The sequence below is a fragment of the Rhodococcus koreensis genome, assembly GCF_900105905.1.
GTDB classification, from domain to species: Bacteria; Actinomycetota; Actinomycetes; order Mycobacteriales; family Mycobacteriaceae; genus Rhodococcus_F; species Rhodococcus_F koreensis.
In genome coordinates this window covers 855,388-1,086,073 of the sequence record NZ_FNSV01000005.1, presented here as the reverse complement: position 1 = coordinate 1,086,073, position 230,686 = coordinate 855,388, and the positions used below count along the sequence as shown (strand labels likewise).

Here is a 230,686-nt window from a genome sequence, read left to right as displayed (position 1 = left end):
TACCGGCGTTGGCTGGCGGCGCTCCGCGGAACCGCCAGGGTCGTCGTCGGGACCCGGAGTTCGGTGTTCGCGCCGACGCCGCGCACCGGACTGATCGTGGTGTGGGACGACGGGGACGACAACCATTCCGAACCGCGCGCACCGTACCCGCACGCCCGCGAGGTGGCGCTGCTCCGCGCGTACGCCAGTGGGTGTGCGGTGGTGCTGGCCGGGCACGCGCGCACCGCGGAGGCCCAGGCCCTGGTCGACTCGGGCTGGGCGCACGACCTCGTGGCCTCCCGGGACTCCGTGCGGGCGGCCGCCCCGAAGATCACCGCACTCGCGGACAGCGACCACGCCCTGGCCCGCGACCCCGGAGCGCGGGCCGCCCGGTTGCCCGCCATCGCCTTCGCCGCCGCCCGGGAGGCTCTCGGCGCCGGCCGGGGAGTGCTGGTCCAGGTCCCCCGGCGCGGCTACGTCCCCAGCCTCGCGTGCGGCAAGTGCCGGGCGCCCGCGCGGTGCCGGCGATGCAACGGACCGCTCACGTTGCCGTCCGCGGCCGGTCCGGACGGGGCGGGAACACCCGCGTGCCGGTGGTGCGGCGTCGCCGACGCCGCACATCGCTGCCACGCGTGCGGAGCGCGGGCGCTGCGGGCCGTCGTGGTCGGCGCGGGACGCACCGCCGAGGAACTCGGTCGTGCCTTCCCCGGGGTCGCCGTGCGGATGTCCGGAGGGTCGGACGTCGTCGACGAAGTGAAGCAGGGCCCGACCCTCGTGGTGTCGACGGTCGGGGCGGAACCGGTGATGCCGGGCGGTTACGGCGCGGCATTGCTGCTCGACGGCTGGGCGCTCCTGGGCCGCCCCGATCTGCGTGCCGCCGAGGAGACGATGCGGCGGTGGATGACGGCGTCGTCGCTCGTGCGCTCGTTCGCCGACGGCGGTCAGGTGGTCGTGGTCGCCGATTCGGGCATTCCGACGGTGCAGGCGCTGGTCCGCTGGGATCCGGTCGGTCACGCGCGTGCGCAGTACGAGGAGCGGGCCGAGGTCGGATTTCCGCCCGCTATCCATCTCGCGGCGATCGACGGCAGCGCGAAGGCGATCGCCGACCTCCTGGACCTCGCCGATCTGCCTGCGAACGCCGAATTGCTCGGCCCGGTCGAGCTGCCTGCCGGGGAGCGGCTGCCGTTCTCCGGTGACGCGCCGGAGCCGGCGGAGGTGGAGCGCATGCTGATCCGGGTGCCCCGCGGGGAGGGGAAACCGCTGGCCAAGGCGCTGGGCGAGGCGCAGTCGGTGCGCAGTGCGCGGAAGGATTCGCAGCCCGCGCGGGTACAGATCGACCCCATTCGCATCGGGTAGTTGACCGCCGTCACAGAAAAGGGGCCTTGTCGCGTCGCAATTGACGATATATCGTTGATGCATCAGCGATACAGAAGGAGGCTGATGATGGAAGACTTCCATTTCGAACACAGAGGTTCCCGACGGGAACGATTCGGACGCGAACGGATGGCACGGCCCGACGGGCCGCACCGTCACGGACACCGCCGAGGCGGCTTCGGCCCCGAGGGCGGTCCGGGCTTCGGGCCCGGAATGCACTTCGGCCGCGGACGCGGGCGGGGTGGCAGGGGACGGCGCGGCGATGTCCGCTCCGCGATCCTGCTGCTGCTCACCGAGCAGCCGATGCACGGCTACGAGCTGATCCAGCAGATCGTCGAACGCAGCGACGGGGTGTGGAAGCCCAGTCCCGGTTCGATCTATCCTGCGCTGTCGCAGCTCGAGGACGAAGGTCTGGTGCTCATCGAAAAGGTGGCGGGCCGCAAGACCGCGCGCCTCACGGACGAGGGCAAGGCCTTCGTCGAGGCGAACAAGACCGAACTCGGCACCCCGTGGGACGACGTGCGGGAGAGCGTCGGCAGGCCGGCCGAGGACTTGCGGGGCCTGATCGGGCTGCTGATGGGCGCTGCGGGGCAGGTCGCCGCGGTCGGTGACGACGAACAGGTCCGGCGGGCAGGCGAGATTCTCACCGAAGCGCGGCGTTCGTTGTATCGCCTTCTCGCAGAAGACGATCAGAGCGAAGCCGGCAAGGATGCCACCGACTCGTAGGGCGCCGCACCCCGCCGCGGACCCGCCGGCTCGACGCGACAGCGCGTGCACATTCTGGGAAGGTTCACAGCAATGTCTCAGTGAAGTCGGGAGAGATCATGAGGTTTCGGGGTGCCGGTGCGGTCGTCGCGGGTGTCGTCCTGCTGATGTCCGGCGCAGTGTCCACCGCCCACGCGGACGACGCCTCCCCGCCCTCACTCGTCGTGCCCGCCGGCGCCGGGCTTCCCCAGACCGGTCGTAGTGCCGCCGCTGCGTACGCGCACGACCACCCGGGCAGCGCACCCGCCGGATCGAACGACTTCACGTGTACGCCCTCCGCGGACCACCCCGAGCCGGTCGTGCTCGCACACGGCACCGACGCCAGCGCGTACGCGGACTGGGCCGCCCTGTCGCCGATCCTCGCCGCGGACGGATACTGCGTCTTCGCCCTCAACTACGGCGGCGCGCCGGGCGCCGATTCGTTCGGGACCGAGGACATCGTCGCGAGCGCGGGTGAGTTCGGCCGGTTCGTCGACCGGGTCCGCGATGCGACCGGCGCCGACAAGGTCGACGTCGTCGGTTATTCGCAGGGCGCGAACGTCACGAGGTACTACGTCAACAAACTCGGCGGTGTTCCGTTCGTCGACCACTGGGTCGGACTGGCGTCGCCCAGCTATGGGGGAGTGATGTACGGCCTCGTTCCGGTCGTGCAGGCGCTGCCCGGTGGCCCGGACTTCGCCCGCACGGTGACGTCGGTCGCCGTCAGCCAGCAGATGCAGGGCTCGCCGTTCATGAACGCCCTCAACGCGGGCGGCGACACCGTGCCCGGCGTCTCGTACACGACGATCGGGTCGCGGTACGACGAGATGATCCAGCCGTACACGAACATGGCGCTCCGCGGCGCCGGGGCGGTCAACATCCTGATCCAGGATCGATGCCCCGAGGACGGCACCGGGCACTTCCGGGCACCCTACGATCCGTTCGCGCTCGACCTGGTCCGTGCGGCACTCGATCCGGATGCGGTTGCGCTCGCTCGCTGCGAGTTCGTGCCGATCGGTGCGGGTATCCCGGAGGTCGTCGTCGACGGCAACCGCTAGCCCTCAGGGACAGAGGCGGGGAGCCGTGCAGTGCACGGCTCCCCGCCTCTCGTGTGTGGCTGCTACTCCGCCAGTTTCGCGACGGCCTGCGCCCACAGGAAGTACTTGTTGGTGCCGAGGTCCTTCACGGTCTTGATGTTGAAGGCGGCCGCCAGGTGTTCGGCGTCGGAATCGCTCACGCCCTGCAGGGCGGCGACGGGGGCGCCTGCCAATTCTTCGATCGGTTTCGTCTCGTACGCCTTGTCGAACTTGCTCTCGATTCCTGCCATCGTTACCTCCAGAGGTTCGAAAACGGGACACCGGCCCGACCGTTCGCGCCGGCCTCAGAACAGTCAATACCCGTCCGCCGTCGCTGTGGGCGGTTCCGCGGAATCGCTTCGCCGAGTGTCATGGCCCGTGTGCGACTCCCTAGACTGGTCGGCACATCGTCGATCCAAGGGGAGCTTTCTTCGTGAGTACCGTTTCGGCCCGCGCAGCGGTCCACCGTCCGTCGTGTGGGTCGCCGGCGTGCGCATAGTCTTCGCCGGAACTCCCGAGCCCGCCGTTCCCTCACTCGAGCGACTGATCCGTTCGCCGCGCCACGACGTCGTGGCGGTGATCACGCGTCCCGACGCGGTCGCCGGACGTGGACGTAAGGTGGTCCGCTCACCGATCGGCGCGCTCGCCGACTCTCACGGCATCGAGGTGCTCACTCCGGAGCGGCCCACGGAACCGGAGTTCCTGGCGCGCCTCACGGACCTCGCACCCGACTGCGCGCCCGTCGTCGCCTACGGGGCGCTGCTGCCGCAGAAGGTGCTCGACATCCCGGCCCACGGCTGGGTGAACCTGCACTTCTCGCTGTTGCCGGCGTGGCGCGGGGCCGCCCCCGTGCAGGCCGCGATCGGCGCGGGCGACGACATGACGGGTGCGAGCGCGTTCCGGTTGGAGGCGGGGATGGACACCGGCCCGGTCTACGGGGTGGTCACCGAGCGGATCCGCGACACCGACACCGCGGGCGACCTCCTCGGACGCCTCGCCGACAGCGGCGCCGTGCTCCTGGAGTCGGTCCTCGACGGGATCGAGGACGGCGCGATCACCGCGGTCCCGCAACCGGCCGAGGGGGTCTCGCACGCCGCCAAGGTGACGGTCGAGGCGGCTCGGATCCGGTGGGACAGAACGGCTGCGGTGGTGGACCGGCACGTCCGGTCGGTGACCCCCGCGCCCGGCGCCTGGACGACGATCGGTGATCTGCGCGTCAAGGTCGGCCCGGTCACCGTGACGGACGAGCGACTGGAGCCGGGGGAGATCTCCGTGACCAAGTCCGGATTTCTGATCGGGACGTCCACGGTGGCGGTGCGGCTCGACCGCGTCCAGCCGCAGGGCAAGAAACAGATGGCCGCCCTGGACTGGGCGCGAGGCGCACGACTCGACGCGGAGGTATGGGCACAGTGAGCGAATCCAGAAGGCCCGCACGTCGCGGCCAGTCCGGCTCGGGGGGCCGCAACAACCGCCCCCGTCAGGCGCGCCGCCCCGACGCGTCCCAGTCCGGACTCGACCAGCCACGGCTCGCCGCGAGGGACGTGCTGCGCGCCGTCCGGGAACGCGACGCCTACGCCAACCTCGTCCTGCCCGGGCTGTTGCGTGAGCGGCGCCTGGACGGACGCGACGCCGCCCTCGCCACGGAACTGGCCTACGGCGCCGCCCGTGCCCGAGGGCTCCTCGACGCCGTGATCGCTGACTGCGCGGGCAGGCCGATCGCCGAGATCGACGGACCGCTCCTCGACGTTCTCCAATTGGGCGCCTACCAGCTGCTGCGCACCCGCGTCGCCCCGCACGCCGCCGTCGCCACCTCCGTCGACCTGGTCCGTGCGGAGGCCGGTCCGGGGAAGGCGGGGTTCGTCAACGCCGTGCTGCGCCGGGTGTCGGAGCGGTCGGAGGCGGAGTGGGTGGAGCGTCTCGCCCCGGCCGACCCGGTGGGCCGGCTGGCGTTCGAGCACGCGCACCCCACGTGGATCGCGCAGGTGTTCGCGGACGCGCTCGGCGCCGACGCCGGGGAACTCGAGGACGTGCTCGTCGCCGACGACGCGCGGCCCGCGGTGCATCTCGTCGCCCGCCCGGGGGAGATCTCGTCGGAGGAACTCGCGCTCGCCACCGGCGGCGAGGTGGGCCGGTACTCGCCGTATGCCGTCTACCTGGACGGCGGCGACCCGGGTCTGCTCGACGCGGTCCGCGAGGGACTCGCCGGAGTGCAGGACGAGGGCAGCCAGCTCGTCGCCCGGGCACTGTCGCTGGCGCCGCTGGACGGCCCGGACACCGGCCGGTGGCTCGACCTGTGCGCGGGCCCCGGCGGCAAGGCCGCCCTGCTCGGCGCGCTCGCCGGGATCGAGGGCGGGCGTCTCGACGCCGTGGAGCCCGTGGCGCACCGCGCGGACCTGATCCGCAAGACGACGAAGGAACTTCCGGTCGACGTGCACGTCGCCGACGGCCGCGATCCCGGGCTGGAGGGCGGGTTCGACCGCATCCTGGTCGACGCGCCGTGCACCGGACTGGGTGCGCTGCGCCGACGTCCGGAGGCGCGGTGGCGCCGGCAGCCGTCGGACGTGGCGGGGCTCGCGAAACTGCAGCGGGAACTCCTCGCGTCGGCCGCCGAGCTGGTTCGCCCGGGTGGCGTGATCCTGTACGCGACATGTTCGCCGCACCTGTCCGAGACGGTGGCCGTGGTCGCGGACGCGGTGCGGCGCCACGGGCTCACGGCGCTCGACACGCGTGAGCTCGTTCCCGGGGTGCCGGGTCTGGGGGACGGTCCGAGCGTCCAGCTCTGGCCGCACCGGCAGGGGACCGACGCGATGTTCATGGCCGCGTTGCGCAAGCCCTAGGCGGTCGCCTTCCCGCTGCCCGGTCCTCCGCCCGACACTCGGTAGAACCTGTTTCACTTTTTACTGTGAAACGTGTTCTAATTCTTCTCGCGACAGAGACGTACGTCACGAAGCGAGTGGAGGACTTCAGATGAATCGGGTAGCGGGGAAGGTCGTTCTGATCACCGGAGCGGCGCGGGGCCAGGGTCGTAGTCATGCGGTGCATCTCGCCGACGAGTGCGCCGACATCATCGCCTTCGACCTCTGCGAGGACATCGCATCCAACGGGTACCCGCTGGCCACCGAGGCCGACCTCGCGGAGACGGGACGGCTCGTCGAGAAGGCGGGGCGCCGCGTCGTCACCGCCAAGGTGGACGTGCGCGACCGGGCGGCGCTGCGCCGCGAACTCGACGCCGCGGTCGCGACGCTGGGACGGCTCGACGTCGTGGTCGCCAACGCGGGAATCGCGCCCCTCGGGAACGACGTGCCCGTCGAGGGTTTCGTCGATGCGTTCGACGTCGACTTCGTCGGTGTGATCAACACGATTCACTCGGCCCTCCCGCACCTGGACGCCGGCGCGTCGATCATCGCGACGGGGTCGGTGGCCGGGCTGGTCCCGCAGACCGGCCTGAACGGCCAGCAGGCCCTGCAGGGGCCGGGAGGCGACGGCTACGGCCTCGCCAAGAAGATGCTGTGGACGTACACCAACTCGCTCGCGCTCACCCTGGGCCCGAAGTCCATCCGCGTCAATGCGATCCACCCCACCAACTGCAACACGGACATGCTGCAGAGCCCCCCGATGTTCCGCACGTTCCGCCCCGACCTCGAAAACCCGACCGCCGAGGACGCGAAGGTCACGTTCCCGTTCATGCAGGCGATGCCCACCCCGTGGGTCGAACCCGAGGACATCTCGCACGCGGTGGTGTTCCTGTCGTCCGACGAGTCCCGGTTCGTCACCGGTCAGCAACTCCGGGTCGATGCGGGGGCGGGCCTCAAGCTCGGCGTCTGACGCCGATCCGATGAGGGTCCGGGCCGGTGTGCGGGCGCCGACCCGTCAGATCTGGTCGAACTGCTTGCGCAGCTTCGCCGGGGCCTTGATCCGCCAGGCGTCCCGGAGCAACTCGGTCAGCTGCGGGACGTCGATGTTCTCGAGGTCCACGAGGATCGAACCGTGGCCGTCGTAGTGCGCGGTGGTGTAGAACGGCGCGCCCTCGGCGAGCAGGGCCGCCTTCTCGTCGAGGTCGCACATCACCACCAGGCCGCCGTCCGACTCGGCCCGCAACCGGGCGAGCAACTTGCCCGCCACCTTCAGTGCCGGGGTGTTGTACGAGGTGCTCTCCTGCACCTCCGGCAGAGACGCACCGATCGCCACGACGTCCGTCCAGGTCGGCATGCGCCCAGTATGGACCGCGTGACCCGGCCCTCACACGCGTACGACTAAACTTCGGCGCGTGGCAACCCCGATGATCGCACCGTCCATTCTGTCTGCCGATTTCGCGCGTCTCGCCGAGGAGGCGGACGCGGTCGCCGGTGCCGACTGGCTGCACGTCGACGTGATGGACGCGCATTTCGTGCCCAACCTGACCCTCGGCCTCCCCGTCGTGACGAGTCTCCTCGCGGCGACGGACATCCCGCTCGACTGCCACCTCATGATCGACGACCCCGGCCGCTGGGCGCCGCCCTACGCGGAGGCCGGCGCGCACAACGTCACGTTCCACGCCGAGGCGACCGACGACCCCCGGTCCGTCGCCCGGGACATCCGCGCCGCAGGCGCCAAGGCCGGCCTCAGCGTCAAGCCCGGCACGCCGATCGAGCCGTACCTGGAAATCCTGAAGGACTTCGACACACTCCTCGTCATGAGCGTCGAACCCGGCTTCGGTGGTCAGTCGTTCATCCCGGAGGTCCTGTCGAAGGCGAAGGCCGTCCGCCGCCTCGTCGACTCGGGTGAGCTGCGGCTGGTCGTGGAGATCGACGGCGGCATCAACGCCGACACCGTCGAGGCCGCCGCCGAGGCCGGCGTCGACTGCTTCGTCGCCGGCTCCGCCGTCTACGGCACGAGCGATCCCGCGGAGGCCGTGCGCGCGCTGCGGGCCAGCGCCGCGAAGGCGTCGCCGCACCTGAGCCTGTCGCGGTAGCGGCACCCGGCACATCGTGAACCCCCACGTGCGGCACGAGAATTCGGCTGCGGACCTCGACGCCGCGATGCAGATCGCGATCGGCGCCGCGGAGTCGGCGCGCGGATTCACCAGCCCGAACCCGGCGGTCGGCGCGGTGGTCCTCGACGCCGCCGGGCGCATCGCCGGCGTCGGGATGACGCAGCCGCCGGGCGGCCCCCACGCGGAGGTCGTCGCGCTGCGGGAGGCGGGGGACGCCGCCCGCGGCGGCACCGCCGTCGTCACGTTGGAACCGTGCAACCACCACGGCCGCACCGGGCCGTGCTCGCGGGCGCTCCTCGACGCCGGTGTGGTCGCCGTGCACTACGCGGTGGGCGACCCGAACCCGGAGGCCGCGGGCGGCGCCGAGACCCTCGTCTCCGCGGGCGTCGAAGTGACGTCCGGTCTGCGCGCGCAGGACGTCGAACGCGGCCCGCTCCGGGCCTGGCTGCACCGGCAGCGCACCGGACGACCGCACGTGACCTGGAAGTACGCGGCCACACTGGACGGGCGCAGCGCGGCCGCCGACGGCACCAGTCAGTGGATCACCGGCCCCGAGGCGCGCGAACGCGTGCACGCCGACCGCGCGAAACTCGATGCGATCGTGGTCGGGACGGGGACGGTGCTGGCCGACGACCCGCGCCTGACGGCCCGGACGCCCGACGGGTCGCTCGCGGCGCACCAGCCGGTGCGCGTCGTCGTCGGACTCGGCGACATCCCGCCCGGCGCCCGCGTCCTCGACGACTCGGCGCCCACGCTGGTGCTGCGCACCCGGGACGTGGACGAGGTCCTCGCCGCGCTCGCCGACTACACCGACGTGCTGCTCGAGGGCGGGCCCCGGCTGGCGGGCGCGTTCCTCGCCGCGGGCCGGGTCGACCGCATCCAGGCGTACCTCGCCCCGCTGGTCCTCGGTGCGGGTGCGTCCGCGGTGTCGGAGGCGGGTGTGCAGACGATCGACGGCGCCCTGCGGTTCCGGCACGAGTCGGTCGAAACAATCGGCCCCGATCTGTTGTTGAGTCTGGTTCCAGCAGTGTCCGAAAACCCTGACAGTCACCGAACGTAGGAGAAGCCACAGTGTTCACCGGGATCGTCGAAGAGTTGGGTGAGATCGTCGCCAAGGAGGAACTGGCCGATGCCGCACGGTTCACCGTGCGTGGTCCGGTCGTGACTTCCGATGCGTCGCATGGCGATTCGATCGCGGTGAACGGTGTGTGCCTGACCGTCGTCGAGGTGCTCGCCGACGGCTCCTTCACCGCGGACGTCATGCAGGAGACGCTGAACCGGTCGAGTCTGGAGAAGATCGACGTGGGCAGCCGCGTCAACCTGGAGCGGGCCGCGGCGCTGAACAGCCGCCTCGGCGGCCACCTCGTCCAGGGCCACGTCGACGGCACCGGGCACATCATCAGCCGCAGCCCGTCCGAGAACTGGGAGGTCGTGCGCATCGCCCTTCCGGACGCCATCTCCCGGTACGTCGTGGAGAAGGGTTCGATCACGGTCGACGGTGTGTCGCTGACGGTGTCGGCGCTCGGCGGGGAACGCGGCGCCGAATACTTCGAGATCTCGCTCATCCCGACCACGCTGCAACTGACCACGCTCGGGGCGGCGTCCGTCGGGACGCCCGTCAACCTCGAGGTCGACGTGATCGCGAAGTATGTGGAGCGGCTGCAAGCGGCCGGCCGCTGAGTCGTACTGTTGAGGAGCATCCCACGGATGCATCCGTTGTATTCGAAGATGCGTCAGTCAAGACTTTGGAGACCGAGCACGTGACCAGGTTCGACACTATCGAGCGCGCCGTTGCGGATATCGCCGCAGGCAAGGCTGTCGTCGTCGTCGACGACGAAGACCGCGAGAACGAGGGAGACCTCATCTTCGCCGCGGAGAAAGCCACCCCCGAGTTGGTTGCCTTCATGGTTCGATACACCTCCGGCTACCTCTGTGTGCCGCTCGACGGCGCCGACTGCGACCGCCTCGGCCTGCCCCCCATGTACGCCACCAACCAGGACAAGCACGGCACCGCGTACACCGTGACCGTCGACGCCCGCGAGGGCATCGGCACCGGCATCTCCGCGTCCGACCGCGCCGCCACCATGCGGTTGCTGGCCGACCCGGCCAGCGGCGCCCAGGACTTCACCCGCCCCGGCCACGTCGTGCCGCTGCGGGCCAAAGAGGGCGGCGTGCTGCGCCGTCCCGGTCACACCGAGGCCGCCGTCGACCTCGCCCGGATGGCCGACCTGCGTCCCGCAGGCGTGATCTGCGAGATCGTCAGCCAGAAGGACGAGGGCCACATGGCCCAGACCGACGAGCTGCGGGTCTTCGCCGACGACCACAACCTCGCGCTGATCTCCATCGCCGACCTGATCGCGTGGCGCCGCAAGCACGAGAAGCACGTGGAGCGGGTCGCGTCCGCGCGCATCCCCACCCGGCACGGCGAGTTCACCGCCGTCGGGTACCGGAGCATCTACGACGACGTCGAGCACGTGGCCCTGGTCCGCGGCGACCTGCCCGGCCCGGACGGCGACGGCAGCGACGTGCTGGTGCGCGTGCACTCCGAGTGCCTCACCGGCGACGTGTTCGGTTCGCTGCGCTGCGACTGCGGTCCCCAGCTCGACGCCGCCCTGGACATGGTCGCGCAGGAGGGCCGCGGGGTGGTCCTGTACATGCGCGGGCACGAGGGCCGCGGCATCGGCCTGATGCACAAGCTGCAGGCCTACCAGCTGCAGGACGCCGGCTCGGACACCGTCGACGCCAACCTCGAGCTCGGCCTGCCCGCCGACGCCCGCGACTACGGCATCGGCGCTCAGATCCTGGTCGACCTGGGCATCTCCTCGATGCGGCTGCTCACCAACAACCCGGCCAAGCGCGTCGGACTCGACGGCTACGGGCTGCAGATCACCGAGCGGGTGTCCATGCCGCTGCGGGCGAACGCCGAGAACCTGACGTACCTGCGCACCAAGCGCGACCGCATGGGCCACGACCTGATCGGGCTCGACGACTTCGAAGCGGGGGAGATGCTGTGAGCGGCGAGGGACTGCCGGAGCTGCAACTCGGGGAGGCCGGCGACCTCCGGCTCGCCATCGTCGCAGGCAGCTGGCACGCCGAGATCTCGGAGGCGCTGATCGCCGGCGCGCAGCGGGTGGCCGCCGAGGCGAACGTGAAGAACGTGACGCTGGTCCGCGTCGCGGGCGCCATCGAACTGCCCGTGGTCGCGCAGGCGCTCGCCCGCAGCCACGACGCCGTCGTCGCGCTCGGTGTCGTGATCCGCGGCGGGACCCCGCACTTCGAATACGTCTGCGACGCCGTCACGGCCGGTCTGACCCGGGTCTCGCTGGACGAGAGCACCCCGGTCGGGAACGGTGTGCTCACCACGGACACCGAGCAGCAGGCCGTCGACCGCAGCGGCCTGCCCGGAGCCGTCGAGGACAAGGGCGGGCAGGCATGCGCGGCCGCACTCGACACCGCCGTCACGTTGGCGCGGCTGCGCCGGGCCGAGGAGTCCTTCGCATGATCCGGATCCGCCCGTGACCACCCCCGAATCCGAGTGGACTCTCGTCGCGAAGCCACGCAAGTCCCGCCGCTACGCGATCGGGGTGGCGGTCCTGCTCGTGGTCGTGCACGTGACGTTCGCGATCCTGTTGCGCGGCGATTCGACGGGCGTGTACTTCCGGCTCGCCGACCAGTTGGCGTTCGCGGGCATCGGCTGCCTCTTCGCGGCCGCCGTCCTGCTGCTGACCCGCCCGCGGGTGCGCATCGGGCCCCGCGGCATCGGCGTGCGCAACGTGCTCGGTGAGCGGATCGTCGACTGGGACCTGTACGAGGGGCTGTCCTTCCCGGACGGCGCGGCGTGGGCCCGGATCGAGCTGCCCGACGACGAGTACCTGGCCGTGATGGCCATCCAGTCGAACGATCGCGAGTACGCCGTGGACGCCGTCGACCGGTTCCGCGCGCTCGCGTCGGAGTACGCGCCGTCCTGACCGGCGGCCACCCCTCCGCGACGCCGCGGATGCGGGGTTGGTCGGTGGCGCCGACTAACGTGGAGGGGTGCCCGATCCTTCGACATATCGCCCCGCGACCGGAACGATTCCGGTCGACCCTGGGGTGTACAAGTTCCGCGATCCGCACGGCCGGGTCATCTATGTCGGGAAGGCGAAGAGTCTTCGATCACGGCTGAATTCCTATTTCGCCGACGTCTCGACGCTGCACCCGCGCACCCGCCAGATGGTGACCACGGCCGGCAGCGTCGAGTGGACCGTGGTGAGCACCGAGGTCGAGGCGCTTCAGCTCGAATACAACTGGATCAAGGAATTCGATCCCCGGTTCAACGTCCGCTACCGCGACGACAAGACGTACCCGGTTCTCGCGGTCACCCTGAACGAGGAGTACCCGCGGCTGTTCGTCTACCGCGGCCCGCGGCGCAAGGGTGTCCGCTACTTCGGCCCCTACTCGCACGCGTGGGCCATCCGCGAAACCCTCGACCTGCTGCTGCGGGTGTTCCCCGCCCGCACCTGCTCGGCAGGGGTGTTCAAGCGGCACAACCAGATCGGCCGGCCCTGCCTGCTCGGCTACATCGACAAGTGCTCCGCGCCGTGCGTCGGACGCGTGTCCGCGGCCGAACACCGCAAGATCGTCGAGGACTTCTGCGACTTCCTGTCGGGGCGCACCGACAAGCTGGTCCGGCAGCTCGAGGCCCGGATGCAGCAGGCGTCCGAGGAACTCGACTTCGAGACGGCGGCGCGACTGCGCGACGACGTGGGCGCGTTGCGGCGGGCGCTCGAGAAGCAGGCCGTCGTGCTCGGCGACGGCACCGACGCCGACGTCGCCGCATTCGCGACCGACGAACTCGAGGCCGCGGTCCAGGTGTTCCACGTCCGGGGCGGCCGCGTCCGCGGGCAGCGCGGCTGGGTGGTCGAGAAGGCCGGCGACGTCATCGACTGGGCCAGCGTCGATTCCGAGGCGGGCTCGGACCTGCCGTTGCTCGTCGAGCAGTTCCTCACCCAGTTCTACGGCGAGCAGGCGGCGCTGTCGGGCGCGGCCGACCAGGAGGCGGGCAGCGGCGGGGTGCCGCGGGAGGTGCTGGTGCCGGTGCTGCCGCCGGACGCCGAGCAGGTGCAGGAATGGCTCAGCGGTCTCCGCGGTTCCGCCGTCCGTCTCCGGGTGCCCCAGCGCGGCGACAAGAAGGCGCTCGCCGAGACCGTGCAACGCAACGCGATGGAGGCGCTGCAACAGCACAAGCTGCGCCGCGCCGGAGACTTCACGTCGCGGTCGGCGGCCCTGCAGGGCATCCAGGAGGCCCTCGACCTGGATTCGGCGCCGCTGCGCATCGAGTGCGTCGACATCAGCCACGTGCAGGGCACCGACGTGGTGGCCTCCCTCGTCGTCTTCGAGGACGGGCTGCCGCGCAAGTCCGACTACCGGCACTACGCCATCAAGGAGGCCGCCGGCGACGGCCGCTCGGACGACGTCGCCAGCATCGCCGAGGTGACCCGGCGCCGGTTCCTCCGGCACAACCGTGACGTCGGGGTGCTGCGCGCGGAAGCGGCCGGGACGGACGCCGACCAGGTGTCCGGCGGCGACGGCGGCGACCTCGCCCCCGAGGCGGCGATCGACCCGCAGACCGGCAGGCCGCGGCGGTTCGCGTACCCACCGAACCTGTTCGTCGTCGACGGCGGCGCCCCGCAGGTGGCCGCGGCCTCGGCGGTGCTCGACGAACTGGGCATCACCGACGTCGCCGTGATCGGGCTGGCCAAGCGGCTCGAGGAGGTGTGGGTGCCGGGGGAGGAGGACCCGGTGATCCTCCCGCGCACCAGCGAGTCGCTGTACCTGCTGCAGCGGGTGCGGGACGAGGCGCACCGCTTCGCGATCACGTTCCACCGCAGCAAACGGTCCCGCCGGATGACGGCCTCCGCACTCGACTCGGTCCGCGGTCTCGGCGACACCCGCCGCAAGGCCCTGGTGACGCACTTCGGCTCCGTCGCCAAACTCAAACAGGCCTCCGTCGAGGAGATCACCGCCGTGCCCGGCATCGGAACGGCCACGGCGAAGGCGGTACTCACCGCTCTCGGAGCGGAGGAACCGTCTGCGGACGTCGTGGGAGTGGGGGATGATGAAGCAGATCGGAACGGGCCGGGCACGGCAGAACGCAACGGCGCGGACCTACCCCGCGAACCGGTAGGACAGCACGGCCCGGCAGCACAGAGCGCATCGCAACGGACAGGTGTCGAGTGAACGAGCAGCACGCGCAGAGCGACCGTCCGCCCACGGTTCGGCCGATGGACTTCCTTCTCGTCACCGGGCTCTCCGGGGCGGGTCTGCAGACGGCGGCGAAGGTCCTCGAGGACCTCGGGTGGTACGTCGCGGACAACCTTCCCCCGGAACTGATCTCCCGGATGGTGGATCTGAGCCTGGAATCCGATTCGCGGCTCGAGCGGCTCGCCGTCGTCATCGACGTGCGCAGCCGGTTGTTCACCGGCGACCTCGGCTGGGTCCTCACCGAACTGGAGAGCAAGCCCGTGCACACGCGGGTGCTGTACCTCGACGCGTCGGACGAGGTCCTGGTCCGCCGATTCGAACAGGTCCGCCGCAGTCACCCGCTGTCCGGCGGGGGCGCCGAGGGCACCCTGTCGGAGGGCATCGCCGCCGAGCGCGACCAGCTCGCGAAGGTGAAGGCCGCCGCGGATCTGGTGATCGACACGTCGTCCCTCGCCGCGCACCAGTTGCGGCAGAAGATCGAGGACGCGTTCGGCGACGCCGAGAACCGCACCATGCAGGTAACAGTCCAGTCGTTCGGTTTCAAGTACGGTCTTCCGATGGACGCCGATCTCGTCTGCGACGTCCGGTTCCTGCCCAACCCGCACTGGATCCCCGAGTTGCGTCCGCACACCGGGCAGAACGCGGACGTGCGGGACTACGTGTTGTCGCAGGACGGTGCGGACGACTATCTCGCCACGTACCACCACCTGCTGGATCTGACGATCGCCGGATATCGTCGGGAGGGGAAGCGCTACATGACCATCGCGGTGGGATGCACCGGGGGGAAACATCGCAGCGTCGCGATGTCGGAGGCCCTGGCGGGCCGGCTCGGAAAGGACTCCGGGCTGAACGTGCGTGTCGTCCATCGTGATCTGGGGCGCGAATGAGGCCGGTGCGCCAGGCGCCCGCGATCGTCGCGCTCGGCGGGGGCCACGGGCTGTTCGCCACCCTCAGCGCCGCCCGCAGGCTCAGCCGTGACGTGACCGCCGTCGTCACCGTCGCGGACGACGGCGGATCCTCGGGACGGCTGCGCGCCGAACTCGGCGTCATCCCGCCCGGGGATCTGCGGATGGCGCTCGCCGCGCTCGCCGCGGACGACCCCGAGGTGCAGGACTGGACCGACACCATCCAGCACCGATTCGGCGGAATCGGCGCCCTCGCCGGACACTCGGTGGGCAATCTCATCCTCGCCGGTCTCACCGAGGTGCTCGGCGACCCCGTCGCCGCGCTCGACGAACTCGCCCGGCTGCTGCGGATCGACGGGCGGGTGCTGCCGATGTCGCCGATCGCCCTGGACATCGAGGCCGACGTGCAGGGCCTCGAGGCGGACCCCCGGGTCAGCCGCTGCATCCGCGGTCAGGTCGCGGTCGCGACCACCCCCGGCAAGGTGCGCCGCGTGCGGTTGCTGCCGGCGAATCCGCCCGCCTGCCCGGACGCGGTCCGGGCGATCGACGTCGCCGACATGGTCGTCCTCGGCCCCGGGTCGTGGTTCTCCAGTGTCATCCCGCACGTTCTCGTGCCCGAACTCCTCGACACGCTGATCGCCACCCCCGCGCGGAAGGTGCTGGTACTCAACCTGGCTCCGGAACCCGGCGAGACCGCGGGATTCTCCACCGAGCGTCATCTGCACGTACTGTCCCAACACGCACCCGAACTCACCGTCGACTTCGTCGTCGTCGATTCGGGTTCGGTTCCACCGGGGCGCGAGCGCGAGCACCTCGCCCGCGCCGCCGGACAGTTCCGGGCACGCGTCGTCTACGCCGACGTGTCCGAGCACGGCACCCACACGCACCATGCAGGAAAACTTGCGTCCGTTCTCGAACAGCTCTGGAGCGACCCCGATGCGGGGTCTCGGGGGAGCGAAGCGGCCGAGACACCAGAGGAAAGGGAGAGCGCTTCGTGGCAATGACAGCAGAGGTCAAAGACGAACTCAGTCGTCTCGTCGTCACTCACGTGAGTTGCCGGAAGGCCGAGGTCTCGTCGCTGCTGCGGTTCGCCGGGGGATTGCACATCGTCGGCGGCCGGGTCGTGGTCGAGGCGGAAGTGGATCTGGGGTCCACGGCCCGCCGGTTGCGGCGCGAGATCTTCGACCTGTTCACCTACAGCGCCGACGTCCACGTCCTCAGCGCGGGCGGGCTGCGCAAGTCGTCCCGGTACATCGTGCGGGTCGCGAAGGAGGGGGAGGCCCTCGCCCGCCAGACCGGGCTGCTGGACCTGCGGGGACGCCCCGTGCGTGGGCTTCCCGCGCAGGTCGTCGGCGGTAGCGTCGCCGACGCGGAAGCCGCGTGGCGCGGTGCGTTCCTGGCGCACGGTTCACTGACCGAGCCGGGACGCTCGTCGGCGCTCGAGGTTTCCTGCCCCGGCCCGGAAGCGGCGCTCGCCCTCGTCGGGGCGGCGCGCAGGCTGGGCATCTCCGCGAAGGCCCGCGAGGTCCGCGGCACCGACCGCGTCGTGATCCGCGACGGCGAGGCCATCGGCGCGCTGCTCACCCGGATGGGAGCCCAGGACACCCGCCTCGTGTGGGAGGAACGGCGCATGCGCCGGGAGGTCCGTGCCACCGCCAACCGGCTCGCCAACTTCGACGACGCCAACCTGCGCCGCTCCGCGCGTGCCGCGGTCGCGGCCGCGGCACGCGTCGAGCGGGCCCTCGACATCCTCGGTGACGAGGTCCCCGACCACCTGGCGGCCGCGGGGCACCTGCGGGTGGAGCACCGGCAGGCGTCCCTCGAGGAACTCGGCCAACTCGCTGACCCGCCGATGACGAAGGACGCCGTGGCAGGCCGCATCCGGCGACTGCTGTCGATGGCGGACCGCAAGGCGAAGGAGACCGGCATCCCGGACACCGAGTCGGCCGTCACCGCAGACCTTCTCGACGACGCCTGACCGGACGAACGGGACGCTCGTCGCGTCAGATCGAACGAGCGTCCCGTTCGTTCCGGTCGGGGCGGCCCGGCGGAGGGCGCCCCGAGGTGACTGCGCGCGCGCGTGGCTCGCGCACTAGGGTAAGAACCACATCGACCGATGAAACCCGCGCCGGCCACCCGTCGGTGGTGTCGTAGCGGCGCGGGAGCAGAGCTGCACAACCAGAATCATGCGCAAAGGAGCAGATTGTGACTGTCCGGGTAGGCGTAAACGGTTTCGGCCGTATCGGGCGTAACTTCTTCAGGGCGGTGGATGCGCAGAAGGCGCTCGGAACCACCGACATCGAGATTGTGGCGGTCAACGACCTCACGGACAACGCTTCGCTGGCGCATCTCCTGAAGTACGACTCCATCCTTGGTCGTCTCCCGCACGACGTCTCGCTCGAGGGTGAAGACACCATCGTCGTCGGAAGCCAGAAGATCAAGGCGCTCGCCATCAAGGAAGGCCCCGCGGCGCTTCCCTGGGGCGACCTGGGCGTCGACGTCGTCGTCGAGTCCACCGGCATCTTCACCGACGCAGCCAAGGCGAAGGGCCACCTCGAGGCCGGCGCCAAGAAGGTCATCATCTCCGCCCCGGCCAAGGGCGAGGACATCACCATCGTGATGGGCGTCAACGACGACAAGTACGACGGCAGCCAGAACATCATCTCCAACGCCTCCTGCACCACGAACTGCCTCGGTCCCATCGCCAAGGTGCTCGACGACGAGTTCGGTATCGTCAAGGGCCTCATGACGACGGTCCACGCGTACACCCAGGACCAGAACCTGCAGGACGGCCCGCACAGCGACCTGCGTCGCGCCCGCGCCGCCGCGCTGAACGTGGTCCCCACCGGAACCGGTGCCGCCAAGGCCATCGGCCTGGTCCTCCCGCAGCTGCTCGGCAAGCTGGACGGCTACGCGCTGCGCGTCCCGATCCCCACGGGTTCGGTCACCGACCTCACCGCGAACCTGCGGAAGTCGGCCAGCGTCGAGGACATCAACGCCGCGATGAAGGCTGCCGCCGAGGGACCGCTCAAGGGCATCCTGAAGTACACGGACGCCCCGATCGTGTCGTCCGACATCGTCACCGACCCGCACAGCTCGATTTTCGACTCCGGCCTCACCAAGGTCATCGAGGATCAGGCCAAGATCGTGTCCTGGTACGACAACGAGTGGGGTTACTCCAACCGTCTGGCCGACCTCATCGGTCTCGTCGCCAAGTCTCTCTGAGCGAAGGTCCGGTATAACAGTGGCAGTTCAGACTCTCGACGATCTGCTGAACGCTGGGGTCGAAGGGCGTGCCGTGCTGGTGCGCTCCGACCTCAACGTTCCGCTCGACGGTGACCGGATCACAGATCCCGGGCGCATCCTCGCTTCCGCGCCGACGCTGAAGGCGTTGGCGGAGGCGGGCGCCAAGGTCATCGTCACCGCCCATCTGGGTCGCCCCAAGGGCGAACCCGACCCGCAGTACTCCCTCGCACCGGTGGCGGTGAAGCTCGCCGAGGTGCTGGGGCGCAACGTCCAGCTCGCCGGCGACGTCGTCGGCCAGGACGCACTGGCACGCGCGGAGGGACTCACCGACGGCGACGTCCTCCTGCTGGAGAACATCCGCTTCGACCCGCGGGAGACCAGCAAGGACGAGGCCGAGCGGACGAAGCTCGCCAAGGCTCTGGTCGAACTCGTCGGCGACGACGGTGCGTTCGTGTCCGACGGGTTCGGTGTCGTGCACCGCGCGCAGGCGTCGGTGTACGAGGTCGCCAAGCTGCTCCCGCACTACGCGGGCAAGCTCGTCGACGCCGAGATCGAGGTGCTCGGCAAGCTCACCGAGGAGCCCGAGCGGCCGTACGCGGTCGTGCTCGGTGGATCCAAGGTGTCGGACAAGCTCGCGGTGATCGAGGCGCTGGCCCCCAAGGTCGACACCCTCGTCATCGGCGGCGGCATGTACTACACGTTCCTCGCGGCGCAGGGCGTCTCGGTCGGCAACTCGCTGTGCGAGGAGTCGATGATCGACACGTGCAAGGCGCTGCTCGAGCAGTACGCCGACGTGATCCACATCCCGCAGGACGTGGTCATCGCCGATTCGTTCTCGGCCGACGCCGAGTCGAAGATCGTCTCGGTGCTCGAGATCCCGGACGGCTGGATGGGACTCGACATCGGACCGCAGTCGGTTCGCCGGTTCGCGGCGATCCTGACCAGCGCGAAGACCGTGTTCTGGAACGGCCCGATGGGCGTGTTCGAGTTCGAGAAGTTCGCCGCGGGCACCAAGGGTGTCGCCGAGGCGATCATCGAGGCCACCGGCAAGGGCGCGTACAGCGTCGTCGGTGGCGGTGACTCCGCCGCGGCGGTGCGCCAGCTCGGTCTGCCCGAGGACGGGTTCTCGCACATCTCCACCGGTGGCGGCGCCTCCCTCGAGTACCTCGAGGGCAAGGAACTCCCCGGCATCGCAGTTCTGGAGGGCTGAGGCATGGCACGGAAGCCGCTGATCGCCGGCAACTGGAAGATGAATCTGAACCACCTCGAGGCCATCGCGCTGGTACAGAAGATCGCCTTCTCGCTCCCGGCGAAGTACTTCGACAAGGTCGACGTGACGGTGATCCCGCCGTTCACCGACATCCGCAGCGTGCAGACCCTCGTCGAGGGCGACAAGCTCCTGCTCACCTACGGTGCGCAGGACGTGTCGGCCCAGGATTCGGGCGCGTACACCGGCGAGATCAGCGGATCCATGCTGGCCAAGCTGGGCTGCACGTTCGTCGTCGTCGGGCACTCGGAGCGCCGGACCCTGCACGGTGAGGACAACGACACCGTGCTGGCCAAGACCAAGGCCGCGCTGAAGAACGGGCTCACCCCGATCGTCTGCATCGGTGAGGGCCTCGATATCCGCGAGGCAGGCGAGCACGTGGCCTACAACGTCGAGCAGTTGCGGGGCTCCCTCGCCGGACTGTCCGCCGAGGACGTCGCCAAGGTCGTCATCGCGTACGAGCCGGTGTGGGCCATCGGCACCGGCCGGGTGGCCAGTGCCGCGGACGCGCAGGAAGTCTGCGCCGCGATCCGCGCCACGCTCGGCGAGCTGGCCTCGCCGGACGTCGCGTCCGGTGTCCGTGTTCTGTACGGCGGCAGCGTCAACGCGAAGAACGTCGGCGAGATCGTCGGTCAGACGGATGTGGACGGCGCCCTCGTGGGCGGCGCGTCACTGAAGGCCGACGAGTTCGCCACCCTGTCGGCGATCGCCGCGGGCGGACCTCTGCCGTAAGGCGCCTTCGGCGCTCGTGCGCCTTTCCGGCAGCGGTGGGTACCGGAAAGGCGCACGGGCGCGGAGCGCCTGTAGGGTGTACGAGGTCGTAGTTGTTCCTACTGGATGGGTGGACGTAGACAGACATGGAACTGTTCCTGGATATCTTGCTGGTGATCACCAGCTTGCTGCTGATTCTGCTGGTGCTGCTGCACCGCGGTAAGGGCGGCGGTCTGTCCAGCCTGTTCGGCGGCGGCGTCCAGTCCAGCCTGTCCGGTTCCACCGTGGTCGAGAAGAACCTCGACCGGCTCACCATCTTCACCGGTCTGATCTGGTTCATCGCCATCATCGGTATCGGTCTGGAGATCAAGTTCGGCTGATCCGCTTCATCATGCAGAGGGGCCGTCACCGGTCGATACTGGATGCATGATCGAAACCCCACGTGAGGCCACTGAACCACTCCGCGAAGACATTCGGCTCCTGGGCGGCATCCTCGGTCAGATAGTGCGGGAGCAGGCCGGAGACGGCGTCTTCGACCTCGTCGAGAAGGCCAGGGTCGAATCGTTCCGGGTTCGTCGTTCCGAGATCGACCGCGCCGATCTGGCCGACATGTTCACCGAGGTGTCCACGAGCGACGCCATTCCCGTCATCCGGGCCTTCAGCCACTTCGCCCTGCTGGCCAACCTCGCCGAGGACAACCACCGCGAACGCCGGCGCGCCGTCCACGTCGCCGCCGGTGAACCCGCGCCCGACAGCACCCTGACCGCCACGTTCGCCAAGCTCGACGCCGCTCATCTGGGCAGCGACGTCGTCGCGGACGCGTTGCGCGGGGCGCTCGTGTCGCCGGTCATCACCGCGCATCCCACCGAGACCCGTCGCCGCACGGTGTTCGAGACCCAGACGCGGATCACCGAACTGATGCGGTACCGCGAACGCACCGCCCTGACCGAATCCGAGACGGCGGACGTCGACGTCCGGTTGCGGCGGCAGATCCTCACCCTGTGGCAGACCGCGCTGATCCGGTTGTCGCGGTTGCGGATCCAGGACGAGATCGAGGTCGGGCTGCGGTACTACGACGCGGCGCTGTTCGAGGTCGTCCCGAAGATCAACGCCGAACTGCGCAGTGCCCTGCAGTCGCGGTGGCCGGACGCCGATCTGGGCCGGGAACCGATCCTGCGTCCCGGATCGTGGATCGGCGGGGACCGCGACGGCAATCCCTACGTCACCGACGAGGTGGTCCGTCAGGCCACGACCCAGGCCGCGGCCACCGCGCTCGAGCATCATCTCGGGCAACTCGAGACACTCGAGCGGGAACTGTCCATGTCGGCCCGTCTCGTCACCGTGACGCCCGCCCTCGACCTCCTGGCCGCGGCGTCCCAGGACGATTCACCGTTCCGCGCCGACGAGCCGTACCGGCGCGCGGTGCGGGGCATCCGGGGGCGGCTCACGGCCACGGCGCACCGCATCCTCGGGGCGGCGCCGGATCACGGGCTCGACCTCGGGCTCGCACCCTACGACACGCCGCGGCAGATGCTCGGCGAACTCGACGTCGTCGACGACTCCCTGCGGCGCGGCGGCGACGGCACGATCGCCGACGACGGACTGGCGACGTTGCGGGACTCGGTGGAGGTGTTCGGTTTCCACCTCTCCGGCCTCGACATGCGGCAGAACTCGGACGTGCACGAGACCGTCGTCGCCGAACTGCTGGCGTGGGCGGGGGTGCACGCCGACTACTCGTCGCTGTCCGAGGACGAGCGGGTGGAATTGCTGTCGGCGGAACTGTCCACCCGGCGCCCCCTGACCACGGCGAACGCCGAGTTCAGCGAACTGACGGCGAAGGAACTCGCCATTCTCCAGGCCGGCGCCGACGCGGTGCGGACCCTCGGTGCGGGCGCGGTGCCCAACTACATCATCAGCATGTGCACCTCCGTCAGCGACATGCTCGAGGCTGCGGTCCTGCTGAAGGAGGTCGGCATCCTCGATCCCGGGTCGGGGGAGGCGCCGTCCTGCCCGGTGGGCATCGTGCCGCTGTTCGAGACGATCGAAGACCTGCAGCAGGGCGCCGCCACCCTCGAGGCCACCCTGGAGGTCCCGATCTACCGGGCCCTGGTGTCGGTGCGCGGCGACGCCCAGGAAGTGATGCTCGGGTACTCCGACTCCAACAAGGACGGCGGCTACCTGGCGGCCAACTGGGCGCTGTACCGCGCCGAACTCGACCTGGTCGATGCGGCCCGCAAGACGGGAATCCGGTTGCGGCTCTTCCACGGTCGCGGCGGCACCGTGGGCCGCGGCGGCGGACCCAGCTACGAGGCGATCCTCGCGCAGCCGCCCGGCGCGGTGGCCGGATCGCTGCGGATCACCGAACAGGGCGAGGTGATCGCCGCCAAGTACGCGGAACCCCGCCTCGCGCAACGCAATCTCGAAACGCTGCTCGCCGCTACCCTCGAGGCCACCCTGCTCGATGTCGAGGGCCTCGGCGACGACGCCGAACCGGCGTACCGCATCCTCGACGAACTCGCCGCGCTGGCCCGCCGCGCCTACGGCGAATTGGTGCACGAGACACCCGGATTCGTGGAGTACTTCGAGATGTCGACGCCGGTCGCGGAGATCGGGGCGCTCAACATCGGCAGCCGTCCGGCCTCCCGCAAGCAGACCACGTCCATCTCCGACCTGCGGGCCATCCCGTGGGTGCTGTCGTGGAGTCAGTCCCGGGTCATGCTGCCCGGGTGGTACGGCACCGGCGCCGCGTTCGAGGAATGGACGCAGGGCGACCCCGAACGGGTGGCGATGCTGTCCCGCCTCTACGAGACGTGGCCGTTCTTCCGGACCGTACTGTCGAACCTGGCGATGGTGATGTCGAAGTCCGACATGGGTCTCGCCGCCCGCTACGCGGAACTCGTCCCCGACGAGGAACTGCGGCGACGGGTGTTCGGCAAGATCGCCGAGGAGCACGAGCGGACCATCCGGATGTACAAGGCCGTGACCGGGAACGACACGCTGTTCGCGGACAATCCCGGTCTGGAGCGGTCGGTGCACAACCGGTTCCCGTACCTCGAGCCGCTCAACCACCTACAGGTGGAACTGCTGCGCCGCTACCGGGCCGGGGACGACAGTGATCAGACGCGCCGCGGCATCCAGCTCACGATGAACGGGCTGGCGACCGCACTGCGCAACAGCGGGTAGCGAGGGCGGTTCCCGCGCCCCGCGAGAAAGTGCATGAACTTTCTTCCGGGGCGGGGGAACCGAACCGTCCGTCCCTGCGTCAAAACGGGAAAGAGCACAACGTTTCCGAGACGAAGTGGGGCGACGGATGAGGCGATGCGCGGGTGACCCGGTCTATTGGCGCGGCGGAATCGGGCGGCGGGGGACGCGGACGGCGAGCCCGCGTCGGGCCGGCCGGATCGTCACCGAATGCCGGGTCACCCGGACACCCGTCGAACGGGACCCCCGGTCGCCCGCCGGGTTACCGGCGGACGACGACGAGGACCCCGTCGGATGAGAGCCTCAGTTCGGCGAGGGTCAGTTCGGCGAGGGTCAGTTCGGCAGCCGGGACGCGGCCGACGTGTCGAGCAGCCACCGGGTGGCCGAGAGTCCGCGCGCCCCGGACGCCGGGATCTCGACGGGCGGTGCGCCCGCGATCGCCGCGGCCACGGCCTCGGCCTTGGCGTCACCGGACACGACGAGCCACACCTCGTCGGCGTGCCGGACGGCGGGCAGGGTCAGCGTGACCCGCACCGGCGGCGGCTTGGGGGAGTCCGTCACCGCGACGACGAACCGGTGCTCCTCGCGGACCGCGTCGGTGTCGGGGAACAGCGAATTGACGTGTCCCTCACCGCCCATGCCGAGCAGGTGGACGTCGAAGACCGGGACCTGCCTGCCGTCGGCGTGCGCCCCGAGCACCTGTGCGTACGCGACGGCGGCCGCCTCCGGGTCGTTCTCGTAGATCCCGTCCGCGACGGGCATGGTGTGCACGCGGTCGGGATCGACGTCGACGTGGTCGAGCAGCGCGGCCCGCGCCTGCACGTCGTTGCGCTCCGGATCGCCGGCGGGCAGGAAACGCTCGTCACCCCAGAAGATGTCGATCGCGCGCCAGTCGATGTCGCCCGGGTTCTCCCGGACCCTCTCGAGCAACCCGATCCCGGTGCCGCCGCCGGTGAGGACCACCGACGCCGACCCGCGGTCCTTCTGGGCGGCGACGACGGTGGCGACGAACCGCTCCGCGGCCTTCGTCACCAGCGTGGCGGTGTCGGGGTGCACTTCTACGTGGATGTCACTCATACGTCACCTTCGTCAGCCCGGCGAGTGCGGCCTCGTAGGCCTCGTCGGGGTCCAGTCTGCGGAGTTCTTCGGCCAGGCAGTCGCGGGTCTCCCGCCTGCCCAGCGCCACCAGCGCATCCGGTTTGCCGGTCCGCGACAACGTCGCGGTGGTGCCGGTCTGCGGGCGGCTGATGGTCAGCGTGCCGCCGTCCGCGAACTCGAGGGTCACGAACAGCGGTCCGACCCTGCGGCTGACGGGCGCATCGAGACGGCCCGCCAGCCATCCGGCGATCATGTCGACGGCGGGCTCGTCCACGAGCCCCGACACCACTGCCGATTCGATGCGCGAGTGCGGTGGCTGGTCGACGGCCGAGGTGATGAGCCCCCTCCACATCGTGATGCGGCTCCACGCCAGATCCGTGTCTCCGGACGTGTAGGAGGCGAGGCGGCCCTTGATCTCGGCGGCGGGATCCGCACGGTCCGTGGCGTCGGTGATGCGCCGGATCGCGAGCTTCCCGACCGGATCCTTCGCGGGGACGGCGGGAGCGGTCTCGGGCCACCAGACGACGACCGGGGTGTCGGGGAGCAGGAACGGCACGACCACGCTGCTCTCGTGGTCGGCGAGTTCGCCGAACAGGCGGAGCACCACCACCTCCGAGGCGCCGGCGTCACCACCGACCCTGATCTGGGCGTCCAGCCGGGGCTCGGCGTCGCGGGAACCGCGGGCGACGACGATGACACGGCAGGGATGCTCCCGGCTCGCCTCGTTGGCGGCGTCGATGATGTCCTCGGAGTTCTCGCTGTCCCGGGTGCACACCACCAGGGTGAGAACCCGTCCCAGCGTCACCGCCCCGCCGGTCTTCCGGAGCTCCACCAGCTTCTTGTTGACCTGGCCGGTGGTGGTCGAGGGGATGTCGATGATCATCTACGGCCTTCTCCATTCGCGACCGGTGCGGTGCATCATTTCGTCCGCGGACGGGGGACCCCACGTGCCTGCCTCGTACGGTTCCGGTTTGCCCTCCGCGGCCCAGGCGGCGAGCGCCGGATCGAGGATCTCCCAAGACAATTCGACCTCGGCGTTGACGGGGAACAGGGAAGGTTCACCGAGCAGCATGTCGAGGATGAGGCGTTCGTACGCCTCGGGGGACGATTCGGTGAACGCCTGACCGTAGCTGAAGTCCATGTTGACGTCGCGGACCTCCATGCTCGATCCCGGGACCTTGGATCCGAAGCGCATCGTCACACCCTCGTCCGGCTGCACCCGGATGACGAGCGCGTTCTGCCCGAGTTCCTCGGTCATCGTCCGATCGAACGGCAGGTGCGGCGCGCGCTTGAAGATCACGGCGATCTCGGTGACCCGGCGGCCGAGCCGCTTCCCGGTGCGGAGGTAGAACGGCACACCCGCCCAGCGGCGGGTGTCGACCTCGAGGGTGATGGCGGCGAACGTCTCCGTGGTGGAGTCCTGCGAGAAGCCGTCCTCCTCCAGCAGACCGACCACCCGGGTGCCGCCCTGCCAGCCGCCCGCGTACTGGCCACGCGCGGTGGTCTCGTCAAGCGGCTGCGCGAGTGTGGTGGCGGAGAGCACCTTGATCTTCTCCGCCTGCAACTCCGACGGTTCGAAGCTGATCGGCTCCTCCATCGCGGTGAACGCGAGGAGTTGCAGCAGGTGATTCTGGATGACGTCGCGCGCCGCCCCGATGCCGTCGTAGTACCCGGCCCGGCCACCGAGACCGATGTCCTCGGCCATGGTGATCTGCACGTGATCCACGTAGTGGGCGTTCCAGATCGGATCGAACAACTGGTTGGCGAAGCGCAGCGCCAGGATGTTCTGAACGGTTTCCTTGCCGAGGTAGTGGTCGATCCGGAAGACGGTGTCCTCGGGGAAGACCTCGTTGACGACCGCGTTGAGCTCACGTGCGCTCGCGAGGTCGTGACCGAACGGCTTCTCGATGACCACCCGGCGCCACTGGCTGTCGTTCGACCGGGCGAGGCCGGCCTCGGACAGCTGCTTGAGGACCACCGGGAACGCGTCCGGCGGAATCGCGAGATAGAACCCGTGATTGCCGCCGGTCCCGCGTTCGCGTTCGAGCGTGGCGAGGGTGCTCGCCAGTTCCTGGAAGGACGCCGGGTCGTCGAAGCTGCCCTTGACGAAACGCAGGCCCTCCGACAGCCGCTCCCACACGTCCTCCCGGAACGGGGTCCGGGAATGGTCGCGCACGGCATCGTGGACGATCTTGCCGAAATCCTCGTCCGACCAATCCCTGCGGGCGAACCCGACGAGAGCGAACCCGGGCGGCAGAAGACCACGATTGGCCAGATCGTAGATGGCGGGCATCAACTTGCGCCGGGCCAGGTCGCCGGTGACACCGAAGATCACCAGCGCACACGGCCCGGCGATGCGTGGTAGGCGCTTGTCCCTACTGTCGCGAAGTGGATTGACCCAATCGTCTGACGCTGCGGGCTCGCTCACGTATCAGCTCTTCTGCCCTGCTGCGCGCAGCTGCTCCGCGGTGGCCTCCAGGAGTTCGTTCCAGGACACCTCGAACTTGTCGACGCCCTCGTCCTCGAGCACCTTGAACACGTCGGGCAGGTCGATGCCGACGGCGGTGAGCTGGTCGAAGATCTCCTGCGAGGCGACCGCGGTGCCGGAGACGGTGTCGCCCGCGACCTCGCCGTGGTCGGCGAACGCGTCGAGGGTCTTCTCCGGCATCGTGTTCACGGTGTTCGGGGCGACCAGGTCGGCGACGTACAGGGTGTCCGGGTAGTCGGGGTTCTTGACTCCCGTCGACGCCCACAGTGCGCGCTGCGGGCGGGCACCGGCCGCGAGCAGACCCTGGAACCGCGGCTGCACCTCGAAGACCTGCTGGTACGCGGCGTACGCGAGGCGGGCGTTCGCCACGCCGGCCTTGCCACGCAGCGCGAGGGCGTCGGGGGTGCCGATCTTGTCGAGCCGCTTGTCGATCTCTGTGTCGACGCGGGAGACGAAGAACGAGGCCACCGAATGGATGCGGGAGACGTCGTGGCCGGCGGCCTTCGCGGCCTCGAGGCCGTCCAGGTAGGCGCCCATGACGAGTTCGTAGCGTTCCACCGAGAAGATCAGCGTGACGTTGACGCTGATGCCCTCACCGAGCACCTTGGCGATCGCCGGGATCCCCGCCTCGGTGGCCGGGATCTTGATGAACAGGTTCGGGCGGTCGACGATCTTCCACAGTTCGACGGCCTGCGCGACGGTCTTGTCGGCGTCGTGGGCCAGGCGCGGGTCGACCTCGATGGACACCCGGCCGTCGACGCCGTGGCTCGCCTCGAACTGCGGGGCGAGGACGTCGCAGGCGGCGCGGACGTCGTCGGTGGTCACCGTGCGGATGGTGGCCTCGACGTCAGCGCCGCGCTCGGCGAGTTCGCGGACCTGTGCGTCGTAGACGTGGCCCTTGCTGAGCGCGGCCTGGAAGATCGACGGGTTGGTGGTGACACCGACGATGCTCTTGGTCGCGATGAGCTCGGCGAGGTTGCCGGACTCGATGCGGTCACGGGAGAGGTCGTCGAGCCACACCGAGACGCCGGCTTCGGAGAGCTTCTGGAGGTTGGGGTTCTGAGTCATGGCGTTCTATCCCTTCACGCGTGCGAGCGAGCGCTGTGCGGCGGCGGTGACGGCTTCGGCGGTGAAGCCGAACTCGCGGAACAGGGTCTTGTGGTCGGCGGAGGCGCCGAAATGCTCGATGGAGATGATTTCGCCTGCGTCACCGACGAAGCGGTACCACGGCATCGAGATGCCGGCCTCGACGGCGACCCGCGCCTTGACGGTCGGGGGCAGCACGCCGTCGCGGTAGGCCTGGTCCTGGGCGTCGAACCACTCGACGCAGGGCATGGACACGACCCGGGTGGGGATGCCCTCGGCCTCGAGCGCCTCGCGGGCGGCGACGGCCAGCTGCAGCTCGGAGCCGGTGCCGATGAGCACGACCTCCGGTGCCCCGGCGGACGCGTCGGCGAGGACGTAACCGCCGCGGGAGACACCCTCGTAGCTCGTGCCCTCGAGGACCGGCAGGTCCTGGCGGGTCAGGGCGAGACCGGCGGGAGCGCGGGTGGCCTCGTCGGCGCCCTTCTCGAGAACGGCGCGCCACGCGTGCGCGGTCTCGTTGGCGTCGCCGGGCCGCACGACGTACAGGCCGGGGATGGCGCGCAGCGCCGCGAGGTGCTCGATCGGCTGGTGGGTGGGACCGTCCTCGCCGAGTCCGATGGAGTCGTGCGTCCACACGTAGGTGACCGCGGTCTTCATGATCGCGGCCAGCCGGACGGCGGGACGCATGTAGTCGCTGAAGACGAGGAACGTGCCGCCGTAGGGGCGGGTCGGACCGTGCAGGGCGATGCCGTTGAGGATCGAGCCCATGGCGTGCTCGCGGACACCGAAGTGCAGGGTGCGACCGTAGGGTTCCGCGTTCCACATGCTGGTGGAAATGGACTTGGGACCGAACGAGTCGGCGCCCTTGATGGTGGTGTTGTTGCTCTCCGCGAGGTCGGCGGAGCCGCCCCACAGCTCGGGCAGCACCGGTCCGACGGCGTTCAGGACGGCGGCGGACGCCTTCCGGGTGGCGAGACCCTTCGCGTCGGGCTCCCACGTCGGCAGCACGTCGGCCCAGCCGGCGGGCAGGTCGCGTCCGATCAGGCGGTCGAGGAGCTTCTTGCCCTCCGGGGCGCGCTGCGCCCACTCGTCGTACTGGGCCTGCCATTCCTTGTGCGCCTGCGCACCGCGCTCGACGACCTTGCGCGTGTGCGCGATGACCTCGTCGGCAACCTCGAACGTCTTGTCCGGATCGAAACCGAGCGCCTTCTTGACGGCGGCGACCTCGTCGGCGCCCAGGGCGGCGCCGTGCGCTGCGCCCGTGTTCATCTTGTTCGGTGCCGGGTAGCCGATGATCGTGCGGAGCAGGACCAGCGACGGCTTGTCGGTGACCTCGCGGGCCTTGTTCAGGGCCTCCTCGATGGCGACGACGTTCTCGCCGCCCTCGACGATCTGCACGTGCCAGCCGTACGCCTCGTAGCGGGCGGCGGTGTCCTCGGACAGCGCGATGGCGGTGTCGTCCTCGATGGAGATCTTGTTGTCGTCGTAGATCAGCGTCAGGTTGCCGAGCTGCTGCACACCGGCGATGGACGACGCCTCGGAGGTGACGCCTTCCTCGATGTCGCCGTCGGAGGCGATCACGTAGATGTGGTGATCGAACGGGCTGTCGCCGAGCGCGGGCTCGGGATCGAACAGGCCGCGCTCACGGCGGGCGGCCATGGCCATGCCGACGGCGGAGGCCAGACCCTGACCCAGCGGCCCGGTGGTGATCTCGACGCCGCGGGTGTGGCCGTGCTCGGGGTGGCCGGGGGTCTTCGAGCCCCAGGTGCGCAGTGCTTCCAGGTCTTCGAGTTCCAGCCCGTAACCGGCGAGGTACAGCTGAATGTAGAGGGTGAGGCTGGAGTGTCCACAGGACAGCACGAACCGGTCGCGGCCGATCCAGTCGGCGTCGGTGGGGTCGTGACGCATGACGCGCTGGAACAGGGTGTAGGCGAGGGGGGCCAGGCTCATGGCCGTGCCGGGGTGGCCGTTGCCCACCTTCTGCACTGCATCGGCGGCGAGCACCCGGATGGTGTCGACGGCCTTGGTGTCCAGTTCGGTCCAGTCGGCGGGATGAACCGGTTGCGTGAGGACGTGGATGTCGTCTGTGATCGACACGGGCAGAAGTCTCCTGACATGGGTGAACGTGGAGCCTGAGGATGCGTGGGCCTCTTGTGCGACTCCAGCCTAGTGCGCGGTCGTATCCGGGTCGATTCGGTTCGCGCATTACGGCGGTCTACCATCGTTTGTAGTAGAACGGCCGGCCGTCGCGAAGGACTTCGGGAGCAGGCACCGGCATTCGGATGTGGAATTACGCGTGGTGCGAGGAGAGAACGTGCGGACAGGGCATCAGCCGAGCGGACACGGCTTCGGCAGCCCCAGCCCCGCCCCCCGCGCGACCGGCACCGACACGGTGCTGGGTCGCGTCACGGGCAAGGTCCTGGCCTACATCGCGTTGACCAAGCCGCGGGTGATCGAACTGCTGCTGGTCGCGACCATCCCGGCGATGCTGCTGGCCGACCGCGGCAACGTCGACATCCTGCTGATCCTCAGCACGCTGTTCGGCGGATGGATGGGTGCGGCGAGCGCAAACTCCCTCAACTGCGTCGTCGACGCCGACATCGACAAGGTCATGAAGCGCACCGCGCGGCGGCCGCTGGCCCGCGACGCGGTTCCGACGTCGCACGCGTTCGTGTTCGGCATGACCCTCGGGGTCGCGTCGTTCCTGTGGTTGTGGTGGCGGGCGAACCTGCTCGCCGGGTGTCTGGTCGTCCTGACCATCGCGTTCTACGTGCTCGTGTACACGATGGTGCTCAAGCGCCGGACCTGGCAGAACGTCGTCTGGGGCGGCGCCGCGGGCTGCATGCCCGTCATGGTCGGCTGGTCGGCGGTCACCGGATCGCTGAGCTGGCAGCCCATCGTGCTGTTCCTGGTCATCTTCTTCTGGACGCCGCCGCACACCTGGGCGCTCGCGATGCGCTACAAGGAGGACTACAAGGCGGCCGGTGTCCCGATGCTGCCGGTGATCGCCACGGAGGAGCACGTCACCAAGCAGATCCTGCTGTACAGCTGGGCGATGGTGATCACGTCGCTGGTGCTCGTCCCCGCCGCCGGAGTCGTGTACGCGGCCGTGACCCTCGTCGCCGGCGCCTGGTTCCTGCTCATGGCCCATCAGCTGTACCGCAGCGTCCGCGGCGGAGCGGCCGTGAAACCGCTCCGCCTGTTCCTGCAGTCCAACAACTACCTGGCCATCGTCTTCGTCGGGCTCGCCGTCGACTCGGTGCTGGGACTGCAGACCGTCGGCAGCCTGCTGAGCTGACCCCGCTTCGTCTCAGGGCACCAGCACGATCGATCCCGTCGTCGCCCGCGCCTCGAGGTCGCGGTGCGCCTCCTCCGCCCGCTCGAGCGGGTACTCCGCTCCCACCCGGACCGTGAGTGCACCGTCGGCGAGGGCGGCGAACACGTCTCCCGCCCGCCATGTCAGTTCCTCCCGGTTGCGGACGTGGTGCGCGAGCGTCGGCCGGGTGAGGAACAGCGAACCTGCCGGGTTCAGTCGCTGCGGATCGAACGGCGGCACCGGCCCGCTCGCCGCACCGAACAGCGCGACCGTTCCCCGGATCCGCACCGACGCGAGACTGGCCTCGAACGTGGACGCGCCGACACCGTCGTACGCGGCTGCGACGCCCTCGCCGTCGGTCAGTTCCCGCACCCGGGCCGCGATGTCGTCGTCGTAGCGCAGCACCTCGTGGGCTCCGGCGTCACGGGACAGCTGCTCCTTCGCGTCGGAGGACACCGTGGTGATCACCCGGGCGCCCAGCGTCGTCGCCATCTGGGTGAGGATCAGACCGACTCCGCCCGCCCCGGCGTGGACGAGGACGGTGTCGCCGGACTGGATTGGGTACGTGGAGTGGGCCAGGTAGTGGGCGGTCATGCCCTGCAGCAGCGCAGAGGCGGCCTGCGGGGCGGGCACGGAGTCGGGGACGGCGATCGCGGCCGCCGCGGGCACGGCCACCTTCTCCGCGTAGCTGCCGGGAGCGGCGCACCAGGCCACCCGGTCGCCGGGCGCGAAATCCGCAACATCGCCGCCGACGGCCTCCACGACGCCGGAGCCCTCGTCGCCGGGAACGTAGGGCAGCGGCCGCGGATACAGCCCCGTCCGGAAGTACGTGTCGATGAAGTTGATGCCGATCGCGTCGGTACGAACGAGCAGATCCGTCGCTCCGATCTCGGGTTCGGGAACCTCTACCAGTTCGAGGACGTCGGGACCACCGAGACGGGAAACCTGTATAGCGCGCATGGTTTCAGTTCTACACGGCGCGGCCCGCCGCACGGAGCCTGGCGGACACGGCACGACTACCGCCCAGTATTCTCGGACCATGAGTACCGACACCCATGCGGAACAGGCCCCCTCGAGCCCGGCGCCTTCGCTGCCGTCCCACACGGTCGACGCGATCAAGAAGTTCGTCGCCGAGCACGGCGGTTCGGCCAGCGCCGTCATCCAGCCCATCGGGCTCGCCGGCGTCCGGATCACCCTCGTCGGAGCCGACGGCATCCTCGGTGACCAGGTCGTCGAGGATCTCGCCACCGCGAACGCCGTCGTCGCCTCGCTCGACGCCGTCACCGTCTCGGAGTGGGACCGCGCGATCACCAGCATCGTCACGCCCCGCAAGGGTCACATCCAGAAGATGGCCGGCTGGGTCGCGCGGCAGACCCGGTTCCCGAAGGCCCGCAACGAGCGCTAGACGCTCGCGGTGTCGGGCTGCGTGACGTACTCGCGGGTGCGTCCCGCGGCCCACACCGCCGCGGTGGCCGCGGTGCACAGCCCGGCCCCCGCGACGTGGAACGCCACCAGGGCGGCGGGAACGTCCGTGAAGAACTGGACCAGCCCGATCAGCGCCTGCGCCACCACCAGCGCGAGCAGAACCTGCACCCGGACCTTCACCGCGCGGCCGGCGCCGACGGCGTACAGACCGAAGCACAGGCCGACCAGCAACGCCAGATAACCCACGAGCAGTTGCGCATGCAGGTGCACGAGCGTGACGATTTCCACCTCGAGGCGGGGAACCACGCGGTCGAGACTCTTGTCTCCCGCGTGCGGTCCCGCACCCGTGACCAGCGTTCCGGCGGCGAGGACCCCGGCCAGCGCGACCGCCGACAGCGCGGTGAGCCAGCGCAGCGGTGCCGGGATCACGTCGATCGCCGGGGCGTCGTCCGGTTCGCAGATCTTCGCGTACATCACGGTCGCCAGCCACACCATCGCCATGGATGCGAGCAGGTGCACCGCGACCGTCCACCACAGCAGTCCGGTGAGCACCGTGACACCGCCGATGACGGCCTGCACGACGGTGCCGAGAGGCATCATCCACGCGTAGACGAGGACCTCTTTGCGGCGGCGCGCGCGGGTGACCGCGAGGACGATCAGGGCCGCGGCCACGACGACGACGAACGTCAGCAGCCGGTTGCCGAATTCGACCGCCTGGTGGACGACGGCGACCTCGCCGTGCCCGACCGGCACGAAGCTGCCGGGGAAGCACTGCGGCCACGTGGGGCAGCCGAGGCCGGAGGCCGTCACCCGGACGACGGCCCCGGTGACGGCGATGCCGCCCTGCGTGAGGATCACCGCGAACGCGATGACACGCTGCACGGTCAGCGACGGAAGGGGGAGACGGTCTACCAGGCTCAGAAACCCGCGATACAGCACGGCATCGATGGTAGAGGGCGGTCAACTACAGCGTGTCGTTGGGCCGGTGGCGGCGCAGCCGACTTCGTGCTACTCGCCGCGAATGCGCAGGATGCCGGTCACCGTGCCCTGCCAGAAGTCGCCGGTATCGGTGACGAGTCCGGACATCTGCAGGGTGTCGTTGACGGCGGTGCCGGGGAGTGGGCTGGTGTGCTCGACGGAGCCGTCGGACGGGTCGATCACCGCGAACGCGAAACCGTCCAGGGGTGTCGTGACGTCGAACCCCTGGCGGATCACGGTGTACAGCAGGCCGTCGCCGGTCGACAGGTGCGGGACCGCGGCGCTGCGGACGTCGTTGCTCCACACCTGGTGGCAGCCGATCGGGTCGATGTCCACCCGCGTCATGCCGCCGGTGAAGGGCGCGTTCGTCGGAACGGCCGGTCCCGCCCCGTCCGGGACGGTGGGATACGGGTAGCCGTACGTCCCGGCGACGTACACCGAGTTGCCGATGCCGATCGGCGAGTTCTCGCTGCCGCCCGGGTTGCCGAGCACCGGGAGGGTGCAGATCTCGTCGCCGGAATCGGCGCGGAAGACCCGGAGATTCACCTGCGGGTCGGCGTTGTCGACGATCGCGACGAAATCGCTGCCGGTGGACGGTCCGAAGTAGGTGGGGGTGGAGCCCGTGCCGTGGCTCAGCTGCCCCGGCTTACGGTCCGGTCCGCGGTCGTACTCGCGGCGCCAATCCAGACGGACCTCGCCGTCGCGGAGCGCGAACTGGTACAGGGCGTGCGTGGTCGCGACCGCGGCGCCTGCCGGCGAGGTGGAGATGCTGTTCTGCACCTGCTCGCCCGCGGCCGGCGGCAGGGTGTGCGCGACACCGCCGCGATCCACGGCTCCGACGACACCGCCGCCCGTCGCGAACCAGACGTTGCCCTGCCAGTCCGGAGTCAGCCCGGTCACGTTGTCGCCCTGGGGAACACTGCCGGACAGATCGACGTGCGAGTCGACGGTGATCCGCCACTGGCCTGCGGGGTCCTTCGAATGTCCGAGGCGCAGTAGCTGACGGTTGCCGTCGACGACGACCAGGCGGTTGTCGTTGTCGAGGAACGCGTACACGCCACCGAGCAGGCTGCCCTTCGCCAGCGCGAACGTGGCGAGCGAGCCGCCGAACGGCGCCGCCGGGGCCGCGGGGTCGATCAGGTGCACGGTGGGAACCTGGCCGGCCACGGACGTGCACAGGGCGACGACGAGCCGGTCGGAACCCTGCAGGAGGGTCGGGCACGCGGACACGAGCGGGTACGCGGACAGCGTGACCGGGCCGGTGCCGGGACCGGGCAGCGGCGTCACGTCGGTGGACCCCGCGTCGCCGTGCATCGTGGACGTGCCCGCGGGTCCGAGGAACGGATTCGGCGCCGCAGGCGGACCCCACTGCGGTGCGGCGCCCGCGGGCAGCGCGCCACCCCAGAGAACGGCGAGCAGAACAGCGAGAACGGTGCCCGCGCGGCGGGCCGTGAGTCGACGGATCACGTGAATCGGAACGTCCTTGCGGCCAGGGCCCCCGCGGCCGCGCCCCAGACGGCGAGGACCACGACGCTGAGCACGTCCACCGAACCCGACAGTGCGGCGTCCAGCGCGTGCGCGAGCGCTCCGGACGGAATCAGCCGGGCCCCGGTGTGGAGAAGCCACGGGAGGTCGCCGGTGGCGAACACCACACTGCCGACACCGACCATCACGAACCACAGGATGTTGGCGAGGGCGAGGACGATGTCGGCGCGGAGGGTGCCGCCGAGCAGCAGGCCCATCGCCGCGAACGTCACGGTGCCCAGCGCGATGATCACGGCGCCGAGGACGAGTCCCCACGCACTCGGACGCCAGCCGAGAGCCAGCCCGATCACGCCGAGGAGGACGGATTGCAGGGCGACGACGATGACCACCGCGGCGCTCTTCCCGGCGATGATTCCCCACTTGGGCAGGGGAGTCGCGCCGAGCCGTTTGAGGGCACCGTACCGGCGGTCGAACCCGACCGCGATCGCCTGCCCGGTGAACGCGGTGGACATCACGGCCACCATCATCACGGCGGGCACCACCTTGTCGACGCGCGACGTTCCGAGGTCGCCGATGGGCAGCAGGCACAGCCCGATCAGCAGCGTGATCGGGATGAACATCGTCAGGAGCAGCTGTTCGCCGTTACGCAGGAGCAGTTTCAGCTCGAGCGCGGTCTGCGCCCGCAGCATGACCGCCGCGCCGCTCGGGCGGGGATCGGGGGTGAACGTGCCGGGGGCGAAACGATTCTCCGTCAGACGGTCACTGGTGCTCATCGTCATCCCCTCAGTTCCCGGCCGGTGAGTTCGAGGAAGACGTCCTCGAGGCTGCGCTGGTCGACGCGGATGTCGCTGATCAGGGCGTCCAGATCGGCGCACCACGACGCGACGGAGGCCACCACCTTGGGGTCGATCGGCCCCTCGACGAGGTAGGTCCCCGGTCCGGACTCGGCCACCCGGAAGCCGTCGGGGAGGGTCCGTGCGAGCGGTCCGGTGTCGAGACCGGCGGGCGCGGTGAGCCGCAACTGGCCTTCGGCGCCGCGGCTGGTGACCTCGGCGGGCGTTCCGGCAGCGACGATCGACCCGTGATCGATGATGACGAGCCGGTCCGCGAGTTCCTCGGCCTCGTCCATCAGATGCGTCGTCAGCAGCACGCTGACGCCGTCGCGGCGCAGCGCGTCGATCAGTTCCCACACCAGCAGGCGGGCCTGGGCGTCGAGCCCGGCGGTGGGTTCGTCGAGGAAGACCAGTTCGGGGCGGCCGACCAGCGCGCAGGCCAGGGACAGGCGTTGCTGCTGCCCGCCGGACAGCCGGCGGTACGGGGTGCGACGCGCCTCCTCGAGGCCGAGGCTGCGCAGCAACCAGTCGGGGTCGAGGGGGTCGGCGGAGTAGGCGGCGACCAGGTCGAGCATCTCGCCGGCGCGGGAACCGGGGTACGCGCCACCGCCCTGCAGCATCACACCGATCCGGGCCCGGACGGCGCCGGCATCGGCGATGGGGTCGAGTCCGAGGACGCGCACGGTGCCGCTGTCGGGGCGGACGAAACCCTCACACATTTCGACGGTGGTGGTCTTACCCGCGCCGTTGGGACCGAGCAACGCCACGACCTGTGCCGGTTCGACGGTGAGATCGAGCCCGTCGACGGCCCTCACACCGTCGAAGGTCTTCACCACGCCTTCCAGGCGTACAGCAGGTTGCGCCGATCCGGGCGTTCGCGAGGTCACGGGGAATCAGCGTAAGCCCTGGCCGGGTGTGACCCGGCCGGTGCCCCGGCTTTCCGCGCCGGCGTCGTCCCGGGGCGGATCCTGCGGTTCCGGCACGGCCTGTTGCTGCCCCGGACCGACCCGCCACGGCAGGCGGTTGCGGGTGATCACGATCAGCGTTCCCGCCGTGAAGATGGTGGCGATGGCGGCCTGGACGATGACGAAGGGCTGGTACTCGCCGCCGTTCGGCATCAGGATGACGCTGACGATGGACGAGAAGACGATCGCGGGGACCCGGAACGCGGGTGCGGTGGCCCAGGCGGCGAGCGGCAGGACCGCCCACAGCAGATACCAGGGCTGCACCACGGGGAACAGCAGGACGACCGCGCCGAGGGACAGTCCGAGCGCGCCGACCGCGTGGATGCGGCCGACGAGGGTGGCGACGAGCATCCGGAGTGTGATGAACGCCGCAGCGACGGCGGCGATCGGCCGGGTCAGGCTCAGCACCGCCGTCGTGTGATCGCCGAGGCCCAGCAGAACCCCGGCCAGTCCGGTGCCCAGCCCGAGGAGCGTGGGAATCGACATCCAGCTGCGGACCGCGTTCGCCGTGCCGAGCGTGTGCACCCAGCCGATGCCGAGCCCGCTGGACGTGCTGATGACGAGGGTGACCACCAGGGCCACCCCGCCGAGCAGTGCGGCCGCGGTGAGCACCGCTTTCGGGGTTCCGCCCCATCGCCTGGCCAGCGCCATCCCGACGAATCCCAGCGCGAGCAGGGAGGGGATCTTGATCGTCGACGACAGGGCGATGAGCGCCGCCCCCGACAGCAGCAGGAGAAGGGACTGCCCGCGGATCGGATCCGCCCGTTCGACGGCCCGCAGCGCCAGTTCGATCCCGGCCAGCATGAGGCCGAGCATCAGCGCCTCGTTGTGGATCCCGGCGACCAGGTGGAACAGCAGCAGGGGGTTGGCGGCGCCCAGCCAGAGGGCGCTGACCTCGGCGACGCCGCAGCGGCGCGCCAGGCGGGGGAGCGCCCACACGATCATGGCCACACCGGCGAGCGCGAGCAGCCGGTGCAGGAAGATTCCCGCGACGATGTTCTCGCCGGTCAGCCAGCTGATCCCGCGACCCATCCAGAGGAACAGTGGGCCGTACGGCGCCGGTGTGTCCCGCCAGATCGTCGGCACGGTGCGGGTCAGGACGTGATCGACGCCGAGAGCGCCCGCGGGACCGATGGCGTAGGGGTCGAGCCCGCGGGCTGCGATCTCGCTCTGCGCGAGGTACGAGTACACGTCCTTGCTGAACATCGGCGGCGCGACGGACAGCGGAATGATCCACAGCAACAGGGTGCGGTCGAGCTGGGACCGGTTGAGGCGGCGCACGGCCCCCGACTGCAGACTGCCGATCGCGAACCGTCCGAGCAGCAGCCACGCAAGCACGATCATCACCGTGCCGGTCATGGCGAGGGTCAGCGCGACGCTGGGGATCCGGGCGGGAAGTCCGATGATGCGCAGCCCTTGGACGGGGTTCTGCAGTACCGGTTGGGCGCCGGCGCCCAGTGCGCCGACGGCCATCAGGACGGCGCCGGTCGCGCCGAACCGGCGGATGCCGCGGAGCTGCGCGGTCTCCTGCCCGTTCAGGCCTGCGGTCTCCGGTTCGTCGCCGTGCAGCGCGGCCGCCACCGACGAGCGGGGGGAGGGTCCGTCGATGCCCAGCGCCCGCCGGACGAGCTCGGCCGGATGTCGAAGAGCGGCGCGAGCCGTCAAGGTCGGCTCCGCGCGGGTCGGCTCCGGGTTCTCGGGGGTCTGCGGCACACAGGCAGCGTAGCGGTGCGCCGAACACGGCCGGTTCGGCCAGTATTCCCGCGCCCGGGCGGCACATAATCACAGGTGTAAGGCAGGGCACCCTTAGTAGACCTGCGATCGGAATTCCGTCACACTGGTGTTGTGAAAACGGATACGACACCACGTGCAGCGAAGGAAAGCGCAGTTCACGCGCCTCCTTCGGCGGCGCCTGTCGCAACCGCGTCACCCGTCGCCGTGGGCCACGAAGGGCACACCCGCGCGGCCGTCGTGAAGCTCCTCCTCGAGGAGGGACCCATCACCGCGTCGGAAATCGGAACCCGCCTGGGCCTGAGCGCCGCAGGCGTCCGTCGCCATCTCGACGCACTCCTCGAATCCGGCGAGGCGCGCGAGGCGTCCTCCGTCGCCGTGCGTCACCGCGGACGGGGACGGCCCGCCAAATACTTCCAGATCACTGCCAAAGGCCGCGGCAGACTCGGTCACGCGTACGACGACCTCGCGGGCGCGGCCATGCGCCAACTGCGGGAGGTCGGGGGAGACGCCGCGATCACCGAATTCGCTCGCCGCCGAGTGCAGGCGATCGTCGGCGACGTCACCCCGGCCGCGGATCAGAGCGCCGAGGGCCTCGAAACCACCGCCGACGCCATCGCCGACGCGTTCACCACCGCCGGATTCGCGGCCTCGACCCGCCCGGTCGGCAACGGCGTGCAGATCTGCCAGCACCACTGCCCGGTCTCGCACGTCGCCGAGGAATTCCCGGAACTGTGCGAAGCCGAGCAGGCCGCGTTCGCCCAACTGCTCGGCACCCACGTCCAGCGGCTCGCGACCATCGCGAACGGCGACTGCGCCTGCACCACCCACGTTCCACTCGTCCCACCGTCCGGCCCCAAATAGCAACGCTATCCCGATAGATCCCCTAGTCAGCAACCTGTTTTCCACCGGCGACCAGCCCTCGCCGGTCTCGTAACAAGACTCCGGAAGGAGCTCGCATGACCGTCACATCAGACCAGGTGACATCCACTGCGTCGGCCAACGCCGAGCCGCTCACGCAGGAAGAGACCATCGCGTCACTCGGGCATTACGGGTACGGCTGGTCCGATTCCGACGAGGCCGGTGCCAGTGCGCAGCGCGGTCTGTCCGAAGACGTCGTGCGCGACATCTCGGCGAAGAAGAGCGAACCGGACTGGATGCTCGACATCCGTCTGCGTGCGCTGAAGACCTTCGACAAGAAGCCGATGCCGAACTGGGGATCGGACCTCGAAGGCATCCACTTCGACAACATCAAGTACTTCGTGCGCTCGAGTGAGAAGCAGGCCGAGAGCTGGGAAGACCTGCCCGAGGACATCAAGAACACGTACGACAAGCTGGGCATCCCCGAGGCCGAGAAGCAGCGCCTCGTCGCCGGTGTCGCGGCGCAGTACGAGTCGGAGGTCGTCTACCACTCGATCCGTGAGGACCTCGAGTCGCAGGGCGTCATCTTCCTCGACACCGACACGGGTCTGAAGCAGCATCCCGAACTGTTCCGGGAGTACTTCGGCACGGTCATCCCGGCCGGCGACAACAAGTTCTCCGCGCTGAACACCGCGGTGTGGTCGGGTGGCTCGTTCATCTACGTCCCGCCGGGCGTGCACGTCGACATCCCGCTGCAGGCCTACTTCCGCATCAACACGGAGAACATGGGCCAGTTCGAGCGGACCCTGATCATCGTCGACGAGGGCGCCTCGGTGCACTACGTCGAGGGCTGCACGGCACCGATCTACAAGTCCGACTCGCTGCACTCCGCGGTGGTCGAGATCATCGTGAAGAAGGGCGGCCACTGCCGCTACACGACCATCCAGAACTGGTCGAACAACGTCTACAACCTGGTCACCAAGCGGACCAAGGTGGAGGCCGGCGGATCCATGGAGTGGATCGACGGCAACATCGGTTCCAAGGTCACCATGAAGTACCCGGCCGTCTGGATGATGGGTGAGCACGCCCGCGGCGAGGTTCTCTCCGTGGCATTCGCCGGTGAGGGCCAGCACCAGGACACCGGTGCGAAGATGCTGCACCTCGCGCCGCACACGTCGTCGACCATCATCAGCAAGTCGGTGGCCCGCGGCGGTGGACGCGCGTCCTACCGCGGACTCGTCCAGGTCAACAAGGGCGCCCACGGCTCCAAGTCGACGGTCAAGTGTGACGCGCTGCTGGTCGATCAGATCAGCCGCTCGGACACCTACCCCTACGTCGACATCCGGGAGGACGACGTGACCATGGGTCACGAGGCCACCGTGTCGAAGGTGAGCGACGACCAGCTGTTCTACCTGATGAGCCGCGGGCTCACCGAGGACGAGGCCATGGCCACGGTCGTGCGCGGCTTCGTCGAGCCGATCGCCAAGGAACTCCCGATGGAGTACGCCCTGGAACTGAACCGCCTGATCGAACTGCAGATGGAAGGGGCGGTGGGTTAGTGACCACGCCAGAAACTGGTGTCCAGAATCTCGGAGTCACGGGAGCCGTCGCGGGCGAGAATCCGCGGATAGCGCGGACGTCCACCGGCTCGCCGATCGCCAACAAGGGCGAGGTCTTCACGTCGTTCGACGTCAACGCGTTCGAGATCCCCGGTGGTCGTGACGAGGTCTGGCGGTTCACCCCGCTGCGCCGTCTGCGCGGACTGCACGACGGATCGGCGGTGGCGAGTGGCACGGCCACCGTCGACGTCGCAGGCCCGGACTCCGTGAAGGTCGAGACCGTCGGACGTGACGACGACCGGCTGGGCAAGGCCGGCGTTCCCGCCGACCGTGTGGCCGCACAGGCGTACTCGGGTTTCGAGACGGCGACCGTCGTGACCGTTGGCCGCGAGGTCGAGGTCGCGGCGACGATCAACATCACGATCACGGGCCCGGGCGAGGGCAAGGTCGCCTTCGGGCACCTGCAGATCCGGCTCGACGCGTTCGCGAAGGCGACCGTCGTCATCGACCAGCGCGGCAGCGGCACGTTCGCCGAGAATGTCGAATTCGTGCTCGGCGACAGCGCCCACCTCACCGTCGTCGCCGTCCAGGACTGGGCGGACGACACCGTGCACGTGGCGTCGCATCACGCGCGCCTCGGCCGGGACGCGGTCCTGCGGCACAACGCCGTGAGCCTCGGCGGCGACCTCGTCCGCCTGTCCGCGACCGTCAAATACGACGGTCCCGGCGGCGACGCCGAACTGCTCGGTCTGTACTTCGCCGACGCGGGACAGCACTTCGAGCAGCGACTGCTGGTGGATCACTCGCAGCCGCACTGCAAGTCCAACGTGGTCTACAAGGGCGCCCTGCAGGGTGATCCGGAGTCGGGGAAGCCCGACGCCCACACCGTGTGGGTCGGCGACGTGCTGATCCGTGCGGCGGCCGAAGGCACCGACACGTTCGAGCTGAACCGCAACCTCGTCCTCACGGACGGTGCCCGCGCTGACTCGGTCCCGAACCTGGAGATCGAGACCGGCGAGATCGTGGGTGCCGGCCACGCCAGCGCCACGGGTCGATTCGACGACGAGCAGTTGTTCTACCTGCGCGCCCGCGGAATCCCCGAGGACGCGGCACGGCGACTCGTCGTGCGCGGGTTCTTCCACGAGATCATCAACAAGATCGCCGTCGCCGAGATCCGCGAGCGTCTCGAGGCTGCTGTCGAGGCGGAACTCGCCGCAGTCGGCGTCTGAGCCGCGCCGCCGGACCATTACTTCCCATTTCTTCGAAGGATCACAATGTCTACCCCTGACGCTTCCACCCCCGAAACCTCGGTCCTGGAAATCAAGGACCTGCACGTCGACGTCGCGAACACCGACGAGAACGCCGAACCGATCAACATCCTCAAGGGTGTGAACCTGACGGTTCGGTCCGGCGAGACGCACGCGATCATGGGGCCCAACGGTTCCGGCAAGTCGACGCTGTCGTACGCCATCGCGGGTCACCCCAAGTACCAGATCACCTCGGGGTCCATCACCCTCAACGGTGAGGACGTCCTCGAGATGAGCGTCGACGAGCGGGCCCGCGCGGGACTGTTCCTCGCGATGCAGTACCCCGTCGAGGTTCCCGGCGTCTCGATGTCGAACTTCCTGCGCACCGCGGCCACCGCCGTCCGTGGCGAGGCCCCGAAGCTCCGCCACTGGGTGAAGGAGGTCAAGGAGGCGCTGACCGAACTCGACATCGACCCCTCGTTCGGCGAGCGCAGTGTCAACGAAGGTTTCTCCGGCGGTGAGAAGAAGCGCCACGAGATCCTGCAGCTCGGCCTGCTGAAGCCGAAGATCGCGATCCTCGACGAGACCGACTCCGGACTCGACGTCGACGCCCTGCGCGTCGTCTCCGAGGGTGTGAACCGCTACAAGGAGCGCGAGCACGGCGGAATCCTGCTGATCACGCACTACACGCGCATCCTCCGGTACATCAAGCCGGAGTACGTCCACGTGTTCGTCGGCGGTCGCGTCGTCGAGTCGGGCGGGCCGGAACTGGCCGACGAGCTCGAGGCGAACGGCTACGAGCGCTTCACCCAGGCTGCAGCAACGCAAGGAGCATAAACGCAGATGACCACCTCGGTGCGCGTATTCGACGTCACCCGGATCCGGGAGGACTTCCCGATCCTGGCGCGTACGGTCCGCGACGGAAAACCGCTGGTGTACCTCGATTCGGGTGCCACATCGCAGCGCCCGAATCAGGTGCTCGACGCCGAGAGGGAGTTTCTCACCACCTGTAACGCCGCCGTGCACCGAGGCGCTCACCAGCTCGCCGAAGAGGCCACGGACGCGTACGAGAACGCGCGTGCGGCGATCGCCGAGTTCGTCGGCGCCGACAGCGACGAACTCGTGTTCACCAAGAACGCGACGGAGTCCCTCAACCTCGTCACCCACGTCCTCGGCGACGATCGCTTCGAACGGCACCTCGGTCCCGGCGACGAGATCGTCATCACCGAGCTCGAGCATCACGCCAATCTGGTGCCGTGGCAGGAGCTTGCGCGCAGCACCGGTGCCACGTTGCGCTGGTACGGCGTCACCGACGACGGCCGCATCGATCTCGACTCGCTCGAGCTGACCGATGCCGTCAAGGTCGTGTCGTTCACCCACCAGTCCAACGTGACGGGGGCGGTGGCACCGGTCGAGGAACTGGTCCGCCGCGCCCGCGCGGTCGGCGCACTGGTGGTGCTCGACGCCTGCCAGTCCGTCCCGCACATGGCGGTGGACTTCCACGAGCTCGGAGTCGACTACGCGGCGTTCTCCGGGCACAAGATGCTCGGCCCGTCCGGCGTGGGTGTCCTGTACGGGCGCCGCGAACTGCTGAACGCGATGCCGCCGTTCATCACCGGCGGCTCGATGATCGAGACCGTCACGATGGAACGCACCACCTACGCGCCGCCGCCGCAGCGGTTCGAGGCCGGCGTTCCGATGACTTCGCAGGTGGTCGGTCTCGGCGCCGCGGTCCGGTATCTCGACGAGATCGGGATGGACGCAGTCGCCGCGCACGAGCACACCCTGGTCGAGGCGGCACTGGCAGCGCTCGGCGCCATTGACGGCGTGCACATCATCGGACCCACGACCGCCGAGAACCGTGGTGGGGCAGTGTCGTTCGTGGTCGACGGGATCCACGCGCATGATCTCGGCCAGATCCTCGACGACGAGGGCGTCGCCATCCGCGTCGGCCATCACTGTGCCTGGCCCCTGCACCGGCATTTCGGTGTCGCGGCCACGGCGAGGGCGTCGTTTGCGCTGTACAACACGGTCGACGAGGTCGCCGCTCTTGCGGCGGCGGTGCGGCGTGCCCAGGAGTTCTTCGGGGAGGTTCCTGCATGAGAATGGAACAGATGTACCAGGAAGTGATCCTGGACCACTACAAGCATCCCCACGGCCGCGGCCTTCGTGAACCGTTCGGCGCCGAAGTCCATCACGTCAACCCGACGTGCGGCGACGAGGTGACGTTGCGCGTGCAACTCGCCGACGACGGCACGGTGGTGGATGTGTCGTACGACGGCCAGGGCTGCTCCATCAGCCAGGCGTCGACGTCGGTGCTCACCGATCAGGTGGTGGGGATGCCCGTCGAGCAGGCGCTGCAGACCGTTGCCGCGTTCAACGAAATGGTCAGCAGCCGCGGTACCGTCGAGGGTGACGAGGACGTCCTCGGGGACGGCATCGCCTTCGTCGGCGTCTCGAAGTACCCGGCCCGCGTGAAGTGCGCGTTGCTGGGATGGATGGCATTCAAGGACGCGGTTGTTCAGATAGTGGACGACCGCGTCGTGGACGAACAGGATTCGGCCGTTCCGACAGCAGACGGCGAACCAGCTCGAATCGGAGGACAGGCATCATGAGCGAGACGCAGACGCCGCAGGCGGACGCCGCAGCCGCACCGGAGCAGGCGCCGGCGGACCAGGGCGGCGAATCCGCGCCCGCCGCATCGGGTGCGATCACCGACCCGAAACGCCTCGAGGAGCTCGAGGAGGCGATGCGTGACGTCGTCGATCCCGAACTCGGCATCAACGTCGTCGATCTCGGCCTGGTGTACGGGATCACCGAGGACGAGGACGTCGTGACCCTCGACATGACCCTCACGTCGGCGGCGTGCCCGCTGACCGACGTCATAGAGGACCAGTCTCGCGGTGCACTCGTGCGCAGCGGGCTGTGCAACGAATTGAAGATCAACTGGGTGTGGCTCCCGCCGTGGGGCCCCGACAAGATCACCGAGGACGGCCGCGAGCAGTTGCGCGCCCTCGGTTTCACGGTCTGACGACCCACCACCGTTGACGGAGGGGCTCGGCGAGAACCATCTCGCCGAGCCCCTTTTCTCGGTGCCCGAACGGTATGACGATCGATGCCGTGGCCTACTCGGAGCGGGACATGACACCATCACTGCTGTGATGGCGGCGAAACCGCGGCACGCGCGGGTCGAAGATGTCCACGAACTCGCCCTGAGAATGCCTCACGCCAAGGTCGAATACGGGCCTCGCGGCAACCCCATCTCCCAGGTGGGCGGTAAATCGTTCGTGTTCTTCCGAACCCCGCGCCCCGACGCCGTCGTCGACCCTCTAACCGGAGCGCGATTCACGGACGAGCTGCCGACGCGGATCGTCCATGCCCAGTGCGACCCGGTGCCGACCTCGGTCCCGGTGCACCGCCGGGGCGGTGAGCACGGGCGACTCCGGGTCTGATGCGTCGGTATCGGCCGGTTGGGGTGGCGAACGCGAGCAGCGCGGATCTCTTGCGGACCAGTGCTGCACCGAGGGCGGCGATCGCTCCGAATTCCAGGCGCAGGCTCCATGTGCCGATGACATGATCTGGGAGTCGAGCACGATTGCGATTGCGGCGAGCGCGGTGGTCGGCGTCGACTCGTTCAAGAGCGTCAGCGCCATGGTTTCCCAGAACAACTGCGTGTTACTTGAATTCTCATGAAAAACGCCGAAACATTCGAGATCAATTCAGTGGATGCCGCAACCTGATCGTCGAGTCGGTGGCGGGGTACGCTGCGATGGCTGTTGTAACCGACTCGAATGCCGGGCGGAACACAGTTGAGACAGAGCGCAAGGTGAGTTTTTGCGCCCGAGATAATCACATTAGCTCTAATCGATTCGAGATTCGATTGGAACGGAATATAGGAGTAAAGAAAGGATGACGACATCCGGAAGCGATGCGATATTCGAGACTCTCTTGGAATCGGCCAAGCGCCTCTCATTCGATCCGCGGGACCCCCTAGTTTGCGAACCCGATTCAGGTGGCGTCGAATTTCACGGGATGACACCTGAGTGGTCGCCTCTGTTCGGCACCGCTACGTGGGACTCCATGACCGAGCCGGAGCGCGTCCGCCTCACCAGAAGCGAGGTTGCGCAGTTCCTGGGCGTCGGAATCTGGCTGGAGGTGGGATTGCAGGTGGCATTGCTGCGGGCGAGCCACAGCGCGGACCCCGCCCGCTCGGACGTCAAGTTTCTGTTCAATGAATGCGCCGACGAGAATCTGCACTCGTTGATGTTCGTCAACGTCATCGACAGCATCGGATCGCATTTCTATAGGCGCGACCGCTCACTGGATTTTTTCGGATGGCTGTTTCGGACCATCGCGTGGGACGAGGTGGCGTACGGAATCGTGCTGGCCGGAGAAGAGATCTTCGACGTCATGCAACGCGACTGGATGGCGAGCGAAGACGTTGCCGCGCCCATCCGCAGGGCTTGCTATATCCATGTTATCGAGGAAGCCCGGCACATGGCGTACGCGCGTCAGAAAATCCGGACTCGGTTGATCACGATTTCGCGCGTCCGGCGGTTTATCAGCACCTTGGTCATCGCGATGGGAACGCATCTCATCGCGAAGAGCCTGATCAATCGTCGAATGTACGAGGATCTCGGCCTGGATTGGAAGGTCGTGGGCGCGGAAATCGACGCAAACGAACACCACCGGATAATGTTCCGCAGGGCCGCAGAACCGTTTATCGAATTCCTGAGCAGAGAAGGGCTGCTGAATTTCGGCGCGCGATGGATCTACCGAAAATCGAATCTTCTCTGAGCAAGCAGGAGTCGTTGTGACCCACGTTGTCCTGGGGCATTGCTGTAAGGATGCCTCGTGCGTGCGAGTGTGCCCGCAGAACTGCATTCATCCCGCCCCGGGTGAAGCGGGTTTCGAGTCGGCCGAGACGTTGTTCATCGACCCGCGCTCGTGTATCGATTGCACTGCCTGCGTCGAGGCCTGCCCGGCGTCTGCCATCAAACCCGAGTGGACGTTGACCCTCACCGAACGACGCGACGCGGCCCGCAACGCAGAGTTCTTCGAGCAGGCTCCCGAGTCCCGGCCCCTGTCGCGACGGATCCGCTTCGAGCAACCGCTGGGCAGGCCGAGTGACAGGCTGAGGATCGCCGTCGTTGGATCCGGGCCGGCGGCGATGTACACCGTTCGCGAACTCCTCCGGCGATCGACCTCGGTACGCATCACCGTCTTCGAACAGCACGGCGAGATCGGGGGCCTACTGCGCCGGGGTGTCTCCCGGGACCACATCGGCGTTCGCGACATGATCCGGCTCTTCGACGTGCCCTTCAACGACGATCGCGTCACGATCATCCACAACACAGAAGTCGGTGTGGATGTCTCGGTCGACGATCTCCGGACCAGATTCGACGCCGTAGTGCTCGCGTGTGGCGCTTCACAACCGCGCAGACTCGGACCTACGACTGCGGATCGCGGCGAGGGTGTCTATGAGGCCATCGACATTCTGGTGGCCGAGAACTGTGGGGTGTCCGGCTTTCGCCCGCGCGGGCCGCTGGGACCGAGATCCATCGTGATCGGGGCGGGAAACGTCGCCTTCGATGTCGTCCGATGGATGGCCAAGGCACGCGACCGAGGTGCCGCGGCAGAAGCGGTGACGGAGGTGGTCGTGTTGTCGCGATCGGCCCCGGATCGCGCCTCCTTCACGCCGTCGGCGTTCTACGAACTTCTGGACCTCGAGAATGCCGAGGTGCTGATCGACCGCTCCGGCCGCCGGCCGGTCGCCGCTGCGGACACCCCGTTGCTCCGTGACCTTGCCGCCCTGCCGGCTGCCGATATCTGGGCGGCAGACGGCCCGACCGCCACCGCCGCGGGCCTGCTGCGCGTGGTGTTGTCCTTCGGACAGGAGGTGACCGATCTCGGGAAGACAGCGGCCGGCGGCGTCGCCGTCACCACGACGACCGGTCGGACCTTCCTCGCGGACTCCGCGATATGCGCGACCGGATTCACGACGAAGCAGATCGACGGCATCCCCGTCGACGGGCGGGGGCTGGTGCCCAACCGCCGAGGACGAGTGATCGCTCTCGAGACGGGCGAACCGCTCGACGGACTGTATGTCGTCGGCTGGGCGAAACGAGGCGCCTCCGGCGGCGTCGGCGACAACCGCAGCTGCGCCTCGGGGACCGTGACACAGCTCGCCGCAGACCTGCACTCGCGGGTGTGACGCCCGGGTCGGCCGACCGACTACGACCACCCAGAGTTACCAACACCGACGACGAGCCATCCGAGCGCTCGCTCGACCAGCTCGAGGCCCGAAGGAACGAATCGCAGTCGGCCGTCGTCGACGTCGAGGAGACGGACACCGCGGAGTCCTTCGAGCTGCCCGGGGCCGACTTGTTCGGCGAGGTATTCCCGGTACGGGAGATTCCCGAGGAGGCAGACGAATTCACCTGCACCAGTTGTTTTCTCGTCCATCACCGCAGCCGCCTCGCGGGCACGGCCGGTGGGCAGATGATCTACCTGGACTGCGCCGGCTGAGCACATCCCAGTATGCTGGGATTTCAAAACCGGACCGTGTATGACTGCATATCTATGCGGGATTCCCGCAAGAGCTGGAGTTGCCGGGTCGAGCCGGTTCCGCCCGTCGTCCGCTTCTCCTATCCTTAGTGGGTATCCATGTCCCGATACGCGGTAGACGGGCGGGTGTTTGTGCGCGCAGACGGGTTTGGTGTACACCGAGAGCCCGTGCGTCCTTTCTCATCGCTGCGACCCCGTGGGCGCGGGTTGCGGTACTTGTAGCAGGAGGTATGAGCGGGTCTCGTCGTATCGATACGAAGGAGGCTGAGATGAGTCAGCCAACTATGGACCCGACCTTCTATCGCAGCGCAGCCGAGGCGGCCGCCGCCGCACCGGAGCAACTGGCCTACGTGGTCGCGTTCGATCGCGCAGCGGAGAAGCCCGATGCGCTGAGCGTGATCGACGTGGATCCCGGCTCGGGCACATACGGCCGGGTGGTGGGCTGGACCGAGGTACCCCATCGGGGCAACGAGTTGCACCACTTCGGCTGGAACGCCTGTAGCAGCGCGCTGAAACACGAGGGTCACCACATGGAGGGGTTGGCTCGCCGGTACCTGATCGTGCCGGGTCTGCGCTCGTCCAACCTGTATGTGTTCGATACTCAGCCCGATCCACGTCAGCCCACGCTGGCCAAGATCGTGGACAGCGCCGAGCTCGCAGCCAAGGCCGGTTACTCCCGACCACACACGTTGCACTGCGGGCCGGACGGCGTGTTCATGACCTGCCTCGGCGGTGCCGACGAATCGGACGGACCGGGCGGGATCGCACTGCTCGATCACTCCACATTCGTCGTGCTCCGGCAATGGGAGAGCGACCGGGGGCCTCAATATCTCGCGTACGACGCCTGGTGGCATCTCAACCAGAACACACTGATCAGCAGCGAGTGGGGCACGCCGTCGATGATCGAGGACGGGCTGGTACCGGAGCTGTTGCTGGAGAACAAGTACGGCCACGCGATCCATTTCTGGGACCTCGGCACCGGCAAGCACCAGCAACGAGTGGACCTCGGCGCGCAGCACCAGATGCCGCTCGAGCTGCGCCCGTCGCACGACCCGGAGGCCACGTGGGGATTCCTCGGCGTGGTGATCTCGACCGAGGATCTGTCGGCCTCGGTGTGGCGTTGGCACCGCGACAGGGACAGCTGGGCGGTGGACAAGGTGATCACTATCCCGGCCGAGCCGGCCGATCCCGACCTGTTGCCGCCTGCGCTGAAACCGTTCGGTGCGGTGCCACCGCTGGTGACCGATATCGACCTGTCGGTCGACGACAAATTCCTCTACGTCTCGTGCTGGGGTATCGGGGAACTCAAACAGTTCGACGTGCACGACCCAGCCAGCCCCATAGAGACCGGGTCCGTCCGGCTCGGAGGGATCGTGGGCCACAGCGCTCATCCGGCGGCACCGAACCGGTCGCTGTCCGGTGGCCCACAGATGGTCGAGATCAGCCGTGATGGTCGGCGGGTCTACGTCACCAACTCCCTTTACGGCGCCTGGGACGACCAGTTCTACCCGGACGGGGTTGGTGCCTGGATGGCCGAGATGCACGCCGATCCTCGCGGCGGAATGACCATCGACGAGGCCTTCTTCCCTCATGACGAGGACTTCCGGGGTCTGCGGGTGCACCAGGTTCGCCTCCAGGGCGGCGATGCCTCGTCCGATTCATACTGTTACCGGTAGCAGTCGGCGTCGGCGCGCCGTACGTGATCACGCCCATCGCCGACACCTGATGAGGGGCAGCCGGATTCCCCGGCTGGCAACGGTTCCCAGTAACACATATGGTGACGTGTCGTGGTGGAGGATCCGCTCTACAGGGCGGCCTCCACGCGAGATCGTGTCCGGGTAGAGCTGTGACTTTCTACATGTTCGGGTCGGTATGGTGGCGCCGATGACGAGAGCGGTTACCTCGATACCGGGGGACGGCCGGGGCGCAGGTTTTCGACGTTGCGGGTGCACGCGGTCAGTTCGGAGAGGGCCTGGTGCAGCTGCTCGGTCACGTCCCACACATCGGGGACGAGGTTTCGGCAGGCGATGATGCCGACGTCGAGGTGCCGGCCGTAGACATGGCGGCGACGGTGATGCCGCCGGCCACGTCGCTGACGGCGGAGACGGGAAAGTTCCCGGTCACCTCGATGCCCACGGTATCGAGCGGCTGAGCAGGGCCGGCGGCGTGGGAGATGATCAGGTTCACCGGTGGCGTGGGCATGGTCAGCGCCCGCAACGGTGTGCGCGAGATCAGACCGCGCAGCGCCCGCGGCAGCGCGGCGCCGAAGTCGCGGGCGAGGGTGGCGGGTGCGGTGCGGAAACATCGGGGTGCCGCCGTGAGCGAGGTGTGCACCTTTCGGAGGCGGTGGCCATGTCTCCCTCGAGCCCCGTAATCCGGCCTACACCGCGATTGACGGCGACGACGCAGTCGTCCTGGGCAAGGTGGTATCGGTGATCCGCCGGATCTGAGGAGTTCCGGGTCCGTCCGGCCGCGCCCTGTCGTCGATTCAGGCGCGTTTGCGTTCCGAGGTGGACGACCTCGCTGTGGCCTTCTTCGCCGCGGTCTTGGCCGGGGCCTTCTTCGCCGGCGTCTTCTTGGCGGGTGCGGCCTTCTTCCCCGCGGCATCGACGCTGCGCTGCAGTGCGGCGACGAGATCCACCACTTCGGCGTCCTCGCCGCTCTTCTCGACCTCGGCGACGGGAATGACCTTCTTGCCGCCCGATTCGATCATCTCGTCGAGCAGTTCACGCAACTGCACCTGGTAGTCGTCGGTGAATTCGGTGGGGTCGAAGTCGTCGGCCATGCTGTCGACGAGGGTCTCGGCCATCGCGAGTTCCTTCGCCTTCGGCTTGTCCACGTCGTCGAGTGAGGAGAACTCGGCCGCGCGTACCTCGTCCGGCCACAGCAGAGTCTGGATCACCAGCACTCCGTCTCGCGAGCGCATCGCGGCCAGTCGGGTGCGCTGGCGGAGCGTGAAGTGGACGAGAGCGGTGCGGTCGCTGTTCTCGAGGGCCGTGGCGAGTAGGACATAGGCCTTCGGAGAGCTGGAATCCGGTTCGAGGAAGTAACTCTTCTCGAACAGAATGGGGTCGATCTGTTCGGTCGGCACGAACTGCAGAACGGGAATCTCGTGTTTCTCGGCGGCGGGTAACTTGCCGAAATCGTCGTCGGTCAACACCACTCGGACGCCGTCATCGGAGTCGTAGGCCTTGTCGATATCGGCGTATTGGACGACGTTGCCGCATTCGGAGCACACGCGGTTGTATTTGATCCGGCCGCCGTCCTTGGCATGGACCTGGTGAAATCTGATGTCGTGATCTTCGGTTGCCGAATAGACCTTGACCGGCACGTTCACGAGTCCGAACGCTATCGAGCCCTTCCATATCGACCGCATGCGTTCCATGATGGTCTCCTTTTCGCGTTCGCGCGACAGTTCATCGAACTTCCCGGCGAAGCGTGGAACGGAGAATCACACCACGGATATCGCCGGAGGATGCGAGAAACATCCGGCCCATTGCCGACAGTGTTCCACGCGGATTCGACCGTTCGGACAGATATGCGGCCTGCAGTTGCGGCGGCAGATCGAAGAAATGCCCGAAGAATTCGGGGACGTGCTCGGGCCCCAGATCCAAAAGGACGCGCAAACCGATCGATCGCAGTGACGCGACGGCGCGAGCCTTCCACGGCCACAGTCGCGCGTTCGAGCCGTCACGAAGGTCCCGGGCCAGGGCATCTGCGTACAGAAGTGACGCGGCGACGCTGTAGCCGGTGCCGGGGTGCATCAGCCCGGCGCGGGCTCCGAAGCGCACCTGGTCCGAGCTGTGGGAACGACCGGCCTCGGGTGGTGGCTCCACGGCGAACCTCACGCGCTCGACGTCCGAATGGGACGGCACGGTGATGCCGCGCGCCCGGAGCCGGTCGTGGAGTCTGGTGGCGAGTTCGGAGATCGGGAGTGGGGGCCGGCCGACGAGGCAGGTCTCCTCGAGCAGGAACCGGTCCCGGGTGAGCGGGACCCCGTAGAGGAAGGACGGCGCGTCCATGGATGACGTGCCGTTGTCGCGGCGCCAATCCATGAACACCGCGGCCTCGCCGCCCAGTGCGTGCGCGGCCGTGCCGGGGTCCACTACGACGCCGTACGCCGTCTGCTGGGCGAGGTCGGGGCTGTCGCCCGTACCCCGGGCATCGACGACGGCGTGAGCGTTCAGCGTCGAACCGTCGTCCAGTCGGACAGAGGTGGGGGAGATGTCCATCGCTCTACCTGCGATAACAGTTCCGCAATTGTCACCGAGTATTGATTGCAGCATAAGTGTATTCAAAACACAGTAGGTGCGATCGATGGTGTGGCGGCGCATTGTCCACGCTGCCGGGCGGTCGGTTCTCGTCGCGACGGCATCCCGCGGGAGCCAGTCGGGGAGTTCGTCTTCCCAGGCGGCGTACGTCGCGGTCCACGACCTGCGGGGGAGGGGATCGACCGACACGACTGCCGAACCGAGGGCGGTGGCCCGGTGGGCGAGGGCGCGGCCGGCGGGGCCGAGGCCGACGATCGCGACGTCCCAGATCGGCGGACGGGAAGTAGCTGTCACGCCGCCAGCCTGTCACGGCTGCCGAGTTTTCCGCCGCCATGCGACCCGATTCCATAGTCGGACCGTGACGGAACGCCGTATTTTCTCGAATTTTAGATTGGGCAACTCACCATCGAACCAACAGAACTCACCACCGTGCGCTGGTCGGACAGCATTTTTCACTTTCCATCCAGCAACGAAGACCGGGCCGGAGGTCGCCGGGGGATCGGATACGGCGGCGAACGTTAGCGGGATCACTGACGGGCGTGTTCCGAGTGGGCGGCGGTCGGGTAAAATTGCTGGTTCGTGTGTTCTTTGCGCAGTTTCTCTCATTCAGCGCCTGTGTCATTTTCCTAGGAGTTCTTGTTGATCACCGCTACCGACCTGGAAGTTCGAGCTGGAGTGCGGACGTTGCTGTCTGCTCCCGGGCCGGCTTTGCGGGTGCAGCCCGGCGACCGCATCGGGCTGGTCGGCCGTAACGGTGCCGGCAAGACGACCACCCTCCGCATCCTCGCGGGGGAGGGGGAGCCGTACGCGGGAGCCGTCGTACGCACCGGCGACCTCGGGTACCTCCCGCAGGACCCGAAGGAAGGCGACCTCGACGTCCTCGCGAAGGACCGGGTGTTGTCCGCGCGCGGTCTCGACTCGCTGCTGCGGGACATGGAGAAGCAGCAGATCCTGATGTCGGAGGTCGTGGACGACGCCGAACGCGACAAGGCGGTCCGCAAGTACGGCAACCTCGAAGACCGGTTCTCCGCCCTCGGCGGGTACGAAGCCGAGAGCGAGGCGGCACGCATCTGCAACAGCCTCGGACTGGCCGACCGCATCCTCGGTCAGCAACTGCACACCCTGTCCGGTGGTCAGCGCCGCCGAGTCGAACTGGCGCGCATCCTGTTCGCCGCGTCGGACGGTAGCGGCGGACGGTCGGACACGACGCTGCTGCTCGACGAGCCGACCAACCACCTCGACGCCGACTCGATCACCTGGCTGCGGGGATTCCTGCAGAACCACGAGGGTGGTCTGATTGTGATCAGCCACGACGTCGATCTGCTCAACGACGTCGTGAACCGGGTGTGGTTCCTCGACGCCGTGCGCGGCGAGGCCGACGTGTACAACATGAGCTGGAAGAAGTACCTCGACGCCCGCGCGACCGACGAGCAGCGTCGCCGTCGTGAGCGCGCCAATGCGGAGAAGAAGGCCGGCGCGCTGCGCGCTCAGGCCGCGAAGCTCGGCGCGAAGGCCACCAAGGCGGTGGCGGCGCAGAACATGGCGAAGCGCGCCGACAAGCTGATGTCGGACCTCGACGCGGAACGTGTGTCCGACAAGGTGGCCCGGATACGGTTCCCCGAGCCGGCCGCGTGCGGCAAGACTCCGCTGATGGCGGAGAACCTGACCAAGGTTTACGGTTCGCTCGAGATCTTCACCGGAGTGGACCTGGCGATCGACCGTGGGTCACGCGTCGTGGTGCTCGGTCTCAACGGTGCCGGTAAGACGACGCTGCTGCGCATTCTCGGCGGCGTCGAGACGCCGGACGCGGGCGGGCTCGTCCCCGGTCACGGGCTGAAGATCGGCTACTTCGCGCAGGAGCACGACACCCTCGACGACAACGCGTCGGTGTGGGAGAACATTCGCCACGCGGCGCCGGACACGGGGGAGCAGGAGCTGCGTTCGCTGCTCGGTGCGTTCATGTTCACCGGCCCGCAGCTCGAGCAGCCCGCTGGCACACTGTCCGGTGGTGAGAAGACGCGCCTCGCACTGGCTGGTCTCGTGTCGTCCGCGGCGAACGTGCTGCTGCTCGACGAGCCGACGAACAACCTCGACCCCGTCTCCCGCGAGCAGGTGCTGGATGCGCTCCGCAGCTACACCGGGGCCGTCGTGCTGGTGACGCACGACCCGGGTGCGGCCGAGGCATTGGACCCGGAGCGGGTCATTCTCCTGCCCGACGGCACGGAGGACCACTGGTCGCAGGACTACCTGGAGCTGATCCAGCTCGCCTGAGCGCTGCGCGTAGATATCGCCGTCGCGGGGCTCTACCGTGGAAACCACCGTCGCTCGCCGACTGGAGGAGTTCATGGCTGACATCGGGGTCTTCGCCAAGAGCGCTCGGATCACGGGACCGTCGCGCGCCGATCTGCAGGCGGAGCTGAAGGAGCGCTACCAGGCCGGGGCGAGTATTCGTTCCCTTGCCCGGGAGATGGGGAGATCGTACGGATTCGTCCGCAACATCCTCGCGGAGTCCGAGGTGGAGCTCCGCGGACGAGGCGGAGCTCACCGTCGTAAGACCTGACCGGTGTCGGTGGGGGAGTGCGGTGTCAGTCGCGGCGTCGGACGGATTCCTCGACGAGGTCGAGGACGGCCGACAGGTTGTCACCGGCGTGCCCGGAGGCGATGCGCGCGACGAGGCCGTCGAGCACCAGGTCCAGGTAGCCGATCAGGACGTCGGTCGGGACGTCGTCGCGGAGGCGGCCCGCGGACTTCTGCCGCGCGAGGCGCGCCATGGTCGCCTCGGTCAGTTCCGCCGACCTCTGTGACCAGCTTCTGCGGAAGTCGGGATCGTTCCGCAGCCGCCGGGCGATTTCGAGTCGCGTTCCCAGCCAGTCGAACTGGTCGGGCTGGGCGAGCATGTCCCGCATCACCTGGACGAGACCCTCGTGGGCGACCACGTCGGCCATCCTGGTCGCGTCCTCGTGCGCGAGCGCCAGGAACAACCCGTCCTTGTCCTTGAAGTGATGGAAGATCGCCCCCCGTGACAGTCCGGTCACTTCCTCGAGCCGGCGGACGGTGGCGCCGTCGTAACCGTATTCGGCAAAGCATCGGCGGGCGCCGTCCAGGATCTGACTGCGCCGGGCCGCGAGATGGTCTTCACTGACCTTGGGCAAAGTGCCTCCTTCGTCGGCCTGTGCACTGTTTTCGGCCCTTCGCGAGAAAAGGTGACCTCAAGCACTGAGCGCGCACGACCAGTCATTCGGGACGGTGAGATCCGCTCGAAGTGGTCGTGCGCGCTCAGTGCCAGTTCAGGCCGGAAACGCGCACAGGCGCGGAGCGCCTAGAGCGCCTAGCCCTTGATCATGTTGCGGAGCACGTACTGCAGGATGCCGCCGTTGCGGTAGTAATCCGCTTCACCAGGGGTATCGATGCGTACGACTGCGTCGAACACGACCTTCTCGCCGTTCTCGCGCGTTGCCGTGACCTTCATGGTCTTCGGGGTGACGCCCTCGTTGAGCTTCTCGACGCCTTCGATGTCGAAGGTCTCGGTGCCGTCGAGCTTCAGCGACGCAGCCGACTCGCCGGCCGGGAACTGCAGCGGAACGACGCCCATACCGATGAGGTTGGAGCGGTGGATGCGCTCGAACGACTCGGTGATGACGGCCTTGACGCCGAGGAGGCTGGTGCCCTTGGCGGCCCAGTCACGCGACGATCCGGAGCCGTACTCCTTGCCGCCCAGGACGACCAGCGGGATGCCGGCTGCCTGGTAGTTCTGCGACGCGTCGTAGATGAAGGCCTGCGGGCCGCCGTCCTGGGTGAAGTCGCGGGTGTAGCCACCGGAGACGTCGTCGAGGAGCTGGTTGCGCAGACGGATGTTCGCGAACGTTCCGCGGATCATCACCTCGTGGTTGCCGCGACGCGAGCCGAGCGAGTTGTAGTCCTTGCGCTCGACGCCATGGGAATCAAGGTACTGCGCGGCGGGGGTGCCGGCCTTGATCGGACCTGCCGGGCTGATGTGGTCGGTGGTGACCGAGTCGCCGAGCAGGGCGAGGACGCGAGCGCCCTTGATGTCCTTGACCGGAGCCGGATCCTTCGGCATGCCGTCGAAGTACGGAGCCTTGCGGACGTAGGTCGAGTTCTCGTCCCACTCAAAGGTGTCACCCTCAGGGGTCGAGAGGTTCTGCCAGCGGCTGTCGCCCGCGAAGATCGTTGCGTAGGACTTGCGGAACATGTCCTGGCTGATCGCCGTCTTGATGGTTTCTTCGATCTCCTGCGTGGACGGCCAGATGTCCTTCAGGAAAACGGGGTTGCCATCGCTGTCGTCGCCGAGCGAGTCGGTTTCGAAGTCGAAGTCCATGGTTCCCGCAAGGCCGTAGGCGATGACGAGCGGCGGGGAGGCCAGGTAGTTCATCTTGACGTCGGGGGAGATGCGTCCCTCGAAGTTGCGGTTGCCCGAGAGCACCGCGGTGACCGACAGGTCGTTGTCGTTGATGGCCTTGGAGACTGCCTCGGGCAGCGGGCCGGTGTTGCCGATGCACGTGGTGCATCCGTAGCCGCCGAGGTAGTAGCCGAGCTTCTCGAGGTACGGCCAGAGGCCGGCCTTCTCGTAGTAGTCGGTGACAACCTGTGAACCGGGTGCCATGTTGGTCTTGACCCACGGCTTGGTGGCGAGGCCCTTCTCGACGGCATTACGCGCAAGCAGCGCAGCGCCGAGCATGACCGACGGGTTGGACGTGTTGGTGCAGGAAGTGATGCCGGCAACGACGACGGCGCCGTGATCGAGAACGAACTCGCCTGCGTCGGACTTGACGACAACCGGCTTGCTCGGGCGGCCTTCTGCGCCGTTGGCGGCGGAGACAACGTCGACTGCTCCGTCATCGGCAAACGACAGAACTGCGGGGTCGGACGCCGGGAAGGATTCCTCGACGGCCTCGTCGAGCTGAGTGTGCTCGGTCGGATAGTTCTCTTCCACGTAGTTGTGGATGTCCTTGCGGAACGCGGTCTTCGACTCCGACAACAGGATTCGGTCCTGCGGGCGCTTCGGGCCGGCGATCGAGGGAACAACGGTTCCCAGATCGAGCTCGATGTACTCGGAGAAGACGGGCTCCTTGTCGGGATCGTGCCACAGGCCCTGTTCCTTGGCGTAGGCCTCGACGAGGGCGAGCTGCTCGTCGCTGCGGCCGGTCAGGCGCAGGTAGTCGATCGTCTCGCTGTCGATCGGGAAGATCGCTGCGGTGGAACCGAATTCGGGGCTCATGTTGCCCAGGGTTGCGCGGTTCGCGAGCGGAACCTCGGCAACACCCTTGCCGTAGAACTCGACGAACTTACCGACCACGCCGTGCTTGCGGAGCATCTCGGTGGCGGTGAGCACGACGTCGGTCGCGGTGACGCCGGGCTTGATCTCACCGGAGAGTTTGAAGCCGACAACGCGGGGGATGAGCATGGAGACGGGCTGGCCGAGCATGGCTGCCTCGGCCTCGATGCCGCCGACGCCCCAGCCCAGCACGCCCAGGCCGTTGACCATGGTGGTGTGCGAGTCGGTGCCGACACAGGTGTCGGGGTATGCCTGGCCATTACGTGCCATGACGGTCGGTGCCAGGTATTCGATGTTGACCTGGTGAACGATGCCCATTCCCGGGGGGACGACCTTGAAGTCGTCGAATGCGCCCTGACCCCAGCGGAGGAACTGGTAACGCTCGCCGTTGCGCTCGTATTCGAGGTCGACGTTGCGCTCGAGTGCATCGGCCTGGCCGAAGATGTCGAGAATGACCGAGTGGTCGATGACCATGTCGGCGGGGGAGAGCGGGTTGACCTTGTTGGGGTCGCCGCCGAGGGCGGTGACAGCCTCACGCATGGTGGCGAGGTCGACGACGCAGGGAACGCCGGTGAAGTCCTGCATGATCACGCGAGCCGGCGTGAACTGGATTTCGATGCTCGGCTGAGCCGAGGGATCCCAGCCTGCGATTGCGCGGATGTGATCCGCGGTGATGTTGGCTCCGTCTTCGGTGCGGAGAAGGTTCTCGGCGAGAACCTTCAAGGAGTAAGGCAATTTCTCGGTGCCGGGGACGGCCGCGAGTCGGAAGATCTCGTAGGAGTTCTCACCGACCTCGAGGGTGCCTTTGGCGCCGAACGAATCAATACTGGTGCTCACGTCAGCTCCACTCGTCTATGAGGGTCGCCGCCGACGGGGCTGTGTCGACGGCTGCAGGCACTGCGGGCACGGCTGATCCGTGTGCGCTGTCGTGCTAGCGATGACGGAATCGGCCCCTACCGCGGTACCTCCGATAGTCTAACAGTACGCTTGTCCTGTGAGAATTCGGGGCGGATTCGAGCGTGTACCCCCGGCGATTCTCCTCGACCGCGATGCGGGACGCGCGCGGACGGAACGGAACTTCGGGGACTCCTCACGTAGTGTTCACGCGAGGCTTACGTTCCTACAGCAAACCCGGATGAGAGATGCCTGCCCCTATCGCCACCGCACTTCCTGCCAGTGTCATGCTCCCCGTCCATTCGGCCCTGCCGTTGTCGACGGACCTTCCGGAAGACATCGACGTCTCCGACGTGGTCGCGGACGTCTCCGACGACGGCGTGTCGGCGCCGGCCGACGACGCGAGTGAACTCGCCGCCGTGGTCGACCGCGCAGCCGACCACGGGATCAAGCTGAGCATCGTGGCGCTGGACGAGGATCCCGGCCGCGATTCGCAGCTGCGCGACCTCGCGACGGAGGTCGGGGCGGAGGAGGGTGGCACCGTTCTGGTGCTGAGTCCGAGCTGGGTCGGCACGTACAGCGATTCGATCAGCCGGGTCGTGCTCGAATCGGGTCAGGATCGCACGTACACCGGCGATGCGGTGGTCTCCGCCAATCGCTTCGTCGACGAAGTGATCGAACCGGGACCCCCGTGGGCGCTGTTCACCGCCCTCATCGTCGCGATCGTCGTGATCGCGTCGGCCGCCACGTTCTTCGCGAAATCGCGCCGGGCGACCGCATCTCGTGACGCGGAAAAGGGCGACAGCGCCGCGGGGGCCGGCACGTCGTACGAGCGGCAGAAGCCCTGACGCCTCCCGAATTCCAGGGATAACTCGGCGGCAATTTCACATTTCACCCCGGCGTGGCCGCTGCCTGCGTCGATGCGCGTAAATAGCGCCGGGGATTCACAGTTCGACATTTCCGCTGGTCAAATTACTCTTGTGTTATTTGTGACTAAAGTTTCCATAGAGTCCGGAAGTGTCGTACGGTGCATTTGGCGCTCTTGGGGAAGAAGTGTCGCAGGCTGGTGATTGACGTCCAGAGTGACGGCGATCCGGTGTATGTCGGTGTCGCCGAAGCGCGGAAAGGTGTGGCTGCCGCAATTTTCTCCCCACGACGAGCACGGCGCGGTGTGCGTGATCGGTGCAGAACCGAGGGAGAGAGTTGTGAAGCGACAAGCACGAGCTGGAGTGGGGCACCGTAGCTTCTCCCGCGGGCACACTCGCACGGCGCGCCTCCTGATCGGATTGTGCATCGTCGGAGCCCTGGTCGGCAGCACGCCCGGCCTGGCCGCAGCGGTGCCACCCCCGCCGCCGAATCCGTCCGACAACGACATCGTGCAGGCCCAGACCCAGGTGTCGGCGGGCCTCGGGCAGGTCAGCGAACTGATCAACCAGGTCGCGTCCGCGGATCAGCAGCTCGCTCAGCTCGACAACGAGGTCGCCATCAAGCGCGAGGACGTGAACCGGGCTCTGGTCGATCTGCAGAACGCCCGCAGCGCCGCCGATCTGGCGGCCAGCGTGGTCGGGGCCTCGCAGCAGGCGCTGCGCGACGCCGGGGCGCAGATCGAACTCGCGCAGAAGGACTTCGACAAGTACGCCCGGTCGAGCTACACCCAGGGCACCAACGTCTCCTCGATCTCGACGTACCTGGGCGCCCAGGGGCCGGGCGACGTCCTGGATCGCGCGCAGGTTCTGAAACTCCTGGCTACCAGCCAGAATGCGGTGCTCGAGGGTCTGCAGCGGGCACGGACCGCGCAGGCCAACAAGGATTCCGCGGCACGCGAGGCGAAGCAGCAGGCCGACGTGGCCGCCGACCAGGCCGCGTCGAAGAAGTCGCTGGCGGAGCAGGCGATCGCGATCGCCCGGTCGGCGCTGCAGGATCAGGCGGCCGAGAAGGCGCAGATCGAGAGCAACCGCGCCGCGGCGCAGGCCCAGCTCGACGCCGCCCGCGGGAACGTCGTGGGGCTGCAGGGGCAGCGTGAGGCGTACGCGACGTGGGAGGAGCAGAAACGCGCCGAGGACGCGCAGAAGGCCGCCATCGCCGCCGCGGCCCGGGAGGCCGCGACGCAGGCGGCGGCGCGGGTCGCCGCCAACGAGGCGGCTCGGCAGCGCGCCGCGGAACTCGCCGCGGGGCAGCGCGCGCACACCACGATCGAGGAGGACTCGGAGGACGAGGATTCCGACTCCTCCGGCAGCGGGACGACCACGCCCAAGTCCACCCCCAAGTCGAAACCGTCGACCAGCGGTGAGGACCTGACCGGCAGCGAGGCCATCGAGACCGTCATCGACCGGGGACTGTCCCAGATCGGTGTGGAGTACGCGTGGGGCGGCGGCGACGAGAACGGCCCCACCCTCGGCATCCGCGACGGCGGTGTCGCCGACAGTTACGGCGACTTCAACAAGGTCGGGTTCGACTGCTCCGGTCTGATGATCTACGCGTTCGCCGGGATCGGCATCTCCCTGCCGCACTACACCGGGTATCAGTACACCGCGGGCGAGCAGGTTCCCTCGGAGGAGATGCAGCGCGGCGACATGATCTTCTGGGGCCCGAACGCCAGCCAGCACGTCGCCCTGTACCTCGGAGACGACCAGATGCTCGAGGCGCCCGAGTCGGGAGACGTCGTCAAGATCTCCCCGGTGCGATGGGACGGCATGACCCCTTACGCTGTCCGTATGGTGTCGTGATCCATGATGTCGATGAAGTAGTTCGCAGTGCCGATCGTGCTTGGTTGCGGCGGGGGTTGCTTGCACCTGGAATAGTTGAGCAAGTACGTGAACGGGCGGAACGATCTAGGTGAAAGCGGTGGATTCTTGGTGACCTCACGTGATGATGCGGTATCGGAGGGTGCAGCCCGGAAGGAGTCGCCCGCGAAGGCCGCTCCCGAAGGTGTGAAGAACGGGGGTGCGGCCAACGGATCGGGTCCCCAGAACATCACCGCGCCGAATGCACCCTCACAGAATGCGGGCACGCCGAGCGCGACGACGAAGACGCTCGCGCCCAGTCTCGCCGCCGACGTGCAGACGCTGGAACGCGCGATCTACGAGGTCAAGCGCGTGATCGTCGGGCAGGACCGGCTGGTGGAGCGGATCCTGGTCGGTCTGCTCGCGAAAGGGCACGTGCTGCTCGAGGGTGTGCCGGGTGTCGCGAAGACCCTGGCCGTCGAGACGTTCGCGAAGGTGGTCGGCGGATCCTTCTCGCGGGTCCAGTTCACCCCCGACCTGGTGCCCACCGACCTGATCGGTACGCGCATCTACCGGCAGGGGCGCGAGGAGTTCGACACCGAACTCGGCCCCGTCGTCGCGAACTTCGTGCTCGCCGACGAGATCAACCGCGCGCCGGCGAAGGTGCAGTCGGCGCTGCTCGAGGTGATGGCCGAGCGGCACGTCTCGATCGGCGGCAAGCGGTACCACATGCCCGACCCGTTCCTGGTGATGGCGACGCAGAACCCGATCGAGAACGAGGGTGTGTACCCGCTGCCGGAGGCGCAGCGCGACCGCTTCCTGTTCAAGATCCTCGTCGACTACCCGACGGTGGAGGAGGAGCGCGAGATCGTCTACCGGATGGGTGTCGATGCGCCGGAACCCCACCAGGTGCTCGATCCCGAGGAACTCGTCCGCCTGCAGAAGGTCGCCAGCGGCGTCTTCGTGCACCACGCGCTCGTCGACTACGTGGTCCGGGTCATCGCGGCCACGCGCACGCCGGCCGAGTTCGGTCTCCCCGAGGTCGACGGCTGGATCGCCTATGGCGCGTCGCCGCGCGCGACGCTGGGCATCATTTCCTCGGCCCGGGCGCTGGCGTTGCTGCGCGGGCGTGACTACGTGGTGCCGCAGGACGTGCTCGAGGTGATCCCGGACGTGCTGCGGCACCGTCTCGTGCTGTCCTATGACGCTCTCGCCGACGAGGTCAGCCCGGACGACGTCATCTCCCGCGTCCTGCAGACGGTGGGTCTGCCGCAGATCGCCGCACAGCCGACGTCGGTCCCGGCCGCTCCCGCCGGTCACCACGGACCGCCTGTCCCGTCCACGTCGGTGCCCGGACCGACGGCGATGAGCCAGCCACGGTGAGTGCGCGTACCGCCGGTGCGCAGAGCTCCGGCCCGCCGCCGTCGTTTCGCTCCGGCGAACTCCGTGATCCCAAGCTGTCCGCTGCGCTGCGGACGCTGGAACTGACCGTCCGCCGCCGCCTCGACGGGGTGCTGCACGGCGACCATCTGGGCCTGATCCCGGGACCGGGCTCCGAACCGGGTGATGCCCGCGAGTACCAGCCGGGCGACGACGTGCGTCAGATGGACTGGTCGGTGACCGCCCGGACGACGCACCCGCACGTCCGGCAGTCGGTGGCCGACCGGGAGCTCGAGACGTGGCTCGTCGTCGACCTGTCGTCGAGCCTCGACTTCGGTACCGCCGGCTGCGAGAAGCGGGACCTCGTGGTGGCTGCTGCTGCCGCCGTCACGCATCTGACCAGCGGCGGCGGGAACCGGATCGGGGCGATCGTCTCGACCGGCGCCCAGACCACCCGGATCCCGGCCCGTGGCGGCCGCATCCACGCGCAGGCGATGCTGCGTCAGATCGCGACCACCCCGCACGCCCCGGACGGGGTGCGGGGCGACCTGCAGAGTGCGGTGGAGTCGTTGCGCCGGCCCCAGCGTCGCCGCGGTCTGGCCGTCGTCATCAGTGACTTCCTGGGACCGATCGACTGGGAGCGGTCGTTGCGGGCGATCTCGGGACGCCACGACGTGCTCGGTGTCGAGGTGCTCGACCCGCGAGATCTGGAATTACCCGACATAGGGGATGTAGTGCTGCACGATCCGGAGTCCGGACGGACCCGCGAGTTCACGACCACACCGCAACTGCGCGCCGACTTCGCGCGGGCCGCGGACGAGCACCGCCTGCAGGTGGAGCAGTCGTTGCGGCGCTGCGGCGCCCCGCTGCTCAGTCTGCGGACCGACCGGGACTGGATCTCGGATGTCGTGCGGTTCGTGTCCGCCCGGAAGCACAGTTACGGGACCGCGACGAACCAGAGGTCCCGCCGGTGAGCCTGTCCCAGTTCACCTCACCGTGGTGGCTGCTCTTCCTCCTGGTCGTCGTGGCTTTGGTCGCGGGATACGTGTGGGTGCAGCGTCAGCGGCAGAAGCACACCCTCCGGTTCACCAACTTCGCGCTCCTCGAGAAGGTCGCGCCGTCGCGGCCGGGGCGGGCCCGGCACATTCCGGCGCTGCTGATGGTGCTGGCGCTGGTGTTCTTCAGCGTGGCGCTGGCCGGTCCGACGGAGGACAAGCGGGTTCCGCGGAACCGGGCCACCGTGATCCTCGTCATCGATGTGTCGTTGTCGATGAAGGCGACCGACGTGGAGCCGACCCGGTTGGCCGCGGCGCAGGACGCCGCGAAGTCGTTCGCCGACGGGCTCACCCCCGGCATCAACCTCGGTCTCGTCGCGTTCGCCGGTACGGCCTCGGTGCTGGTGTCGCCGACCACCAACCGGGAGGCGTCGAAAGTCGCGATCGACAATCTGCAGTTGAGCGAGCGGACGGCCACCGGTGAGGCGATTTTCACGTCGCTGCAGTCGATCGACACGCTGGCCGCGGTGCTCGGCGGCAGCGATCAGGCGCCGCCCGCCCGCATCGTGCTGCTCTCGGACGGCAAGCAGACGGTCCCCGAGAATCCGGACGATCCGCGCGGCGGGTTCACCGCGGCCCGGCAGGCGAAGGACAAGGACGTTCCCATCTCGACGATCTCGTTCGGCACCAGCTACGGCAAGGTCGAGATCGAGGACGAACGCATCCCGGTGCCCGTCGACGACCCGTCGCTGCGGGAGATCGCGAATCTCTCCGGCGGCAGCTTCTTCACGGCGTCGAGCCTGGAGGAACTGCGCGACGTCTACGACACCCTCGAGGAGCAGATCGGGTTCGAGACCACCCGCGGCGACGCCAGCCGCCCGTGGCTCGTGCTGGGTGTCCTCTCCGCCACGGCGGGGCTGATCCTCGCGCTGGTCCTGCGTCAACGGCTGCCGTGATCGGCGTTCCGCCGGCGTTCTCGGCATCAGCGCCCTGCTGACCGCGGCCCCGCGCTTCCACTCCTGCACATCTGAACAGATAGGTTGATCCGCATGTCTACCCCAGAAACTACTGACGCGTCGGTGAGGACGGTGTCCACTCCCCGGTCGGTGCTCGTCACCGGCGGCAACCGCGGGATCGGCCTCGCTGTCGCGCAGCGCCTCGCGGCGGACGGGCACAAGGTCGCGGTCACGCACCGCGGTTCGGGTGCGCCCGAGGGTCTGTTCGGCGTCCAGTGCGACGTCACGGACACCGAGTCGATCGACCGTGCCTTCAAGGAAGTGGAGGCGCACCAGGGTCCGGTCGAGGTCCTCGTCGCGAACGCCGGCATCACCGACGACACGCTGATCATGCGGATGACCGAGGAACAGTTCACCTCCGTCGTCGACGCCAACCTGACCGGCGCGTTCCGCGTCGCGAAGCGCGCCACCCGGTCGATGCTGCGGTCACGGTTCGGCCGGTTCGTGTTCCTCGGGTCGGTCGTCGGGCTCGCCGGCGGTCCCGGCCAGGTCAACTACGCGGCGTCGAAGGCCGGTGTGGTCGGCATCGCGCGGTCGCTGACCCGCGAACTCGGGTCCCGGTCGATCACCGCGAACGTGGTGGCCCCGGGATTCATCGACACCGACATGACCGCGGTCCTCGACGACAAGTACAAGGACATGATCACCGGCGCCGTCCCGCTGCAGCGGCAGGGCAAGCCCGAGGAGGTCGCCGCGGTGGTGAGCTTCCTGGCCTCCGACGATTCCGCGTACGTCTCCGGCGCGGTGATCCCCGTCGACGGCGGCCTCGGCATGGGCCACTAGAACTCCCACACCACTTCCCGGACTTTTCTTCACAGGAGGACACCTCATGGGCGGATTGCTCGAAGGTAAGACCATTCTCGTCACCGGCATCATCACGGACGCGTCCATCGCGTTCCACGTCGCCAAGGTCGCCCAGGAACAGGGCGCCAAGGTGATCATCACCGGATTCGACCGTCTCCGGCTGATCGACCGCATCGCGCAGCGGCTGCCGCAGCCGGTGCCGCCGGCGCTCGAACTCGACGTGCAGAACCCCGAGCACCTCGCGAGCCTCGCCGACCGGATCCGGGAGATCGCGCCGGAGGGTGTCGACGGCGTCGTGCACTCCATCGCGTTCGCGCCGCGGTCCTGCCTGGGCAGCCCGTTCTTCGACGCACCGTGGTCCGACGTCGGGGTGGCGTTCGAGGTGTCGGCGTACTCGTACGCGTCCCTGTCGAAGGCGCTGCTGCCGGTGCTGAACGACAACGCGTCGATCGTCGGCATGGACTTCGACCCGGCGCGGGCGGTGCCGTTCTACAACTGGATGGGCGTCGCCAAGGCCACCCTCGAGTCGGTGAACCGGTATGTCGCCAAGGAGGTCGGCGAACGCGGTATCCGCTCCAACCTCGTCGCGGCGGGCCCGATCAAGACCCTCGCCGCCAAGGCCATCGCCGGCACCGCCACCGACGACGCCAAGCAGATGAACGAGCTGAACACGGCGTGGGACGAGCGCGCGCCCATCGGCTGGAACGTCGACGACCCGGAGCCGGTCGCGAAGACCGTGTGCACCGTGCTGTCCGACTGGCTGCCCGGCACCACCGCGTCGATCATCTACGTCGACGGTGGCGCCCACGCGATGGCCGGCTAGGGCACTACCCGGGGAGTGCGCCCCGAACGGCAGCACGGAAGATGGGGTGATGATCGCTGTGAATTCGACGGACGGTTCCGGTTCCCGGTTCGACGCCCTTCTTCTGTTGTCGTTCGGGGGTCCGGAGAAGCCCGAGGACGTGCGCCCGTTCCTGGAGAACGTCACCCGGGGCCGGGGGGTGCCGCCCGAACGTCTGGACGCGGTCGCCGAGCACTACCTGCATTTCGGGGGTGTGTCGCCGATCAACGCCCTCAACCGCGACATCATCTCCCGCGTCGAATCCGAATTGGCAAGCGCCGGAATCGATCTGCCCGTCCATTTCGGTAACCGGAACTGGCATCCGATGGTCGAGGACACGGTCGCCCGGATGGGTGCGGACGGTGTCCGCTCGGCCCTGGTGTTCCCGACGTCGGCGTGGGGCGGGTACTCGGGGTGCCGGCAATACCACGAGGACGTCTCCCGGGCGCGGGCCGCGGCCGGCGACGGGGCGCCGCACCTGCTGAAGCTGCGGCAGTACTACGACCACCCGCTGCTGATCGGGGCGTTCGCCGACGCCGTCCGCGCGGCCGCCGCGCAGCTCCCCGCCGAGCACCGGGCAGGCGCGCGACTCGTGTTCACCGCCCACTCCGTGCCGGTCTCCGCGGACGTCAACGCCGGACCGCCCGCGGAGGGCGGCCGCCTCTACAGCCGGCAGGTGGCCGAGGCCGCGAGGCTCACCGCCCGCGCCGCCGGCTTCGACGACTTCGATCTGGTGTGGCAGTCCCGGTCCGGGCCACCCCAGGTGCCGTGGCTCGAACCGGACATCTGCGACCACCTCGACACCCTCGCCGGCGACGGCGTGCGCGCGGTGATCGCGTGCCCGGTCGGATTCGTCTCCGACCACCTCGAGGTGGTGTGGGACCTGGACACCGAGGCGCGGGACAAGGCCGCCGAACTCGGCATCGACTTCGTGCGCGCGGCCACACCCGGGACGGACCGGCGGTTCGCGGAACTCGTGGTCGCACTCGTCACCGAGCAGCTGACCGGCGCGTCCGCCGCGCGGCTCGGATCCGAGCCGCTGCTCGGGTCCACCCTGGACGGCGAATCCTGCGCGGTCGACTGCTGCAAGGCCGTCGTCAGGCCGTCAGGCCGTCCCGCGCACACGCATTGACGGCGGCGGTGCGCGCCGAGCGCACCGCCGAACGCAGCGGCCGCAGCAGGTCCTCGAGGGTGGCCGCGCCCGACGCGGACACGGTGCGGGCGGGGGCCATCTGCTCGGCGACGGTGAGGATCGCGGCCACCTGATCGGCCGAGTCCAGGATCCGCAGCGCCCGCGGCGCGATCGTCGTCGGGTACCGGTGCAGCGCGGACTTCGCCAGCGCATCGGCGATCAGGGCGCGCGGATCGGCGCCGAAACCGGAGTCGAGCATGTGCAGGGCCTCGAGCGCGGCCGCGGCGTCGCGCACCGCCTCCCGCATCGTGAACTCGGCCTCACCCAGACCGGTGTGGTGGGCGTCGAGGGGGAGCCGCTCGATCGTCGACACCGTCCACCGCAGCACGTCGGGACCCTCGACGTGCGGGACGAGCCCCGTCCCGGACCGGCCGGGCGGCCCGACGAGGACACCTTCGCCGGTGCCGATCGCGGCGGACGCGAACTCGGTGCCCGCGGGCAACCCGCGCACGTCCCCCGGCCCGGGCAGGACCAGCCGGATCTCGGTCTCGGGTTGCGACACGGAACGGCGCATCGTCTGCAGCAACGCCGTCACCCCGGCGTCCTGCGGGTCGGGCCACGGCAGTCCGGTGCGCCGGGCCGTGTCCTGATCCTCCGCGCAGGCGAGATGCATCGGCGCCCACGCGTGGAGGGCGTCGATGACGTCGTCGGGTGCACTGTTCCCGGCGAGCCAGGAACTGGCCCACACGGTGAGAGTGGCGCTGGGTGAAGTCACGATAAACGAGCATATGTCGGCGTGGCGGCGTGTGTGTAACGGCGCCGCTGGCATAGCGTCAGCGCCCGTGAGCGGAGGCGACAGATACGGCGACATCTTTTCCGGACACCCACGCGCGAGGAAGCCGGTGACGCCGACGGTCCCGGCCGAACGGGACCTCGTGGTCGAGGACGCGGGCACCGGGTTCTGCGGGGCGGTGGTGGGGTTCGAACGCACCTACGACGGCGATTTCGTCCGGCTCGAGGACGGGGCGCGGCGCACCCGGTTGTTCGCGATGCGGGAGGCGGCGTTCCTGATCGACGGGAAACCGGTCACCCTGGTGCGCCCCGCGGCCAAGCCCGCCGGTCCGCCGGCCACCCGGTCGGCATCGGGGTCGACGAAGGTCGAGGGGCTGCGGGCCCGGACCGCGCTGGCCAGCCGGATCTGGGTGGAGGGCGTCCACGACGCCGCCCTGGTGGAACGTGTGTGGGGGCACGACCTGCGCGTCGAGGGGGTCGTCGTCGAGCACCTGGAGGGCCTCGACAACCTCGGGGAGCGGCTCGCGGAGTTCCGCCCCGGACCGGGACGGCGCGTCGGCGTGCTCGTCGACCACCTCGTCACCGGGTCCAAGGAAACCCAGCTCACGCAGGGGCTCGGTCCGAACGTGCTCGTCACCGGGCACCCGTTCATCGACGTGTGGGAGGCGGTCCGGCCGTCGGCGGTGGGTATCGCGGCCTGGCCGAAGATTCCGCGCGGTGAGGACTGGAAGACCGGGGTGTGCCGCGAGTTGGGCTGGGGGACACCGCGCGACGGGTGGCGCCGGGTGTACTCGGCCGTCGACACGTTCCGCGACCTGGAGGCGCCGCTGATCGGGGCGGTCGAACAGCTGGTCGACTTCGTCACCGTCGGTTCCGGAGATTCTGGTTAGATGGTGTTGTGGCTGCATTGATTTGGCTGGTAGCGGGGGTGCTGCTCGCCGCCGCCGAAGCGTTGACGGGGGACTTCTTCCTCCTCATGCTGGCGGGCGGTGCGCTGGCCACGGCCGGGGTCACCGCGATCACCGACTTCCCGGTCTGGGTCGACGCGGTGATCTTCGGAATACTGTCCCTCGCGCTGATCCTCGGGGTGCGCCCGGTGTTGTTGCGCAAGTTCGAGACACCGCCGCCGACCCCGACGGGGATCGAGGCGCTCACCGGCAAGCAGGCCCTGGTGCTCGAGGAAGTCGCCGAGCACGCCGGGCAGATCAAACTCGGCGGGGACGTGTGGACGGCCCGCCCGCTCGACAGCACGGAAGTGTATCCACCGGGAACGACCGTGACGGTAATGCAAATTGACGGCGCGACAGCCGTCGTATGGAGGGGACCGTAGATGGCAGCACTCATCGTGTTGATCGTGCTCGTGTTGTTCGTTGCGCTGGTGGTGGCCAAATCGGTGGCGCTGGTGCCGCAGGCCGAGGCCGCGGTGATCGAGCGACTCGGCCGGTACTCGCGGACCGTGTCGGGTCAGCTGACGTTCCTGATCCCGTTCGCGGACCGCATCCGGGCCAAGGTGGATCTGCGCGAACGGGTGGTGTCGTTCCCGCCGCAGCCGGTGATCACCCAGGACAACCTGACGTTGAACATCGATACCGTGGTGTACTTCCAGGTCACCAACCCGCAGGCCGCGGTGTACGAGATCAGCAACTACATCGTCGGTGTCGAGCAGTTGACCACCACCACGCTGCGCAACGTCGTCGGCGGCATGACGCTGGAGGAGACGCTCACCTCGCGTGACTCCATCAACGGGCAGCTGCGCGGGGTGCTGGACGAGGCCACCGGCCGCTGGGGTCTGCGCGTCGCCCGGGTCGAACTCAAGAGCATCGATCCGCCGCCGTCGATCCAGGAGTCGATGGAGAAGCAGATGAAGGCGGACCGCGAGAAGCGGGCCACCATCCTCACCGCCGAGGGGCACCGGGAGTCGGCGATCAAGACGGCGGAGGGCGACAAGCAGTCCCGCATCCTCGCCGCGGAGGGCGCGAAGCAGGCGTCGATCCTCACCGCGGAGGGTGAGCGGCAGTCCCGGATCCTGCGAGCGCAGGGCGATCGGGCCGCCAAGTACCTGCAGGCGCAGGGTCAGGCGAAGGCGATCGAAAAGGTGTTCGCCGCAATCAAGTCCGGCAAACCCACCCCCGAACTCCTCGCGTACCAGTACCTGCAGACATTGCCGCAGATGGCGCAGGGCGACGCGAACAAGGTGTGGCTGGTGCCCAGCGACTTCGGTGACGCCCTCAAGGGTTTCGCGAAGACCCTCGGCGCGCAGGGGCAGGACGGGGTGTTCCGGTACGAGCCGTCCACCACGGACGAGGATCTGCCCAAGCCCGAGGACGATTCGGAAGAGGTCGCCGACTGGTTCGAGACCAAGTCCGACCCGGCCATCGCGCAAGCCGTCCGGGCCGCGGAGGTCGAGGCGCGGCAGCCCGTCGACGGTCCGGGACCGCTCACGAAGCCCGGCGGCGCCGACGAGCACGCGCCGCTGTACCCGGGGGGAGCGCCCGGGCAGTTGCCGCCGCCCGTCCCCCCGCACGGCTGACCCCCGCCTACCCGGCCGCGGCGTAGCGGCGCAGCAGCGGCCGGAGTACCCGGAAGAGCTGTTCGGGTGCGTGGTCGAGGTAGAAGTGATCGCCCGCCAGCATGCGCACCCCGGACAGCCGTGTGGTGTGCCGATCCCAGGCGTGCAGTTCCCGCTCGCCGACCAGCGGGTCGGCGTCCCCGCCGAACACGTGCGCCGGGCAGCTGAGCGGCGGGTCTGCGGGGTCGCGGAAGGCGGTGCACAGGCGCAGATCGTCGCGCAGCGCGGGAAGGTAGCGGTCCAGGAAGTCCGGCAGGTCCGGGAGGCCGGCGGGAACATCCCCGGCGGCGCGCAGCACCGCGATCAGGGCCGCGTCGTCCAGGCCGTCGACCGGCGGTAGCGGTGCGGGCAGGTGCGGCGCCGCGTACCCGGACAGCAGCAGCGCCCGCGGGAGTGGGTGACCGCTCGCGCGCCGACGGCACGCGAGCCGGTACGCCACCAGCGCACCCATGCTGTGGCCGAAGAACACGTGCGGCGCCGTGAGCTGTTCGGCGAGTTCGGAGTCGAGTGCGGCGACGAGGGAATCGACGTCGGTGAACCCGGCCCCGCCCGCGCACCGGGGCAGGTGCACGGGCCGCACCGACACGTGCGGGCCCAGGGCGCGGTGCCAGTGGCGGTACGTCGTGGGCCCGCCGCCGGCGTGCGGGAAGCAGAACAGCCGGAGGGGCACGGCGCTACGCGGCCGCGGCGAGCGCGCCGAGTTCCTCGGCGAGAGCCGCCACGGTGGACCGGATCTGGTCCTCGGTGTGGCAGGAGGTGACGAAGAAGCGCAACCGCGCGAGATTCTCCGGCACCGCCGGGTAGAGGATGGGGTTGACGTTGATGCCGCGCCGGAGCAGCGCACCCGACAGCGCGAGGGTGCGTAGTGAATCCCCGACGATGCAGGGGATGACCGGGGTGTCCCCGCTGTCCCCGGTGTCGATTCCGGCGTCCGCGGCGAGTTGCAGGAACAGCCGGGAGTTGCGACGCAACCTGCCGAGGGCCTCGGGTTCGGCGCGCATCTGCCGGATCGCGGCCAGGGACGCCGCGGCATTCATCGGCGTCATCCCGACGCTGTAGACGAAGCCGGGCGTCGTGTACTTCAGGAACCGGATCAGTTCGGCGCTGCCCGCGACATAGCCGCCGCACCCGGCCAGCGCCTTCGACATCGTGCCCGACCACAATTCCACGTCGTCGCGGTCGACGCCGAAGTGCTCGCCGATGCCGCCGCCGGTGGCGCCGAGCACCCCGATGCTGTGCGCCTCGTCGATCATCATCAGCGCCTGGTGCTTCTTCTTCACCGTGATCATCGCGGGCAGGTCGGGAATGTCGCCGTCCTGGCTGTACACGCCCTCGATGAGAATGAGGACCCGCCGGTACCGCGAGCGGATCGCGGTGAGCAGGGCATCGAGCGCCGCGTGGTCGTTGTGCGGGAACGGGCGCCGGGTGGCGCCGGACAGTGCGCAACCCTGCAGGATGCTGTCGTGCGCGAGGCTGTCGTGGACGACGAGGTCACCCTCCCCGAGGAGGTGGCCGATGACCGTGACGTTGGTGGCGTGCCCGCTGACGAGGGCGATGGCGTCGTCGGTTCCGAGCAGCCCGGCCAGTGCGGCCTCGAGTTCGCGGTGTACCGGTTTCTCCCCGGACAGCACGCGGCTGGCCGAGCAGGAGCTGCCGTAGCGGGCGACGGCGTCCTGGACCGCGGAGACGACGGCCGGGTGCCCGGACATGCCGAGGTAGTTGTAGCTGGAGAAGTTGAGGACCTCCGCGCCGTCGATCGTCGACGTGTCCCGGGTGACGCCGTCGTTGACGAGGAAGTACGGGTTGGTGACGCCGAGCCCCTCGGCGGCGGTCAGCCGTGCGGCGAGCGCCTGCACCTCCGGGAAGTCGGCGATGCGGAACTCGGGTGCCACCGCCGGTTCCGGGTCCGGGACGGGCGTCACGGCGGGCCGCGACCCGGGGACGCGGTGCGCCGTCACGTGGTCGATCACCTCGCCGAGCGTGCGGCCCGGTGTGAACCAGTCCGGTTCGACGACGAGACCGGGGAATGCGCGGCGCAACCCGCCGAACAGGTCGGTGATCATGATCGAGTCGAATCCGAGGTCGCCGGCGATCGTCTGCGTCGCGGTCAGCGCGGCCGCGGGGAATCCGCTGACCCGTGCGACTTCCGCGCGCACCCGGGTCGCGGTGTCGCCGGCCGACGCCGCTGGACCGGGCGCGGTGTCCGGTGTCGCCCCCGGGACGGACAGTCCCGTCCCGGGGACACCGGCGGCGGCGGCGAGCACGGCGGCCTGCTCCCGGAACAGAGCGATCAGGTGGTCCATGGTGGTGTCCTCGGGCTCGGCAGCGACGGTGGGTGGTGCGGGTTCGGCGGGTTGCGCCGCGGTGGGTGCGTTCTCGGGTGTCCAGAAGCGGGCGGTGGTCGCGAACGGGTACCCGCGCAGTCGCCGGCGGACCCGGGTGCCCGGCTCGTACAGCGCGTCCCACGCCGGGTCGTGGCCGTCCCGGTACAGGGCGGCGACGGTTGCGGGGAGTTCGTCGCCGGTGGCGGCCGGGCCGGGGCACGGCGCCAGGTGCCGCGCCGGCGAGCCGGGATGGGCGCGGGCGGTCAGCGGCAACAGGATTCGTGCGGGGCCCACCTCGATCAGGTGGGTGGGATCGCAGGTCAGGGCGGCCGCGGTGGCGTCCGCGAAGCGCACGGTGGCCGTGATGTGGTCGGTCCAGTAGGTCGCGTCCATCGGTTCGTCGACGTCGAGGAGCCGCCCCCGGGTGGTGGAGAAGATCGGGATCTCGGGCGGCCTGTACGTGCAGTCGGCGGCGACCTCGGCGAACGCGTCCCGGATCGGTGCCATCGCGGGGGAGTGGAAGGCGTGCGAGACGGTGAGCCTGCGGACGGGGACTCCGGCCGCGGTCAGCGCGGCGCCGATCCGGTCGACGGCGTCTGCCGCCCCCGACAGCACCACGTCCCGCGGCCCGTTCACCGCCGCCAGTGCGGCCGCGGGTTCGCCGGCGAGCAGGGCGGCGACGTCGTCCGGGGTGGCCCGCACCGCCAGCATCGTGCCGCCGGCGGGTAGTTGCTGCATGAGCCGTCCCCGCGCGACGATCAGCCGGCACGCGTCGTCCAGGCCGAACACGCCTGCGTGGGCGGCGGCCGCGTATTCGCCGACGCTGTGGCCGATCAGCCACGCCGGTTCGATGCCCAGTTCACCGAGCGTCCGGGCCAGCGCGTACTCGACCGCGAACAGGGCGGGTTGCGCGAACTCGGTGCGGTGGATGTCTTCGCCGGTGCCGAACAGCACGTCCCGGACCGAGCGGCCCAGGTGCGGGGTCATCCGCTCGTCCACGTCGGACAGCGCCCGCCGGTACGCGCCGTGCTTCTCGTGCAGGGCGCGGGACATTCCCGGGTACTGCGCGCCCTGCCCGGTGAAGAACCAGCCGACGCTGACCGGGCGGGCCGTCCCGGACAGCGACTCGAGCAGGTGTTCGTCACCGGCCGCCGCGCGCAGCGCCGCGACGGCCTCCTCCCGGTCGTGGGCGGGGAGCGCGAGCCGGTGGCGCCCGGATGCCTTGACCGTGTTCGTGCTCCAGCACACCCGGCCCAGTTCGGCGTGGGGGTGGGCGAGCAGATCGTCGGCCAGGGCGGCGGCGGTGCGGGCGAGGCCGTCCCGGTCGTTCGACGACAGGGTGAGCACGCCGCCGCCCGTGCTCGCCGCGTGCTGCTCGCCGGCGGGCGCCGCGGCGAGCAGCAGGTGGGCGTTGGTGCCGCCGAGCCCGAAACTGCTCACGGCGCCGTGCACGTCGCCGCCGGGCAGCGGCATCGGCTCCGACAGGATCTGAAGACCGTTGTCCGCCAACCGGAGCCGCGGGTTGACGTCCGCCGCGCCGCGGCTGGGCGGCACCACCCGGTGGTGCAGCGCCAGGGCTGCCTTGATCAGTCCGGCCACCCCGGCCGCGCCCTCGGTGTGACCGAGATTGCCCTTGATCGACCCGATCGCGCACGGCCGCGGGCGGGGCACCGCGTGGACGTGACCGAGGGCCTTGATCTCGATCATGTCGCCGAGCACCGTCCCGGTGCCGTGCGCCTCGACGAACGCGACCTGTGCGGGCGTGACACCCGCACGCCGGTACGCCTTCTCGACGACCTGCTGCTGGGCCCAGCGGTTGGGGGCGGTGATCCCGTTGCTGCGGCCGTCGTTGTTGACGGCGCTGCCCTTGATCACGGCGTAGATCGGCAGGCCCTCCGCCTGCGCGTCCGCGAGCCGGCGCAACACGAGTACCGCGACCCCCTCGCCGCGGCCGATTCCGTCGGCCGCACCGCTGAACGGTTTGCACCTGCCGTCCGGCGCGGACAGCCCGGCCTGCGTGTAGAAGACGTTCACCGTGGGGGTCAGGGTCAGGTTGACGCCCCCGGCGAGGGCCTGGTCGCAGTCCCCGGACCGCAGCGCCGCGCAGGCCAGGTGGACGGCGACGAGCGACGACGAGCAGGCGGTGTCGATCGCCATGCTCGGGCCCTGCAGGTTCAGCTGGTAAGAGACCCGGTTGGCGGTCATGAAATAGCCGTTGCCGCTGCCGAGCTGCGGGGTGATGCGCGGGAGGTCGCGCATCTGGAGATTCCACTCGTTGGCCATGACGCCGACGTACACGCCGGTGTTCGAACCGGCCTGGGCCCGCGGATCGAGTGCGGCGTCCTCGAACGCCCGCCACGCCGCCTGCAGCAGCAGCCGCTGTTGCGGGTCCATCGCCGCGGCCTCGCGGGGTGCGATGCCGAAGAAGTCGTGGTCGAAGGCGTCCGCGTCGGCGAGGAATCCGCCGCTGCGGTTGTTGACGGTGCCGGGACCACCGGCGGCGTCGAACACGACGTCCGCGTTCCAGCGTCCGGCGGGGACGTCGGTGATGCCGTCGCTGCCCTCCATCAGCAGCGTCCACAATGCGGCGGGGTCGGGGGCCTGCGGGAAGCGGCAGTCGAGGCCGACTATCGCGACGTCGGTCATGAGGCCTTCCGGTGCCGCAGTGCGGTTTCGCCGACGACGAAGACGGCCATCTCGGCGATCGTCGGGTAGTCGAACACCACGGTCGGATCGAGTTCGAGGTCCCACCGGTCCTCGATCTCGCCGCACAGGCTCACCGCGGACACCGATTCGATTCCCAGCTCGGCGAGGGGGAGGTGCGGATCGACGTCGTGCACCGGCCGTTCGGTGTGATCGGCGACCCGGCAGGCGAGCCAGTCGATGACGGGGGCGAGGTCGCGGCGGGTGATCTGCTCGGGGACGGGCATCGGGTTCTCCTGGTCGGTGATCGGGGTCAGGCGGGCACGGCGGTGGTGGTCCGGAGGCGCTGCACCGCCGGGTCGATGTCCTCGTGCAGGACGGCGTCGACGCGGGACCGGAGGAACGAGGCGCGCATCGATCTGCGCTGGACCTTCCCGCTGGTGGTGCGGTGCACGCCGCGGCGGTCGACCAGCACCACACTCGGCGCGTGGACGTCGAAGGTCCGGGCGACGCCGAGCCTGATCCGGCGGGCGAGTGCGGGCAGTGTCAAGTCGTCGATCAGCGCGGTCCTGACCTCGTGGATCACCAGCAGCCGCTCGTGCTGCCCGGTGTCGAGCGAGAACACCACCCCGGCGGAACCGGTGAGCGCCGGATGCAGGTCCCGCACGGCCTCCTCGATGTCCTGGGGGTACAGGTTGCGGCCGTTGACGATCAGCAGGTCCTTCAGGCGGCCGGTGACGTAGAGGTGCCCGTCGTCGAACACCCCGAGGTCGCCGGTGCGCAGGTACGGTCCGTCGCCGTCGAGAGTGGCGCGGAACTTCTCCGCGGTCTCGTCCGGCCGTCTCCAGTAGCCGGCGGCGACGCTGCCGCCGGAGATCCAGATCTCCCCGACCCGCCCGCGCGGTTGCTCCCGGCCGGTGTGCGGGTCGACGATGCGGATGTCGCACCCGAACGGCCTGCCGCTGCCGACCAGCCGGGCGCCGCCGGCCTTCGGCGTCAGTTCGTGACGCTCCAGTGCGGCGGCGTCGACGTCGAGATACTTTGGGGCGCAGCCGACCTCGCTGGCGGTGGCGAGCAGGGTCGCCTCGGCCATGCCGTACGCGGTCAGGAAGGCACCCGCCCGGAAACCGACGGGCCCGAGCCGGTCGATCACGGCGTCGAGGGTGCGGGGCCGGATGGGTTCGGCCCCGTTCAGCGCCACCCGCACCGAGGACAAGTCCAGCCCGGCCAGTTGGTCGTCGGGGATCCGGCGGGCGACGAGGTCGTACGCGAAGTTCGGGCCGAGGGTCATGTCGGCGCGGTAGCTGTCGATCAGCTGCAACCAGCGCACCGGCCGTTTGAGGAAGGCCATCGGCGACATGAACGCGAGGTTGCCGCCGAAGTAGAGCGGCAGCAGCAGCATGCCGATCAGCCCCATGTCGTGGAAGTGCGGGAGCCAGCCGACCCCGGTCACCGTGTCGTCGGCGCCGTTGGCCTCGGTCATGGCGGCCGCGTTGTGCAGCAGGTTTCCGTGGGTCACCATCACGCCCTTCGGTTCGCTGGTGGAACCGGACGTGTACTGGAGGAAGGCCAGGGTGCCGGCGTCGAGTCCGGGCAGGCGCCAGTGGTCGGGGTCGGGGTCGCCGAGTTCGGCGGTGTCGGTGGCGGCGACGGAAACCGTGGCGGCGAGCCCGGACTCGCGGATCCAGCTGTCGAGCGGTTCGGCGACCGCGGACGTGGTGAGCACGAGGCGCACGTCGGCGTCCGCGAACATCGTGGCGACGCGCTGCATGCTGCGCTCGTCGTGCGGGACCGGTGCGGGTACGGCGACCACCCCGGCGTAGAGGCAGCCGAGAAACGCGCGGAGGAAGTCGATTCCGTCGACGTACAGCAGCATCACCGGGTGTTCGGCCTCGGGCCGCGTCGACAGCCACACCGCGAGTGCGCGGGCGTCCCGGTCCAGTTCGCGGTAGGTCACTTCCTCGGCGACGAGTTCGCGGCCGACCTCGCGGTGGTAGGTGTAGGACCGGTCGTCGCCGTAGACGGCGACCTGGGCGCGGACGTGGGACACGAAATCGGTAGGCAAGGATGCTCTCTCCCTCGGATTGGACGAGTACGACTCTCGTCCGCGCCGAGGCGGGAACCCATCACCCCCAGGGCTGGTTTCGCGCACCCCCGGGGTGAATGTCCCACACCGGTGGAGGTCACCGGGACGGGCTGCTACGTGATGAGGGCGCGGCCCGTTCCGCACACCGCGATCGCCCAGAGCACGCTGGTGAACGTGCCGATGATGAATTGTTCCGAGGCGTGCGCCTCGCGCAGTTCGGGGTAGCGGGCCAGTCCCTTGACCGCCAGTACGACGGCGATGCCCTCCGGCCAGGCCGCGAGGATCGAGACGGCGACGGCGGCACGCTCGAGGAGGCCGATGATCCGTCCGCCGCGCAGCGGCCCGGCGTCGGGTCGCGGGTCGGATCCGGCGTCGGGCTGGCGGCGCGCGATGCGGAACGCGGCCAGCACGAGCGGCGCCCCGCCGGTGGTCGCGGCCGCGACGCACAGGACGAGGGTCGCGGCGAGGGCGAACCCGGTGACCGGTGTGGTGGCGGATGCGGCGACCGCCGCGACGGTCAGGGCGAGCACGACCACGATCGGCGCCGCCCACTGCGACATCCAGCGGGGGCCGCGGGGCCCCGCGAGCACCAGGGGTGCGAGCGCGGCGACGCCGAGGGCGATGAGGGCCAGGGTCGTCACGTGTCCGCCTTGCGTAGGAGTCGTTCGGCCAGTCGTCGCCCCGCGGTCTCGACGTGCCAGCCCGCGGTGGAGAGTCGTTGGGAGACGGCCTGCTTGCTGATGCCCAGCGCGCGGGCCGCCTCGGTCTGGGTGGAGCCGCGCCGCATCTGCTCGACGGCCTCGCGGCCCTCCTCGGTGCGGCGCGCGACGAGGACCGCGACGAGGGCGAGCGCGGTGTCCGCGTCGGCGGCGCCGTCCGGGTCCGGACCCTCGACGGCCACCCGTCCGGGGGCGCTCTTGGCGCGGTCGACGGCGATCCGCGCGGATTCGAACGCGGGGCCGCGCCCGGCCCGGGTTTCGCTGGGGAGGGGTTCCTCGACGGGTCCGGCGCCGATGCCGATGCTCCAGTGTTCGCGGGCGACGAGGTCGAGGGCGAGGTCGACGACGGTCGCCGGGTCCGCGACGACGGCCTGGACCTCGTCGCCCGCGGTCCGCTGGAACGGGCGGACGAGGTCGCGGTGCGCGAATTCGGAGAGGAGTGGGGCGACACGGTCGATGTCGCGGCGGCTGCCGCGCTGGTCGACCGTCAACACGAACATGAGTCAAGGCTAGAAACTGGATATCACGATGTCAATACTCAAAGCTTGACTTCGCGGGTTCAAGACTGCGGGATTGACTCATCCTCGGCGGGGCGGTCGACAACCGGTTCCGGCACCGCGTCACCGGAACCGTCCAGCGGCCGCCGGGAATCCACCACCAGCCCGGCGATTCCGACGGCGATGCACACCGCGGACAGCACCAGGAGTCCCGGCTTCGTCTCCCCGGTGAGCGCGTCGCCGAGCACGACGATGCCGACGGTCCCCGGCAGCACACCGATCACCGTGGCCAGCACGTACGGGATCAGCCGGATCGAGGACACGCCTGCGCAGTAGTTCACCACGGAGAACGGGACGAACGCGATCAGCCGCAACGACCCCACCGCGAGCCAGCCGCGCCGGGCGATCCGCTCGTCCACCCGCCGGATCGTCGGGTTGGAGATGCGCTGCCACACCACGTCCCGGCCGACGGCACGCACCAGGTAGAGGGCGAGCACGGCGCTCACCGTCGACGCCAGCACCGCGATCGCGATGCCCAGCCACGCGCCGAACAGCAATCCGGCGCTGAGCGTGAACACCGTGCGGGGGAACGGGAACACCGTCACCACCGCGTGCACGGCGAAGAAGACGAGGGGAAACGCCGGACCGACGGAGTGCGCCCATTCCCGCACCTGCAGCACGGACGGATGCGGGGCCAGCAGCGCCACGACGACCAGCGCGACTGCCAGTACTGCGACGCCGATCACCCTGCGGTCCCCGAGGCGTCTCTTCACAGGGCACCAGGCTACCCGGGAGACCGGTCCGGGGCGCCGCGAGCGCCGGTCAGGGCAGCCGGCGGCGCCCGGTCACCGTCGCCTCGACGCAGACCCGCCCGCCCGACGTCCCGGCCACCCGGGTCGTCGCCACCGCGCGGCCCGCCCGCACCACGTCCGCGGTGAACGTCGTGTCGCAGTCCAGCGGAACCGGGCGGAAATAGTTGATCCGCACGGAAGCGGTGTCCATGTCCGCGCCCTGCCCGCTCAGGGCCGCGCTCGCGGCGAGGTCCGTCGCGCAGGCCTGGACGCCGCCGTGGACGAACCCGAGCTTGTTCGCGATCAGCGGGTTCGCCGGCACCACCACCCGCGTACCGGCGTCCTCGACCCGCCCGCCGATCCAGTCGAGCGGCGCGACCCCCGGTTCCGGGAACTCGGGGAGGGCGCCACCGTCCGGCGCCGGCGCCGGCAGGTCCACGAAGTTGCCCCACAGGGTGCCGGTGGCGATCAGGGTCCCGGCCGCATCGTGGACGCGGGCGGTGGAGGTGCCGCCGTCGGCGGTGACCGCGAGGAGCCGGCTCTCCGCCCACAGCGTCGGGCCCCGCCACCGCCGGGGCGTGACGACGTCCATCGACAACTCGGCCGTGACCAGGCCGTCGCGTGTTCCGCGCCGGTCCCACACCGTGAATCCGAGGAGGTCGTCGAGCAGCACGGCGAGGACGCCGCCGTAGGAGATGTCGGCGGTCTTCGCGGCGAGCGCAGCGATGTCCATGCTCATACGATTGAGTGGTTCGCCGCGGTCGTCGACGTCCCGGGTCGGCGCACCGAGCCCGAACAGCCGCTGGGTGTTCGTGCGACCGGTCACCGCCGGTTCGTGCGCAACGCTCATGACCTGAGGTTATTCATCGTGTGGTGATCCTCACGATAGGGGGCGCCGAACTGCGGCTAGCATCACAGTCACACAACGTATTGATCGATCGCTCATCAGGGAGAGGAAGCCGACACCGTGTCACTAGCTTCAGAAACCGAGGAAGCTGCGCGGGCGTACGCCGACTGGCAGCACTCCGTGGCCGGAGTCCTCGCGAAGTCGCGTCGGATCGACGCCGCGGAACTCGGTCCGGAACCCCAGAAGCTCCTCGAGACCGTCACCTACGACGGTGTCACCATCGCACCGCTGTACAGCCCCCGCGACGAGCGCCCGGAGCAGCCCCTGCCCGGCACCTTCCCCTACGTGCGCGGCGCCGACGCCACCCGCGACGTCAACGCCGGCTGGCTGGTCAGCGCCCGCTTCGGTGAGGGTGCGGAAGCCGCGGACGTCAACCGCTCCGTCCTGGACTCCCTGGAGAACGGGGTCAGCGCCCTGTGGCTCGCCGTCGGCGGCGCCGATCTCCCCGTCCGGTCCCTGGAGACGGCCCTCGACGGTGTGCTCCTCGACCTCGCCCCGCTGACCCTCGACGCCGGCACCGACGCACCGCTCGCGGCGCGGGCGCTGTTCGCGCTGCTCGACGCCCGTGCCGCCGCCGGCGACGGGGTCACCGACCGCACCGCGGTCCGTGTCGACCTCGGCGCCGCACCGCTCACGAGCGCGTTCGCCGGTACTGCCGACGTGGAACTCGGCGACGCGGTGACCCTCGCCACCGAATCCGCGGCCCGGTCCGAGAGCGTGCGGGCGATCGCCGTGGACGGCACCGCATTTCACGACGCAGGCGCCTCCGACGCCGAGGAACTCGGCGCATCGATCGCGGCGGGGCTCGAGTACCTGCGGGTGCTCACCGCGAGCGGGCTGACCATCGGGCAGGCCCTCGGGCAGCTCGGCTTCCGGTTTTCGGCCACCGACGACCAGTTCCAGACCATCGCCAAGTTCCGTGCCGCGCGGCTGGTGTGGGCGCGGATCGCCCAGGTGTGCGGCGCCTCCGACTTCGGCGGCGCCCCGCAGCACGCCGTCACGTCCGCCGCCATGATGGCGCAGCGCGACCCGTGGGTGAACATGCTCCGCACCACCCTCGCCGCGTTCGGTGCCGGCGTCGGCGGCGCGGACGCCGTCACGGTGCTGCCGTTCGATTCCGCGCTGCCCGCCGGGGCGCTGGGGGTGTCGAAGACCTTCGCCGCGCGCATCGCCCGCAACACCCAGCTGCTGCTGCTCGAGGAGTCGCACCTCGGCCGGGTGCTCGACCCCGCGGCCGGGTCCTGGTACGTCGAGGACCTCACCCAGCAGGTCGCGGCCAAGGCGTGGGAGTTCTTCCAGCAGATCGAGGCGGCCGGCGGCTACCTCGCCGCACTCGACGCCGGCCTGATCGGCGAACGGATCGCTTCCACCCGCGCGCAACGTGATTCGGACATCGCGCACCGCAAGACCACCGTCACCGGGGTCAACGAGTTCCCGAACCTCGGCGAGGCACCGCTGCCCGCCGGCGCCGCGGACACGGGCCGCGTCGCCCGGTACGCCGCCGCGTTCGAGGTGCTGCGGGACCGCTCCGACGCCTACCTGGCGGCCAACGGTGCGCGCCCCACCGTGTTCCTGGCCCCGCTCGGACCCGTCGCCGAGCACAACGTGCGGACCACGTTCAGCGCGAACCTGCTGGCGTCGGGCGGCATCGAGGCCCTCAACCCCGGCCCCCTCGCGGTCGGTGACGGCAGCATCGCCGCCGCCGCGAAGGACTCCGGCGCCGGCATCGCCGTGATCTGCGGCACCGACAAGCGGTACGCCGCCGAGGCCACGGCCGCGGCGGAGGAACTGCGCGCCGCCGGAATCGGCACCGTGCTGCTCGCCGGCCCGGAGAAGGTCGTCGCCGACGCGGACGGCGCCGCCCGGCCCGACGGATTCGTCACCGCCCGCATCGACGCAGTCTCGGTCCTGTCCGGCCTGCTCGACACCATCGAGAGCCCGAGCGACTCCTCGGGCGACACAGGGAGCAAGAAGTGACTACTCGCGAGGTCAAGCACGCGATCGGCAGCTTCGCCGAAGTGCCACTGGAGGATCCGCAGTCTCCTCAGCCGTCCGCTCCGACGCCGGAGCAGACGGACGAGCTGATCGCGTCCGCCGCGGCGGCGAACCACTACAGCCCGGAACAGGTGGTGTGGTCCACCCCCGAGGGCATCGACGTCAAACCGGTCTACACCAAGGCCGACCGGGACGCCGCCGAGGCCGAGGGCTACCCGGTGGGCAGCTTCCCGGGCGCCGCGCCGTTCGTGCGCGGGCCGTACCCCACCATGTACGTGAACCAGCCGTGGACGATCCGCCAGTACGCGGGCTTCTCGACCGCCGCCGAATCCAACGCCTTCTACCGCCGCAACCTCGCGGCCGGTCAGAAGGGTCTGTCGGTGGCGTTCGACCTGGCGACGCACCGAGGCTACGACTCCGACCACCCGCGGGTGCAGGGCGACGTCGGCATGGCCGGTGTGGCGATCGACTCGATCCTGGACATGCGTCAGCTGTTCGACCACATCCCGCTCGACAGTGTCAGCGTGTCGATGACCATGAACGGTGCGGTGCTGCCGATCCTCGCGCTGTACGTCGTGGCCGCCGAGGAGCAGGGTGTCGCCCCGGAGCAGCTGGCCGGAACCATTCAGAACGACATTCTGAAGGAGTTCATGGTCCGCAACACCTACATCTACCCGCCGAAGCCGTCGATGCGGATCATCTCCGACATCTTCGCGTACACCAGCGCGAAGATGCCGAAGTTCAACTCGATCTCCATTTCCGGCTACCACATCCAGGAGGCCGGTGCCACCGCCGATCTGGAGCTGGCGTACACCCTCGCCGACGGTGTCGAATACATCCGCGCCGGCCTCGACGCGGGCATGGAGATCGACAAGTTCGCGCCGCGGCTGTCGTTCTTCTGGGCGATCGGCATGAACTTCTTCATGGAGGTCGCGAAGCTGCGCGCCGGCCGCCTGCTGTGGAGTGAACTGGTCGCGAAGTTCGAACCGAAGTCCGCGAAGTCGTTGTCGCTGCGCACCCACTCGCAGACGTCGGGCTGGTCGCTGACCGCGCAGGACGTGTACAACAACGTGGCCCGCACGTGCGTCGAGGCGATGGCGGCGACGCAGGGGCACACCCAGTCGCTGCACACCAACGCACTCGACGAGGCCCTCGCCCTGCCGACGGACTTCTCCGCCCGCATCGCCCGCAACACCCAGCTGCTGCTGCAGCAGGAGTCGGGGACCGTCCGTCCCATCGACCCCTGGGGCGGTTCGCATTACGTCGAGTGGCTCACCCACCAGCTGGCGAACCGTGCGCGCGCGCACATCGCCGAGGTCGAAGAGGCCGGCGGCATGGCGCAGGCGATCAGCGAGGGCATCCCGAAGCTGCGCATCGAGGAGGCCGCGGCTCGCACCCAGGCCCGTATCGACTCTGGCCGGCAGCCGCTGATCGGCGTCAACAAGTACGTGCCGGACGAGGCCGACGAGATCGAGGTCCTCAAGGTCGAGAACTCGCGGGTCCGCAAGGAACAGCTCGAGAAGCTGGACCGGCTGCGCGCCGACCGGGACTCGGGAGCCGTCGAGGCGGCGCTCGCGGAACTGAGCCGCGCCGCCGCGGCCACCGAGGGCGGCATGGAGAACAACCTGCTGGCGCTGGCGATCGACGCGGCCCGGGCGAAGGCCACGGTCGGGGAGATCTCCGAGGCGCTGGAGAAGGTGTACGGGCGTCACCAGGCCGAGATCCGCACCATCAGCGGGGTGTACCGGGACGAGGCCGGGAAGGTCGACAACATCAACAGGGCAACCGAACTCGTCGAGAAGTTCGCGGAAGAGGAGGGCCGGCGTCCCCGTGTCCTCATCGCCAAGATGGGGCAGGACGGTCACGACCGCGGCCAGAAGGTGATCGCCACGGCCTTCGCGGACATCGGATTCGACGTGGACGTCGGACCGCTGTTCCAGACCCCGGAGGAGGTCGCCAACCAGGCGGCCGACAACGACGTCCACGTGGTCGGTGTGTCGTCGTTGGCCGCAGGTCACCTCACGCTGGTGCCCGCGCTCCGGGAAGCACTCGCGGCGGTGGGACGCCCCGACATCATGATCGTGGTCGGTGGCGTCATCCCGCCCGGCGACTTCGCCGAACTGTACGAGGCCGGCGCCGCGGCGATCTTCCCGCCGGGGACGGTCATCGCGGACGCCGCCAGCGGTCTGCTCGAGAAGCTGGCCGCGCAACTCGGCCACGACCTGACGGGCACCCCGGAATAGCATGGGGCGGCCTCCAGTCGACATCGACGCCCTCGCCCAGGCCGTGCGCGCCAACCAGCGCGCCGGCCTGGCGAAGGCCATCACCCTGGTCGAGTCCACCCGCACCGACCACCGTGAGGCGGCGCAGCGGCTGCTGCTCGAGCTGCTGCCGGAGTCGGGGAAGGCGCACCGGGTCGGGATCACCGGGGTGCCCGGCGTCGGGAAGTCCACGTTCATCGACGCGCTCGGGATGCACCTGATCGGGCAGGGGCACCGGGTGGCGGTCCTGGCCGTCGACCCGTCGTCGACACGCACCGGCGGGTCGATCCTGGGCGACAAGACACGGATGGCGCGGCTGACCGTCGAGAAGGACGCCTACATCCGGCCGTCCCCGACGTCGGGGACCCTCGGCGGGGTCGCGAAGGCGACCCGCGAGACGATCGTGCTGCTCGAGGCGGCCGGCTTCGACGTGATCCTCGTCGAGACGGTCGGTGTCGGGCAGTCCGAGGTGACGGTCGCGAACATGGTGGACTGCTTCTGCTTCCTCACCCTGGCCCGCACCGGCGACCAGTTGCAGGGCATCAAGAAGGGGGTCCTCGAACTCGCCGACCTCGTCGCCGTGAACAAGGCGGACGGCAAGCACGAGCGGGAGGCGAAGGGCGCCGCCCGGGAACTCGCCGGTGCGCTGCGCCTGATCTACCCGCACGACGCCGTCTGGACGCCGCCGGTGATCACGATGAGCGGTCTCGAGGGTGTCGGTCTCGAGGACTTCTGGAACACCGTCTGCAAGCACCGGGACGTGCTGACCGCGGCCGGGCAGTTCGAGGAGAACCGGCGCCGCCAGCAGGTGGACTGGACGTGGACGATGGTCAACGACCAGCTGCTGCGCCGCCTCGCGTCGAACACGAGGGTCAAGGCGATCCGCGGCGACGTCGAACAGCGGGTGCGGGACGGATCCCTGACGGCGGCGCTGGCCGCCGCCGAGATCCTCCACGCGTTCGACGATGCGGACGCGTCAGCCGACTGATTTCGCGAAGCGCCCGACCCGGTCGACGAGATCGTCGAAGAACGCGGCCGGGTCGGTGCTCACCGCGACGTCGACGTTGGGTTCCCGGTTCCAGTGGCCCACCCAGTCGGCGACCGTGGTGCCCCGGGTGAGCCGGCCGTGCAGTTCGACGTCGACGGTCGCAGGCCGGGTCCGTGCGATCGCCGGGTTCAGTGCCACGGCCGCCGCGAACGGGTCGTGCATGTGCGCCAGGAAACCCTGGTCGTGGGTGCGGTGGAAGTCCATGTAGAACCGGATGGCGTCGGACAGGTGCCGGATCACCGCGTTGCTGGCGGTCGAGCGCACCTGCGGGCCGTCGTCGGGGGAGATGATCTCGGCGGGGGTGCTGCCGGCCGCCTCCGCGAGCCGCCGCACGTGGTCCGGTGTCATCTCGATCGTCTCGGTGACGTCCAGCCCGCACAGGATGGGCCGCCTGCCCTCGGGCAGACCGGAGAAGGCGTCGAACACCTCCTTGGCTGCCTCCGGATCCACCGACACGTTCCATTCACTGGTGGGGGTCGTGTTGCCGGGGTGGTTGAACGCCCCGCCCATCACGACCAGGCGCCGCAGCATCCGGGGCAGTTCCGGTTCCTCGCGGATCGCGAGGGCCAGGTTCGTCAGCGGCCCGGTCACCAGCCCGGTCAGCTCCCCGGGAGCGTCCCGGACCAGGTCCACCCACAGGCTGGTCGCGTCCCGCTCGGACAGCGACCGGCCGGACGGGGGGAGGACGGCGTACCCGATGCCCTGCGGGCCGTGCGTGTCCTCGGTGGTGCGCAGCGGGCAGTCCAGCGGCACCCGGGCGCCGAGCGCCACCTCGACGTCGGGGGCCCCGCACAGTTCGAGCCAGTTCAGGTTGTTCGCCGCGACCTGCTCGACGGGCACGTTGCCCGCGGTGCTGGCGATGCCCGCGATCTGGGCCTCCGGGCTGGCCAGCAGGTACAGCAGGGCGAGGGAGTCGTCGATGCCGGTGTCGACGTCGACGATCAGCCGCTGCCTGCTCACGCCGTCACCACCGTCGGCCGGTGGTGCACGGGGAACGCGACCGACCGGGCGATGAAGCACTTCGCGTGCGCCCGCGCATGCAGCGACTCGGCGCGCGCGGCCATCGCCGCCTCCGTGACGGTGACCGTGGGATGCAGCACCACCTCGGTGAATTCGCCTGCCCCGTCCGGGTGTTCGACCATCGTGCCCGTCGCGTCGTCCCGGTAGTCGACGACGACCACACCGGCCGCGGCGGCCAGACCCAGATACCAGAGCATGTGGCACTGCGACAGCGACGCAACGAGCAGTTCCTCCGGATTCCAGCGGGCAGCGTCGCCGCGGAACGACGGGTCCGCGCTGCCCGGCAGATCGGGTTTCCCGGCCGCCGCGATCACGTGGTCCCGGTCGTAGGTGTCCGGGCCCGACGTCCCAGCGCCGCGGTTGCCGGTCCAGGTGACCGTCAGCGTGTAGTCGTGTGTGCTCACGCGATCATTCTTCACGGCCGCGCGATGAGTTTCGCGGGCGGGCACGGTCTGTTCACGTAGAGCACGACACGGCGACCGGAGGAGACGGACATGGCACGGGACACGGCCCCGGACTGGGTCGCGGGGGAGCGGCGCGACCTGGCGTCGATGCTGGCGGGACTGACGCCGGAGCAATGGGACGCGCCGTCGCTGTGCGCGGGGTGGCGCACCCGGGAGGTAATCGCGCACATCACCATGCCGTATCGCCTGTCGACGCCGCGGATCCTGCTGAAGATGGTGAAGGCGCGCGGCAAATTCAACCGGATGTCGGACGCGCAGGCCCGCGAGGACGCGCGGACTCTGACCGCCGGCGCGCTGCTGCGCACACTGGAGGAGAACGTCGCGCACCCGTGGACGCCGCCGGGAGGCGGCTTCGAGGGGCACTGTCCCACGACGTGATCCACGGTCTCGACGTGTCGGTGGCGCTCGGCCTGGGCAGGCGGGTCCCGGACGACCGCCTCGACCGGGTCCTCGGCGGCGTCGGCCCGAAGCACGTGAAGTACTTCGGCGTCGACCTGACGGGCGTGCAGTTGACGGCGGACGATCGAACCTGGACCTTCGGTGTGGGTGCGCCGCTGCGCGGTTCCGCCCAGGACCTGCTCCTCGTGCTGTGCGGTCGCCGGTTGCCGCCGGGACATCTGAGCGGGGAACCGGGCGCACGGTTCACGGCGACGGGGTGAGCCCGGGCCAGGCGGGGACGTCGCCGCCCCAGGGCCGGGCCGGGAACGGGTAGTCGTCGAATTCGGCCAGGGCGGGGCGGGCCGTCACCAGGTCGCCGTGCGCGGTGAGGCAGCGGGGTCCGGGCACCGCCGGCGGCGGCGGATCCTCGGATCGGCCGTCCGCGGTCAGCAGCCACGCCGCGGTGCGGGCCAGGGACACGTCGACGGTCCGGCCGCGCCCGTCGGTGTACCCGGCGGCGAGGGCGTCGACGATGCCGGCGGCGAGCAGATACCCGGTGGCGTGATCGAGTGCCTGCGCGGGCAGCGCGCCGGGAATGTCGCCGACGCCCTCGATCGTCGCGATCCCCGACGCCGCCTGGACGATGCTGTCGAATCCCCGCCGGTCCGCCCAGGGACCGGAGCCGCCCCACGCGCACACCCGTCCCCGCACCAGATGCGGTGGGGCGTGGTCGAACAGCCCGTCCAGCGCGCCCGGACGGTAGCCGGTGACGACCACGTCCGCCCCGGCGAGCAGGCGGTCCCACACCGCTCGGCCGTCCGCGGACCGCACGTCGAGCAGCGCGGACCGCTTGCCCTGCCCGGTGTCGCGGTGCTGCACGACGATCTCGGGGAGCGACGGGGGATCGATCCGCAGCACCTCGGCGCCTAGGAGCGCCAGCGTGCGGGTGGCGACGGGGCCCGCGATCACCCGGGTCAGGTCCAGAACCCGCACCCCCGCCAACGGTCCCGGGCCGGGAACGATGCGGGAGCGCTGCCCGGCGGCGTGCACCACGGTGGACACGAGGTCGCCGGTCGCGGCGGCCGCCCCCTGCGGGCTCGCCGCCCACTCCGCGGCCGTCCGCACCCGCACCGCGACGGCCTGCGCGGCGGCGGCCCGATCCTCGATCTCGGCGGCGGTGAGGGTCCCGATCCGGGCGGCCACCGCGTCCCGGCCGGCGTCGGCGGACAGGTCGAGCGCCGACAGCAGCCGGGTGCGGTGGTGCGGGTAGTTGGCGTGGGTCCGCACCCAGCCGTCCGACGCCGGAAAGAACCCCGACAGCTCCGCGAAACCGGACACCGGGGCGCCCGACAACCGCAGCAGACGGTCGCTCGCGAACGACGCGGCGATCCGCTCGGGGTCGAGCCGCCACTGCCGGGGGTCGCGGCCGTGCGCGCGGTCGAACCGGTCGACGGCGCCGGTGAGGGCGGTCAGCGAGCCCGCCGCCACCGCGTACACGGGGAGGCGGGCCGCCAGGTAGTCCCCGGCGTGGTCGGGCACCGGGGGAGTCACGGCCCCACGGCGGCGAGCAACCGGCGGCACCGGTCGTGCAACGCGGCACGCAGCGGTGCGGCGCGGGCGGCCAGCGCGGCCTGCTCCCGGACGTATTCGGCGCGGCCGTGCGGGGTCTCGATCGGGATCGGGGTGTAGCCGTATCCGCTCAGGTCGTACGGGCTGGCCCGCATGTCGAGTTCCCGTGCGGCAAGCGCCAGTTCGAAGCAGTCGACGGTCAGGTCCGAGTCGATCATCGGCGCGAGCTTGTAGCAGTACTTGTACAGATCCATCGACGCATGCAGGCACCCGGGCTGCTCCCGGCCGAGCTGGTCGGCCCGGGTCAGCGGCACGCTGTTCCGGGGTTCGGCGGCCGGGGTGAAGAAGCGGTACGCGTCGTAATGGGTGCAGCGCAGTTGCAGCGACTCCACCACGGAGTCGGTGCCGCCCGCCCCGAGCCGCAGCGGCACGCCGCCGTGCCGCACCTCCTCGGACCGGTACACCATCGCCCACTCGTGCAGGCCGAAGCAGGACAGGTGCGGGGGCCGCCCACCGGTCGCCTCCATCAGTCGGGCAGTGAACGCGACCGTGTCCGCGCGGCGCCGCAGGAACTCCGGGTCGACGGTGACACCGCCGTCGGCGCGGTGATAGCCGCGGAGGTCGGCGTACTCGTCCGCGCCGGCGAGGACGGTGCCCCACCCGGCGTGCCAGCGGAGCAGCTGGTTCGGCCGGTAGCTGTAATAGGTGAACAGGAAGTCGTTCACCGGGTGGGTCGCCCCGCGGTCCCGCCGCTCGAGGTGCGGCCCGATCAGCGCGGACACCCTCGCCCGGTGCCGGTCGCGGCGAGGGATCCATTCCGACGCGTCCAGAACGTTCATCCGATCAGCTCGTTCGCTGTCCCGGATTGACGCCGTTGTTCCGGTGGGTGCCGTCGCGGACGGTGCCCACGTATTCCTCGACGAGGTCCTCGAGGGCGACGATGCCGACGATCTGCCCCGACGGGTCCGCCGCCGCCCCCAGGTGGGAGCTGGCGCGGCGCAGACTCGCCAGTGCCTCCGCGAGCGGGGTGGTGGTCGACATCCGCGGCAGCGGGCGGATGTCCGACCGCGGAATCAGGGTGTCGGGTCCGGCCTCCTCGTCGAGGATGTCGTCGAGCACGTCCTTCAGGTGCAGATACCCGACCAGCGACCCGTCCTCGGCGCGCACCGGGTACCGGGAGTAGCCAGTCTCGACGACGGCCTGCTCGATGGCGCCGAGCCGGGTACCACCCTCCGTCAGGGGGATGGTCCGTGCCTCGCTGAGCGGGATCATCACCTCGGTGACGGTGCGGTCCGTGGTCTCCAGCGCCTGGGTGAGCCGGCGGTGCTCCTCCGCGTCGATCAGCCCCTCGGACCGGGATTCGCCGATCATCTCGGACAGTTCCACCGCCGACACGGTGACGTCGAGTTCGTCCTTCGGCTCCACCCGCAGCAACCGCAGCGTCAGGTTGGCGCACAGGTTGTAGAACGAGATCAGCGGCCGGGCCAGCTTGATGAACACCAGGTGCACCGGGACCAGCAGCATTGCCGTCCGCTCCGGGCCCGCCAGGGCGATGTTCTTCGGCACCATCTCACCGAGCAGGATGTGCAGCACCACGACGAGCGCCAGCGCGATCGTGAACGCGATCGGGTGCAGCAGCCCGGCGGGCAGCCCGACCGCGTGCAGCGGGACCTCGAGGAGATGCGCGATCGCCGGTTCGGCGACCTTGCCGAGCAGGATCGAGCAGATGGTGATGCCGAGCTGCGCGGCGGCCAGCATCAGCGACAGGTTCTCGCCCGCGAGGATCACGGTGCGGGCGCGTTTCTTGCCCTGCGATTCGAGGGCCTCGAGCCGGTCGCGGCGCGCCGAGATCAGCGCGAACTCGGCGCCGACGAAGAAGGCGTTGCCCGCGAGCAGCACGAACGTGAGCAGCACACCGAAGAGGTCACTCATCGTCGTCCTCCTCGCTGCCGGTGCCGGTGGTCCGATCGGGTTTCGGGGTGAGCAGCACCCGGTCGATGCGCCGGCCGTCCATGTGGGTCACGGTGGCCACCCACCGGCCGCCGGGGTCGTGCGCGCCCTCGGCCAGCGGGAGTTGCACCTCGTCGCCCTCGTCGGGGATCCGCCCGAGTTCGGTGAGCACGAGACCGCCGAGGGTTTCGTATTCCCCCTCGGGGGCGGTGTAGCCGGTGGTCTCGGACACCTCGTCGACGCGCAGCAGCCCGGAGCAGGACCAGCTGTCGCCGATCCGCTGGACGTCGATCTCCGGTTCGTCGTGCTCGTCGCGGACGTCGCCGACGATTTCCTCGATCAGGTCCTCCATGGTGACCATCCCGGCGGTGCCGCCGTATTCGTCGACGACGAACGCGACCTGCATGCCGTCGGACCGGATCCGTTCCATCAGCGCGTCGCCGTCGAGGCTGGACGGCACCACCGGCACCTTCTGGGCCAGCGTGTTGAGGCGGGTGGTGCGGCGGCGTTGCGCGGTCACCGCGAACGCGTGCTTGATGTGGACGATGCCGACGGCGTCGTCCAGGTCGCCGTCGACGACGGGGAAGCGGGAGAACCCGGTGCGGGCGGCGGTGTCGATCAGATCGGCCACCGTGTCCGTGGTGGACAGGGTCTCGATCTTCACGCGCGGGGTCATCAGTTCCTCCGCGGTGCGTTCGCCGAAGCGCAGCGAGCGGTTGACCAGCAGCGCCGTGCCCTTGTCGATGGCGCCGCGCTGCGCGGACGTCCGCACGAGCGAACCGAGTTCCTGCGGGGACCGCGCGGACCGCAACTCCTCGGCCGGTTCGATGCCGAGGCGTCGCACCAGCCAGTTCGCGCTTCCGTTGAGCCCGTTGATGGCCCATTTGAAGATCAGCGAGAACGCGGCCTGCATCCCGGCCGTCGCCCGCGCCGTGGGCAAGGGGTGCGCGATGGCGAGGTTCTTCGGCACGAGTTCGCCGAACACCATCGAGAACGAGGTCGCGAGAATCAGGGCGATCACCAAAGACGTTGCCGCAGCGGCAGATTCACTGAAGCCGATCGCGGACAGCACCGGGGTGATGAAGCGTGCCAGGACCGGTTCGGACAGGTAGCCGGTGATCAGCGTGGTGATGGTGATGCCGAGCTGGGCCCCCGACAACTGGAACGACAGGGTGCGGTGCGCGTGCTGCACCTGCCGGGCCCGCCGGTCACCGGTGCGGGCGTGCGCGTCGACGGTGCTGCGTTCGAGGGCGGTGAGGGAGAACTCGGCCGCCACGAACAACGCGGTACCCGCGGTCAGGGCGAGAAAGCCGAATAGGGCGAGAATGCTGAGCGCGATGTCCATCGGTCATCGCCGCCGAGCGGAGGAACGGGGGTCGCCGGGTTTGTCACCCGGCTCGATAGAGGAGCCCTCCGAACCGGCGGAATCGGAGTCCGATTCCACGGAGCAGGAGGGGACGACACTCCCGGAGACGGCGGGTGGAGCGCTTGCTGCGTATGTGGGTGCCGCGGGCACCGGAGTCCTCTCGTTCGGCCTCGACGGCCCGGACGGGTCCGGCGCCGAGAACTGGTGTGGTTGAGCGACCCATGATACCGGGGGATGTCCGGTTCCGTGGAACAGGACACCCTCCGGCACTTCAGGATGCAGTCCTCACCAGCCGGCCGGCAGCGGGCGACCCTCCGCGAACCCGGCGGCCGACTGCACACCGAGAACGGCCCGCTCGTGCAGTTCCGCCAGCGTCCGCGCGCCCGCGTACGTGCAGGTGCTGCGCACCCCGGAACAGATGTGGTCGATCAGGTCCTCGACGCCGGGACGCTCCGGGTCCAAGCGCATCCGGGAACTCGAAATACCCTCCTCGAACAGCCCTTTCCGGGCCCGGTCGAAGGCGGTGTCGGTGGCGGTGCGCGCCGCGACCGCGCGCTTGGAGGCCATCCCGAAGCTCTCCTTGTACGCGTTGCCGGACTGGTCCACGCGCAGGTCGCCGGGCGACTCGTAGGTGCCGGCGAACCACGATCCGATCATCACGTTCGACGCGCCCGCGGCCAGGGCGAGCGACACGTCGCGGGGGTGACGGACGCCTCCGTCCGCCCACACGTGCGCACCCATCGCGCGGGCCTGCGCGGCGCATTCCTCGACGGCGGAGAACTGCGGCCTGCCCACCCCCGTCATCATCCGGGTGGTGCACATCGCGCCCGGCCCGACCCCGACCTTCACGATGTCGGCGCCCGCGTCGATCAGGTCCCGGGTGCCGGCGGCGGACACGACGTTGCCTGCGACCAGCGGCACCCCGAGATCGGCCTTCTTCAGTGCGCCGAGGACGTCGATCATCTTCTGCTGGTGGCCGTGCGCGGTGTCGACGACCAGCAGGTCGGCCCCGGCATCGACGAGGGCGCGCGCCTTCGCGGCGACGTCGCCGTTGACGCCGACGGCCGCGGCCACCCGCAGCTTCCCGTTGCCGTCGACGGCGGGCTGGTAGATGCCGTCCCGGATGGCGCCGGTGCGGGTGAGGACACCGGCGAGGGTGCCGTCCGGGTGCACGATCACGGCGAGGGTGTCGTGCGTGCCGTCGAGGAGTTCGAACACCTCCCGCGGCGACGCGGAGTCGGGGGCGGTGACGAAGTCGGTCAGCGCCACCGCGCGCAGCCGCGCGAACCGGTCGACGTCCGCGCAGGAGGCCTCGGTGACGACACCGACGGGGCGGTCGTCCTCGACGACGACGACGGCGCCGTGCGCCCGCTTCGGCAGCAGCGCCAGCGCGTCGGACACGGCGGCGTCGGGGCCGAGGGTGACCGGGGTGTCGGCGACCAGGTGCCTGCTCTTGACGAAGGCCACGGTCTCCGCGACGGCACGGGCGGGAAGGTCCTGCGGGAGGACCACCAGACCACCACGGCGGGCGACGGTTTCGGCCATGCGGCGCCCGGACACCGCCGTCATGTTCGCGACGACGATCGGGATGGTGGTGCCCGAACCGTCGGCGGTGGCCAGGTCGACGTCGAATCGCGACGTGACCTCGGTGCGGTTGGGCACCAGGAACACGTCGTCGTACGTCAGGTCATAGGGAGGGCGATGCCCGTCGAGGAACTGCACATTTCAGGACGATACCGGGGAAATTGCGGCGATGCCGGATGTCCGCTGAGCCTGCGACCTGGACAGTCCGATCGTGGCCACCAGCATCACCGCGACCGAGCAGCCGACCACCACCAGTCCGGGTCCTGCGACCCGCAGGCGTTCGTCGAGGACGGTCATGCCGAGGAACACGGCGGCGAGCGGTTCGGCGATGGTCAGCGCGGGCAGCGACGCGGACAGCGGCCCCACCTGGAAGCCGCGTTGCTGCAGATACACCCCGGCCAGCCCGGCGGCGACCAGCGCCCACGCCTGCCAGCTGCTCAGCACCGCCCACAACCCGCGGGGGACGAGTTCGACGACGTACTTGGTGAACGCGACCGCCACCCCATACAGGATGCCGCCCGCCCCGCCGAGCAGCAGGGCCCGCCACCCGGGGTCGATCTTCGTCATCCCCGCCGCGGCCGCGGCCGCCACCACGGCGAGCAGGATGCCGAGGGGCACCACCCATTCCCGGAACGGGGCGTCGATGTTCCCCTCGGTGGGGTCGCCGATCACCAGGAAGATCGCGAGCGCCACGGCCAGCGCGACGGCGAGGGCCCACGTCGTGCGGCTGAGCCGGTACCCGGAGAACTTCGCCGACAGGGGCAACGCGAACAGCAGCGCCGTCACCAGCAGCGGCTGCACCACGAGCACCGACCCCAGCGCCAGCGCCACCGCCTGCATCACGTAGCCGCCGCCGTCCCCGACGATGCCGGCCCACCAGCGGGGACTGCGCAGCAGGGTGGCCAGGAACGCGGCGTCCTCGGGGACCTCGGACGCGGCACTCTGCTGCGCGACCGACGCGCACGCGAACAGCAGCGCCGCGATCAGCGCGCACACGACCGACGCGAACGGCAGGGACATGCCTCTCAGTGTGCCCCGCGGTTGCGGTGTCCGTGGGGAGTTGACGCAGGTCCGGGTTTCCGGCCGCGGCGCGCACCCGACCGGGCCGCTCCGCCGTGGCCGGGCCTGCCGCGGCGAGCGGCGCGACCCGCGGGGTCGTGCGCCTGCCTGCCCTTCTTCGGGGTGTCCTGCGCCTGCGCCCGGGTGTCCGGTGCGGGGACGGCCTTCCCGGTGGGACGGCGGGCCCCGGTGAGCTCGGCCAGCACCCGGTCACCCGGCCGCACCGGGGTGCCGGTGACGTCGAGACCGGCCTTGCGGGTCAGCTTCTCGACCGCGGCCCGCTCGTCCTCGGTGACAAGGGTGACCACCACCCCGGACTCGCCCGCGCGGGCGGTGCGCCCCGCCCGGTGCAGGTAGTCCTTGGCCTCGGTGGGCGGATCGACGTGCACGACGAGCGTGATGCCGTCCACGTGGATGCCGCGGGCCGCCACGTCGGTGGCCACCAGGACCGGGGTGGTGCCGTCGGCGAACGACTCCAGGGTGCGGGTGCGGTTGTTCTGCGCCTTGCCGCCGTGCAGGGCCCCGGCCGCGATGCCGGCGGCGTGCAGTTCCTGCGCCACCCGGTCCACACCGTACTTGGTGCGCACGAACATCAACGTCCGCCCCGACCGTGAACCGATATGTGCCACAACGGAATACTTGTCCTGCCGGTCGACGTACAGCAGGTGGTGCCGCATCGTCGGCACCGCCGCCGCGGCCGGCGCCGTCGAATGCGTCACCGGGTCGTGCAGGTACCGGCGGACGAGGGTGTCGACCTCCCCGTCGAGGGTCGCCGAGAACAGCAGCCGCTGCCCCCCGGCCGGCGTCTTGTCGAGGATCGCCGTGACCTGCGGCAGGAACCCCAGGTCCGCCATGTGGTCGGCCTCGTCGAGGGCCAGCACCGTCACGTCGTCGAGGGACACCGAGCCCTGCGACAGGTGGTCGGCGAGGCGCCCCGGCGTCGCGATCAGCAGGTCGACACCCCGCGACAGCGTCTCGACCTGCCGTTTGATCGGAACCCCGCCGACGACGTTCGCCACCCGCAACCCCACCGACAGGGCCGGCTCGTCCAGTGCGCGTTCGATCTGCACAGCCAGCTCGCGGGTGGGCACCAGCACGACGCCGCGCGGGTACCCGCGCCTGCTGGCGGCGCCCTTGAGCCGCACGAGCATCGGCAACCCGAACGCGAGGGTCTTTCCCGACCCGGTCGGTGCCCGGCCCAGCACGTCCCGGCCCGTGAGGACATCGGGAATGGTGGCCGCCTGGATCGGGAACGGCGCGGCGATGCCGCCGCGGTCGAGGGCGTGGGTCATCACCGCGGGGAGACCGAGCGCGAGGAACGTCTCACCCACCGGTGCGGGCGAGGAGAACTCGTCGTCGGGCATATCGAGAAGGCTACCGCCTCGAGCGCGGGGCCTCCGACGCCTCGGCCGTGACGTACACGGGGTACGTCACGGCCGGGGACGGTCGATCGGGGAGGGTCAGGCCTGCACTTCGCTGCGGTCACCGCTCCAGAGGGTGTGGAACTTGCCCTCGGCGTCGACCCGCTCGTAGGTGTGGGCGCCGAAGAAGTCCCGCTGCCCCTGCGTCAGGGCGGCGGGCAGCCGCTCGGCGCGCAGGGCGTCGTAGTAGGACAGTGAGGACGCGAACGCCGGCACGGGGATCCCCAGCAGGGTGGCGGTGGACACCACGCGGCGCCAGCTGTCGATGGCCGTCTCGATGGCGTCCCGGAAGTACGGGGCCAGGATCAGGCTCGGCAGCTTCGGGTTCTCGTCGTACGCGTCCTTGATGCGATTGAGGAACCGGGCGCGGATGATGCAGCCGCCACGCCAGATCGTCGCGAGGTCGGCGGGGTGCAGGTTCCAGTCGTATTCGGCGCTGCCTGCCGCGATCTGGTCGAATCCCTGCGCGTAGGCCACGACCTTCGACGCGTACAGGGCCTGCCGGATGTCCTCGGTGAACTGGGCGGCGTCGGCGGGCTTGTCGGCCAGCTGACCGGACGCGAGACCGACCGCGGCCTTGCGCTGCTCGCGGGCACCGGACAGGGCACGGGCGAACACGGCCTCGGCGATGCCGGTGACGGGGACACCGAGGTCGAGGGCGGACTTGACGGTCCATCGGCCGGTGCCCTTCTGCTCCGCGGCGTCGACGATCACGTCGACGAGGGCCTTGCCGGTCTTCGCGTCCTTCTGCCGCAGCACCTCGGCGGTGATCTCGACGAGGTAGCTTTCGAGGTCGCCCGCGTTCCACTCGGTGAACACGTCGGCGACCTGGTCGGCGTCGTAGCCGAGGGCGTCGCGGAACAGGTTGTACGCCTCGCCGATCAGCTGCATGTCGGCGTACTCGATGCCGTTGTGGACCATCTTCACGAAGTGCCCGGACCCGTCGGGGCCGATGTGCGTGCAGCAGGGGGTGCCGTCGACCTGCGCGGCGATCGACTCGAGCAGAGGGCCCAGGGCCTGGTAGGACTCCTTCGGTCCGCCCGGCATGATCGACGGGCCGTTCAGCGCGCCCTCCTCGCCGCCGGAGATGCCGGCACCGACGAAGTGCAGGCCACGGTCCCGGAGGGAAGCCTCGCGCCGGATCGTGTCCGTGTACAGGGCGTTGCCGCCGTCGATGATGATGTCACCGGGCTCCATCGCCGAGGCGAGTTCCTCGATGACGGCGTCGGTGGGGTCGCCGGCCTTGACCATGATCAGCACGCGGCGCGGCTTCTGCAGCGCTGCCACGAACTCCTCGATCGTCTCCGTGCGGACGAAGTCACCTTCGCTGCCGTGCTCCTCGATGAGGGCGTCGGTCTTGGCGATGCTGCGGTTGTGCAGCGCGACCGTGTGACCGTGCCGGGCGAAGTTGCGGGCGATGTTCGAGCCCATGACGGCCAGTCCCGTGACGCCGATCTGCGCGCGGGCACCCTCAGTGTTGTCGATAGTCATGGATACAGCATTCCCTCTCGCTCGGCGGTAGTGAAATCGGCGGCTACGAAAAGCTCGACCGGCTAAGCCAAACACACGAAGGCCGGCCGTCGCACATGCGACGGCCGGCCTTCGTGTCACGGCATCGTTCGATCAGCTGCGGCGCTCACGGCGCGGGCCGTCGAAGCCGTCGTAGGAGCGACGGTCGGTACGGCTGCGGAACCCGCCGCCGGTCGACGCGGGACGCCGCTCCGACGTGGCTGCGGGGCGCCGATCGTCCCGCCGATCGTCCCGGCGGAACCCGCCTGCGGCGCCGCGGTTGTCGCCGAAGTCGCGGCGCGGTGCGCTGCGGTCGAAGCTGCGCTCGCCGGAACCGCGGTGGCTGTCGCCGCGGTCCCCGTAGTCGCGCCGGGGTGCGCTGTCCCCGAAGTCGCGGCGCGGAGCCCGATCGGAGAACGTCCGGTTGTCGCGGTCACCGCGGTACCCACCGCGGTTGTCGCCGTCACGCTGGGGGCGGTCGCCCCGGTAGCCGCCGGACCGGTTGTCGGTCTGGTCGCGGCGCGGGCCGCGCCCTTCGTAATCCCGCCCCTCGTAACCCCGGCCCTCGTTGCCGCGGCCCTCGAAGCTGCGACCACCCGACGGGCGGTCACCGTAGCTGCGCTCACCGGCGTCGCGGCGGGGGCCGCCCCGGTCGGAGGAGCCGCGACCGTCGAAGCCGCGGTTGCCGCGGTACCCGCCGCCGTCGCGGCCGGCGTACCCGCCTTCGCGGCGGGGCCCGCGGTCACCGAACTTGCGGTCGCCGCCGCGCTCGCCGCGGGAGTAGGTGTCGCGCACCGGTTCTCCGCTGGGCGCCTTGGCGCCGGTGATGCTGGCCAGCTTCTCCGAGCCGGGGGTGACGGGCACGGCGGTGGCGTCGACACCCGCCATGCCGGTCAGGCGGCGGAACGTGCGCTTCTGGTTGGGGAGCACGATCGCGACGACGGTGCCCTTCTCGCCTGCGCGGGCCGTCCGGCCCGCGCGGTGCAGGTAGTCCTTGTGGTCGGCGGGCGGATCGACGTGCACGACCAGGTCGATGCCGTCGACGTGGATGCCGCGGGCGGCGACGTCGGTGGCGACGAGCACCGGGGTGCGGCCGTTCTTGAAGCGTTCGAGGACCCGGGTGCGCTGGTTCTGCGCCTTGCCGCCGTGCAGGGCCTCGGCGGCGATGCCCACCGCGCGGAGGCGGTCGGTGATGCCCTCGCAGCCGAGCTTGGTGCGGGCGAACATGATCGTGCGGCCGTCGCGGGCACCGATTTCGGCGAGAACGTTGTCCTTCTGGCCGCGATCGACGAGCAGCACGTAGTGCTCCATCGTGTCGACGCTGGCGCGACCGTCCTCGGTGGAGTGCTGCACGTGGTCGGGCAGGAACTGGCGGACCAGCGACTGCACCTCACGGTCGAGGGTGGCGGAGAACAGGAGACGCTGGCCGTCGGCCGGGGTCTCGCCGAGGATGGCCCGGACCTCGGGCAGGAAGCCCATGTCGGCCATCTGGTCGGCCTCGTCGAGCGCGGTGATCTCGATGGAGTCGAGGATGCAGGTGCCCTGACGCAGGTGGTCGTTCAGCCGGCCGGGGGTGGCGACGAGGATGTCGACGCCGCGGCGCAGCTGGTCGACCTGCTTGGTGAACGGGGTGCCGCCGACGGCGGGGCGGACGGTCAGTCCCATGGCCCCGGCGTACGAGTTGAGGGAGTCGACCACCTGGAACGCGAGTTCACGGGTGGGGACGAGCACCAGCGCGCGGGGACGCTTGGGTGCGGGCCGGTCCTCGTGCCGGGACAGGCGGGTGAGCATCGGCAGGCCGAATGCGAGGGTCTTGCCCGATCCGGTCTGTGCGCGGCCGAGCACGTTGGTGCCGGCCAGCGCATCGGGGACGGCCAGCGCCTGGATCGGCGACGGGACCGTGATGGAGTTGCGGGCGAGGGCCTGCACCAGGGGTGCGGGCAGGCCGATCTCCGCGAACGTCACGGTGGCGTTCTGATCAGGGGTTTCGGTCTCGGTCTGCTCTAGTGGGGCAGACGTCGTCTGGACAGCGTTGGTCACGCAAATACCTCTCCGGGCATAGGGCGCGTCGCGGAGCGGGGGCTGTCATGCAGCACGCACAAAGGGACGAGCCAGGGCACATGTCACCTGGTCAATCCATTCGCGGAAGTGCGGGGAATTGGGCTGTGTGCCGTTTCAGTGTTGATGGGCCGCAGTGGCGACCGCCGACCAGTGTACGCGACGGGGGACCCGGTTATCGAACCCGGCGGGATGTGAGGTGGGCGACTATACGGCGCTGAACAATCGGCTCAGCTCGGTGAGCCAGGGGACGGCGACGGCGATGGTCGGCACCACGAGGATGGCCACGGACGCCGCGTAGGCGGCGAGCGCGACCCGGGTGCCCTGTTCCGTGGACGCCAGGCGCTGCACCCGCAGCAGGGTGCTGGGACCGCCGGCGGCCATGGCACCCTTCGGGGCGACCGACCCCGAGCAGGCGACGAGTGCGCGAGCCAGTGCGGTCGGCCCGGTGGCGCGGACGGCGGAGTCGTCGGCGAGCATCTCCACCAGCAGCTGCACCGATCCCAGCGCGGACTTGCTGCGCACCACGGTGGGGAAGGCGGCGTTGACGGCGGTGAAGGCCTCGAGGACGAGGTCGTGCCGGGCCCGCAGGTGGGACCGCTCGTGGGTGAGGATCGCGGTGATCTCCGCGTCGTCGAGGTTGGTGAACGTGCCCTGGCTCAGCACCACCCTTTGCCGCAGCCCGGGCAGGCAGTAGGCGATGGGCTCGGTGACGTCGAGGACCCGCAGGTCGGGGGTGCGGGCGAGCGGGGACGACGAGTCGCAGCGGTCGAGGAGATCGACGAGCATGCGGTGCCGGGCGCGCCGACGCCGGGTGCGGACACCGACCTGCACGATCGCGAAGATCAGTTTGGCCCCGACGAGGAGGGTCAGCGCGAACACCACCACGTACAGCAGCCACAGCGGCAGGCCGAGGGCGTCGATCTCGGCGACCGGTGCGGTGGTGGGGCGGCCGTCCGGTCCGGGGACGAGGAGCTGGCTGGCGATCGCGAGTCCCGAACTGAACGCGGACAGGACCGCGGCGAGGGCGATTGCCTGCCACAGCACGAGTGCTGCTCGGGGGGCGTGATGCGGCCATCGGGCTCGACTCAGCAGCGCAGGGACAGGCCCTGCGAGAAGAAGTGCGAGTACTCCGAATACCAGCGCGGTGGTGGCGTCCATGTCCTACTCATCATGCATGACGAACGTCAGCCGGCGCGAACGGTTCCCGACTGATTGTCTCCGGTGGTCCGTTCCTTGGCCTCGAGCGCGGCGAGGGCCTCGCGGAGCGCGTCGGCCTCGTCGGCGCCGACCTGGCCGACGAAGTGCACGAGTGCGGCCGCGCGGCTGCCGGACTTGTCGGCCTGCTGCAGGGCGTCCACCATGAGGCTCGCGACGAGTTCCTCACGCTGGTGCACCGGCAGGTACCGGTGGGCGCGGTCGTCGCGCTGCTGGATGACGAGGTGCTTCTTCGCCAGCCGCTGAAGCACTGTCATGACAGTGGTGTACGCGAGTTCACGGCGTGCCGCCAGTGCCTCGTGCACCTGCCGTACCGTCTGCGGTTCCGAAGTGGACCACAGGTGATCCATCACTGCGCGTTCGAGTTCGCCGAGTCCAGCCATAAACCGATTCTACGGATACGACGACGCAGATACGTACTACTGGTAGTAGTAAAACTGCGTCACGGCGTGTGGTATTGGCCATAGTCCGAACGGGTGGATTACGGTCGGGTTGGCTAGCGGCCGACCCGCCGGGCAAGCTTTCGTTCTCGACATCGCGGAGAGAGTGGGGACCTGGCGGATGAAGACCGACGACAGCGCGGCAACCGGACACGGTACGGCAGCGAGGGTCAAGGGTCGGACGGGGCGGGCCGCGGAACGGGTCTGGGGCGGGGTGCGGGGCGCACCGGTCAGCATCTCGCTGCTGGTTGCGATCTGGATCCTGGCGATCGCCACGTCCAGCGTGATCAGCGGGCCCTCCCACGACCTGTCCCAGCACGTCGCGATCGGGATCCGGGCGTTCCAGAACGGCTGGGTGTGGACGCTGCTCACCGCCGGGCTGTGGGGCGACGACGTCCTGGCGTACCTGTCGACGACCGTGCTGCTCCTAGTGGTGGCCGCGCCGCTGGAACGCCGGATGGGGTCGGCGCGGTTCACCCTGGCCGCGGTCGCCACCCAGGTGCTCGGCGGGTTGCTGGCGCTGTCGGTGGCCGCGGTCGCGAAGGTCGTCGACGCGAACTGGGGTTTCCGGCTGCACGTGGGGATGGCCGTCGGCCTGAGCACCTGGATCGTCGGCGCCGCGATGGTGGCCAGTTCCAACATGGGCACGCTGTGGCGGCGGCGGATCCGCGTCGGAGTCCTCGCGTTCACGATCACCCTGGCGCTGTTCAGCGGGTCGCTGCAGGACGTGGTCCGGCTGGCCGCGGCTGTGGTGGGGCTGGTGATCGGCCGCTGGATCGTCGGCCGCTCCGCCCGCGGCGAGCGGATCGCGGGCACCCAGCGGGAGGGCCGGGTGCTCGTCGCGATCGTGGTGGCGGCCAGCGCGATCGGTCCGATGATCGCCGCGCTGTCCGCGGAGGCGGTCGGGCCGCTCGCCGTGCTGCGCGACCTGTTCCGCGGCGTGCCGTACACGGCCGGCGAGGTCCGCGACCTGTGCGAGGTGTCGGCGGCGGACCCCGAATGCCGGCGCGGGCTGCTCGAACTGCGCCTGTCCGGGGTCGGGCCGACCCTGCTGAGTCTGATGCCGTCCCTGTTCCTGCTCACCCTCAGCGACGGCCTCCGACGGGGCCGTCGCTTCGCGTGGGTGGCGTCGGTGATCGCCCAGGTCGTCCTGCTGGTGCTGTCGCTGCTGAACTTCGCGGTCCGGTTCGTCGACTCCCTCGACGAGGACTCCCTGTTCTACGGTCTCGCCGACCCGAACCTGTACCGGACGCTGGTGCCGTTCCTGACCCCGCTGGCGATCCTGGTCGTGCTGCTCGCGACCCGGCGGTTCTTCGACGTCTCCGCCCCGGCCGGGACGTACCGGCGGCTGGCGGGCGTCCTGGTGGCGCTGGTCGCCGGTCTCGCCGTCCTCTACGTCCTGGGCGGATTGTGGGCGCGGCACGGGTTCGACCCCCGGCCGGGAACGACGACGCTGCTGGCCGACTTCCCGGAGCGGCTGATCCCGCCCGTGTACCTGCAATGGCTCGACCCGCGGCTGCTGCCGGAGAGCATCCCCGCGACGCTGCTGTACGAGTGGACCGGGGTGGTGTTCTGGGTCGCCCTCTGCGCGCTGGTCGCCGCGACATTCCTCAGCCCCGCCATCGGCTCGGACTCGAAGTCCACCGAACGCGCCCGGGCCCTCCTGAAGTCGGGGAGCGGGAGCCCGCTGTCCTGGATGACGACGTGGCGCGGCAACAACTACTGGTTCTCCGCCGACGGCACCAGCTACGTCGCGTACCGGGTCATCGCCGGTGTCGCCCTGACCACAGGCGACCCGGTCGGCCCACCGGACCGGTTGCGGGACACCGTCGAACACTTCGCCGAGTTCGCCGCCGCCAACGGCTGGATTCCGTGCTTCTACTCGGTGACCGGTGAGGTCCGCGACATCACCGACGCTCTCGGCTGGAGCGGCATCCAGGTCGCGGAGGAGACGGTGCTGGATCTGGGGCAGATCGCGTTCACCGGCAAACGGTTCCAGGACGTCCGCACCGCCCTGAACAAGGCGAAGAAATCGGGGATCACCGCCGAATGGGTCAGCTTCCCCAGCGCCCCCCGGGCGATCACCGATCAGATCACCGCGATCTCCGAGGAATGGGTGGCCGACAAGGGCATGCCCGAAATGGGTTTCACACTCGGCGGACTCGACGAGGTCGACGACCCGGAGGTCCGCTGCCTCATCGCCGTCGACGAGGACCGCACCGTCCACGGCATCACGTCCTGGCTGCCGGTGTACCAGGACGGGCGGGTGGTCGGCTGGACCCTCGACTTCATGCGGCGGCGGGCCGAAGGGTTCCGGCCGGCGATGGAGTTCCTCATCGCGTCCGCGGCACTGAAACTGGAGGAGGAAGGGGCCCAGTTCCTGAGCCTGTCCGGCGCCCCGCTCGCGAAGGTCGAGCAACCGGACGGCGACGCCGACGAGCGGGAACGGTCGGAGTCGTCGAGCCTGTCGGCGGTGATGGACAGCGTGCTCGATCTGCTCGGCCGCACCCTGGAACCGGTGTACGGGTTCCGTTCGCTGCTGGCGTTCAAGTCGAAGTTCCAGCCCCGGTACGTGGCCATGCACATGACGTTCGCCGACCCGGCCGCCCTTCCGAGCATCGGCAACGCCGTCGGCAGGGCGTACCTGCCGACGGTGTCGCTGGGGCAGAGTTACCGGCTGGTGCGGACGATGATCGGCGGGCGGCGCTGACGGCCGCTACTTCGCGTTCGGTCCGCCGATCGCGCCGTACACGTGGCGGGTGCCGATCGGCACCACCAGCGGGCGGTCGGACACCGGGTCGGCGATGACCGCGGCCTCCAGGCCGAACACCTCGAGCAGCAGTTCGGCGGAGATGATGTCCTTCGGCGCGCCGGACGCGACGATGGTGCCGTCCCGCATGACGATCAGCTGGTCGCTGTAGCGGATCGCGAGGTTGAGGTCGTGCAGCACCATCACCACCGTGCGGCCCAGTTCCTCGTGCATCCGGTCGACCAGGTCGAGGACCTCGACGGAATGCGCCAGGTCCAGGTAGGTGGTGGGCTCGTCGAGCAGCAGGATGTCGGTTCCCTGCGCGAGGGCCATCGAGATCCACGCCCGCTGACGCTGACCACCGGACAGCTGGTCGACGGGGCGGTCCGCGAGGTCGGACACCCCGGTCAGGGCGAGCGCCTCGGCGACCTCGCACTCGTCGTCGGAGGACCACTGCCGCAGCCACGACTGGTGCGGGTGCCTGCCGCGGGCCACCAGGTCGGCGACGGTGAGGCCCTCGGGGGCCACCGGCGCCTGCGGGAGCATGCCGAGGGTGCGGGCGACGTCCTTGGTGCGCATCGACCCGATGGCCTTGCCGTCCAGCAGCACCGAACCGTTGCGCGGCTTCAAGAGTCGCCCCAGCGCGCGCAACAGCGTGGACTTGCCGCAGCCGTTCGGCCCGATCACGGTGGTGATCACCCCGGTCCGCACCTCGAGGTTCAGGTGGTCGACGATGACCCGGTCGCCGTACCCGAGGCTCAGGTTGTCGGCGATCAGTCGAGAGTCAGTCTGCACGGTCATGCCGAGACCTTCCGATTGTTGCGAACCAGCAGATAGAGCAGGAATGGGCCACCGAGTGCCGAGGTGACGATACCCACGGGCAGTTCGACGGGCAGGATGGTGCGGGCGACGACGTCGCTGCCCACCACGAGCACGGCGCCGGTCAGCGCCGACGCGATGAGCGGCGGACCGGCGGACCGCACCAGCCGCAGCGCCACCTGCGGCGCGGCGAGCGCGACGAACCCGACCGGGCCTGCCGCGGCGGTGGCGATGCCGGCGAGGGCGACGGACATGAGCAGCAGCCGGGCCTGCGACCACTGCAGCCGCACCCCCAGTGACACGGCGTTGTCGTCGCCGAGACGCAGCGCGCCCATCGTGAACGAGGAGATCACCGCGTAGCCGCCGACGAGGACGACGGCGATCGTGACGGGCCACACCTGACTCCAGGAGGCGCCGTTGAGGGACCCGTTGAGCCACACCTGGGCCCGCGAGGCGTCGTTGATGTCCGCCGAGATCAGCAGCCACCCGGTGACCGCGATGAGCATGGCGTTGACACCGATGCCGATCAGGATCAGCCGGTATCCCTCCACCCCGCCGCGCCACGCGAGCAGATAGATGACCAGGGCGGTGAGGAGTCCGCCGAGCAGGGCGGCCAGCGGGATCCCCAGGGTGGCGAGGATGCCGACGAAGCTGCCGCCGCCGCCGAGGACGATCAGCGCGACCGCGGCGGCGCTGGCACCGGACGTGATGCCGAGGATGTCGGGGCTGGCGAGGGCGTTGCGGGCGATCGACTGGGTGATGGCGCCTGCCAGGCCGAGGGCCATGCCGATGAACACCCCGGTCAGCGACCGCGGCAGGCGGAGGTCCATGACGATGAAGTTCTGGGCCTTCGTGCCGCCGCCGAACAGCACCCGCGTGACCTCGGGGATCGACAGCGGGTAGTCGCCGCGGCCGATGTTGAGGCACAGCACCAGGAACAGGGCCGCCAGCAGCGCGACGTTGACGGCGATGCCGAGGGGGCGCAGGACCAGGGAGATCGGTCCGAGGCGGAACGCGGGGCGGGCCGGCACCCGGGCCGCGGGCGCGGCGCCGAGGTCGGGGCGCACGTCGTCTCGAGTGCTCACAGGCTTGCCAACTTTCTGCGCCGAACCAACGCGATGAAGAACGGTGCCCCGAACACGGCGAGCACGATTCCCACCTGTAACTCACCGGGCCGGACCACGACCCGTCCGATGACGTCGGCGGTCACGAGCATCACGCCGCCGAGGAGCCCGGCGTAGGGGACCAGCCACCGGTAGTCGGGGCCGGTGATGGCCCGCGCGACGTGGGGGACAACGAGGCCGATGAACGCGATCGGACCGCACGCCGCGGTGGCCGCACCGGTGAGGAGGGTGATCGCGACGATGCCGAGCGCACGGCTGGCCGCGATGTTGGTGCCCAGCGACCGGGCCACGTCCTCGCCGAGGCTGAGGACGTTCAGGCCCGGCGTGCTGACGAGGGCGAGGATCAGCCCGAGGACCAGGAACGGCAGCACCTGCCACAGCACGTCGAAGCCGCGGCCGGCCACCGACCCGACCACCCAGAACCGGTAGGAGTCGAGGCTGGACTGGTCGACGACGATGATCGCGTTGGTCATCGCCTGCAGGAAGAACGCGACGGCGGCGCCGGCCAGCGCCAGACTCAGCGGGCTCGCCGCCCCGTTGCCGATCGACGAGAGCCCGAACACGATCACGCTCGCCGCGAAGGATCCGGCGAACGCGAACCACAGGTATTCGCTGGGGGCGCTGAACCCGAACAGGTACATCGACAGCACGACGAGGAACGCGGCGCCGGCGTTGAGGCCGAGGAGTCCGGCGTCGGCGAGCGGGTTGCGGGTGTGCCCCTGGATGAGGGCGCCCGCGACACCGAGCGCCATTCCGACGACGAGGCCGAGCACGGTGCGCGGGCCGCGGAGCGTCCGCACGATGATGTCGGTCTGCGAGCCGTCCGGATCGAACAGTGCGTGGAAGATCTCCGCGAACGACAGCGGCCGCGCCCCGACCGCGACGCTGGCGAGCAGGACCAGTCCGAGCAGGATCACGAGGACGCCCAGACCGATCAGCCGGCGCCGGCGGATCGCGGCGACGCTGACGTCCCTCTCGCGGACGGCGAATCCCTCGTCGGTGGCGGTGCTTTCCCGGACGACCTCGGTGCCGGTGCGCCGGAACGCCCGTTGCAGCGACCGTTTCGGGCCGATCGCGTCGCCGGTGTGGGTGTCGCGGGTGACGAGGCCGACCCAGCCCTTGCCCGAACTCTGCCCGGTGTTGCCTTCGCGGAATCCGCGGTTCCACAGGGCGAGTCCCAGCGCGATCGCGACGGCGGCGCCGCCGAACACGACCCGGTCGGCCTCCCCGCCGCCGTTGTCGTCGCGGAGGGAGTCGACGATGTACCACCCGAGAACGAGCGGGATGGCCACTATCCCGATGTCGAGCAGTCCCGCGAGTGCCCGGAGGTACAGCGGGGCGGGACCGCGCGGAACGTCGCGCTTTCCGTAGGGCTCGTCGGTCGGCAGGTGCGGGATGTCGCTGCCGAACTGTCTCGTCGTCGTCACTGGCGGGGGAAGCTCCTGACGTGTGTGCCTGTGCACGGGATCTGCACTGATTCAACTACTTAGGTTACGGAACCCTATCCCCGATGCCACATCCGGCGGGGCGTCCCGGGTGCCACGGTTCGCGGGGGTGCCCCACATCACATGATGTCAAGTCTTGATATTTGGTTAGGCTCACCTATGTTTGGTGGAGTTTCATCCCGACCGATTGGAGTGCACGGTGACTTCGACCCTGTCCGCCCCCGCGACCGCACTGGACGTGTCCTGCACACGACTTCGCGCGCTGAACGCCGAGTATCCGCGCATGTACGCGGTCGCGACGATGGCAGACGAGGGTAAACGCAGGTGGTGGTCGCTCGCCGGCGACCTCGACGGCGACCGGGTGCCCCGGATGTGGGCGCGTTCGCTCGAGGACGTCCCCGACCCGGACGTCGCCGCGATGCAGGTGGCCACCGCGCTGATCCACGCGGTGGTCGGGCGTGTCACGGCCCTCGTCGTGCTGGAGGGGCGGGCCTGGGACCCGGGGCTCGAGAACCTGTGGATCCACATGGACAGTGACGAGGGAATCGACTGGGCGGGCGTCGCCGACGACACCATGCGCGTGCTGCCGGACGACCCCTACGCCGGCGCGCCCCGGACGGTCACCGTGCCGTGCGAGCGGGCACTGCTGCTCTGGACGGTGCATCGCAGTCTCACGTCGCTGCACGCGGTGTTCGACGCGATCGCCCGGCTGACGCCGATCGATGCGTCCCGATTCTGGGGGCTCGTGGGGGAGTCGGTGCTCGGCGCCGCGACGTACGTGCCGATCCTCGCGTGTGGCGGTGAGGCTGCCGCGCAGCGCCGCGGTCAGGGCATCCTGGACGCCTTCGTGGCTGCCGGCGTACCGGTTCGCTCGAAGGGCCGGATCACGCGCCCGCACTGCGGTCGGTTGGGTCAGGCGCGGAAGCGCTTGCTTAATTAGGGAAGCCTTGCCTATACTCATTGCAGACGTCGAGCGGAAACGCCGGCGCCGAGAACCGAACTACCGGACCGCGCAGGAGTCCTGAGGGCTGCAGTGACTCCCAGGTCCATCCCACGGCGGGCCTCACGCTGAACAAGCGTGAGGCCCGCCGATCCGTTTGCCCCACCTGCTTCCCCCGCCGCCCGTCCCGTCGTGTAGGCAGGAGTGCGGGTGCGCCGCGAGAGCGCACAGCGATCCGATGGAGAGTGCGATGGTGGATTCCGGGCAGCAGCAGGCATCGAACGGCGACGGGCACGGCGACACCGCCGCGCTGGCCGATCAACTGGGCAAGGGATTCGACGCCCTCATCGGACTCGAATACCTCGAACTCGGCCCCGACCGCGTGCGCGCGCAGTGGACGGTCACCACCGACCTGCAGCAACCGGCCGGAATCCAGCACGGCGGCGTGTACTGCTCTGTCATCGAATCGGTCGCCAGCACGGCGGGCACGGTCTGGCTCGGCGGCCGCGGCCACGTCGTCGGCGTCAACAACAACACCGACTTCCTCCGCGCGACGCGGGAGGGAACGCTGACCGCCGAGGCCAGCCCCGTCCACCGCGGCCGCACCCAGCAGTTGTGGGAGGTCCGGATCACCGACGAACAGGATCGGCTGGTCTCCAAGGGGCAGGTCCGGCTCGCGAACATCACCGACACCGGACGCCTCGGCAACTGACACACCCCGGACACGGCGGAGGGGACGGACCCGATGGTCCGTCCCCTCCGCCGTGGTCAGCTCAGGTGGATGACCGTGTCACCCGGCGGCCTTGCGCTGCTCGCCGCCGGACGACTTCTCCGCGGTCTCCTTCTCCCGTTCGTGCCGCTCCAACTGCTCCATCGCGTTGCGGGCGAACACCCACTGCTCGGTGGACGCCATCTGCGCGCGTCCGCGACCGAGGAACGTCACCGTCCACGACAGCACCGTCGACAGCCGGCTGCGGAACCCGACCAGGTACATCAGGTGGATCGCCAGCCACGCCACCCAGCCGATGAATCCGCTGATCTCGAGCTTGCCGACCTTCGCCACCGCGCTGAACCGCGAGATGGTGGCCATGCTGCCCTTGTCGAAGTACTTGAACGGCGGCCGGTCCGCCGGCGTCTGCCCGCTCAGCCCCGCCTTGATCTGCTTGGCCGCGTACTTGCCGCCCTGCATCGCGACCTGCGCCAGACCCGGCAGCTTGTCCAGCGACATCATGTCGCCGATCACGAACACGTCCGGGTGCCCGGGCACCGACAGGTCCGGGTTGACCAGGACGCGTCCGGCGCGGTCGATCTCGGCGTCGGACTGGTCCGCGATCTGCTTGCCCAGCGGGCTCGCCTGCACACCGGCCGACCACACCTTGCACTGCGACTCGATCCGGCGCTGCGTGCCGTCCTTGTCCTTGACGACGAGGCCGTCCACGTCGACGTCGACGACCATCGCGCCGAGCTGGATCTCGATTCCGAGTTTCTCCAGCTGCTGGCGGGCCTTGCGGCTCAGCTTGCCGCCGTAGACGGGCAGGACGTCGTCCGCGCCGTCCAGCAGGATCACCCGGGCCTCGCGGGGGTCGATGTTGCGGAACGCCCCCGACAGGGTGCGCCGCGACAGTTCCGCGATCTGGCCGGCGAGCTCGACACCGGTCGGGCCTGCGCCGACGACGACGAACGTCAGCAGCCGGGCCCGCTCGGCGGGATCGCTCGACAACTCGGCCTGCTCGAACGCGCCGAGAATCCGGCCGCGCAACTCCAGTGCGTCGTCGATCGTCTTCATGCCGGGCGCGAACTCGGAGAAGTGATCGTTGCCGAAGTACGACTGTCCCGCGCCGGCGGCGACGATCAGGCTGTCGTACGGGGTGACGGTGGTCCGGTCCAGGAACCGGGAGGTGATCGTCTTCGCCTCGAGATCGATCTTCTCGACATCGCCGAGCAGCACCTGCGTGTTCTTCTGCTTCCGCAGCACGAGCCGGGTGGCGGGGGCGATGTCGCCGACGGAGAGAATGCCGGTCGCCACCTGGTACAGCAACGGCTGGAACAGGTGGTGAGTGGTGCGCGCGATCATGGTGATGTCGACGTCGGCATTCTTCAGCGCCTGTGTGCCGAACAACCCACCGAAGCCGGATCCAATGACCACGACGCGATGGCGGCGTGACTCAACCGACTGGATACTCATTCCGTGCTCCTCGAAAAATAGGCGACTCCTGTCACGGTAGTCGCCTTGTCCTCGAGCGTCTCAGTAAGGCGTGCTTCCCTGCGCCCGCGGCCGGAATCGATCCAGAAGACCCGCCGCCCCCGCCACGTACGAAGGCGGGCAGCCCCTCCGTGAGGGACTGCCCGCCTTCCGGTGCTCGACGCGGCTATTCCGCCCGGCCGATCCGCTTCCTGCCCGAGGGAGTTCCGGTGGAGTCCGGGGGGATGAAATCCGATTTGATCGAGAACACGAACAGGGCCGTCACCCCGACCACGACGACAAGAATGGTGAGGACTACGACCACGTAGCCGAAACCGACACCAATTGCTGTCAAGTCCATCAGACCTACCTCCTCAGTCGCTGCTCACGCTACTGCGGAGGGTAGCCGCTATCGCCGCGTCGGCGGGGAAGAACGATTACAGTGCCCCCTCGAAGGCGCCGCCCGGCGCCGTGGCCGGTTCCGCGACCGTCACGTGAGGTGATCGAACTCCCCGGTCACCCAGGCGCAGTGCCGGGTCGCCGAATACTCGAGCGCCTCCCGGCCGTCGTGGTCGATGACGTTGTCGAAGTTGCCGATGATGCGGTCGAACTCCAGGTGCGACAACTGGTCCGCGATGCGCCGCACCACCGCCGCGGACAGCGGCAGCCGGTTGGGGTACGACCGCAGGAACGACACGGTGCGGCGGTCCGGGTTGGGGAACACGCCGTCGCCGGTGAGCAGCACACCCCGGCCGTCGCCGCCGCCGCGCCAGTGCGCGACGGCGCTGCCCGGGAAGTGCCCGCCGATCTGGTGCAGGGTCAGCCCCGGCGCCACCTCGTGGGTGCCGGACCAGAACACGATCGGCCCGTCGGAACGCGCCAGCCAGGAGCGGTCCGCCTCCGCCACCAGGATGGGCACCTCACCGAGCGCCGTCGACCACTGCGTCTGGACACCGAACATGTGCGGGTGACTGCCCGCGACGGCGATGACCGGGCCGTGCGCGGCGACGGCGTCGACGGCCGCGGCGTCGACGAATCCGATCGGATCCCACAGCAGCGACCCGGCGGGGGTGCTGATCACCAGGGACTGCTGACCGATCGCGGTCTTCGGGTCCACGTACAGGCCGTGCAGTCCCGGCTCGACTTCGTGTTCGACGGCGCGGTATCCCGCGCCTGCCAGCGCCTCGACGGTGGTCCACTCCTGCCCGCCGAGCGGAATGTACTGGCGTTCGTCGGCGCAGATCGCGCACTCGTCGGGGAGCGGGGTGTTCGGGTCCTGTTCGACGCCGCACGTGGCACAGAGATGAAATAACACCCCTCGATGATGCATCCTCACGGCACGCCGAGGAGCCGCAATCCGGCGGCCGCGGCGGCAGCGGACAGCACGATGACGACGAAAGGCGCCTTCCGCCAGGCGAGTAGGCCCGCGACGACGACCCCGGTGGGACGCGCCACTCCGGCGAGGTCGTGGCCCTCGGTGAGCGCCGCCGTGCCCACCAGGGCGGTGAGCAGGACCACGGCGGCCGACGCCATGGTCCGCTCCACCCAGGGCCGGGTCGCGATCCGCGGCCGCAGCACCGGCCCGGCGAACCGGAACGCGAACGTGCCCGCCGCGAGCACCCCGACCGACCCGATCAACACGAGGTGCCCGGTCACCGCAGCACCGTCCGCCGCACACCCGCGAGCAGACCCACCAGCGCCGCGAGCACCGGAAGCCCGGCGGGCAGGACCGGCGTGGCCGCCAGGGCGACGACGGAACCGATCAGCGCAGGCACCCGCACGTCCCGATCGCGCAGCGCCGGCAGCACCAGGGCCAGCAGCACCGCCGGGAACATCGCGTCCAGACCGAGCGCGGCCGGGTCGCCGATCGCGTTGCCCGCCAGCGCGCCGAGCAGCGCCCCGAGCGGCCAGCACACCGCGATCCCCACACCGCACGCCCAGTACGCGGCGCGCCTGCGGTCCGGGTCCGTCTCCCCGAGCGCGAACACCACCGACTCGTCGTTCATCAGGTGACTGCCCGCGACGCGCCGGAGCCCCCGCCCGAGCACGTCACCGACCGCCAGACCGAACGGCAGGTGCCGCGCGTTCACCAGCAGTCCGGCGATCGTCGCCGCGATCGGGCTGCCGCCGGCCGCGACGATGCCGACGAACAGGAACTCCGCGGAACCGGCGAGGACCAGCACCGACAATGCGACGGGCAGCCATGCGCCGAGCCCCGAGCCGACCGCGATCGCGCCGTACGACATGCCGACCAGTCCGTCGGCCAGGCACACGAGCGCGATGTTCCGGAGATCCCGCGAGCCGAGTGTTCGCTTCATCGAACGCATGACTTATATACTGAACAGGTGACGTATTGTTCGTCAAGTCGAACGAGCCGACCGAAATAATGAACAGCCTCGGGAAGGGAACCATGGACGGGCAATCCCCGCTGGGATACATCGGCCCCTCGCTGCGCCGCGAGCGCGAACGGTCGGGCATGTCCCTGACCGAGGTCGCTCGCCGTGCCGGGGTTGCGAAATCCACTCTGTCCCAACTGGAATCGGGAGGCGGGAACCCGAGCGTCGAAACCCTGTGGGCCCTGTGTGTGGCGCTGGATGTGCCGATGTCGCAACTCCTCGATCCGCCCCGCCCGCGCGTCCAGGTCATCCGGGCCGACGAGGGACCGGAACTGACCTCCGACCGGGCCGACTACCGCGCCACCCTCGTCGCGTCCTGCCCGCCGTCCGCGCGCCGGGACCTCTACCGCCTCGCCGTCGAACCGGGACCGGCCCGCGAATCCGAACCGCACATGCCCGGCGTGGTCGAGCACGTCATCCTCAGCGCCGGGCGCGCACTCGTCGGCCTCGCGAGCGCCCCCGTCGAGCTCGGGCCCGGTGACTACATCGCCTACCCGGGCGATGTCGCACACGTGTTCGAGGCGCTGGAGCCGGGGACCCGCGCCGTGCTGGTGTCCGAGCACAACTGACGGCACCCGGGGCAACTTCGTCGCGCACGGTGTTTCCTCGTGCACAGTGTTTTTCGTGCACAGTGTCGATTCGGGGGGCCGGCGTTCGTATAGGAGGTGAAGGCCGGCCACAGCACATCCCGAGGAGCCGACCGTCCGATCCGAGGAGGAACCCGACATGACCCAGTACCTGTTGAGCGTGTACCAGCCCGACGGTCCCGCTCCCGAACCCGACGTCCTCGCGAAGATCGCCGACGACCTCGACGCCCTCAACGAGGAGATGGTGTCCGCAGGCGCGTGGGTGTTCAGCGGGGGACTGTGCGCCCCGACGACCGCGACCGTGCTGCGGGCCCGCGGCGGCGACGTGCTCGTCACCGACGGCCCCTACACCGAAGGCAAGGAGCATCTCGGCGGATTCACCATCGTCGAGGCCCCCGACCTGGACGCCGCGCTCGGGTGGGGTCGCAAGCTCACCCGGGCGACGACGCTGCCCATCGAGGTCCGGCCGTTCGCCCACCACGCCGGGGCCGGAAGCCACTGACGTGATCGGCACCGCCGACATCGAACACGTGTTCCGCACCGAACACGGTCGCGCGGTCTCCGTCCTGGTCGGCGTGTTCGGCGACATCGACCTCGCCGAAGATGCCGTCCAGGACGCCTTCGCCGAGGCGGTGCAGCGCTGGCCGTCGGCCGGGCTGCCACCGAGCCCCGCCGGGTGGATCATCACCACCGCCCGGCACCGCACGATCGACCGACTCCGGCGCGAGGCGTCCCGGCACGACCGGCACGCGCAGGCCGCGCTGCTGCTCGCCCGCGACGAACCGACGGAGGAGGGCGCCGTGCACGACGACCGGCTACGCCTGATCTTCACCTGCTGCCACCCGGCGCTGGCACCCACCGCCCAGGTCGCACTGACCCTGCGCCTCCTCGGCGGACTCGGCACCGCGGAGATCGCCCGCGCCTTCCTGGTGCCCGAGCCGACCATGGCGCAGCGCCTCGTCCGGGCCAAGGGGAAGATCCGGGACGCCCGGATCCCGTACCGGGTGCCGGACGAGACCGATCTCCCGGACCGTCTCCGCACCGTCCTGGCCGTCGTCTACCTGATATTCAACGAGGGGTACACGGCGAGTTCGGGGGACCGGCTGACACGGGCGGATCTGTGCGCCGAGGCCCTCCGTCTCGGCCGGGTCCTGGCTGCCCTGATGCCCGGCGAACCGGAGGTCACCGGGCTGCTCGCGTTGATGCTGCTGATCGAATCGCGGCGCGCCGCCCGCACCGACGCCGACGGACGACTCGTGCTCCTGCCCGACCAGGACCGCAGTCGGTGGGATCGCGACCTCGTCACCGAGGGACAGTCTCTGGTGCGGGACTGCCTGCGACGCAACAAACCGGGCCCGTATCAGATCCAGGCCGCGATCAACGCCGTCCACAGCGACGCCGAGACGGCCGCCGACACCGACTGGTGGCAGATCCTGCAGCTGTACGACCAGCTGATGTCGCTGGCGCCGAGCCCGGTGGTGGCGTTGAACCGGGCCGTCGCCGTGGCGGAGGTACGGGGTCCGGCGGAGGGGCTGGCGCTCGTCGACCAGCTCGACCTCGACGACTATCACCTGTACCACGCGGTGCGGGCCGACCTTCTCCGCCGCCTCGGGCGCCCCGTCGAGGCCGCCCGCGCCTACGACGCGGCACACGACCGCACCGAGAACGCGGCCGAGCGGGAATTCCTTCGGACACAGCGCGATTCGATCGGATGACGTGCGCGCTCAGAGACCAAGCCCCGGCGGCAGGCACAACGATCCGAAACACGTCTGCGTTCGCACGGTGACGGGGAGCGGTTCGGCCGTCGCAGGCTTCGCGTACGCGGCCTCCGGAAGCGGCGCCGAACCCCACACCTCGTCACCGGGACCGGCGTTCTCGCTGCAGATCCAGTGGATCAGATAGTCGCCGTCGGGTACCGCCTCGAACACGAACTCCCGCGGTCCCGGCCCGATCACCACGTTCGATCGGTGAAACACCGCCACGGACTCGGGGTTCACGATGTCGTCCGCCGCCCGCAGTCCGCCGAGTCCGCACACGATGTCCGCACCGGTGTCGTTGGTGAGCGTCGTCGTGACGGTGCTCCCGGCCACCGCGGCGGCCAGGGTCACGTCCGGCGGGTCCGCGGCGGCGGGCGCGGCCAGGAACAGGGCGAGGGGGCCTGCGGCGAGCAGCGCGACCGCGACCCGGGGCACGAGTGTCATCAGCGGAACCTTCGTTCTCGGCGGTCTCACTCCGGACGTCACCGTATTGATACCCGCCGCGGAGGCCGGTAAACGGCGCGAAGGGACGGACATCGAATCCCGCTCGCCGGACCGGTGCCGCGGCCTACGATTGAATTTCGAGGCCCTGCGGCCGAAGCCCCCTCGACGTCGCCCAGCCGAACCACCCTTCGGACTCCGACAGTCGGTCTCGCCAGGAGCGAGCACGCCGGCGCGTGAAGCATCGGAGGGATGACATGAGCGGAACACCCGCACTGAAGAAGGCGCTGAGCCAGCGGCAGCTGACGATGATTGCTATCGGCGGCGTGATCGGCGCAGGCCTGTTCGTCGGCTCGGGCGTCGTCATCGGCGACACCGGGCCGGGAGCCTTCATCACCTACGCTCTTGCCGGGGTCCTGATCATCATGGTCATGCGGATGCTGGCCGAGATGGCGGTGGCCAATCCGTCGACCGGGTCGTTCGCCGACTATTCGCGCGCCGCGCTGGGTAACTGGGCCGGTTTCTCCGTCGGCTGGTTGTACTGGTACTTCTGGGTGATTGTCGTCGGCTTCGAGGCCATCGCCGGCGCGACGATCATCCAGTACTGGATCGACATCCCGCTGTGGCTGTCCGCGCTTGTTCTGATGATCCTGATGACGGCGACGAACTTGTTCTCCGTGTCGTCGTTCGGCGAGTTCGAATTCTGGTTCGCCGGCATCAAGGTCGCCGCGATAGTGGTGTTCATCGCGCTGGGCGCATTGTTCGTGCTCGGCGTGTGGCCGAACAAGGCACTCGACTTCTCCAACCTGTGGAGCCACGGCGGGTTCCTTCCCTTCGGCGCCATGGCCGTCACCGTCGGCGTGGTCACGGTGATCTTCTCCATGGTCGGCGCCGAGATCGCGACGATCGCGGCCGCGGAGTCGGCGGATCCGGAGCGGGCGGTGACCAAGGCCGCGAACTCGGTGATCGTGCGGATCGCGGTGTTCTTCGTCGGCTCCACGTTCCTGCTGGCGACGATCCTGCCGTGGAACGACGAGGATGCGGCCGCGTCCCCCTTCGTCGCCGCGTTCACCGAAATGGGGATCCCGTACGCCGACCACATCATGAACGCCGTGGTGTTGACGGCCGTGTTGAGCTGTCTCAACTCGGGCATGTACACCGCCTCCCGCATGCTGTTCGTCCTCGCTGCGCGCCGGGAGGCGCCTGCGCAGCTGGTCAGGGTGACGCGTCGAGGGGTGCCCGCTATCGCGATACTCGCGTCCTCGGTCATCGGTTTTCTGTGCGTCATCGCCGCGGCAGTGTCACCGGACACCGTCTTCGCCTTCCTGCTGAACTCCAGCGGTGCGGTCATCCTGTTCGTCTACCTGCTCATCGCCGTCTCGCAGATCGTGCTGCGGTACCGCACCCCGGACTCGGAGTTGCGGGTCAAGATGTGGCTGTTCCCGGTGGTGTCGATCATCACCGCGGCCGCGATCGTGGCGATCCTGGTGCAGATGTATCTGCAAGACGATGTGCGGTCGCAACTGGTGCTGAGCCTGCTGTCGTGGGCGGTCGTCATCGTGCTGTTCCTCGCGAACACCTGGTTCGTGCGCCGGCGGCCCGCCGTCGAGGGGGCCGCCGCGACCACCCGGCCTCACCGCGTGCTGGTGCTGGCCAACCAGACCGTCCAGTCCAAGGAAATGCTCGACGAGCTCCGTCGCATCGACGCGGATCGGGATGCCACCTACTTCGTGGTCGTGCCGGCCAGCCCGATCGAAACCGGAACCGCCGCCACCCACGGCCCGCTCGACGTCGCGGAAGCCACCCGGGAAGTCGCCCGGCAGCGACTCGACGACACGCTGACGACGCTGCGCTCGGAGGACCTCGACGCGGACGGCGAGGTGGGGGACTACCGGCCGCTGCGCGCACTGGCCGCCGGCGTCGAGTCGTTCCATCCGGATCAGATCGTCATCTCCACGCTGCCACCCGAAGAGTCGGTGTGGCACCGGTTCGACGTCGTGGACCGCGCCCGCGCCGAGCACGATGTGCCGGTGACACACGTGGTGGTCAATCCGATCGGCGCAGGGAAATCCGCTCGATGACGATCATCGCCGGATTCAGCTCGAGCCGTCAGGGGACCGCGCCGCTGCACCTGGCGGCACGGATAGCGCGCTGGACCGGGGAGACGGTCGTCGCCGCGGCGATCGTGGAACAGCCGTGGCCGGGGAAGGACGACCCCATCGACCGCGAATACCTGCGCTACGTCACCGCGGAGGCGTCACGGGCACTCGACGGGGTGGTCGGCGGTCTGCCGGGCGACCTGGACATCCCCACCGTCGTCCACCGATCGACCTCGATTCCCACCGGGCTGATCGAACTCGTCGCCGCCCACGACGCCACCCTCGTCGTCGTCGGGTCGTCGTCGTCCGGTCTGCTGGGCCGGGTGGCGCTGGGCAGCGTCACCGAACGGCTCGTGCACACCGCGGCAGTGCCCGTCGCGATCGCGCCGCGCGGCTACCCACCGGCGCCCGGACCGATCCGCAGGCTCACCGCCGCCTACGGCGGCGAAGCCGACGTCAACGGCCTCATCGCCGCCACCGCCGAGATGGCCGCACGGTGGCCGGCGACATTGCGGATCGTGTCGTTCACGGTGCGGCCGGTGTCCAGGTTCGGTGGCGCGATCGAGCAATCGACCGAGGATCTCGTCGTCCGGCAGTGGACGCGCCGGACAACCGACGATATCGCCCGGCAACTCGACGCGGTTCGCGCCCGCATCCCGGTTCCCGACGTGGACGTGGAGATCGGCAGCGGCACCGACTGGCGCGCGGCGGTCGAGGCCGTGTCCTGGGAACCCGACGACATGCTGGTGCTGGGGTCGGGAGCCGCCGGACCCGCCGCGCACGTGTTCCTCGGCTCGGCCGCCTCGAAAATTCTGCGGCACGCTCCCGTGCCCGTGATGATCGTGCCGAGACACGCACCGGCGGCATAACCGTCAGCGGTCGGCCACCACCGCCGCGGACGTGGATGCCCGGCGACGCCGGGACGCGGTGATACGGCGACCGATCACGCCCTGCCGCGGCGCAAGCAGATAGACCAGAGCGAAGGCCGCGCCCTGGGACAGCACCACCATGCCGCCGCTGGCGGTGTCGAGGTGATAGCTCAGGTACAGGCCGATGACGGCGCAGGATGCCGAGACCGCCGGGGCGATGATCAGCATCCGATGGAAACTGTCGGTCAGCAGGTACGCCGTCGCCCCGGGAATGATCAGCATGGCCACGACCAGGATGACGCCGACGGCCTGCAGAGCCACCACCGCCGTCAGGGCCAGCAGCCCCAGCAGCGCCGCCCCGAGCAGCCGCGGGTTCAGGCCGATGGCGTGCGCATGGGTGGGATCGAAGGCGTACAGCGTGAAGTCGCGGCGCTTGACGATCAGTGCGATGAACACGAACGCCCCGAGGATCGCGATCTGGACCAGGTCGGACCGGCTGACGCCCAGCAGGTTGCCGAAGATGATGTGGTTCAGATCGGTCTGGCTGGGGGTGACCGAGACCAGCACCAGTCCGAGGGCGAACAGTGTGGAGAACACGATGCCGATCGCGGCGTCCTCCTTCACCCGGCTGGTGTCGCGGACCAATCCGATCAGTGCCACGGCCAGGAATCCGAAGATCACCGCGCCGATCGCGAACGGGGCGCCGACGATGTAGGCCAGGACCACGCCGGGCAGGACGGCGTGCGAGACCGCATCACCCATCAGCGACCAGCCGATCAGCACCAGCCAGCACGACAGCACCGCACACACCACCGCCGCGATCAGGGTGGTGATCAGCGCGCGGACCATGAAGTCGTAGCGCAGGGGGTCGACGAAGAAATCGATGACGTCCATTGATTCTCAGGTCCTTGTCATCACGTCGAGGCCGAACGCGGCCGCCAGATTCTCCGGTTGCAGCACGACCGCCGGGTCGCCGTGCATCAGCACCGTGCGCAGCAGCAGGATCGCCTCGTCGGCCAGATCGGGTAGCGCATGCAGGTCGTGGGTGGAGACCAGGATCGCCGCGCCCGCGTCGGCGAGTTCACGCAGCAGCGCGGTGATGGTGGCCTCGGAGCGTTTGTCGACCCCGGCGAACGGTTCGTCGAGGAGAAGGATGGTGGCGCCCTGCGCGATTCCCCGGGCGACGAACGTGCGCTTCTTCTGGCCGCCGGACAGTTGCCCGATTTGCCGGTCCGCCAGGTCCGTGAGTTCGACGCGTTCGAGAGCGTGATCGACGGCCTCGCGGTCGGCCTTTCCGGGCCTCCGGGTCGGTCCCATGCGCCCGTACCGGCCGGTCATCACCACGTCCCGCACCGAGAGCGGGAACGTCCAGTCGACGTCCTCGCTCTGCGGGACGTACCCCAGCACCCCGGCCTTGCGCGCCGCGGCCGGCGCCGCGCCGTTGATGCGGACCACGCCGGTATCGGGTTTGACCGTGCCCATGATCGTCTTGAACAGGGTGGACTTTCCTGAGCCGTTCATGCCGACGAGTCCGCAGACGCGTCCGGGGCGAAGGGCGAGGGAGACCCGGTCGAGCGCGAGGACGTCGCCGTAGTGGACGGTGACGTCCTCGACCTCGACGGCCGGCTGCGCGGTCACGACCGCTGCCCGTTCAGTGCGGAGGTGAGGGTGTCGGCGTCGTGCCGGATCAGATCGAGATACGTCGGCACGGGCCCGTCCGCCTCGGACAGCGAGTCGACGTACAGGGTGCCACCGAACGCGGCGCCGGACGCTTCGACGACCCGTTGCATCGGCGCATCCGACACCGTGGACTCGCAGAACACCGCCGGAACCCGGTTCTGCTTCACGAACTCGATCGTCGACGCGATCTGCTGGGGAGTGGCCTGCTGCTCGGCATTGACCGGCCAGATGTACTTCTCCGTCAGCCCCGCGTCGCGGGCCAGGTACGAGAACGCTCCCTCGCACGTGACCAGCGCCCGTTCGTTGACCGGCAGTGCGCCCAGTTCGGCGACCAACTCGTCCTGCACGGCCTGCAACTGCGCCTTGTACGCGTCGCCGTTGGAGCGGTAGTCGGCGGCATGAGCGGAATCGAGTTCGCTGAACGCGGCGACCATGTTGTCGACGTAGATCTGCACGTTCAGCGGTGACATCCAGGCATGCGGATTCGGTTTGCCCGCATACGCATCTTCACCGATGGCGATCGGTTCGACGCCCTCACTGACGACTACGTGCTCGACGTCCACCCCGTCGACGAACTGGCCGAACCAGGCCTCCAGGTTCATGCCGTTGTCGAGGATCAGGTCGGCCTGCGCGGCCTTCTTGATATCGCCCGGGGTGGGCTCGTATCCGTGAATTTCCGCGCCCGCCTTGGTGATCGACTCGACGGTCAGGTTCTCGCCGCCGACATTCGCGGCGATGTCGGCGAGCACGGTGAACGTGGTCAGCACCACCGGTTTGTCGTCGGCGGGCCCGTCGCCCTTGCCGCACCCGGACAGCATCAGCGTCGCGGCCAGCGCTGTCAGTACCGCGGCAGCGGTCGCCGGCCGTCGTCGCGCACCCACCTTGAAGGACGTTATTTTCACGTGGCGAATCATAATGTTCGGCTCGCCGAAACCGCAAGTGCGGATCTTCGAGCTGCGTGCCGGGCGGGGCGAGATCGCGTCGTTCACGACTGCGCGCCCACGGCGGATGCGACCGTCAGCTCGCCTGCGCGACAGGGGCGTCCGCATCCTCCATACGACGCTCGAGGCTGTGCAGCTGCGCGATCGCATTGCGGGCGGTGATCTGCTGATGCGTGTTGGTCAGTTGCCCGCGCCAGGTGCCGAGGAAGGTCCAGGCCCACGACAACAGGGTGGCGACACGGCTCCGGAACCCGACGACGTAGACCACGTGCACGGCCAGCCACATGATCCACGCAAGGAAGCCGGTCAGCTCGACGCCGCCGATCTGGGCGACCGCGTTGAACCGGGAAATGGTGGCCATCGAGCCCTTGTCGCGGTATCGAAACGGTGGCCGTTCCGGCGCCGGGCGTCCCTTGGCCGCCGCGGCGACCTCGGCGGCGATCCGCTTCGCGGCGTAGCGGCCCCCTTGAATCGCGACCTGGGCGACGCCGGGCAGGCGATCACGCGACATCATGTCGCCGACGACGAACACGTCGGGATGGCCCGGCAGGGTGAGGTCTTCGTCGACGGCGACGCGGCCGGCGCGGTCGAGGGCGGCACCCGACTGGGCGGCGAGCTGCGCGCCGAGTGGGCTCGCCGCCACCCCCGCGGACCAGACCTTGCAGACGGACGCGATGCGGTGCTCGGTGCCCTCCGCATCCCGGACGGTCAGTCCGCCGGCGTCGACGTCGGTCACCGACGCACCCATTCGCACCTCGACACCGAGCTTTTCGAGGGTTTCCGCCGCCTCCGAACCCAGGTTGTCACCGAATGGCGGCAGTACCGCGGAGGCCGCGTCGAGCAGGATGATCCGCGCGTCGCGGGGGTCGAAGTTGGTGTAGGCCCCGACGAGGGTTCGGTGGGCGAGTTCGGCGATCTGACCGGCCATCTCGACGCCGGTGGGCCCGGCACCGACCACCACGAACGTGAGCAGGCGTGCCCGCTCCTGCGGGTCGGCGGTCACTTCCGCCTGCTCGAACGCGCCGAGGATGCGGCCGCGGAGTTCGAGGGCGTCGTCGATGGACTTCATCCCCGGGGCGTGTTCGGCGAAGTGGTCGTTGCCGAAGTACGACTGCTGCGCCCCGGCGGACACGATGAGGCTGTCGTACCCGGTGACGGTGGCCTGCCCGAGGTGTTCGGACGTCACCGTGCGTTCGGTCAGGTCGATGCCGGTGACCTCACCGAGACGGACGGCGGCGTTCGCTTGGTCCTTGAGGATCATTCGCGTCGACGGGGCGATCTCGCCCTCGGAGAGGATACCGGTCGCCACCTGATACAGGAGAGGCTGGAACAGGTGGTGGGTGGTGCGGTCGATCACCGTGACGTCCACGTCCGCGCGGCGGAGGGCCTTGATCGCGAACAACCCACCGAAGCCAGATCCGATCACCACGACGCGGTGGCGTGCGGGCGGGGACTGGGGGTTGCTCATCATGAGCCTTTCCGATCACGCTGGGAAGCGACGATCTCGGTGTCGGGGCATTTGCAGCCGTGGACCAGGGGAGTGGGACGGTGGTGCGGGCGGTGCTTGTGGTTCGTGAAGGTCTGCCGGAAAATTCGGCTGACAGGCACCAATGGTGAACAATCGGCGCACCGAATCCAAGGTGAAAGAAGAAAATTCTCTAGACTGGGCCGATGAAGAAGAATGTTCCGGGCACGCCGTATGCCGAAGGCCCGCGATCGAATGATGTTCGAGCGGGGGCGCCGATCGACGACATCGACAGGATCCTCCTCGATCAACTCTCGCGGGACGCCCGTACGCCCAACAACGCCCTCGCCGCGCTCGCGGGCATCGCCCCGTCGACCTGCCTGGGTCGGGTGCGCTCCCTGATCGACTGTGGAGTGATCCGCGGCTTCCACGCCGACATTGACCCCGCCACCCTCGGCAGGGATCTGCAGGCGATGATCGCAGTTCGCGTGCAGGCCAATGCAAGACAGCACCTCGGGCAGCTCGCCGAGCAACTCGCCACCCTCGAGGACGTGCTGAACGTGTACTTCATCGCGGGCGCCGACGACTACCTCATCCACGTCGCCACCGGCAGCAGTGAGGAGTTGAGGCGTTTCGTCCTCGACCACCTCAGCGCGCACCCTGCGGTCGCCTCGACCGAGACCATCCTGATCTTCGAACATGTGCGCCCGCGGCTCCGGGCGCCTCAGGTCGAGCAATCTTCAGGCCGCTGAGGGGTGGGCGCGCCTCGGTCAGGCCGCGGTGAGGGCCTTGATGCGGTCGGGCCGGAAACCGGCCCAATGGTCGTCACCGGCCACGACGACGGGCGCCTGCAGGTAACCGAGAGCCCGCACGTAGTCGTGGGCGTCGAGGTTGCGGGTGATGTCGACGACCGTGTAGTCGAGGCCTTCCTTGTCCAGGGCGCGGTAAGTGGCGGTGCATTGCACGCAGGCCGGTTTGGCGTAGATCGTGATGGTCATCGTGCGCTCCGCTCTGTCTGGTGTGTGCCGGCGGGGGACCGGAAGCATATGCGTTCCGGTCCCGGTTCGCCCGGCGAGCGGCGACGGCGGAGCCTCGTGGGCGATTCCCAGCGAGGTCGAGACCGGTCAGCTGGCGGGGTCGTACCCGAACGCGCGCACCTCCTGCGCGCACCGGCAGGCAACTGCGAGCTTCGCGGCCCATTCCAGTGCCGCCTCACGGGACGGCAGTTCCAGTACCGCGTAGCCGCCTTCGAGCTGAGTCGTCTGCGGGTACGTGCCCGCGGTCACCGTTCCGTCCCCGTCGACCATGACCGGTGGAACACTTTCGTCGATGCCACCGCCGAACACCCAGACGCCGGCGTCCTTCGCCTCTTGAACCACCGCGTGCGACGCATCGGACACTGCCTGCAGATCCCCGTCGGGAATGACCATGGCACCACTCGGGAACGAGATCAGGTACTTCGTCATCGGGTCGACTCCTTCTTCGCGTCGGAATGGCGGACTCAGGATAGACACGACATTAGGGGACCACGCCGACAAGCGATTTCAGTCGAACGCAAGTTCGATAATCTGCCACGGTGACGGTTCGGCGGTCGGGCGCAGTGGATGACATCCGATGCTGCGATGCCCGCGTGCACCCAGAATGTCGTGACCGCATCATCGACACCGTCCAGGTTCGTCGGCGACGTCGCGACCGGTCTCGGCCAGGTGGAAGAGCTGTTCGGCTCGGTCCATCTGGTGACCTCGGCCATCAGTTCCGCCACCTGCTCATCCCACTGCTCATCCGAGGCGTGATCCGGCCGGACCAGGAAGAGGTCGATGTCACTGTCGATCGTCATCGTTCCGTTTGCCGCCGACCCGAACACGGCGGCATACCGTGCCCTGCTTGCTCAATCGTTGCAGCACCTTCTGTAATCCCCTCTTTCGAATGGCGGTGCAGCACCCGGTGCAACTGGCCGGTCGTGAACCTCGCCTCGGATGCGGCGCCCAGTGCAGCGAGCACGTCACCGTCGAGCGTGGGCCTCACTGTTTCAGGTACTCTCCGCCGCCCCGACTGTCGTTGTCTCGGAATCGGTGGATTCTGTAATCGAAAAGTCATACCCAACAGCGTATTTGGTGCTTTGTTCGATCTTCCGGCTGCGGGGTGATGTCGTGGTGCTCGGGTTCGGCGGGGACGTCGTGCATGCCGTTTGCGTGCGGAGTGACCGCCTGGTGGCCGGCGCCGTACGGATCGAGTACCGGCCGGCGGGGCCGCGTCACCGGTGAGCTGCCATTCGGCGAGTCCGGTGTGACGGTCGGCAGGTCGGTCGAAGAAACTCGTGTACCAGGTAACGGCGGCCTCGACGTCGACGACAGAGGCTACTGCGCTGACGTGGCTGGGCTTGATGGTCATTTTCTCCAGTGGACCTGAGTAGTGATCGATCGACCGTCGATTCAACGCCCGGTCCATCCATGTTGTGCGGGCAGCGAGATCGATGTGACGCTCCGTCGGTCCGGGGTGTTCGGCGTGAGGCACGGTGATGCGCGATAGTGGCAGGGGTTCGGACTCGGGCCGCCCACTTCGAGGAGGACTTTGCGGTGTCACTGTCGCTGGCCGTGTTGGCGGACCTGGCCGAGGAGCAGGGTCGGGGCACCGTTGAGTTGGTGTCGCCGCGGGTCCTGATGCGGAGTGTGCGCAGAGTGCCGCGCTCGACGGTGTCATCGGACGGCTGTCGGACCGCTGTGGGCGGTGTGGGTTGACACCGGTCGAGTCGGCGCCGTGGCCGCCTGGGGATGTCGACTGCCTTCGAGGCGTGTGGGGTGGCACGGTCCCGGCTCGGTGGGGTCCGCGCGACCACGGTGTCGTTGTCGCTCGGTCAGCTTCGGGCCGCTTCCCCGCCCCCGGTGCCGGACGAGTAACCGAACCCACGCCATATCATCCGCCCGATATCCAGGAGAATGCCGATGCGCAGCTTCGTCCATGTGGTCCTGTTCGCGTGCGCCATTGCAGTCGCGATCGGTGCCTTTCTTCCCGTGGTCGGCGGCATTTCCCCGGGCGACGTCGCGGTGATCGATCTGCGCGACGGCTTCCCTGCCGGAATCACCGTCGAGCAGATCGAGAATCAGGCCGTGACCTTCTACCGGTCGATGACGGTGTTGCTGTTGGGGGCTGCGGCCTTGCTGCTGGTCGCCGCGTGGGTGGGTTCATGTGCGGCCGAGTGGGTGGGGGTGATCGTAGGGATCGGCACCCTCGCGGTGTTCGGGTGGCGGCTCAATGACCGTGTCGGCGACTACCTCCGGGACAACTCCGACACCGTGTTCACCGATCGCTGGGGGTTGTATCTCGCCGGTGGTGGCCTGATCGTCGCGCTGGTGGCGTTACTGGTGCCGAAGGAACGACCGGCGGCGGCGTGATTCGGGCGGTCTGACTCGGTTCACAGGGACTGCACCTGGACCGACGACGTCGCCCACTCCACCCGGGTCGGCGGCCGCACACACCGCGTCGCCGGTCATGTCGTACGCACGGGGTCGAGCCGGGAATCGTGCGGATCGGCTCACAGGTTCCAGAGTCGAAGCAGCGCGGCCCGCAGGCTGGCGGAAACGATGCGGTGGTCGGTGCGCAGCCGGGGGCCCGGGTGCCCGAGGTCGGCGAGCAGTACTTCCGCGTCGGTCACCGCGATCGGCTCCAGGTCGATCCGGGTACGCAGGTGGTGTGCCACCGCTGTGCGGGTGTGGGGGATCGCGATCGGGTCGGAGTCCACGACCGCGGGCGGGTAGAGCCATTCGTTGTCGGCTGTGACCTGGAGCAGGACGTCGCCACGCTGGAGCCGGCCGCGGCCGCGGCCGGCGGGGGTGTCGATGCGGAACCATTCGAGCTGGTATTTCGCCGCCGGACCCGCGGACGTACTGTGGAGGCTGGTGTGGGCTGCGCGCTCGTGTTGTTCCGCGGCGCCGGGCTGGTAGTGGGTGATGTGCCACAGGAACATCCGGGTTACCGGGGTGGGGAGGAAGTCGGGTTCGGCGCGGTTGCGGCCGCCGATCCCGGGCAGGGGTACGGCCCGGCCGATCTGCCAGATGGCGGTGGCGTTGTCGAGGAACAGCTGGTCGACCTCGGTGATCTCGTCGATACCGTTGATGAATGTCCGGACGGCGGCCACGATCTCGGGATCATCGGTGATGACCACGGCCTCATCCGAGATCGTGGAGCTGTGGGAGGCGCCTGCGGAGCCGATGACAGCCCACCTACCGGTGGCGATCACGCCTGTGTGCAGGTTAGGCGACGACAGCACCCGCACCCCGGCGGCCACGTAGTGCGCGAGCGCGGCCGGGGAGGTGGCGTGGGCGCGCACCGCGGCCCGCGAGGCGTTCACGACGAGGACGTCTCCGGCGCGCAGCGGCAGCAGGGTGGGGGCGTCCTGGCCGAGGTAGGCGATCGCGGCGTGCCGAGGTCCGCGCGTGCGGATGGCGCGGGTGATGTGCGGCCAAGGGCTCGGCCCGTGGAAGGTGGTCCCCATACCCGGAAAGAGTAGCGGGATGATCACGGTTAGCGTCTTTGCAGCAGTGTCGGCGGCCTTCCTCCCTCACAAGGTCCGAGGCTCCCGTAGTTCTTCGGCGGAGACGGGGCGCGGCGCGGGTCGGGATCTCGGAATTCGCTCGAGGAGTGACATAGAGCGTGTGGGACTGGGCTGTAGATGATGCCGACGTTTGAGCTCGTATACGTTCGACGTGATCACCCGGGTGTCGCCCGTCGCGCCTCCGCATGTCCCCAGCGCCTCGATGCACAAGTCGAGGCGTTTCGTAGCCGGCCGCTCGACGCCGGCCCATACATGTTCGTTGCCGCCGACGCCCCCGCCCTCGAGGTTCACGAGAACGGGCGGGTGGTCAACATGCACACCCTGGTCGCGGTCGGCGTCAACGCCGAGGGCTACCGGGAGATACTCGGTGTGGATGTGACCTCGTCCGAGGACGGTGCCGGCTGGCTGGCGTTCTTCCGCCCGCTCGTGGCACGCGGCCTGTCCGGGGTCGGGTTGGTGACCTCCGACGCCCACGCCGGGCAGGTGGCGGCGATCGGCGCGACCCTGCCCGGTGCCTCGTGGCAGAGGTGCCGAACGCATGCTCGACGAACCTCATGGCGGTGACCGGAGAAGGCGTCGTGGCCGTGGGGGTACCGCCCGCTTGCGGGGGGAGGGTGAAGACACTGCTGCACTCGGTCTACGACCAACTCGACGCCGATTCCGTTCATGCTCAACATGATCGGATCATCAACGCACTGCCGAGAAGCTGCCGAAGGTTGCCGACCACCTCGATGCCGCGCGATCGGACCTGTTGGCGTTCACCGCATTTCCCATGCAGATCTGGAAACAGATCTGGAGCAACAATCCGCGATCGGTTAACCGGCTCTCGGGCGACACGATTCTGTCCGCGGCGTGAGGTCCGGGGCCGCCGCCCGGATGGGGCGCATGCTGACGGTGGCGGCTCGATTCACGAGAGGAGCAGACGATGGCCGTTCGGGTGCAGACGGCGGGCGACGGTTATGTGGTCGACGGCGAGTGGGAGGGTTGCGCGGCGGCGAACGCGTTCCTCAAGCATCTGGCCGGGCGGGCGTTCAGCGTGGCGACGGTGCGGGCGTATGCGTTCGATATGCTGAATCTGGCGCGGTTCCTGATCGACCGCGATGTCGGATTGGCGGCGGTGACGCCGGTGACCGTGTTCGAGTGGATCGACTGGCAGGGCGTGCGCCGTGATCCCCGACCCGGTGCAGCACCGAGGAACGGCCGGCAGCGGACGACGGCGGCGTCGACGATCAACCGGCGGGTCGCGGCGGTGCGGGCATTGTTCGAGTACCTGGTGATGACCGGGGTGCGCGCCGACAATCCGGTGCCCTCACCCCGGCGCGGGCAGGGGTTACGTCCGTCGGGGCGGGGTTTGCTCGGGCATCTCGGGCCCGGCCGGCCCCGGGCCGGAGGCCGGCTGGTGCGCCAGCCGCGGTTGCTGCCCGAGTCCCTCGACGCCGACGCGGTGGACGTGTTCGTCTCGTCGCTGCGCACCCATCGGGACCGGGCGATGGTGTGGGCGATGCTGCTCGGCGGTCTGCGCAGCGCCGAGGTGCGGTCGCTGCGGCTGGCGGAGGTCGACTTCGGTCGACGTCGGCTGCGGGTGCTCGGCAAGGGTTCGAAGGAGCGGGTGGTGCCGGTCGATGCGGTGTTCTTCACCGAACTGTCGGCCTATCTGCGCCTCGAGCGGCCACCGGGGTTGGCGACACCGGAATGTTTTGTGGTGCTGCGCGGCCCCACGCTGGGGGCGCCGGTGACCGAGGCCGGGCTGCGGTCGTTGTTTCGGCGGCACCGAGAGCTGTCCGGCGCGGGTCGGGTGCGTCCACACCGGCTGCGACACACCTACGGCACCGAACTCGCCTCCGCGGGAATCGATCTGATGGTACTGCGGGAGTTGATGGGGCACGCGTCCCCGGAGACCACCGCCGAGTACGTGCACCTGTCGATCGAGCAGCTCGCCGCCGAATACGGCGCCGCCCGGGCCAGTCTCGCCGGGGAACGGCGATGACCACCGCATCGACGACCATGGTGGCCCCGGACACGGTGCTGGCCGGCTATCTCGACCACGTCGCCACCCTCGGGCTGGGCGGAAGGGCCGTCCGCGGCCGCACCCGCATCGCGAGCACGTTTCTGGCCGCGCACCCGGATCTGCAGGAATGGATGGCCCGGCCTGCATCGGACCGGCTCACCGAACTCCGCAGTGCCGGGGCTTGGCCGCTGCTGTGTCACGTCATCGGGCGAGACGAGCTGCGACTGGACCTCGAGTTCGCCGCCGTCAAGAACCTCACCGGACTCGGCAGTGCGATCGAGGCGCGCGACCCGGACGGGTTCGCCGCGGCCCGGACCGCCGGACTGGCCTTGGGCTGGACACCGTCATGGGTGGAGACCGTCCTCGGCGAGTGCCTGGCGGTGCTGCTCGCCTGGCACGGCGGATCCGTCAGCGGCATCACCAACGACACCGTCGACGATTTCGATGCCGCATTGGCTGCAACACAAGCTATTCCACCGTCGTCGCGCCGGGCCTACCGCAATCGGATCGCGGGTCTGCGGCAGGTGCTGTTCGAGGCCCGCATCGTCGACACACCACCACGGCGCCGCGTCTGGGCCCGCAGCTATGGCCAACGGTTCGCCGACGTTCCGATGGCCGACGCGATCCGCGAGACGCTATTGCGCTATGTCACCGTCCGGGCCGCGGTGCTTCGCCCGAAGTCCGTCGAATCACTGATCAACGACCTGCTGCCATTCGCAGACTATCTCACCACACACCACCCCGAGGTCACCTCCCTCGACGGTCTCGACCGCAGTCACATCGAGGGCTTCCTCGTCTGGAACCGCACCCGCACCTGGCGCGGGCAACGCGCCGCCGCCGGCGCCGGACGCACCATCTCGATGGCGGTGATCCAATCGACGGTGCTGAGCCTGCGCAACCTGCTCGACGACATCACCGCATGGGGCTGGGAGCAGGCACCGCCGCGCCGGCTGGTCTTCGCCGCCGACGTCCCCAAACTCGACCAACCCTTGCCCCGCGCACTGGCACCCGACGTCGACGGCGTGGTGATGAACGCTGTTGCCGGGTTGGAGGATCCGTTCGCTCGCATCGGGTTGACGGTGCTCCGCGGTGCGGGGTTGCGGGTCGGGGAACTGCTCGACCTCGAGCTCGGCAGCGTCGTCGACTACGGCCCGGCCGGGACCTGGCTGAAGGTGCCGCTGGGCAAACTCGCGACCGAGCGCATGGTGCCGCTGTCGGCGGCCACGGTCGCGGCGTTGGACGAGTGGAGCGGCGGGCGCGGCGTCTGCCGGCCGCTGCCGCATCCGCGGACCGGAGCTTTGACCGATTTCCTGTTCGTCGCGCACGGCCGCCGCCTCGGCCAGACCCGGCTGCGCAATGGGCTGCTCGCCGCCGTCGAGCAGTCCGGGCTGCGCGGCGCCGGCGGCGCACCGTTGGTGGTGACACCGCATCAGCTGCGGCATATTGTCTCTGCTTAGTTCCCGTGTTGCATTAGACCCGAAGGTGAGGGCGACCTGGGGGTTTGGTTGTTGCGCCGAGCCGTGTGGTGTTTCTACTGTCAGCGCCCATGATCTTGAGCTACTTCTCGTCGCTGGACTGGCGGTCCTGGGACCTTGAGCATCGTCCCGTGATCCCGGAGGGGATGGCGTTCCTCATCGATGACGATCTGTTGTTCGAGGACGGCCCGGCCGCGCCGCGGCAGGCGTCCGTGGTGAACCGGTGGCTGCGGGAGCTTCCGGCCAGCGGGGCTCCGGCGCCGAGTTCGTGGGAGAACTACGCGCGGGCGGTCAAGGAATGGGCGGAGTTCCTCGCCGAACACGGCGTGGGGTTGTTCGATACCCGGGAACGGTTGAAAGCTGGGCTGAGTCGCTATGCGGAGCACCGCGCAGCGGGGCCGGCGCGGTCGCGGTTCGCGGCGACCACATGGGGCCAGCACATGAGCATCCTGTCGCTGTTCTACCGGTGGGCGATGGAGGAAGGGTTCGCGTCTGCCGAACCGTTCACCTACCGGTCGGCGCGGGCGGTCTTCGCCGGGACCGGCCGGGAGGTGCGGGTGAATCTGGCGGTGCGCCGCACCCCGAAACCGCATGTGACCATCAAGTATCTGGAGCCGGACTTCACCGACCTGTTCCGGAAAGGGTTGCGGGGGCTGGCGCCGGACGGCAACCGCGACACCGGGTTCGCGGGCCGGGAGATGACCCGCAACGCCGCGATCGGTGATCTCGCGCTGGCGACCGGGTTGCGGTTGGGCGAGTTCACGCATTTGCTGCCGTGGGAGATCCCGGCACTGCCGCCGGCGCGGACGGCGATCCCGATCCCATTTCCGGTGCCGGCGGGAATCACCAAGGGCCGCAAGTTCCGCACCACCTGGATCTCCTACGACGCCCTGGCCGGGCTGCACGACTACCTGCAGCTCGATCGCGCAGCCGTCACCGTCGAATCGAGCTGGCGGCCACCACGACGGTGGGGCGAGCCGATGCACGTGAGCGAACCGGACGCCCGCGGCGGCCGGATCAACGGCATCCGCCGGTCGTGGGAGTCATTGACCCCGCCGGAGCGGCGGCGGCTCGTGGCACCGGAGGGCGGGTCGTGCCTGCTGGCGGTCAAGGCCGACGGTGGACCGTTCACGGCGTGGGCGACGGTGTTCGAGCGCACCGCCGACCGGATCCGGGCCCGGTTCGAGCCGCGGTTCCCGCACGTTCACCCGCACCGGCTTCGTCACTGCTTCTCGATGCAGACTTTGGAATATCTGGTGACCGGCTACTACCGGCAGGCAGCGAAGCTGGTGCGCCACACCGATGCCGACGCGGCGCTGATCTTTTACCTGACCAAGGCCGATCCGCTGCTGGTGCTGCGAGATTTGCTCGGGCATTCGACCGTGTTGACCACCGAGAAATACCTGAAGCGTCTTGATACCACACGGATTTACCGGCAGGCCTACGAAACCGAGGGCGCGGCAGCCGGACTCATCGATGCTACCGCAGCCCAGTGGGAAGCCGACGCCGAATTCGACCATGACACCGACGGGGATCTGTGATGCCGACGAGAGTGACCGACGAACCGCTTGGCTTGAGCTGTGTGTTCAGCGACGGCAGCCGGGCGGAGTTCGACCTGGCGGGGTTGCCGAACCCTCGGTTGGCGCGTGATCTGGCAGTCGGGCTCCTGGAGCTGATTCATCCGCACGGCAGCGCGAACTCGGCCGGAACGGTCGATGCCTACGCGGGTGCACTGAGAGCAATGGTTCGCGCGCTCGCCGAGCAGGGTTTCACCGGCGGCGCGAGTGGGCTGCGCCGCGGACAGCTTGCGCAGTTCTGGATGGCGGGCCCCAGAAGGTTGGAGGCATACACCCGCGCCATGGTGGAGGGATATGCCCGATCCGGCGGCGGCCTCGGCGACGGGGTGCTGGAATTGGCGGCGGGCCGACACTTCAATATCCAGCCCAACCGTCGACCACTGCCGCCCTATCCCGAAGTCGAATGGCAGGGTCTGATCACCGCATGCCGCACGGTCGTCGAGGAGTCGTATGCGACGCACCGCCGCGCACTGGCCGCGATCGGGCAGGGCCGTCATCCCGCCGAGCACGGATGGACATGGGAGAACTTCTGCTGGCTGCTGGAACGGCTCGGCCCGGTCAGCACTCCCGTGTTCGCCCACACGATCGGCGTGACGCACAGCGTGTTCCACAATCGGCGACCACCAGCGTTCTATGACGCCCTGAGGGCGGTGTTCCCGCACCTGGACGCCGTCATCGCCTACCGGCTGCTGTTCGGCGTCTACTCCGGCATCGTTCCCGACGGCATCGCCGACCTGGGGGTCGACGACATCGAATGGGCCGGGGACTCGACCGTTCTGCTGTCCTACGTCAAACGCCGCACCGCGGCGGAGACCCTGAACCTGCCGCGTCCGGCGGTGCGTCTGCTCGAGCAGTGGCTGACGCACTCGTCGCTGCTGCGCAGCCTGGTCGCACCAAGCGACCGCGACCGGCTGTGGTTGGGCCTGAGTTACGTGGGCAAACCCGTCCTGATCCGCGAGATCAATCGGGTCAGCATCCAGCGATGGGTGAACCGCCACGGCGTGCTCGGGGCCGACGGTCGGCCGTTGAAGATCCATCGAGCACGCATCCGCACCACGCACCATGCGATGCGCGAGAGGAAGACCTGGACAGGCAACGCACGCGCCACGATCGACCCCAATCACACGCCCGCTGTCGAAGGCGACCACTACCTGTCGGTGACGACCCCGGGCCAACGGCACGCGGTCGAGGCGGTCATCGAGGATGCCCAGCACGATCTGTTGCGCCGCGCGCATCCGCCCACCGTGATCGCCGAGGAGGACGCCGCCGCGCTGGCCGACGGCTACCCGCAACTGATGGCGGCGATGAATCTCGACGACCACGCGATCGCCGATTTGGTCGGCGGCGCGCGCGATGTGTTCACCGCAGCATGCGGTGATCAGCTGGCCGGCCTGCACGGTCCGGTCGGCAAGCCGTGTCCGGCCAGGCCGTGGGTCTGCCTGCTCTGCCCGCTGGCGGTGTTCGCGCCGCGGCACGCGGTGAACCTGCTGCGGCTCAAGGCGTTCTTCTCCCGCCAATGGCAGCAGCTGCCCGCCGCGCAGTTCATGGCGGTGTTCGGGCCTTACGCGACTCGGATCGATCAGATCCTGGGCCGGTTCGACCCCGCCGAACTCACGGCCGCGGCTTCCCGGGTCACCGACACCGACGACGAAATCCCCCTTCGCCCAGAGGAACGCACCGCATGACGACCTTCGCCACCAACAGCGCCCGCGAACACCGGACATCAGTCTTCACCGGCGCCGATGTCTGTCTGCAGGCGGGTCTGACACTGCCCGACGACGTTCGCCGCCCCCTGTTCGACGACGACTTATGGGACTTCACCGAGGTCGTCGGGTTGGCAGTCAACATCCCGTTGGCGAACCGCCGCTTCGACTTCGCCGTGATCGGCGACCCGCGATGGCGCATGGTCGCCAAGGAGCTGATCATCGCCGCCCTCGCCCCGCGGCATCCCGCCGTCGCCGAATTGCCCAGGGCATACCGCACACCGCTGCATCTGCGCAGCTGCATCGGACGGCTGGGCGAGCTGACGCGACTGTTCCGCTGGCTCGACCGGCGACACGTCACCACGCTGGCCGAAATCGACACCCACACCTGCGAGGCCTACCTGGCATTCCGGCGCTACATCCTCGACGAGGACGGCAATGTTGTCGGTGAACAGAGCCCCGCGGTTCGACGCGCTGCGGCGCAGATCATCGTCGACCTGGTCAACCACCGAGACCTGTTCACCGCCGACCGCGTCCGCGCCGATCTTCGCCCCTGGGGCGGCGCATCGGCTTCCGCCGTCGCCGAAATGCGTTCCGGCCGTGACGGAAACACCACGCCCGCCGTTCCCGACGAGATCCTGCAGCCGATGCTCGCGGCGGCGCTGCACCTGATGCAGGTCCTCGGCCCGCACGCGGTCGCATTGAACCAGCAGGTCCGCGAACACGACCGCGTCCATTCGGTCAGGATCGGACAGCGGCGTCAAACCACCACCTCTGCGGTCGACGACATCGTGACCGTGTTGGCCGACTACACCAGGACAGGGACGCCGCTGCCCCGACACGAAGACCATGAGATCACCAAACGGCTGGCCGCCGGATGGTCAGCCGACGACCTACTGCTGCCCGTCGCCACCGGGATTCTCGCCAGGCAGGCCGGACGCCGCAATATCGACTCCCGTTGGTTGCCGCGACTGCGCGGACCGCTCACCAACGCAGTCGCCGCGGTCGGGGTCGAGAAGGTATTCGCTCGCGACGCCGAACAGGCGCCGACCGCCGACGGCGCGACACGGCCCTGGAGCCTGCCGCTGCACCGATCGCAGGCCGTCGCCGTGGTCGGGATCGTCCGAACAGCCGCGATCATCGTGCTCTCGGCATCATCAGGGATGCGCAGCAGCGAGTTGATGGAACTACGTGTTGGCTGCCGCCGCCCGATCGAGGAACCCATACCCGGGCTCATGCGCTACCGCATCGCCAGCAAGATCGTCAAAGGCCAGCCGCTCGGCGGCACCGACGACGAATGGGTCGTCATCGAACCGGTCCACCGAGCTGTCGAACTCATCGAACAACTGCACGACGATCCACGCGATGATGCTCTTCTGTTGTCCCGGTTCAGCTTCCGGGTCCGTTACATCTGGTTCCGCAACTGGGTCAACTCTTCGGCAGGAGAACGCCTGGGCCTGGCCCCAATTCCCGAGGGACCGGTCTCACTGCGGATGCTCAGAAGAACGATCGCGCTGGAATTGGCCTATCGCCCCGGCGGGGTTCTCGCAGCAAAACTGCAGCTCAAGCATATCGCAACCGCAACAACCGAAGGCTATGCGGCCCGGCCGGGTGGCGCTCAAGCCGAGTTACTGGCCGAGGTCAACAAGCATGAAGCCGACCGCAACCTTCAGCTGATACTGGCCGAGTTCCACAACTACCGCAACGGCATCCTGCCCTCCGGCCCCGGCGCACGAAACCTCACCGAGTACTTCGCCACCGTCGACGCCGACGTGAACGCGGAATCGGCTGCGGCACCGAAGGTGCAGCGCAACGATCGCGACATCCTCAACCTGCTGTCCAAACGAGCCAAGGTCCTGCACCTGGGCCCGGCGAACTACTGCTGGTTCGTCGACCCGTCCCGCGCCCTCTGCCTCAAACTGGCCGGCACCCCGACCGCGACGCGGCCGATGATCGGCATGTGTGACTCGGCGCGTTGCCCGCAGGCCACCCACCACGATGTCCATCGCTCCGTCTGGGCCGAACACGCCGAACGCACCAAGATCTTCCTCGGCCAACTCGGCAAAACCCGCACCACCGAGCGCACCCGCCTGCAAGCCGACCACGACCGCGCAGTCCGGGTCATCGCCGATATAGACGCGGCCACAACCACCACAAACAGGGACCTGCCATGAGAATCAGTGCCAACCAACGCACCCAGAACGAGAACCGCATTCGCGCCGCCATCGACCGACTGCTCCGCGGCGAGATCCCACCCGGCGGAGGCTGCGATATCAAGACCCTCGCCGCGGAGGCCGGCGTCGATCGCACCGCCTTCTACGGCAGCAGGCCCTACGCGCACCTACGCGCCGAGTTCGAACACCGGCTTGAGCAGCTACAGAGCAACGGCGACACCCCCGACCCGAAGACCGCGCGAATCGCACGACTGAAAGCAGAGATAGACAAGCTCAAAGAGCGCCTGAACCAGGCCCATTCGACCATCGAGGAGCTCACCGACTTCCGCGGCCAGGCACTGGCGAGGCTGGCCGCACAGCACGAAGAAATCCTCCGCCTCCGCGCCGCCGCAGACCCGAACACCACCGTCACCCGCCTGCCGACGACACGCCAGAAAATCATCGGGCCATGCTGACGCGAGATCGAGCGGTGACGTCAGTCACAAACACTAACGTCTTATCGCTACACAGGCGGCCACGAGCGTCGCGAACTCCGCGCCGGAGACCCTCCATTTCAAACGCAACACGAACCCGACCGCACACGGCCTCTGCGGACACAAGGCACACCTGGGCGACCGAACTCGCCAATGCCGGAATGAGCCTGCAGGCGTTGATGGCGCTGCTCGGGCACGTCACTCCTCAGATGACTCTCCGCTACGCCACCCTCGCATCGCCGACGCTGCGCGACGCCTACGACCAGGCCATGGGCAAGATGCGGCGGCGGTTCACCCTCACCCCGGTCGGCAAACCGATCGTTCCCGACACCGTCAGCTGGCTCGGCAGCGAGATGCTCAAAACCCGCCTCGCCCATGGCTACTGTTCTCGGCACGAGGCGGCCGGAGCCTGTCCCTATGCCAACATCTGCGAGACCTGCGACAACTTCGTCACCGGACCCGAATTCCGCGACACGCTCGAGGCGCAACGCACCGACGTCCAGGCACTCGAAGCCGATGCCTGCGACCGCGGCTGGCCCGACGAAGCTGCTCGCCACCACCGCGTTGCAGACGCCCTGACCGATCACCTTCACCGGCTCGACCGCTGACCCAAATCGCGAACCTGAGGTTGACCCACACGCGAAGGCCGGTTAAAGGAGCGTCTCAATAAGGAAATCCGCCGGAGAACCGATGTGGTCGGGACCTTCCCCGGCCGCACCGCGTTGATCCGCCTCGTCGGAGCCGTCCTCGCCGAGCAACACGATGAGTGGATCGAGGGGCTCCGCTATCTCGGTCTCGACGTGCTCGCCCGTTCTCGTGGCGACAACACCACGACCGAACCTGACCAGGAGGTGACACCCGCGGAGCTAACCGCATACCCCCCACGAGGAGTCACGCGATGAACTCGTACACCACGCCTCGGGACTCGACCCGATTCAGCGTGATCCCGCTTGTGTGGAGCGTCCCGATGCGTAGCTGTACCGATCCGCCTCCGGCGGGCGATACACAGCGCAGGAGGTGGTTGCCGTGGATCTTTACTTCTGGTCTCCGTTCTGGCCTGCGGTGCCCAACTTCCTTGCGTGGTGAAACGCCCTTCTTTTCACCAACCGGAGGTGATGACGGTGATTCCGATCCCGCCGTATGGGTTAGACCGATCGGCAAATAGGACTGCTCTCAATAGCATCGCGGGGGCTTCGGCAGCCTCTGCCAGACGCGCGACCAGCAACGGATCCGTCCGGCTACGCGCAGCTCGACGCCTGACAGGGGGTGGACCATGTTTTGAACCGCTTCGATGCCCCGCAGCATGACTACTCTCGCCGGGATCGCACTCGCGGCACTGCTGCTCGCGGCTCCGCCGGCGAGCGCAGCCCCGACCGACACGGTCCTGCCGATCCCCTTCGCGGGACTGACCAATGGACCGACTGGATTCACCAACCCGCCGTCCAGTACGTTCATCTCTGTCCTAACTGACCCAGACGAGCCGGGAATCACTCGATTCCGCTGCGGCGCATACCCCTACTGCGATCTAGTCGTCCACTGGCGGAACCTATCGACCGGCGCGAGTGGCGCTGCGGACCTCTTGTACGGACCTTCTCGGGGGGTCGCCCAGACTGGATCCGGGACGGTGGTTGCTGCCTTCACAGCGGGCGGTATGCCCGGTTACCTGGGCACGCCCACCACGCTGCTACCGGGCGCCGGCGTTTGGCCAGTTCCTTAACCTGGATCCGCTGCTCGAGCGATCTGGATCAGGCATCCGCGGCGATCATTGCCGCTCCATTGACCGGATTCTGAGAATGGGCGTGTCTCACAACGTGTGGAGTCGGGCAGTTTTCTGCATCCAAACATGCGTGCACATCTGCGTGTAATAGAGCGTGCGAACTTGCGTGTATCGACTAGGATGGGTTGCAGTGGCGGCCGGCAACACGCGCGGCGGCCAAGGCCAGTGGGGCAAAGGAGTGGGCATGGCGCAGGCCGGAAAACGTGGAGGCCACTCGTCGCGACCGAGTGAGAGAGGCCGAACCTCGAAGCTGCACAACGATGCCCGTGTGTCGGGAGGTAGCCCCGAGGTGGGGCCGTCCATTGCAGGTTTGACGTCGAAGCTCGAGTCCCGCAGGGGTCCGGTGAAGGTGCAGCTGAACACCTGGGTGCTGGCGTCGACGGAGGCCCGGTTGAAGTGGCTGGTGAAGAACCGACAGTTCACGGTCACCAGCGTGGTGGACGTGGCGCTGCAGGAGTTGCTGGACCGCTACGACGTACCGCCGGCCGACCCTGATGGTCGGATCGGGGAGCAGTAGAGCGATGAGCCGTCCGTGGGAGCAGATTGCCCTGTTCGACCTGCACCAGCCCTCCGCCCCGGATCCTGCCACCGACGATACCGACGAGATCGACGCGGAGGAGACCGCTGTGGCGGAACCGTCGACACCTACCGCTGCCACGGAACCAGCGGAACCAGCGGAACCAGCGGAATCGCCGGCTGCGCCGGCGCCCGAGCTAACAACCTCGAGCCGGCCGGTGTGGGAGTCGCTGCCGGTGGGTGCGGAGGCGGATGAGCACGCTGTGATCGTGACCGTCGACGGGACGTACACGCCGTCGGGGCGGGAGTTGACCGGTCCCGTCGATTCGGTGGAGAAGCTGGACAAGTTGATCCGGTGGGCCGCTTTGACGCCGTTGGGTGCTCCTCCGCAGGTGTGGATCGTGGGCCAGGGCGCGTGTGAATCCTTGGGGTGGGTGATCGATCCGGGCAGCGAGGACGACTTCGACGACATGGAGGCGCTGCGCACCCGCGCCGCCGCCGACCTGACCGCGGTCCTGCAGGCCACGTTGACGCCGATGCTGAGCGCGGGGTGGGAATTGCGCGGCGATCCGGGGCATGTGGTGCACCTGTCCCGCAGCATCGGCAAGTTCACCTCGATGGTCGATGTGGTGCTCGAGCCGTACGTGTGGACGTACTGGAACAAGGACTTCGGTTGGAACAACCGGGTCGGGGAGATGGGGATCCTCGGTTCACCGACGGCGGGAACGTATCTCCCCGACGACGACCTGCCGGCCGCGCGGGAGTTGGGTCGCCGGTTGGCGTGGTCCGCGAAACACCTCGGCGTGCTACCGGGGCCGACACCGGCGCGGACCGGCGCCGCGATCGTCGACAAGATCAAGCGTGAACGCACCCGGTCGGGCAAGGGCCTGGTGGTGGCGACGGCGGGCCCGGTGCCGCCGCTGGACGGCGCCCCGCGCGGGGACCTCGAACCCGCCGTGGGTTGGACCCAGGTCCCCGACGAACAGGACCTCGAGGGGACGAGCCGGTTGGTGTCGATCGACCAACGCGCCGCGTACCTGGCGTCGGCCGGGATGCTGGAATTCGGGTACGGGCAGCCTGCCCATTTGACCGGCGGGGCGGCGGCCGGTGCGGCGGTGGGGGACAAGGGTGCCCCGTTCGGGCTGTGGCGGATCACCCTCCCCGCGGGGCAAACGTTGTCGCTGCCCGAGAAACTGCCGTTGCCGCACCCGCATATGCTGGCGGATCAGCCGGTGCAGACGTGGGTCACCTCCGTGAGCCTGGACGGGTTGTGCGCACCGGTGACGGATGGGGGGATCGGCGCCGACCTCGACGATCTGGACATCACCGAGGCCTGGGTGTACCCGCAGCAGGGCCGGGTGTTGGACAAGTGGGCGAAGATCCTCCGCGAGGCGCGCAAGGCCGCGGTGGACACCGAGGATGCGGCGACGAAACGATTCCTCGGGTCCTGCTACAAGGGATATATCGGGCGGATGGTGAACCCGGACATGTGGACCGCGACCCGGATGGCCCATCACCACCAACCTTTGTGGCGGGCGGCGATCATCGCGCACTGCCGGTGGCGGGGCCGGCGGGTGGCGATGCGGATCGGCCGCGAGCACAATCGTTGGCCGATCCGCACCGTCACCGACTCCTGGGTGTATCTCCTCGCCGACGGGGAGGACATCGCCGATCCGAGTGCGGCGTTGGGGAAGATGTCGGTGGAGAAGGACACCCCCCTCACCGGCCCACTCCGGTCCGCGTTGGCGTCGGCTCAGGATGTGCACGAGGTGAATCTGGTAATCCGGGCGGTCTTCGCCGACGACGAGAACACCGACGACGAGTTCGCCTTCGAGGATGGGGAGGGGGCGCTCTGATGGCCCTGCACCTGCCGAAGCCGCGCACCACGAAACCGGCGCAGCAGGCGGTCGGTCTGGACGGCCTCAGGGTGTCCGTCGCGAACGCCGCGACCAGCGGGGTGGAAAAATCCAAGCAGGTCAAGTCCGGGGGTTTGGCCGGGCTGACCAGCAAGGTCTCGGTCACACAGCTGCGGAAGGAGCTCGGCAACGAGGGTTTGCGGCAGGCGGCGATCGATGCCGGCCGCACACCCCCATCCGCGCGCACACTGCGCCGGTGGGCGCAACAGGGCCGCATCCCGCATGCCGATATTCTCGAGCGTGCCCAGCGGCGTGCGGCGATCGAACGCCTCGGCGGTATCGACGCGGTGGCGGCGATGATCGGCCGGTCCCGCTCCGCGGTGTCGCGGTATCGGTCGGGGGAGACGAACGAGCTGCGGGCCGATGCCAGCAAGAAACTCAAAAACGTGAAGGCACAGGACATCATGAAGCGAGCCGGGGTGTTGCGGCCGGACGGAACCCCGAAACGGGCGGTCATCCGGGTCAGGGGCGGTGTCATGGTGCGCAACGGGGCCGACGAGGGGTACGACTACCGGGTCCGCACATTGGATTTCGCGAACTCGGACACCCCGTTCAGCAGCGATGAGTCCCGCGAACTGGCCGCCGCGTTGGCCAACGATGATCACGCCCGGGTCGTCGCGTTGCTCGAGCGGCACGCCACCCTCGACTACCCGGAGAACAAGGGCTTCGACAGGTACAGCGACCAGTTCGGGTTCCACTTCGACCACATCGACTCCGTCCACATCGACTGGATCTGATCACAGGACGAACCCAACCGCCAGCGGAGAAGTCGTTTCCGCAGGTCAGGTTACGGAAGGCGCTGCTATTGCGGCTAGCGTTTCCTGTGTTCCGCGCAATACGCGCGAACGGCAATATCAGTGCGGCGCCGCTGTCCGGTTCAGCGATTCACGCTGCGATAGGCGACGCGCAGCCCTCGCGGGCTATTCGGATGAGGTGGTCAGCAGGGTCGGGGGTCAGTCGTTGAGGGCCGGCGCTGCTGCAGAGCGTCTACTCGATAGTTCGCATTTGTCGTGATCCATATGCACTTTGCGGGCTGGGGTCACGCCTGGTGTTGCGCAAGTAAGTGAACCAGCTTTTGCCCGAGGGTAGTCTTCATGGCGACACAGACCCTCCGAGGCATGATTGGCGGCCGCGGATTGCCTAACCTTGAGCAGTGACCAACGGCCAGACGGAATTCACAGGCGGGCAGAATGTTTCCGCCCTGTTCGGCGATAAGGATCAGGGTTCGGGCCATCGATACGACTGGGGGTTGTTCGCTGATTGGTGCGCAGCGTTCCAGGCATCTGCATTGCCCGCAGATCCTCTCGCTCTTGCGAGCTTCCTCGACGAAAATCCTGTACGTGGGCGAGGGTAGACCTCGGCTAGCCTCCGCACGGATTGCGCGGCGCACTTCATGTCCGAGACTGCCTTCCAGAGTCGGACAGAGAATTGGGAAGCCGACATGCCGAAATGCCGAAATATCTCGGCGTTTGGTGCCCCACCGTATGGGATCCACATCTGGGCGAAGCCGACAATTTCCTCGGTTTCCCGCGGGACACGACGACGAATTCTCTCAGCTGTGACGGCCTGGAGCCTTCGGCGGCGCGCTTGCTTGTACGCGCGAATCTGAGTCGCGAGCGCGGGACCTCTGTCTGTTGGACGCCCATTATCGCCGTTGGATTGATGTAGGGGAGGGATGGTGGTCATCAGTCGTCCTCATGAATGGGATCCGAGAAGTGAACCGCTCACCGGTGTACACGATGCACAAGCGCGGACTGCGAGAGTAGGGACAGCGGGGTGCGCACCAAATTCCTGGCGCACAGCGTGACCGTTTGCCGGCCGTTCATCGACACCTGCGGGCCTGACGAAGCGATCCATCGTCCGTCGGAGCTGTTCGTCCTCGAGTGGCCGTCGTCTATTCCTACCGCCGGTCGATGCAGAATGCATTTAGCATTGACTGGGTGACTTGAGGCACTTACGCTTCTATCTGTCCGGGCTGTCTCAGTCCGCTGGCACTTCAAAACCCCACGTCATGGGTTATGCACAAGGAGCTTTGCATGACAGCGATAACCAACTCAGAGTCCGGGCACGTCGGGCGCAGGGTCGATCCTTCGAAGCGCCGGAAGGCAATCGTCGGCGCCTATCAGGGGTTACTGGTCGACTTCATCGACATATACCTCCCGGTGATCGCACTGGTTCCCGCGATCATCTACTTTCAGCCGGCCGATTTGTCACCGGCGATGAAGTCGACGATCTACTTCGTGACGTTCGCGGCCACACTCCTCGGCCGCCCGATCGGCGCACTCCTTTTCGGTTCGATGGCCGACCGAATCGGACGTCGTCGGATCACGATGATCTCGGTCGCGGGCTTCTCGGTGTGCACTCTCCTGATCGCTTTTCTGCCGGGGTACCAGACAGTGGGCATGTGGTCGATCGTTCTGTTGGTGGGGCTCCGGTTCATCGATGGCATTTTTCTCGGTGGTGAGTACACCGCGGCCGTTCCGCTTGCCTACGAATATTGCGACCGCGAGAAGCGAGGCCTGGTGGGAGGGATTTTGGCCGGTGCCTATTGCGCAGCGTTCGTGATCATTTCGCTCGTCACACTCGTTATGCTGAGGGTTGCACCTGCTGGTGGGCTGGACTCTCCGTACGTGCAGTGGGGCTGGAGAATCGCGTTCTTGTTCGGTGCTGCATGCGGATTCGCGTTCCTGGTGTACCGGAGGAAGCATCTTCCCGAGTCGGACCTTTGGGAAGAGTCCGCCAAGGCTAAGTCACCGCTACGGCAGGTGATGTTCGGGTCGGAGAAGCGCTCGTTTTGGCAGGTGTTCGTGCTGATGACAGGACTGTGGCTGACGTCGTCGATGGTGGCCTCCGTGGTGCCCGACAAGCTGAAGAACTTTCACAAGATCGATGCGACGACGGTGACGTGGGCGCTGCTGGTCACGAATGTTGTGTTGTACGCAGGATTCGTGGCGGCAGGCGTGACGAGCCAGCGGGTCGGTCGACGCAAGTTTCTCACCGTGATGGGGTTCGTTATCGCCGTTGTCGGAAGTGCGGCGTACTACATCTTCATGTCGGACTTGATCGAAGGAACGCTCGGTATCATCGCTGCTTCCATCGTGGTTCAGGTTGTGATCAGTTCGGTGTTCGGTGTTGCGACCGTGTATGTCAACGAGCGGTTCGGTACCAGTGTTCGCTCGTCGGGTTTCGCGATGGGATACAGTCTTTCCCTGTTGATTCCGAGTTTTTACAGCTTCTATCTGTTGGGGTTGGCTACATTCCTGCCCGAAACGGTGACGGCGATTCCGCTGATTGTCGTCGGAGGGGCTCTCATTGTCATCGGGGCGCTGTGGGGTCCGGAGACGAAGGATCTCGAGTTTCGGCCGACGGGTCGGGTCGAGTACGCAGCTGAGTGAGCGGCATCGGCCCTGTTGCGGCATTTGTCGGCAGGGCCTCAATTTCCAAGCACAGAATGCATCCTGCATTATAGGAGGTGAGATGGCACTCGATACGGCGACGCAGAAGTTGCTCGCGACAATCGCAGCTCTCGGAGAGAAGCCACTGCACTGCATGACCCTCGACGAGGCACGTGCGTTTCCGACCCGCCTGGCCCGTGGAAAGGGCACCTTGCCTGCTGATCGGCGGCAAATGTCGTCGGTATCCGACCACATGATCGTGGTGCCGGGCGGCGGCGTGCGTGTGCGAATGCTGGTTCCGCGCGGGGTGGTTCGCGCCGTGGTGGTGTACTACCACGGCGGCGGCTGGGTGCTCGGAGGAATTGAACAGTCGGAGCTTCTCGGCCGCTTCCTGGCGGATACGACCGGTTGTGTTGTCGCGCTCGTCGACTACCGGCTTGCTCCCGAGCACCGCTTCCCGACCGCGATAAACGATGCGTGGGCGGCGCTACTGTGGGTGCACGAGCACATCGAACAGTTCGCGGGATCGTCTGTGCCCCTGATAGTGGGTGGCGACAGCGCCGGCGGGACCCTCGCTGCCGTCGTCACACATCGTGCCCGGAACGCAGGATTCCCACGCATAGCTCTTCAAATATTGGTCTACCCTGCAACCGATTCCGACTTCGACCGGGATTCGTACCTGAAGAGCGAGAACCAACTTCTCGTCACCCGCGAAACCCTGATGTGGTTCTGGAATAACTACGACCCAACCCAATCGGCCCGGTCCGACACCGAGGCCGTCCCCCTGCATGAGCCGAATCTCGCCGAGCTTCCACCCGCGATCGTGGTCACCGCCGAACACGATCCGCTCCGCGACGAGGCGATCGAGTATGCCGACCGACTGAGGAGGGCAGGTGTGCCGGTGGTATCTCGACATTTCGAGGACCAGATGCACGGCTTCTTCACCCTTTTCGGGGCTCTCCCCGCCAGCAGGATCGCGCTCGAATTCGTTGCAGACGAAATAGCTCACTTCCTCACCACTACCGCGAAAGAGGTCTCCCGATGACTCTCCTCGACACTTCGACGTCACCCACGAACCATTACGCCCCGAAAGCGTTCGATGCAGTGATTGTGGGTGCCGGGTTCTCCGGCATGTACATGCTGCATCGGCTGCGTGGAATGGGCTTGACTGTGCGCGTGTACGAACGCGGTGCGGACGTGGGCGGCACCTGGTATTGGAACCGGTACCCGGGCGCGCGGTGCGACATCGAGAGCGTCGACTATTCCTACTCTTTCTCGACCGAGTTGGAGCAGGAGTGGCGGTGGTCCGAGCGCTTCGCAACTCAGCCGGAGATCCTTCGATACGCCAACCACGTCGCGGACCGATTTGGTTTGCGTACCGATGTCGAATTCGACACGCAGGTGCTGTCGGCCGTCTTCGACGAACACGACGAAACATGGAGGATCACCACCGATTCCGAGGAGGAAGTGACGGCGACATATTTTGTTCTCGCGACAGGATGCCTGTCGGTCGGGAACGTCCCGGCAATCCCCGGGATCGACGCCTTCTCGGGGCCGACGTACCACACCGGGGCCTGGCCGCACGGCGGGGTCGATTTCACCGGGCAGCATGTGGCGGTCATCGGCACGGGATCGTCCGGTATTCAGTCCATCCCTCTCATAGCGGAACAGGCCTCCCGAACCACTGTCTTTCAGCGAACTCCGAACTTCAGCCTCCCGGCGCGCAACCGACTGCTCGACGACGACTTCGTGCGCGACGTGAAGGCGAACTACCCAGATCGCCGACGTGTCGCCCGCTACAACTCCGGCGGGGTATTCCGGATCGACAACACAGAGAACGCGATCGACGTCCCCGGGGATCGTCGACGCGCGCGGTACGAACTACTGTGGGAGGAGGGCGGTCTGAACTTCGCCAACGCCTACTCGGACTTGAAGACGAACCTCGAGTCGAACGAGACAGCAGCAGATTTCATCCGCGAGAAGATCCGTGCGATCGTGTCGGACTCGGCCGTCGCTGCGGCCCTGACGCCCACAAGCTACCCTTTCGCGACGAAGCGGCCGTGTGTGGACACCGGGTATTACGCAACGTTCAACCGCGATGACGTCGAACTCGTGGACATTCGAACCGATCCCATCGACACCATCACCGAGCGTGGGGTGCGTACCGCCACCACTGAGTTCGAGGTCGATGCGATCGTCTTCGCCACCGGTTTCGACGCGATGACCGGAGCGATCAACAACATCGACGTCGTCGGGCGAGGTGGTGAGGTCTTGCGTCAGACGTGGGCGGCGGGCCCGCGAAGCTACCTCGGTGTCGCGTGCGCGGGGTTCCCGAACATGTTCACCATCGCGACCGCCGGTAGTCCGTCGGTCATGAGCAACATGATGACGTCGATCGAGCAGCACGTGGAGTGGATATCCGACCTGGTCGAGCGCTCGATTGCGGACGGTGTGGGAATGATCGAGCCCACCCGAGAGGCTCAGGACGGCTGGGTCGACCATCTGCGCGAACTTGCAGACGACACCCTGTTCCCCATGGCGGCGTCGTGGTACATGGGCGCGAACATTCCGGGCAAACCGCGCGTCTTTCTGCCGTACGTGGGCGGCGTCGGTACCTACCGCGAATTGTGCGACTCGGTGGCTACCGAGGGGTACCGCGGGTTCAGCCGTGTGAGGCAGTCCGTTGCGCACTGAACGAGCGACTGGCCGGACCCCGGTCGTAGCAGCGTCAAGGGTTTGCCGGGGAGTTGGAGCTGGGTGCACCCAGGATGTACCCGTGGGCTTCGGGCCCCAGCGTCGTCTCCCGGATCGTGGTGGCCATTTCACGCACCCGTCGTCCGGCCAGGTCCGCGTCACGCTTCTGGACGGCGGCGAAGACTTCGGTGAATCCGTCGAGCCAGAGCTGCCACAGGTTGCTCGTCGCGGTCAGTCCCATGAAGCGCCGGCCCCGGCCGAAGACGAGATTCCACACGCCCGACAGTTCGGCGTTTCCGGCGCGGGCGATGGTGAGTTCGAAGAACTGGGCGACCGCCTTCGCGGTGCTGGCGGGTTCGCCGTCAGCAATTGCGCGGCGCATCTCGGCCACGTTCGCTTCGAGTTGTACGACGTCTTCGTCGGTGAACTGGGGGACCGCACGTTCGACGGCGCCGCCGAAGAGGATGAATTGAATGTCGATCGTGGCGACGGCCTGTTCGAGGGTCATCTCCGCAACTCGCCGCCATCGGTTGGGCGAGACCTCGACGAGTCCTTCTCTGGCGAGTTCTGCGATCGCCTCCCGTACCGGGGTGATGCTCACGCCCAGGCGGGTGGCCAGTTCGGCGTCTTTGAGTATCTCCCCGGGGGCGAGTACGCCACCGACGATTTCGGCTCGCAGCTGGTCGAGGACTGCGGCGGCACGTGTCGGGGGTGGGGCGAAAGACATAGCCCGATGCTACAGACCGCAGGATGCATTCTGTCCGGGCAGGTCGATGCATTTCGGAACAATCTTCGGAGCCACGCATGACCTACAGAAGTGAATACGAACTCAGCACCACCGACCCCATCGCATTCTGGTCGGGAGCTGCCCGTGCGATCGAGTGGGCCCGCCCGCCCGCAGTGACACTCGACGACCGCACCGCTCCGCTCTATCGCTGGTTCCTGGACGGTGTGCTCAACACCTGTTTCAACGCTCTCGATCGGCACGTGCGTGCTGGGTATGGCCCACGAGATGCCCTGATCTACGACTCGCCGGTCACCGGATCGAAGAGGTCGTTCACCTATGCAGAGCTGACGACCCTGACCGCGAAGTTTGCGGGAGTCCTTCGGCACCTGGGTGTGGGCCAGGGCGATCGCGTTCTGCTGTACATGCCGATGATCCCTGAGACTGTCGTGGCGATGCTGGCTTGCGCGCGTATCGGTGCAGTGCACTCGGTCGTCTTCGGCGGATTCGCCGCCCCCGAGCTTGCGGCGCGGATCGACGACGCGGAACCACATGTGATCGTGACGGCGTCGTGCGGCATCGAGCCCAATCGGATTGTCGAATACAAGCCACTGCTCGATGCCGCCCTCGACCTGGCCGGGCACGCGCCTGCACGGAGTGTGGTGGTGCAGCGCCCGCTGTGCGAGGCGCGGATGAGTGATCGTGACGTCGACTACACCGAGTTGATGAACTCGCAGATCGAGCCTGCGGCGTGTGTCCCCGTCGCAGCGACCGATCCGTTGTACATCCTCTACACGTCGGGCACCACGGGAAAACCCAAGGGCGTCGTCCGCGACAACGGGGGCCATGCCGTCGCCCTCGCCTGGTCGATGGCGAATGTGTACGACATCGGGCCCGGAGATGTGATGCTCACGGCGAGTGACGTCGGGTGGATAGTCGGACACTCCTACATTGTGTATGGGCCCTTGCTGGTCGGTGCGACAACGATTCTGTACGAGGGGAAACCGGTTGGAACACCGGACGCGGGGGCGTTCTGGCGGGTCGTCGAGGAACATCGCGTCCGGGCTGTGTTCACCGCCCCCACCGCGATCAGGGCACTGAAGCGGACCGACCCGAGCGGTGAGTATTTTCAGAGGTACGACACCTCCAGCCTGAATAACCTGTTCCTCGCTGGCGAACGGCTCGATCCCGACACGTACAACTGGGCGACAACAATATTCGATGTCGACGTGACCGACCATTGGTGGCAGACCGAGACCGGGTGGCCGATCGCTGCCAATCCTCGCGGGCTCGAGTCCCTCCCGAGCAAACCCGGGTCGGCCGCTGTGCCGCTACCCGGCTATGCAGTGCACATACTCGATGACAGCGGTGACAGGCTCGGTGCTGACCACGAGGGAGCGATCTGCTTGCGTTTGCCGTTGCCCCCGGGAACGCTGACCGGCATTTGGGGTGACGAGGCCCGATACATCGATGGCTACCTCAACCGGTTTCCGGGCTACTACCTCACCGGCGACGGGGGTTACCTCGATCGCGACGGTTACCTGTTCGTGCTCGGCCGCACCGACGACGTGATGAACGTTGCCGGTCATCGACTCTCCTCGGGGCAGATCGAAGCCGCGATCGCCTCCCATCCGGCAGTTGCCGAATGCGCCGTCATCGGCGAGCGCGATCCGCTCAAAGGACAAGTGCCACGGGCGTTGGTGGTGACGAAGGTCGGCCACGACACCACCGGGCTGTCGGAGGAAATTTTGCACCTTGTCCGCACCAGGGTGGGTGCGATCGCGTCGCTGTCACGGGTCGATGTGGTCGGCGGCCTGCCGAAAACACGGTCCGGAAAAATCCTGCGCCGCACACTGCGGCAACTCGTCGATGGGGAGTCGGCCTCCATTCCGTCGACCATCGAAGATGCCGGCGTCCTCGACGAACTCGGCACGATCCTCGCCGACCGATCTCCACACGAATCCGCATGCCCTGACCAAGGAGTAGTACGACCGTGACCTCAACCGTTGCCATCGACAATCAGCTTCTTCCTTCCGTCCGCAACTTTCTGGGCCAGCCGAAAAGGCTACTGATCGGAGGGGACTGGGTAGATCCCGCCGCCGGAGAAACGTTCCCCACTGTCGACCCCGCGACTGGCGGTGTGCTGTGTCAGGTACCTCGTGGACGTGCGATCGACATCGACCGCGCCGTGCACGCGGCACGAGTGGCATTCGAGACCGGACCGTGGACGACGATGCGCCCGAACGAGCGCGAACGTCTGCTGTGGCGCATTGCCGACGCAATCACCGCCCGTGCCGACGAGTTCGCCCAGATCGAATCCCTCGATAACGGCAAACCGGCCTCGATCGCCAAGGTCTCGGACGTCGCTCGCACCGCGGATCTGTTCCGCTATTACGCGGGATGGGCCACGAAACTCGAGGGCAGCACCGTCAATGTGTCGATGACCAGAGTCCCGGATGGCGAGTTCCACGCATACACGCTGCGCGAGGCGATCGGTGTCTGCGGACAGATCATTCCCTGGAATTTCCCCATGCTGATGGCCGCGTTCAAACTGGCGCCTGCCCTCGCCGCCGGTAATACCGTAGTGCTCAAGCCTGCTGAGCAGACCCCCCTGACGGCGCTGCTGCTCGGGGAGGTGTTCCTCGACGCCGGTCTGCCACCCGGCGTGGTCAACATCATCACCGGGTTCGGTGATGCGGGTGCGGCACTGGCCGCCCACGACGATGTCGACAAGATTGCCTTCACAGGTTCTACCGAGGTTGGAAGGAAGATCGTCGACGCGGCCAAGGGCAACCTGAAAAAGGTCTCCCTCGAACTCGGCGGCAAGAGTCCCAATATTGTGTTCGCGGACGCTGATCTCGACAAAGCGGTGCCCGGATCGGTCAACGCGTGGCTCAGCAACCAGGGCCAGGCATGTGTCGCCGGCACCCGGCTGTTCGTCGAGGACTCCATTTTCGACGAGTTCACCCGAGCGGTTGCCGAGCACGTCGCGAGGACGAAGATCGGGCCTGGGCTCGACCCGGACACACAGATGGGCCCGCTCGTCTCGCAGGAACAGTTGGACCGGGTCACGGGGTACATCGACCAGGGAATCGCGGATGGCGCCCGCGTCCTCACCGGTGGGAAGCGTTGGGGCACCGAAGGGTACTTCGTCGAACCCACAGTCCTCGTCGACGTGCATCCCGACTTCAGCGTGGTGCGTGAGGAAATCTTCGGCCCGGTCGTCGCAGCTATGCCCTTCTCTGCGGCCGATGGCGTGGACGAAGTCATTGCACACGCCAACGACACGATCTACGGGCTCGCGGCGGGTGTCTGGACGACCGATCTATCCAACGCGCATCGTGTCGCCAAGCGCATCAAGGCTGGATCGGTCTGGGTCAACCAATACAACGCCAGCGACCTGGCGCTGCCCTTCGGGGGCTACAAGCAGTCAGGTTGGGGCCGGGAGCTGGGAGCAGACGGCATAGCCCTCTACACCCAGGTCAAGGCCGTCAACATCGCATTGTGAACCGAATCGAGACGACGAGATGAAGACCAAAGCAGCCGTCCTCACGGCATTGAACACACCATTCGAGATCATGGAACTCGACCTGGACGGGCCACGAGAGGGTGAGGTGCTCATCCGATACGAGGCATCGGGAATGTGCCACTCGGATCTGCACCTGACCGACGGCACCATCGGCACCCGATTTCCGATCGTTCCCGGACACGAAGGTGCCGGCGTGGTCGAGGACATCGGACCAGGAGTCACACGGGTGCGTCCCGGGGACCACGTCGTGTGCAGCTTCACCCCGAGTTGCGGCCGTTGTCGCTACTGCGCGACCGGGCACCAGAATCTCTGCGATTCCGGGGCACGCGCAACCGAGGGCTGTATGCCCGATGGCACCTTCCGCCTCCACCGCTCGGGAACGGACGTCGGCGCGATGTGCGCCCTGGGCACCTTCGCCGAATACGGAGTAGTACGCGAGAACTCCGTCGTCAAGATCGATGAGTACCTCCCACTCGACAGTGCCGTGCTCGTCAGCTGCGGTGTACCGACCGGATGGGGAGCGGCGGTCTACGCCGGGAACGTCCGCCCGGGCGACACCGTCGTTGTGTATGGAGCCGGCGGAATCGGCATCAACGCCGTCCAAGGCGCCGCCCTCACTGGTGCCAAGAACATCGTCGTGGTCGATCCGGTGTCGTTCAAACGGAACACCGCACTCAAGCTCGGCGCTACTCACGTCTTCGAAGCTGCCGACCAGGCACACGCCGCGGTCATCGACATGACCTGGGGGCAGGGAGCAGATCAGGCATTGGTCGCCGTCGGTGTGGTGGACGAGGACACGGTTGCGCATGCCTTCGACGCGATCGGCAAGGGAGGCACGGTCGTCCTCGTCGGCCTGTCGGGTCGCGAGGACCTCAACGTCAAGATTCCCGGCGCCATGATGGTGGTCCTGGAGAAGACCATCAAGGGCACCATGTTCGGTTCGGCCAATCCCCAGTACGACATCCCCCGCCTACTGGGCCTCTACCAGTCCGGCGACCTCAAGCTGGACGAGCTCATCACCACGCGTTACACCCTCGAGCAGATCAATCAGGGATATCACGACCTGCTGGAAGGGAAGAACATTCGAGGAATTGTCCTGCCTCACGGGTCATGACTGCACTGGTTTCACGGAACGAGGAACACATGGAAGATCAACACATACCGGACAGCAGCCTCGAGGTTCGACTCGCCTCACGCCCGGCGGGGTGGCCGCTGCCGGAGAACTTCGACATCGTCGAAACGCCGATCGTGCAGCCGTCCGACGGCCAGATCCTGGTCCGCAACCAGATCATGAGCGTCGACCCCTACATGCGGGGTCGGATGAACGACACGAAGTCCTACGTACCCCCATACGAGATCGGGCGGGCACTCGACGGTGCCGTCGTCGGAGAAGTCGTCGCCAGCCGCGCGCAGGGGATCCCCGTAGGCACGACAGTCCAGCACCGGTTGGGTTGGCGCGAGTACGCCGTGCTCGACCACGCTGCGGCTACGATCATCCGCGACACCGAGGTACCGATCAGCACCCACCTCGGGGTGCTGGGAATGACGGGATTGAGTGCCTACGTCGGGCTCTTCGACAAGGCGTCGTTCACGCCGCGAGACACCGTGTTCGTCTCAGGTGCGGCAGGTGCCGTCGGCTCACTGGTTGGTCAGATGGCGAAGTTGCGTGGCGCTCCGCGGGTCATCGGCAGCGCCGGCTCAGCGGAAAAGGTTCGCTACCTCATCGACGACCTCGGATTCGACGCAGCATTCAACTACAAGGACGGGTCGGTGCTCGAGCAACTGCGAGACGCTGCACCGCATGGCATCGATGTCTATTTCGACAACGTGGGCGCAGAACACCTCGAAGCCGCGATCGCGGTCCTCAACGTCGGTGGACGCATCGCGGCATGCGGAGCCGTCGCTCAGTACAACTCCGAGGGGCCGGTAACGGGACCGAGCAACCTGTTCCAGGTGGTCACCAAGCGCCTCATCATGCGGGGATTCATCGTCAGTGACAGCCTCGACCGCCGTCCCGACTTCCACCGCGAGGTCGGCAAGTGGGTCCGGGAAGGGCGACTGCGCTACGACGAGACCGTTGTCCACGGCATCACGAACGCACCTGTCGCCTTCCTGGACATGCTGCGCGGCAGGAACACCGGGAAGATGCTCGTCACTCTCGACAACAAGAACGGAACCGAAAATGGTTGAGGACACTGTCTCCTACGAGTCGGTCGACAACATCGCAATCATCACGATCAATCGGCCGGGCAAGAAGAACGCCGTGAACAGCGTGGCCGCGGTCGGGCTGGAGGACGCGTGGCTGCGTTTCGACCGGAGTGAGGACCGCGTCGCTGTCCTGACCGGTTCGGAGGGCAACTTCACGGTCGGCGTCGATGTCACCGACCCGCCGACCACATCGGCGTGGGCGCCGCACCTGGGTCCGTCAACGAACAAGCCGATCATCGCGGCGATCGATGGTTGGTGTGTCGGCGCAGGAATGATCTTGCTTCAGCAGGCCGATCTGAGTGTGGCAACGACGAACGCGAAGTTCAGGTATCCCGAAGCGCGACTGGGTCTGTCCCGCGGTCTGGCCGCTGGGTTGGCCACGAAGATCCCGCACAAGCTGGCGATGGAGATTCTCCTTCTCGGGCATGTACTCGGACCCGACACCCTGTTTCGGGCAGGGTTGGTAAACAAGGTCGTCGGCCCGGGTGAGGTCCTCGACGTTGCACTGGGGTGGGCAGGGGAGATCGCAGCATCAGATGCGGACGCGGTGCGGTTCATCAAGGAGGGAGTTCTCGCCACGGTGCCGAGAGGAGCCGGCGAACACGGGGAGCATGCTCGGTGGCTGGCCGCTCAGTTGCCCGGCAACCAACGGTTGATGGGCGGCGGACTGTCGCTCGCCGAGCTGAAGGGACTGTGAGCGATGGCAATCCATGACCCCGCCCATGCGGCGTCGCAGCAGCTACCGTTGACCGGCTTGAAAGTCTTGGACCTGTCGCATTTCCTCGCGGGACCATACGCGACGATGCTGCTCGGCGACCTCGGTGCCGAGATCATCAAAATCGAGCCCCCGACAGGCGATCCCGTTCGGGGCATCCCTCCTCACAAGATCGACGGCGCCAGCACCTTCTTCTTCAGCGTCAACCGCAACAAGCAGAGCGTCGTCCTCGATTTGAAAGCACCGGAGGGCAGAGAAGCGTTTCTCGGTCTCGTCGAATCGGCGGACGTCGTATGTCACAACTTCCGGCCGGGCGTCCTCGAACGACTCGGTATCGACTTCACATCGCTGCACGCCCGAAACCCGGCCATTGTGTTGTGTTCGATCTACGGATTCGACAACGAGGGGCGGTTCGCGGACTACCCAGCGGTGGACAGCTTGGTACAAGCACTCAGCGGGGTCATGGCCCTGACCGGCGAGGCCGACGGCCCGCCGGCGCGGGTCGGATATCAAATCGGCGACACCGCCGGAGGTCTGTTCGCGGCCGTCGCGATCCTCGCCGGAGTCCACGGACGACGCATCGATGGGCAGGGCCGCCACGTCGAGATCTCGCTGCTCGATGCCCAACTGAGCCTGCTCGTGTGGCAAGCGCAGGACTACCTCACCCACGACATCGTCTACGAAAGAATGGGGACCCGGCACGCGACCTTGCCGCCGAGCCAGGCATTCGAGTGCGGCGACGGCCGCTACGTATACGCCACCCCCAGCGCCATCCCACGATGGTGGACCGGCTATTGCCGAGCGATCGGGGAACCGTGGCTCGAAACAGACCCACGATTCGCGGATCTCGCTTCCCGCCAGACAAACCGGAAACAACTCGAGGAGATTCTCGGTAAGAAGTTCCTCTCCGAAACGTCCGAGCATTGGGTGACTGAATTCCACAGTCAGGGTGTGCCGGTCGCGCTGGTGCAGTCGGTCGCAGAAGCCTTCGACTTCCCAACTGTGAGGCGGCGGGACATGGTTGTCGAGGTCGACCTCGCCGATGGATCCACCGCCAGAATGGTCGGCAACCCCATCAAGACAGGTGCCGCGGGCATCTTCCGGGCACCCCCTCGTCTCGGGGAGCACACCGCTGACGTACTCGGTGCCACCACGTCCACAACTGAAGAGGCAATCGGATGACACACATCGATCACACTGACCTCGTCCACTATGAACGAGCGGGCAAGGTCGTGACCATCACGCTCAATCGGCCCGAAGTACGCAACGCACAGAACGGAAAACTCCTCTACGCACTGGATGAGGCATTCCAGCGATTCGCCTATGACGACGAGGCCGCCGTCGCGATCCTGGCCGGCAACGGACCGCACTTTTCCTCCGGCCACGACCTCGGACCGACCGGCGACCGTGATACGAGTTTCGACAGGCGCACCCTGTGGTGGGATCACGTCGGACAGGCAGGAGTAGAGAATCGATTCGCACGGGAGTCGGAACTGTATGTGGGACTGTGCCGTCGCTGGCGAGAACTGCCCAAGCCGACGATCGCTGCCGTTCAAGGCGCTTGCATCATGGGCGGGCTGATGGTGGCGTGGTCGTGCGACTTGATCGTCGCCAGCAGCGACGCGTATTTCGCCGACGCTGCCGTCGACTTCGGAATTCCCGGTGTGGAGATGTTCGGACATCCGTGGGAGCTCGGTCCCCGGCGGGCGAAGGAATTTCTCTTCACCGCCGAGCGATTGACCGCGGTCGAGGCCCACAAACTCGGTATGGTCAGTCGTGTCGTCGAACGAGACGACTTGATGGATACCGCTATGACCTTGGCGCACCGGATTGCGCAGCGACCCCGCCTCGGCCTCGCGCTCGCGAAGCAAGCGGTCAACCAGTGTGAAGACCTGATGGGCTACCGCAGCGGAACCGACTCGGTCTTCGGACTGCACCAACTCGCCCATGCGCACAATGCCGAGACCAGCGGAGATTTCAACGGTGGCGGCTCCCCCCAGGTCGTCAAACGAGCTCTTGCGGGCGAGACCGCGGGGACCGCATCGTGACGACAGGTACGCGGTACATCCAGAATCGATCACATCACCGGAAGATTGCACTCATGACAGGACGACCTACGCCGTGACCACCTTGCACCAGATCGCGGTGATACCGGGTGACGGTATCGGCCGCGAAGTCATCGAGCCGGCAATGGAAGTACTCGAGCAAGCAGCTCGGCAGTGGGACTTCACCTTGGCTTGGACCACATACCCGTGGAGCTGCGCGTACTACACCGAGCACGGGCACATGATGCCCGGTGACGGGCTCGATCGACTTGCCGAAAGCGACGCCATCTTCCTGGGCGCCGTCGGCGATCCCTCCGTCGCCGACGACGTCTCGCTGTGGGGACTGCTCATCCCGATCCGGCGAGCGTTCGATCAATACGTGAACTTGCGGCCCCTGCGCCTGCTCCGAGGTATCGACAGTCCCCTCGAGAGCCTCGGCGGTGCCGTCGACCTCCTTGTCGTGCGCGAGAACAGCGAGGGGGAGTACTCCGAAGCCGGCGGTCGACTCTTCGCCGGCACGTCGATGGAAACCGCGATCCAGGAATCGGTGTTTACCCGCCGCGGCATCGAACGCATCATGCGCTATGCGTTCGATCGAGCCGAGGAGAGAACGGGGCGGCTCGTTTCGGCGACGAAATCGAACGGCATCATTCACACGATGCCGCTGTGGGATCAGATCTGTGGCGAAATTGGTTCCGAGCGCCCTCGCATCACGGTCGACAGCTACCACATCGACGCCCTCGCCGCGTACTTCGTGCAGCGGCCTGAGACACTCGATGTTGTGGTCGCGTCCAATCTTTTCGGCGATATCCTGAGCGATTTGGGAGCGGCGATCGTCGGAGGAATCGGCTTGGCCCCCTCCGCGAACGTGAACCCCGACCGCACGTACCCCTCGATGTTCGAACCAGTGCACGGTTCCGCGCCTGACATCGCGAATCTCGGTGTAGCGAATCCCATCGGCCAAATTTGGACCGGAGCATTGATGCTCGAACACCTCGGGCATCCTGAAGCCGGTGCCGCCGTGGTAGCGGCGCTCGAGGATGTTCTTGCGGACAGCGATATCCGTACGCAGGACCTTGGCGGATCGGCCAGCACTGCTGAGTTCACAAGAGCCGTGCTGGATGCATTGCGGAGCAAGCGGCCGGCGTTTGTGAACCACGCCGACGAGGCCGGCCCATTCGCCTAGGGAATGCACGAACCGCTGTTCATTGCATTGCAGCGCAGGATGTCTCATGTGGTCCCGCCCCGGCACCGCCGTGCGTCGCACGTGGTAGCGGAGGTCGGTGCTGTGACAAGGGAGATTGACAAACACTCGAGGTCGAGGTGATCGACCTCGAGTGTTTACCCAATGGACGATGGCGCGCAGATGGGCGGCAGTATGCGGACAGCATCCTCTTGGTAGCGCCGAAGTGTCACGAACTCTGCTGCAGTAGTGAGGGGGTGGAAATTTGTTCGCGGAGGATGTCTCCATGACCTGCGTGTCTGGCGAACTCTTGGATCATGGCGAGCAATGTCCATCGCATGCTGACGGTTCCCTCGCGGGGATTGTCCTTGGTGGCGTCGAGATCGAAGCCGGACGCGATCACTCGTGATCGTTCGCTTGCCCGCTCGAACTCGGCGATGACGTCGGTAAGCGATTCGTCGTCGGCGACGGCGAAGGTACGTTCATCGCGGCGCGAGTATCCATCGCATTCGGATTCGTCGAGGCCCGCCCAGAATCGTTGAAACCAGATCCGTTCCGCGGCAGCGGCATGCTTGATCAATGAGATCGGTGTCGTCAACGACGCGACGAGTCGACGGCGGGCATCGGCATCGGATAGGCCGCGTGTGGTCTCGATAAGTGCTTCACGATTGCGGTCGAGCATGTTCTCGATGATCGCGCGCTCGGTACCGTTGGTGATTCCGTGGGTGCTCATGCTTTCACTCCATTCTGTTGTGTGTTTGATGCCCGGCTCGTGCGATTTTGGGTCGGTCGGGCTGAATGACAGCAGGCGCGGTGCGGCGATCGATCTCGGATGAGGGACGAAATGTCCGGCGCCGGGAACGACCCGGAGAGGAAGAAGGGAATTCGATCCGCTCGCCGCACGAGGCGCGGTTGGGAAGCGGCAGGCGGGTCGGCGTCAACACTGTCGCCCAGGTCCGTCAGGATCCGTTGCCGTCTGGGCCGAGCATATCGCAGCGCCTGTCTCTCGTGGGCAGGGTATTCCGCTTGATCCGTCCTATGTCTGGTGCGTGGAGCAGCGGAGTGTCGAGGGATACGGGGGTGGTGGAGGTTGGCGTGAAGCAGCGCACGAAGTGCAAGTGTGCGGGCGCACGTGGTGGGTGACGGGTCCGGTCTCGCCGGTCGGGGCGTTGTGGAAGGGGACACTCCGCAGTCGCTATTGAATTACGTGCTTGATCGTTTGACCTGCGCTGGCTCGCTGTGCTCGTTTGCGCTACGAGTTTCGATGGAACGGTCGTACATCGGGTGATCTCGATCGTTCTCGGCATGATCCGGCGTGCATTCCTGTACCGAGCCGTGCGGACCGAAAGTTACTGTCGCCGGGCAGGTCCAGGGACGAGACCGGTGATCAGGGCGGCAAGCGCCATCGTGACGAGGACCGCGCCGTAGACGAGTTCGGTCTGCAGTAAGCCGAACGGTGCGACCATGCGGCCGGCGATGATGGCTGGAATGCTGAATGATAGATAGCTGACGACATACAGCGCCGCAAACAACTCGGCACGCTGGTGGGGTTGCACGAGTGGGCTGAGGCGTTGAATGCTGCCGGAGAAGGCGGACCCGAAGCCGACGCCGGCCACTGAGGTGCCGATGAAGAACACGGGGCCGGAGCCGAAGACGACGCCGGACATTGCGATTGTCACTCCCGCCGCCAGCGCACCTGCACCGATGAGCGTGGTGGTTCGGCTGTCACGTTTGCGCAGAATGATGGGGGCCAGTGCGCCCACTCCGTTGAGAACGGCGATGGCAACCCCGCTGGCGAGTCCTGCGTGGATGTGCAGAATCTCGGTCATCGTCGACGGGATCAGGGAGAGGTAGAGACCTCCGAGCATCCACACGCTGATGATGGCCGGGACGCTGGCGAGAAAGACCGTGCGGGCCGCGGGTGGAATCGACACTCGGGGGATGAGCGAGGTGAGGGCGCCCGGGCGCGGTGTAGCCGATTCGGGGATGAAGAAGGTCAGCACGCTGGCGACGGCGAAGAACACGGCGAGTGGGATGAAGGTCGACAGCACCGGCGTGTCGGAGAACTGAAGGATCAACCCGGAACTGAGCGCGCCGAGCGCGAGGCCGGCAAGTGGCGAGACGCTGCCCAGCATGGCTCCGATGTGCTTCTTGTCCGGTGGGGCTGCCTCGACGATCGCCGCGGTCAGGGCGCCGGTGACGATGCCCGTCGCGAGTCCCTGCACGATTCGTGCGGCGATGATCCAGTGGACGTCATCGGCCGCGACGAACATGGCCATGGCGCCGACCTGTACGAGAATGCCGGTGACGACGACTGGTTTTCGTCCGATGTGGTCGGACACGGCGCCGGCCGTCAACAGTGCGACCAGCAACGCGATCGCGTACACGGCGAAGATGATGGTGAGGGTGGACGCGCCCAGGGACCAGCGGTTCTGGAAGACGACGAACAGCGGCGAGGGAGCGCTCGCTGCGAAGAAGAACGCGAGCAGTTCCACGCTCAACAGCGGCAGGGCGAGGACTCCGGAAGTTCGTGCGGTGCGCTCGCGCGTGTGGATGGAGGTGGACATCCCTCTCCTTAAGGCGAAGATATGTGCATTAAGGATGACCCTAGATCGCATCGAACCCTTAAAGCAAACTACTGTGCGTTAAAGTAACCTCATGTCGTCCGATTCTGTTCCCACCCGCCGCACCGGCGGCCGAAGCGCACTGGTCATCGCGGCGGTACGCGACGCCGTCGAGGATCTGATCGCCGAGAGCGGCGCGGACAAGGTCACCGTGCCGGCTGTCGCTGCTCGTGCGGGCGTGAGCCCCTCGAGCATCTACCGACGATGGGGGGACGTCGGAAGTCTCGTGGCCGAGGTTGCAACACTGCGCTTGGACCCCGATCGGCCGCTCCCCGATACCGGGAACATCGGCGACGACCTGCGGGCGTGGGCACGGGAGTTGTACGGACACCTCGCTCGCCCGACGAAGGCGTCACTGTTGCGGGCCTCCGCCGTGCTCGCCGACGACGGCGAGACCAACTGCCTGGCATCGCGCCGAGACGAAGCGGAGCGACTCGTCGAGCGTGCGCACGCGCACGGTCAGTTCACTCCCAGTGTGCGGCAGATCATGGACCACCTCGTTGCCCCCATCATTTATCGCATCACCTTCGAACCCGACACCGTCGACGCCGGATTTCCGGAAACACTCGTCGCCGAACTGGATCGGATCACAGAAACGGGGTGATGCGAACGGTCCGCGGGCGATTTCGTGGTGCAGTACCAACCGAATTGGTACCCGGACAACAAACCGAACACACGATGGTGAAGCACCGGCAGCCGCTCTACCTCCGAGAGCTCAGGACTCGCGACTGGACGGACCACGCGGAGTGTCCTGGCGCGCGTGCGGGGTGAGCAACTTGACGGCGACGAGGAGATCCAGGACGTCGTCGAAGCGCCGAAGGTCCTTTCCGGTCCGCTCCGCGATACGGTCCAGCCGGTAGTAGGCGGTGTTGCCGTGGACATACAGTGTCTCGGCTGCCGCCTTCGCATTGAGGTTGGCCTTGGCATAGGCCTCCAGGGTGTCGATGTACACGCGATCGGCGGCAAGGTCGTCTTCCACGAAACGCCGGACTGCGGGATCGATGAGACGGCGCGCGGTGTCGTCGCGTTTGGTGATGAGGTATTCGAAACTTGTCAGATCGTTCAGCGGCTTGACGCCCGGGCTGTCGGACAACGCTTCGCGGGCGGTGACGGCTTCGCCGTAGGCCCGAGGCACTGCACCGAGACCGCGGTGCACCGTGCTGATGCCGATCGTGAGTTCGATGCGCTGTGCGCGCAAGGTGTCGAAGGCATGAGACAGGCTCTGGGTGACCGTGTCGCTGCTGCCGTCATCCGCCGGGAAGATCCCGATGAATTCCCCGTGCCGGAAGGCGATCAGGCCGCGGGTACGGGTGTGGTCTGCGCCCGTGACGCCCAACGCACGGACGATTGCCTGTCGGCTTCCCCCGTCCGAGGCCGCGAGACCGGAAGCGACAACGATCGCCGAGCCGAGTTCGAGTCCCGCGGTCCGCAGCGTCGCCTGCCGGGAACCCACGGTGGGAGTCTTGCCGGCGAGCAGGTCGTCGACGAGGTCCCGCGCCGCCCTGGCCGCGTCCGCGAGTAGGAACTGCTGCGCCTCCAGGTACCCTTCTGCGGCGATCGTGCTGCCCGCTTCGATCACGCCCATGATGAATTTGACGGAGTCGGTCGCCGCGGCCTGAAGGTCGGGGTGTTGCCGGGCGATTTCGAGGACGCTCTCCCAGAGGGTCGACTGGCTGATCCGGAACGCCTGGAGGAAGTCGGCGAGCGGAATCGACTGTGTCACCCGGCGCAGGGCGTGGTTTCCGGTGATCCGGAAATCGTCGCGCGACGGGAATCGGTCCTGCGCCAGACTGTGCGCGAAGGTGTCGAAGACATCGCGGCAGTGAGCTGCGACGTCCTCCCGCAAACCGGGATCGGCATTGTCCCGATAACTCGGCACCTGCTCGCAGATCCGTGTCGCGGCGAGTGCGGCTACCTCGTGCACGGTGTCCTCGACGTGCTGTGCGAGTTCGCACGTGAGGTTCTGTGCGTCGGAGTGCGGTCGGTCGACCACGGGCGTCACCCCTATCGAAGTGCCGAAGACGACGTGCGTCCCGGTACGACACCACACGCCATACCTGGGTGCCGTTCGGAATTGTGGATACCTCACACGCTAGCCCGGTGCTGCGGCGTCCGGTCGCATAAGGCCTTGGTGTCGGTCAACGTACCCGCGCCGGGATCACTGCCGGCGCCCAGGGTGTCGGGCGTGGATAGTGGCCCACATCGATGCCCGGCCGTTGTCGATCGTTCACAGGGCAGTCTGTGATTCGGGCACTGTGTCCGACCGGATCAGTCTGCCTATCGTGTCGGTGGTGCGTCCATCGGGCCACTGCACATGGGTGCTTGTCGATTCCCGAGGGGTGTCATGGTTCGCGAACTCGCACAAATCGATGTCGACGCCGGAACGGCCGACTCGTTCGAAGCGGCGGTCGGAAGAGCGGTTGCACTGTTCGACGCCACCGCAGGGTGTACGGGCATTCGCTTATACCGGTCTGTCGAGGTCCCGAACCGATATTGGTTGGTCGTGGAGTGGGGCACGATCGACCAGCACACCGAATTCCGGAACTCTCCCACGTTCGGGCACTGGCGTGTCCTGGTCGGGGAGTTCTTCGCCGCGAGTCCGGTCGTCGAACACCTCGACCAGGTCGTGCTCGGATTCTGAAAGTCCTGTTGGAGCCACATCCTGCGCAGGCAGCTCTGCGACATGAATCGACGACAGGGCGATCCGAGCGGCGAATAATGTGGCAGGAGGCACGCGCCGTGGAATCGTTCGACGGGAGCATCCATGAGTCTTACCGAGTCGGAATACGAGTTCGTGATCGTCGGGTCGGGTGCCGGTGGAGGCCCACTCGCGGCCAACCTCGCCGCCGCGGGACATCGAGTGCTCCTGCTCGAGGCTGGTGACGACCACTCCTGCGTCTACTACCAGGCGCCGATCTTCCATGCCCAGGCATCGGAGGACGAAGACATGCGCTGGGACTACTTCGTCCGTCACTATCGAGACGACCACGCGCAGGCCGAAGATCCGAAACATACGCCCGACCGCGGCGGCGTTCTGTACCCGCGAGGCGGGACGCTCGGCGGGAGTACCGCAATCAGCGCCATGATCACCGTCTGTCCCCACAACAGCGACTGGGACCGGATAGCGACCACCGTCGGCGACGACTCGTGGCGTGCCGAACGGATGCGGCCTCTGTTCGAACGAATCGAGCGGTGGCGGGACCCGACGACACCCGGAGCGGACCCTCCGGAGAACAATCCCGCACGTCACGGCTACAGCGGGTGGCTGGGAACCACGCGTGCCGACCCTGAGGCCGGCGGCCGTGAACCCTACTTCCTCGACATCATCGACACCATGGACCAGGCATCCCGCGAGCACGAACCGCCCGACGAAGACTGGCGGGAACCCCCGCAAGATCCCAACGACTGGCGGGTCGTCAAGTCCGGAGGAACCGGGATGATATTCATCCCGGTCGCCGTCACCGACGGCGTCCGCAACGGGAGCCGCGAGCGAATCCTCGGCGCGCAACGCGACCATCCGCAGAACTTACACATCGAATATTCGGCACTCGCCACCAAGATCGTGTTCGACGGAACGAGAGCCGTCGGCGTCGAATACATACGTGGGCGGCACGTGTACCGCGCCGACCCCCGAGCGAGACAGACGGACGGAACCTCTATCGCACGGCGCCGGATTGCGACCGCCACCGCCGAAGTGATCATCTGCGCGGGCGCGTTCAATACTCCCCAGCTCCTCAAACTCTCAGGGATCGGACCACGCGCCGAACTCGAATCGTTCGGAATCGACGTGGTAGTCGACCTGCCCGGAGTCGGGGAGAACCTCCAGGATCGATACGAGATCACCGTTGTCGACGAAACAGCCCACAACTACCCCATTTTCGAGGGTTCGACCCTGGATGCGCCCAAACGTGGAGAGCACCCTGATGGCCTCTTCACCGAGTGGCGCGACAAACGCACCGGGCCCTACACGACCAATGGCACTCTCGCCGCATACGTCAAACGGTCGAGCAGTGCCCACGACGACCCCGACTTGTTCGTCTTCTCGCTACCGGTGTTCTTCCGCGGCTACTACCCGGGTTACTCGAGCGATTTCACGAAGAGTCACAACAGCATTTCGTGGGTCGTTCTCAAAGCACACACGAACAACACCGCCGGCAGCGTCCGATTGCGGTCCCCTGACCCCTTCGACACCCCGGACATCTGTTTCAACTATTTCGCCGAAGGAAGCGACGACGGCGGTGACGACCTGGCCGCGGTGGTCGACGGTGTCGAATTCGCACGCGCCTTGAGTGCCCGACTGCGCGGATTCGTCGCACACGAGGTTCTACCCGGTCCCAGCGTCCGCACGAGGGAGGAGATAGGTAACTACATTCGGCAACAGGCGTGGGGCCATCACGCGTCCTGCTCGTGCAAGATCGGGGCCGACGACGACCCGATGGCTGTTCTGGACGGACGGTTTCGGGTGCGCGGAGTCGAGGGACTCCGCGTTGTCGATGCATCGGTATTTCCCCGCATCCCTGGCTTCTTCATTGCCGCGGCGGTATGGATGGTGTCGGAGAAGGCATCCGACACCATCCTCGCCGAGTACTCCGGATAGCCGCGTTGCATCGCGCTCCACGCCCACCACTGTGAATTTTGTTTTCCGCGAGAGAAGGCGTACAACATGTCGGAATCGACTCGAATCCTGGTCATCGTGACCAACGCAGGGCAATACGAGAAGGTCGGCTACCGCACGGGGTTATGGCTGGGAGAACTGACGCATTTCTACGATTACGTCACCGATCACGGCTGTCAGGTGGACATTGCCAGCCCGGTAGGAGGATTCGTCCCCATCGATCCGGAAAGCCTCGCCCACGACGTCCTCGACGAACTCGGAACAGGCAAGCGGTACCGCGATCGCGAGTTCATGACTCTGCTCGACGATACGATGAAGGTTACCGACGTCGATGTAGGGGACTACGCCGCCATCTACTTCACCGGTGGGCACGGTGTCATGTTCGACTTCCGGGGTGACGCATTGGGTGCCGTGACGGCCAAGTTCTACGACACCGGCCGCGTCGTGTCCGCCGTCTGTCACGGCCCGGCCGGTCTGCTCAATGTGCCGCTCGGGAATGGGGATCCGCTGGTCAAGGGAAAGAATGTCACCGGATTTTCATGGCCGGAAGAAGAGGCGGCGCAGCGAGCCGATGCTGTCCCCTTCCGATTGCAGGACGAGCTGAAGAAATTGGGTGCCAACTACAGCATGGCCGACAAACCCTTCGAGACCTACGTCGTCGAAGACGGTCGCCTGATCACCGGGCAGAACCCCGGGAGTGCCCGCGCAGTCGCTGAAGCGGTCGTGAAGGCGCTTCAGTCAACCTGAAATCCGGCCACGCATCAAGCGGCCCACCGGCCAGGAGTCGCGACGGACTCCTGGCCGGCGGCCACACTCAGCCGAGCTGGCGGATGACGGCCTCGCCGACCTTGCGGGCACTGTTTGGATTCTGCCCGGTGATCAGGTGGCCGTCCTCGACGACGAACGGGTCGAAGGGATTCGGTGCGAGGGTGAACCGAGCTCCGCGGCTGCGCAGTTCGTCTTCCAGACTGAACGGTACCGCGTCGCCTCGCTGTGCAAGTTCCTCCTCCTTCCACGTGAATCCTGTCACCGAGCGGTCTTTCACGAGGTATTCGTCGTCGCCGATTTTGGCATTGAGCAAGCCGGTCGGACCGTGGCACACCGCGGACACGATCTTCCCGGCCTCGTAGAACTGTGCGATCAGTTCAGCGAGTGTCCGGCTCTGCGGGAAGTCGAACATCACTCCATGTCCGCCGGTCAGGTAGATCGCGTCGAAGTCCGCCGCATCCACCTCGGCCACAGACATGGTCTTGTCGAGAAGATTCATGAAATCGCGATCCGCATACCGGTTTCCGGTTCCAAGATCGCCGAGGAAATCGTGGGACAGGCTCTCCGGGTCGATGGGAACGCGTCCGCCCGCAATGCTGGCGATCGTCAGTTCCAGTCCGGCCTCTTCGGCCACATCCCAGAAGTGCGTGAGTTCCCCGAGCCACAGACCGGTGCGGTAACCCACCTTTTCGTACTCGCCGATGCTGGTGACGATGACGAGAACCTTCGAACGAGTTGTCATGTGCTGTTCTTTCGTGTCGTGAGTTGAGTGTTGTCAGGTCAGGTCGTCGCGGGAACCACGTGCAACTCTGCCGAGTAGCGAACGGAATACAACTCGCTCGTCCGCGGCGAGCACGCGGAGGACGGACTCTTCGGCGATGCGCACATCGTGTTCGAGGGCGGCATGGTGAGCGGTTCCGCGGTCCGTCGGGACGATCTTGCGGGCACGACGGTCCGCCGGATCCTGTACTCGCTCGACGAGACCAGCTTCTACCAGGGCATCGATCACGTAGGTGATGACGGTGCGATCGATTCCGAGGTAATCGGCAAGTCCGATCTGGGTCGGCAATTCCTTGCGCAGCACGGTGTGCAGCAATTGGTAGCCCCGCGTGCCATGGGGGAGATCGGCAACAGCCGGCGCCACGAGATCACTGAAGTGGCGCTGAAGTGTGCTGACCGACCAACCCAGGTCGCAGTCGACGTCCGCGGCACTCCCCGGCAGACTCGGCGGTTCCCCCGATGAATTGACCATGGAACGAACTGTAGGAATCGGCGTTCTGCGTCACCAGTGGATTGGTGACAAACTCATCTGTGCGCCCACACAAGTGAGAGGGACTGCGCCCCCGGGACTGTGACGCAGACCCAAATCGTCCCGTGGATGCTCACAATCTTCGCCGCCGCATCTCGCCGCCAGGTGAGAGGGCGGTCACAGTATGGCAATGACTTACACCGCCACTGCCGCCCCGCCCAGCCTCCGCGCCCAAGCCCGGAAGGCCTCGGTCGCTGCTGCGCTCGCCTCGTCGCTCGAGTGGTACGACTTCTTCATCTACGGCACCGCTGCCGCGCTCGTCTTCAACAAGACCTTCTTCGATACCGGGGACCCGGTAGTGTCCGCAGTCAATTCTTTCGCAACATTCGCCGTCGCGTTCGCTGCCCGGCCATTCGGTGGTGTGATTGCCGGGCACTTCGGCGACAAGGTCGGCCGCAAGCCGGTGTTGATCACCGCGATAGTCCTGATGGCCGTCGCGACGTTTCTCATCGGATTTACCCCGGACACCCAACTGATCTGGCTTGCACCGACATTCCTGATCATCCTCAGAGTTACGCAAGGACTGTCTCTCGGCGCCCAATGGGGAGGAGCGATGCTCCTTGCCACCGAGTACGCCCCGGAAAATCGGCGCGGCTTCTACGGGAGCTTCGCGCAGATCGGTGTGCCGATCGGCGTGCTCACGGGAAATCTGGTCTTCCTTGTGTTGAACGGGACTGTCGGTGAACCCGCCTTCCTGGCGTGGGCGTGGCGGATACCGTTCTGGATCAGCATCGTGATGCTCGGAGTCGGGCTCTACATTCACCGGTACCTCGAGGAAACCCCGGCATTCCGTGCCGCCGAGACGTCCCTTGCTTCCGCGGCGAAATCCACCTCACCCGTGCTCGAAGTTGTACGGAACAACTTCGCGACGATTCTGCAAGCGGCAGGCACGTTCATCGTCGTGAACGCCATCTTCTACGCCACTATCATCTCGTCGTTGCAGTACGCGAACGTGGTGCTGAAGATTGCGACACCCCAGGTCCTGCTACCCATCCTCGTCGGCGCGGGTGTGCAGGTAGTTCTCATGCCGGTGGCTGCGCTCGCCTCGGACATCTTCGGCAGACTACGTGTCTACGCGATCGGAGTCGTGGCGATCGGACTGTGGTCCGTACCGATGTGGTTGATTTTCAGCCAAGCGACCCCGCAGAACACTGTGCCGATCTGGGTGGCCGTCGTCGTCGCGTCGGCTTTGATCAGCATCTGTTACGGCCCACAAGCCGCGCTCTTCGCGGAGATGTTTCCCCCGCACGTGCGGTACTCAGGTGCATCGTTGGGATACCAGATCGCCACGGTCGTCGGAGGCCTCACACCAATCGTCATGGTGGCCTTGATCGACGGAGAACTCGGCAACGCGTGGAGATTCGCCGCATACGTCGTACTCCTCGCGTTGGTGGCGCTCGTCAGCGTCGGACTAATCCATCGCGGACACAACAACACGCACGGCGCCACCAGCAAGGGGATTGCCCCCACCTCTCGCAGCACCGCCGAAACTTGGTGAAGTATTGATCGACGTCGGAGAGGAGCGACACGCCTTGACGCTGCAAGCAAGGGGAGTTCGTGTGTATGCGTCGCTCTCTTGACCCTCGTGTTGTGGCTCGTGATTGAGGTGTGCTCATAGAACTCGACGCCACACCGGTCGAACAGGCCCACCCGTGTACTGGTCTCCGCAGGTGACAGACGGGCTGCCGCACCTCTCCGATAGCTGAAGGATTATCAGCCAACGATTTTCACCGTCCCTCCGGCGGCCACTTCCAGCCGCGGAGGGCGTAGTACTTCTCGCGGGGCTCACCGGTCCAACCATTGATGCCTTTCCGTGGAAGCCACCAGGCGTGGACCAGCAGGACGATCATGACCAAGGCGCCGAGCAGCACGAAGAACCAGAATCGCCCCGCTGTGCTGGAGACCAGGACCGACAGGCCACAAAACACGACCATCTTCCCGATCCGCCGCCATTTCGGGGTGTGCTCCTCCCAATGTCCCCACACGATGGTGCCTACTGCGGTGATCCCGCAGATCACGGCGATCTCAAACCAGTAGGGCCAGCTGCTCATCGTTCACCTTCCCATGATTCCGCAGCTACCGCAGCTACCGCAGCACCGATCCACACAATGCCTGACCCAACGTCATGGTGTAGCCGTCCCGGCCCATTCAAGGGTGCGATCACACAACTCGCGGGGCCGCCCTCGAGCGGACGGCACGGTCTGCGTGAGCTATCCGAGGAGCCCGCTGCGCTGGCAGGGTCGCCGCGCGGCTCGCGGCAATGTCCGTGCCCGGCGGCCCACCGGTGGTCGTCGGCTCCACGCTGGTGGCGATGGTCAACGCCAACCCCGTCGCCCCGTGTATCGGCCCGGAGATCGGCACCAACATCAATTCGATTGTCGCCGACATGAATGCAACGGGCGGGTACGGCGCCGGCTACCTGCCCATCTCAGTAGGCGGATACATAAGCTCCCGACCGACTGGCGGATCCGTCGTTGCACAGGCGCATCCAACCGCATCACTGTCCCGCCGGTCAGCACCCCGTCGGTGAAGGCGAAGTTGCCGTGGAATCGGGTGTTGATCGTGGCCAGTTTCGACCACCTGAATATTGCGGTGTTCCGTCGATCGAGTGGTTCGATCAGATGCCCTGGCACCATCGCCTCCTGGTGGGTCGTGTCGGGCGAGATTCGACCCCCATGGTTCGACGGGGTGCCCCGGTCCTCCAGCCCGCGCACGGGTCGTGTTGTTCCCTCCTTCGATGAGGTGGGACGCGGTGGTGCCGCGGCATCCGACGAACACTCCAATGTTGAGCGTCTAACGCTCAATTCTTCTTGACCTCATTTCAGGTCCGAGGGAAAATTGAGTCGATAACACTCAGGTTCGGTGGGTGTGATGTCTAGCGGTTCCGCGAAGGACCACGCCCGCCAGGTGTGGTGCTGGAGGCGGTCATGGCTCGCGCGGTGGGAATCGATTTGGGGACCACAAACTCGGTGGTGTGTGTACTCGAAGGTGGCGACCCGGTGGTGGTCGCCAACTCGGAGGGTTCGCGCACGACACCGTCGGTCGTGGCGTTCGCGAAGAACGGTGAGGTGCTGGTCGGCCAGCCAGCCAAGAACCAGGCAGTCACCAATGTGGACCGGACGGTGCGCTCGGTGAAACGGGAGATCGGCACCGACTGGCACGTGGCAATCGACGACAAGAACTACACCGCGCAGGAGATCAGCGCCCGAGTGCTGATGAAACTGAAGCGGGACGCGGAATCGTATCTGGGTGAGGACATCACCGACGCCGTGATCACCGTCCCCGCGTACTTCGAGGACGCCCAGCGTCAGGCCACCAAGGAGGCCGGCCAGATCGCCGGCCTCAACGTCCTGCGCATCGTCAACGAGCCCACCGCGGCCGCCCTGGCCTACGGGCTGGACAAGGGCGAGAAGGAACAGACCATCCTGGTCTTCGACCTCGGTGGCGGCACCTTCGACGTCTCGCTGCTCGAGATCGGCGAGGGCGTCGTCGAGGTCCGGGCCACCTCGGGGGACAACCACCTCGGTGGTGACGACTGGGACGACCGGATCGTGAAGTGGCTGTCCGAGAAATTCAAGGCGAGCAGCGGATTCGATCTGACCAAGGACAAGATGGCGATGCAGCGACTGCGGGAGGCCGCGGAGAAGGCCAAGATCGAACTGAGCTCCTCGCAGAGCACATCGATCAACCTGCCCTACATCACCGTCGACGCGGACAAGAACCCGCTGTTCCTCGACGAGCAGCTCTCGCGCAGCGAGTTCGAGAAGATTACGTCCGATCTCCTCGACCGCACCCGGGCTCCGTTCCAATCGGTGATCAAGGACGCGAAGATCTTGGTCAAGGACATCGACCACGTCGTGCTCGTCGGCGGTTCCACCCGCATGCCCGCTGTGACGAATCTGGTGCGCGAGTTGACTGGCGGGAAGGAACCGAACAAGGGCGTCAACCCGGACGAGGTCGTCGCCGTCGGCGCCGCCCTGCAGGCCGGCGTGCTCAAGGGCGAGGTCAAGGACGTGCTGCTCCTCGATGTCACCCCGCTCTCGCTCGGCATCGAGACCAAGGGTGGCGTGATGACCAAGCTCATCGAGCGCAATACCACCATCCCGACCAAGCGTTCCGAGACCTTCACCACCGCTGACGACAACCAGCCCTCGGTGCAGATTCAGGTGTTCCAGGGTGAGCGCGAGATCGCCTCGCACAACAAGCTGCTCGGCTCGTTCGAGCTGGCGGGGATTCCGCCGGCACCGCGTGGCGTGCCGCAGATCGAGGTCACCTTCGACATCGACGCCAACGGCATCGTGCATGTGACCGCGAAGGACAAGGGCACCGGTAAGGAGAACACGATCAAGATCCAGGAGGGCTCGGGCCTGTCCAAGGAGGAGATCGACCGGATGATCAAGGACGCCGAGGCACATGCCGCGGAGGACGCTCAACGCAGAGAGGAGGCGGAGGTGCGCAACCAGGCCGAGTCGCTGGTGTATCAGACCGAGAAGTTCATCAAGGACAACGAGGACAAGGTGCCCGCCGACGTCAAGGAAAAGGTCGAGGCGTCGATCACGAATGCCCAAGAGAAGTTGAAAGGCAGCGACGTCGCGGCCATCAAAGATGCCATCGAAAAACTGACCACCGACTCGCAATCCCTGGGCCAGGCGATCTACGACGCACAGGCGAAGGACTCGGCCGCCGCCGGCGGAGGGAACGGCGCCTCGGAAGGGGCCGGTGAAGTCTTCGACGCTGAGGTGGTGGACGAACCTGGACGGGAGGACACCCGATGACCAGCAGCGAGCGGCGCAACGGCGACAAGCCGCCGCGGGAACCGATCGCGATCACCGACAAACGCCGTGGCGATCCGGACACCGGCCGGGTACGCGAGCACACCCCGAGCGAGCCCGTCACCCCGACCCCACAACGGGAACCCGACCCGACCACGCCGGACGCCGAGATGCACCCTGGGTACCGGACTGATCGGGAGGCGGGCGAACACCCTGATCGAGTGGCGGAGTTGACCGCCGATCTGCAGCGGGTGCAAGCCGAGTACACCAACTACCGGCGCCGAATAGAACGCGACCGGCACCTGGCGGTCGCGGCCGCGATGGCATCGGTGGCGGCGAAGTTTCTCGGGATCCTCGACGATCTCGACCGAGCCCGCGAGCACGGCGACCTCGAATCCGGACCACTGGCTGCGATCGCGGCCGAACTCGGTGCGATCCTGAGCGGCCTGGGGGTGGCCGCATTCGGTGAAGAGGGCGACCGCTTCGATCCCACCCTGCACGAAGCAGTCCAGCACGAAGGCGCTGGGGGCGATCCCGTCGTGGGCAGGGTGCTGCGACGCGGCTACACATTCGGTGGCGGCAAGGTGCTGCGGACCGCGACAGTCACCGTGGTCGAGGGACCCGCTCGGCCAGGGGACGTCACGGGCACAACATCGGGCGACGATTCCTGAGACGCCGCCCACGAACCCGTCAACGCCGTTCTTGGCGCGTAGCCCTTTTCCAGCTACCGGCCAGAGGGAAAGGAGGATTCTCGGTGACGCAGCGGGAATGGCTCGACCGCGACTTCTACGCCGCTCTGGGTGTCCCTTCAACGGCGTCGGCCGAGGAAATCAAGAAGGCATACCGCACATTGGCTCGGGAGCTGCATCCGGACGCAAACCCGCACAACACCCAGGTAGGGGAACGGTTCAAGGCCGTCAGCGAGGCGTACGCGGTGCTATCTGACCCTGCCAAACGCAAGGACTACGATCGCACGCGCCGGCTGTTCCGATCCGGGGCGTTCGCGAGGAAGGGTTTTCGTCCTGAAGCTGGCACCACCACCACCACCACCACCACCACCACCACCGCCGCGCGCGCCGGGTCGGGCGGCTTCGACTTCGGGGACCTGTTCGGGAGCCATTCACCCTTCACCGTGGGCGATCCTCTGGGCGGGGTGGGTGATGTGCTCGGAGACCTGTTCCGGCGCGCCGGAACCCGAGCGGCGTCGGCCCGGCCGAGGCGGGGCAGGGACGTCGAGACCGAGACCCGGCTGTCCTTCCGGGAGGCGGTCGCCGGGATGGTGTTGCCGCTGAGGGTGAGTGGGCCGATGGTGTGCACCAGCTGTCACGGCTCCGGCGCACGACCGGGAACCCGGCAACGGACCTGCCCACACTGCCACGGCGTCGGGACGCGCAACCGGAATCAGGGCGGCCTCGGGTTCGGCGAACCCTGCGACGATTGCCGGGGCACGGGATCGATCGTCGACACCCCCTGCCCGGACTGCCAGGGCGCCGGGATCGGGGACCGCACCCGCACCATCTCAGTCCATGTCCCGCCCGGAGTGAGCGACGGGCAACGCGTCCGGCTACCCGCGCAGGGTGAACCCGGTCTCGCCGGGGCACCGTCGGGGGACCTGTATGTCACCGTGCGGGTGGACCCGGACCCGGTGTTCGCCCGCAGCGGCGATGATCTCACCGTCACCGTTCCCGTGTCCTTCGCCGAACTTGCCTTGGGGACAGTGCTGTCCGTGCCCACCCTCGATGGCCAGGTCAGTGTGAAGATCCCGCCAGGCGCCCAGTCCGGGAAAAATTTCCGGCTGCGCGGACGCGGGGTGGCCCACCGCGGCGCCGCGGTCGGCGATCTGCTGGTAACCGTAGAGGTCGCGGTCCCGCCCGAACTTGACCACGAGGCTGCCGAGGCGCTGCGTGCGTACGCCCGGGCAGAGGAAACAAGCGGATTCGACCCCCGCGCCGGATGGGCCGGAAAAAGATAATGCCGAGAAAAGAGGTCGGCGTGATCGCCTCGGGCAGTCCGGTCGGAGCCGTTCTTCGGGATGGGGGACTACGAAGTCCTGGTCTCCCTGAGGTCGAGCTTGCCGTCCCGCGGATCCCAGTTGTCGATCACCACGGTGTTACGGAATGCCGCAGGCTCGAGCACCTTTCGGATCGTGTGGGCGGTCGGGTCGAGCGCGAGCGGTTCGGTTTCCATCGGCACGGTGACGTGTGCGGTGGACAATTCTGCGGTGGGACAATGAAGTGTCGTCACGACCACGCGCCCGTCGAGGAGGCGCATCCGCAGTGACATCACGAAACGAAGGTCGGCGCCTCGACCGCGTCCACGCGATCGACTGGAACCGGGTGCCCGATGCGACGGACGCCGCCGTGTGGGATCGGCTGACCCGCAACTTCTGGCTCCCGGAGAAAGTGCCGCTGTCCAACGATCTTCGCTCCTGGCAGACGTTGACCCCGGCCGAGCGGCAGATGACCGTCCGGGTGTTTACAGGGCTGACGCTGCTCGACACTGCCCAGGCCACCGTGGGGGCAGTCGCCATGATCGCCGACGCCGTCACCCCGCACGAGCGGTCGGTGCTGACCAACATGGCCTTCATGGAGTCGGTGCACGCCAAGAGCTACAGTTCGATCTTCTCCACCCTGTGCTCGACACGGCAGATCGACGAGGCGTTCACCTGGTCGGAGGAGAACGCTCACCTGCAACGCAAGGCCCAGATCGTCCTCGACTACTACCGCGGCGACGACGCGCTCGCACGCAAGGCGGCCTCGGTGATGCTCGAATCGTTCCTGTTCTACTCGGGGTTCTACCTGCCTCTGTACTGGAACTCACGGGGCAAGCTCACCAACACCGCCGACCTGATCCGACTGATCATCCGCGACGAGGCGGTGCACGGGTTCTACATTGGCTACAAGTGTCGGCGCGTGCTCGAGCGGATGCCCGTCGGCCTGCGGGCCGCCCACCACAACTACACCCACGAGCTGCTGCACGCCCTGTACGAAAACGAGGTCGGGTATGCGCGGGATCTGTACGACGAGGTCGGCTGGACCGAGGACGTGCTGCCGTTCATGCGGTTCAATGCGAACAGGGCGCTGGCGAACCTCGGCTACCACCCCGCGTTCCGGGACGACGAGTGCCAGGTGAATCCAGCGATCCTCGCTGCCCTGGACCCCGGCGGCGGGGAGACGCACGAGTTCTTCTCCGGTGCCGGCAGCTCGTACGTGATTGGCAAGCACCAGCACACCGAGGACGCAGACTGGGACTTCTGACCCGTGTGGTTGCCTCGTCACGGTCGGAGATCGCTTGGGATGGGACCAATCCCGAGGAGAAGCGGCTCGGCCGATCCGTGACGATGTCCGCGATTACGTGGTCGACTGTCTCGGTGACCGCGCTGGGGCGTTGATCGTAGGCGACACCGGTTCGGAGAAGAAGGGCGCGCCCCACGATCGAGGCGTGGCGCCATACGGCGGAGGTGTACGCCGATCCGGAGCTCGCTCGGATCCTGTCGACGCCGTCCATGGGTGATGTGGGGGCCCTGCCACTGCGAGAAAAAGGGGTGGAGTAGTCCCCGGACGGTGGTTCGATCTTCGGCTACTGAGCCGACTATCCCGTGGATTCGGATCTTCACCACCCGTACCTTCGTCACCGGCGTATTCCTGGTGATGAGTGTGTACGCCATGTCGTCCGTCATCCTCGCTTGGTTGCCGTCCTACTTCGAGGTCGGCCTCGGTTACAGTCGTCTGCAGGCTGGATCCATGTTCGCTTTCCCCAGCATCACGGGGTTGATCCTCATGCTGCTGACGTCGACGATCGGCGACCGTCTGATAACTCGAGGAGTGTCGAGTCGCAGGATTCGGATCGTGCTCCCCGCCATCGGTGTGTTGGTCTGTGGTGCCTTTCTTCTCGTCCTGCCAGCCATCACTTCCCCGGCCCTGGCAGTCCTTGTAGTCTCGCTCGGCTACGGCTTCGCATCGCCGGTGTTCACCATGCTCAACGCTGCGATCGCGGAAAATCTGCCCATCGCACCAAACCGCAGGAACTCTAGGAGTGTTTTTGGCGCTCATGGCGATCGGTGGACTCATCGCCCCCTATGGCACCGGACTCATCGTCGACGCCGCGAGCACACCGGCAGCCGGTTACGCGACGTCCTTTCAAGTCCTCGGTGTAATCGCCGCGGTTTGTGCCTTGCTCGCGATTCTCTTGGCGAATCCAGATCGAGCAAGGCACTCGCACGCGCCGCGCGCTAGTGCTGATCGCGGCGTACCCGATCCTCACGCGCGCATAGCCTGACCGGAAAGAGCGCCCGAACGGACAGGTGCCGAGACCCCTACCGCCGCTCGCACTTGCGGACGTAGGGGTATGTGGCCCCCGAGGCTCAGATCAACCGAGAATCGGTTGATCTGAGTCTGGCGTTTCCCTGCCGAACTCCGCTTGGCGGGGAGGGCGAGATCATGACCGAGACACTCGATCCCATGGTCGGGGTCGGCGCTGCCTTGGCTGAAATGCTGTGTGCCGTGAGGAGCCGTCATCAGGGTGTCGCGGTGCTCCGGGTCGGGTTCACTCCGGAATCGGTAGCGGCCACGGATGACCCTTCTGGTGTGCTGGAAAGTGAACGGTCACAGGTCGATGGTGAGTGGGGTGGAGTTCGCGCGGTCGGTGCAGAGCAGCATGGTGTCTGGTTCATCGAGGAACGCCGATCGTCCGCGGCGGTCGACGTCACCGGAGACGACCCGCACTCGGCATGTGCCGCAGAATCCTTGCCGGCACGAGTACGGCACGTCGGGCTGTAATTCTTGGACGGCGGCGAGGGCCGATGTATCCGCGGGGACGTGGACGAATTCTGTGGCGCGGGCCAGGAGAATCTCGAACCGCCGACCACCGACGACCGGTTCGGGGCTGAATCTTTCGAAAGGCAGACCGGCGGCACCGGTGTGGTCGAATGCGGTGCGGATATCGGTAAGGAGTCCGGGCGGTCCGCAGAAATAGACCGACGTTCGGGGACCGGCGTGTGCGAGCAGCTCGGCGGCCGTGCGGCGTGGACCGGTGAGGATCCGGACCCGATCGGAGTCGAGTTCGCCGATCTCGTCGAGAAAGGCCATGGTCGCGGTGTCACGGCCTAGGTAGGTCAGGTGCCAATCGACACCCGCTGCGGACGCCGCGCGCACCATGGGCAGGATCGCGGTGATCCCGATGCCTGCGGCGACGAACACGACCCGGGAGAGGTCGGCCCGTGCGAGGTGCGGATAGGCGAAGGGGAAGGCGTTGCGGGGACCAGCCGCGGTGACTCGACTGCCGACGGGCAGTCGGTCGTGGATCTCGATCGATGCGCCGCCGCCGTCGGGGATGCGCCGGATCGCGATCCGGTAGCTTCGCCGATCGGTGGGATCGCCGCACAGCGAGTACTGACGGGCCTTCCCTGAGGGCAGTGTCAGGTCGATGTGGGCGCCCGGGTGCCACTGCGGTAGGGCGGAGCGGTCCGCGGATTTCAGTCGCAGACTGAGCACCCCGTCGGCCTCGAGGCGCGTGTCGGCCACGACGAGGCGCAGTACCCGATCGACCGGTGTAGGTTCGATGATCCGCACCCGGCTGGTCACGGCGGCGTATCCACGGACCACGAACTGTAGGCCGGACATCAGCCGGTCGGGTTGGCTCGGCCGGCGCAGCGACGGGGGGACGGGTGGGGGACTGAATCGGGTCATGAGCGGACTCCAGATCGGACGATGGTGCTCAGGCGGCGGCACGAGCCGCCGGTGAGGAGGCGAGATAGGCGACTGCCTGGCTGGTCGAGCCGTACCGGGAGGGGTGGTAGCGAGGTCGGAAGTACTCGAGGAACATCCGTGCCAGGCTCCACGGGCTGGGAAACAGACCTTTCCGCCAGGTCCGCCGAGCAACACGAAACCGGATGCGGCGGTCGGCCTCGCCGAGTTCGGGATCGACGGACATCAGGTAGCGGATTCCGCGGGCCCACAGGATCACCAGAAACGGGGCGGCGATCAGCCATGCGCGCACCCTGCGCGGGTAGCGGCCGTCGAGGTGGGTGAACAGGTCGAACGCCACGTGCCGGTGTTCGACCTCCTCGGCCAGGTGCCAGCGGAACAGGTCGAGCACCTGCGGGTCGAGGGCATCGTCCCAGGCGCGCGCGTTGAGCCCCCAGTCCCCGAGATAGGAGGTGAAGTGTTCGAGGGCGGCCACGACGGCGACCCGCTCGAGCAGCCAGGAATGGGCTTTGCGGCCGGTCAATTCGCGGTCGCCGAGCAGACGGCGGAACATCCATTGGATCTGCGCGACGTACGGATCGGTGTCGAGTCCTTGCGCCTTCAGATGCTCGAGCAGTGATTGGTGCGACGACGAGTGGGTGGCCTCCTGGCCGATGAACCCGATCACGTCCGCACGGACGGCGTCGTCCTTGATCAGCGGCAGCGCTTTCTGGAAGACCTCGACGAAGAACACTTCTCCCTCGGGCAGGAGCATGTTCATCCCGTTCGCCAAATGCGTTGCGAACGGGTTGGCGTCGAAGTAGTGCATCGGCAGCCCGGTCCAGTCCCAGGACACGTTCCGGGCGGTGAGGGCGACCTTGTCGGCCTCGGGTTGGGTGGTCATCGTGCTTCTCTGATCGAGTTGGCGTCTTCTGAGACGAAGGACCGCACGTGGTCGGCGACCGCAGTCGGGTTGAACAGGGGTACCCAGTGCCCGCCGTCGACGGAATGGACCCGTGAATTGATTGCCCAGCGACCGATGTCGACCTGGCTCGCGGGAGTGATGAAGATGTCCCGGCGCGGAGCGAGCACCTGAACGGGCACCTCGGTGGTGCGTTGCTGCGGGCGGAGCAGGCGCGGGAGCAGGTTCGCGGTGTAGATCCTCAGCGCGCCGCGGTTGTCGCGGGCGCTGTGCGCCGGCAGGCCTGCGGGGGGGCCCCGGTTTCGAAGTGTCCGGCCAGCGCGATCGCGGCGTCGACCAGTCCCAGCCGGCACGCCAGCGGGGCGACCCAGGGGATCTGGAGGAACCCCATGTACAGCGGCGACTTCCACTGCCCCAGAAGGTCTTTCCATCCTCGGGGGCCCGCGGCAAGCCGGGACCGGATCCAGTAGGGCACGTGATCGAGACACGGCCCGGAGATCGAGGTCAGCGACGCGATGCGATGCGGTTGCGCCGGATCGGTGGCGGCATGCCACGCCTGGACCGAGCCCCAGTCGTGCCCGACGAGATGCACCGGCCGCCCCGGCGAGACCGCGTCGATGACCCGGCCGATGTCGTCTGCCAGCTGGTCGAGGCGGTAGTCCCGGATTCGTCTCGGGTGCCCCGACGCTCCCGACCCCCGTACGTCGAATGTCACCACACGCACCGTTGACGCGAGTTCGTCCGCCACCCCGTCCCAGACCCGGTGATCATCGGGAAACCCGTGCACACACATCACCGTCGGCGCGTGGGGGTTCCCGCGTTCGTGTACCGCCAGCGGCACCCCGTCCGAGGCGTGAACGAGCCGCGTCGTCACGACGCCCTCGCCAATACCGTCGGGGTTCACGGTGCGATGCGTCGATCGATTCCTTGGTGTCATGCGAAGTCCTTCGTGGATGTGTCGGCGGGTGACCCCGTATGGTCAGCGTCCGGTGAAGACGGCGTCGCGTCGCTCGATCAACGATTGGATGCCCTCGGCGCCGTCGGCGGAACCGAACAGGCGGGCGACGTCGGATCCGAGTTGGGAGATTGCGGCGTCGTCGCCGAGCCGGCGGGCGCGGTGCGCGCTGGCGAGGACGGCGTCCACTCCGAGAGGCGCGGCCTTGTCGGCGATGGTGTGCGCGATGTGGCGTGCCCGTTCGACGGGGTTGTCGGCGATCTCCTGGACGAGGCCGATGCGGTGGGCTTCGGTGGCGTCGAATTCGTCGCCGGTGAGCATCCAGCGCATGGCGTTGCCCCAGCCGGTTTCCCGGGGGAAGCGCAGCGTGGCGCCGCCGAACGGGTAGATGCCGCGGCGGACCTCGAGTTGGCTGAACCGGGTGCCGGCCGCAGCGACGCGGATGTCGGCGGCGAGCAGCAGTTCGATGCCCAGCGTCATGACCCAGCCGTGGGCTGCGGCGACGAGCGGTGTCGTCCAGTCGCCGTCCAGTCGCCAGGGGTCGCGCCCATCGGCGGGGTACGGAGTTTCACCGGCCGCGATCGCTGGGGCGACGTCGACGAGGTCGAGTCCGCCGGTGAAGTGCTCGCCGTGGGCGAACAGGACGCCGCAGCGCAGTTCGGGGTCGGATTCGAGCAGGGCATACGCACGGGACAGATCGCCGAGCATAGCGAGGTTGAACGCGTTGCGTTTGTGGGGTCGGTTCAAGCCGATCAGCAGGACGTGTCCGTCGCGTTCGAGCGTGATCGTGTCGGGTTGAGCGGTGTCGGTCATCGGGATCCTTGTGGTGGGTCGGCGAGGTTGCGGGTGAACGTGATTCGGACGGAAATCGGTGCACTCTGTAGTGCGCGGAAGGTAGCGGCGGTCATCGCGGCGAAGTCGGGATGGGATGTGAAGGTGCGTGTGCGGGCGTCGACATCGTCGCCGGGTTCCAATCGCGCGGTTCCGGTGCGCCAGTGGGCGCCGTGCCGGATCCGCACCCGTGGGTCGGCGGTGATGTTCGCCGTCCATCCGGATCGCGTGCCGTGTTGCGAGATCAACCAGGCCCCGGTGTCGTCGAAGGTTGCGGCGACCGGGACACGACGGTATCGGCCGGTCTTGCGTCCGATCGTTTCGAGTTCCGTGGCGAGTGTGGTGCCGATCCCGATGCGATTGAGCGCTCGCACGGTGGGATTGGCGACGTAGCGTCCCATCAGGCGCTCGATACGGAACTTGCGGCGGGACCGCTTCTCTGGGGTCTGCGTCATCGAGTCTTCCTCTCGACGTTTCGGGAGTCAGTCGTGTTTCTTGCGGGCGACGCGCATGGTGATGCGGGCGCGTACGGCGACCGTGCCGTCGGTCGTGAGTACCTCGACCGGGACTTCCAGGTCGACCGGATCGTCACCGAATGCGGGAATCGCATCTATCGCCGCGACGGTGCGCATGTCGGTGGCCGCTTTCGCGAGGTACTCGACGGTCATGCCCACGGGGATCCATCGGTGCGTGACCGGAACGGTGACGTCGGTCATCATGCCCGCCGCCAGTTCGGCCATGTTGCACGAAGCGATGGCATGGAATGTTCCGAGATGGTTGCGTGAGCCGCGGCGGTTCGGGGCCCGCACTTCGCAGCGCGCCGGCTCGAGGATCGTGATTTCGGGATGAATGGTCCCGAAGTAGGGGGCCTTGAAGCAGACACCCGTGGTGAAGAGTTGTTTGCCCAGGGGCAGCTGCCGCAGCGTATTCCATAGTCTGAGACTCGTGCTCTTCGTCGAACCAGTCGAATATTCCTGCACCGTTGGGTTATTCACTGAGACAACCTGTTCTCTCTGTTCGGTGTTCCGAGTCGGGCATGTCGTGGCTGGACCCGTGGACGAGCTGGGTCGAGATCCGCGAAGTCGGAGCTGCCGGGCCATCTGGTGACGCCGCACGACAGGGCGCCGGGGTGGTCGGGTGCACCCTTCGATGAAGTAGGTGTGAACCCCAGTTACGTGTTTCACGCAACCATAGTAGAATGATCGTGCTACCGCAAGGATTGTTCGCTCAACGCAAGGAGGGATGCCGATGACACCGAGTCCCCGCGATCGGCTCATCGCCGGCACGATCGCGCTCGTGCGGGAGCGCGGCGTCGCCGGCACCGGAATCACCGAACTGCTGGCGCGTAGCGACACCGCGCGGCGGTCCGTCTACCAGAACTTCCCCCGCGGGAAGGCAGAACTCATCGAGGAATCCACCCGGGTGGCCGGCCAGCTGATGAGTGCGATCATTGCCGAGTTCGCCGCGTCCGACAGCCCCGCCGACAGCCTCATTGCGTTCATTCGGATGTGGAAGGACACGCTGGAGGCCAGTGACTTCACCGCCGGATGCCCGATCGTCGCCGCCGCCCTCGGCGGCCCGGAGGCACCGTTGGCGCCCGCGGTTGCCGCCGAGGTATTCGATAACTGGGCGAGTCTGCTCGCCGAGCAACTCGAGCGCACAGGGGTTGATGAGGCTGCCGCCCGGTCGCTCGCGACCACCGCAGTGTGCGCAATCGAGGGCGCCGCCATCCTCGCCATCTCCTCGCGGTCGGTGCGCCCACTCGACCAGGTCGGCATCCACCTCGCCGAGCTCGTGTCCCTTCATCTGGGCGACAGTCGCCCGTAGCCGCGGCCCGGGCGAGATCAACTACCGCGCAAGCATCATCAGTCACAGGGCCGTCGGTATCGGACACAACCACATGCGGCGATATGCTGAGGGGAAGTGTCGGGAGGTTTCGCATGTGGTATTTCGACGATCGCCTTCCCATGACTCACGTGCAGCGGGGCTTCCCGTATTTCGGGGCACACGTACTGCGAGACGACAGCGTGGTAGGCCGTTTCGATGGACGACAGTGACCCGCTCGCCACCCAGCGGTCCACGGATCCCCCGGTCGCCGCGGAGCTGAGCGCGGCCGGGTTCGACGACGCCCACGAGATCGGGCGCGGTGGTTTCGGGGTGGTCTACCGCTGCACGCAGGCCGCCCTGGACCGCACGGTGGCGGTGAAGGTGCTCACCGTCGAACTCGACGAGGAGAACCGGGAGCGGTTCTTCCGGGAGCAGCGGGCGATGGGACGGCTGACCGGGCATCCGAACATCGTCAATGTGTTGCAGGTCGGCGCCACCGACAACGGGCTGCCCTACCTCGTGATGCAGTACCACCGGCAGGACTCCCTCGACACCCGTATCCACCGCGACGGTCCGCTGCCGCTCGGTGACGCGCTGCGGTTGGGGGTGAAGATCGCCGGCGCGGTGGAGACCGCGCACCGGCTCGGTATCCTGCACCGTGACATCAAGCCCGCGAACATCCTGCTCACCGACTACGGTGAACCCGCGCTGACGGACTTCGGTATCGCGCACGTCGCCGGCGGCTTCGAGACCGCCACCGGCACCGTCACCGGGTCCCCGGCCTACACCGCGCCGGAGGTCCTCACTGGTGACCCGCCGACCACGGCGTCGGACATCTACGGCCTCGGCGCCACCATGTTCAGTGCACTCACCGGTCATGCGGCGTTCGAACGCCACAGCGGTGAACAGATTGTCGCGCAGTTCCTGCGGATCACCACCCAACGCGTTGACTCATCCAAAATGCCCGCGTAGCCCCCTTCGTTGACTCACTCGAGAATGCCCGCGTGCGGCGTGTCGCTCGAGCGTGCGTGCGGGGGTTGCGCTACCGCCGGAGGATGGGATTGACGATGGCCGAGCGCAAAGCCGTGACGAAGACGATCGCGACCCGCTACAAGCGGGCGGACAAGGCCGGTAAGGCGAGGATCCTGGACGAGTTGTGCGCCACCACGGGCTGGCATCGCGATCATGCCCGTAAGGCGTTGCGTGGCGCGCTGCGGCCGCGGGTGGTGCGGCAGCGGACGCCGCGACCACCGACTTACGGTCCGAACATCATTGCCGCGCTGATCTTCTGCTGGGCAGTGTTGGGGATGCCCGCCGGGAAGCGGCTGGCCCCGATCCTGGGCGAGCTGGTGCCGCGGCTGCGCCACTTCGGCGAACTGGACATCGACGACGACACCGCCGCGTTGGTGGTGTCGATGTCGGCGGCCACCATCGACCGGCGCCTGGCCCCGGAACGGCGCAAGCACGAGCTGAGGGGCCGCAGCCACACCAAGCCGGGGTCGCTGCTCAAGTCGCAGATCCCGATCCGTACCTGGGCGGACTGGGACGACGCGAAACCGGGGTTTGTCGAGATCGACCTGGTCGGCCACGAGGGCGGCAACGCCGAAGGCGAGCACGCCTACACGCTGACCGTGACCGACATCGCCACCGGGTGGACCGAGAACCGCTCCGTGCGCAACAAGGCCCGCAAATGGGTGATCGCCGCACTGGACGAGATCGCGAAAATCATGCCGTTCCCGATCCTGGGCGTGGACAGCGACAACGGCAGTGAGTTCATCAATCATCACCTGCTCGCGTGGTGCGAGAAACGCGAAATCACCTTCACCCGGTCGCGACCCGGCAACTCCAACGACGGCTGCCACGTGGAGCAGAAGAACTGGGCAATCGTGCGCACCGTCGTCGGCTACCACCGCTACGACACCGAGGCAGAACTGGTGTTGCTCAACAAGATCTGGGTGTTGCAGTCGCAGCTGGCCAACTATTTCTGCCCACAACAGAAACTCGTCTCGAAGGTCCGCAACGGCGCGAAGGTCAGCAAGAAATACGACGTCGCCACTACACCGCACCGGCGTGCTGAACACCACAAAGCGGTCGACAAGCACGATAAAGAGATCCTTGCCGACACCTACGCCCAGCTGAACCCCGCCGCCCTCCAGCGCCGGATCCAGGCGCTCACCACCGAACTGCTGACGCTGACCACCAGCAAGGCAGGGCCGGCCCGAAAGGCACCCGTCACGCGGGCATCCTCAAATGAGTCAACGAATCAGACTTCGCGGGCATCTTGACATGAGGCAACAGGCCCAACCGGCGCCCGACCTGCGTGAGCACGGCGTCCCTGAAGACGTATCTGCGGCGATCGCCTGCGCGATGTCCGGCACTCCCGGCGAGCGGCCGGCCACTGCCGCAGATTTCGGTGAGCAACTGCGCCGGATCCAACACGATCACGGGCTTGCGGTCGACGAGATGGCGCTGCACGCCGAAGCGGGCGCAGCCTCGTCAGGCCAGGAGCCGCCACCGGCGCGGACACGATCCGCGACGTTTCGTCCTCAGATTGCGCACCCAGTGCCGGCCCGAGCGTCGAAGGGGAATTTGTCGTTGGGGTTGACGAGTTTCGTCGGTCGCCGGCACGAACTCACCGAGGCGAAGAACCTGTTGACCGGATCCCGGCTGCTGACGTTGACCGGGATCGGCGGTGTCGGGAAGACCCGGCTGGCGCTGCAAGTGGCCGCGAACGTACGACGTGACTACGGCGGCGGGGTGTGGCTGGTCGAGCTCGGTGAGCTCGGTACCCCGTCGCTGCTGGTGGATGCGGTGGCCGGCGCGCTGGGGTTGCGGGATCATCAGGCGCGGCCGCTACTCGAGGTGCTGGTGGAGTACCTGGCCGCGCGGGAGCTGCTGCTGGTTCTCGACAACTGCGAGCACGTCATCGACGCGGTCGCCGTGCTGGCCGTGGCTCTGCTACTGGCGTGCCCCGGGCTGCGAATCCTCGCCACCAGCCGCGAACCCCTCGGCATCGGAGGGGAGGCGGTGCTGCGGGTGCCCCCGCTGACGGTCCCGGATGGTCATCGGGAACCCTCGCTGCGGGGACTGCCCCGGTATGACGCGGTGACCCTGTTCGCCGAACGCGCCGCCGCCGCTGTCCCGGGTTTCGAAATCACCGAGGACAACATGGTCGCCGTGGCGCGGATCTGCCACCGGCTGGACGGGTTGCCGTTGCCCATCGAGCTGGCGGCGGCCCGGCTGCGGGCGATGTCGCCCGAGCAAATCCTCGAGCGCCTCACCGACCGCTATGCCCTGCTGACCCGCGGAAGTAGGGGCGCGCCGTCGCGGCAGCAGACCTTGCGGTTGTCGATCGACTGGAGCTTCGAGCTGTGCACCGTTCGGGAGCAACTGGTGTGGGGGCGGGTATCGGTATTCGCGGGAAGCTTCGAACTCGATGCGGCAGAACAGGTCTGCGGCGCGGGTCTGACTTCGGCCGACCTGCTTGACGCGGTGACCTCGCTGGTGGACAAGTCGATCCTGATCCGCCAGGAAGCCGGCACAGTGGTGCGGTTCCGGCTACTCGAGACCGTCCGCGAATACGGCCGCGAGAAACTCGAACAGACCGGTGAAAACGTGACTCTGCGCCGCCGGCACCGGGACTGGTACCAGGCACTGGCGGTCGACGCGGAGGTGGACTGGATCAGCGCACGCCAGCTCGAGCTGACTTCACGCCTGCGACGGGAGCAACCGAACATCCGAGAGGCGCTGGAATTCTGCGTCACCGACGATCCCGCCGCCGGCCTCCACGTCGCCGCCGCACTGTTCCCGTTCTGGCTTTCTCAGGGTCTCTACAGCGAGGGCCGGCGCTGGCTCGACCGCTTCCTGGCCACCTGGGCCGGCCCGTCGAGCGTCGAACACATCAAATCGCTGTATGCGGCGAGCGTGCTGGCTGGGATGCTGGGCGACCTCCCCGCCGGCGCCGCGCTGATGGCGCAGGGACGCGCGATCGCCGCGCACACGAGCGACCCGATGACGCACGCGTTTATCGATTACGCCGAGGGCACATTGGCCCTGCTCGGCGGTGACCTCGCTCGCGCGTGTTCGTATTTCGAACGTGCCCTCGCAGTATTCGGCACCCGAGAGGATCGCACCCTCGAGACCGGTGCTCTGAGCATGCTGGGGATGGCCTACGAATTGCGCGGCCAGACGGAGCGGGCAATCGAGTGCCACGAGCGCGTGCTCACGATCACGGAGGCGTGCGGCGAAGCCCTGCACAGGGCGTACTCGCTGTGGGCGCTGGGCGTGGTCGCGTGGCAGCAGGGTGACGCCACGCGTGCGGAGCGGCTCGTCGAACAGGCGTTGCAGCTGACCCGCGCGAACTTTCCCCGCGTCGCCGCATCCTGTCTCGAGGCACTGGCCTGGATCGCCGGGGAGCACCGCGACGCGAGGCGGGCGGCAGTCCTGATGGGAGCGGCAGAGGAATTGGGGCGCTCCGTCGGCAGCGTCGCGGTCATCTACCCCACCCTGCTCGTCTATCACGACGCCTGCGCGGAGAAGGCACGTCGGGACCTCGGCGACAAGGCATTCGAGGCGGCTGGTCGCGAAGGACGCCACCTGGATTTCGACGCAGCCGTCGCCTACGCCCTCGACGAGCGTGCCCCGCACACAACCGATCCCGCTGCCGGTTCGGCGGTGAAACTGACCAAGCGTGAGGAACAAGTCGCCGAACTCGTCGCCGAAGGCATGACCAACAAGGCCATCGCGGCGAAGCTGGTGATCTCCGAACGCACCGCGCAGGGCCACGTCGAGCACATCCTGACCAAACTCGGGTTCACCTCCCGCGCACAGGTCGCCGCCTGGGTCGTCGAGCAACTCCAACGATGAGCGCAGCCGACGTATCCGGGTTAGCGATGACACTTGAAGGCAGTCGATCCAAGGTCGCCTTCACGGGATTGCTGTCCAGGAGGACCGCGGGCGGTCCACTCCGAGACGAGAGGATCACCCTCGACGTGTGTGGGGTGGGGCGCAAGGTCTGCTGTGACTGTCAGTGCCGCTTCACGTTTACCGAAGGCTTGGAGGCATGCGCTCTTCAGTGAGCGGCGAGGGCTAGTGCCTCGACGGCGGCGAGAAGTGCCGTGGCAGACGATAATGCCAGTGTCGCTCGGCCGCGACGGGGCCGTCGGGAGCGGCCCTGAGACTCGCAGAATGCGCAGAGACTGAGTGTGATGGCGAGAGCGAGGATGGCGAAGGCGAGGAACCCGAGGCGGCCGAAAGTCAGTCGATCGAGGCTGGCACCTCCGGCGGCGATGGCGAGGGCAGTGCGTTGCCAGGCGAGGAAGGTAGGTTCGTTCGCGAAGCTGAAGCGTTATTCGGGCTCTTTGGCGGATTGGACGTATACCCATTTGGGCCAGCGCTTCTGGAGTTGCGTCACGAGCAAGCCTCTCTGATCAAGTGGCGACACAGAACACCCGGTCGGGGTGTCTGTGGAGCGGATTGACGCGAGAACCGTCCGCTCCATCGTCATGACCCGATAGTCCGGTTTCGTTTTTCTCTCGTCGCGATGCTGGACGCCGAGTGTGCAAACGCGCAGATACTCAAAGATGTTGCGGCCGAAATATTGTGGCGGCATCCTGACCATGCGATCATCACCAGTTTTTCAGGGCTCGCCGATGTTACCGGTGCCCGGGTGCTGGCCGAGATCGGCGACGACCGCGGCCGCTCCGCCCGGCGCACGTGGGCTGAAGGCGTATGCCGGGTCGGCACCGGTCGCTCGTGCATCGGGGCGCAGCATCGCAGTCACTCGCCGCCACGTGAAGAACAACCGGTTCGCCGTTCTCAGGTTCGTCTGGCATTCGTCGCCGCCGGCCGGGAATGCCGGCCCGCGCGCACTACCTTGCCCGGCGTGACCGTGGTGATCGCCACGCGGCTGCACTGTTCAACCGCATGCTCGGTCAACTTCATTGCTGCCTGCAAACCGGTCGGATGTACGACGCGAGCACAGCATTTCCCTGCCCGCGAGCACGCCGAACGCGCCTTCTGCGACATCGGTGCGGCCCGGTCGAGGTCGCCCGCCACCGGCGGGCCCGCCCCGGCTCCCCGCAGATCATCCTTGACTCTCATGAGCCGTCGATGAGAATTCGCCGGATGGCTCTGCCGGTCTGTCGGGGTGACTGCTGCAAAAGATACTCGCTGTAGGAGCACGTCCGCCGAGAATCTCGTGCAGGTGAAGGCAGGATCAGTCGTGGCGAGGCGCAAGGGAGGCCCGCGGCCTGTCGCGTTGTCGCGAACGCTTGTCCAGGCGACTTCTCCGCGCGCAGAGAGCGTGTGGAACCCGGAGACTAAAAGGACATGTTGAAGTACCATTAATGGCGAAATGAACTTCGATTCGGGAGATGGAATGCGGATTCTCGTTGCGGGCGGTACCGGCAAGGTCGGCGCGGCCGTCGTCGAAGCGCTGAGGGGCAAGCACGAGGTGCTGGTGGCCTCTCGGACGAGTGAGTATCGGGTGGACGTCGGTGACGGAGCATCGATTGATCGCCTGTTCGGTCAGGTCGGCACCGTCGACGCGGTGGTCAGTGTGTTGGGATCGACGCCGTTTCCGCAGTTCACGGACCTGACGACGGACCACTTCCGGGCCGGTATCGCGAACAAGTTGCTCGGACAGATCGACCTGGTGCTGCGCGGTCGTCCGTTCGTCGCCGACGGCGGATCGTTCACGCTGGTATCGGGCATTCTCGCCCGCGAGCCCATCCGTTCCGGAGCCGTAGCATCGACTGTCAACGGAGGGCTCGAGTCCTTTGTGCGCGCGGCAGCGACGGAACTGCCGCGGGGCATCCGCATCAACGCGGTCAGCCCGACGGTGGTCACAGAAGCCCTCGACGTGTATGGCGATTTCTTTCCCGGATTCGCGCCGGTGCCGGCCGCAGATGTTGCCCGGGCGTTCGTGAAGTCGGTGGAAGGTGTTCATACGGGGCGCATCTATGAACTCGACTGAGCTGCGGACCCGGCGCGTCGCGTCGTATCGCCAAAGGTCGGACGGTTCGAGTGTGGGTGCGGGGCATGGCGGGACGGTGCGAGCCGGTGGGCAATCGATCGACCGACACCCGCCGGTCCCGGTGTCCGGCGAAGCGGATCAGGGCAACGCCGAGTGGCAGCAGTTCTCGGCGTGCCGCGGTTCGAATACCGAGTTGTTCTACCCTCGAGACGGTGAAGCGCAGCATGTTCGGCTGAGGCGTGAACGAACCGCGAAGCAGCTGTGTGACGCCTGCCCGGTGGCGCGTCATTGCGCGGATTACGCGTTGATGAGCAAGGAGCGGCACGGTATCTGGGGTGGCATGACCGCTCAGGAACGACGCAACCATGAACGGCGCGCGCGTTTCGCGGTGGCGCGGAATTCTCGGCCGGTCTCGCTCTGATCGGCCGGTCGGGGCATTGTTGTATCCGGGACATCGGTAGCAAGGAGGTTGTATGCCGGAACACTGTGAGGCTGCTCTCCTGCCGGTGGCCTCGACCACACGTCGCGATGGTGTGATCGCGCAGATCAAACGCGCCATCGTGCTCGGTTCGCTGCAGCCCGGGGAGAAGCTCACCGAGGCGCGACTCTCCTCCGAATTGAACGTGAGTCGTCCGACCGTCCGGGAGGCGCTGGGTCAGCTGGCGCAGGAGGGCCTGCTCGTCCAGGAGCCCTATCGCGGGTTGCGGGTGGCGTCGCTCGACGATGCGGCACTGCTCGATATCGCGGAAACGCGGATGGCGCTCGACATGCAGGCGGTGTCGGCGATCTTGGCCGATGCGTCCGGGCATCGGATGGAACTCGTCCTGCAGGCCTGGCGCGACTTCGACGCCCGCGCATTCGATCCCGATCCGCTCGTCTATCACGAAGCCCACCTGGCGTTTCATCGAAGTATCTGGGCGGCGTCGGAAAACTACCTGCTGATGCGGCTGTGGCCGGTCACGGAAGCGCATATCACCATTGCGCTGCTGCACGACCAGTACACGCGCGCCGATCCCGCGCGCGCCCACGCGGTGCATGCCGCGTTGATCGAGGCTTTCGAGACCTGTGACCTGGAGCAGATTCGTGCCGCCTTCACGGTGCACACGATCGGCAGTGCGCGAGAGCTGGTCGCTCTGCTGGCCGCGCGTCGCGCCGCGACCTGACGATGGCTCCGTCTCACGCCCGAAAGACGTAACCGATCCCCCGGACGGTGTGGATCAGTCGTCCGGCTCCGGTGGCCTCGAGTTTGCCGCGTAGCGAACTGAGACACACGTTCAGCACGTTCGACCGTGCTGCCATCGACACCGGCACCGCCCAGACGGTGCGGAGGAGATCTTCGCGGGAAACGACGCGCCCGGCCTCCTTGGCGAGGACGACCAGGACATCGAATTCCTGTCGGCTCACCTCGACCCATTGGCCGTGGGAGTACACCGTTCTCCCGGTCAGGCTAATGGTCATCGCGGGGAAGACGAGGTCCTCGATCGGTGTCCAGCGCGCACGACGAAGGACGGCGCGGAACCGTGCTGCGAGTTCGGGCACGGTGCAGGGCATCACCACGTGGTCGTCAGCGCCGGCATCGAGGATGGCGATGCGGTCGGCGCTCGACGCCGTGCTGCTGATGACACAAATTCCCGCACCGACTCCGTCGAGTCGCTGCCGTTGAACCGTGGACGCGATCTTTGCCCCTTCGCGTTGGAAATAGGCGATCAAATCGGGGCGCAGTGCGTTGAGCCTGCTCGGTGTCAGGTCGCCTTGGTCGGTGGTGGAAACGCGAAGACCGTGGGTGCCGAGCTTGCTCAGCAGGGTCGGCGATCCGAGGCCTACCAGCAGTACCGAGGGTTGTGTGAGCTCATCTGACGCGAGGCAGGTCACGGATCCGATCCTCTTCGGGAAGCACCAACGGCGATGACATCTGCAGCGGCATGCTGCAACACATCTCGCGAAGAAGGTCTCGGCACAGCACCGCCCAGGAAGGTGAGAAAGGTCCACCTGCGGTCACATTCATCTACGAACTCCGGATTGATCGGGGGCCCTGTGGCGCCCTGGGGACGTGCCAGTCCGTCGGCGACACTTCCCGGCTTCATCGTTACCCCGATTACATCCCATGCTTGCCGTGTTTGGCAAGTTTCACTTACCATTAATGGGTCACTTGCTCCCCAGGAGGTATCCATGTCAAAAGTTCTCAAGGGCGTCTACTCGGCGGTCGCCACTCCCTTCACCCGGGATCAGCAGATCGACGAGGCCGGTCTGCGCCGGTTGGTCGACCGCACCATCGAATCCGGGATTCACGGGCTCGTTCCGCTGGGGTCGACGGGTGAGTTCTTCGCCCTGAGCCGCGGCGAACGCGAATGCGCCCTGGAGGTGGTGCTCGAGCAGACCGCAGGACGGGTGCCGGTGGTACCGCACACCGGGGCTACCAGCACCGCCGAGGCGATCGCGCTGTCCCAGCACGCGGAGAAGGCGGGCGCGACCGCGCTGATGCTGGTGGCGCCGTACTACGAGCCGTTCAGCATCGACGAGGTCAAGAGCTACTACAAGGACGTCGCCGGATCGGTGTCGATCCCCGTGATGGCCTACAACCTGCCGGCCGCGACCGGCGTGAACCTGACCCCGCAGATCCTCGGTGACCTGATCGACGAGGTTCCCAACGTCAAGTACGTCAAGGACACCAGCGGTGACTTCACCGCCGCGGCGCAGCTCATCCACGAGTTCGGTGACAAGGTCTCGGTGTTCGTCGGCTGGGACACCCTCTTCTACGCCGCCCTGCTCGAGGGTGCCGCCGGTTCGGTCATCGGCGCGGCGAACGTGGTGCCGCGTCAGCTGGTCGATGTGTACGACGCCATCGCGGCGAGTGACCTCGAGCTGGCTCGCAAGCTGTGGGCCAAGCTGTTCCCGGTGATGAGCACCCTCGTCAGCGGTGGATACACCGCGGCCGTCAAGGCCGGGATGGAGCTGGTCGGACACCCCGCCGGCCCGCAGCGGGCGCCCGGTGCCGCCCTGGCCGGCCCGCGCCTCCGCGAGCTCGAAAAGGCCCTCGCGGCACTGTAAACGGGGACGCACCGTCCCGCCCACAACGATGATCGCCGGCCCCGTCTCGGGGCCGGCGATCATCGTTGTGGGCGGGCTTTTTTCGACTCGGGAGGTCGCATCGGCCACGCCGAGACCGGCAGATGCAGGGCGTCCTTCTGGGCCGCGTCGTAGCTGGATCACGCTGTCGGCGATCAGGTCTCGCACTTGCCATACCGACTGGAACCGAGTGCGTTTTTCCATCATCGGGCGCGGGGCGGGGCTGTCGATGACGAGGTGCGTCCACCGATTGCCTCGGGACCGGTCGTGCGCCATGTGCGTCGAGCGAGCCCGCGCCGCAGGTGCTCGACGCGGCGGCCTCGCGACAGCTCCCCCCGGGATGTGCGTCAAGAGGTGTGCACTGATGCACGGCAGAACGGCGGGGGACGAAGTCGTGACTTCGTCCCCCGCCGTCGGGATTTCGGATTAGTGGCCGTCGCGGTCCGGTCTCACGCGCGGCCGGCGCGGAGCCGTTCGGCGACCTCGATGGCATCACCTTCGGGTGCGGTGGAGTCTGCGCCCGGCTTTGCGATCACCAGGTAGAGGAACCCGGCGACGGTGATGATGGAGAACCCGATCAGCGCGATCCAGCGGTCGACGAACGGGAGGCTCTCGTCGCCGCTGGGCCGGGCCAGGATGATCATGGCGATGATGCCGTAGACCAGGGCGGCGATGTTGACGGCGACGCCGAGTTTGCCGAGGGTCCACGGACCGCCGGGCTTCCAGCCCTTGAATCGCATCCGCAGCGCGGCGAGGACCACCATCTGGAAGGCGAAGTAGGCGGCGATGACCTGGAATGCGGCGATCCGGAACAGGGAGTCGGGGAAGAAGTACACGAAGACGGTGAGCAGCACCGGTGCAACGTTGATGCCCAGCAGGGCGTTGACCGGGATGTGGCTCGACGAAGTGCGGGCGAAGAAGTGGCTGCCGGGGAACATGTCGTCGCGGGCGAATGAGTACACCAGGCGGCTGACGGCAGTCTGCTGGCCCATGACACCGGCGAGGAAGGAGGTCAGTGCGATGACGAGGAACGCCTTGGAACCGACCGTGCCGAGGCTGCCCTGCAGGATCGTCGGGATGGGGTTGGCGTCCTCCCCGGCCACGACGGCTGCCAGATCCGGGCAGGCGAGGACGAATCCGGAGAAGGCGAGCAGGGCGGCACCGCCGCCGACGAGAACCGTCAACGCCATCGCGCGGGGTATGGCGCGGGCCGGGTTGGGGGTCTCCTCGGCGACCTCGCCGCAGGCCTCGAAGCCGTAGAACATGTACAGGCCCACCAGTGATGCCCCGATGAAGGCGTAGATGTAGCTCTGCCCGCCACCGGCGCCCATGGTGTCGAAGAAGACCGAGAAGGGCTGCTTGCGCTGGAAGATGAGCAGGTACAGGCCGATCGCGACGACGCCGATGAGTTCGGCGGTCAGGCCGACGACGGAGATCCGGGCGAGGGTCTTGGTGCCGGTCAGGTTGAACAGCAGGCAGACGGTCAGCACCGACAGGGTGATGATCAGTTTCTGCAGTCCCGTGGCCGAGACCGACGGCTCGTCCGCGGTGCCGAATAGCAAACTTGCGATGAAGTCGGAGCTGAACATGGCGGTGGTGGTGATGCCGATGGTGATGGCGCAGATGTAGACCCACGACATCAGCCAGGCGTACTGGCCGTTCCAGAGCCGGCGCGCCCATTGATACAGGCCGCCCGCGAGCGGGAACTGGGAGACGACCTCACCGAAGACCAGTGCGACCAGCAGCTGTCCGAAGCCGACGATGAAGATCCAGAACACCGCCGGCGGTCCGGCAGTGGAGATTCCCAGCGCGAAGATCGAGACCACGCCGACCATCGGGGACAGGTAGATGAAGCCGAGGGCGAAGTTCGCCCACAGGTTCATCTTGCGCTCGAACTTCGGTTCGTAACCGAGGGCGCGGAGATGCTCGTCATCTCCATGGGGGGCGACTTCGCGGCTGTTACCCGTATCGCGCGTCTCTAGCATGTTTCCTCCGGGGATGGGGACCGACCGAGTGAATCGAAGATCGACGCAGTGTGCGGATCGACTTCAACTCGACCTCTCAGTGATGCATGTCACTGTGCCATTAAGGTTAATTCAACTGGCCATTTTTGGCAATACGTTGCGGTAAACATTGTGTGACAGGGGTGGGGCTGCGAGAGAGCGAGACTGCACGCTCCCAAATGTGGGGGCGTGCAGTCTCGTTCGGTGTTCTGTGTTCGTTTGTTCAGAGCGCAGTGAGCCAGGTGTCGCCCAGGGTGTATCCGTTCGGGAAGGGATCGCTGGGGTCGAGTCCGAGCTGGGTGGTGCCGGTGATCCAGGCCCGTCCGGCGACGCTGGGGATGACCGCGTCGTACCCGCCGATGGTGGTCACGGACTCCACGCGGGAGTCGAACTTGGTGCCGATCAGCGATTCGTGGACGAACCGCTCGCCGACGGCGAGGTCGCCGCGGGCGTGCAGGACCGCCACTCGTGCCGAGGTGCCGGTGCCGCACGGGGACCGGTCGATCCGGCCGGGGGAGACGACGACGGCGTTCTTCGACGTCAGATACTCGCCGCTCTCGTCGGTCTGTCGGGACAGCTGCCCGGTGAAGACCGTCTGGGTGATGCCGGGGATCTCCGGGTTTTCGGGGTGCTTGACCTCGTACTGTTCGGCGCCGGCCTTCTTGATGCGCTGGCCGAGTTCGCACAGGGCGCGGGCCTCGGAGGGCACCAGGTCGAAACCTGCTTCGGCGGCGTCGACGACGACGTAAGTCATTCCGCCGTAGGCGATGTCGACGGTGAGCTTGCCCAGATCGGGGACTTCGAGGGGCACCTGGGTGTGGTAGACGAAGGCCGGCTGGTTGGTGAGCCGAACGTTTTCGACCTTGCCGTCCTTACATTCGCACTGCACCTTGATCAGGCCGGCCGGGGACTCGAGGACCACCTCGGTGACCGGCTCGGTCATCGGCAGCATCCCCGTCTCGAGCAGCACGGTTGCCACGCACATGGTGTTCGACCCGGACATCGCCGGGTACTCCGTCGACTCGAGGATGACGTAGCCGAGGGGGGCGTCGGGGTGGTTGGACGGCAGGATGATGTTGGCGTTCTGCACCGCCGCACCGCGGGGCTCGAACAGGATCAGCTGGCGGATCTGATCGAGGTTCTCCTCGAGGTAGACGCGCTTGTCGAACATCGTCTGGCCGGGAACGTCGCCGATGCCCCCGACGACGACGTTGCCGACCTCGCCTTCCGCGTGGCAGTTGACCACATTGAGTACGCGGCTGAATCGCATTGTTCGCTCTCTTCTTTCGGCGCTACCGACGCGCGCTGATGTTGTCTTTCGGTGTCCGGTGGGCAGACGGACTTACCGGTCACCGAAGATCGTCCGGTGCCAGTCCTTGCGGGCGACGCCGGTGATATCCGACATCACATGCTTGATGTTGGTGTACTCGTCGAGCGAGTAGGTCGACATGTCCTTGCCGTAGCCGGACTGCTTGTATCCGCCGTGCGGCATCTCGCTGATGATCGGGATGTGGTCGTTGACCCACACGCACCCGGCGGCGATATCGCGGGTGGCGCGTTGCGCCCGGTACAGGTCCCGGGTCCACGCCGACGCGGCCAGACCGAACGGGGTGTCGTTGGCCAGCGCGATGCCCTCGTCGTCGTGATCGAAGGGGAGCACGACCAGGACCGGGCCGAAGATCTCCTGCTGCACGATCTCGCTGTCCTGCGCGGCGCCGACGACCAGGGTGGGCTCGTAGTAGAAGCCGTCGGCGAGGTCGCCACCCGGGATTGTTCCGCCCCGTACGATCGTGGCACCGCCGGCGCGGGCGCGGTCGACAAACCCTGCGACGTGCTCCTGCTGGCGGCGCGAGACCAGCGGCCCCTGATCGGTGGCCGGATCGGAGGTCGGCCCCAGCCGGACGGTGTCCATCACGGCAGCGACACCGTCGACGAACCGGTCGAACAGCGGACGCTGCACGTACGCGCGGGTCGCGGCGGTGCAGTCCTGGCCGGTGTTGATCAGCGACGCGGCCACCGCCCCCTGAATGGCGGCCTCGAGGTCGGCGTCGTCGAAGACGACGAACGGGGCCTTGCCGCCCAGTTCCAGGTGCAGTCGCTTGCCGGCCGCGGCGGCGGCGATGCTGTGTCCGACCGGGGTGGAGCCGGTGAACGAGACCATGCTGACATTGCGGTGGGTCACCAGGGCGCTGCCGGCGGTGGTGCCCTTGCCGGTGATCACGTTGATCACGCCGTCCGGAATCCCGGCGCGGGTGGCGGCCTCGGCGAACAGCAACGAGGTCAGCGGGGTGATCTCGGCGGGTTTGAGGACGATGGTGTTTCCGGCGGCCACCGCGGGCAGGATCTTCCACGCGGCCATCTGCAGCGGGTAGTTCCACGGGGCGATCGATCCGACGACGCCGATCGGTTCGCGGCGGATGCTCGAGGTGTGATCGCCCGAGTACTCGCCCGAGGCTTTGCCCTCGAGGTTGCGTGCCGCGCCGGCGAAGAAGGTGACGTTGTCGATGCTGCCCGGCACGTCGAACTCGGTGGTCAGCTTGATCGGTTTACCGGCCTGCGCCGACTCGACGGTCGCGAGCTGATCGGCGATCGTCTCGAGTTCGCGGGCCCACCGGGTCATCACCTCGGAGCGGTGGGCCGGGGTGGCGCCGGCCCAGTCCGGTAGGGCGCCGGCGGCGGCGGTGACGGCGTCGTCGACGTCCTCGGTCGACGCGAGGGGGCCGGTGACGACGGTCCGACCGGTGGACGGGTCGAGTACGTCGAACGTGTCGGCGGACTTGCCGTCACGGTAGCGGCCACCGATGTACTGCGCGGGGCGGTCCCAGATATGTTGCGCCACAGTGATTCCTTCGTTCTTCCGGACAGGGGAGGGGTGGGGTCGGGGTCGCGGTGGGCCGGTCAGCGGTTGTCCACCATGACGTGCTTGAGGCGGGTGTACTCGAGCAGTCCGGCCTCGGCGTTCTCGGTGCCGATGCCCGAGGCCCCGAATCCGCTGACGGGCAGGTCCGCGGCGAAGACCAGGTGGTTGTTGACCCACACGGTGCCGAAGTTCAGGGCGTTCTGGACGCGGGTGGCGGTGCCGACGTTGCTGGTGAACACCGACGACGCCAGTCCGTACCGGGTGCCGTTGGCCAGCGCGATCGCCTGCTCTTCGGTCTCGAAGGTCTGCACGGTGAACACCGGGCCGAAGATTTCCTCCTGGACCAGTTCTTCGTCATCGGCGACTCCGACGACGATCGTCGGGGGGAAGAAGAACCCGTCACCCTCGCAGTTCTCGCCGCCCGCGACCACGCGGGCGCCGGAGGTGCGGGCCTCGATCTTGGCGAGTACCCGGTCGCGCTGCTGGGCGGAGTTCAGGGGCCCGATGGTGGTGGTGGGGTCGAGGACGTCGCCGAGCTTTTCGCGGCTGCACCGCGCCTTCAGTCCGTCGACGAATGCATCCAGCAGGGACGCGTGCACGATGACCCGGCTTGCGGACATGCACTCCTGGCCGGTGTTGTACAGCCCGCCGATCGCGATCGCGTCGAGCGCGGATTCGAGGTCGGCGTCGCCGAACACGATGACCGGGGAGTTGCCGCCGAGCTCCATGATGGCCTTCTTGACGCCGTCGGCGGCCGCGATTCCGACCTTGCGGCCCGTCTCGATGGAACCGGTGAACGAGACCACGTCGACCTTCGGGTGCCGGGCGAGGGCGTCACCGGCGACGGCGCCGGTGCCGAAGACCACGTTGAACACCCCGTCCGGGAGAACGCGGGCGACGATCTCGGCGAGCCACGCGGTCGAGTACGGAGTGGTCTCGGCGGGCTTGAGGACGTACGTGTTGCCGGTGGCGAGGGCCGGGAACACCTTGGCGACCGCCTGCAGCAGCGGGTAGTTCCACGGTGTGATGCCGGCGGCGACGCCGACCGGTTCGCGGCGCATGATCGAGGAGACACCCTCGAGGTAGTCACCACTGGAGGGGGCCGGCAGGGTGCGGGCGGCGCCTGCGAAGAACCGCATCGCGTCGATCACCCCGGGCAGTTCCTCGTCCCGGACCGCGGTGATCGGCTTGCCTGCATCGACTGCCTCGATGATCGAGATTTCCTCGAGCAGTTCCTCGGTCAGGGTGGCGATGTCGAGCAGGAACTTCGAGCGGGCCGCGGGGGTGAGGGCCGCCCACCCGGGCTGCGCGGTGCGGGCGGCGGCCACCGCAGCGTCGATGTCGGCAGCGGACGAGGCCGGGACCGTGCCGATTTCGCGGCCGGTGGACGGGTCGAGCACCGTGATGGTGTCGGGCGAGCTCGACGGGGTCCAGCGACCGTCGATGAAGTTGCCGGTCACTCGTCCGGCGAGCGTGCGCAGCACCGAACGCTGATCGGATCCGATCGTGGAGAGGGTCATGGGTGAGGTCCTTTTCTTTTCAGGCAGGTCTGGGGTGACGGGGCTATCGAGGTGTCGGTCGGTAGGAGCCGGGGTAGTTCATCGCTGCCTCGAAGACCTCGTCGGAGAGTTCCTCGGCGGCGTCCTCCAGGCGCGGCGGGTTGCGGTGCTGACCGGGGTAGCCGATCAGCTCTCGGACCGCGGGCACGAGGTAGTAGGCGCCACTGACCGCGGTCGCCAGCACCTCGAACCGCGCCCGGTCGCTCTCGTGCAGGTCGATGACTGCCGGTTCGAGGTCGGGGACCGTCTCCAGTTGTGTCAGCTCCGTCTGCAGCGCACCGACCAGGTCCGCGCGTGCGGTCAGGGCCCGCTCGAGCCAGATCCCGTCGGGGTCGGCGTCGCGGAGGCCGGGCCGGGTCGCCGTGGCGGGGATGAGGACGTCGGCGACGCGCCAGAGCGTCTGCCGTTCCTGCTCGCTCAGGTGTGTCATTCGGAAATCTCCTGCCAGCGTGCGTTGTTCGTGAGGTGTTCGGCGGCACGCAGCGCTAGTGCCGTGATGGTCGCGGTCGGGTTGACCGCACCCGAGGTGGGCATCACGCTGCCGTCGACGATCGCCAGGTTCGGCACGTCGTGCGCGATGTTCCACTCGTTGACCACCGACGTGGCGGGATCGGTGCCCATCGTGGCCGTGCCCAGCAGATGTCCGGGCTGCTCCGGCCACAGGTCGGTCGCCACCGTGCGGACCGCTCCGGCGGCCTCATGCGCCTCGACGGCGCGTTCGAGATTGAACTGCAGAAGCTTCTTGGTGTTCTCCGACAACCGGTAGCGCACACGGGGAGCCGGGATGCCGTTCGAGTCGGTGAGCGTCGGGTCGAGATCGACGTGGTTGCTCTCCTCCGGCATGTCCTGCGAGTTGATGCCCCACTGCAGGCCCCGGCCGAGCGTTTCGTCCATACGGTCGTGCACCGCCGGCCCCCATTTCTCGGCGAACGGACGCCGGTCGTGCAGCGACAGTGCGCGCAGCGGCCCGCCGATGGGCATGACCTGCCACTTCGCGCCGCCGACGAAGCCGCGGGATGCGTCGGTCTCGTAGAACTCGAGCGAGTGAATGGCCTGCCCGGCCGGTCCCAGCCAGCTGTCGAGCGGCTCGTCATAGATGCCGGTGACCTCTGCGTTGGGATGCAGCATCAGCCGCTTGCCGACTAGACCGGACGAGTTCGCCAGCCCGTTCGGGGCGCCGCCGTGCGCGGAGAGCAGCAACAGTCGTGGGGTGCCGATACCGTTCGCGGCGACGACGACAAGTCGGGCCTTCTGCCGGTGTTCGCGGCCGGCGGCGTCGACGTAGACGGCGCCGTCCGCGCGCCCCTCGGCGTCGACGGTGATGGTGGAGACCCGGGCGCCGGTGATCAGCCGGGCGCCGTGCCGGATGGCGGTCGGCCAGTGGGTGAGATCGAAGGACGACTTCGCCCCCTCCGGACAACCGGTCTCACAGGTGCCCCACCGGGCGCAGCGCGCGAACTCACCATGCTTCTGGGAGGCAATCGCGTTGGGGGAGGGCCACCAGTGCCAGCCCAGCTTGTTCATCCCGCGAGCCGCGATCCGCCCGATCTTGCCGATCGGATGCGGCGGCAGCGGCGGCACCATCCCGTCGGGGTACATCGGGTCGCCCTCGAGTCCGGCGAGGCCGACGGCGGCGTCCATCCGGTCGTAGTACGGGGCGAGGTCCTCGTAGGTGATCGGCCAGTCGTCGGCGACACCGTTGAGGGTCTTGACCCGAAAGTCGGAGGGCAGCAGGCGCATCCAGTGCGCGCTGTAGATCAGCGTGCTGCCACCGACGCCCGCGAACATCACCGGAGAGACGTCCGACTCGGACACGTTCGTCGGATAGTCCTCGGCGTTGCCGCGCACGTTCGGTTCGGGGTACCACTGCTTCTGCGCCAGCAACTCCCATTCCGGCTTGACGGCAGGAAACTCGCCGCTATTGACCCAGCGGCCCTGCTCCAGGCAGACCACCGTGAACCCGTGCCGGGCCATGTGCTCGGCCACGACACCGCCGGATGGGCCGGCGCCGATGATCAGGACATCCGCCCGATCCGAAGGTGTAGGTGTCCCATCGCCGATTGTCATCGGGATATCTCCTCCCGGCCACGCGGGCCTTGGGTCGTACCGGAGCGGCAACCGCAGGTCGCGCATTCGCTCGTCAGTTCACTCACGCGGCGCCGAGACGCCGATCACACCTAAGAGGATAATTAACTTGGCCATTTTTGGCAAGATAGATGCAACTGAGGCGGATGATCGTCAGATCATCCGCCTCAGGAAAGGGAAAAAGGGGGAGTGGGTCAGTGGACGCCGGCGGTGAGGAAGGCCGGCAGCTGCCGGTGCGGGGTGCGCTGGAGGACGTCCGCGACGATGCTCTCGAAATGGCCGAGATGCCGGTACATCTCCTGCTCGATCTCCACTGGGTCGCCCCGCTTGAGCGCTGCCAGCGTCGCTTCGTGCAACTCCACCCCGCATTCGTAGTCTTCCGGGGTGCGCAGCATCATGTCGTGGACGGGGGCGAGCTCCTTTTCGAGTCCCTTCATCATCGCCTCGAGGGACGGGTTGCCCGCGGCGCGCCAGATGGTCCGGTGGAACAGCAGTTCGGCCTGAGCTGCCCGGCTGAGGTTGTCCTTGTGGGCGCGCAGTAGATCAATCGAGTGCTGCATCAGCTGGTAGTGCTCGTCCGTAGCGCGCACGGCGGCCAGTTGCGCCACGCGCGGCTCGAGGGTCTTGCGCGCCTCCAGGATGCGGAAGATCTCGTCCGCCTGGAGAGGGTTGGCCTCCGGCAAATTCTCGAGGCCCTCGGGAATCCAGATCGAGATCACCTCGGGGTTGCCGTGCCGGCCCGGGCGGCTGCGGAGGATGCCCGCCTCGACGAGCTTGGAGATCGCGCTGCTGACCGTCGGACGCGAGACGTCCATCTGTGCGGCGAGCACCCGCTCCCCGGGGAGGACATCGCCTTCGCGCAGCTCACCGGACTTGATGCGGTCGATGATCTGGTGCATGACGTCACCGCCCGCGCTTCGGCTCCGTACCGGCCTGAAGTCCCTCACCATTGCCTCCTCGTGCGTTGCCGTGCCCGCTCCATTACATGGTAAGACATCTGCCAAATATGGCCAGTCATTGTGTCCGCTGAAGATGTGGATCGGTTGCGGTCCCGCTACGGGGGTGACGCCCCCGCCAGCACCGCGATCGCGCTGGTGGTGAGACCGAGGGTTGCGACGAGGATGCCGAGGAGGGCCCACAGCGACGCGGACTCGTCATCATTTGCGGAGTGGGCTGCGGTGCCCAGAAGGCCGGCGGCGAGTCCACCGACCCCCAGGACGACGCCGACTCCCGGCATCCAGAACGTCACGACGGACAGCATGCCGAACACCATCGCGACAACGGGGAGCAGTGAGGTGCCCATGCGCTGCGGTTGTTCCACCATCATATGTGTAAGGTAAATGAAACTATCCTTTAATGGAATAGGAGAGCGATGTCTAACTTTGGATGGATGCCGAGGAACGGCGTCGGTTCCTCAGCGAGAAGCACGTGGCGGTGATTGCTGTCGCCCGAGACGGCGCGGCGACCCTGGCGGTGCCAGTCTGGTACCGACTCGACGAGTCGGGGGACCTCCTGGTGTGGACAGAACGCGGAACCGTCAAGGAACGACTGGTCCGCGCAAGCGGTCGCCTCAGCCTGGTCGTCCAGGACGAAAAGCCGCCGTATCGATACGTCAGCGCCGAGGGACCGGCCACGATCGTCGACGCAACGACACGCGAGGATGTCCGCCCGATCGCGCACCGGTATCTCGGGCCCGACGAGGCCGAGGCCTACCTTGCAGAGTCGTACAACGACAAGGCCGTACTGCTCCGAATGAGCCCGATTACCTGGCACACCGCCGACTACAGCAAGCCCACCTCTTGACGGGGCCGGAGCGGGATCCGCACTCACAAACGTAGAAACAGCTCCACGGTAGAACAGCTCCCTATATGCCGCGGGGTCAGTTCGTGTACAGCGCCGCGCCGAGTCCGCCGTCGACGACGATGGCCGCACCGTTGACGAACGACGCGTCGTCCGAGACGAGGAACCGCACCACATTGGCGACTTCCGCGGGTTCGGCGATCCGCTCCACTGGATAGGCGGAGGCAATTTCCTGCCGTGCCAGCTCAGGGTCGGCATGGGCAGCAAAGTACTGCTGGACCATCGGGGTGTTCATGTCACCGGGAAGCACTGCGTTGGCGCGGATTCCGGCGCGCGCCAGTTGGCGCGTGACGGCGATACTGCGAGTGAGTCCGAGAACCGCATGCTTGCTGGCGGTATATGCGGTCAGCATCGGGTCTGCGCTCACCGACAGGACGGAGGCGATGTTGACGATGCTTCCTCCGCGTCCGTGTCGCAGCATCGCGGCTGCGGCATGTTTGCACACCCAGAAGGGGCCGCGCACGTTCGTCAGATCGACGGCGTCCCAGTCCTCGTTTGTGGTCTCCAGAAAGTTCCGTTCGATCTGACGTCCGGCATTGTTGACCACGAAGTCGAGCGTTCCGAAGCTGGTCTCGACCTGTGTGAGGGCGTCGACCACGCTCGGTTCGTCCGTGACATCGGCCTGTAAGGCGACGACGGTCCCTTGCAGACCCCGGGCCATTCGCGCGGTTTCCTGCAAGGTGTCGGCGTTGCGGCTCAGGGCGATGACATTGGCGCCGTGGGCGGCCAGCGCCAGCACTGTTGCCCGGCCGAGACCACCGGAAGCGCCGGTGACGAGTCCGGATTTAGCTGTGCAAGAGAGCATGTGGCTCCTCAACTAGGGCGAGATCGCGACTGACGGGCCCATTGCGAGATATCCCGCTCCGGGCGCGTGACTGCGAGACACGGCGACCAAACCCAGGGTCATCGACACCGGGCACTCGTCGGGTTCCGCGAATGACTCGGTTCGGGATTCGCTGACTGGGATGGGAAGAATGGTTGTTGCCCGAAAACCTACCGTGGCAAGCGGCCGATGGCCCAGGTTTGCGCAACCTATTTATGTCCCGCTTATCTCCCGTTACAGAAGTGCCCACACTTGATCCTGCGAAGATTCGACGCTGACGTGACCATCTCCGCGTCAGTGATGAGTTGTGCTGTGTGACCGTGAAAAGCGCGTCTGCGTCATTTCAGAACGATCGTCACCACGTTGGGCACACAAGGGCATCAGTGGCCTGCTCGCCGTTCAGGCGCTCGGCGACACCATCGGCAAGCCGCGCCATCTCATCGCCGACCGCGCCTACAACTACGTCACCAACGACACGTTCGCCCTGCCCGTCTGGGAGCTCGGCTACACCACCATCTACGACCTGCACCGCTCCAGCGCTCGCGGCACACACCCCGGCCCCGGGAGTAGCGACACCACGATGGACGTCGGCGTGCGTGCGCGACTCGCACAGCATGCCGACGACATCCCGCACACCGGGCACCCCGTGCGGCTGCGGGTGCACCATCACATTGTCCGACGCGGACTACCCGGACCTGCGGATGCCGTTCCAGCGCGGCACCCTCGTATGGGAGGCGTCGTATCACCGCAGGGTCGGGATCGAGAGCCTGTTCGCCGACCTCAAACGCAACCGCCTCACCGCGGATACTGGCTGAACATCCTCAATCTTCACGACTGGGTCACCCGGCGGGAGGTTCTCGATTCCTGGGGTCGGTTCCTCGACGAACCCGAACCCGAACGCCGACCTCGACGGCGGCGGCGCAGCACCCACTCCGCCACGCGCTACGCAGCATCTCTGGCCGCCACGGGACCGGGCAGATGACTGCTCCGCCCCGCCGCCGGAATGCACGGATCCCGGTAGCCGACCTCGACCACCCACCGAAAATGACCGGTTATCAGGCACGGGTTCGCCAGATTCACCGCCCCACAGCGCCGAACATCGGGCACACCGACCGAAGATCCGCTCGAAACGGGCATCACAGCGTCGAATGCGCAGAAATAGGGGTCCGAATCCGATCCCGGGCCAAAATTGGATGAGAGGCGCGCGCTCGAGCCTGCTGCCGCTACCGTCGATACGGGCCACGCTTCGCCAAGAGGCCGTCACGCCGACGTTGCGCATCAGATGCACCTTCCTGACGTGACTTGGAAGATACTTGCGTCAGTCGGTCGAGCAAGAGGCGGCTCAGCCCAGTTCGCTCCATCCCAGTCGCCGGCGGAAGCGCATCTCATTCGGTGCCAGGCCGGCATCGATCGAGGATCATCTCTCGAAACCGGCTCGAGATGATCGGTGACATGTGGATGATGTCGAATTAGGATGTGGGATAACATTGTTAGATGTCGAGATCGCGTCTACTACGGTCACCGCAGCGCCCGCCGTAGCGACTCGTCTGAGACTCACGCACGGGGGTGGCAGGGTCCTTGCTTGCTGCGTTGCGTGGCATGTGCTTATCGGATCGTTGGGCGTGCGAAGTAGGCAGTGTGTATTCGGCAGGCGATACTGGGATCGCAGTCTGACAGGTATGTCGCCTGTCGGAGGGCTTCGGAGAAGCGGGCTGCGGTCATCCCGAACTGAACCATGATTTCATCCGCCGGCGGGCCTCCGTACGGGAGCCAGGTCAATGCAAGGCGAATCAGCTGGTCGGCCTCTCGCGGTATGCGGGAGTGTTTTTCCGTGCGGAGTTTGTCGCGCAGACGTTGTCTGCGGGGGAGTCGGTACGCTGCGGGGTGCTCGTCGTCGGCGGCGGTTGTGTCGGCGAGATGGCTTCTGCTGGATTTGGGGTCGGGACGGAAGTTGCGGGTCTTGGTGGGCGGTTCAGGCATGGGAAACCAGCTGTCTCGGGAGTGTGTTCATTCGAAGTGCGCGGGATCGGCCGGCGCCGGTCGCTACAGTCGGGCGGCGGTCAGCTTGTGGCCGGTCGGGGCGGCGGCCGCCGCCCCGGTGCAGATGTCGGCGTCCGCCGCCCGCCTTCACGGGCGGTTGATACCGTGCCGGGAGGGCGACGGCAGCTTCACAAGGGGAATGCTTTGTTGGGGAAGGTGTTGTTCCAGATTTCGGCGAGCGTGCCGTCTGCGATCAGATGCTGGATCGCCCCGTTCAGACTGTTGCGCAAAGCATCTGAATCCTTGCGCACCGCAATGCCGTACGGGTTTCCTGTGGGTGCGATGAATGCGACCCGCAGCTTGCCGGTGGCTTCGAGTGCCGGTAGGACGATTTCGTCGTCGACGAACGCATCGATGGTGCCGTCGATGGCGGCGTCGGCCATTTCGTGGAATGCATCGTCACCGGAACCGAATTGGACGACCTCGGCGCCGGCGAATGATGCTGCCAGTGCAATGTTGGTGGTGCCCGTGATGGCTCCGACCTTGCGGCCGACGAGGTCGGCGGCCGAGCGGACGGGGCTGTCGCTCCGGACGACCACTCCCTCGTCGAACCGTCCGTAGGGGATGGTGAAGTCGACAATCTTCTCGCGGTCGGCAGTGATGGCCTGGTTACACAAGATTGCATCGCACCGCCGTTCGGTCAGGGTCGGCACGAAATCGGACCACCGACGTACGTCGACCCACTGCAGGTCGAGGCCCAGGTAGTCGGCCAGCGCACGGCCGAGGTCGGGTTCGTAGCCGACTCGCACGCCATCGACGACCGATGTCATTGGGGGAGCGGCGATGTCCGTCGAGCACAGGACGAGAGTTCCGGATTGAATGAGTTCGAGATCGCTCACGGTAAGGATCCTTCTGAAGGTGATACCGGCATGGAGGATCGGACCCCGCCCTGGGGCGGGGTCCGACATGATGAGTTACGGGGTGTAACGCAGGTAGGTGTTGAAGTCCCAGTCGGTGATCGCGCCCGAGCGCCGGTTGCATTCGTCACGCTTGCAAGAGGTGAAGGTGTCGTAGAGCGACCCGGGCAGAACGGAGCGGACCGCCTTGTCTTCCTCGAGGGCGTCGAGGGCTTCGGACAACGTCAGCGGCGGCGGCGCGAAGGTTGAGGGAGCATCGTCGCCGGAGGGTGCGTAGGCGTTGCCGAGTTCGGGTTTGCCGGGGTCGACGTTGCGACGGATGCCATCGGCCATCGCGCCGATCAGCGCGGCGTGGGACAGATAGGGATTGACGGCTGCGTCGGGGGACCGGACTTCGACGCGTCCGGGCAGCACGCGATAGTTGGTCGTGCGGTTGTCGTATCCCCAGTTGGTGACCGCCGGGGCGAACAGTCCAACGTCCCAGAAGCGGGCATAGGAGTTGGTCGTCGACGCGAACACCGCGGTCATTCCGCGGGTGTGCTCGAGCAGGCCGCCGAGCGCGTGGCGTCCCAGTTCGGTGAGATCGTCGTCGTCCGCGAACACGTTTTCCTCGCCCCGCCACAGGCTCGCATGGTGGTGGCAGCCGTTGGCCATGATTCCGGGGACCGGCTTGGGCATGAAGGTGGCCAGAACACCGAACTCCTTGGCCACCGCCATGCAGATTTGCCGGTAGGTGATCAGTCGGTCGGCCGTCGCGAGGGCGTTGTCGTAGAGGAAATTGCACTCGAGCTGACCAGGGTCTTCGTAGTCGGACTGGATCATCTCGAAGCCCAGTTCCTGAGCGTACTGCGTGATGCGCTTGAGGATCGGCATCATTTCCGCGATGTGCTCGAGGTGGTAGGACGGGCCCACCCACTCGGGGAAGAAGGAGGCGGAGCGGTCGATGGCGTCCGGACCGCTGAACCAGCTCATCTCCGGTTCGCACCCGGTCCGGAGTTCGAGCCCCGTCTCTTCCCGGAAGGCGGCGATGACGCGCTTGAGGTTGCCGCGAGCGTCGGCCTCCTCCGGCTCTCCAGGCCCGACCTCCTCACGCAGCGAGCGGTAGTGGTCGCAGAACACTCGTGCCACGCTCCGGTCCCACGGCAGGATCTGCGCCGTGCCCAGGTCGGGCACCAGCAAGCCCTCCCGGGTGCTGATACCACCTGGTCCGAGCAGCTCACCGGCCAGGCTCGCCTGCAGGCCGCCGGCGGCGGCGTAGCCGAACGGCACGCCCTTGCGGGCCGCAGTGTCGAGGAAGTATTTGGCCGGCATCACCTTTCCGAGGACGCGGCCCTGCACACTCACGTACTGGCAATGCACGTGCGTGACACCGCGTTCGTCGAACAGCTGCCGACACCGATCCAGTTCGGATTCGCGGGCGGGATCGCTGAGCGCCAGCTCGAGTGGGGTCGTGTGTTCGCGGGGGGTGGGCATACTTTGGCCTCCGGGTCTCAAAGATAGTGTGCTGCGCCGCACCCCATCAAGAGGATTCGGTCGATGGTGCGTGCGGCACGGGAACCCAGGGTCGAACCCTGGGTGGTTAATTTAACATCTGACATTAGATGTTAGGCTTTTGTTTCCTGTTTCGCAAGCCCCGAGTGCCCGTGCATTCGGCATCGAGACCGGTCTGTACGAATGTTCCGGCGCCGCGAGTGCTGCGCCGGGACATCGGGTCTCAGGGCTCAACCGTGCTTGATCCACAGGTGTTTGACCTGGGTGAACTCGTCGATGCCGTAGCTCGAGCCTTCGATGCCGTAGCCGGAGTCCTTGAGCCCGCCGTGCGGCATCTCGGGAAGCATCGACAGGTGGTCGTTCATCCAGACGGTGCCGCATTCGAGGCGCGGGGCGGTGTTCATCGCCCGGTTCAGGTCGCGGGTCCACAGCGACGCGGCCAGCCCGAAGGGGGTGCCGTTCGCCCATTCGACCGCCTGGGCGTCGGTGTCGAACGGTTGCACGGTCACGACCGGCCCGAAGATCTCCTCCTGAACGATCGTGTCACCCTGCTCGACGCCGGTGATCACTGTCGGGGTAACGAAATTGCTGTCGGTGTCCGGGTCGAGGTGCCCGGTCAGGATCTTCGCGTTCTGGGCGCTGTGGATGTAGTCGACAACCCGGTCGCGGTGCCCGCGATAGGCGAGCGGCCCCATCTCGATGTGCTCGCCCTCCTCGGGTGCGCCAACTTGGACCGACTCGAACGCGGGCACGAGGCGATCGAGAAAATCGTCGTAGCAGGACTTCGCCACCAGAAGCCGCGACGCGGACAGGCAGACCTGGCCGGAATTGACCGTGGCGGCATGACGAATGCCGGCGACCACCGCATCGAGATCGGCGTCACCGAACACGATGGCGGGACAGTTCCCCCCCAACTCGAGATGCACCCTTTTGAGGGTGTGGGCCGCCGCGGCGGCCACCGCCTTTCCGGTGGCGACGGCGCCGGTGACCGACACCATGCGAATCTTGGGATGCTGGGAGAGCGCGGAGCCGACCGGATCGCCCTGTCCGGTAATGACGTTGAGGACTCCGGGCGGCAGGATCGGGGCCGCCAGGTCGGCGAGGGCCAGTGCCGTCAACGGGGTCTGCTCGGCGGGTTTGAGCACGCACACGTTACCCGCGGCGAGTGCGGCACCGGTCTTCCAGATCGCACCCATCAGTGGGAAGTTCCACGCCGTGATCAGGCCTACCGCCCCGACGGGTTCCCGGCGCACAATCGAGGTGGCACCCCGGCGGAATTCATTGGACGCCAGTCCTTCTGAGCTGCGTATCGCACCTGCGAAGAAGCGCAGGCCGTCGATCGCCTCGTCGACCTCGCCGCGGGCATTCAGGATGGGCTTGCCTACATTCGCCGATTCGAGATCGGCCAACTCGCTCCTGTGTGCGGCCATCGCGTCGGCGAGGGCGAAGAGGTACTCCGAGCGCTCCCGCGGGGTCGTCTCCCGCCAGGTCTGCCAGCCGGTTTCGGCGGCCTCGACCGCGTGGTCGACGTCGACGCGGGAACTCGCTGCCACCTCGCCGAGGACCGTGCCCGTTGCCGGATTCGTGATCGGCGCTCGTGCGCCGTCGGCGGGGTCGACCCACTGTCCGCCGATGAAGTTCCGGCTGCGTATCTGCTTCATGAGGTCGCTCCTTCGTTGACATTCATATATCTAACCTATAATGTCAGAGGTTAGAAGGCAAGATTCCCCGAGACTGAGTCAGAGTGGAGGTAGTCGAGTTGAGTACGAATCCCGTGCAGACCGTCGATTCCGACCCGAGCAGGCATCTGTGGATGCATTTCAGCAACATGGGTGCGTATGCGCAGGGGGTCGAAGTCCCGGTCATCGTCCGCGGCGAGGGTTGCTACGTGTGGGACCAGCACGGGAACCGATACCTCGACGGCCTGAGTTCGCTCTACTGCGTGAACGTCGGCCACGGCCGCACCGAGCTGGCCGAGGCTGCGGCCAAGCAGGCTACCGAGTTGGCCTTCTTCCCGACGTGGTCCTTCGCTCATCCCCGCGCGATCGAGCTCGCGACCAAGATCGCCGACCTGGCGCCTGCGGATCTCAACCGCGTGTTCTTCGTCGGCGGTGGCGGCGAGGCCGTGGACTCCGCCTTCAAGCTCGCCCGGCAGTACCACAAGATTCGCGGCAAGGCCGGCAAGTACAAGGTGATCTCCCGCAACACCGCCTACCACGGCACCACCTTGGGCGCACTGGCGGCGACCGCGTTGTCGACGGCAAGGGCCCCTTTCGAGCCGCTGCCCATCGGCGGAAGCCACGTGACAAACACCAACGTCTACCGGCTGGACCCGCAGGCGGTCGATACGCTCGCCGAGGCGATCCAGGAAAGAATCGAGTTCGAGGGACCGGACACCGTCGCGGCGGTGATCCTCGAACCGGTCCAGAATTCGGGAGGCTGTTTCGTCCCGCCGGAGGGCTACTTCCAGCGCGTGCGGCAGATCTGCGACCAGTACGATGTCCTGCTGATCTCCGACGAGGTCATCTGCGCCTTCGGACGACTGGGCGAGTGGTTCGGCGCCCAACGGTTCGACTACGTGCCCGACATCATCACCACAGCCAAGGGCCTCACCTCCGCCTATGCACCGATGGGGGCGGTCATCGCCTCCGACCGCGTCATCGAGCCGTTCCTCACCGACAACAACGTGTTCGCCCACGGTGTCACTTTCGGTGGGCACCCGGTCGCCTCGGCGGTCGCGCTGGCGAACATCGAGCTGATGGAGAGCGAGAAGATGCTCGAAAACGTGCGCGCCAACGAACCAGTGTTGCGCGGAATGCTCGAGTCGCTGCGCGACATTGCCCTGGTCGGTGACGTGCGCGGGGCGGGCTACTTCTGGGCGATCGAACTGGTCAAGGACCCCGCGACGAGGCAACGCTTCTCGCCGGCCGAGGGCAAAGCGCTGCTGGCGTTCCTGGCCCCCGAACTCTATCGGCGGGGACTGATCTGCCGCGCGGACATGCGCGGGGACCTCGTGGTCCAACTGGCGCCGCCGCTCATCGCCGGACCCCCACACTTCGCCGAGATCGAAACCATCCTGCGATCGACACTCGTCGACGCCGCGGCGCTCTCGTTGCCGACCGACTGACCCAGGAGAAAACCGATGAGCACGATCGACACCACAGGTCTGCCCGAATACCAGATGTACATCGACGGGCACTGGGTCCCCGCCGGGACCGGAGCCCGCTACGCCACCACCAACCCCTACACCCAGGAGCCGTGGTCGACGGCCCCCGACGGCGGCGCCGCCGACGTCGACCGCGCCGTCACCGCCGCCCGCGCCGCCCTGACCACCGGGCCGTGGTCGACCACCACCGGCGCCGAGCGCGCACGGTTGATGCGCACCCTCGCGGATCTACTCGAGCGCGATGCCGCCGCACTCGGCGCTATCGAGACCACGGACAACGGCAAACTGTTACGCGAAATGGCCGCCCAGATGGCCTATCTGCCCCAGTGGTACCGGTACTACGCCGGAATCGCCGAGACACTCGGCGGCGACGCACTGCCGTCGGATCGCCCGAACTTCTTCATCTACACCCGACGCGAGCCGGTCGGTGTCGTCGGCGCCATCCTGCCCTGGAACTCACCCCTGATGCTGCTGGCGTGGAAGCTCGCGCCCGCGCTCGCGGCCGGCTGCACCCTCGTCGTCAAACCCTCCGACTACACTCCCGCCTCGACCCTCGAATTCGCCCAGCGCATGGACGAGGCGGGCTTCCCTGCGGGTGTCTTCAACGTCGTGACCGGCACCGGACCGGAGGTCGGCAAGGCCCTCGCCGGCCACCCCGGCATCGACAAAATCGCCTTCACCGGTTCCACCACGGTCGGTGTCCAGGTCGGCCGCGCGGCCCTCCAGAACATGACCCGGGTGCTGCTCGAACTCGGCGGCAAGTCCGCCCAATTGGTGTTCCCCGACGCGGATCTGGAAGCCGCCGCCAACGGTGTCATCGCCGGAGTATTCGCCGCCACCGGGCAGACCTGCCTGGCCGGCTCACGCCTGCTGGTCCACGAATCCATCCACGACGAGCTGGTCGAGCTGATCGTGCGCCGCGCGCAGACCATCGTGCTGGGCGACCCGACGGATCCGGCCACCGAGATGGGACCGGTGGCGAACGACACGCAGCTCGCCTCGGTACTCGGAATGATCGACAAGGCGGTCGCCGACGGCGCCACCGTCGCCACAGGCGGTGGCCAATCACATAGCCGCGGCGGACTGTTCGTCGAACCCACCGTGCTCACCGACGTCCGGCCGGACATGCCCATCGCGCAGGAAGAGGTCTTCGGCCCGGTACTCGCTGTGACACGCTTCTCGACCGAGGACGAAGCACTCGAATTGGCCAACGGCACCCAGTACGGCCTGGCCGCCGGAGTGTGGACCCGTGACCTGCAGCGCGCACACCGCGTTGCAGCCGCGGTCACTGCCGGCACCGTGTGGATCAACGCCTACCGCGTGGTCGGACCGGGCGTACCGTTCGGCGGTTTCAAGAGCAGCGGATGGGGCCGAGAAAACGGGCCCGAGGCGGTCCTCGAATACGCCGAAACCAAGGCGGTCTGGGTCGAACTGACCGGCGCCACCCGCGACCCCTTCACGATCGGCTGAGGTGACCACCATGGACTCCGCCAATTCCGGGCGCGTGAAGGTAGGCATCGTCGTCGGCGTCGAACACGGGGACTTCGGTATGTGGAAGAACATCCCCACCGCGATGCTGCCGACCACCTACGTCGAGGCCGTCCGGCGCGCCGGGGGGACTGCGCTGCTGTTCCCGGCCGACGGCGACGTGGCCGAAAACCCAGACCAGGTACTTGATCTCGTCGACGCGGTCATCCTGGCCGGGGGACGTGACATCGGCCCGGCAACCTACGGCCACTCCGCCCACGCCGCCACGGCCGAACCCGACACCGCGCGCGACCTCGCCGAGCTCGCCGTGGCCCGCCGCGCCCTCGAGCTCGACATCCCCATCCTCGGCATCTGCCGCGGAATGCAGCTGCTCAACGTCGCCTTCGGCGGAACACTCGACCAGCACGTGCCCGACTCGCTGGCCCACGACGATCACGCCGCCCACGACGGTGTGTTCGGCAAGCACGAGGTCACCCTCGTCCCGGACACGGACGCCGCGGGCGCCTACCAGTCCGACACCGCGACCGTGTACTCCGCACACCACCAGGGCGTCGGCCGGCTCGGCGCCGGGCTGACGGTCAGTGCGCGCTCGGTGCCGGACGGGGTGATCGAGGCCATCGAGTCCCCTGCGCACGCGTTCGCGCTCGGTGTGCTGTGGCATCCCGAACAGGACCCGACGACCCCCCTGTTCCGGGCGTTCCTCGACCACATCGACAGCCGGGCACGCCACCAGCGCACCGGCTCCTGACCACCCCGGAACACCCGGCAGAAGACAACGACCGTACCCATCGCGGTACAGCCACCGACCGCTCAGGGAAGAGAGGCCCCATCATGAAAGTCACCGTAGACACCGGAGTGTGCGCCGACCACGGACAGTGCATCTTCAGCGCACCGAAGGTATTTCAGTTCGACGACGACGGGAGGCTGGTCTGGGAGCCGGCGCCCGACGAATCCCTTCGCGCGTCCGTCGAAGAGGCCGCGGACGTGTGCCCCGTCCAGGCGATCCGTGTGGACGATTAACCGATGACACCACGGATTGTCATCGTCGGCGGCTCCCTCGGCGGACTGCGCGCCGCTGAGCAACTACGCGTGCACGGCTGGTCGGGTGAGCTCACGGTGGTCGGCGCCGAGGCTCATTTGCCCTACAACCGTCCACCGCTGTCGAAGAACGTCCTGGTCGCCCCCGACGCCAGTGCACTCAGCGCCACCGAACTGGTCAACTATCCGGGGGTGGCCCTGCGCCGGCGCGCACACGTCGAGGACGTGTCCTGGGTGACGGGCACCGAGGTAACCGGGGCCGTGCTGGCGGACCGAGTCGTGCACACCGCCAACGGGCGCACGCTCGCCTATGACGGTCTGGTCGTCGCCACCGGTCTGCGGCCCCGCCGACTGCCGATCGACGGTTTCGGCTCGCAGCGGCACGTACTACGCACCCTCGACGATGCGATCGCACTGCGTGAGCAGCTGACCACGGGAGCCTCCGTGGTGGTCGTCGGCGGCGGTTTCATCGGCTGCGAGGTCGCCGCCAGTGCCCGCCGCGCCGGATGCCGCGTCAGTGTCGTCGAGCCGTTCATCGCACCGATGCTGCGCCCGCTCGGTTCCGAACTCGCCCGCACCCTGCAAACCTTCCACGAAGAGCAGGGCGTGGTCTTCGAGCTGGGCAGGTCGGTATCGGCCCTGATCGGACGGCCATCGGATCTCGAGACGCTGGGTACGGTCATCCTCGACGACGGGACCGAACTCGAGGCCGACGTGCTGGTCGAGGCAGTCGGGTCACGGCCCAACGTCGAATGGCTGGACGGGAACGGCCTGGACCTGTCCGATGGCGTCCTCTGCGACAACCTGATGCGCGTCGAAGGGCGCGGCGAGGTGGTGGCGGTCGGAGATGTGGCTCGATTCCCGAATCCGAGATTCGACAGCACCCCGCGTCGCGTCGAACACTGGTGCGTTCCCGCCGACACCGCGCAGCGCGCCGCCACCACCTTGCTCCGCGGGCTGAGCCCCGCCGACAGCGGCGCCGAGGCTCCGGCACCGTTTGCGCCGCTGCCGGCCTTCTGGAGCGACCAATTCGACGTCAGGATCCAGGGTTTCGGGCGCACCGACCACGCAGACCGTATCGAGGTCCTGGAGGGCGGCTTCGCCCCCGGGTGGGCATCGGACGGTGTCGTGGTGGGCTACTTTCGAGAGTCCACGATGACCGGGGTCGTCATCGCCGGCGGCACGCCCGCGCAACGGTTGCGGCACAAAGCTCTTCTCGAGGCCGTGGGCTGAGCCCTCGCCCGCCGCCACGCGGTCCCCACACCGTGTGTGGGCCACGGTCGGAGAAACCCCACCCGTCTCGACAAACCAACAAAAGATCGAAGTGAGGGTCTTGTGAGATCAGCATTCCCAAGGAAATCAAGAACCACGAGTACCGAGTCGCTATCACTCCGGCAGGTGTGCATGAACTCGTGTCACACGGGCACGAGGTGTTCGTCGAGGAGTCGGCCGGGGTCGGATCGTCGATCCCGGACGAGGACTACCTCGCCGCCGGCGCGCAGATCCTCTCCTCGGCCGACGATGTGTGGGCCAGCGGTGACCTGATCCTGAAGGTCAAAGAACCTATCGCACCCGAGTATCACCGGATGCGCGAGGGACAGGTCCTGTTCACCGGATTAATCAGAGGAAGCCTGGCCCTTCAGGGCCGGGAGGAAGCTGATTCTGTACTGCGCGATCGCGCGTAGCGGGGTCGCTTCTTGTGTGGGTTCGGGTCGTTGTTGGTTGGTGATGTACTCGGCGACGATGGCGAGTGGGGCTCCGCCTGCGGAGGCGGCGAAGTAGGACGGTGACCAGAAGTGATTGCCCCACAGGTATTTCTGGATGTGGTCGGGGAACTCTTGGCGCAGGTATCGAGCGGAGACGCCCTTGAGGCTGTTGACCAGGGTGGAGAGTTGCACGGTAGGTGGGTAGTGGATCAATAGGTGGACGTGGTCGGGGCTTCCCCCGAAATGTGGACACCAATTCCTATGCGGCGGTGGCCAGCGATCCTCTACTGCGTGGCGAACGCCCGGCGCCGTGCCCCATACCTCCACCTACGCCCTGACCAACGTCACGCTGCCCTACGCCCTCGCCCTGGCGAACAAGGGCTGGGAGCAGGCTCTGAACGACGATCAGTCGCTGGCCCGGGGCCTGAACACCCACGCCGGGCAGGTGACCTACGCCCCCGTCGCGCACGCGCACGGACTCGAGTCGGCTCACCTCGTCACCGTCTGACCAATCCGCACCTCTCCCACATCCGAAGGCTGGCCACGGGCCGCCGAACGGTCTCTTCCCCGCGCCCACCCCTGTCAAACGAGGGGCGCGGGGAACGGGCGCGTTCGGTGGCCCTTTCGGCATCTTCACTACAGAAACGCGGGGTGCAACGCATGACGCCGACGCGAAATATCCATCGGCACAAAGACTTCGTCGACGATGACGACTACGCCAGCGCGCCGGCCCGACGGGGAGCAGGTGTGCGATGCCGCGGAACACCGGCGCGCTACCTCCGAAGCCCACCGGAGCGCAGAAAGCACGACCTCAAAGAATTAACACTACAACCTCTAGTATATGAGGTTATGTGATGTTAGATTGTGATCGCGCTCATAGTTGATGAAGGAGAGAGTGTCGATGAACGAAGTATTTGACGTAGTTGTCGTGGGGGCCGGATTCGCCGGCATCACCGCCGCCCGGGACCTGACCGCGGAGGGGAAGTCGGTCGTCGTTCTCGAGGGACGCGATCGCATCGGTGGTCGCACCTACACCGATGACAAGATCGGGCGGGCGGTGGAACTCGGCGGCGCCTACGTGCACTGGACACAGCCGAACCTGTGGCGAGAGATGCAGCGCCACGGTCTCGAACTGTCGACACCCGTGCCGATCGACCGCGTCCACTGGCTGGCCGACGGCGCCCTGCACTCGGGCACCGAGGCGGAATTCGACGCCCTCGCCGGCCCGGGCATGGAGCGGTTCGTCGAGGACGCCCGCGAGCATTTCCCGTACCCCCACGACGTCCACACCACGGACATCGGGGAGATCGATCTGGAGACCTTCACCGACCGGATGAAGCGACTCGATCTCGACCCGGACGAACGCGACATGCTCGACGGCATCCTCTCCTACACGGTGGCCGCACCCGACCAGCAGGCGGTATCGCAAGTTCTCCGTTGGGCCGCACTGTATTTCGGAGACTGGCGCGCGCTCTGGGAATCGGGTGCCTACTGGCGCATCGCGACCGGAACCAAAAGCCTGATCGAAGCGATTGCCGCCGAATCCTCCGCCGATATCCGGCTGTCGACTCCGGTGTCGGCCATCGCGAACGACGGCGACGGAGTGCTCGTCACCACCCGGGCGGGGGAGACGATCCGCGCCAAATCCGTCATCGTGACCGTCCCGGTCAACGCCCTCAACACGATCGAGTTCTCGCCCGCGTTGAGCGAGGGCACCCAACGCCTCGCCGACGAGGGCCATCCGATGCGCAACCGCAAGATGTGGGTCCGCGCCAAGGGCGAGATCGAAGCGTTCACCGCCTACGCCCCGCTCGGGGCCAACCCCATCACCATCGCCATGACGGAATACCGTCTCGACGGCGACACCTTGATCGTGTGCTTCTGTCCCGACGCCACAGCGATCGACCCCGATGACAAGGACGCAGTCCAGGACGCGTTGCGCGCATACGTGCCCGACCTCGAGGTCGTGGACACCGACGGGCACGACTGGGCAGACGACGAATTCTCGCAGGGAACCTGGATGATGATGCGTCCCGGACAGCTGTCATCGGCAGTCCCGGACATCCAGAAGCCGCACGGCCACGTCTACTTCGCCGGCAGCGACATCGCACCCTCGTTCGTCGGGTGGATCGAGGGTGCTCTCGAAAGCGGCGCCCTCGCCGCCCGGAACGTGGTCCGTGATCAGAAGGCCGCCCAGCGGGCCTGAGAGCCCGACCCGAACCTCCAGAAACCCCACACTCGACCACCATTTTCCCCGGGTGTGCTGTGCGTGAACACGGCCCACCCGGGGGCACAGAAGGGAATCCCCGTGCGCACCGGCTTGCACAACTTCGTCAAGGACATGGACAAGGCATGGGCGGCCGAGCAGCCCCACGAGGCTATCGCCGCCCATTTCGCGGAAGACGGTGTCCTGCAAGACATGACCTCACCCGGCCCGGCCACCGGCCGAGCTGCGATCGCCGAAGCGATGAGCGCCTTCACGAACGCCTTCTCCTCGATGGAGTTCCACAGTTCCGTCGTCGCCGACGACGGTGTGACGGCCACCGTCGAATGGACCGTGACCGGGGTCCATACCGGGCACCTCGACGGAATCGCACCGACCGGCAACCGCATCGAGGTGCGCGGCGTCAACCTGCTCAAATGCAACCCCGCCGGACAGTTGCTCGAAGAGCGCTCGTACTGGGACTCCGGGACGCTGCTCCGTCAGCTCGGAGTCTTCGACAACTGATCAAAACGCAAACACAGCGGCGCCCGGGGACCCCTCAGGGCGCCGTTGCTGTACGCGCCGCCGCGCCCCCACGTTCGCGGCGGCAGCACCCCCCTGCAGCTCACACCCCGAACGCCCACTCCCACCCCTTCACTATGGAGACCCAATGATGATCACCCGCCTCATTGCGGTGACCGCCTTCGCCGTTACGGCAGCGGTCGCCACCACCAGCACCGCCAGTGCCGCCCCGGAACAGGCCGACCCCCACCATGCGTCAGCCCTGGAAACGGAGATCCTTCCCGGTATCCACTACACCGCGAGCATCGTCGACAAGTCCGTCGTCCTGACCACCGACGCCGGCTCACTGACCACCCAGGGCAACCAGTTCCAGGTACTCGATGCCGCCGGGAATCTGGTAGCCGGCTTCCCGCTGACCTACGCCCGGGACGGGAAAGAATGGCCGATCGCCGCCAAGATCGACGGCAGGAGCGCCACCCTCGCCCCCAGCACTGAATCCTCGACTGCCACAACGCTGAAGGATGCAGCACTCCCGCTGCAGCCCACCGCATTGGACGTGCGGTCACCGGAATTCAGCGCTGCCATCATCAACTTCGGCACCGAAGTTGCGCTCGGCGTCGGGATGGGCAGCCTGATCGGCACGGCGATCGGTGCCGGGGTCGGATGCATTGCCGGAGGAGCCCTCGTCGGATCCGCGGTCGCCGTCCCGACAATCGGCATACTCGCGGTCCCCGGTTTCCTCGGCGGATGCCTGGTCACCGGAGCCGCGGCAGGGGCGATCGGAGCGGTCGCCGGAACCGTCATCGTGGGTGGGCCCGTCGCCGTTGCGAGCGCACTGCAGTTCTATGACGCGATCAACGCCCCCGCCGCCGAACCCTTGGCAGGCTGACGACGCACCCTCCAGGGCCATCGACACCACCTACGCGGAGCGCCCGACGAGCGCCATCACGCGGTCGACCAGGGCGTCATCGCGCGCCGCATTGGAGATGACCAGTGTCTGCAGGCGGGGGGCGTCGGCGGCAAGAGGCCGGTAGGCGACCCCCGGAACGGTCCCGTCACGGATCTCCCGTGGGACCAGACACACGCAGTCGGCGGACGCGACCAAACCGAGCATCCCCATCAGGCTGTCCGCTCGCCCGCCGTCCCGGGGTTCGAAACCCCCGGCGCGGCACCCCGCGTAAATCAACTGACTGAGCCCGGGCAACGCGGTCGCGGATGGCAGCGCGAAATGCTGGTGCCGCAAGTCGGCCAGGACGATGTCGTCCCGAGAGGCGAGATCGTGCCCGGCGGGCAGAGCGCACACCAGGGGTTCGTCGTGCAGGAGACGGATATCGAGGTGGTCCGGGTCGGCCAGTGGAGCTCGCACCATGGCGACGTCCAGCCGCCGGCTGCGCACCATGTCGGCGAGTTCGGCGGAGGTGCGTTGATAGAGGTGGATGCGCAGTCCCGGCAGGTTGTCGTGCACCATGCCGATCAGACGGGGGACCGAGACGTAGGAGGCGCCGCTGACGAATCCGAGGCGTAACGTTCCCTCCGCACCTTGCGCGATCCGTCTGGCACGTTCGGCCGCGGAACTCTGCGCGTCCAGGAGGTGCCGTGCATCGAGAGCGAACGCCTTCCCGGCGGGGGTGAGTTGCACCTGGCGGGTGCTTCGTTCCAGCAGCGGCACCCCGATGGCCTTCTCTAGGCGTTTGATCGCCTGAGTGAGGGGCGGCTGACTCATGGACAGTCGCTCGGCAGCGCGGGTGAAGTGCCGCTCTTCGGCGACCACGACGAACTGCTCGAGCAGCCGCCGCGAAAAATCCATATCGTCCATAATATTAATGGTGCCATAATTAGTATTGGATATAGATCGTCATCGGGGCTTTCATTATGGGGTGAAGCACGACAACACCGGTTCGATCGCATCGAGCACATCCATTCCCCCCGGCCCGCGGGAACCATCCACCCATCCCGTTGCGAAGGGCGGTCCCCTGCAAGGACTTCGCGTGATCGAACTGGCCACGGTCATCATGGGCCCCTACGCCGGTCAGCAATTCGGCGACCTCGGCGCGGATGTGATCAAGGTCGAGGCTCCCGGCGGGGATCCGACCCGGCAGTTCGAACCGAAACGCCATCCGGGGATGGGCGGCCCCACCCTCAATCTCAACCGCAACAAGCGAAGTGTCACACTCGATCTCAAGGATGCATCCGATCGAGATTCGCTACTCGCGTTGCTCGAGACCGCGGATGCCTTCATCACCAATGTTCGCCCCGGTGCCCTCGCGCGACTGTCACTGGGATGGGCGGACGTGGCCGCAGTCAATCCACGTCTGGTGTACGCCACCGCACAAGGATTTCGTTCCGACTCGGCGATGCGGGACAATGCCGCCTACGACGACATCATCCAGGCGGCCACCGGGCTGGTGTGGCTCAACGAGCAAGTCTCCGGACAGCCGAACTACATCCCCTCGGTGGTCGCCGACAAGGTGTGCGGGCTGATGATGGTGCAATCGGTACTCGCCGCCCTGCACTACCGGGACCGCACCGGACGCGGACAGCACGTCGAAATCCCGATGGCGGACACCATGATCGCCTTCAACCTCGTCGAGCATCTCGCCGGAGCAACACTCGATCCGTCCCACGAGAGCGATTTCGGTTACCGGCGGGTGCTCAGCCGCGAACGCAAAGCCTGCCGAGCCTCGGACGGGTGGATGTGCATTCTGCCCTACAACGACGCGAACTGGCGGGACTTCTTCGAGTTCGCCGGCGACCCCGAAGCGGCAACCGATCCCCGGTTCACTACCATGGCCGGCCGCATCGCGAATTCCGATGCTCTGTACGCCAGAATGCGCTCCCTGACAGCACAGTTCAGCATCGCCGAGTGGCAGCGCCTGTGCGACGACGCAAGCATCCCGGCGCATCCGGTCTACAGCCTCGCCGAGAGTGCGACCAGCCGCTACGCGCAGGACGGCGGGCTGCTGACCTTCGCCGAACACCCCACCGAGGGGCCGTACCAGCTGATCGGGCACCCGGTCCGGTACTCCGAGACACCGGCCCAACTGCGCCGGCACTGCCCGGCGCAGGGGCAGCACACCGAGTCGGTCCTGGACCGACCATCGCAGCGGAGCCCGGGCATGACCACCGTTGGTCGGCCCCCGACCCCCACCGGGCATATCACCGTGAATGGAGACGCACTGTCATGACTTCCTCCGGAGGTGACCTCGTCGTCACCATCGACAACCACATCGGGCGCATCACCCTCAACCGGCCCGAGAAGAAGAATTCCTTCACCGTGGACATGCTCGAGGACTGGGCGCGGGCGCTGCGCGAGTTCCAGCGGGACGAGCGGGTGCGGGTGATCGTGGTCCGCGGCACGGGTGAGGCCTTCTGCGCCGGCGCCGATCTCGCCGACATCGGCGAGATCGATCGCACACCGCTGACCAACCGGAAACTGATGACCGACACGGTCCACCAGGTCGCCCGCGCGGTCGACGACCTGACCAAACCACTGATTGCCGGGGTGAGCGGGCCCGCCGTCGGCGCCGGGATGGACATGGCCCTGATGTGTGACTACCGGATCGCCTCGGCGGCGGCCCGGTTCTCCGAGGGGTACATCCGCATCGGCCTGGTACCCGGTGACGGCGGCTGCTTCTACCTCCCGCGGCTGATTGGCAGACCCCGCGCGCTGCGTCTGCTGTGGACCGGAGAGTTCATCGCCGCCGAACAGGCCCTCGGCTGGAACCTCGTCGACGAAGTCTGCGCCGCCGACGAATTCGACACCCGACTCGACGCCTTCGCCACCCAGATCGCCCGGCAGCCACCCGTGGCCGTCCAGATGATCAAGAACGCGGTACGCCAATCCGATACCGGCGATCTGCGGTCGGCGCTCGATCTCATCGCCTCACACCAGGCGGTGGCGATGACCACATCCGATTCGATCGAGGCGCTCGACGCCTACACCACCCGACGTACCCCGACCTTCGAGGGCCGATGACAAGCCAGGACACGATGACTACACGAGAACAAACGCTGCGTGCGGCGGTGCGCGAATTGTGCGCCGAGTGGGACTACGAACCCCGATGCGATGCCTGGGGCGGCGACGCCGACCCCGAGTTCAGCCGGGAACTCGGGCGGCGCGGACTCCTCGCGCTGACCTGGCCGAAGGACCTTGGCGGCGCCGCGGAATCGAACCTCTCCCGCCTTGCGGTCACCGAGGAACTGCTCCGGGCCGGCGCCCCGGTTTCCTACCACTGGGCGGGCGAACGGCAGATCGGCCCGACCCTGATCCGTCACGGCAGCCGGACGCTCCAGGACGAATTCTGTCCGCGACTGGCCCGGGCCGAGATCAGCTTCGCGCTTGGGATGAGCGAACCGGACGCCGGCTCCGACCTGGCCGCCGTCCGCACCACCGCCACCCGCACCGACGAGGGCTGGGTCATCAACGGCCGCAAGGTCTGGACGAGCGGCGCCCACTTCGCCGACTACCTCTACGTCCTCGCCCGCACCTCCACAGATGGGGACCGGCACGCAGGCCTGAGTGAGTTCGTGGTCGACACCTCCGCGCCCGGGGTGCACGTGCAACCGATCATCGGCATGGACGGCGGACATCACTTCAACGAAGTCGTCTTCGACGACGTGCACGTGCCCCACCGGTGGCTGATCGGCACCGAGGGGCACGGCTGGCAGCAGGTCATCTCGCAGCTCGCCTTCGAACGCGGTGGCCCCGAACGGTTCCTGTCGATGTATCCGGTCCTGGGCGCAGTCCTCGACGCCGAAGTGTTCGACGACACCGACCGCGCCGCACTGCGCGTGCTGACCGCACAATTGACGGTTCTGCGCTCACTCGCGCGGGACATCGCGGCCGCCTTGGACGCCGGACGCAGCCCGGTCGCCGAGGCCGCCACCAGCAAGTACCTCGGAAACCGACTCGAGTTGGCCACGCTCGACTTCGTCCGGCCCCTGCTGGGCCGGTGCGATGAGCGAGTGCGCGCATTGTTCGACGCCGCCGTGATCGCCTCCCCGAAGTCGGGCCTGCGCGGCGGCGCCGCCCCGGTCATGCTGTCCATCGTCACGAAGGAAATGCAATGAGCACGACAATTCTCACCGACGAAGCCGCGCAACTGGCGGAAATCGTCGCCGATGTGGTGACTACCTGGGAACTCCCGGTTGCCGGCGGTCTCGTCTCGGAGGCCGAACACTTCCACGAACAGTGGAAGGTTGCCGAAGAATTGGGATGGACCACGATTCTCGACGACGTCGATTGCACCAGCTTCGAGGCGCTGGCCGGGTCGGCCGAACTCATCGACGCCGCTGCCGCCGCCACCCGCGCCCTCGCCCACGCAGGCGCCGCCCTCCCCGTCCGCCAGACCCTGGTTGCGCGCGCCCTCGCCGTCCAGCCGACAGCCCCCGGGCAAATCGTTGTCAGCGCGCACTCGTTCGGGGTCTGGGATCCGATCGCGACCGTCGTCGTCGGCGCCGACGGCACCACCGAAGCCCGGGCGGTGCCGGGTTCGGTGGACCGTGACGTCGCGGGCCGCCCGCTGCACCGAACCGACCCCCCGGAGGACCTCGGGGATCGACCCGACGGTGTGCTGGCCCAGTTCCTGCTCGTCCACGAAATCGCGGGCGCGGCTTCCGGCGCGATCGAGCAGGCCCGCGCCTACGTCTCCAGCCGGGTCCAGTTCGGCCGGCCCCTGATCAAGCTTCCCGCCGTGGCACAGGAGCTGGGCCGACTGACAATCGCGCAGCTCCAACTCGACGAGGCGATCGCCGAGTTCGCTCGCCGACTGCACACCGCAGACCCCGAGCGGATTCGCTTCGCTGCCACCGCGGCCCGAGCGCTCGCGGGCGATGTCGCCTCTGACGTCGCCACCCAGGCACACCAACTGCACGGTGCCCTCGGATTGACCGCGGACGCCACGCTCCGGCACCGCACCCTGCTGCTGTGGGCCGACCGGGACGAGGGGCTGCACCAACGCAGCTGGGGCGGGCACACCCTCCCGACCCGCGAGGTCGACCTGTGGTCGCTGAGCGAGCCGGAGCACGCCCACCGGCTCTAGATGGCCGTCACGCCCTTCCTCCCCGACCCTATGTCGGTCAGGCATGCCGAGCGAGCGGCACCCGGGATCCCCGCGGGCTCTCGAACAGGCGTGGAGGAGGTAGTGCGCCGGCGATCAGAAGGGTGGCGCACTCCGTCGATCCCGGGCCCAGGCGTGCGTGTTTCGCTTATTCGCGCGCCTGGGCTTCGGGGATCCGGCAACCGGCAAAGGGTCGACAGACCCCTGAAACACAGTGGCGCGCCGGGCACACTCTCGCGCGCGACCGACTGAGGTCGGGTTAACTGCCGGCGCTTGCTGCGGCGCGGGTAAATCCCAGAATTGCTTCCGCGCTGCTCGTCATGTGCTCGGCCATCAGGCGGCGCGCTCGCTCGCCGTCTCCGGCTTCGATCGCCGCGAAGATCTTGCGGTGCTGGTCATTGGAGGTGCGCCGGGCTTGCGGGCCCACTCGGAACGCCCCCATCAGTGGGGACAACTCGGCCTGCAGCTCCGTCTCTGCCCGGGCCAGCCTTTGCGACCGCGTGCACGAGGCGATGGTGACGTGAAAGGTTGCGTCACACTTGCGAAATTCCTCGAATGCCTCTGCGGCGTCCATACGTTCGATCAGTTCCCGCATCCCGTCGAGGTCCTCGGGCGTCGCGCGTTCGGCGGCCAGCGCCGCGCTCTCTCCGCCGATGGCGACGCGGTAATCGGTGAGGTCGGTGATGTACTCGTCGGTGATCGTCGCGATCCGCTTCTGCGCCTCGCGTTCGGGAACCGTAAGTGCCAGCTGTTTGACGTAGGTGCCGCCCTGGCGCCCGCGTCGGGTCTCGACGTAGCCGGCTTCGCGCATCACCGCGAGTGCTTCGCGCAAGGTCATCGCGGAGATCCCCAGCTGGTCGGCCAGTTCCGACTCGGAGGGGAGTCGTGCTCCGACGTCGAAGATGCCCAGGCCGATGGCATCGCCGAGCCGGCGAACGGTCTGCGCGACCAGCCCCTCACCGCCGATCGGGGACAGGATGACACTGCGAACGAGCAGGGACGCCGGTGAGGGGGTCCGGGAGTCGGACGCCGAGTCATTTGTATCCATTATCTTCACAGCATATAGGTCTCGAGAATGCAAAGTCGAGTACTTGCAACTCTAACATCTAATGTTAGAGTTAAAACATGAGTATCACATCTGCCACCGACGGCAATCTGCTGAAGATCACCGACCCGGGTTTCTCCGCGATGGGCGAGGAGATCCGTGCTGCCAGGAAGCGAAACTGGTATGCCCGAACTAATTACGGTATCGCGGTCCTACGTCACGGTGAGGTGGGTGCCCTGCTCAAGGATCGCCGCCTCCGGCAGGGAAGCTGGTCCTGGCCCGCGCAGAACGGCATCACCGACGGTGTGCTCTCGGACTGGTGGAAGAGCTCCCTGGTCGGCATGGAGGGTGAGGACCATGCCCGCATCCGCAAGCTGGTCAACCCCGCGTTCTCACACTCGGTCATCGCGACGATGACCGAGAGTTTCCGCGAACTCGCCCACGATGTCATCGACCAGTTCGCCGACTCCGGCGCGTGCGAGTTCATGACGGACTTCGCCGAACCGTACTCGTCTCGCGCCCTGTGCCGGCTGCTCGCCCTACCCGAAGAGGATTGGCGCGAGCTCACGCAGCTCTCGGCCGACATGGGGCTGGCCTTCGGCCCCGAGATCGCCGAGCAGCGTGCCACGATCGAAGCCGCAATCCTCGCCCTCTACGCTCGCGCCGACGAACTCGTCGCCCAGCGCCGCATCCAGCCCACCGAGGACTTCGTCTCGCAACTGGTTATCGCAACGGACGAGAACGGGGACCGGCTGAGCGATCAGGAACTTCGGGAGCTGATCACCAGCCTGATCTTCGGCGGCATGGACACCACCCGCAGCCAACTCGGTTTGATGATGCAGGCCTTCGTCGAGCACCCCGATCAATGGGCGCTGCTCGCCGACCGGCCGGAACTCGCCGCCCAGGCCGTCGAGGAAGTCATTCGCTTCAATCCGACGATCCACTGGACCACTCGACTGGCCATCGAGGACTTCTCCTTCCAGGGCGTCGACATCTCGGAGGGGACGGTGCTCCACCTCATGTCCTACTCCGCCGGCACCGACCCCCTCGCCGTCGGAGAGGCGAGCTTCGACATCACGGCCAAGCGCGCCCCCCACTTCGGTTTCGGGGGAGGGCGACATCACTGCCTCGGGCACTTCGTCGCCCGCCTCGACATCCGCGAAGCGCTGCAAGCCCTTTCGCAGCGCGTCACCCAGCCGCGATTCTCCGCCCCGCCCAGCCATCGGCCACCGACCGGGAACACCGGCCCGATCGAGCTCCCCGTGAGATTCGTTCCAGCACGCCCGAACTGACGGCAATGGCGACCGGCACGCCGTCTCGCCGGGCGGAGGGCGCGGTCGTCCCCGGCGAGAGGGCGGGGGCGGGGAAACCCACCCGCTGATACTTTTAACATAAAACCTCTTGTGTTAGCGGTATCACGGCAGTAGCGTTCTCGCTCATCGATCGGAGTGCGCGTCGTCACACCCCGGTCAAGTCACCCTCACCGAAGGAGCTCACATGACCGAGCAGGAATCCACCGTCGACAGAACCGGATCACACCGAAAGCACCCGGCGTGCATCGCCACAGCGTCGAAGGCGGCCTGACATGACGAACCCCTCCACCCCCACACCAGGCGGCGACCCCACCACGGAGGCGCATCTCGAAACGGGACGTTTGGGCAGGGCCTCACTCGTCTCGTTGTCCCTGGCCTCCTTCTTCCCAGCAGTCGGCATCGCCTTGGTGCCCCTGCTCGTGTTCAGCACCGCCGGCACCAACGCATGGCAGGCGTCACTTCTCTCCACGATCGCCGTCGTCTGCGTCGGGCGAGCAGTCACCGCCTTCGCCCGGCGATACGTCGCCACCGGATCGCTCTACTCCTACATCGGAGAGGTATTCGGCCCCTGGGCCCGATACCTGACAGCGGCCGCTCTACTCGCCGGGTTCATCGCCGCGATCGGAGCACTCGCCGCCGTCGTCGGGATCTTCGCCGGTAGCTTCTTGCTCTCCCACGGGGTCGATAACGCCCTGTCCTTCGGGCCGCAACTGGCAATCTTCCTCATCGCTCTCGCGCTCGCCGCCGCGATCGCCTACCGAGGCCTCGACACCTCGGTGTGGATCGCAGTGACCCTCGCCGTGCTGTCGTTCCCCCTCGTCCTGGTCATCACCATCGCCAGCGCCGCCAAGACTGGACTCGATCTCGCGGACCAGTTCAGCCTCAGCGAGTTCAGCCTCAGCGGAACGCTCCAGGGCATGGCAGTCGGTGCGGCCTTCCTGGTCGGCTTCGAATCCTGCACCGCACTCGCCGCGGAGACTCGCAATCCTCGCCGCAACGTTCCTCTCGCGGTCATGTCCGTCCCAGTCCTCCTCGGCGGCCTCTTTCCCCTGGTCACCATTCTCCAGGTCCCGGGACTGCAGGCCGCATCCGCCGAACTGGAGGCCGGAATGTCGGCACCCGCGGCGCTGGCGCTGCATGCCGGACTCGGCTCCGGCGTCGCCACCGCCAGCGATCTGGTCCTCGCGGTCGCCACCTTCGCCGCACTCATCGGCTTCATCAACTACGGTGCGCGATTCGCCATGACCCTCGCCGGCGACGGAATCCTGCCCGCTCCGCTGGGCAAGATCCATCCTCGCCACCACAGCCCCTTCGTCAGCATCGCGGTCATGTCCATCGCCGGGTTCGTCCTCGTCGCCGCCCTCGTCTTCACCGCGGGAGATGTGGTGTCGGCGTACTACACGGTCGCACCACTGGTCGTGTACCTGTGGGTGCTTCCGTACGTCCTGATCACCATCGGCGCCATCGTGCTCACCGTCCGCGCGGACGAGTACCGGCCTTTCCTGATCGGTACGTCCGTCTTCGGAGCCGTGGCGACCGCGTGGATGTACATCAACGGGGTCATCAATCCACCGCCCTCGCCGGCGAACGCCATGTCTTGGGTAGTGCTGATCGTCCTCGTCGTCCTCCTCGCCGTCTTCGCGATCACCAAGCGCAGAGCACCGAGCGCCGCGGTAGAAGTCGCACCGCAACCCGCTGCGGTCGAAGAAGTCTGACGAGTTCGAATCTGAGAAACCGTGGTGGCTGGAAGGACACATCCTTCCAGCCACCTCACCGTGCCCCACCGGTAAACGCAGAGGCCAAGACCAACGCCCCGCGCGCGGCTCCCGACTGCGGAGCCCCGCGCAACGACACCATCCGAGAAAGAAACATCATGAACAAGCACACACCCTCCTGGCACGACGACGAGGTGAGGGCTCTGTCCGAACTCGCGGTCGGGTTCTTCGAACGCGAGGTGGTCGCGCACCACCAGAAGTGGGACGCTCAGCATCGCATCGACCGCGAGGTATGGCTCGCCGCAGGCAAACTGGGCTTGCTGCTGTGCTCGATCCCGGAGGAGTACGGCGGCGGTGGCGGCACGTTCGCCCACGACCTCGCCGTGTTCGAGGCCCAGGGCTATGCCGGCGACCTCGCGCTCGGCATCTCGGTGCATTCGGGGATCGTGGCGCACTACCTCCTCGAGTACGGCACCGAGGAGCAGAAGACGACCTGGCTGCCGGGGATGGCGACCGGGGAGATCCTCGGTGCCATCGGCATGACCGAGCCCGGCGCCGGGTCGGATCTCAAGGCGATCAAGACCACCGCGATCCGGGACGGCGACGAGTACATCGTCAACGGGTCGAAGACGTTCATCACCAACGGCGCGTCCGCGGACATGATCGTGCTGGCGGTCAAGACCGACCCGAAGGTCGGCGCGAAGGGGGTGGCGCTGCTGATCGTGGATCTGCGGGACTGCCCCGGGTTCGCCGTCGGGAGGGTGTTGGACAAGGTCGGTCAGCACGGCGCCGACACGTCGGAGTTGTCGTTCACCGATGTGCGGGTGCCGGTGTCGAATCTGCTCGGGGCGGAGGGGCAGGGTTTTGGGCAGTTGATGGCGCAGTTGGTGCAGGAGCGGTTGATCATCGGCGCGCAGGCGTCCGGGGCGATGACTCGTGCGGTGGAGGACACCGTGGCGTACACGAAGTCGC

202 protein-coding genes and 14 pseudogenes (2 of these 216 running past the window's edge) are annotated in these 230,686 nt (G+C 67.7%); 127 read left to right on the top strand and 89 right to left on the bottom strand.

Annotated features, from left to right (window positions below):
• The 3 genes from BLV94_RS09695 to BLV94_RS09685 all read left to right on the top strand — a co-directional run.
• Nucleotides 1-1,335, top strand: partial view of a primosomal protein N' gene (locus BLV94_RS09695; protein ID WP_174705491.1) — the 3' portion only. 684 nt of this gene lie to the left of the window's left edge; 1,335 of the gene's 2,019 nt are visible here — the last part of the coding sequence; its start codon lies beyond the left edge, outside the window; it ends in the stop codon at nucleotides 1,333-1,335.
• An 87-nt stretch (nucleotides 1,336-1,422) separates the two neighbouring features.
• The gene (locus BLV94_RS09690) at nucleotides 1,423-2,079 is read left to right on the top strand and encodes a PadR family transcriptional regulator (RefSeq protein WP_072942126.1); all 657 of its coding nucleotides are present in this window, start codon (nucleotides 1,423-1,425) and stop codon (nucleotides 2,077-2,079) included.
• Nucleotides 2,080-2,177: 98 nt separating this feature from the next.
• Nucleotides 2,178-3,155, top strand: a complete 978-nt coding sequence (locus BLV94_RS09685; protein WP_072942450.1) for an esterase/lipase family protein — start codon at nucleotides 2,178-2,180, stop codon at nucleotides 3,153-3,155.
• A gap of 62 nt (nucleotides 3,156-3,217) precedes the next feature.
• Here BLV94_RS09685 and BLV94_RS09680 read toward each other — a convergent pair whose 3' ends face one another.
• Nucleotides 3,218-3,424, bottom strand: a complete 207-nt coding sequence (locus BLV94_RS09680) for a hypothetical protein (RefSeq protein ID WP_072942124.1) — start codon at nucleotides 3,422-3,424, stop codon at nucleotides 3,218-3,220.
• A gap of 238 nt (nucleotides 3,425-3,662) precedes the next feature.
• Between BLV94_RS09680 and fmt the strand changes: the two genes are divergently transcribed.
• The 3 genes from fmt (at nucleotide 3,663) to BLV94_RS09665 (ending at nucleotide 6,998) form a co-directional block, all read left to right on the top strand.
• Nucleotides 3,663-4,586, top strand: coding sequence for a methionyl-tRNA formyltransferase (gene fmt, locus BLV94_RS09675; RefSeq protein WP_072942448.1), 924 nt, complete (start codon nucleotides 3,663-3,665; stop codon nucleotides 4,584-4,586).
• On the top strand, nucleotides 4,583-6,010 hold the full coding sequence (locus tag BLV94_RS09670; protein WP_072942449.1) for an RsmB/NOP family class I SAM-dependent RNA methyltransferase: 1,428 nt from the start codon (nucleotides 4,583-4,585) through the stop codon (nucleotides 6,008-6,010). Before fmt ends, BLV94_RS09670 begins: the two co-directional genes overlap by 4 nt.
• Nucleotides 6,011-6,140: 130 nt before the next feature.
• Entirely contained in the window at nucleotides 6,141-6,998 is an 858-nt protein-coding gene (locus tag BLV94_RS09665; protein WP_072942123.1) for a mycofactocin-coupled SDR family oxidoreductase, read from the top strand.
• A gap of 45 nt (nucleotides 6,999-7,043) precedes the next feature.
• Here the strand turns inward: BLV94_RS09665 and BLV94_RS09660 are convergent, their stop codons facing one another.
• Complete coding sequence (locus BLV94_RS09660) at nucleotides 7,044-7,382, bottom strand: MmcQ/YjbR family DNA-binding protein (protein WP_072942122.1); 339 nt, start codon at nucleotides 7,380-7,382, stop codon at nucleotides 7,044-7,046.
• A gap of 58 nt (nucleotides 7,383-7,440) precedes the next feature.
• Between BLV94_RS09660 and rpe the strand changes: the two genes are divergently transcribed.
• The 15 genes from rpe to ppc all read left to right on the top strand — a co-directional run bounded on the left by rpe (nucleotide 7,441) and on the right by ppc (nucleotide 23,700).
• Nucleotides 7,441-8,124, top strand: a complete 684-nt coding sequence (gene rpe / locus BLV94_RS09655; protein ID WP_072942121.1) for a ribulose-phosphate 3-epimerase — start codon at nucleotides 7,441-7,443, stop codon at nucleotides 8,122-8,124.
• Between the two features lie 28 nt (nucleotides 8,125-8,152).
• Nucleotides 8,153-9,205 carry a bifunctional diaminohydroxyphosphoribosylaminopyrimidine deaminase/5-amino-6-(5-phosphoribosylamino)uracil reductase RibD gene (gene ribD / locus BLV94_RS09650; RefSeq protein ID WP_072942120.1) on the top strand — a complete coding sequence of 351 codons (1,053 nt, stop codon included), beginning with the start codon at nucleotides 8,153-8,155 and terminating at the stop codon, nucleotides 9,203-9,205.
• Nucleotides 9,206-9,216: 11 nt separating this feature from the next.
• Nucleotides 9,217-9,825 carry a riboflavin synthase gene (locus BLV94_RS09645; protein WP_072942119.1) on the top strand — a complete coding sequence of 203 codons (609 nt, stop codon included), beginning with the start codon at nucleotides 9,217-9,219 and terminating at the stop codon, nucleotides 9,823-9,825.
• An 80-nt stretch (nucleotides 9,826-9,905) separates the two neighbouring features.
• A complete protein-coding gene (locus BLV94_RS09640) occupies nucleotides 9,906-11,159 on the top strand; it encodes a bifunctional 3,4-dihydroxy-2-butanone-4-phosphate synthase/GTP cyclohydrolase II (protein ID WP_072942447.1) in 1,254 nt (417 codons plus the stop codon).
• The gene (ribH, locus tag BLV94_RS09635) at nucleotides 11,156-11,647 is read left to right on the top strand and encodes a 6,7-dimethyl-8-ribityllumazine synthase (protein WP_072942117.1); all 492 of its coding nucleotides are present in this window, start codon (nucleotides 11,156-11,158) and stop codon (nucleotides 11,645-11,647) included. The genes BLV94_RS09640 and ribH overlap by 4 nt, the downstream gene beginning before the upstream one ends.
• 13 nt (nucleotides 11,648-11,660) lie before the next feature.
• Nucleotides 11,661-12,113: a PH domain-containing protein gene (locus tag BLV94_RS09630; protein WP_072942116.1), complete on the top strand. Its 453-nt coding sequence runs from the start codon at nucleotides 11,661-11,663 to the stop codon at nucleotides 12,111-12,113.
• A gap of 67 nt (nucleotides 12,114-12,180) precedes the next feature.
• Entirely contained in the window at nucleotides 12,181-14,364 is a 2,184-nt protein-coding gene (gene uvrC, locus BLV94_RS09625) for an excinuclease ABC subunit UvrC (RefSeq protein ID WP_072942114.1), read from the top strand.
• A 44-nt stretch (nucleotides 14,365-14,408) separates the two neighbouring features.
• Nucleotides 14,409-15,275, top strand: coding sequence for an RNase adapter RapZ (rapZ, locus tag BLV94_RS09620; protein ID WP_072942446.1), 867 nt, complete (start codon nucleotides 14,409-14,411; stop codon nucleotides 15,273-15,275).
• Nucleotides 15,272-16,297 (top strand): gluconeogenesis factor YvcK family protein, encoded by a 1,026-nt coding sequence (locus BLV94_RS09615; RefSeq protein WP_072942113.1) that lies wholly within the window; start codon nucleotides 15,272-15,274, stop codon nucleotides 16,295-16,297. The genes rapZ and BLV94_RS09615 overlap by 4 nt, the downstream gene beginning before the upstream one ends.
• Nucleotides 16,288-17,271: a DNA-binding protein WhiA gene (gene whiA / locus BLV94_RS09610; protein ID WP_005262275.1), complete on the top strand. Its 984-nt coding sequence runs from the start codon at nucleotides 16,288-16,290 to the stop codon at nucleotides 17,269-17,271. The genes BLV94_RS09615 and whiA overlap by 10 nt, the downstream gene beginning before the upstream one ends.
• A gap of 227 nt (nucleotides 17,272-17,498) precedes the next feature.
• Entirely contained in the window at nucleotides 17,499-18,518 is a 1,020-nt protein-coding gene (gene gap / locus BLV94_RS09605; RefSeq protein WP_015890630.1) for a type I glyceraldehyde-3-phosphate dehydrogenase, read from the top strand.
• A 19-nt stretch (nucleotides 18,519-18,537) separates the two neighbouring features.
• Complete coding sequence (locus BLV94_RS09600) at nucleotides 18,538-19,749, top strand: phosphoglycerate kinase (RefSeq protein WP_072942111.1); 1,212 nt, start codon at nucleotides 18,538-18,540, stop codon at nucleotides 19,747-19,749.
• Nucleotides 19,750-19,752: 3 nt separating this feature from the next.
• Nucleotides 19,753-20,538: a triose-phosphate isomerase gene (gene tpiA / locus BLV94_RS09595; protein ID WP_072942109.1), complete on the top strand. Its 786-nt coding sequence runs from the start codon at nucleotides 19,753-19,755 to the stop codon at nucleotides 20,536-20,538.
• A 125-nt stretch (nucleotides 20,539-20,663) separates the two neighbouring features.
• Complete coding sequence (gene secG / locus BLV94_RS09590; protein WP_072942108.1) at nucleotides 20,664-20,897, top strand: preprotein translocase subunit SecG; 234 nt, start codon at nucleotides 20,664-20,666, stop codon at nucleotides 20,895-20,897.
• Between the two features lie 46 nt (nucleotides 20,898-20,943).
• On the top strand, nucleotides 20,944-23,700 hold the full coding sequence (ppc, locus tag BLV94_RS09585) for a phosphoenolpyruvate carboxylase (protein WP_072942106.1): 2,757 nt from the start codon (nucleotides 20,944-20,946) through the stop codon (nucleotides 23,698-23,700).
• A 351-nt stretch (nucleotides 23,701-24,051) separates the two neighbouring features.
• Here ppc and pgl read toward each other — a convergent pair whose 3' ends face one another.
• From pgl to tkt, 5 genes are read right to left on the bottom strand one after another with little or no spacing between them, the layout of a single operon-like run.
• On the bottom strand, nucleotides 24,052-24,795 hold the full coding sequence (pgl, locus tag BLV94_RS09575; protein WP_072942104.1) for a 6-phosphogluconolactonase: 744 nt from the start codon (nucleotides 24,793-24,795) through the stop codon (nucleotides 24,052-24,054).
• On the bottom strand, nucleotides 24,788-25,699 hold the full coding sequence (gene opcA, locus BLV94_RS09570) for a glucose-6-phosphate dehydrogenase assembly protein OpcA (protein WP_072942102.1): 912 nt from the start codon (nucleotides 25,697-25,699) through the stop codon (nucleotides 24,788-24,790). The genes pgl and opcA overlap by 8 nt, the downstream gene beginning before the upstream one ends.
• Nucleotides 25,700-27,244 carry a glucose-6-phosphate dehydrogenase gene (gene zwf, locus BLV94_RS09565; RefSeq protein ID WP_072942100.1) on the bottom strand — a complete coding sequence of 515 codons (1,545 nt, stop codon included), beginning with the start codon at nucleotides 27,242-27,244 and terminating at the stop codon, nucleotides 25,700-25,702.
• Nucleotides 27,245-27,247: 3 nt separating this feature from the next.
• The gene (tal, locus tag BLV94_RS09560) at nucleotides 27,248-28,372 is read right to left on the bottom strand and encodes a transaldolase (protein WP_072942098.1); all 1,125 of its coding nucleotides are present in this window, start codon (nucleotides 28,370-28,372) and stop codon (nucleotides 27,248-27,250) included.
• A 6-nt stretch (nucleotides 28,373-28,378) separates the two neighbouring features.
• The gene (gene tkt, locus BLV94_RS09555) at nucleotides 28,379-30,487 is read right to left on the bottom strand and encodes a transketolase (protein WP_072942097.1); all 2,109 of its coding nucleotides are present in this window, start codon (nucleotides 30,485-30,487) and stop codon (nucleotides 28,379-28,381) included.
• Nucleotides 30,488-30,704: 217 nt separating this feature from the next.
• On the opposite strand from tkt, the gene BLV94_RS09550 reads away from it, so the two are divergent.
• Nucleotides 30,705-31,688, top strand: a complete 984-nt coding sequence (locus BLV94_RS09550; protein ID WP_072942445.1) for a heme o synthase — start codon at nucleotides 30,705-30,707, stop codon at nucleotides 31,686-31,688.
• A gap of 12 nt (nucleotides 31,689-31,700) precedes the next feature.
• Here the strand turns inward: BLV94_RS09550 and BLV94_RS09545 are convergent, their stop codons facing one another.
• Nucleotides 31,701-32,666 (bottom strand): quinone oxidoreductase family protein, encoded by a 966-nt coding sequence (locus BLV94_RS09545; protein WP_072942095.1) that lies wholly within the window; start codon nucleotides 32,664-32,666, stop codon nucleotides 31,701-31,703.
• Nucleotides 32,667-32,745: 79 nt separating this feature from the next.
• Between BLV94_RS09545 and BLV94_RS09540 the strand changes: the two genes are divergently transcribed.
• Nucleotides 32,746-33,111: a hypothetical protein gene (locus BLV94_RS09540; protein WP_072942093.1), complete on the top strand. Its 366-nt coding sequence runs from the start codon at nucleotides 32,746-32,748 to the stop codon at nucleotides 33,109-33,111.
• Here the strand turns inward: BLV94_RS09540 and BLV94_RS09535 are convergent.
• The 5 genes from BLV94_RS09535 to mptB form a co-directional block, all read right to left on the bottom strand.
• A complete protein-coding gene (locus BLV94_RS09535; RefSeq protein ID WP_072942092.1) occupies nucleotides 33,108-34,070 on the bottom strand; it encodes a COX15/CtaA family protein in 963 nt (320 codons plus the stop codon). The genes BLV94_RS09540 and BLV94_RS09535 overlap by 4 nt on opposite strands.
• A gap of 69 nt (nucleotides 34,071-34,139) precedes the next feature.
• Nucleotides 34,140-35,576, bottom strand: coding sequence for a hypothetical protein (locus BLV94_RS09530; protein WP_072942090.1), 1,437 nt, complete (start codon nucleotides 35,574-35,576; stop codon nucleotides 34,140-34,142).
• A complete protein-coding gene (locus tag BLV94_RS09525; RefSeq protein ID WP_072942088.1) occupies nucleotides 35,573-36,373 on the bottom strand; it encodes an ABC transporter permease in 801 nt (266 codons plus the stop codon). The genes BLV94_RS09530 and BLV94_RS09525 overlap by 4 nt, the downstream gene beginning before the upstream one ends.
• Nucleotides 36,370-37,314 carry an ABC transporter ATP-binding protein gene (locus BLV94_RS09520; protein WP_072942087.1) on the bottom strand — a complete coding sequence of 315 codons (945 nt, stop codon included), beginning with the start codon at nucleotides 37,312-37,314 and terminating at the stop codon, nucleotides 36,370-36,372. Before BLV94_RS09520 ends, BLV94_RS09525 begins: the two co-directional genes overlap by 4 nt.
• A gap of 6 nt (nucleotides 37,315-37,320) precedes the next feature.
• A complete protein-coding gene (gene mptB / locus BLV94_RS09515) occupies nucleotides 37,321-39,105 on the bottom strand; it encodes a polyprenol phosphomannose-dependent alpha 1,6 mannosyltransferase MptB (protein WP_072942085.1) in 1,785 nt (594 codons plus the stop codon).
• 132 nt (nucleotides 39,106-39,237) lie between these two features.
• On the opposite strand from mptB, the gene BLV94_RS09510 reads away from it, so the two are divergent.
• The 13 genes and pseudogenes from BLV94_RS09510 (at nucleotide 39,238) to BLV94_RS09455 (ending at nucleotide 51,033) form a co-directional block, all read left to right on the top strand.
• Entirely contained in the window at nucleotides 39,238-39,987 is a 750-nt protein-coding gene (locus tag BLV94_RS09510; RefSeq protein ID WP_275957901.1) for a helix-turn-helix transcriptional regulator, read from the top strand.
• A 95-nt stretch (nucleotides 39,988-40,082) separates the two neighbouring features.
• Nucleotides 40,083-41,543: a Fe-S cluster assembly protein SufB gene (gene sufB / locus BLV94_RS09505; RefSeq protein WP_072942082.1), complete on the top strand. Its 1,461-nt coding sequence runs from the start codon at nucleotides 40,083-40,085 to the stop codon at nucleotides 41,541-41,543.
• On the top strand, nucleotides 41,543-42,772 hold the full coding sequence (gene sufD / locus BLV94_RS09500; protein WP_072942081.1) for a Fe-S cluster assembly protein SufD: 1,230 nt from the start codon (nucleotides 41,543-41,545) through the stop codon (nucleotides 42,770-42,772). Before sufB ends, sufD begins: the two co-directional genes overlap by 1 nt.
• 45 nt (nucleotides 42,773-42,817) lie before the next feature.
• Entirely contained in the window at nucleotides 42,818-43,627 is an 810-nt protein-coding gene (gene sufC, locus BLV94_RS09495) for a Fe-S cluster assembly ATPase SufC (protein WP_072942079.1), read from the top strand.
• A 6-nt stretch (nucleotides 43,628-43,633) separates the two neighbouring features.
• A complete protein-coding gene (locus tag BLV94_RS09490) occupies nucleotides 43,634-44,893 on the top strand; it encodes a cysteine desulfurase (protein ID WP_072942078.1) in 1,260 nt (419 codons plus the stop codon).
• Nucleotides 44,890-45,405: a Fe-S cluster assembly sulfur transfer protein SufU gene (gene sufU, locus BLV94_RS09485; RefSeq protein ID WP_072942076.1), complete on the top strand. Its 516-nt coding sequence runs from the start codon at nucleotides 44,890-44,892 to the stop codon at nucleotides 45,403-45,405. Before BLV94_RS09490 ends, sufU begins: the two co-directional genes overlap by 4 nt.
• Nucleotides 45,402-45,821 carry a metal-sulfur cluster assembly factor gene (locus BLV94_RS09480; protein ID WP_072942075.1) on the top strand — a complete coding sequence of 140 codons (420 nt, stop codon included), beginning with the start codon at nucleotides 45,402-45,404 and terminating at the stop codon, nucleotides 45,819-45,821. The genes sufU and BLV94_RS09480 overlap by 4 nt, the downstream gene beginning before the upstream one ends.
• 130 nt (nucleotides 45,822-45,951) lie before the next feature.
• Nucleotides 45,952-46,143 (top strand): annotated as a pseudogene (locus BLV94_RS09475) (hypothetical protein); the annotation flags it as partial.
• Nucleotides 46,144-46,216: 73 nt separating this feature from the next.
• Complete coding sequence (locus BLV94_RS49520; RefSeq protein WP_167372157.1) at nucleotides 46,217-46,483, top strand: hypothetical protein; 267 nt, start codon at nucleotides 46,217-46,219, stop codon at nucleotides 46,481-46,483.
• 216 nt (nucleotides 46,484-46,699) lie between these two features.
• Nucleotides 46,700-47,587, top strand: a complete 888-nt coding sequence (locus BLV94_RS09470; protein WP_072942073.1) for an AurF N-oxygenase family protein — start codon at nucleotides 46,700-46,702, stop codon at nucleotides 47,585-47,587.
• A gap of 16 nt (nucleotides 47,588-47,603) precedes the next feature.
• On the top strand, nucleotides 47,604-49,004 hold the full coding sequence (locus tag BLV94_RS09465) for an FAD-dependent oxidoreductase (RefSeq protein ID WP_072942071.1): 1,401 nt from the start codon (nucleotides 47,604-47,606) through the stop codon (nucleotides 49,002-49,004).
• A gap of 15 nt (nucleotides 49,005-49,019) precedes the next feature.
• A pseudogene (locus BLV94_RS09460) lies at nucleotides 49,020-49,318 on the top strand (DUF4193 domain-containing protein); the annotation flags it as partial.
• 308 nt (nucleotides 49,319-49,626) lie between these two features.
• Nucleotides 49,627-51,033 carry a selenium-binding protein SBP56-related protein gene (locus BLV94_RS09455; RefSeq protein WP_072942068.1) on the top strand — a complete coding sequence of 469 codons (1,407 nt, stop codon included), beginning with the start codon at nucleotides 49,627-49,629 and terminating at the stop codon, nucleotides 51,031-51,033.
• A 313-nt stretch (nucleotides 51,034-51,346) separates the two neighbouring features.
• Here the strand turns inward: BLV94_RS09455 and BLV94_RS09450 are convergent, their stop codons facing one another.
• The gene (locus BLV94_RS09450; protein WP_074933718.1) at nucleotides 51,347-51,691 is read right to left on the bottom strand and encodes a WS/DGAT domain-containing protein; all 345 of its coding nucleotides are present in this window, start codon (nucleotides 51,689-51,691) and stop codon (nucleotides 51,347-51,349) included.
• 14 nt (nucleotides 51,692-51,705) lie between these two features.
• Between BLV94_RS09450 and BLV94_RS50820 the strand changes: the two are divergent.
• Nucleotides 51,706-51,807 (top strand): annotated as a pseudogene (locus BLV94_RS50820) (transcriptional repressor LexA); the annotation flags it as partial.
• A 38-nt stretch (nucleotides 51,808-51,845) separates the two neighbouring features.
• Here BLV94_RS50820 and ku read toward each other — a convergent pair.
• Nucleotides 51,846-52,733 carry a non-homologous end joining protein Ku gene (gene ku / locus BLV94_RS09445; RefSeq protein WP_443096525.1) on the bottom strand — a complete coding sequence of 296 codons (888 nt, stop codon included), beginning with the start codon at nucleotides 52,731-52,733 and terminating at the stop codon, nucleotides 51,846-51,848.
• A gap of 40 nt (nucleotides 52,734-52,773) precedes the next feature.
• Nucleotides 52,774-53,922, bottom strand: coding sequence for a lycopene cyclase family protein (locus BLV94_RS09440; protein WP_072942065.1), 1,149 nt, complete (start codon nucleotides 53,920-53,922; stop codon nucleotides 52,774-52,776).
• A gap of 345 nt (nucleotides 53,923-54,267) precedes the next feature.
• Here BLV94_RS09440 and BLV94_RS09435 point away from each other — a divergent pair, with 345 nt between their 5' ends.
• Both BLV94_RS09435 and BLV94_RS09430 read left to right on the top strand, forming a co-directional pair.
• Nucleotides 54,268-55,899, top strand: a complete 1,632-nt coding sequence (locus BLV94_RS09435) for an ABC-F family ATP-binding cassette domain-containing protein (RefSeq protein WP_072942064.1) — start codon at nucleotides 54,268-54,270, stop codon at nucleotides 55,897-55,899.
• 73 nt (nucleotides 55,900-55,972) lie between these two features.
• Nucleotides 55,973-56,188: a helix-turn-helix domain-containing protein gene (locus BLV94_RS09430; RefSeq protein WP_005255033.1), complete on the top strand. Its 216-nt coding sequence runs from the start codon at nucleotides 55,973-55,975 to the stop codon at nucleotides 56,186-56,188.
• 25 nt (nucleotides 56,189-56,213) lie between these two features.
• Here the strand turns inward: BLV94_RS09430 and BLV94_RS09425 are convergent, their stop codons facing one another.
• Nucleotides 56,214-56,780 carry a TetR/AcrR family transcriptional regulator gene (locus BLV94_RS09425; RefSeq protein WP_072942061.1) on the bottom strand — a complete coding sequence of 189 codons (567 nt, stop codon included), beginning with the start codon at nucleotides 56,778-56,780 and terminating at the stop codon, nucleotides 56,214-56,216.
• 176 nt (nucleotides 56,781-56,956) lie between these two features.
• Nucleotides 56,957-59,758: an aconitate hydratase AcnA gene (acnA, locus tag BLV94_RS09420; protein WP_072942058.1), complete on the bottom strand. Its 2,802-nt coding sequence runs from the start codon at nucleotides 59,756-59,758 to the stop codon at nucleotides 56,957-56,959.
• 305 nt (nucleotides 59,759-60,063) lie between these two features.
• Between acnA and BLV94_RS09415 the strand changes: the two genes are divergently transcribed.
• From BLV94_RS09415 to BLV94_RS09380, 8 genes are all read left to right on the top strand, one after another.
• Nucleotides 60,064-60,663: an Rv1476 family membrane protein gene (locus tag BLV94_RS09415; RefSeq protein ID WP_072942057.1), complete on the top strand. Its 600-nt coding sequence runs from the start codon at nucleotides 60,064-60,066 to the stop codon at nucleotides 60,661-60,663.
• A gap of 381 nt (nucleotides 60,664-61,044) precedes the next feature.
• A complete protein-coding gene (locus tag BLV94_RS09410) occupies nucleotides 61,045-62,541 on the top strand; it encodes an NlpC/P60 family protein (protein WP_174705496.1) in 1,497 nt (498 codons plus the stop codon).
• A gap of 204 nt (nucleotides 62,542-62,745) precedes the next feature.
• Nucleotides 62,746-63,921 carry an AAA family ATPase gene (locus BLV94_RS09405; RefSeq protein WP_072942055.1) on the top strand — a complete coding sequence of 392 codons (1,176 nt, stop codon included), beginning with the start codon at nucleotides 62,746-62,748 and terminating at the stop codon, nucleotides 63,919-63,921.
• Nucleotides 63,918-64,892, top strand: a complete 975-nt coding sequence (locus BLV94_RS09400; RefSeq protein WP_072942054.1) for a DUF58 domain-containing protein — start codon at nucleotides 63,918-63,920, stop codon at nucleotides 64,890-64,892. The genes BLV94_RS09405 and BLV94_RS09400 overlap by 4 nt, the downstream gene beginning before the upstream one ends.
• Complete coding sequence (locus BLV94_RS09395; protein WP_009480477.1) at nucleotides 64,889-65,869, top strand: VWA domain-containing protein; 981 nt, start codon at nucleotides 64,889-64,891, stop codon at nucleotides 65,867-65,869. The genes BLV94_RS09400 and BLV94_RS09395 overlap by 4 nt, the downstream gene beginning before the upstream one ends.
• Before the next feature lie 93 nt (nucleotides 65,870-65,962).
• Entirely contained in the window at nucleotides 65,963-66,712 is a 750-nt protein-coding gene (gene fabG1, locus BLV94_RS09390) for a 3-oxoacyl-ACP reductase FabG1 (protein WP_072942052.1), read from the top strand.
• Between the two features lie 46 nt (nucleotides 66,713-66,758).
• Nucleotides 66,759-67,556: an NADH-dependent enoyl-ACP reductase InhA gene (inhA, locus tag BLV94_RS09385; RefSeq protein ID WP_005241845.1), complete on the top strand. Its 798-nt coding sequence runs from the start codon at nucleotides 66,759-66,761 to the stop codon at nucleotides 67,554-67,556.
• Between the two features lie 49 nt (nucleotides 67,557-67,605).
• The gene (locus BLV94_RS09380) at nucleotides 67,606-68,706 is read left to right on the top strand and encodes a ferrochelatase (protein WP_072942051.1); all 1,101 of its coding nucleotides are present in this window, start codon (nucleotides 67,606-67,608) and stop codon (nucleotides 68,704-68,706) included.
• Here BLV94_RS09380 and BLV94_RS09375 read toward each other — a convergent pair.
• On the bottom strand, nucleotides 68,672-69,481 hold the full coding sequence (locus tag BLV94_RS09375) for a hypothetical protein (protein WP_072942049.1): 810 nt from the start codon (nucleotides 69,479-69,481) through the stop codon (nucleotides 68,672-68,674). The two genes, BLV94_RS09380 and BLV94_RS09375, sit on opposite strands and share 35 nt — an antisense overlap.
• Before the next feature lie 67 nt (nucleotides 69,482-69,548).
• Between BLV94_RS09375 and BLV94_RS09370 the strand changes: the two genes are divergently transcribed.
• The 3 genes from BLV94_RS09370 to BLV94_RS09360 are packed head-to-tail and all read left to right on the top strand — an operon-like array spanning nucleotide 69,549 to nucleotide 72,028.
• Complete coding sequence (locus BLV94_RS09370; protein ID WP_072942048.1) at nucleotides 69,549-70,388, top strand: DUF3097 domain-containing protein; 840 nt, start codon at nucleotides 69,549-69,551, stop codon at nucleotides 70,386-70,388.
• Between the two features lie 8 nt (nucleotides 70,389-70,396).
• Nucleotides 70,397-70,828 (top strand): NfeD family protein, encoded by a 432-nt coding sequence (locus tag BLV94_RS09365; protein ID WP_072942046.1) that lies wholly within the window; start codon nucleotides 70,397-70,399, stop codon nucleotides 70,826-70,828.
• Nucleotides 70,829-72,028: an SPFH domain-containing protein gene (locus BLV94_RS09360; protein ID WP_072942045.1), complete on the top strand. Its 1,200-nt coding sequence runs from the start codon at nucleotides 70,829-70,831 to the stop codon at nucleotides 72,026-72,028.
• A 7-nt stretch (nucleotides 72,029-72,035) separates the two neighbouring features.
• Here the strand turns inward: BLV94_RS09360 and BLV94_RS09355 are convergent, their stop codons facing one another.
• The 8 genes from BLV94_RS09355 to BLV94_RS09320 all read right to left on the bottom strand — a co-directional run bounded on the left by BLV94_RS09355 (nucleotide 72,036) and on the right by BLV94_RS09320 (nucleotide 81,977).
• Nucleotides 72,036-72,737 carry a thioesterase II family protein gene (locus BLV94_RS09355; protein ID WP_072942043.1) on the bottom strand — a complete coding sequence of 234 codons (702 nt, stop codon included), beginning with the start codon at nucleotides 72,735-72,737 and terminating at the stop codon, nucleotides 72,036-72,038.
• Nucleotides 72,738-72,741: 4 nt separating this feature from the next.
• Nucleotides 72,742-77,037 carry a type I polyketide synthase gene (locus BLV94_RS09350; RefSeq protein WP_072942041.1) on the bottom strand — a complete coding sequence of 1,432 codons (4,296 nt, stop codon included), beginning with the start codon at nucleotides 77,035-77,037 and terminating at the stop codon, nucleotides 72,742-72,744.
• The gene (locus BLV94_RS09345) at nucleotides 77,034-77,321 is read right to left on the bottom strand and encodes an acyl carrier protein (protein ID WP_072942039.1); all 288 of its coding nucleotides are present in this window, start codon (nucleotides 77,319-77,321) and stop codon (nucleotides 77,034-77,036) included. The genes BLV94_RS09350 and BLV94_RS09345 overlap by 4 nt, the downstream gene beginning before the upstream one ends.
• 26 nt (nucleotides 77,322-77,347) lie before the next feature.
• Nucleotides 77,348-79,099 (bottom strand): fatty acyl-AMP ligase, encoded by a 1,752-nt coding sequence (locus BLV94_RS09340; RefSeq protein ID WP_072942038.1) that lies wholly within the window; start codon nucleotides 79,097-79,099, stop codon nucleotides 77,348-77,350.
• Between the two features lie 134 nt (nucleotides 79,100-79,233).
• Nucleotides 79,234-79,761: a hypothetical protein gene (locus BLV94_RS09335; RefSeq protein WP_072942036.1), complete on the bottom strand. Its 528-nt coding sequence runs from the start codon at nucleotides 79,759-79,761 to the stop codon at nucleotides 79,234-79,236.
• Complete coding sequence (locus tag BLV94_RS09330; RefSeq protein WP_072942034.1) at nucleotides 79,758-80,339, bottom strand: hypothetical protein; 582 nt, start codon at nucleotides 80,337-80,339, stop codon at nucleotides 79,758-79,760. Before BLV94_RS09330 ends, BLV94_RS09335 begins: the two co-directional genes overlap by 4 nt.
• A gap of 59 nt (nucleotides 80,340-80,398) precedes the next feature.
• Nucleotides 80,399-81,109, bottom strand: coding sequence for a TVP38/TMEM64 family protein (locus tag BLV94_RS09325; RefSeq protein ID WP_244163569.1), 711 nt, complete (start codon nucleotides 81,107-81,109; stop codon nucleotides 80,399-80,401).
• Nucleotides 81,110-81,158: 49 nt separating this feature from the next.
• Nucleotides 81,159-81,977: a PaaI family thioesterase gene (locus tag BLV94_RS09320; RefSeq protein WP_072942031.1), complete on the bottom strand. Its 819-nt coding sequence runs from the start codon at nucleotides 81,975-81,977 to the stop codon at nucleotides 81,159-81,161.
• Nucleotides 81,978-82,094: 117 nt separating this feature from the next.
• On the opposite strand from BLV94_RS09320, the gene BLV94_RS09315 reads away from it, so the two are divergent.
• From BLV94_RS09315 to meaB, 3 genes are read left to right on the top strand one after another with little or no spacing between them, the layout of a single operon-like run.
• Nucleotides 82,095-84,011: a methylmalonyl-CoA mutase family protein gene (locus tag BLV94_RS09315; protein ID WP_072942029.1), complete on the top strand. Its 1,917-nt coding sequence runs from the start codon at nucleotides 82,095-82,097 to the stop codon at nucleotides 84,009-84,011.
• Nucleotides 84,008-86,272 carry a methylmalonyl-CoA mutase gene (scpA, locus tag BLV94_RS09310; RefSeq protein WP_072942028.1) on the top strand — a complete coding sequence of 755 codons (2,265 nt, stop codon included), beginning with the start codon at nucleotides 84,008-84,010 and terminating at the stop codon, nucleotides 86,270-86,272. The genes BLV94_RS09315 and scpA overlap by 4 nt, the downstream gene beginning before the upstream one ends.
• 1 nt (nucleotide 86,273) lies before the next feature.
• Nucleotides 86,274-87,278, top strand: coding sequence for a methylmalonyl Co-A mutase-associated GTPase MeaB (meaB, locus tag BLV94_RS09305; RefSeq protein ID WP_072942027.1), 1,005 nt, complete (start codon nucleotides 86,274-86,276; stop codon nucleotides 87,276-87,278).
• On the opposite strand, the gene BLV94_RS09300 is transcribed toward meaB, so the two are convergent.
• Together BLV94_RS09300 and BLV94_RS09295 are read right to left on the bottom strand one after the other, a co-directional pair.
• Complete coding sequence (locus BLV94_RS09300) at nucleotides 87,267-88,298, bottom strand: nucleoside hydrolase (protein ID WP_072942026.1); 1,032 nt, start codon at nucleotides 88,296-88,298, stop codon at nucleotides 87,267-87,269. The two genes, meaB and BLV94_RS09300, sit on opposite strands and share 12 nt — an antisense overlap.
• Nucleotides 88,295-88,762: an OsmC family protein gene (locus BLV94_RS09295; RefSeq protein WP_072942025.1), complete on the bottom strand. Its 468-nt coding sequence runs from the start codon at nucleotides 88,760-88,762 to the stop codon at nucleotides 88,295-88,297. Before BLV94_RS09295 ends, BLV94_RS09300 begins: the two co-directional genes overlap by 4 nt.
• A gap of 90 nt (nucleotides 88,763-88,852) precedes the next feature.
• On the opposite strand from BLV94_RS09295, the pseudogene BLV94_RS09290 reads away from it, so the two are divergent.
• A pseudogene (locus BLV94_RS09290) lies at nucleotides 88,853-89,481 on the top strand (maleylpyruvate isomerase family mycothiol-dependent enzyme).
• Here the strand turns inward: BLV94_RS09290 and BLV94_RS09285 are convergent.
• Genes BLV94_RS09285 through BLV94_RS09270 form a run of 4 tightly spaced genes read right to left on the bottom strand, consistent with a single transcriptional unit; the run spans nucleotide 89,465 to nucleotide 94,064 of the window.
• Complete coding sequence (locus BLV94_RS09285) at nucleotides 89,465-90,751, bottom strand: CoA transferase (RefSeq protein WP_072942024.1); 1,287 nt, start codon at nucleotides 90,749-90,751, stop codon at nucleotides 89,465-89,467. The pseudogene BLV94_RS09290 and the gene BLV94_RS09285 overlap by 17 nt on opposite strands.
• Entirely contained in the window at nucleotides 90,748-91,608 is an 861-nt protein-coding gene (locus BLV94_RS09280) for a 3-methyladenine DNA glycosylase (RefSeq protein ID WP_072942023.1), read from the bottom strand. The genes BLV94_RS09285 and BLV94_RS09280 overlap by 4 nt, the downstream gene beginning before the upstream one ends.
• 4 nt (nucleotides 91,609-91,612) lie before the next feature.
• A complete protein-coding gene (locus tag BLV94_RS09275) occupies nucleotides 91,613-92,701 on the bottom strand; it encodes a hemolysin family protein (protein ID WP_072942022.1) in 1,089 nt (362 codons plus the stop codon).
• Entirely contained in the window at nucleotides 92,694-94,064 is a 1,371-nt protein-coding gene (locus BLV94_RS09270) for a hemolysin family protein (protein ID WP_072942021.1), read from the bottom strand. The genes BLV94_RS09275 and BLV94_RS09270 overlap by 8 nt, the downstream gene beginning before the upstream one ends.
• On the opposite strand from BLV94_RS09270, the gene BLV94_RS09265 reads away from it, so the two are divergent.
• Complete coding sequence (locus BLV94_RS09265) at nucleotides 94,057-94,299, top strand: hypothetical protein (protein WP_241031567.1); 243 nt, start codon at nucleotides 94,057-94,059, stop codon at nucleotides 94,297-94,299. The two genes, BLV94_RS09270 and BLV94_RS09265, sit on opposite strands and share 8 nt — an antisense overlap.
• Nucleotides 94,300-94,370: 71 nt before the next feature.
• Here the strand turns inward: BLV94_RS09265 and BLV94_RS09260 are convergent, their stop codons facing one another.
• From BLV94_RS09260 to BLV94_RS09230, 7 genes are all read right to left on the bottom strand, one after another.
• The gene (locus BLV94_RS09260; protein ID WP_072942020.1) at nucleotides 94,371-95,807 is read right to left on the bottom strand and encodes a GuaB1 family IMP dehydrogenase-related protein; all 1,437 of its coding nucleotides are present in this window, start codon (nucleotides 95,805-95,807) and stop codon (nucleotides 94,371-94,373) included.
• A 3-nt stretch (nucleotides 95,808-95,810) separates the two neighbouring features.
• Nucleotides 95,811-96,689, bottom strand: a complete 879-nt coding sequence (locus BLV94_RS09255) for a DMT family transporter (RefSeq protein WP_072942019.1) — start codon at nucleotides 96,687-96,689, stop codon at nucleotides 95,811-95,813.
• A 5-nt stretch (nucleotides 96,690-96,694) separates the two neighbouring features.
• On the bottom strand, nucleotides 96,695-98,092 hold the full coding sequence (locus BLV94_RS09250) for a DEAD/DEAH box helicase (RefSeq protein ID WP_072942018.1): 1,398 nt from the start codon (nucleotides 98,090-98,092) through the stop codon (nucleotides 96,695-96,697).
• Between the two features lie 96 nt (nucleotides 98,093-98,188).
• Entirely contained in the window at nucleotides 98,189-99,640 is a 1,452-nt protein-coding gene (gene gndA / locus BLV94_RS09245; protein WP_072942016.1) for an NADP-dependent phosphogluconate dehydrogenase, read from the bottom strand.
• Nucleotides 99,641-99,772: 132 nt separating this feature from the next.
• On the bottom strand, nucleotides 99,773-101,698 hold the full coding sequence (locus tag BLV94_RS09240; protein WP_072942015.1) for a DEAD/DEAH box helicase: 1,926 nt from the start codon (nucleotides 101,696-101,698) through the stop codon (nucleotides 99,773-99,775).
• A gap of 225 nt (nucleotides 101,699-101,923) precedes the next feature.
• A complete protein-coding gene (locus BLV94_RS09235) occupies nucleotides 101,924-102,877 on the bottom strand; it encodes a M56 family metallopeptidase (protein WP_072942013.1) in 954 nt (317 codons plus the stop codon).
• Nucleotides 102,878-102,903: 26 nt separating this feature from the next.
• Nucleotides 102,904-103,317, bottom strand: coding sequence for a BlaI/MecI/CopY family transcriptional regulator (locus tag BLV94_RS09230; protein ID WP_015890703.1), 414 nt, complete (start codon nucleotides 103,315-103,317; stop codon nucleotides 102,904-102,906).
• Between the two features lie 178 nt (nucleotides 103,318-103,495).
• Here BLV94_RS09230 and BLV94_RS09225 point away from each other — a divergent pair, with 178 nt between their 5' ends.
• Nucleotides 103,496-106,084: a rhomboid family intramembrane serine protease gene (locus BLV94_RS09225; protein ID WP_072942012.1), complete on the top strand. Its 2,589-nt coding sequence runs from the start codon at nucleotides 103,496-103,498 to the stop codon at nucleotides 106,082-106,084.
• A gap of 6 nt (nucleotides 106,085-106,090) precedes the next feature.
• On the opposite strand, the gene BLV94_RS09220 is transcribed toward BLV94_RS09225, so the two are convergent.
• The 3 genes from BLV94_RS09220 to BLV94_RS09210 are packed head-to-tail and all read right to left on the bottom strand — an operon-like array spanning nucleotide 106,091 to nucleotide 109,493.
• Nucleotides 106,091-106,924 carry an ABC transporter ATP-binding protein gene (locus tag BLV94_RS09220; RefSeq protein ID WP_072942010.1) on the bottom strand — a complete coding sequence of 278 codons (834 nt, stop codon included), beginning with the start codon at nucleotides 106,922-106,924 and terminating at the stop codon, nucleotides 106,091-106,093.
• Entirely contained in the window at nucleotides 106,921-108,027 is a 1,107-nt protein-coding gene (locus tag BLV94_RS09215) for a FecCD family ABC transporter permease (protein ID WP_072942009.1), read from the bottom strand. Before BLV94_RS09215 ends, BLV94_RS09220 begins: the two co-directional genes overlap by 4 nt.
• Nucleotides 108,024-109,493: a FecCD family ABC transporter permease gene (locus BLV94_RS09210; RefSeq protein ID WP_083395544.1), complete on the bottom strand. Its 1,470-nt coding sequence runs from the start codon at nucleotides 109,491-109,493 to the stop codon at nucleotides 108,024-108,026. Before BLV94_RS09210 ends, BLV94_RS09215 begins: the two co-directional genes overlap by 4 nt.
• A 184-nt stretch (nucleotides 109,494-109,677) precedes the next feature.
• Here BLV94_RS09210 and BLV94_RS09205 point away from each other — a divergent pair, with 184 nt between their 5' ends.
• Together BLV94_RS09205 and BLV94_RS09200 are read left to right on the top strand one after the other, a co-directional pair.
• Complete coding sequence (locus BLV94_RS09205; protein WP_072942007.1) at nucleotides 109,678-110,451, top strand: hypothetical protein; 774 nt, start codon at nucleotides 109,678-109,680, stop codon at nucleotides 110,449-110,451.
• Between the two features lie 250 nt (nucleotides 110,452-110,701).
• On the top strand, nucleotides 110,702-111,163 hold the full coding sequence (locus BLV94_RS09200; protein WP_072942441.1) for a PaaI family thioesterase: 462 nt from the start codon (nucleotides 110,702-110,704) through the stop codon (nucleotides 111,161-111,163).
• Between the two features lie 78 nt (nucleotides 111,164-111,241).
• Here the strand turns inward: BLV94_RS09200 and BLV94_RS09195 are convergent, their stop codons facing one another.
• The 5 genes from BLV94_RS09195 to BLV94_RS09175 all read right to left on the bottom strand — a co-directional run bounded on the left by BLV94_RS09195 (nucleotide 111,242) and on the right by BLV94_RS09175 (nucleotide 114,960).
• A complete protein-coding gene (locus BLV94_RS09195; protein ID WP_072942006.1) occupies nucleotides 111,242-112,636 on the bottom strand; it encodes an NAD(P)/FAD-dependent oxidoreductase in 1,395 nt (464 codons plus the stop codon).
• Nucleotides 112,637-112,820: 184 nt separating this feature from the next.
• On the bottom strand, nucleotides 112,821-112,994 hold the full coding sequence (locus BLV94_RS09190) for an adenylate cyclase (protein ID WP_072942004.1): 174 nt from the start codon (nucleotides 112,992-112,994) through the stop codon (nucleotides 112,821-112,823).
• A gap of 129 nt (nucleotides 112,995-113,123) precedes the next feature.
• Nucleotides 113,124-113,948, bottom strand: coding sequence for an MBL fold metallo-hydrolase (locus tag BLV94_RS09185; RefSeq protein WP_072942002.1), 825 nt, complete (start codon nucleotides 113,946-113,948; stop codon nucleotides 113,124-113,126).
• A 17-nt stretch (nucleotides 113,949-113,965) separates the two neighbouring features.
• Nucleotides 113,966-114,289 (bottom strand): AzlD domain-containing protein, encoded by a 324-nt coding sequence (locus BLV94_RS09180; RefSeq protein WP_072942000.1) that lies wholly within the window; start codon nucleotides 114,287-114,289, stop codon nucleotides 113,966-113,968.
• On the bottom strand, nucleotides 114,286-114,960 hold the full coding sequence (locus tag BLV94_RS09175) for an AzlC family ABC transporter permease (protein WP_072941998.1): 675 nt from the start codon (nucleotides 114,958-114,960) through the stop codon (nucleotides 114,286-114,288). The genes BLV94_RS09180 and BLV94_RS09175 overlap by 4 nt, the downstream gene beginning before the upstream one ends.
• An 83-nt stretch (nucleotides 114,961-115,043) precedes the next feature.
• Between BLV94_RS09175 and BLV94_RS09170 the strand changes: the two genes are divergently transcribed.
• From BLV94_RS09170 to BLV94_RS09160, 3 genes are all read left to right on the top strand, one after another.
• On the top strand, nucleotides 115,044-115,598 hold the full coding sequence (locus tag BLV94_RS09170; protein ID WP_072942439.1) for a helix-turn-helix domain-containing protein: 555 nt from the start codon (nucleotides 115,044-115,046) through the stop codon (nucleotides 115,596-115,598).
• 157 nt (nucleotides 115,599-115,755) lie between these two features.
• The gene (locus tag BLV94_RS09165; RefSeq protein ID WP_072941996.1) at nucleotides 115,756-116,118 is read left to right on the top strand and encodes a YciI family protein; all 363 of its coding nucleotides are present in this window, start codon (nucleotides 115,756-115,758) and stop codon (nucleotides 116,116-116,118) included.
• A gap of 1 nt (nucleotide 116,119) precedes the next feature.
• On the top strand, nucleotides 116,120-117,331 hold the full coding sequence (locus tag BLV94_RS09160) for an RNA polymerase sigma factor (RefSeq protein WP_072941994.1): 1,212 nt from the start codon (nucleotides 116,120-116,122) through the stop codon (nucleotides 117,329-117,331).
• Nucleotides 117,332-117,340: 9 nt separating this feature from the next.
• Here BLV94_RS09160 and BLV94_RS09155 read toward each other — a convergent pair whose 3' ends face one another.
• Nucleotides 117,341-117,817 (bottom strand): hypothetical protein, encoded by a 477-nt coding sequence (locus BLV94_RS09155; protein WP_072941992.1) that lies wholly within the window; start codon nucleotides 117,815-117,817, stop codon nucleotides 117,341-117,343.
• 254 nt (nucleotides 117,818-118,071) lie between these two features.
• Between BLV94_RS09155 and BLV94_RS09150 the strand changes: the two genes are divergently transcribed.
• A complete protein-coding gene (locus BLV94_RS09150; RefSeq protein WP_072941990.1) occupies nucleotides 118,072-119,895 on the top strand; it encodes an amino acid permease in 1,824 nt (607 codons plus the stop codon).
• On the top strand, nucleotides 119,892-120,782 hold the full coding sequence (locus tag BLV94_RS09145) for a universal stress protein (protein WP_072941988.1): 891 nt from the start codon (nucleotides 119,892-119,894) through the stop codon (nucleotides 120,780-120,782). Before BLV94_RS09150 ends, BLV94_RS09145 begins: the two co-directional genes overlap by 4 nt.
• A gap of 3 nt (nucleotides 120,783-120,785) precedes the next feature.
• On the opposite strand, the gene BLV94_RS09140 is transcribed toward BLV94_RS09145, so the two are convergent.
• The 4 genes from BLV94_RS09140 to BLV94_RS09125 all read right to left on the bottom strand — a co-directional run bounded on the left by BLV94_RS09140 (nucleotide 120,786) and on the right by BLV94_RS09125 (nucleotide 124,871).
• Nucleotides 120,786-121,676, bottom strand: a complete 891-nt coding sequence (locus BLV94_RS09140) for a metal ABC transporter permease (protein ID WP_072941986.1) — start codon at nucleotides 121,674-121,676, stop codon at nucleotides 120,786-120,788.
• 6 nt (nucleotides 121,677-121,682) lie between these two features.
• A complete protein-coding gene (locus BLV94_RS09135; RefSeq protein WP_072941984.1) occupies nucleotides 121,683-122,420 on the bottom strand; it encodes a metal ABC transporter ATP-binding protein in 738 nt (245 codons plus the stop codon).
• Nucleotides 122,417-123,343, bottom strand: a complete 927-nt coding sequence (locus BLV94_RS09130) for a metal ABC transporter substrate-binding protein (protein WP_304363139.1) — start codon at nucleotides 123,341-123,343, stop codon at nucleotides 122,417-122,419. The genes BLV94_RS09135 and BLV94_RS09130 overlap by 4 nt, the downstream gene beginning before the upstream one ends.
• Before the next feature lie 136 nt (nucleotides 123,344-123,479).
• Nucleotides 123,480-124,871: an NAD(P)/FAD-dependent oxidoreductase gene (locus tag BLV94_RS09125; RefSeq protein ID WP_072942436.1), complete on the bottom strand. Its 1,392-nt coding sequence runs from the start codon at nucleotides 124,869-124,871 to the stop codon at nucleotides 123,480-123,482.
• Nucleotides 124,872-125,074: 203 nt separating this feature from the next.
• Between BLV94_RS09125 and BLV94_RS09120 the strand changes: the two genes are divergently transcribed.
• On the top strand, nucleotides 125,075-125,620 hold the full coding sequence (locus BLV94_RS09120) for an Lrp/AsnC family transcriptional regulator (RefSeq protein ID WP_072941981.1): 546 nt from the start codon (nucleotides 125,075-125,077) through the stop codon (nucleotides 125,618-125,620).
• A gap of 18 nt (nucleotides 125,621-125,638) precedes the next feature.
• Here the strand turns inward: BLV94_RS09120 and nrdH are convergent, their stop codons facing one another.
• The 3 genes from nrdH to BLV94_RS50815 all read right to left on the bottom strand — a co-directional run bounded on the left by nrdH (nucleotide 125,639) and on the right by BLV94_RS50815 (nucleotide 126,705).
• Nucleotides 125,639-125,866, bottom strand: coding sequence for a glutaredoxin-like protein NrdH (gene nrdH, locus BLV94_RS09115; RefSeq protein ID WP_072941979.1), 228 nt, complete (start codon nucleotides 125,864-125,866; stop codon nucleotides 125,639-125,641).
• A 126-nt stretch (nucleotides 125,867-125,992) separates the two neighbouring features.
• Nucleotides 125,993-126,334 carry a YciI family protein gene (locus tag BLV94_RS09110; protein WP_072941977.1) on the bottom strand — a complete coding sequence of 114 codons (342 nt, stop codon included), beginning with the start codon at nucleotides 126,332-126,334 and terminating at the stop codon, nucleotides 125,993-125,995.
• Between the two features lie 35 nt (nucleotides 126,335-126,369).
• On the bottom strand, nucleotides 126,370-126,705 hold the full coding sequence (locus BLV94_RS50815; protein WP_244163568.1) for a hypothetical protein: 336 nt from the start codon (nucleotides 126,703-126,705) through the stop codon (nucleotides 126,370-126,372).
• Nucleotides 126,706-127,810: 1,105 nt separating this feature from the next.
• On the opposite strand from BLV94_RS50815, the gene BLV94_RS09095 reads away from it, so the two are divergent.
• On the top strand, nucleotides 127,811-128,260 hold the full coding sequence (locus BLV94_RS09095) for a hypothetical protein (RefSeq protein WP_072942435.1): 450 nt from the start codon (nucleotides 127,811-127,813) through the stop codon (nucleotides 128,258-128,260).
• A 140-nt stretch (nucleotides 128,261-128,400) separates the two neighbouring features.
• Here the strand turns inward: BLV94_RS09095 and BLV94_RS09090 are convergent, their stop codons facing one another.
• Nucleotides 128,401-129,360, bottom strand: a complete 960-nt coding sequence (locus tag BLV94_RS09090) for a phospholipase D-like domain-containing protein (protein WP_072941971.1) — start codon at nucleotides 129,358-129,360, stop codon at nucleotides 128,401-128,403.
• Nucleotides 129,361-129,618: 258 nt separating this feature from the next.
• On the opposite strand from BLV94_RS09090, the pseudogene BLV94_RS47900 reads away from it, so the two are divergent.
• From BLV94_RS47900 to BLV94_RS08995, 15 genes and pseudogenes are all read left to right on the top strand, one after another.
• Nucleotides 129,619-130,231: pseudogene (locus BLV94_RS47900) on the top strand (transposase); the annotation flags it as partial.
• A gap of 114 nt (nucleotides 130,232-130,345) precedes the next feature.
• Entirely contained in the window at nucleotides 130,346-131,407 is a 1,062-nt protein-coding gene (locus BLV94_RS09075; RefSeq protein WP_072951824.1) for a tyrosine-type recombinase/integrase, read from the top strand.
• Nucleotides 131,404-132,870, top strand: a pseudogene (locus tag BLV94_RS09070) (tyrosine-type recombinase/integrase); the annotation flags it as partial. The gene BLV94_RS09075 and the pseudogene BLV94_RS09070, both read left to right, overlap by 4 nt.
• 104 nt (nucleotides 132,871-132,974) lie before the next feature.
• Nucleotides 132,975-134,444 carry a tyrosine-type recombinase/integrase gene (locus BLV94_RS09065; RefSeq protein WP_072951791.1) on the top strand — a complete coding sequence of 490 codons (1,470 nt, stop codon included), beginning with the start codon at nucleotides 132,975-132,977 and terminating at the stop codon, nucleotides 134,442-134,444.
• Nucleotides 134,444-136,165, top strand: a complete 1,722-nt coding sequence (locus tag BLV94_RS09060) for a hypothetical protein (protein WP_074933715.1) — start codon at nucleotides 134,444-134,446, stop codon at nucleotides 136,163-136,165. The genes BLV94_RS09065 and BLV94_RS09060 overlap by 1 nt, the downstream gene beginning before the upstream one ends.
• The gene (locus BLV94_RS09055) at nucleotides 136,162-138,357 is read left to right on the top strand and encodes a site-specific integrase (protein ID WP_074933713.1); all 2,196 of its coding nucleotides are present in this window, start codon (nucleotides 136,162-136,164) and stop codon (nucleotides 138,355-138,357) included. Before BLV94_RS09060 ends, BLV94_RS09055 begins: the two co-directional genes overlap by 4 nt.
• Entirely contained in the window at nucleotides 138,354-138,812 is a 459-nt protein-coding gene (locus BLV94_RS09050; protein WP_074933710.1) for a hypothetical protein, read from the top strand. Before BLV94_RS09055 ends, BLV94_RS09050 begins: the two co-directional genes overlap by 4 nt.
• Entirely contained in the window at nucleotides 138,806-139,438 is a 633-nt protein-coding gene (locus tag BLV94_RS47895) for a tyrosine-type recombinase/integrase (RefSeq protein WP_083395543.1), read from the top strand. Before BLV94_RS09050 ends, BLV94_RS47895 begins: the two co-directional genes overlap by 7 nt.
• Before the next feature lie 48 nt (nucleotides 139,439-139,486).
• Nucleotides 139,487-139,732: pseudogene (locus tag BLV94_RS09035) on the top strand (transposase); the annotation flags it as partial.
• 1,143 nt (nucleotides 139,733-140,875) lie between these two features.
• The gene (locus BLV94_RS09025) at nucleotides 140,876-141,124 is read left to right on the top strand and encodes a hypothetical protein (protein WP_371851607.1); all 249 of its coding nucleotides are present in this window, start codon (nucleotides 140,876-140,878) and stop codon (nucleotides 141,122-141,124) included.
• Nucleotides 141,125-141,128: 4 nt separating this feature from the next.
• Nucleotides 141,129-142,979, top strand: a complete 1,851-nt coding sequence (locus tag BLV94_RS09020; RefSeq protein WP_072948652.1) for a hypothetical protein — start codon at nucleotides 141,129-141,131, stop codon at nucleotides 142,977-142,979.
• Nucleotides 142,979-143,776: a hypothetical protein gene (locus BLV94_RS09015; RefSeq protein WP_072948653.1), complete on the top strand. Its 798-nt coding sequence runs from the start codon at nucleotides 142,979-142,981 to the stop codon at nucleotides 143,774-143,776. The genes BLV94_RS09020 and BLV94_RS09015 overlap by 1 nt, the downstream gene beginning before the upstream one ends.
• Before the next feature lie 1,299 nt (nucleotides 143,777-145,075).
• Entirely contained in the window at nucleotides 145,076-146,434 is a 1,359-nt protein-coding gene (locus BLV94_RS09005) for an MFS transporter (RefSeq protein WP_072948655.1), read from the top strand.
• 319 nt (nucleotides 146,435-146,753) lie between these two features.
• The gene (locus BLV94_RS09000) at nucleotides 146,754-147,479 is read left to right on the top strand and encodes an alpha/beta hydrolase (protein ID WP_208613700.1); all 726 of its coding nucleotides are present in this window, start codon (nucleotides 146,754-146,756) and stop codon (nucleotides 147,477-147,479) included.
• Entirely contained in the window at nucleotides 147,476-149,128 is a 1,653-nt protein-coding gene (locus tag BLV94_RS08995) for a flavin-containing monooxygenase (RefSeq protein WP_072948659.1), read from the top strand. Before BLV94_RS09000 ends, BLV94_RS08995 begins: the two co-directional genes overlap by 4 nt.
• Nucleotides 149,129-149,162: 34 nt before the next feature.
• Here BLV94_RS08995 and BLV94_RS08990 read toward each other — a convergent pair whose 3' ends face one another.
• On the bottom strand, nucleotides 149,163-149,855 hold the full coding sequence (locus BLV94_RS08990) for a GntR family transcriptional regulator (RefSeq protein WP_072948661.1): 693 nt from the start codon (nucleotides 149,853-149,855) through the stop codon (nucleotides 149,163-149,165).
• Between the two features lie 77 nt (nucleotides 149,856-149,932).
• Between BLV94_RS08990 and BLV94_RS08985 the strand changes: the two genes are divergently transcribed.
• The 8 genes from BLV94_RS08985 (at nucleotide 149,933) to BLV94_RS08950 (ending at nucleotide 159,535) form a co-directional block, all read left to right on the top strand.
• On the top strand, nucleotides 149,933-151,849 hold the full coding sequence (locus tag BLV94_RS08985; protein WP_072948663.1) for an AMP-binding protein: 1,917 nt from the start codon (nucleotides 149,933-149,935) through the stop codon (nucleotides 151,847-151,849).
• 14 nt (nucleotides 151,850-151,863) lie between these two features.
• Nucleotides 151,864-153,360 carry an aldehyde dehydrogenase family protein gene (locus tag BLV94_RS08980; RefSeq protein WP_241031708.1) on the top strand — a complete coding sequence of 499 codons (1,497 nt, stop codon included), beginning with the start codon at nucleotides 151,864-151,866 and terminating at the stop codon, nucleotides 153,358-153,360.
• Between the two features lie 19 nt (nucleotides 153,361-153,379).
• The gene (locus tag BLV94_RS08975; RefSeq protein ID WP_072948667.1) at nucleotides 153,380-154,495 is read left to right on the top strand and encodes an NDMA-dependent alcohol dehydrogenase; all 1,116 of its coding nucleotides are present in this window, start codon (nucleotides 153,380-153,382) and stop codon (nucleotides 154,493-154,495) included.
• 29 nt (nucleotides 154,496-154,524) lie between these two features.
• Nucleotides 154,525-155,571 (top strand): NADP-dependent oxidoreductase, encoded by a 1,047-nt coding sequence (locus BLV94_RS08970; protein ID WP_072948669.1) that lies wholly within the window; start codon nucleotides 154,525-154,527, stop codon nucleotides 155,569-155,571.
• The gene (locus BLV94_RS08965) at nucleotides 155,564-156,286 is read left to right on the top strand and encodes an enoyl-CoA hydratase/isomerase family protein (RefSeq protein ID WP_072948671.1); all 723 of its coding nucleotides are present in this window, start codon (nucleotides 155,564-155,566) and stop codon (nucleotides 156,284-156,286) included. Before BLV94_RS08970 ends, BLV94_RS08965 begins: the two co-directional genes overlap by 8 nt.
• Before the next feature lie 3 nt (nucleotides 156,287-156,289).
• A complete protein-coding gene (locus tag BLV94_RS08960) occupies nucleotides 156,290-157,486 on the top strand; it encodes a CaiB/BaiF CoA transferase family protein (protein WP_072948672.1) in 1,197 nt (398 codons plus the stop codon).
• On the top strand, nucleotides 157,483-158,352 hold the full coding sequence (locus BLV94_RS08955; protein WP_072948674.1) for an enoyl-CoA hydratase: 870 nt from the start codon (nucleotides 157,483-157,485) through the stop codon (nucleotides 158,350-158,352). The genes BLV94_RS08960 and BLV94_RS08955 overlap by 4 nt, the downstream gene beginning before the upstream one ends.
• A gap of 73 nt (nucleotides 158,353-158,425) precedes the next feature.
• Nucleotides 158,426-159,535: a tartrate dehydrogenase gene (locus BLV94_RS08950; RefSeq protein WP_072948676.1), complete on the top strand. Its 1,110-nt coding sequence runs from the start codon at nucleotides 158,426-158,428 to the stop codon at nucleotides 159,533-159,535.
• Nucleotides 159,536-159,761: 226 nt separating this feature from the next.
• Here BLV94_RS08950 and BLV94_RS08945 read toward each other — a convergent pair whose 3' ends face one another.
• Both BLV94_RS08945 and BLV94_RS08940 read right to left on the bottom strand, forming a co-directional pair.
• On the bottom strand, nucleotides 159,762-160,265 hold the full coding sequence (locus BLV94_RS08945) for a DinB family protein (protein ID WP_072948677.1): 504 nt from the start codon (nucleotides 160,263-160,265) through the stop codon (nucleotides 159,762-159,764).
• Nucleotides 160,266-160,881: 616 nt separating this feature from the next.
• Nucleotides 160,882-162,099, bottom strand: a complete 1,218-nt coding sequence (locus tag BLV94_RS08940; RefSeq protein WP_083395540.1) for an MFS transporter — start codon at nucleotides 162,097-162,099, stop codon at nucleotides 160,882-160,884.
• 91 nt (nucleotides 162,100-162,190) lie between these two features.
• Here BLV94_RS08940 and BLV94_RS08935 point away from each other — a divergent pair, with 91 nt between their 5' ends.
• Nucleotides 162,191-162,760 (top strand): TetR/AcrR family transcriptional regulator, encoded by a 570-nt coding sequence (locus BLV94_RS08935; RefSeq protein WP_072948679.1) that lies wholly within the window; start codon nucleotides 162,191-162,193, stop codon nucleotides 162,758-162,760.
• Between the two features lie 111 nt (nucleotides 162,761-162,871).
• Here the strand turns inward: BLV94_RS08935 and BLV94_RS08930 are convergent, their stop codons facing one another.
• The gene (locus BLV94_RS08930) at nucleotides 162,872-164,149 is read right to left on the bottom strand and encodes a PucR family transcriptional regulator (protein WP_083395539.1); all 1,278 of its coding nucleotides are present in this window, start codon (nucleotides 164,147-164,149) and stop codon (nucleotides 162,872-162,874) included.
• A 321-nt stretch (nucleotides 164,150-164,470) separates the two neighbouring features.
• Here BLV94_RS08930 and BLV94_RS08925 point away from each other — a divergent pair, with 321 nt between their 5' ends.
• The 3 genes from BLV94_RS08925 to BLV94_RS08915 all read left to right on the top strand — a co-directional run bounded on the left by BLV94_RS08925 (nucleotide 164,471) and on the right by BLV94_RS08915 (nucleotide 167,518).
• A complete protein-coding gene (locus BLV94_RS08925; protein ID WP_341866455.1) occupies nucleotides 164,471-164,797 on the top strand; it encodes an antibiotic biosynthesis monooxygenase family protein in 327 nt (108 codons plus the stop codon).
• Between the two features lie 123 nt (nucleotides 164,798-164,920).
• The gene (locus BLV94_RS08920) at nucleotides 164,921-166,753 is read left to right on the top strand and encodes a GMC family oxidoreductase (RefSeq protein WP_072948682.1); all 1,833 of its coding nucleotides are present in this window, start codon (nucleotides 164,921-164,923) and stop codon (nucleotides 166,751-166,753) included.
• 66 nt (nucleotides 166,754-166,819) lie between these two features.
• Nucleotides 166,820-167,518, top strand: coding sequence for a type 1 glutamine amidotransferase domain-containing protein (locus tag BLV94_RS08915; protein WP_072948683.1), 699 nt, complete (start codon nucleotides 166,820-166,822; stop codon nucleotides 167,516-167,518).
• 67 nt (nucleotides 167,519-167,585) lie between these two features.
• Here BLV94_RS08915 and BLV94_RS08910 read toward each other — a convergent pair whose 3' ends face one another.
• Together BLV94_RS08910 and BLV94_RS08905 are read right to left on the bottom strand one after the other, a co-directional pair.
• Complete coding sequence (locus tag BLV94_RS08910; RefSeq protein ID WP_072948685.1) at nucleotides 167,586-168,281, bottom strand: type 1 glutamine amidotransferase domain-containing protein; 696 nt, start codon at nucleotides 168,279-168,281, stop codon at nucleotides 167,586-167,588.
• A gap of 33 nt (nucleotides 168,282-168,314) precedes the next feature.
• Complete coding sequence (locus BLV94_RS08905; RefSeq protein WP_072948687.1) at nucleotides 168,315-168,791, bottom strand: MarR family winged helix-turn-helix transcriptional regulator; 477 nt, start codon at nucleotides 168,789-168,791, stop codon at nucleotides 168,315-168,317.
• 187 nt (nucleotides 168,792-168,978) lie between these two features.
• Between BLV94_RS08905 and BLV94_RS08900 the strand changes: the two genes are divergently transcribed.
• Nucleotides 168,979-170,346 carry an MFS transporter gene (locus tag BLV94_RS08900; protein WP_072948689.1) on the top strand — a complete coding sequence of 456 codons (1,368 nt, stop codon included), beginning with the start codon at nucleotides 168,979-168,981 and terminating at the stop codon, nucleotides 170,344-170,346.
• Between the two features lie 229 nt (nucleotides 170,347-170,575).
• Here the strand turns inward: BLV94_RS08900 and BLV94_RS08895 are convergent, their stop codons facing one another.
• Nucleotides 170,576-170,899 (bottom strand): hypothetical protein, encoded by a 324-nt coding sequence (locus BLV94_RS08895; protein WP_072948690.1) that lies wholly within the window; start codon nucleotides 170,897-170,899, stop codon nucleotides 170,576-170,578.
• A gap of 224 nt (nucleotides 170,900-171,123) precedes the next feature.
• Here BLV94_RS08895 and BLV94_RS50805 point away from each other — a divergent pair.
• The 4 genes and pseudogenes from BLV94_RS50805 to dnaJ all read left to right on the top strand — a co-directional run.
• Nucleotides 171,124-171,276 (top strand): annotated as a pseudogene (locus BLV94_RS50805) (serine protease); the annotation flags it as partial.
• Nucleotides 171,277-171,775: 499 nt separating this feature from the next.
• Nucleotides 171,776-173,623, top strand: coding sequence for a molecular chaperone DnaK (dnaK, locus tag BLV94_RS08890; RefSeq protein ID WP_072948711.1), 1,848 nt, complete (start codon nucleotides 171,776-171,778; stop codon nucleotides 173,621-173,623).
• Nucleotides 173,620-174,291 (top strand): nucleotide exchange factor GrpE, encoded by a 672-nt coding sequence (gene grpE, locus BLV94_RS08885; RefSeq protein WP_072948693.1) that lies wholly within the window; start codon nucleotides 173,620-173,622, stop codon nucleotides 174,289-174,291. The genes dnaK and grpE overlap by 4 nt, the downstream gene beginning before the upstream one ends.
• Nucleotides 174,292-174,374: 83 nt before the next feature.
• Nucleotides 174,375-175,592: a molecular chaperone DnaJ gene (dnaJ, locus tag BLV94_RS08880; protein WP_072948695.1), complete on the top strand. Its 1,218-nt coding sequence runs from the start codon at nucleotides 174,375-174,377 to the stop codon at nucleotides 175,590-175,592.
• Between the two features lie 77 nt (nucleotides 175,593-175,669).
• Here the strand turns inward: dnaJ and BLV94_RS08875 are convergent.
• Nucleotides 175,670-175,822 (bottom strand): annotated as a pseudogene (locus BLV94_RS08875) (ParA family protein); the annotation flags it as partial.
• Between the two features lie 74 nt (nucleotides 175,823-175,896).
• On the opposite strand from BLV94_RS08875, the gene nrdF reads away from it, so the two are divergent.
• Nucleotides 175,897-176,877, top strand: coding sequence for a class 1b ribonucleoside-diphosphate reductase subunit beta (gene nrdF, locus BLV94_RS08870; protein WP_072948697.1), 981 nt, complete (start codon nucleotides 175,897-175,899; stop codon nucleotides 176,875-176,877).
• Nucleotides 176,878-177,198: 321 nt separating this feature from the next.
• A pseudogene (locus BLV94_RS08865) lies at nucleotides 177,199-177,898 on the top strand (MFS transporter); the annotation flags it as partial.
• Nucleotides 177,899-178,224: 326 nt separating this feature from the next.
• On the opposite strand, the gene BLV94_RS51540 reads toward BLV94_RS08865, so the two are convergent.
• From BLV94_RS51540 to BLV94_RS08835, 7 genes are all read right to left on the bottom strand, one after another.
• A complete protein-coding gene (locus tag BLV94_RS51540) occupies nucleotides 178,225-179,307 on the bottom strand; it encodes a PDR/VanB family oxidoreductase (protein ID WP_072948699.1) in 1,083 nt (360 codons plus the stop codon).
• 28 nt (nucleotides 179,308-179,335) lie between these two features.
• Nucleotides 179,336-180,208 (bottom strand): metal-dependent hydrolase, encoded by an 873-nt coding sequence (locus tag BLV94_RS08855; protein ID WP_072948701.1) that lies wholly within the window; start codon nucleotides 180,206-180,208, stop codon nucleotides 179,336-179,338.
• Nucleotides 180,205-180,396 (bottom strand): hypothetical protein, encoded by a 192-nt coding sequence (locus tag BLV94_RS50795; protein ID WP_244163566.1) that lies wholly within the window; start codon nucleotides 180,394-180,396, stop codon nucleotides 180,205-180,207. Before BLV94_RS50795 ends, BLV94_RS08855 begins: the two co-directional genes overlap by 4 nt.
• Nucleotides 180,397-180,467: 71 nt before the next feature.
• Nucleotides 180,468-181,163, bottom strand: a complete 696-nt coding sequence (locus tag BLV94_RS08850; RefSeq protein WP_244163565.1) for an alpha/beta fold hydrolase — start codon at nucleotides 181,161-181,163, stop codon at nucleotides 180,468-180,470.
• A gap of 42 nt (nucleotides 181,164-181,205) precedes the next feature.
• Nucleotides 181,206-181,994 carry a crotonase/enoyl-CoA hydratase family protein gene (locus BLV94_RS08845; RefSeq protein ID WP_072948702.1) on the bottom strand — a complete coding sequence of 263 codons (789 nt, stop codon included), beginning with the start codon at nucleotides 181,992-181,994 and terminating at the stop codon, nucleotides 181,206-181,208.
• Nucleotides 181,991-182,467, bottom strand: coding sequence for a nitroreductase family deazaflavin-dependent oxidoreductase (locus tag BLV94_RS08840; RefSeq protein WP_072948704.1), 477 nt, complete (start codon nucleotides 182,465-182,467; stop codon nucleotides 181,991-181,993). The genes BLV94_RS08845 and BLV94_RS08840 overlap by 4 nt, the downstream gene beginning before the upstream one ends.
• Nucleotides 182,468-182,494: 27 nt before the next feature.
• Nucleotides 182,495-183,007 (bottom strand): hotdog fold domain-containing protein, encoded by a 513-nt coding sequence (locus BLV94_RS08835; protein WP_244163564.1) that lies wholly within the window; start codon nucleotides 183,005-183,007, stop codon nucleotides 182,495-182,497.
• 253 nt (nucleotides 183,008-183,260) lie between these two features.
• Between BLV94_RS08835 and BLV94_RS08830 the strand changes: the two genes are divergently transcribed.
• The 4 genes and pseudogenes from BLV94_RS08830 to BLV94_RS08815 all read left to right on the top strand — a co-directional run bounded on the left by BLV94_RS08830 (nucleotide 183,261) and on the right by BLV94_RS08815 (nucleotide 188,705).
• Nucleotides 183,261-183,839 (top strand): TetR/AcrR family transcriptional regulator, encoded by a 579-nt coding sequence (locus tag BLV94_RS08830; RefSeq protein WP_072948747.1) that lies wholly within the window; start codon nucleotides 183,261-183,263, stop codon nucleotides 183,837-183,839.
• A 216-nt stretch (nucleotides 183,840-184,055) separates the two neighbouring features.
• A pseudogene (locus BLV94_RS08825) lies at nucleotides 184,056-184,787 on the top strand (serine/threonine-protein kinase); the annotation flags it as partial.
• Between the two features lie 107 nt (nucleotides 184,788-184,894).
• Entirely contained in the window at nucleotides 184,895-186,124 is a 1,230-nt protein-coding gene (locus BLV94_RS08820; protein ID WP_174705567.1) for an integrase catalytic domain-containing protein, read from the top strand.
• A gap of 1 nt (nucleotide 186,125) precedes the next feature.
• Nucleotides 186,126-188,705 (top strand): ATP-binding protein, encoded by a 2,580-nt coding sequence (locus tag BLV94_RS08815; protein WP_072948714.1) that lies wholly within the window; start codon nucleotides 186,126-186,128, stop codon nucleotides 188,703-188,705.
• A gap of 205 nt (nucleotides 188,706-188,910) precedes the next feature.
• Here the strand turns inward: BLV94_RS08815 and BLV94_RS52085 are convergent.
• Nucleotides 188,911-189,174 (bottom strand): annotated as a pseudogene (locus tag BLV94_RS52085) (DUF202 domain-containing protein); the annotation flags it as partial.
• A gap of 207 nt (nucleotides 189,175-189,381) precedes the next feature.
• Here BLV94_RS52085 and BLV94_RS52080 point away from each other — a divergent pair.
• The 4 genes from BLV94_RS52080 (at nucleotide 189,382) to BLV94_RS08785 (ending at nucleotide 191,978) form a co-directional block, all read left to right on the top strand.
• Nucleotides 189,382-189,954, top strand: coding sequence for a hypothetical protein (locus tag BLV94_RS52080; protein WP_143051385.1), 573 nt, complete (start codon nucleotides 189,382-189,384; stop codon nucleotides 189,952-189,954).
• A 240-nt stretch (nucleotides 189,955-190,194) separates the two neighbouring features.
• On the top strand, nucleotides 190,195-190,815 hold the full coding sequence (locus tag BLV94_RS08795) for a short chain dehydrogenase (RefSeq protein ID WP_341866454.1): 621 nt from the start codon (nucleotides 190,195-190,197) through the stop codon (nucleotides 190,813-190,815).
• The gene (locus BLV94_RS08790; RefSeq protein WP_083395537.1) at nucleotides 190,802-191,236 is read left to right on the top strand and encodes a WhiB family transcriptional regulator; all 435 of its coding nucleotides are present in this window, start codon (nucleotides 190,802-190,804) and stop codon (nucleotides 191,234-191,236) included. Before BLV94_RS08795 ends, BLV94_RS08790 begins: the two co-directional genes overlap by 14 nt.
• Before the next feature lie 85 nt (nucleotides 191,237-191,321).
• Entirely contained in the window at nucleotides 191,322-191,978 is a 657-nt protein-coding gene (locus BLV94_RS08785) for a GntR family transcriptional regulator (RefSeq protein WP_208613699.1), read from the top strand.
• A 13-nt stretch (nucleotides 191,979-191,991) separates the two neighbouring features.
• Here the strand turns inward: BLV94_RS08785 and BLV94_RS08780 are convergent, their stop codons facing one another.
• Nucleotides 191,992-192,687, bottom strand: a complete 696-nt coding sequence (locus BLV94_RS08780) for a response regulator transcription factor (RefSeq protein WP_241031572.1) — start codon at nucleotides 192,685-192,687, stop codon at nucleotides 191,992-191,994.
• Between the two features lie 297 nt (nucleotides 192,688-192,984).
• Between BLV94_RS08780 and BLV94_RS08775 the strand changes: the two genes are divergently transcribed.
• The gene (locus tag BLV94_RS08775) at nucleotides 192,985-193,863 is read left to right on the top strand and encodes a dihydrodipicolinate synthase family protein (protein ID WP_072948722.1); all 879 of its coding nucleotides are present in this window, start codon (nucleotides 192,985-192,987) and stop codon (nucleotides 193,861-193,863) included.
• A 467-nt stretch (nucleotides 193,864-194,330) separates the two neighbouring features.
• On the opposite strand, the gene BLV94_RS08770 is transcribed toward BLV94_RS08775, so the two are convergent.
• The 8 genes from BLV94_RS08770 to BLV94_RS08735 all read right to left on the bottom strand — a co-directional run bounded on the left by BLV94_RS08770 (nucleotide 194,331) and on the right by BLV94_RS08735 (nucleotide 203,715).
• Entirely contained in the window at nucleotides 194,331-195,866 is a 1,536-nt protein-coding gene (locus BLV94_RS08770; protein ID WP_072948724.1) for an APC family permease, read from the bottom strand.
• 241 nt (nucleotides 195,867-196,107) lie between these two features.
• Nucleotides 196,108-197,154: a proline racemase family protein gene (locus tag BLV94_RS08765; protein ID WP_072948726.1), complete on the bottom strand. Its 1,047-nt coding sequence runs from the start codon at nucleotides 197,152-197,154 to the stop codon at nucleotides 196,108-196,110.
• A 72-nt stretch (nucleotides 197,155-197,226) separates the two neighbouring features.
• Nucleotides 197,227-198,723 (bottom strand): gamma-aminobutyraldehyde dehydrogenase, encoded by a 1,497-nt coding sequence (locus BLV94_RS08760; RefSeq protein ID WP_072948729.1) that lies wholly within the window; start codon nucleotides 198,721-198,723, stop codon nucleotides 197,227-197,229.
• Nucleotides 198,724-198,782: 59 nt separating this feature from the next.
• Nucleotides 198,783-200,264, bottom strand: coding sequence for an aldehyde dehydrogenase family protein (locus BLV94_RS08755; RefSeq protein ID WP_083395536.1), 1,482 nt, complete (start codon nucleotides 200,262-200,264; stop codon nucleotides 198,783-198,785).
• A gap of 43 nt (nucleotides 200,265-200,307) precedes the next feature.
• Nucleotides 200,308-200,733: a hypothetical protein gene (locus BLV94_RS08750; RefSeq protein WP_072948731.1), complete on the bottom strand. Its 426-nt coding sequence runs from the start codon at nucleotides 200,731-200,733 to the stop codon at nucleotides 200,308-200,310.
• Nucleotides 200,730-202,370, bottom strand: a complete 1,641-nt coding sequence (locus BLV94_RS08745; RefSeq protein ID WP_072948733.1) for a GMC family oxidoreductase — start codon at nucleotides 202,368-202,370, stop codon at nucleotides 200,730-200,732. Before BLV94_RS08745 ends, BLV94_RS08750 begins: the two co-directional genes overlap by 4 nt.
• A 212-nt stretch (nucleotides 202,371-202,582) precedes the next feature.
• Nucleotides 202,583-203,287 carry a FadR/GntR family transcriptional regulator gene (locus BLV94_RS08740; RefSeq protein ID WP_241031573.1) on the bottom strand — a complete coding sequence of 235 codons (705 nt, stop codon included), beginning with the start codon at nucleotides 203,285-203,287 and terminating at the stop codon, nucleotides 202,583-202,585.
• A 155-nt stretch (nucleotides 203,288-203,442) separates the two neighbouring features.
• Nucleotides 203,443-203,715, bottom strand: a complete 273-nt coding sequence (locus BLV94_RS08735) for a hypothetical protein (protein ID WP_083395535.1) — start codon at nucleotides 203,713-203,715, stop codon at nucleotides 203,443-203,445.
• 59 nt (nucleotides 203,716-203,774) lie between these two features.
• Here BLV94_RS08735 and BLV94_RS08730 point away from each other — a divergent pair, with 59 nt between their 5' ends.
• Complete coding sequence (locus BLV94_RS08730) at nucleotides 203,775-204,191, top strand: pyridoxamine 5'-phosphate oxidase family protein (protein ID WP_072948734.1); 417 nt, start codon at nucleotides 203,775-203,777, stop codon at nucleotides 204,189-204,191.
• 76 nt (nucleotides 204,192-204,267) lie between these two features.
• Here BLV94_RS08730 and BLV94_RS08725 read toward each other — a convergent pair whose 3' ends face one another.
• Nucleotides 204,268-205,053: an SDR family NAD(P)-dependent oxidoreductase gene (locus BLV94_RS08725; protein ID WP_072948736.1), complete on the bottom strand. Its 786-nt coding sequence runs from the start codon at nucleotides 205,051-205,053 to the stop codon at nucleotides 204,268-204,270.
• Nucleotides 205,054-205,685: 632 nt separating this feature from the next.
• Between BLV94_RS08725 and BLV94_RS48645 the strand changes: the two genes are divergently transcribed.
• Nucleotides 205,686-205,886 (top strand): hypothetical protein, encoded by a 201-nt coding sequence (locus BLV94_RS48645; protein WP_143051384.1) that lies wholly within the window; start codon nucleotides 205,686-205,688, stop codon nucleotides 205,884-205,886.
• A 1,353-nt stretch (nucleotides 205,887-207,239) separates the two neighbouring features.
• Here BLV94_RS48645 and BLV94_RS08715 read toward each other — a convergent pair.
• From BLV94_RS08715 to BLV94_RS08705, 3 genes are all read right to left on the bottom strand, one after another.
• A complete protein-coding gene (locus BLV94_RS08715) occupies nucleotides 207,240-207,950 on the bottom strand; it encodes a substrate-binding periplasmic protein (protein ID WP_072948738.1) in 711 nt (236 codons plus the stop codon).
• A 75-nt stretch (nucleotides 207,951-208,025) separates the two neighbouring features.
• Nucleotides 208,026-209,441, bottom strand: coding sequence for a glutamine synthetase family protein (locus tag BLV94_RS08710; RefSeq protein ID WP_072948739.1), 1,416 nt, complete (start codon nucleotides 209,439-209,441; stop codon nucleotides 208,026-208,028).
• A 248-nt stretch (nucleotides 209,442-209,689) separates the two neighbouring features.
• Nucleotides 209,690-211,120 carry an aldehyde dehydrogenase family protein gene (locus tag BLV94_RS08705; protein ID WP_072948740.1) on the bottom strand — a complete coding sequence of 477 codons (1,431 nt, stop codon included), beginning with the start codon at nucleotides 211,118-211,120 and terminating at the stop codon, nucleotides 209,690-209,692.
• Between the two features lie 83 nt (nucleotides 211,121-211,203).
• Here BLV94_RS08705 and BLV94_RS08700 point away from each other — a divergent pair, with 83 nt between their 5' ends.
• The 6 genes and pseudogenes from BLV94_RS08700 to BLV94_RS08675 all read left to right on the top strand — a co-directional run.
• A complete protein-coding gene (locus BLV94_RS08700) occupies nucleotides 211,204-212,586 on the top strand; it encodes an aspartate aminotransferase family protein (RefSeq protein ID WP_072948741.1) in 1,383 nt (460 codons plus the stop codon).
• A gap of 15 nt (nucleotides 212,587-212,601) precedes the next feature.
• On the top strand, nucleotides 212,602-214,095 hold the full coding sequence (locus tag BLV94_RS08695; protein WP_072948742.1) for an aldehyde dehydrogenase: 1,494 nt from the start codon (nucleotides 212,602-212,604) through the stop codon (nucleotides 214,093-214,095).
• A gap of 10 nt (nucleotides 214,096-214,105) precedes the next feature.
• The gene (locus BLV94_RS08690; protein ID WP_072948759.1) at nucleotides 214,106-214,861 is read left to right on the top strand and encodes a gamma-glutamyl-gamma-aminobutyrate hydrolase family protein; all 756 of its coding nucleotides are present in this window, start codon (nucleotides 214,106-214,108) and stop codon (nucleotides 214,859-214,861) included.
• Nucleotides 214,862-214,944: 83 nt separating this feature from the next.
• On the top strand, nucleotides 214,945-215,133 hold the full coding sequence (locus tag BLV94_RS08685) for a ferredoxin (RefSeq protein WP_072948743.1): 189 nt from the start codon (nucleotides 214,945-214,947) through the stop codon (nucleotides 215,131-215,133).
• A 3-nt stretch (nucleotides 215,134-215,136) separates the two neighbouring features.
• On the top strand, nucleotides 215,137-216,384 hold the full coding sequence (locus BLV94_RS08680) for an NAD(P)/FAD-dependent oxidoreductase (RefSeq protein WP_072948745.1): 1,248 nt from the start codon (nucleotides 215,137-215,139) through the stop codon (nucleotides 216,382-216,384).
• Nucleotides 216,385-216,491: 107 nt separating this feature from the next.
• Nucleotides 216,492-216,770 (top strand): annotated as a pseudogene (locus tag BLV94_RS08675) (alanine dehydrogenase); the annotation flags it as partial.
• Here the strand turns inward: BLV94_RS08675 and tnpA are convergent.
• Nucleotides 216,768-217,094 (bottom strand): annotated as a pseudogene (gene tnpA, locus BLV94_RS08670) (IS200/IS605 family transposase); the annotation flags it as partial. The pseudogenes BLV94_RS08675 and tnpA overlap by 3 nt on opposite strands.
• A 73-nt stretch (nucleotides 217,095-217,167) precedes the next feature.
• On the opposite strand from tnpA, the gene BLV94_RS08665 reads away from it, so the two are divergent.
• The 4 genes from BLV94_RS08665 (at nucleotide 217,168) to BLV94_RS08650 (ending at nucleotide 220,471) form a co-directional block, all read left to right on the top strand.
• Complete coding sequence (locus BLV94_RS08665) at nucleotides 217,168-217,365, top strand: hypothetical protein (protein WP_279635338.1); 198 nt, start codon at nucleotides 217,168-217,170, stop codon at nucleotides 217,363-217,365.
• A gap of 393 nt (nucleotides 217,366-217,758) precedes the next feature.
• On the top strand, nucleotides 217,759-219,063 hold the full coding sequence (locus BLV94_RS08660; protein ID WP_072951255.1) for a flavin monoamine oxidase family protein: 1,305 nt from the start codon (nucleotides 217,759-217,761) through the stop codon (nucleotides 219,061-219,063).
• 102 nt (nucleotides 219,064-219,165) lie between these two features.
• Complete coding sequence (locus BLV94_RS08655) at nucleotides 219,166-219,585, top strand: ester cyclase (protein WP_143051383.1); 420 nt, start codon at nucleotides 219,166-219,168, stop codon at nucleotides 219,583-219,585.
• Between the two features lie 145 nt (nucleotides 219,586-219,730).
• Nucleotides 219,731-220,471, top strand: coding sequence for a DUF8020 domain-containing protein (locus BLV94_RS08650; protein WP_072951247.1), 741 nt, complete (start codon nucleotides 219,731-219,733; stop codon nucleotides 220,469-220,471).
• A gap of 30 nt (nucleotides 220,472-220,501) precedes the next feature.
• Here BLV94_RS08650 and BLV94_RS08645 read toward each other — a convergent pair whose 3' ends face one another.
• On the bottom strand, nucleotides 220,502-221,389 hold the full coding sequence (locus BLV94_RS08645; RefSeq protein WP_072951245.1) for a LysR family transcriptional regulator: 888 nt from the start codon (nucleotides 221,387-221,389) through the stop codon (nucleotides 220,502-220,504).
• Nucleotides 221,390-221,459: 70 nt separating this feature from the next.
• Between BLV94_RS08645 and BLV94_RS08640 the strand changes: the two genes are divergently transcribed.
• Genes BLV94_RS08640 through BLV94_RS08625 form a run of 4 tightly spaced genes read left to right on the top strand, consistent with a single transcriptional unit; the run spans nucleotide 221,460 to nucleotide 225,623 of the window.
• Nucleotides 221,460-222,767 carry a CaiB/BaiF CoA transferase family protein gene (locus BLV94_RS08640; RefSeq protein WP_255315068.1) on the top strand — a complete coding sequence of 436 codons (1,308 nt, stop codon included), beginning with the start codon at nucleotides 221,460-221,462 and terminating at the stop codon, nucleotides 222,765-222,767.
• A complete protein-coding gene (locus BLV94_RS08635) occupies nucleotides 222,764-223,558 on the top strand; it encodes an enoyl-CoA hydratase/isomerase family protein (RefSeq protein WP_072951243.1) in 795 nt (264 codons plus the stop codon). The genes BLV94_RS08640 and BLV94_RS08635 overlap by 4 nt, the downstream gene beginning before the upstream one ends.
• A gap of 14 nt (nucleotides 223,559-223,572) precedes the next feature.
• Entirely contained in the window at nucleotides 223,573-224,652 is a 1,080-nt protein-coding gene (locus BLV94_RS08630) for an acyl-CoA dehydrogenase family protein (RefSeq protein WP_072951257.1), read from the top strand.
• Nucleotides 224,649-225,623: an acyl-CoA dehydrogenase family protein gene (locus BLV94_RS08625; protein WP_072951241.1), complete on the top strand. Its 975-nt coding sequence runs from the start codon at nucleotides 224,649-224,651 to the stop codon at nucleotides 225,621-225,623. The genes BLV94_RS08630 and BLV94_RS08625 overlap by 4 nt, the downstream gene beginning before the upstream one ends.
• A 277-nt stretch (nucleotides 225,624-225,900) precedes the next feature.
• Here the strand turns inward: BLV94_RS08625 and BLV94_RS08620 are convergent, their stop codons facing one another.
• Entirely contained in the window at nucleotides 225,901-226,689 is a 789-nt protein-coding gene (locus tag BLV94_RS08620; protein ID WP_072951238.1) for a FadR/GntR family transcriptional regulator, read from the bottom strand.
• Between the two features lie 77 nt (nucleotides 226,690-226,766).
• Between BLV94_RS08620 and BLV94_RS08615 the strand changes: the two genes are divergently transcribed.
• The 3 genes from BLV94_RS08615 to BLV94_RS08605 all read left to right on the top strand — a co-directional run.
• Nucleotides 226,767-227,978 carry a cytochrome P450 gene (locus BLV94_RS08615; RefSeq protein WP_072951236.1) on the top strand — a complete coding sequence of 404 codons (1,212 nt, stop codon included), beginning with the start codon at nucleotides 226,767-226,769 and terminating at the stop codon, nucleotides 227,976-227,978.
• A gap of 293 nt (nucleotides 227,979-228,271) precedes the next feature.
• Complete coding sequence (locus BLV94_RS08610) at nucleotides 228,272-229,714, top strand: APC family permease (protein ID WP_072951233.1); 1,443 nt, start codon at nucleotides 228,272-228,274, stop codon at nucleotides 229,712-229,714.
• A 158-nt stretch (nucleotides 229,715-229,872) separates the two neighbouring features.
• On the top strand, nucleotides 229,873-230,686 hold the 5' portion of the coding sequence (locus BLV94_RS08605; RefSeq protein ID WP_072951231.1) for an acyl-CoA dehydrogenase family protein. 332 nt of this gene lie beyond the right edge of the window; the window shows 814 of its 1,146 coding nt (coding positions 1-814); it begins with the start codon at nucleotides 229,873-229,875; the stop codon falls past the right edge of the window.

Excerpts from the sequence above, each read along its gene's own strand:
- BLV94_RS08990 (WP_072948661.1), bottom strand. The coding sequence starts at position 149,855 with ATGTCTTTCGCCCCACCCCCGACACGTGCCGCCGCAGTCCTCGACCAG.
- BLV94_RS09175 (WP_072941998.1), bottom strand. The coding sequence starts at position 114,960 with ATGCGTTCGATGAAGCGAACACTCGGCTCGCGGGATCTCCGGAACATC.
- BLV94_RS08710 (WP_072948739.1), bottom strand. The coding sequence starts at position 209,441 with ATGCCCACCCCCCGCGAACACACGACCCCACTCGAGCTGGCGCTCAGC.
- BLV94_RS09190 (WP_072942004.1), bottom strand. The coding sequence starts at position 112,994 with ATGGACTTGACAGCAATTGGTGTCGGTTTCGGCTACGTGGTCGTAGTC.
- BLV94_RS09545 (WP_072942095.1), bottom strand. The coding sequence starts at position 32,666 with ATGCGCGCTATACAGGTTTCCCGTCTCGGTGGTCCCGACGTCCTCGAA.
- sufB (WP_072942082.1), top strand. The coding sequence starts at position 40,083 with ATGACCGTCACATCAGACCAGGTGACATCCACTGCGTCGGCCAACGCC.
- BLV94_RS09015 (WP_072948653.1), top strand. The coding sequence starts at position 142,979 with ATGGCCCTGCACCTGCCGAAGCCGCGCACCACGAAACCGGCGCAGCAG.
- BLV94_RS08955 (WP_072948674.1), top strand. The coding sequence starts at position 157,483 with ATGACACACATCGATCACACTGACCTCGTCCACTATGAACGAGCGGGC.
- BLV94_RS08855 (WP_072948701.1), bottom strand. The coding sequence starts at position 180,208 with ATGACCACCCAACCCGAGGCCGACAAGGTCGCCCTCACCGCCCGGAAC.
- BLV94_RS09250 (WP_072942018.1), bottom strand. The coding sequence starts at position 98,092 with ATGCCCGACGACGAGTTCTCCTCGCCCGCACCGGTGGGTGAGACGTTC.
- BLV94_RS08895 (WP_072948690.1), bottom strand. The coding sequence starts at position 170,899 with ATGAGCAGCTGGCCCTACTGGTTTGAGATCGCCGTGATCTGCGGGATC.
- BLV94_RS09110 (WP_072941977.1), bottom strand. The coding sequence starts at position 126,334 with ATGACGAAGTACCTGATCTCGTTCCCGAGTGGTGCCATGGTCATTCCC.
- nrdH (WP_072941979.1), bottom strand. The coding sequence starts at position 125,866 with ATGACCATCACGATCTACGCCAAACCGGCCTGCGTGCAATGCACCGCC.
- BLV94_RS09195 (WP_072942006.1), bottom strand. The coding sequence starts at position 112,636 with ATGAGTATCCAGTCGGTTGAGTCACGCCGCCATCGCGTCGTGGTCATT.
- BLV94_RS09230 (WP_015890703.1), bottom strand. The coding sequence starts at position 103,317 with ATGGCTGGACTCGGCGAACTCGAACGCGCAGTGATGGATCACCTGTGG.
- BLV94_RS09155 (WP_072941992.1), bottom strand. The coding sequence starts at position 117,817 with ATGACACTCGTGCCCCGGGTCGCGGTCGCGCTGCTCGCCGCAGGCCCC.
- BLV94_RS08910 (WP_072948685.1), bottom strand. The coding sequence starts at position 168,281 with ATGACAACTCGTTCGAAGGTTCTCGTCATCGTCACCAGCATCGGCGAG.
- inhA (WP_005241845.1), top strand. The coding sequence starts at position 66,759 with ATGGGCGGATTGCTCGAAGGTAAGACCATTCTCGTCACCGGCATCATC.
- BLV94_RS08985 (WP_072948663.1), top strand. The coding sequence starts at position 149,933 with ATGACCTACAGAAGTGAATACGAACTCAGCACCACCGACCCCATCGCA.
- BLV94_RS09235 (WP_072942013.1), bottom strand. The coding sequence starts at position 102,877 with ATGGACGCCACCACCGCGCTGGTATTCGGAGTACTCGCACTTCTTCTC.
- BLV94_RS08995 (WP_072948659.1), top strand. The coding sequence starts at position 147,476 with ATGACTCTCCTCGACACTTCGACGTCACCCACGAACCATTACGCCCCG.
- BLV94_RS09225 (WP_072942012.1), top strand. The coding sequence starts at position 103,496 with ATGAAGACCGACGACAGCGCGGCAACCGGACACGGTACGGCAGCGAGG.
- BLV94_RS09665 (WP_072942123.1), top strand. The coding sequence starts at position 6,141 with ATGAATCGGGTAGCGGGGAAGGTCGTTCTGATCACCGGAGCGGCGCGG.
- BLV94_RS09330 (WP_072942034.1), bottom strand. The coding sequence starts at position 80,339 with ATGTTCGTGTTGACGGTCGACCAGCGCGGCAGCCGCCGCGACATCGAC.
- BLV94_RS09075 (WP_072951824.1), top strand. The coding sequence starts at position 130,346 with ATGGCCGTTCGGGTGCAGACGGCGGGCGACGGTTATGTGGTCGACGGC.
- BLV94_RS08925 (WP_341866455.1), top strand. The coding sequence starts at position 164,471 with ATGGGTGCTTGTCGATTCCCGAGGGGTGTCATGGTTCGCGAACTCGCA.
- BLV94_RS08905 (WP_072948687.1), bottom strand. The coding sequence starts at position 168,791 with ATGGTCAATTCATCGGGGGAACCGCCGAGTCTGCCGGGGAGTGCCGCG.
- BLV94_RS09690 (WP_072942126.1), top strand. The coding sequence starts at position 1,423 with ATGGAAGACTTCCATTTCGAACACAGAGGTTCCCGACGGGAACGATTC.
- BLV94_RS08790 (WP_083395537.1), top strand. The coding sequence starts at position 190,802 with ATGAACTCGACTGAGCTGCGGACCCGGCGCGTCGCGTCGTATCGCCAA.
- fabG1 (WP_072942052.1), top strand. The coding sequence starts at position 65,963 with ATGTCTACCCCAGAAACTACTGACGCGTCGGTGAGGACGGTGTCCACT.
- BLV94_RS09275 (WP_072942022.1), bottom strand. The coding sequence starts at position 92,701 with ATGAGTGACCTCTTCGGTGTGCTGCTCACGTTCGTGCTGCTCGCGGGC.
- BLV94_RS08915 (WP_072948683.1), top strand. The coding sequence starts at position 166,820 with ATGTCGGAATCGACTCGAATCCTGGTCATCGTGACCAACGCAGGGCAA.
- BLV94_RS08965 (WP_072948671.1), top strand. The coding sequence starts at position 155,564 with ATGGTTGAGGACACTGTCTCCTACGAGTCGGTCGACAACATCGCAATC.
- BLV94_RS09265 (WP_241031567.1), top strand. The coding sequence starts at position 94,057 with ATGTCCATCGGTCATCGCCGCCGAGCGGAGGAACGGGGGTCGCCGGGT.
- secG (WP_072942108.1), top strand. The coding sequence starts at position 20,664 with ATGGAACTGTTCCTGGATATCTTGCTGGTGATCACCAGCTTGCTGCTG.
- BLV94_RS08850 (WP_244163565.1), bottom strand. The coding sequence starts at position 181,163 with ATGACACCAAGGAATCGATCGACGCATCGCACCGTGAACCCCGACGGT.
- BLV94_RS08960 (WP_072948672.1), top strand. The coding sequence starts at position 156,290 with ATGGCAATCCATGACCCCGCCCATGCGGCGTCGCAGCAGCTACCGTTG.
- BLV94_RS08900 (WP_072948689.1), top strand. The coding sequence starts at position 168,979 with ATGACTTACACCGCCACTGCCGCCCCGCCCAGCCTCCGCGCCCAAGCC.
- ku (WP_443096525.1), bottom strand. The coding sequence starts at position 52,733 with ATGCGGTCGATATGGAAGGGCTCGATAGCGTTCGGACTCGTGAACGTG.
- BLV94_RS09055 (WP_074933713.1), top strand. The coding sequence starts at position 136,162 with ATGACGACCTTCGCCACCAACAGCGCCCGCGAACACCGGACATCAGTC.
- BLV94_RS08975 (WP_072948667.1), top strand. The coding sequence starts at position 153,380 with ATGAAGACCAAAGCAGCCGTCCTCACGGCATTGAACACACCATTCGAG.
- BLV94_RS09455 (WP_072942068.1), top strand. The coding sequence starts at position 49,627 with ATGAGTCAGCCAACTATGGACCCGACCTTCTATCGCAGCGCAGCCGAG.
- BLV94_RS08775 (WP_072948722.1), top strand. The coding sequence starts at position 192,985 with ATGTCAAAAGTTCTCAAGGGCGTCTACTCGGCGGTCGCCACTCCCTTC.
- BLV94_RS08645 (WP_072951245.1), bottom strand. The coding sequence starts at position 221,389 with ATGGATTTTTCGCGGCGGCTGCTCGAGCAGTTCGTCGTGGTCGCCGAA.
- BLV94_RS08940 (WP_083395540.1), bottom strand. The coding sequence starts at position 162,099 with ATGTCCACCTCCATCCACACGCGCGAGCGCACCGCACGAACTTCCGGA.
- BLV94_RS09220 (WP_072942010.1), bottom strand. The coding sequence starts at position 106,924 with ATGACCGTGCAGACTGACTCTCGACTGATCGCCGACAACCTGAGCCTC.
- BLV94_RS09470 (WP_072942073.1), top strand. The coding sequence starts at position 46,700 with ATGACGACATCCGGAAGCGATGCGATATTCGAGACTCTCTTGGAATCG.
- BLV94_RS08630 (WP_072951257.1), top strand. The coding sequence starts at position 223,573 with ATGACTACACGAGAACAAACGCTGCGTGCGGCGGTGCGCGAATTGTGC.
- pgl (WP_072942104.1), bottom strand. The coding sequence starts at position 24,795 with ATGAGTGACATCCACGTAGAAGTGCACCCCGACACCGCCACGCTGGTG.
- BLV94_RS08830 (WP_072948747.1), top strand. The coding sequence starts at position 183,261 with ATGACACCGAGTCCCCGCGATCGGCTCATCGCCGGCACGATCGCGCTC.
- BLV94_RS08765 (WP_072948726.1), bottom strand. The coding sequence starts at position 197,154 with ATGCGATTCAGCCGCGTACTCAATGTGGTCAACTGCCACGCGGAAGGC.
- BLV94_RS09380 (WP_072942051.1), top strand. The coding sequence starts at position 67,606 with ATGATCGCTGTGAATTCGACGGACGGTTCCGGTTCCCGGTTCGACGCC.
- BLV94_RS09525 (WP_072942088.1), bottom strand. The coding sequence starts at position 36,373 with ATGACGATGAGCACCAGTGACCGTCTGACGGAGAATCGTTTCGCCCCC.
- BLV94_RS09165 (WP_072941996.1), top strand. The coding sequence starts at position 115,756 with ATGACCCAGTACCTGTTGAGCGTGTACCAGCCCGACGGTCCCGCTCCC.
- dnaK (WP_072948711.1), top strand. The coding sequence starts at position 171,776 with ATGGCTCGCGCGGTGGGAATCGATTTGGGGACCACAAACTCGGTGGTG.
- BLV94_RS09255 (WP_072942019.1), bottom strand. The coding sequence starts at position 96,689 with ATGTCCCTGCCGTTCGCGTCGGTCGTGTGCGCGCTGATCGCGGCGCTG.
- BLV94_RS09480 (WP_072942075.1), top strand. The coding sequence starts at position 45,402 with ATGAGCGAGACGCAGACGCCGCAGGCGGACGCCGCAGCCGCACCGGAG.
- BLV94_RS52080 (WP_143051385.1), top strand. The coding sequence starts at position 189,382 with ATGCTGGACGCCGAGTGTGCAAACGCGCAGATACTCAAAGATGTTGCG.
- BLV94_RS09685 (WP_072942450.1), top strand. The coding sequence starts at position 2,178 with ATGAGGTTTCGGGGTGCCGGTGCGGTCGTCGCGGGTGTCGTCCTGCTG.
- BLV94_RS09090 (WP_072941971.1), bottom strand. The coding sequence starts at position 129,360 with ATGGGGACCACCTTCCACGGGCCGAGCCCTTGGCCGCACATCACCCGC.
- meaB (WP_072942027.1), top strand. The coding sequence starts at position 86,274 with ATGGGGCGGCCTCCAGTCGACATCGACGCCCTCGCCCAGGCCGTGCGC.
- BLV94_RS08770 (WP_072948724.1), bottom strand. The coding sequence starts at position 195,866 with ATGCTAGAGACGCGCGATACGGGTAACAGCCGCGAAGTCGCCCCCCAT.
- BLV94_RS08840 (WP_072948704.1), bottom strand. The coding sequence starts at position 182,467 with ATGACGCAGACCCCAGAGAAGCGGTCCCGCCGCAAGTTCCGTATCGAG.
- BLV94_RS09060 (WP_074933715.1), top strand. The coding sequence starts at position 134,444 with ATGCCGACGAGAGTGACCGACGAACCGCTTGGCTTGAGCTGTGTGTTC.
- BLV94_RS08635 (WP_072951243.1), top strand. The coding sequence starts at position 222,764 with ATGACTTCCTCCGGAGGTGACCTCGTCGTCACCATCGACAACCACATC.
- BLV94_RS08695 (WP_072948742.1), top strand. The coding sequence starts at position 212,602 with ATGAGCACGATCGACACCACAGGTCTGCCCGAATACCAGATGTACATC.
- grpE (WP_072948693.1), top strand. The coding sequence starts at position 173,620 with ATGACCAGCAGCGAGCGGCGCAACGGCGACAAGCCGCCGCGGGAACCG.
- BLV94_RS08620 (WP_072951238.1), bottom strand. The coding sequence starts at position 226,689 with ATGGATACAAATGACTCGGCGTCCGACTCCCGGACCCCCTCACCGGCG.
- tpiA (WP_072942109.1), top strand. The coding sequence starts at position 19,753 with ATGGCACGGAAGCCGCTGATCGCCGGCAACTGGAAGATGAATCTGAAC.
- BLV94_RS48645 (WP_143051384.1), top strand. The coding sequence starts at position 205,686 with ATGCCGACGACATCCCGCACACCGGGCACCCCGTGCGGCTGCGGGTGC.
- gndA (WP_072942016.1), bottom strand. The coding sequence starts at position 99,640 with ATGACTATCGACAACACTGAGGGTGCCCGCGCGCAGATCGGCGTCACG.
- BLV94_RS08730 (WP_072948734.1), top strand. The coding sequence starts at position 203,775 with ATGGATGCCGAGGAACGGCGTCGGTTCCTCAGCGAGAAGCACGTGGCG.
- BLV94_RS08685 (WP_072948743.1), top strand. The coding sequence starts at position 214,945 with ATGAAAGTCACCGTAGACACCGGAGTGTGCGCCGACCACGGACAGTGC.
- BLV94_RS08815 (WP_072948714.1), top strand. The coding sequence starts at position 186,126 with ATGAGGCAACAGGCCCAACCGGCGCCCGACCTGCGTGAGCACGGCGTC.
- ppc (WP_072942106.1), top strand. The coding sequence starts at position 20,944 with ATGATCGAAACCCCACGTGAGGCCACTGAACCACTCCGCGAAGACATT.
- BLV94_RS08740 (WP_241031573.1), bottom strand. The coding sequence starts at position 203,287 with ATGCACCAGATCATCGACCGCATCAAGTCCGGTGAGCTGCGCGAAGGC.
- BLV94_RS09050 (WP_074933710.1), top strand. The coding sequence starts at position 138,354 with ATGAGAATCAGTGCCAACCAACGCACCCAGAACGAGAACCGCATTCGC.
- rapZ (WP_072942446.1), top strand. The coding sequence starts at position 14,409 with ATGGACTTCCTTCTCGTCACCGGGCTCTCCGGGGCGGGTCTGCAGACG.
- BLV94_RS09415 (WP_072942057.1), top strand. The coding sequence starts at position 60,064 with ATGCCTGCCCCTATCGCCACCGCACTTCCTGCCAGTGTCATGCTCCCC.
- BLV94_RS09615 (WP_072942113.1), top strand. The coding sequence starts at position 15,272 with ATGAGGCCGGTGCGCCAGGCGCCCGCGATCGTCGCGCTCGGCGGGGGC.
- BLV94_RS09270 (WP_072942021.1), bottom strand. The coding sequence starts at position 94,064 with ATGGACATCGCGCTCAGCATTCTCGCCCTATTCGGCTTTCTCGCCCTG.
- BLV94_RS08725 (WP_072948736.1), bottom strand. The coding sequence starts at position 205,053 with ATGCTCTCTTGCACAGCTAAATCCGGACTCGTCACCGGCGCTTCCGGT.
- BLV94_RS09660 (WP_072942122.1), bottom strand. The coding sequence starts at position 7,382 with ATGCCGACCTGGACGGACGTCGTGGCGATCGGTGCGTCTCTGCCGGAG.
- BLV94_RS08845 (WP_072948702.1), bottom strand. The coding sequence starts at position 181,994 with ATGACCGACACCGCTCAACCCGACACGATCACGCTCGAACGCGACGGA.
- BLV94_RS08750 (WP_072948731.1), bottom strand. The coding sequence starts at position 200,733 with ATGACACACCTGAGCGAGCAGGAACGGCAGACGCTCTGGCGCGTCGCC.
- BLV94_RS50815 (WP_244163568.1), bottom strand. The coding sequence starts at position 126,705 with ATGACGATCGACAGTGACATCGACCTCTTCCTGGTCCGGCCGGATCAC.
- BLV94_RS09360 (WP_072942045.1), top strand. The coding sequence starts at position 70,829 with ATGGCAGCACTCATCGTGTTGATCGTGCTCGTGTTGTTCGTTGCGCTG.
- BLV94_RS09095 (WP_072942435.1), top strand. The coding sequence starts at position 127,811 with ATGCGCAGCTTCGTCCATGTGGTCCTGTTCGCGTGCGCCATTGCAGTC.
- BLV94_RS09150 (WP_072941990.1), top strand. The coding sequence starts at position 118,072 with ATGAGCGGAACACCCGCACTGAAGAAGGCGCTGAGCCAGCGGCAGCTG.
- BLV94_RS47895 (WP_083395543.1), top strand. The coding sequence starts at position 138,806 with ATGCTGACGCGAGATCGAGCGGTGACGTCAGTCACAAACACTAACGTC.
- BLV94_RS08690 (WP_072948759.1), top strand. The coding sequence starts at position 214,106 with ATGGACTCCGCCAATTCCGGGCGCGTGAAGGTAGGCATCGTCGTCGGC.
- BLV94_RS08735 (WP_083395535.1), bottom strand. The coding sequence starts at position 203,715 with ATGATGGTGGAACAACCGCAGCGCATGGGCACCTCACTGCTCCCCGTT.
- BLV94_RS08680 (WP_072948745.1), top strand. The coding sequence starts at position 215,137 with ATGACACCACGGATTGTCATCGTCGGCGGCTCCCTCGGCGGACTGCGC.
- BLV94_RS09680 (WP_072942124.1), bottom strand. The coding sequence starts at position 3,424 with ATGGCAGGAATCGAGAGCAAGTTCGACAAGGCGTACGAGACGAAACCG.
- BLV94_RS09200 (WP_072942441.1), top strand. The coding sequence starts at position 110,702 with ATGGTGGATTCCGGGCAGCAGCAGGCATCGAACGGCGACGGGCACGGC.
- BLV94_RS09540 (WP_072942093.1), top strand. The coding sequence starts at position 32,746 with ATGAGTACCGACACCCATGCGGAACAGGCCCCCTCGAGCCCGGCGCCT.
- BLV94_RS08795 (WP_341866454.1), top strand. The coding sequence starts at position 190,195 with ATGAACTTCGATTCGGGAGATGGAATGCGGATTCTCGTTGCGGGCGGT.
- BLV94_RS51540 (WP_072948699.1), bottom strand. The coding sequence starts at position 179,307 with ATGACCCGATTCAGTCCCCCACCCGTCCCCCCGTCGCTGCGCCGGCCG.
- BLV94_RS08705 (WP_072948740.1), bottom strand. The coding sequence starts at position 211,120 with ATGAAGCAGATACGCAGCCGGAACTTCATCGGCGGACAGTGGGTCGAC.
- BLV94_RS09320 (WP_072942031.1), bottom strand. The coding sequence starts at position 81,977 with ATGAGCGTTGCGCACGAACCGGCGGTGACCGGTCGCACGAACACCCAG.
- BLV94_RS09350 (WP_072942041.1), bottom strand. The coding sequence starts at position 77,037 with ATGACCGACGTCGCGATAGTCGGCCTCGACTGCCGCTTCCCGCAGGCC.
- BLV94_RS09005 (WP_072948655.1), top strand. The coding sequence starts at position 145,076 with ATGACAGCGATAACCAACTCAGAGTCCGGGCACGTCGGGCGCAGGGTC.
- BLV94_RS09125 (WP_072942436.1), bottom strand. The coding sequence starts at position 124,871 with ATGAGCAACCCCCAGTCCCCGCCCGCACGCCACCGCGTCGTGGTGATC.
- BLV94_RS09345 (WP_072942039.1), bottom strand. The coding sequence starts at position 77,321 with ATGCCCGTCCCCGAGCAGATCACCCGCCGCGACCTCGCCCCCGTCATC.
- BLV94_RS09140 (WP_072941986.1), bottom strand. The coding sequence starts at position 121,676 with ATGGACGTCATCGATTTCTTCGTCGACCCCCTGCGCTACGACTTCATG.
- BLV94_RS08660 (WP_072951255.1), top strand. The coding sequence starts at position 217,759 with ATGAACGAAGTATTTGACGTAGTTGTCGTGGGGGCCGGATTCGCCGGC.
- BLV94_RS08945 (WP_072948677.1), bottom strand. The coding sequence starts at position 160,265 with ATGAGCACCCACGGAATCACCAACGGTACCGAGCGCGCGATCATCGAG.
- BLV94_RS09145 (WP_072941988.1), top strand. The coding sequence starts at position 119,892 with ATGACGATCATCGCCGGATTCAGCTCGAGCCGTCAGGGGACCGCGCCG.
- BLV94_RS09120 (WP_072941981.1), top strand. The coding sequence starts at position 125,075 with ATGAAGAAGAATGTTCCGGGCACGCCGTATGCCGAAGGCCCGCGATCG.
- BLV94_RS09065 (WP_072951791.1), top strand. The coding sequence starts at position 132,975 with ATGATCTTGAGCTACTTCTCGTCGCTGGACTGGCGGTCCTGGGACCTT.
- BLV94_RS09430 (WP_005255033.1), top strand. The coding sequence starts at position 55,973 with ATGGCTGACATCGGGGTCTTCGCCAAGAGCGCTCGGATCACGGGACCG.
- opcA (WP_072942102.1), bottom strand. The coding sequence starts at position 25,699 with ATGATCATCGACATCCCCTCGACCACCACCGGCCAGGTCAACAAGAAG.
- BLV94_RS08625 (WP_072951241.1), top strand. The coding sequence starts at position 224,649 with ATGAGCACGACAATTCTCACCGACGAAGCCGCGCAACTGGCGGAAATC.
- BLV94_RS08920 (WP_072948682.1), top strand. The coding sequence starts at position 164,921 with ATGAGTCTTACCGAGTCGGAATACGAGTTCGTGATCGTCGGGTCGGGT.
- BLV94_RS08615 (WP_072951236.1), top strand. The coding sequence starts at position 226,767 with ATGAGTATCACATCTGCCACCGACGGCAATCTGCTGAAGATCACCGAC.
- sufU (WP_072942076.1), top strand. The coding sequence starts at position 44,890 with ATGAGAATGGAACAGATGTACCAGGAAGTGATCCTGGACCACTACAAG.
- sufC (WP_072942079.1), top strand. The coding sequence starts at position 42,818 with ATGTCTACCCCTGACGCTTCCACCCCCGAAACCTCGGTCCTGGAAATC.
- BLV94_RS09020 (WP_072948652.1), top strand. The coding sequence starts at position 141,129 with ATGAGCCGTCCGTGGGAGCAGATTGCCCTGTTCGACCTGCACCAGCCC.
- BLV94_RS08650 (WP_072951247.1), top strand. The coding sequence starts at position 219,731 with ATGATGATCACCCGCCTCATTGCGGTGACCGCCTTCGCCGTTACGGCA.
- BLV94_RS09490 (WP_072942078.1), top strand. The coding sequence starts at position 43,634 with ATGACCACCTCGGTGCGCGTATTCGACGTCACCCGGATCCGGGAGGAC.
- BLV94_RS08755 (WP_083395536.1), bottom strand. The coding sequence starts at position 200,264 with ATGACCCTCTCCACGATCGGATCCGATCAGCGTTCGGTGCTGCGCACG.
- BLV94_RS08610 (WP_072951233.1), top strand. The coding sequence starts at position 228,272 with ATGACGAACCCCTCCACCCCCACACCAGGCGGCGACCCCACCACGGAG.
- BLV94_RS08935 (WP_072948679.1), top strand. The coding sequence starts at position 162,191 with ATGTCGTCCGATTCTGTTCCCACCCGCCGCACCGGCGGCCGAAGCGCA.
- BLV94_RS08820 (WP_174705567.1), top strand. The coding sequence starts at position 184,895 with ATGGGATTGACGATGGCCGAGCGCAAAGCCGTGACGAAGACGATCGCG.
- BLV94_RS09280 (WP_072942023.1), bottom strand. The coding sequence starts at position 91,608 with ATGAACGTTCTGGACGCGTCGGAATGGATCCCTCGCCGCGACCGGCAC.
- BLV94_RS08745 (WP_072948733.1), bottom strand. The coding sequence starts at position 202,370 with ATGACAATCGGCGATGGGACACCTACACCTTCGGATCGGGCGGATGTC.
- tal (WP_072942098.1), bottom strand. The coding sequence starts at position 28,372 with ATGACTCAGAACCCCAACCTCCAGAAGCTCTCCGAAGCCGGCGTCTCG.
- BLV94_RS08970 (WP_072948669.1), top strand. The coding sequence starts at position 154,525 with ATGGAAGATCAACACATACCGGACAGCAGCCTCGAGGTTCGACTCGCC.
- BLV94_RS09170 (WP_072942439.1), top strand. The coding sequence starts at position 115,044 with ATGGACGGGCAATCCCCGCTGGGATACATCGGCCCCTCGCTGCGCCGC.